Origin of the sequence: Mucilaginibacter pineti, assembly GCF_900101875.1 — a bacterium.
Taxonomy (GTDB): Bacteria; Bacteroidota; Bacteroidia; order Sphingobacteriales; family Sphingobacteriaceae; genus Mucilaginibacter; species Mucilaginibacter pineti.
Window position 1 is genome coordinate 749,729 of the sequence record NZ_FNAI01000001.1, and the last position, 230,686, is coordinate 980,414.

General features: G+C 41.1%; 172 protein-coding genes, 2 tRNA genes, 1 other RNA gene and 1 CRISPR repeat array (2 of these 176 cut by a window edge). Of the genes, 85 read left to right on the plus strand and 90 right to left on the minus strand.

The window, feature by feature from the left end:
* A protein-coding gene (locus tag BLS59_RS02995; protein WP_091144039.1) for an aldehyde dehydrogenase family protein crosses the window boundary here: on the minus strand, window positions 1–899 show its 5' portion. The gene continues 604 nt to the left of window position 1, outside the view; 899 of the gene's 1,503 nt are visible here — the first part of the coding sequence; its start codon is at window positions 897–899; its stop codon lies off the left edge, out of view.
* Window positions 900–1,056: 157 nt separating this feature from the next.
* Here BLS59_RS02995 and BLS59_RS03000 point away from each other — a divergent pair, with 157 nt between their 5' ends.
* Both BLS59_RS03000 and BLS59_RS03005 read left to right on the plus strand, forming a co-directional pair.
* Complete coding sequence (locus BLS59_RS03000; protein WP_091144043.1) at window positions 1,057–1,986, plus strand: AraC family transcriptional regulator; 930 nt, start codon at window positions 1,057–1,059, stop codon at window positions 1,984–1,986.
* A 45-nt stretch (window positions 1,987–2,031) separates the two neighbouring features.
* Complete coding sequence (locus tag BLS59_RS03005) at window positions 2,032–3,930, plus strand: AAA domain-containing protein (RefSeq protein WP_091144047.1); 1,899 nt, start codon at window positions 2,032–2,034, stop codon at window positions 3,928–3,930.
* 131 nt (window positions 3,931–4,061) lie between these two features.
* Here BLS59_RS03005 and BLS59_RS03010 read toward each other — a convergent pair whose 3' ends face one another.
* Together BLS59_RS03010 and BLS59_RS03015 are read right to left on the minus strand one after the other, a co-directional pair.
* A complete protein-coding gene (locus BLS59_RS03010) occupies window positions 4,062–4,856 on the minus strand; it encodes a polysaccharide biosynthesis/export family protein (protein WP_091144052.1) in 795 nt (264 codons plus the stop codon).
* Window positions 4,857–4,860: 4 nt separating this feature from the next.
* Entirely contained in the window at window positions 4,861–6,021 is a 1,161-nt protein-coding gene (locus BLS59_RS03015) for a DUF1972 domain-containing protein (RefSeq protein WP_091144056.1), read from the minus strand.
* A gap of 244 nt (window positions 6,022–6,265) precedes the next feature.
* Between BLS59_RS03015 and BLS59_RS03020 the strand changes: the two genes are divergently transcribed.
* Window positions 6,266–6,931, plus strand: coding sequence for an acyltransferase (locus BLS59_RS03020; protein ID WP_091144060.1), 666 nt, complete (start codon window positions 6,266–6,268; stop codon window positions 6,929–6,931).
* 3 nt (window positions 6,932–6,934) lie between these two features.
* Here BLS59_RS03020 and BLS59_RS03025 read toward each other — a convergent pair whose 3' ends face one another.
* Genes BLS59_RS03025 through BLS59_RS03070 form a run of 10 tightly spaced genes read right to left on the minus strand, consistent with a single transcriptional unit; the run spans window position 6,935 to window position 17,855 of the window.
* Window positions 6,935–7,480 (minus strand): acyltransferase, encoded by a 546-nt coding sequence (locus BLS59_RS03025; protein WP_205411163.1) that lies wholly within the window; start codon window positions 7,478–7,480, stop codon window positions 6,935–6,937.
* A 12-nt stretch (window positions 7,481–7,492) separates the two neighbouring features.
* A complete protein-coding gene (locus tag BLS59_RS31145; RefSeq protein ID WP_143014036.1) occupies window positions 7,493–8,242 on the minus strand; it encodes an acyltransferase in 750 nt (249 codons plus the stop codon).
* Window positions 8,226–9,365: a glycosyltransferase family 4 protein gene (locus BLS59_RS03035; RefSeq protein ID WP_091144064.1), complete on the minus strand. Its 1,140-nt coding sequence runs from the start codon at window positions 9,363–9,365 to the stop codon at window positions 8,226–8,228. The genes BLS59_RS31145 and BLS59_RS03035 overlap by 17 nt, the downstream gene beginning before the upstream one ends.
* A gap of 1 nt (window position 9,366) precedes the next feature.
* Window positions 9,367–10,668, minus strand: coding sequence for a glycosyltransferase (locus BLS59_RS03040; protein ID WP_091144068.1), 1,302 nt, complete (start codon window positions 10,666–10,668; stop codon window positions 9,367–9,369).
* A 6-nt stretch (window positions 10,669–10,674) separates the two neighbouring features.
* Window positions 10,675–11,439: a glycosyltransferase family 2 protein gene (locus BLS59_RS03045; RefSeq protein ID WP_091144071.1), complete on the minus strand. Its 765-nt coding sequence runs from the start codon at window positions 11,437–11,439 to the stop codon at window positions 10,675–10,677.
* Window positions 11,440–11,446: 7 nt separating this feature from the next.
* Window positions 11,447–12,721 carry a hypothetical protein gene (locus tag BLS59_RS03050; RefSeq protein WP_091144074.1) on the minus strand — a complete coding sequence of 425 codons (1,275 nt, stop codon included), beginning with the start codon at window positions 12,719–12,721 and terminating at the stop codon, window positions 11,447–11,449.
* On the minus strand, window positions 12,714–13,370 hold the full coding sequence (locus tag BLS59_RS03055; RefSeq protein ID WP_091144078.1) for an acyltransferase: 657 nt from the start codon (window positions 13,368–13,370) through the stop codon (window positions 12,714–12,716). The genes BLS59_RS03050 and BLS59_RS03055 overlap by 8 nt, the downstream gene beginning before the upstream one ends.
* A gap of 3 nt (window positions 13,371–13,373) precedes the next feature.
* Window positions 13,374–14,069, minus strand: coding sequence for a CatB-related O-acetyltransferase (locus BLS59_RS03060; protein ID WP_091144082.1), 696 nt, complete (start codon window positions 14,067–14,069; stop codon window positions 13,374–13,376).
* A gap of 18 nt (window positions 14,070–14,087) precedes the next feature.
* Window positions 14,088–15,449 (minus strand): lipopolysaccharide biosynthesis protein, encoded by a 1,362-nt coding sequence (locus BLS59_RS03065; protein ID WP_091144086.1) that lies wholly within the window; start codon window positions 15,447–15,449, stop codon window positions 14,088–14,090.
* A gap of 3 nt (window positions 15,450–15,452) precedes the next feature.
* Window positions 15,453–17,855 carry a GumC family protein gene (locus BLS59_RS03070; protein ID WP_091144089.1) on the minus strand — a complete coding sequence of 801 codons (2,403 nt, stop codon included), beginning with the start codon at window positions 17,853–17,855 and terminating at the stop codon, window positions 15,453–15,455.
* A 290-nt stretch (window positions 17,856–18,145) separates the two neighbouring features.
* Here BLS59_RS03070 and BLS59_RS03075 point away from each other — a divergent pair, with 290 nt between their 5' ends.
* A complete protein-coding gene (locus tag BLS59_RS03075; RefSeq protein ID WP_091144092.1) occupies window positions 18,146–18,349 on the plus strand; it encodes a hypothetical protein in 204 nt (67 codons plus the stop codon).
* A 500-nt stretch (window positions 18,350–18,849) separates the two neighbouring features.
* Window positions 18,850–21,393: an NACHT domain-containing protein gene (locus BLS59_RS03080; RefSeq protein ID WP_091144095.1), complete on the plus strand. Its 2,544-nt coding sequence runs from the start codon at window positions 18,850–18,852 to the stop codon at window positions 21,391–21,393.
* 84 nt (window positions 21,394–21,477) lie between these two features.
* On the opposite strand, the gene BLS59_RS03085 is transcribed toward BLS59_RS03080, so the two are convergent.
* The 3 genes from BLS59_RS03085 to BLS59_RS03095 all read right to left on the minus strand — a co-directional run bounded on the left by BLS59_RS03085 (window position 21,478) and on the right by BLS59_RS03095 (window position 27,386).
* Window positions 21,478–22,290 carry a tyrosine-protein phosphatase gene (locus BLS59_RS03085; protein ID WP_091144099.1) on the minus strand — a complete coding sequence of 271 codons (813 nt, stop codon included), beginning with the start codon at window positions 22,288–22,290 and terminating at the stop codon, window positions 21,478–21,480.
* A gap of 66 nt (window positions 22,291–22,356) precedes the next feature.
* The gene (locus BLS59_RS03090) at window positions 22,357–23,973 is read right to left on the minus strand and encodes a SusD/RagB family nutrient-binding outer membrane lipoprotein (RefSeq protein ID WP_162842547.1); all 1,617 of its coding nucleotides are present in this window, start codon (window positions 23,971–23,973) and stop codon (window positions 22,357–22,359) included.
* A 32-nt stretch (window positions 23,974–24,005) separates the two neighbouring features.
* A complete protein-coding gene (locus BLS59_RS03095; RefSeq protein ID WP_091144107.1) occupies window positions 24,006–27,386 on the minus strand; it encodes a SusC/RagA family TonB-linked outer membrane protein in 3,381 nt (1,126 codons plus the stop codon).
* 376 nt (window positions 27,387–27,762) lie between these two features.
* On the opposite strand from BLS59_RS03095, the gene BLS59_RS03100 reads away from it, so the two are divergent.
* The 7 genes from BLS59_RS03100 (at window position 27,763) to BLS59_RS03130 (ending at window position 34,203) form a co-directional block, all read left to right on the plus strand.
* Window positions 27,763–28,236, plus strand: a complete 474-nt coding sequence (locus BLS59_RS03100; protein WP_091144110.1) for a VOC family protein — start codon at window positions 27,763–27,765, stop codon at window positions 28,234–28,236.
* Window positions 28,237–28,450: 214 nt separating this feature from the next.
* Window positions 28,451–29,290 carry an ABC transporter ATP-binding protein gene (locus BLS59_RS03105; RefSeq protein WP_091144114.1) on the plus strand — a complete coding sequence of 280 codons (840 nt, stop codon included), beginning with the start codon at window positions 28,451–28,453 and terminating at the stop codon, window positions 29,288–29,290.
* Window position 29,291: 1 nt separating this feature from the next.
* The gene (locus BLS59_RS03110) at window positions 29,292–30,188 is read left to right on the plus strand and encodes a hypothetical protein (RefSeq protein WP_091144117.1); all 897 of its coding nucleotides are present in this window, start codon (window positions 29,292–29,294) and stop codon (window positions 30,186–30,188) included.
* 26 nt (window positions 30,189–30,214) lie between these two features.
* Window positions 30,215–30,583: a GntR family transcriptional regulator gene (locus BLS59_RS03115; RefSeq protein WP_091144121.1), complete on the plus strand. Its 369-nt coding sequence runs from the start codon at window positions 30,215–30,217 to the stop codon at window positions 30,581–30,583.
* A gap of 9 nt (window positions 30,584–30,592) precedes the next feature.
* Window positions 30,593–31,351: a hypothetical protein gene (locus BLS59_RS03120; protein ID WP_091144124.1), complete on the plus strand. Its 759-nt coding sequence runs from the start codon at window positions 30,593–30,595 to the stop codon at window positions 31,349–31,351.
* Between the two features lie 887 nt (window positions 31,352–32,238).
* On the plus strand, window positions 32,239–32,742 hold the full coding sequence (locus BLS59_RS03125) for an RICIN domain-containing protein (protein ID WP_091144127.1): 504 nt from the start codon (window positions 32,239–32,241) through the stop codon (window positions 32,740–32,742).
* Window positions 32,743–32,754: 12 nt separating this feature from the next.
* Complete coding sequence (locus BLS59_RS03130; protein ID WP_091144130.1) at window positions 32,755–34,203, plus strand: PQQ-dependent sugar dehydrogenase; 1,449 nt, start codon at window positions 32,755–32,757, stop codon at window positions 34,201–34,203.
* Window positions 34,204–34,292: 89 nt separating this feature from the next.
* Here the strand turns inward: BLS59_RS03130 and BLS59_RS03135 are convergent, their stop codons facing one another.
* The gene (locus BLS59_RS03135) at window positions 34,293–34,697 is read right to left on the minus strand and encodes a DoxX family protein (RefSeq protein WP_091144133.1); all 405 of its coding nucleotides are present in this window, start codon (window positions 34,695–34,697) and stop codon (window positions 34,293–34,295) included.
* Window positions 34,698–34,824: 127 nt separating this feature from the next.
* On the opposite strand from BLS59_RS03135, the gene BLS59_RS03140 reads away from it, so the two are divergent.
* Window positions 34,825–35,802 carry a GlxA family transcriptional regulator gene (locus BLS59_RS03140; RefSeq protein ID WP_091144137.1) on the plus strand — a complete coding sequence of 326 codons (978 nt, stop codon included), beginning with the start codon at window positions 34,825–34,827 and terminating at the stop codon, window positions 35,800–35,802.
* 146 nt (window positions 35,803–35,948) lie between these two features.
* The gene (locus BLS59_RS03145) at window positions 35,949–36,929 is read left to right on the plus strand and encodes a bifunctional helix-turn-helix transcriptional regulator/GNAT family N-acetyltransferase (protein ID WP_091144140.1); all 981 of its coding nucleotides are present in this window, start codon (window positions 35,949–35,951) and stop codon (window positions 36,927–36,929) included.
* Here the strand turns inward: BLS59_RS03145 and BLS59_RS03150 are convergent.
* On the minus strand, window positions 36,895–37,524 hold the full coding sequence (locus tag BLS59_RS03150) for an HAD family hydrolase (protein ID WP_091144144.1): 630 nt from the start codon (window positions 37,522–37,524) through the stop codon (window positions 36,895–36,897). The genes BLS59_RS03145 and BLS59_RS03150 overlap by 35 nt on opposite strands.
* A 64-nt stretch (window positions 37,525–37,588) precedes the next feature.
* On the opposite strand from BLS59_RS03150, the gene BLS59_RS03155 reads away from it, so the two are divergent.
* Both BLS59_RS03155 and BLS59_RS03160 read left to right on the plus strand, forming a co-directional pair.
* Window positions 37,589–37,662, plus strand: a tRNA-Ile gene (locus BLS59_RS03155).
* A 186-nt stretch (window positions 37,663–37,848) separates the two neighbouring features.
* Entirely contained in the window at window positions 37,849–38,217 is a 369-nt protein-coding gene (locus BLS59_RS03160; RefSeq protein ID WP_091144148.1) for a hypothetical protein, read from the plus strand.
* Here BLS59_RS03160 and BLS59_RS03165 read toward each other — a convergent pair.
* Together BLS59_RS03165 and BLS59_RS03170 are read right to left on the minus strand one after the other, a co-directional pair.
* Complete coding sequence (locus BLS59_RS03165) at window positions 38,180–38,743, minus strand: hypothetical protein (protein WP_091144152.1); 564 nt, start codon at window positions 38,741–38,743, stop codon at window positions 38,180–38,182. The genes BLS59_RS03160 and BLS59_RS03165 overlap by 38 nt on opposite strands.
* 69 nt (window positions 38,744–38,812) lie before the next feature.
* Window positions 38,813–40,267: an RtcB family protein gene (locus BLS59_RS03170; RefSeq protein WP_091144156.1), complete on the minus strand. Its 1,455-nt coding sequence runs from the start codon at window positions 40,265–40,267 to the stop codon at window positions 38,813–38,815.
* Between the two features lie 188 nt (window positions 40,268–40,455).
* Between BLS59_RS03170 and BLS59_RS03175 the strand changes: the two genes are divergently transcribed.
* Window positions 40,456–41,490: a helix-turn-helix transcriptional regulator gene (locus BLS59_RS03175; protein ID WP_091144159.1), complete on the plus strand. Its 1,035-nt coding sequence runs from the start codon at window positions 40,456–40,458 to the stop codon at window positions 41,488–41,490.
* On the opposite strand, the gene BLS59_RS03180 is transcribed toward BLS59_RS03175, so the two are convergent.
* The 5 genes from BLS59_RS03180 to BLS59_RS03200 form a co-directional block, all read right to left on the minus strand.
* Window positions 41,487–42,392 (minus strand): ribose-phosphate diphosphokinase, encoded by a 906-nt coding sequence (locus BLS59_RS03180; protein ID WP_091145043.1) that lies wholly within the window; start codon window positions 42,390–42,392, stop codon window positions 41,487–41,489. The genes BLS59_RS03175 and BLS59_RS03180 overlap by 4 nt on opposite strands.
* Before the next feature lie 10 nt (window positions 42,393–42,402).
* Window positions 42,403–43,821: a nicotinate phosphoribosyltransferase gene (locus tag BLS59_RS03185; protein WP_091144162.1), complete on the minus strand. Its 1,419-nt coding sequence runs from the start codon at window positions 43,819–43,821 to the stop codon at window positions 42,403–42,405.
* 4 nt (window positions 43,822–43,825) lie between these two features.
* The gene (locus BLS59_RS03190; RefSeq protein ID WP_091144165.1) at window positions 43,826–44,722 is read right to left on the minus strand and encodes an NUDIX domain-containing protein; all 897 of its coding nucleotides are present in this window, start codon (window positions 44,720–44,722) and stop codon (window positions 43,826–43,828) included.
* Between the two features lie 82 nt (window positions 44,723–44,804).
* Window positions 44,805–45,482: an NUDIX hydrolase gene (locus tag BLS59_RS03195; protein WP_091145047.1), complete on the minus strand. Its 678-nt coding sequence runs from the start codon at window positions 45,480–45,482 to the stop codon at window positions 44,805–44,807.
* Between the two features lie 80 nt (window positions 45,483–45,562).
* A complete protein-coding gene (locus BLS59_RS03200) occupies window positions 45,563–46,009 on the minus strand; it encodes a DUF2141 domain-containing protein (protein WP_091144167.1) in 447 nt (148 codons plus the stop codon).
* Between the two features lie 275 nt (window positions 46,010–46,284).
* Between BLS59_RS03200 and BLS59_RS03205 the strand changes: the two genes are divergently transcribed.
* From BLS59_RS03205 to BLS59_RS03215, 3 genes are all read left to right on the plus strand, one after another.
* A complete protein-coding gene (locus tag BLS59_RS03205) occupies window positions 46,285–47,325 on the plus strand; it encodes a sensor histidine kinase (protein ID WP_091144171.1) in 1,041 nt (346 codons plus the stop codon).
* On the plus strand, window positions 47,306–48,070 hold the full coding sequence (locus BLS59_RS03210) for a LytR/AlgR family response regulator transcription factor (protein ID WP_091144174.1): 765 nt from the start codon (window positions 47,306–47,308) through the stop codon (window positions 48,068–48,070). Before BLS59_RS03205 ends, BLS59_RS03210 begins: the two co-directional genes overlap by 20 nt.
* A gap of 349 nt (window positions 48,071–48,419) precedes the next feature.
* Entirely contained in the window at window positions 48,420–48,989 is a 570-nt protein-coding gene (locus BLS59_RS03215) for a porin family protein (protein ID WP_091144178.1), read from the plus strand.
* 412 nt (window positions 48,990–49,401) lie between these two features.
* Here the strand turns inward: BLS59_RS03215 and BLS59_RS03225 are convergent, their stop codons facing one another.
* The 4 genes from BLS59_RS03225 to BLS59_RS03240 form a co-directional block, all read right to left on the minus strand.
* Window positions 49,402–52,458, minus strand: coding sequence for an efflux RND transporter permease subunit (locus BLS59_RS03225; protein ID WP_091144186.1), 3,057 nt, complete (start codon window positions 52,456–52,458; stop codon window positions 49,402–49,404).
* Window positions 52,455–53,534 carry an efflux RND transporter periplasmic adaptor subunit gene (locus tag BLS59_RS03230; RefSeq protein ID WP_091144189.1) on the minus strand — a complete coding sequence of 360 codons (1,080 nt, stop codon included), beginning with the start codon at window positions 53,532–53,534 and terminating at the stop codon, window positions 52,455–52,457. The genes BLS59_RS03225 and BLS59_RS03230 overlap by 4 nt, the downstream gene beginning before the upstream one ends.
* Window positions 53,535–53,545: 11 nt before the next feature.
* Entirely contained in the window at window positions 53,546–54,925 is a 1,380-nt protein-coding gene (locus BLS59_RS03235) for a TolC family protein (RefSeq protein ID WP_091144192.1), read from the minus strand.
* A gap of 144 nt (window positions 54,926–55,069) precedes the next feature.
* The gene (locus BLS59_RS03240; protein WP_091144196.1) at window positions 55,070–55,681 is read right to left on the minus strand and encodes a TetR/AcrR family transcriptional regulator; all 612 of its coding nucleotides are present in this window, start codon (window positions 55,679–55,681) and stop codon (window positions 55,070–55,072) included.
* Between the two features lie 200 nt (window positions 55,682–55,881).
* Between BLS59_RS03240 and BLS59_RS03245 the strand changes: the two genes are divergently transcribed.
* From BLS59_RS03245 to BLS59_RS03260, 4 genes are all read left to right on the plus strand, one after another.
* Window positions 55,882–56,331, plus strand: coding sequence for an SRPBCC family protein (locus BLS59_RS03245; protein ID WP_091144200.1), 450 nt, complete (start codon window positions 55,882–55,884; stop codon window positions 56,329–56,331).
* Window positions 56,312–56,629 (plus strand): ArsR/SmtB family transcription factor, encoded by a 318-nt coding sequence (locus tag BLS59_RS03250; RefSeq protein WP_091144205.1) that lies wholly within the window; start codon window positions 56,312–56,314, stop codon window positions 56,627–56,629. Before BLS59_RS03245 ends, BLS59_RS03250 begins: the two co-directional genes overlap by 20 nt.
* An 11-nt stretch (window positions 56,630–56,640) precedes the next feature.
* Window positions 56,641–57,084, plus strand: a complete 444-nt coding sequence (locus BLS59_RS03255; RefSeq protein WP_091144208.1) for an SRPBCC family protein — start codon at window positions 56,641–56,643, stop codon at window positions 57,082–57,084.
* A gap of 143 nt (window positions 57,085–57,227) precedes the next feature.
* Complete coding sequence (locus BLS59_RS03260) at window positions 57,228–58,280, plus strand: hypothetical protein (protein ID WP_205411165.1); 1,053 nt, start codon at window positions 57,228–57,230, stop codon at window positions 58,278–58,280.
* A 47-nt stretch (window positions 58,281–58,327) separates the two neighbouring features.
* On the opposite strand, the gene pckA is transcribed toward BLS59_RS03260, so the two are convergent.
* Window positions 58,328–59,875: a phosphoenolpyruvate carboxykinase (ATP) gene (gene pckA, locus BLS59_RS03265; protein ID WP_205411166.1), complete on the minus strand. Its 1,548-nt coding sequence runs from the start codon at window positions 59,873–59,875 to the stop codon at window positions 58,328–58,330.
* A 364-nt stretch (window positions 59,876–60,239) separates the two neighbouring features.
* On the opposite strand from pckA, the gene fbp reads away from it, so the two are divergent.
* Together fbp and BLS59_RS03275 are read left to right on the plus strand one after the other, a co-directional pair.
* Window positions 60,240–61,259 (plus strand): class 1 fructose-bisphosphatase, encoded by a 1,020-nt coding sequence (gene fbp, locus BLS59_RS03270; RefSeq protein WP_091144217.1) that lies wholly within the window; start codon window positions 60,240–60,242, stop codon window positions 61,257–61,259.
* Between the two features lie 2 nt (window positions 61,260–61,261).
* On the plus strand, window positions 61,262–61,738 hold the full coding sequence (locus BLS59_RS03275) for an Lrp/AsnC family transcriptional regulator (RefSeq protein WP_091144221.1): 477 nt from the start codon (window positions 61,262–61,264) through the stop codon (window positions 61,736–61,738).
* A 68-nt stretch (window positions 61,739–61,806) separates the two neighbouring features.
* Here the strand turns inward: BLS59_RS03275 and BLS59_RS03280 are convergent, their stop codons facing one another.
* Window positions 61,807–62,847 carry an MraY family glycosyltransferase gene (locus BLS59_RS03280; RefSeq protein ID WP_240315137.1) on the minus strand — a complete coding sequence of 347 codons (1,041 nt, stop codon included), beginning with the start codon at window positions 62,845–62,847 and terminating at the stop codon, window positions 61,807–61,809.
* A gap of 145 nt (window positions 62,848–62,992) precedes the next feature.
* Entirely contained in the window at window positions 62,993–63,730 is a 738-nt protein-coding gene (locus BLS59_RS03285; RefSeq protein ID WP_091144229.1) for a glycosyltransferase family 2 protein, read from the minus strand.
* A 101-nt stretch (window positions 63,731–63,831) separates the two neighbouring features.
* Here BLS59_RS03285 and BLS59_RS03290 point away from each other — a divergent pair, with 101 nt between their 5' ends.
* The 12 genes from BLS59_RS03290 to BLS59_RS03345 all read left to right on the plus strand — a co-directional run bounded on the left by BLS59_RS03290 (window position 63,832) and on the right by BLS59_RS03345 (window position 78,119).
* Window positions 63,832–64,617, plus strand: a complete 786-nt coding sequence (locus tag BLS59_RS03290; RefSeq protein WP_091144233.1) for a polysaccharide biosynthesis/export family protein — start codon at window positions 63,832–63,834, stop codon at window positions 64,615–64,617.
* Window positions 64,618–67,044, plus strand: a complete 2,427-nt coding sequence (locus BLS59_RS03295; RefSeq protein WP_091144236.1) for a GumC family protein — start codon at window positions 64,618–64,620, stop codon at window positions 67,042–67,044.
* Between the two features lie 15 nt (window positions 67,045–67,059).
* Window positions 67,060–67,575 (plus strand): UpxY family transcription antiterminator, encoded by a 516-nt coding sequence (locus tag BLS59_RS03300; RefSeq protein WP_091144240.1) that lies wholly within the window; start codon window positions 67,060–67,062, stop codon window positions 67,573–67,575.
* A 164-nt stretch (window positions 67,576–67,739) separates the two neighbouring features.
* Window positions 67,740–69,527, plus strand: coding sequence for an asparagine synthase (glutamine-hydrolyzing) (gene asnB, locus BLS59_RS03305; protein WP_091144243.1), 1,788 nt, complete (start codon window positions 67,740–67,742; stop codon window positions 69,525–69,527).
* A complete protein-coding gene (locus tag BLS59_RS03310) occupies window positions 69,520–70,638 on the plus strand; it encodes a glycosyltransferase family 4 protein (RefSeq protein ID WP_091144247.1) in 1,119 nt (372 codons plus the stop codon). The genes asnB and BLS59_RS03310 overlap by 8 nt, the downstream gene beginning before the upstream one ends.
* Window positions 70,635–71,495 carry an ABC transporter permease gene (locus BLS59_RS03315; protein ID WP_091144249.1) on the plus strand — a complete coding sequence of 287 codons (861 nt, stop codon included), beginning with the start codon at window positions 70,635–70,637 and terminating at the stop codon, window positions 71,493–71,495. Before BLS59_RS03310 ends, BLS59_RS03315 begins: the two co-directional genes overlap by 4 nt.
* Window positions 71,496–72,656 carry an XrtY-associated glycosyltransferase XYAG1 gene (locus BLS59_RS03320; protein WP_091144252.1) on the plus strand — a complete coding sequence of 387 codons (1,161 nt, stop codon included), beginning with the start codon at window positions 71,496–71,498 and terminating at the stop codon, window positions 72,654–72,656.
* Window positions 72,643–73,263 carry a class I SAM-dependent methyltransferase gene (locus tag BLS59_RS03325; protein ID WP_091144256.1) on the plus strand — a complete coding sequence of 207 codons (621 nt, stop codon included), beginning with the start codon at window positions 72,643–72,645 and terminating at the stop codon, window positions 73,261–73,263. Before BLS59_RS03320 ends, BLS59_RS03325 begins: the two co-directional genes overlap by 14 nt.
* Complete coding sequence (gene xrtY, locus BLS59_RS03330) at window positions 73,260–74,678, plus strand: exosortase Y (protein ID WP_091144259.1); 1,419 nt, start codon at window positions 73,260–73,262, stop codon at window positions 74,676–74,678. The genes BLS59_RS03325 and xrtY overlap by 4 nt, the downstream gene beginning before the upstream one ends.
* Window positions 74,671–75,222, plus strand: a complete 552-nt coding sequence (locus BLS59_RS03335) for a WcaF family extracellular polysaccharide biosynthesis acetyltransferase (protein ID WP_091144262.1) — start codon at window positions 74,671–74,673, stop codon at window positions 75,220–75,222. Before xrtY ends, BLS59_RS03335 begins: the two co-directional genes overlap by 8 nt.
* A 1-nt stretch (window position 75,223) precedes the next feature.
* The gene (locus BLS59_RS03340; protein WP_091144266.1) at window positions 75,224–76,564 is read left to right on the plus strand and encodes a hypothetical protein; all 1,341 of its coding nucleotides are present in this window, start codon (window positions 75,224–75,226) and stop codon (window positions 76,562–76,564) included.
* Window positions 76,551–78,119, plus strand: a complete 1,569-nt coding sequence (locus BLS59_RS03345) for a hypothetical protein (RefSeq protein WP_091144270.1) — start codon at window positions 76,551–76,553, stop codon at window positions 78,117–78,119. The genes BLS59_RS03340 and BLS59_RS03345 overlap by 14 nt, the downstream gene beginning before the upstream one ends.
* A 44-nt stretch (window positions 78,120–78,163) precedes the next feature.
* Here BLS59_RS03345 and BLS59_RS03350 read toward each other — a convergent pair whose 3' ends face one another.
* Window positions 78,164–80,956 (minus strand): glycoside hydrolase family 2 protein, encoded by a 2,793-nt coding sequence (locus BLS59_RS03350; protein WP_205411167.1) that lies wholly within the window; start codon window positions 80,954–80,956, stop codon window positions 78,164–78,166.
* A gap of 196 nt (window positions 80,957–81,152) precedes the next feature.
* Between BLS59_RS03350 and BLS59_RS03355 the strand changes: the two genes are divergently transcribed.
* From BLS59_RS03355 to BLS59_RS03365, 3 genes are all read left to right on the plus strand, one after another.
* Complete coding sequence (locus BLS59_RS03355; RefSeq protein WP_240315138.1) at window positions 81,153–82,373, plus strand: PQQ-dependent sugar dehydrogenase; 1,221 nt, start codon at window positions 81,153–81,155, stop codon at window positions 82,371–82,373.
* A 61-nt stretch (window positions 82,374–82,434) separates the two neighbouring features.
* Entirely contained in the window at window positions 82,435–83,205 is a 771-nt protein-coding gene (xth, locus tag BLS59_RS03360; protein ID WP_091144273.1) for an exodeoxyribonuclease III, read from the plus strand.
* Window positions 83,206–83,448: 243 nt separating this feature from the next.
* Window positions 83,449–83,769: a hypothetical protein gene (locus BLS59_RS03365; RefSeq protein ID WP_091144277.1), complete on the plus strand. Its 321-nt coding sequence runs from the start codon at window positions 83,449–83,451 to the stop codon at window positions 83,767–83,769.
* A gap of 87 nt (window positions 83,770–83,856) precedes the next feature.
* Here BLS59_RS03365 and BLS59_RS03370 read toward each other — a convergent pair whose 3' ends face one another.
* The 3 genes from BLS59_RS03370 to BLS59_RS03380 all read right to left on the minus strand — a co-directional run bounded on the left by BLS59_RS03370 (window position 83,857) and on the right by BLS59_RS03380 (window position 90,364).
* Window positions 83,857–87,438 (minus strand): peptidase M16 family protein, encoded by a 3,582-nt coding sequence (locus tag BLS59_RS03370; protein ID WP_091144280.1) that lies wholly within the window; start codon window positions 87,436–87,438, stop codon window positions 83,857–83,859.
* 227 nt (window positions 87,439–87,665) lie between these two features.
* Window positions 87,666–89,357, minus strand: coding sequence for a sodium:solute symporter family transporter (locus tag BLS59_RS03375; protein WP_091144282.1), 1,692 nt, complete (start codon window positions 89,355–89,357; stop codon window positions 87,666–87,668).
* A gap of 125 nt (window positions 89,358–89,482) precedes the next feature.
* Complete coding sequence (locus BLS59_RS03380) at window positions 89,483–90,364, minus strand: inositol oxygenase family protein (protein ID WP_091144287.1); 882 nt, start codon at window positions 90,362–90,364, stop codon at window positions 89,483–89,485.
* 224 nt (window positions 90,365–90,588) lie between these two features.
* Here BLS59_RS03380 and BLS59_RS03385 point away from each other — a divergent pair, with 224 nt between their 5' ends.
* Window positions 90,589–91,623, plus strand: coding sequence for a LacI family DNA-binding transcriptional regulator (locus BLS59_RS03385; RefSeq protein WP_091144291.1), 1,035 nt, complete (start codon window positions 90,589–90,591; stop codon window positions 91,621–91,623).
* A gap of 146 nt (window positions 91,624–91,769) precedes the next feature.
* Here BLS59_RS03385 and BLS59_RS03390 read toward each other — a convergent pair whose 3' ends face one another.
* A complete protein-coding gene (locus BLS59_RS03390; protein ID WP_091144295.1) occupies window positions 91,770–94,049 on the minus strand; it encodes a GH92 family glycosyl hydrolase in 2,280 nt (759 codons plus the stop codon).
* A gap of 122 nt (window positions 94,050–94,171) precedes the next feature.
* The gene (locus tag BLS59_RS03395; protein WP_091144299.1) at window positions 94,172–95,380 is read right to left on the minus strand and encodes a proline dehydrogenase family protein; all 1,209 of its coding nucleotides are present in this window, start codon (window positions 95,378–95,380) and stop codon (window positions 94,172–94,174) included.
* A 58-nt stretch (window positions 95,381–95,438) separates the two neighbouring features.
* Here BLS59_RS03395 and BLS59_RS03400 point away from each other — a divergent pair, with 58 nt between their 5' ends.
* From BLS59_RS03400 to BLS59_RS03440, 9 genes are all read left to right on the plus strand, one after another.
* Window positions 95,439–95,645, plus strand: a complete 207-nt coding sequence (locus tag BLS59_RS03400; protein WP_091144303.1) for an RNA-binding S4 domain-containing protein — start codon at window positions 95,439–95,441, stop codon at window positions 95,643–95,645.
* A gap of 3 nt (window positions 95,646–95,648) precedes the next feature.
* A complete protein-coding gene (gene aroB, locus BLS59_RS03405; protein ID WP_091144306.1) occupies window positions 95,649–96,707 on the plus strand; it encodes a 3-dehydroquinate synthase in 1,059 nt (352 codons plus the stop codon).
* Between the two features lies 1 nt (window position 96,708).
* Complete coding sequence (locus BLS59_RS03410) at window positions 96,709–97,632, plus strand: sterol desaturase family protein (protein ID WP_091144310.1); 924 nt, start codon at window positions 96,709–96,711, stop codon at window positions 97,630–97,632.
* A gap of 324 nt (window positions 97,633–97,956) precedes the next feature.
* Window positions 97,957–98,859 carry a prephenate dehydratase gene (locus tag BLS59_RS03415; RefSeq protein WP_091145057.1) on the plus strand — a complete coding sequence of 301 codons (903 nt, stop codon included), beginning with the start codon at window positions 97,957–97,959 and terminating at the stop codon, window positions 98,857–98,859.
* An 81-nt stretch (window positions 98,860–98,940) separates the two neighbouring features.
* A complete protein-coding gene (locus BLS59_RS03420; protein ID WP_091144314.1) occupies window positions 98,941–100,068 on the plus strand; it encodes a chorismate mutase in 1,128 nt (375 codons plus the stop codon).
* A gap of 6 nt (window positions 100,069–100,074) precedes the next feature.
* A complete protein-coding gene (aroA, locus tag BLS59_RS03425; RefSeq protein ID WP_091144318.1) occupies window positions 100,075–101,367 on the plus strand; it encodes a 3-phosphoshikimate 1-carboxyvinyltransferase in 1,293 nt (430 codons plus the stop codon).
* Window positions 101,368–101,542: 175 nt separating this feature from the next.
* Window positions 101,543–102,637 carry a chorismate synthase gene (gene aroC, locus BLS59_RS03430; protein ID WP_091144322.1) on the plus strand — a complete coding sequence of 365 codons (1,095 nt, stop codon included), beginning with the start codon at window positions 101,543–101,545 and terminating at the stop codon, window positions 102,635–102,637.
* A gap of 105 nt (window positions 102,638–102,742) precedes the next feature.
* Complete coding sequence (locus BLS59_RS03435) at window positions 102,743–103,957, plus strand: MFS transporter (RefSeq protein ID WP_091144326.1); 1,215 nt, start codon at window positions 102,743–102,745, stop codon at window positions 103,955–103,957.
* A 10-nt stretch (window positions 103,958–103,967) separates the two neighbouring features.
* On the plus strand, window positions 103,968–104,594 hold the full coding sequence (locus BLS59_RS03440) for an HAD family hydrolase (RefSeq protein ID WP_091144330.1): 627 nt from the start codon (window positions 103,968–103,970) through the stop codon (window positions 104,592–104,594).
* Here BLS59_RS03440 and BLS59_RS03445 read toward each other — a convergent pair.
* Both BLS59_RS03445 and BLS59_RS03450 read right to left on the minus strand, forming a co-directional pair.
* Window positions 104,583–105,113, minus strand: a complete 531-nt coding sequence (locus BLS59_RS03445; protein WP_091144333.1) for a DinB family protein — start codon at window positions 105,111–105,113, stop codon at window positions 104,583–104,585. The two genes, BLS59_RS03440 and BLS59_RS03445, sit on opposite strands and share 12 nt — an antisense overlap.
* Window positions 105,113–106,126: a glycosyl hydrolase gene (locus BLS59_RS03450; protein ID WP_091144337.1), complete on the minus strand. Its 1,014-nt coding sequence runs from the start codon at window positions 106,124–106,126 to the stop codon at window positions 105,113–105,115. The genes BLS59_RS03445 and BLS59_RS03450 overlap by 1 nt, the downstream gene beginning before the upstream one ends.
* Window positions 106,127–106,356: 230 nt before the next feature.
* Between BLS59_RS03450 and BLS59_RS03455 the strand changes: the two genes are divergently transcribed.
* Window positions 106,357–107,796 carry a L,D-transpeptidase family protein gene (locus tag BLS59_RS03455; protein ID WP_240315139.1) on the plus strand — a complete coding sequence of 480 codons (1,440 nt, stop codon included), beginning with the start codon at window positions 106,357–106,359 and terminating at the stop codon, window positions 107,794–107,796.
* A 61-nt stretch (window positions 107,797–107,857) separates the two neighbouring features.
* Here BLS59_RS03455 and BLS59_RS03460 read toward each other — a convergent pair whose 3' ends face one another.
* Window positions 107,858–108,643 (minus strand): murein L,D-transpeptidase catalytic domain family protein, encoded by a 786-nt coding sequence (locus tag BLS59_RS03460; RefSeq protein WP_091144345.1) that lies wholly within the window; start codon window positions 108,641–108,643, stop codon window positions 107,858–107,860.
* A 155-nt stretch (window positions 108,644–108,798) separates the two neighbouring features.
* On the opposite strand from BLS59_RS03460, the gene BLS59_RS03465 reads away from it, so the two are divergent.
* Complete coding sequence (locus BLS59_RS03465; protein ID WP_205411168.1) at window positions 108,799–109,221, plus strand: DUF2695 domain-containing protein; 423 nt, start codon at window positions 108,799–108,801, stop codon at window positions 109,219–109,221.
* A gap of 64 nt (window positions 109,222–109,285) precedes the next feature.
* Here BLS59_RS03465 and BLS59_RS03470 read toward each other — a convergent pair whose 3' ends face one another.
* Genes BLS59_RS03470 through BLS59_RS03480 form a run of 3 tightly spaced genes read right to left on the minus strand, consistent with a single transcriptional unit; the run spans window position 109,286 to window position 113,093 of the window.
* A complete protein-coding gene (locus tag BLS59_RS03470; protein WP_091144348.1) occupies window positions 109,286–109,867 on the minus strand; it encodes a nitroreductase family protein in 582 nt (193 codons plus the stop codon).
* A gap of 50 nt (window positions 109,868–109,917) precedes the next feature.
* A complete protein-coding gene (locus BLS59_RS03475; protein WP_143014039.1) occupies window positions 109,918–110,646 on the minus strand; it encodes a hypothetical protein in 729 nt (242 codons plus the stop codon).
* A gap of 14 nt (window positions 110,647–110,660) precedes the next feature.
* Window positions 110,661–113,093 (minus strand): alpha-ketoacid dehydrogenase subunit alpha/beta, encoded by a 2,433-nt coding sequence (locus tag BLS59_RS03480; RefSeq protein WP_091144355.1) that lies wholly within the window; start codon window positions 113,091–113,093, stop codon window positions 110,661–110,663.
* 135 nt (window positions 113,094–113,228) lie between these two features.
* On the opposite strand from BLS59_RS03480, the gene BLS59_RS03485 reads away from it, so the two are divergent.
* Both BLS59_RS03485 and BLS59_RS03490 read left to right on the plus strand, forming a co-directional pair.
* Complete coding sequence (locus BLS59_RS03485) at window positions 113,229–113,627, plus strand: DUF1573 domain-containing protein (protein WP_091144359.1); 399 nt, start codon at window positions 113,229–113,231, stop codon at window positions 113,625–113,627.
* A 134-nt stretch (window positions 113,628–113,761) separates the two neighbouring features.
* A complete protein-coding gene (locus BLS59_RS03490; protein ID WP_091144362.1) occupies window positions 113,762–114,988 on the plus strand; it encodes a pyridoxal phosphate-dependent aminotransferase in 1,227 nt (408 codons plus the stop codon).
* A gap of 81 nt (window positions 114,989–115,069) precedes the next feature.
* Here the strand turns inward: BLS59_RS03490 and BLS59_RS03495 are convergent, their stop codons facing one another.
* Window positions 115,070–117,262 carry a glycoside hydrolase family 43 protein gene (locus BLS59_RS03495; protein ID WP_240315140.1) on the minus strand — a complete coding sequence of 731 codons (2,193 nt, stop codon included), beginning with the start codon at window positions 117,260–117,262 and terminating at the stop codon, window positions 115,070–115,072.
* A gap of 243 nt (window positions 117,263–117,505) precedes the next feature.
* Here BLS59_RS03495 and BLS59_RS03500 point away from each other — a divergent pair, with 243 nt between their 5' ends.
* Both BLS59_RS03500 and BLS59_RS03505 read left to right on the plus strand, forming a co-directional pair.
* The gene (locus BLS59_RS03500; RefSeq protein WP_162842548.1) at window positions 117,506–119,752 is read left to right on the plus strand and encodes an alpha-N-acetylglucosaminidase; all 2,247 of its coding nucleotides are present in this window, start codon (window positions 117,506–117,508) and stop codon (window positions 119,750–119,752) included.
* Window positions 119,753–120,139: 387 nt separating this feature from the next.
* Complete coding sequence (locus BLS59_RS03505; protein WP_091144368.1) at window positions 120,140–121,513, plus strand: ATP-binding protein; 1,374 nt, start codon at window positions 120,140–120,142, stop codon at window positions 121,511–121,513.
* Window positions 121,514–121,632: 119 nt separating this feature from the next.
* Here the strand turns inward: BLS59_RS03505 and BLS59_RS03510 are convergent, their stop codons facing one another.
* Window positions 121,633–122,328, minus strand: coding sequence for a hypothetical protein (locus BLS59_RS03510; protein WP_091145068.1), 696 nt, complete (start codon window positions 122,326–122,328; stop codon window positions 121,633–121,635).
* Between the two features lie 296 nt (window positions 122,329–122,624).
* Between BLS59_RS03510 and BLS59_RS03515 the strand changes: the two genes are divergently transcribed.
* From BLS59_RS03515 to BLS59_RS03535, 4 genes are all read left to right on the plus strand, one after another.
* Window positions 122,625–122,891: a helix-turn-helix domain-containing protein gene (locus tag BLS59_RS03515; RefSeq protein WP_091144372.1), complete on the plus strand. Its 267-nt coding sequence runs from the start codon at window positions 122,625–122,627 to the stop codon at window positions 122,889–122,891.
* Window positions 122,888–123,202 carry a hypothetical protein gene (locus tag BLS59_RS03520; RefSeq protein ID WP_091144376.1) on the plus strand — a complete coding sequence of 105 codons (315 nt, stop codon included), beginning with the start codon at window positions 122,888–122,890 and terminating at the stop codon, window positions 123,200–123,202. The genes BLS59_RS03515 and BLS59_RS03520 overlap by 4 nt, the downstream gene beginning before the upstream one ends.
* Window positions 123,203–123,600: 398 nt before the next feature.
* A complete protein-coding gene (locus tag BLS59_RS03530) occupies window positions 123,601–124,176 on the plus strand; it encodes a BfmA/BtgA family mobilization protein (protein WP_143014040.1) in 576 nt (191 codons plus the stop codon).
* A gap of 17 nt (window positions 124,177–124,193) precedes the next feature.
* Window positions 124,194–125,057, plus strand: a complete 864-nt coding sequence (locus tag BLS59_RS03535; protein WP_091144386.1) for a DUF5712 family protein — start codon at window positions 124,194–124,196, stop codon at window positions 125,055–125,057.
* 306 nt (window positions 125,058–125,363) lie between these two features.
* A CRISPR array of direct repeats spans window positions 125,364–128,674; the repeat unit is 46 nt; unit sequence GTTGTGATTTGCTTTCATTCTTTGAACAACTGATATTTGCAACAAC.
* 90 nt (window positions 128,675–128,764) lie between these two features.
* Here BLS59_RS03535 and cas2 read toward each other — a convergent pair.
* From cas2 to BLS59_RS03555, 4 genes are read right to left on the minus strand one after another with little or no spacing between them, the layout of a single operon-like run.
* The gene (cas2, locus tag BLS59_RS03540) at window positions 128,765–129,094 is read right to left on the minus strand and encodes a CRISPR-associated endonuclease Cas2 (protein ID WP_091144389.1); all 330 of its coding nucleotides are present in this window, start codon (window positions 129,092–129,094) and stop codon (window positions 128,765–128,767) included.
* Between the two features lie 15 nt (window positions 129,095–129,109).
* Window positions 129,110–130,123, minus strand: a complete 1,014-nt coding sequence (cas1, locus tag BLS59_RS03545; RefSeq protein WP_091144392.1) for a type II CRISPR-associated endonuclease Cas1 — start codon at window positions 130,121–130,123, stop codon at window positions 129,110–129,112.
* Window positions 130,124–130,165: 42 nt separating this feature from the next.
* A complete protein-coding gene (locus BLS59_RS03550) occupies window positions 130,166–132,802 on the minus strand; it encodes a DEAD/DEAH box helicase (RefSeq protein WP_091144396.1) in 2,637 nt (878 codons plus the stop codon).
* A 2-nt stretch (window positions 132,803–132,804) separates the two neighbouring features.
* Complete coding sequence (locus BLS59_RS03555; RefSeq protein ID WP_091144399.1) at window positions 132,805–134,409, minus strand: site-specific DNA-methyltransferase; 1,605 nt, start codon at window positions 134,407–134,409, stop codon at window positions 132,805–132,807.
* 485 nt (window positions 134,410–134,894) lie between these two features.
* On the opposite strand from BLS59_RS03555, the gene cas9 reads away from it, so the two are divergent.
* Together cas9 and BLS59_RS03565 are read left to right on the plus strand one after the other, a co-directional pair.
* Window positions 134,895–139,382: a type II CRISPR RNA-guided endonuclease Cas9 gene (gene cas9, locus BLS59_RS03560; protein ID WP_091145070.1), complete on the plus strand. Its 4,488-nt coding sequence runs from the start codon at window positions 134,895–134,897 to the stop codon at window positions 139,380–139,382.
* 340 nt (window positions 139,383–139,722) lie between these two features.
* Entirely contained in the window at window positions 139,723–142,707 is a 2,985-nt protein-coding gene (locus BLS59_RS03565) for a DEAD/DEAH box helicase (RefSeq protein WP_240315141.1), read from the plus strand.
* A gap of 424 nt (window positions 142,708–143,131) precedes the next feature.
* Here BLS59_RS03565 and BLS59_RS03570 read toward each other — a convergent pair whose 3' ends face one another.
* The 3 genes from BLS59_RS03570 to BLS59_RS03580 form a co-directional block, all read right to left on the minus strand.
* Window positions 143,132–144,352: a site-specific integrase gene (locus BLS59_RS03570; RefSeq protein WP_091144402.1), complete on the minus strand. Its 1,221-nt coding sequence runs from the start codon at window positions 144,350–144,352 to the stop codon at window positions 143,132–143,134.
* Between the two features lie 247 nt (window positions 144,353–144,599).
* Window positions 144,600–144,967: a transfer-messenger RNA gene (ssrA, locus tag BLS59_RS03575) on the minus strand.
* Window positions 144,968–145,100: 133 nt separating this feature from the next.
* Complete coding sequence (locus BLS59_RS03580) at window positions 145,101–146,162, minus strand: acyltransferase (RefSeq protein ID WP_091144404.1); 1,062 nt, start codon at window positions 146,160–146,162, stop codon at window positions 145,101–145,103.
* Window positions 146,163–146,269: 107 nt separating this feature from the next.
* Here BLS59_RS03580 and BLS59_RS03585 point away from each other — a divergent pair, with 107 nt between their 5' ends.
* The gene (locus BLS59_RS03585) at window positions 146,270–147,148 is read left to right on the plus strand and encodes a diiron oxygenase (RefSeq protein WP_091144407.1); all 879 of its coding nucleotides are present in this window, start codon (window positions 146,270–146,272) and stop codon (window positions 147,146–147,148) included.
* A 6-nt stretch (window positions 147,149–147,154) separates the two neighbouring features.
* Here the strand turns inward: BLS59_RS03585 and BLS59_RS03590 are convergent, their stop codons facing one another.
* The 15 genes from BLS59_RS03590 to BLS59_RS03660 form a co-directional block, all read right to left on the minus strand.
* Window positions 147,155–148,204, minus strand: coding sequence for an AI-2E family transporter (locus tag BLS59_RS03590; RefSeq protein ID WP_091144411.1), 1,050 nt, complete (start codon window positions 148,202–148,204; stop codon window positions 147,155–147,157).
* Window positions 148,205–148,441: 237 nt separating this feature from the next.
* Window positions 148,442–149,170, minus strand: coding sequence for an esterase family protein (locus tag BLS59_RS03595; RefSeq protein WP_091144414.1), 729 nt, complete (start codon window positions 149,168–149,170; stop codon window positions 148,442–148,444).
* A 35-nt stretch (window positions 149,171–149,205) separates the two neighbouring features.
* The gene (locus tag BLS59_RS03600; protein ID WP_091144417.1) at window positions 149,206–149,817 is read right to left on the minus strand and encodes a GDSL-type esterase/lipase family protein; all 612 of its coding nucleotides are present in this window, start codon (window positions 149,815–149,817) and stop codon (window positions 149,206–149,208) included.
* A 173-nt stretch (window positions 149,818–149,990) separates the two neighbouring features.
* The gene (locus tag BLS59_RS03605; RefSeq protein ID WP_091144421.1) at window positions 149,991–150,308 is read right to left on the minus strand and encodes a hypothetical protein; all 318 of its coding nucleotides are present in this window, start codon (window positions 150,306–150,308) and stop codon (window positions 149,991–149,993) included.
* Window positions 150,309–150,407: 99 nt separating this feature from the next.
* Window positions 150,408–151,223 carry an SDR family oxidoreductase gene (locus BLS59_RS03610; protein WP_091144425.1) on the minus strand — a complete coding sequence of 272 codons (816 nt, stop codon included), beginning with the start codon at window positions 151,221–151,223 and terminating at the stop codon, window positions 150,408–150,410.
* 26 nt (window positions 151,224–151,249) lie between these two features.
* Window positions 151,250–152,080 carry a 5-dehydro-4-deoxy-D-glucuronate isomerase gene (gene kduI, locus BLS59_RS03615; protein WP_091144429.1) on the minus strand — a complete coding sequence of 277 codons (831 nt, stop codon included), beginning with the start codon at window positions 152,078–152,080 and terminating at the stop codon, window positions 151,250–151,252.
* 136 nt (window positions 152,081–152,216) lie between these two features.
* A complete protein-coding gene (gene soxC, locus BLS59_RS03620; RefSeq protein ID WP_091144431.1) occupies window positions 152,217–153,473 on the minus strand; it encodes a sulfite dehydrogenase in 1,257 nt (418 codons plus the stop codon).
* A 15-nt stretch (window positions 153,474–153,488) separates the two neighbouring features.
* Window positions 153,489–154,106, minus strand: a complete 618-nt coding sequence (locus BLS59_RS03625) for a c-type cytochrome (protein WP_091144434.1) — start codon at window positions 154,104–154,106, stop codon at window positions 153,489–153,491.
* 3 nt (window positions 154,107–154,109) lie between these two features.
* Window positions 154,110–155,363 carry a YeiH family protein gene (locus BLS59_RS03630; protein WP_091144436.1) on the minus strand — a complete coding sequence of 418 codons (1,254 nt, stop codon included), beginning with the start codon at window positions 155,361–155,363 and terminating at the stop codon, window positions 154,110–154,112.
* Window positions 155,364–155,423: 60 nt separating this feature from the next.
* A complete protein-coding gene (locus BLS59_RS03635) occupies window positions 155,424–157,049 on the minus strand; it encodes a hypothetical protein (protein WP_162842549.1) in 1,626 nt (541 codons plus the stop codon).
* A 19-nt stretch (window positions 157,050–157,068) separates the two neighbouring features.
* A complete protein-coding gene (locus tag BLS59_RS03640; RefSeq protein ID WP_091144440.1) occupies window positions 157,069–158,430 on the minus strand; it encodes a hypothetical protein in 1,362 nt (453 codons plus the stop codon).
* A 30-nt stretch (window positions 158,431–158,460) separates the two neighbouring features.
* Window positions 158,461–158,531 (minus strand) — tRNA-Cys (locus tag BLS59_RS03645).
* A gap of 151 nt (window positions 158,532–158,682) precedes the next feature.
* Window positions 158,683–159,537, minus strand: a complete 855-nt coding sequence (locus BLS59_RS03650) for a cyanophycinase (RefSeq protein ID WP_091144444.1) — start codon at window positions 159,535–159,537, stop codon at window positions 158,683–158,685.
* A 49-nt stretch (window positions 159,538–159,586) separates the two neighbouring features.
* Complete coding sequence (locus BLS59_RS03655) at window positions 159,587–160,936, minus strand: RagB/SusD family nutrient uptake outer membrane protein (protein ID WP_091144448.1); 1,350 nt, start codon at window positions 160,934–160,936, stop codon at window positions 159,587–159,589.
* 18 nt (window positions 160,937–160,954) lie between these two features.
* The gene (locus tag BLS59_RS03660; RefSeq protein ID WP_091144453.1) at window positions 160,955–164,062 is read right to left on the minus strand and encodes a SusC/RagA family TonB-linked outer membrane protein; all 3,108 of its coding nucleotides are present in this window, start codon (window positions 164,060–164,062) and stop codon (window positions 160,955–160,957) included.
* A gap of 566 nt (window positions 164,063–164,628) precedes the next feature.
* Between BLS59_RS03660 and BLS59_RS03665 the strand changes: the two genes are divergently transcribed.
* Entirely contained in the window at window positions 164,629–166,539 is a 1,911-nt protein-coding gene (locus BLS59_RS03665) for an AMP-dependent synthetase/ligase (RefSeq protein WP_091144455.1), read from the plus strand.
* A gap of 194 nt (window positions 166,540–166,733) precedes the next feature.
* Entirely contained in the window at window positions 166,734–167,936 is a 1,203-nt protein-coding gene (locus tag BLS59_RS03670) for a DUF763 domain-containing protein (protein WP_091144459.1), read from the plus strand.
* 1 nt (window position 167,937) lies between these two features.
* On the opposite strand, the gene BLS59_RS03675 is transcribed toward BLS59_RS03670, so the two are convergent.
* The 4 genes from BLS59_RS03675 to gltB form a co-directional block, all read right to left on the minus strand.
* The gene (locus BLS59_RS03675) at window positions 167,938–168,942 is read right to left on the minus strand and encodes a family 43 glycosylhydrolase (protein ID WP_205411169.1); all 1,005 of its coding nucleotides are present in this window, start codon (window positions 168,940–168,942) and stop codon (window positions 167,938–167,940) included.
* Between the two features lie 73 nt (window positions 168,943–169,015).
* Entirely contained in the window at window positions 169,016–169,540 is a 525-nt protein-coding gene (locus BLS59_RS03680) for a DUF4142 domain-containing protein (protein ID WP_091144462.1), read from the minus strand.
* A gap of 173 nt (window positions 169,541–169,713) precedes the next feature.
* A complete protein-coding gene (locus tag BLS59_RS03685; protein ID WP_091144466.1) occupies window positions 169,714–171,192 on the minus strand; it encodes a glutamate synthase subunit beta in 1,479 nt (492 codons plus the stop codon).
* Between the two features lie 7 nt (window positions 171,193–171,199).
* On the minus strand, window positions 171,200–175,717 hold the full coding sequence (gltB, locus tag BLS59_RS03690; protein WP_091144469.1) for a glutamate synthase large subunit: 4,518 nt from the start codon (window positions 175,715–175,717) through the stop codon (window positions 171,200–171,202).
* A 429-nt stretch (window positions 175,718–176,146) separates the two neighbouring features.
* On the opposite strand from gltB, the gene BLS59_RS03695 reads away from it, so the two are divergent.
* The 12 genes from BLS59_RS03695 (at window position 176,147) to BLS59_RS03750 (ending at window position 190,839) form a co-directional block, all read left to right on the plus strand.
* On the plus strand, window positions 176,147–176,638 hold the full coding sequence (locus BLS59_RS03695; protein ID WP_091144472.1) for a D-glycero-alpha-D-manno-heptose-1,7-bisphosphate 7-phosphatase: 492 nt from the start codon (window positions 176,147–176,149) through the stop codon (window positions 176,636–176,638).
* 208 nt (window positions 176,639–176,846) lie between these two features.
* On the plus strand, window positions 176,847–178,376 hold the full coding sequence (locus BLS59_RS03700; RefSeq protein ID WP_091144476.1) for a hypothetical protein: 1,530 nt from the start codon (window positions 176,847–176,849) through the stop codon (window positions 178,374–178,376).
* 308 nt (window positions 178,377–178,684) lie between these two features.
* A complete protein-coding gene (hisG, locus tag BLS59_RS03705) occupies window positions 178,685–179,536 on the plus strand; it encodes an ATP phosphoribosyltransferase (RefSeq protein ID WP_091144479.1) in 852 nt (283 codons plus the stop codon).
* A gap of 71 nt (window positions 179,537–179,607) precedes the next feature.
* Complete coding sequence (hisD, locus tag BLS59_RS03710) at window positions 179,608–180,891, plus strand: histidinol dehydrogenase (RefSeq protein WP_091144483.1); 1,284 nt, start codon at window positions 179,608–179,610, stop codon at window positions 180,889–180,891.
* Window positions 180,892–180,998: 107 nt separating this feature from the next.
* Complete coding sequence (gene hisC, locus BLS59_RS03715) at window positions 180,999–182,045, plus strand: histidinol-phosphate transaminase (protein WP_091144486.1); 1,047 nt, start codon at window positions 180,999–181,001, stop codon at window positions 182,043–182,045.
* 43 nt (window positions 182,046–182,088) lie between these two features.
* Window positions 182,089–183,228, plus strand: a complete 1,140-nt coding sequence (gene hisB, locus BLS59_RS03720) for a bifunctional histidinol-phosphatase/imidazoleglycerol-phosphate dehydratase HisB (protein ID WP_205411170.1) — start codon at window positions 182,089–182,091, stop codon at window positions 183,226–183,228.
* An 84-nt stretch (window positions 183,229–183,312) separates the two neighbouring features.
* On the plus strand, window positions 183,313–183,903 hold the full coding sequence (gene hisH / locus BLS59_RS03725) for an imidazole glycerol phosphate synthase subunit HisH (protein ID WP_091144490.1): 591 nt from the start codon (window positions 183,313–183,315) through the stop codon (window positions 183,901–183,903).
* Window positions 183,904–183,908: 5 nt separating this feature from the next.
* Window positions 183,909–184,658: a 1-(5-phosphoribosyl)-5-[(5-phosphoribosylamino)methylideneamino]imidazole-4-carboxamide isomerase gene (locus BLS59_RS03730; RefSeq protein WP_091144494.1), complete on the plus strand. Its 750-nt coding sequence runs from the start codon at window positions 183,909–183,911 to the stop codon at window positions 184,656–184,658.
* Window positions 184,659–184,779: 121 nt separating this feature from the next.
* Window positions 184,780–185,535 (plus strand): imidazole glycerol phosphate synthase subunit HisF, encoded by a 756-nt coding sequence (hisF, locus tag BLS59_RS03735; protein WP_091144497.1) that lies wholly within the window; start codon window positions 184,780–184,782, stop codon window positions 185,533–185,535.
* Window positions 185,536–185,700: 165 nt separating this feature from the next.
* A complete protein-coding gene (gene hisIE / locus BLS59_RS03740; protein ID WP_091144499.1) occupies window positions 185,701–186,288 on the plus strand; it encodes a bifunctional phosphoribosyl-AMP cyclohydrolase/phosphoribosyl-ATP diphosphatase HisIE in 588 nt (195 codons plus the stop codon).
* An 87-nt stretch (window positions 186,289–186,375) separates the two neighbouring features.
* A complete protein-coding gene (locus BLS59_RS03745) occupies window positions 186,376–187,278 on the plus strand; it encodes a WD40 repeat domain-containing protein (protein ID WP_091144501.1) in 903 nt (300 codons plus the stop codon).
* A gap of 252 nt (window positions 187,279–187,530) precedes the next feature.
* A complete protein-coding gene (locus tag BLS59_RS03750; RefSeq protein ID WP_091144503.1) occupies window positions 187,531–190,839 on the plus strand; it encodes a T9SS type A sorting domain-containing protein in 3,309 nt (1,102 codons plus the stop codon).
* Window positions 190,840–190,853: 14 nt separating this feature from the next.
* Here the strand turns inward: BLS59_RS03750 and BLS59_RS03755 are convergent, their stop codons facing one another.
* A complete protein-coding gene (locus tag BLS59_RS03755; protein WP_091144506.1) occupies window positions 190,854–191,615 on the minus strand; it encodes a C40 family peptidase in 762 nt (253 codons plus the stop codon).
* 225 nt (window positions 191,616–191,840) lie between these two features.
* Window positions 191,841–192,194 carry a 4Fe-4S dicluster domain-containing protein gene (locus tag BLS59_RS03760; protein ID WP_091144510.1) on the minus strand — a complete coding sequence of 118 codons (354 nt, stop codon included), beginning with the start codon at window positions 192,192–192,194 and terminating at the stop codon, window positions 191,841–191,843.
* 101 nt (window positions 192,195–192,295) lie between these two features.
* Between BLS59_RS03760 and BLS59_RS03765 the strand changes: the two genes are divergently transcribed.
* The 6 genes from BLS59_RS03765 (at window position 192,296) to BLS59_RS03790 (ending at window position 197,133) form a co-directional block, all read left to right on the plus strand.
* Entirely contained in the window at window positions 192,296–193,321 is a 1,026-nt protein-coding gene (locus BLS59_RS03765; RefSeq protein WP_091144513.1) for an acyl-CoA reductase, read from the plus strand.
* Window positions 193,322–193,431: 110 nt separating this feature from the next.
* Window positions 193,432–193,635: a fructose-6-phosphate aldolase gene (locus tag BLS59_RS03770; protein ID WP_076378137.1), complete on the plus strand. Its 204-nt coding sequence runs from the start codon at window positions 193,432–193,434 to the stop codon at window positions 193,633–193,635.
* 5 nt (window positions 193,636–193,640) lie between these two features.
* The gene (locus BLS59_RS03775; protein WP_091144516.1) at window positions 193,641–194,321 is read left to right on the plus strand and encodes a cell division ATP-binding protein FtsE; all 681 of its coding nucleotides are present in this window, start codon (window positions 193,641–193,643) and stop codon (window positions 194,319–194,321) included.
* 223 nt (window positions 194,322–194,544) lie between these two features.
* Complete coding sequence (locus tag BLS59_RS03780; protein ID WP_240315142.1) at window positions 194,545–195,147, plus strand: nucleotide exchange factor GrpE; 603 nt, start codon at window positions 194,545–194,547, stop codon at window positions 195,145–195,147.
* A 166-nt stretch (window positions 195,148–195,313) separates the two neighbouring features.
* Window positions 195,314–196,486, plus strand: a complete 1,173-nt coding sequence (gene dnaJ, locus BLS59_RS03785; RefSeq protein ID WP_091144519.1) for a molecular chaperone DnaJ — start codon at window positions 195,314–195,316, stop codon at window positions 196,484–196,486.
* 128 nt (window positions 196,487–196,614) lie between these two features.
* Window positions 196,615–197,133, plus strand: a complete 519-nt coding sequence (locus BLS59_RS03790) for a DUF6886 family protein (protein WP_091144523.1) — start codon at window positions 196,615–196,617, stop codon at window positions 197,131–197,133.
* 65 nt (window positions 197,134–197,198) lie between these two features.
* Here BLS59_RS03790 and BLS59_RS03795 read toward each other — a convergent pair whose 3' ends face one another.
* From BLS59_RS03795 to BLS59_RS03855, 13 genes are all read right to left on the minus strand, one after another.
* Window positions 197,199–199,550, minus strand: a complete 2,352-nt coding sequence (locus BLS59_RS03795) for a S9 family peptidase (protein ID WP_091144526.1) — start codon at window positions 199,548–199,550, stop codon at window positions 197,199–197,201.
* A gap of 124 nt (window positions 199,551–199,674) precedes the next feature.
* Window positions 199,675–204,981, minus strand: a complete 5,307-nt coding sequence (locus BLS59_RS03800; RefSeq protein ID WP_091144530.1) for an Ig-like domain-containing protein — start codon at window positions 204,979–204,981, stop codon at window positions 199,675–199,677.
* 409 nt (window positions 204,982–205,390) lie between these two features.
* Window positions 205,391–206,200, minus strand: a complete 810-nt coding sequence (locus BLS59_RS03805; protein WP_091144533.1) for a DUF4249 family protein — start codon at window positions 206,198–206,200, stop codon at window positions 205,391–205,393.
* Window positions 206,191–209,001 (minus strand): TonB-dependent receptor, encoded by a 2,811-nt coding sequence (locus BLS59_RS03810; RefSeq protein ID WP_091145092.1) that lies wholly within the window; start codon window positions 208,999–209,001, stop codon window positions 206,191–206,193. The genes BLS59_RS03805 and BLS59_RS03810 overlap by 10 nt, the downstream gene beginning before the upstream one ends.
* Window positions 209,002–209,110: 109 nt before the next feature.
* Window positions 209,111–209,818 carry a LytR/AlgR family response regulator transcription factor gene (locus BLS59_RS03815; RefSeq protein ID WP_240315143.1) on the minus strand — a complete coding sequence of 236 codons (708 nt, stop codon included), beginning with the start codon at window positions 209,816–209,818 and terminating at the stop codon, window positions 209,111–209,113.
* Window positions 209,815–210,852 (minus strand): sensor histidine kinase, encoded by a 1,038-nt coding sequence (locus BLS59_RS03820; protein WP_162842550.1) that lies wholly within the window; start codon window positions 210,850–210,852, stop codon window positions 209,815–209,817. Before BLS59_RS03820 ends, BLS59_RS03815 begins: the two co-directional genes overlap by 4 nt.
* A gap of 145 nt (window positions 210,853–210,997) precedes the next feature.
* A complete protein-coding gene (locus BLS59_RS03825; RefSeq protein WP_091144544.1) occupies window positions 210,998–211,825 on the minus strand; it encodes an SGNH/GDSL hydrolase family protein in 828 nt (275 codons plus the stop codon).
* 27 nt (window positions 211,826–211,852) lie between these two features.
* Entirely contained in the window at window positions 211,853–212,863 is a 1,011-nt protein-coding gene (locus BLS59_RS03830) for a beta-propeller domain-containing protein (protein WP_091144547.1), read from the minus strand.
* 251 nt (window positions 212,864–213,114) lie between these two features.
* The gene (locus BLS59_RS03835) at window positions 213,115–215,457 is read right to left on the minus strand and encodes a glycoside hydrolase family 2 protein (protein WP_091144551.1); all 2,343 of its coding nucleotides are present in this window, start codon (window positions 215,455–215,457) and stop codon (window positions 213,115–213,117) included.
* A gap of 12 nt (window positions 215,458–215,469) precedes the next feature.
* Window positions 215,470–216,486 carry a glycoside hydrolase family 53 protein gene (locus BLS59_RS03840; protein ID WP_091144554.1) on the minus strand — a complete coding sequence of 339 codons (1,017 nt, stop codon included), beginning with the start codon at window positions 216,484–216,486 and terminating at the stop codon, window positions 215,470–215,472.
* Window positions 216,487–216,532: 46 nt separating this feature from the next.
* Window positions 216,533–217,564: a glycoside hydrolase family 53 protein gene (locus BLS59_RS03845; protein ID WP_091144557.1), complete on the minus strand. Its 1,032-nt coding sequence runs from the start codon at window positions 217,562–217,564 to the stop codon at window positions 216,533–216,535.
* Window positions 217,565–217,573: 9 nt separating this feature from the next.
* On the minus strand, window positions 217,574–219,085 hold the full coding sequence (locus BLS59_RS03850) for a RagB/SusD family nutrient uptake outer membrane protein (RefSeq protein WP_091144562.1): 1,512 nt from the start codon (window positions 219,083–219,085) through the stop codon (window positions 217,574–217,576).
* Window positions 219,086–219,103: 18 nt separating this feature from the next.
* A complete protein-coding gene (locus BLS59_RS03855; RefSeq protein WP_091144565.1) occupies window positions 219,104–222,226 on the minus strand; it encodes a SusC/RagA family TonB-linked outer membrane protein in 3,123 nt (1,040 codons plus the stop codon).
* Between the two features lie 294 nt (window positions 222,227–222,520).
* Between BLS59_RS03855 and BLS59_RS03865 the strand changes: the two genes are divergently transcribed.
* On the plus strand, window positions 222,521–226,642 hold the full coding sequence (locus BLS59_RS03865; protein ID WP_091145095.1) for a hybrid sensor histidine kinase/response regulator transcription factor: 4,122 nt from the start codon (window positions 222,521–222,523) through the stop codon (window positions 226,640–226,642).
* 30 nt (window positions 226,643–226,672) lie between these two features.
* On the opposite strand, the gene BLS59_RS03870 is transcribed toward BLS59_RS03865, so the two are convergent.
* The 3 genes from BLS59_RS03870 to BLS59_RS03880 form a co-directional block, all read right to left on the minus strand.
* On the minus strand, window positions 226,673–228,214 hold the full coding sequence (locus tag BLS59_RS03870) for a sulfatase family protein (protein WP_091144574.1): 1,542 nt from the start codon (window positions 228,212–228,214) through the stop codon (window positions 226,673–226,675).
* 25 nt (window positions 228,215–228,239) lie between these two features.
* Window positions 228,240–230,321: a sulfatase-like hydrolase/transferase gene (locus BLS59_RS03875; RefSeq protein ID WP_091144578.1), complete on the minus strand. Its 2,082-nt coding sequence runs from the start codon at window positions 230,319–230,321 to the stop codon at window positions 228,240–228,242.
* 170 nt (window positions 230,322–230,491) lie between these two features.
* Window positions 230,492–230,686: the 3' portion of an outer membrane beta-barrel protein gene (locus tag BLS59_RS03880; protein WP_091144581.1), read on the minus strand. It continues 2,691 nt past the right edge of the window; only the last 195 of its 2,886 coding nucleotides appear in the window; the start codon falls outside the window, past its right edge — the gene reads right to left on this strand; it ends in the stop codon at window positions 230,492–230,494.

Genomic DNA, 230,686 nt, shown 5'->3' on the forward strand with positions numbered 1-230,686 from the left:
CGCGACGGGCAAGTACAAACTTCGCCCTGGTTTAAAGCAAATAATACAGCGCCTTCAATAGCCTTATCAAAAAATTCATCGTCGGCATCGCCTACAGATTCAAAAAATATATTTGGCGACTTTCCGCCAAGTTCCATCGTAACCGGGATAAGGTTTTCTGATGCATATTGCATAATTAACCGTCCGGTGGTGGTTTCGCCGGTAAAGGCAACCTTACTTATTTTTGACGAAGTAGCCAGAGGCTTACCAGCCTCGGGACCGAAACCGGTGACAATATTTAATACACCGGGAGGCAAAATATCGCCAATGAGCTCCATTAATACCATAATACTGGTTGGCGTTTGCTCCGCCGGCTTTACAACAGCACAGCAGCCCGCAGCCAATGCCGGGGCAATTTTCCAGGTAGCCATTAACAATGGGAAGTTCCAGGGAATTATTTGGCCAACTACGCCTAACGGTTCTTGCAGGTTAATGCTTACGGTAAACTCATCATGCTCGGATATACTGCTTTCCTCCGCACGGATAGCACCCGCGAAATACCGGAAATGATCTACGCACAAAGGCAAATCGGCAGCCATGGTTTCGCGGATGGCTTTGCCGTTATCAATAGTTTCTACAGTTGCCAAATAAGCAAGATTATCTTCAATAACCTGGGCTATTTTTAACAACAGGTTACTACGGTAAGTTGCAGCAGTTTTGCTCCAGGTTTTAAAAGCTTCAGTCGCGGCATTAACGGCGGCGTCAATATCCTCTTTGGTTGACCGGGCTGCTTTGGTAAAAACCTTACCATCAATTGGGGATATATTATCAAAATATTCGCCCTTAATTGGGGGTACAAACTTTCCGCCAATAAAATTATCGTACTTTTCTTTAAAAGAAGGTCTTTGCGCAATACTCATAATTGATTTTTTAAGTTTAATTGGTAGTACTAAGTTATGCGACTGATTAATTGGGAAGGTGCACAATGCTATCAATTATGTGCACAATAGTTTCATTATTAATCGCAATTATAATTTATCGCAAACTATGCCTAACTTGTTTTAAAATAAGCCTTTTATGGATGAGAGAAACCTGGTATCTCCTTTTGGCCTGACCAGCAAAAGGAAACTCAGCGCATTGGTAGAAAGCCGCAGGGCTTATACCTTAAATCATTGTGAATTAAATATTTACGAAACATATCAACGAAGCGAACTTGTACCGCTAACCTTCAATGACCTGGTAATTACCAGTATGTTACGCGGCAAAAAGGTGATGCACTTATTTGATAAACCAAGCTTTGATTACCTCCCCGGTGAAACGGTGATAGTGCCGCCAAACGTAACCATGAAAATAGATTTCCCGGAAGCATCCGAACAAAATCCTTCGCAATGTACGGCACTTGCCATTAATCACCAAGAGATTAAAAGCACGCTTGATTTTTTGAACGAAAACTATCCACGTGCCAACAACGATCAATGGAACCTGAATTATCAGCAGTTTCATTTTTTTAATAATCATGAAATGGCGCAACTTATAAACAAACTTATCAGCATAGGTACCGGCGATGTTTTAACTAAAGATGTGTTGGCAAATTTAACGTTGAAGGAGCTACTGATCCGTGTTATGCAAATGCAAAACCTGCACGAGGTAAAGGAAAATATGCAGCAAATGACTACAAACAATCGCTTTGCGTACATCCTGCAGTACATTAAATCGCATTTAACTGATAAATTGAATATCGACTCGTTAAGTCAGATGGCCTATATGAGCAAGGCCAGTTTTTTTAGGGCTTTTAAGCATGAATTGGGCATTTCGCCTATTGATTATATTATAAAGGAACGCATTCAAATAGCCAAGCAGCTTTTACAAAATCCGTATTGCAGCATTGCCGATGCTTGTTTTAAAGCAGGTTTTAATAATCAGCATTATTTTAGCAGGGTATTTCATAAAATTGAAGGCATTACCCCTACTTTATATAAATCGAAAACACGCAAATTCAGGGAATAAGCTTACCGCGCCTAAATTGACGCCCGATGTTTTTACCTTTGCTTAATGGATTATTTCAAAAAGCTGCTCGAGCTGCTGACTATTGAGAAAGATGACGACCGGACTTCCTACATAAAACTAACCGAAAATACATCAGCCGCCGACCGTCGCGCTCAAGGATTGGCCTGGTACCCGATAGCCATAAGGGGTAACGAACCTGGCAGAGGCGATTATATTAACATCGAGGTTGAGCGTACCACCCACCAGGATCTTTCGCACCAGTTCAGATTTGGCGTACCAGCTGCACTTTTCAGCAACCATGATCCTAAGAATAACCGCATAGAAGGAATTATTACCCATCAAAGCGGCAACCGGCTTAAAATAACTTTATATACCGATGAACTGCCCGATTGGAGCCGTGATGGCAAATTGGGTATCGACCTACTTTTTGACAACAACAGCTACGACGAAATGCTGAAGGCGCTTAAACAAGCGCAGGCATTGGCGGAGAAACCAAAAGAAGGACATTTAGTTAATGTGCTTACAGGAAAAACAGCCCCAGTTTTTTCGGAGTTGCCCTTACCAATACAGGCCTCAAAATTAAACCCATCTCAAATAACCGCGGTCGAAAAAATTGTAGCAGCACAAGATCTGGCGATAGTTCATGGCCCACCGGGCACGGGCAAAACAACCACACTTGTACAAGCTATCATGGAATTAATAAAACAAACCGGTAAGCAGATATTGGTAGTTGCGCCAAGTAACACTGCTGTTGACCTGCTGAGTGAAAAACTGGCCGATGAGGGCTTAAATGTTTTAAGGATTGGCAATCCTGCCCGCATTTCTGAAAAGCTGATGTCACTTACGCTTGATAGTAAAATGGCTTTGCATAAGGACAATAAACTGATCAGGGAGCTGAAAAAACAAGCCAGTGCCTACAAGGATATGGCGCATAAATACAAGCGCAGTTTTGGCAAAGCCGAGCGTGACCAGCGTAAGGCACTGTTTAATGAGGCTCATCGGATTATGAAAGATGTGGGCGTAACCGAACAGTATATAATTGACGACCTGGTAAACAAAGCGCAAGTTATAACGGCAACCTTAATTGGCGCCAATCATTATACCATAAGGCAGCTACAATTTGATACCGTTGTAATTGACGAAGCCGGCCAGGCACTTGAACCCGCCTGTTGGGTGCCCATCCTTAAAGCTCAAAAAGTTATACTGGCCGGCGATCATTGCCAGCTGCCGCCTACCATAAAATCTGCAGAAGCAGCCAGGAAGGGATTAAACATTACCCTGCTTGAAAAATGTGTTGCACTTTATCCGGAAGCTGTTGTTTTGTTAAATGAACAATACCGCATGAATGAGGCTATCATGGATTTTTCTTCTACAACTTTTTATGATGGTAAATTGAAGGCGCATAACTCAGTGGCACACCGGTTGCTTTTTGAAAATGATATGCCCGTTACCTTTGTTGACACCGCCGGTTGCGGATTTGAAGAACAACAAGCCGGAACAAGCGTAGCTAATCATGAAGAGGCCTCGCTACTATTGAAACATTTAACAAGATTGGTTACTTCGTTAGATCGATCCGAAAAATTCCCGACCATCGCCATCATATCGCCCTACAAAGAACAGATCAGGATATTGAATGAGCAATTGAATGACCACCCCGAGTTGCAGGCGCACGCTAATAAAATTTCGGTAAACACTGTTGATAGCTTCCAGGGACAAGAACGCGATGCAGTTTATATTAGCCTTGTGCGCAGCAATAGCGAAGGAGAAATTGGTTTCCTGGCTGATATTCGCCGAATGAACGTAGCCATGACCCGTGCACGCAAAAAGTTGGTTGTTATCGGCGATAGCTCAACCCTAACCCGGTTGCCGTTTTATGCCGATTTTGTAACCTATGCCGAGAGCCTGAACGCTTATCAAAGTGCCTGGGAATTTGCTGATGATTAAGGCGACACGCATACGGCTTAAACATAAAAACCGGTATCGGCATGCCTTGCACACCGACCCGGTTTTAACCCTAACTCTAATTTTGTTATTCAATAGGTATTACAATATTTTATCCCCGTTATCTTGTTAACTTACTTTAAAGAAATCAACAGCAGGGCGGTATTTAGTAAAAGTAATGCAGGCTGCGCTACAACAGATAAATTCTGGAATTTTTCGTTACGTATGGCTCGCTTGTTTTGCTCTACATAAACAATATCCTGATTTTGCATAATTGCCGCGGGATTGGATAACGATTCCAGTTCCCTTAGGTTTAGTTCCATAATCTGAGGGTTAAGCGGCCCTCCCCTAACTATTTTAATTCGTTTTTCATTTGCTTTATCGGTAAGCCCACCGGCTTCGCCAAGTATCTCAACAAGTGTGGTTCTGTCTTTTACTAACGGATAATTGCCGGGGGCCCTAACTTCGCCAAAAACAGTTACTTTTAAATTAATGATCCGTACTTCAATTATGGGGTCTTTTATCAGTTTTTTACCATATAAGTCCTCTATGGTCTTTGCGGCGTCATACCTTGTTAAACCGCCAACTTTTACGCGCCCTATAACCGGTAAGGCTACAGTTCCATCACGCTCAACAGGATAGGTTTGTCCAGTAGCACTACCGCCAGACTGGGTAGTGCCGGGAGATGAGCCTACATCATCAAGAATAAACTTAAGGCTCTGTAAATTTCTTACCTGCAAAATATCCTCGGGCTTAATTTTATACAGACCGTTATCATCAAAATTATTCTGCGCCGGAATTTCGGCATTGTTTGGGTTACGTTCAAAAAGTACCTGATTTTGCTTGTATGAACAAGAACTAAACAGCGCAACCAATCCAATTATTATACAAACTGTATTGATATAATTCAATAAACTTCTTTTGAGCATGCGTTTAAAAGTTATCTAAAAGGAATGAGATCTCCGGGTTTAATAATTTTTCTGCTTTTGCTTTTGAACGCTTGTAAACAATTGATTCAAAATGACTTGCATAAGAATTTATAATATTATCGCAGGTATATATGCTTTTGATCTTCTGCAAATTATTGGCTATCATTTGTTGGTAACTGGGTGAAGTCTTCAACGTTACTGTTAAATTGAGCGCCACATCAGCTGGGGTTGAAAAATAGAAAGCATCGGTGCCCAATACTGCACGATTAAATTTATTGTCATTTGAGCATACCAAGCTATTAGATGCCATTGCCTCAAGCAACGAAGGATTGGTGCCCCCAACCGTATGCCCGTGGAAGTAAATATTGGAATGATAACGCAAATTATTGAGTTTTTCCAGGTCGTAAACAGCGCCGATGAATTTTATATTTTCGTAATTCTGAAATTTAGATCTTATGTAATTACCATAGGTATTATCGGTATTACCAACTACTAAAAAGTCGCGCTCCATACCCGCCTTTACAACACCATCCAAAATAATTTCGATACTATTTTCAGGCTCCATGCGGGCTATTAACATATCATAGTTGTAACTTTTTAAATTGTAATCATTTAATACTGCCGGATCTGGGTTTTCAAAAACTTCGGCGCCATATGGGATAAATGTAGAGTCTTCATGATATTTTTCTTTTAGATAGCGCTGTATTTCTAATGAATCGGAGATCAAATGATCACTGTATCGTACGGCAAGCTTCTCGGCATAGCGTAAAAAAGCCTGAACGGGTTTTGAGTATTTAGCCCTTTTCCATTCCATACCGTCCATATTAGTAGTTACAACCGCTTCGCCCGGCAAAAACCATCCCCATACCGAGCTGCTGGTATAACCTAATTGCAGTATTACATCAACCTTTCTCTTCCGTACATCCTTGATACAATTAAGATCGTAAAGAAACTGCCCTACAGTACCCATCTTGAATTCAGGATCGTAGCAATGGCGAATCTCTACAGATTTCCAGGTTTTTTCCTGGTGGGGATGATTATGCGAGTTATAAACTATAACATCATATCCCTTTTTAACTAAACCTGCCGCTAAATATTCGGCACATTGTTCAAATCCTCCGTAGTTGTTTGGAATACCTCTGGTTCCTATGATGGCTATGCGCATATTATTTACGTTTAATACTTTTAAATGAATTATTAATATTTTTTAAGCCAATTTACAAGCCGTTTACTTATGGATTAAAACATATCTAAATATAGGCACCAACCTATCTTTATGTTCAATTTTGGACTCATTTGAACACACAGCATACAAAAAAACAGAATGAACAGAATAAACGAAACCTTTAATATTAAAGCAAAAAAAAAGTATTATACTTATATCTTTAACCCTTATATAATATTACAAGATGAGCAAAGCATTAAAGCTGCTGGGCAGGTTAAACTTGAAAACCATTATTTTTAACCTGAAGTATTTTCCGCTAAAAACAGCGATAAAATTGCCTGTGCTTATATCGGGTAATATTTATTTATACAAAACCAATGGCAGGGTAATATTAAACGGACCTATCCGAACCGGAATGGTACAAATTGGCTATGGAAAAGTGGCCGTTACCGATTTTAAACGTTCAAGAGGCGTTTGGGAAGTAAATGGAGATGTGGAATTTAAAGGCAGGGCATTTATAATGCATGGCTGTAAAATAAATGTAAGCAAGAATGCGCAATTAATTATTGGCGATGATTTTCATATGAGTACCGAATGCGCTATAGTTGTAGAGAAGAGAATAGAAATAGGAAACGAATCTGGCATATCCTGGGAGTCATTAGTAATGGATACCGATTTTCATCACATTGCCGATGAGAATGGCGTGGTGTTTAATCACCCAAAAGAAATTATTATTGGCGATAAGGTTTGGGTGGGCTGCCGTTGTACAATTTTAAAAGGTTCGGTAATACCATCGGGCAGTATTATTGCGGCAAATTCATTGGTCACCAAAAAACTGGTTGGCGATAGTTGTATTTTCGGGGGCAACCCAATGAGGGTGCTGAAAGAAAATATCACCTGGTGGTATTAGGTATTAAATGATAGGCAAAACAGCATCACTCAGATCATAAGTTAAATCCCTGTTCCGGATAGCGATCTGTTTAGCCGGAACCCCACCTACTACAGTGTATGGCAATACATTTTTAGTAACCACCGCCCCGGCAGCTACTACCGCCCCTTTGCCTATAGTTACCCCGGGCAAAATCACCGAGCGTGAACACAACCATGCGTAATCTTCAATAACAACGGCCTGCCCTGCTTGAGCAAATGTTGAGCTGTTATAGTCGTGATGCAATGTCCATATCATTACCTCGTTGCTGATATTTACATTATTACCGATTATCAATCCCATCCTGGCATCAAGCAGAGCATTATGGCCTATTATTGTACCCCGGCCTACTTTCAATTTCCAGGGGCTTCTCACTTCAAAACCTCTGTAAATACCCACACGCCAGCTAATTTTTGCTTTAAGTGCCCGCAATAAAAAGATCCTTAGCGTGTGAAACGGCAACCAGCTTATCACACCGCAAACCATAAACAAACACGATCCTTTAAATTTAGCTACACTGTTTTTGATCATGATACGGAGCAGTTAAACAACTCTTAACTTAGTTTTAAAATCCGGTACTTCTGGTTCAATTGTTTCACTACGTTTTTTCAAAATTCTACCGGGCACACCGGCAACAACTGAATGTGGTGCAATCGTTTTTGTAACTATACTGCCTGCCGCAATTACGCAACCTTCGCCAATAGTTACACCTGCAAGTATGGTGACCCCGGCACCTACCCAGCAATTATTACCGATGTAAACACGGTTTCTGGTTACACCCTGATCCTTAATATTTACCGATAAATTGGAAAAGTTGTGGTTTTCTGAAAATATTTTGACACCCGGCCCAATAATCACATTATCTCCAATTTCTATACCGCCCTGACCACCCATATACGTACCGGCATTAATACCACTATTATTACCTATAGTTATCCCCTTTCCTTTTTGAGAGATTACCCCAGTGCATATCAGCGTACAATTACGTGCAATAGATACGTTGTTCTTGATCAATATTCCATCTAACGATAAAGCATTGATGTATACATTATCTTCAATAATAAGATTGCTACCGGCAGCAAACTGATAAATATGATCTATTACAACCCTGGTACCAATAAATACTAACCCATTTGAAGCCCTAAAAAACAACTTCTTATAGCCTCCTCGAATTACCTGAATGCCCCGGCTTAATATAATTACATATAACTCCCTGAAACTGTAGTTATTCTCAAACTTGTAATCCGGCTTATTTTTAAGTCGGCATATTATCTTTTCAATTAATGTACGCATCGCTAATTAATTTTAATATTCCGTTTGCAGACCCAGGCCATGAAAATTGTTTAGAATGATCAATACCGGCAGTTACTTTTCTTTGATATAATTCGTTGTCATTCAGTAAAAGATTGATTTTTTGGGCTACATCCTCCGTATTGTCAGGATCGATGTAAATTGCCGCGTCGCCACAGATCTCCGGCATCGAGGTTCGGTTTGATACGATGACGGGCACCCCGCATTGCATGGCCTCCAGAGGAGGTAAACCAAAACCTTCTGCATGTGACGGAAAGCAGAAAACGGTAGCGTTGGCGTAGATCACATATAAATCCTCCTCGGGTACATGACCAGTAAAAACAACACGCTTGGATAGGCCCTCTAACATGATCTGGTTTTGCAAGGCTGTTAAATCGTTACCTTGCCCGCCTACGATCAGCAGCTTAATGTTTTTATCATCAAGCAGATTTATGGCACTTACCAGGCGAGAAATATTTTTTCGAATGTTAACACGCCCTACGTATAGCAAATACCTTTGGGGGAGCTGATACTTAAATACAATTGATTGGATCTTTGCTTTCGAATAAGCAGCCAGCACTTTAAAATTGCTATTGATGCCATGATAAACCACCGAGATATTTTTACCGTTGGCTATATCATTTTTAACTAATCGTTCTTTCTCGGTATTTGATATAGTGATGATCATATCGGCCTTTTTAGCAAGGTTTTTCATCTGTTTGAAATACAGCAGTTCCGTACTTGAATAATACTGCGGAAAATCCAAAAACAAAACGTCATGTATATAAACTACCTTACGAAAACCGTTTGGCCACAAGCTGTTAAAGTTTTGAAAAAGAACAATTTCCAATTTGTGCAAACGTGCAAAATATGGGATCAACAATAAATTAGATAACAGATTGGGTACCACGGGCAAAAAAACAAGTTTCACTGTTGCAGGAAAATGCTCAATGGCTTGCTGTTTAAAATCAGAAGTTATTAGCAGGTAAATTTCAAACCTTTCCTGAGTATTATTCACCATTTCATTAACCAGGTTTTTCACCACCATGTTGCCACTTGGCGGGCCTTTAAAAAACCACTTGGCATCAATTCCTAATTTTATTTTATGATCAGTGGCGGTTAACATATTACACAGTTAAAGTTGGATAGATCAATGATGAATTAAAACGCTGACCATGTACCTGAATGGCTTTGTTGTACATATTATTAAGCTTATACAGCCTTTTTTCCCAGCTATGCTCCTCGGCGCAAAGCGTAGTAGTTTGCGCCAGATTCATCAGCATCGAAGGGTTATTTAACACTACAATCAACTCTTTGCGCATATCAGTAACCATCGAATTATAGTCGGCTGATTTTATTTTAATACCACATTTTGGGCATATTACATCACCCATGCCACAATGATCAATGGTTAAAGTGGGTATGCTGAATGTTAATGCTTCAAAAATAACTGCCGGATTATCCTCGGCCATGCTGGTAATAATATGCAGATGGGCAAATGACATTGTGCTCAAAGCTTCCGTTCTGGATAAGTGTCCATGCCATTTTATGTTATTTACAAGGTTCAGGTCTTTTGCTTTTTGCTGTAACTTTTTTGATAACGGCCCACTCCCCATAACATGCAGCACCCAGTTTTTTTGCGTTATCCCAGACAGTGCTTCAAGGCATAAGGCTAAATTTTTCCGTTCAATTAAACTACCTGACCATACCATTTGCACTTGTTTACATATGGTATCGAATTTACTTTCATCAAAAATAATATTACCAATGATGCCCTGCTCTGATAAATAACAGCTTTCGATGCCAAATTTTTCCCATATGGTTTGCTGGCCGGCGGTAGTGGCGGCCATTAATACATCAACCTGTTCAAAAGCTGTCTTTATCCGGGCCGAATAGTTAAGCTGCAAATGATTAATGATATTTTTAACGCCGAATTTCAGCCTTGTAAATAAGGGCTTTACAGCAAGAAACCGCTTATCGATAATGTTCATCCCGCCTATCGGGCCCCATACCATTGGCTTATTTAATTGCCATAAAAAGCCAGGCTCCCGGAAACCAATTGGGCCTAACTGATGCACCACATCTATATCAACGGTTTTGCAAATTTCAAAAGCCGCTGCTAATGCAGCCTTTTGCCACAGATAATAGGCAAAGTAAAAAAACCAGCCTAAGCCAATCTTATTCAGCATATTAATAGCCATAGCCAGCTTATTTGCTCTTACCTCAACAAAGTGAACATTCTTTATCCTGTTGTTTTTTATATACTCCAACATGGTTTGGGTATCGCCCATATGATCGTCAGACATGCCATAAAGCACCCAAAGCTCATGCTGGGTTGACAGGTGCATAACCGTATTCCAGGCTGCGCCATACTCCGACCCTCTTACCGGTGAAATTGCGTATGCAGATATAAGTATGCGCTTTTTCATGTTTGTTTAATTGGCTAATGTTCTCAATGGGTCTTTATAAAAATAACGCCACCGAAGACGGCTTATATGATTAAACAGGAACGAACCGAGGTAACTTATCCCCTTTAAATGCCTGCGCATTACCTTTAATTCCTCATGGTGCATTCTTGTGGTATCACCACTTACCCCTCCCGCGCTCATGTGTACTATCAACTCATCTATATGCTTTATTTTAAAACCATTGCATCTTATCCGCATGAACATATCAAAATCCATAGCTATAGATAATCCGGTATCGTAATAGCCTACCTGTTTGTAAACTTCCCTTTTTACGAAGCATGTAGGATGCATTATGTACATGCCAAAGTTTAGCCAGCTTACCTTACTCTTTTTATCGCGTTTAAAGCCATTATCGCCTATAAGCATGATGTTTCCGCAGCATACATCGTCATGTTTGGAGATGTTGTTCATCATTACCTCAACAGCATTTGGGGTATATTGGTCATCGGCATTTATCATTCCTATCCAATCGCCGGTTGCAAGGGCTATGCCTTTGTTGAAGCCATCGGCTATCCCCTTATCCGGTTCGCTGATATATTTCGATATTCTATCCTCATATTTTTTAATAATTTGCAAGGTTCTATCGACAGACCCACCATCTATAATAATGTATTCTAAGCTTTTATAACTTTGGGCGAGCACACTTAATATGGTAGCCTCAATGGTGGCCTGCGCATTGTAGGCAACCGTTATAATGGTAACTTTAGGTGAATTATATTGATGCTGTTCCATAGTTAATTTAATAGGCTATTGCTTGTTCATATTTTATTTCCTGGGTTTCCTGTCTTGATTTCAGTCTAAAAACAAGCGCATGAAAGTTGAGGTAACTATATCCCAGGGTAATCATCAGCACACTCATTTCAACATTAAAAAATGCCGTTACAATGTAGTTGGTGAGCAATAAACTAATGATACAACCAAGCGTAAGCGCCGCAAAAAGCCGTATCACTGGCCGTCCGCTGGCGTCAGCATAGCGTCGCCAGTTTATGACGATGAGGCTAAAAAAAACCGAGGCGTAAAGCAACACCCCCACCGCACCTGTTTTTACAAGGATGTAAAGCCAGCCATTGTGCAGTACCGGGATGTACTGAAAATCGGTATCCTCACCAAGCCGCACAAAAGTTTTCAGATCTATCAACTTGCCCAGGCCGCCAAAAACCCAATCCTTCATGCCGCCCTCTGTGTAACCTTTGAGCGCCATAAACGATTCGTAGCCGCGATATTTAATGTTGATATCCTGCTCGGTATTGTACTGGCCGATACTCACCTCGGAGAACGACCCCAGGATCTTATTCACAAACGTACCCGAATTGGAATTTACCTTTAAAGCATCGAGCGGTAACAGTGTGAAAATGATAACCAGGGAAAGCACTACGGGTGGTATCCAAAGGCGTTTTATTTTATCGGCCACCAGTAACATTAAAAAGCATAAGGTAATAATGAGATAGGTACGCGATGCAAACATGTACACGCCCAAAACATTAATAGCTGTTAAGGCATTAAACCAAATGCGCGTGTATAATTTGATATTGAACTTACGGCAAATCAACAGGCAGGCAAGTGCCAAAGGCGGTACAGGCGTACCTACTATACCAATAGCATAATGGGCCGAATACGGGTCGGTAAGGGCGCCTAAGCCCATGTAGGATATCGATATACCGGTTACAACAAAAGATGTGATTACACCGGCTAAAACAATGGTTTTAAGAAACTGGTCTACCGTAAGGCGGCAGGCCATTACAATACCAGCGGTTATAAATAATAACGGGATGGAGAAATAATAGAAATCTTTAAAAATAAGGTAAGTATTATTCTCATACCCTACTACCAACCCAAATATCACCGGCAATTGTAGCAGGGCGAACAATCTGGCCATTTTTATAGCCGCCAGCTGCTGATTTAAAGGCATAGCAATAATTACAATGGCTATACCCAGCACTACAGGCTGTACGTGAAAAAATGATGCCAGGATAAGCATCAGTAATAAAAATGAGGTTAGTTGCTGCTTATTCATTTACCAGTTGATGTTGCGGTGTTTTAATATGATAAGTATCTTTTATATAGCGGGCTGGGTTTCCGGCCCAAATCTGCTCATCGGGAATATCCTGAAACACTACCGAACCTGCTCCTACTATTGAATTTTTGCCAATGGTTACCCCTTTTAAAATAGTACTATGCCCTCCTATAAAGGCTCCGTCCTTTATAATTACCGGTCTTGACTTCACACCGTCGAGCCTTTCGGGATAGCTGTTGCGCATTGTGGCATCAAGGGAATGAAAATCCGTATCGTAAATAACCGTGTTGATACCGATTTTTACATTATTACCAATGCTTATTTTGTCATGGCAAATTAAGGCCACCGAAGTGATACCTACATTATTACCAATAGAAAGCCGGGCACCGGCCGCGGCAACAAAATAGCATTGCTGCTGCCTGCCACCCATTGCATGGTATTTGCCGCTGTTAAACCTGAATTTTTCACCTATAGTAAAACTCCCGCTCATGTTGATATCTAAAATGGGGACACCAAAGCCTATAAAATCACGATGGAACTTTACCCCGTTGAGGTAAAATTTAAAACTGGTGATGATATAGGAGTATATGCGGGCCATTTTGTAATACATGAACCGTAATCCCCGGTAAAATTTTCTGATGATGTACATACGCTAAACGGTTACTAAGTTTGGTTCAACAAAATCTTCGATGTTCCAGAATTTTGAAATATTGTTTTGAATCCAGTCCTCTCCTTTATTCCACCATTGCATCTCCTCCAGATACTGGATCTGGTGCTCATCAAAGCGCTTTTTAATGAATTTTGCAGGGTTACCACCTACAATTTCATAAGCACCAACGTTCTTTATTACCAATGAATTTGCCGCTATAATAGCCCCGTTGCCAATGGTTATACCATCAATAATAATAGAGTTGGCACCAACCCATACATCGTTGCCAATGGTTACCGGCTGATAGTTTTTAAATTTAGATTCGGAACAATAATTTTTCACCAGGTTGCCCTGGTTGTTAAACGTAACGGGATGGGTGCTCACAAAAACCGATGCGGGATGCTTACCAGGCGCTATTTTCACGTTTGGACCTATAGAGCAATACCTGCCAATGGTGGTGTTTAACACATAGCTGTAACTATTGATGTAGGAAAAATCGCCCAGGGTGCAATTACTTACTACACACTGGCTACCAATGGCATTATAACGGCCAAAATTTGTATTACTAACCACACTCAAATATCCCAGTCTCAGATGCTTACCCCAGTTTTTAAGCTGATAGGTGCTTTTGCATTTAAGCCATTTAAAATATTCGCCAGTGGGATTCATCATAAACGAACTATCGAGATATGCTTTCATACTGTTGGTTTAGATGGCTCAGGCATTAAAAATACCCGTTGCCGTTTTGTTAATTATTTTATCTCCCTGCAGCCAAAAAATGCCTCCCATCACTATAAATAAAATAGTGTTTGCCATAGTTACGCCCGCCAATCCAAATGTTTTGCCCAATAAAATAGCCAAAGGGATATTCACTATTGCGCTGCCCGAAACAAGATATAATTGCAGCTTAACCTTACCCACTCCATTCAGCAAATGCACGTGAATGGTTTGCCAAATAGAAGCTATGGTATAAATGCACATGCTTACCGACAAGCTAAACGGCACCGACACACTTTTACCTAACCACGCTTTATAGATCCAAGGTGATACAATGAGCAGCAGTATGGTGCCCGCGCTCAATACCATCCATATTTTTTTGATGTTCAGTAACGAGGCCTTTATCCACTCCAGATCATCCTTCACGAAAGCCTCGGTAAAAGCGCTCCAAAACGGGGTAATAATTATCAAGAAGAATAGCAATATCACCGAAAACAGCTTAAAAGCCGCGTTAAAAGTGGTCACTTCCGATGGACCGAAAAGCTGTGTAATTACAATGTTGTCGGTTTCATAAAGTACCAGCGCACCTATCTGTATAAAAAAGAAAGCGCTGCCGGTGAGCAAAAGATCTTTGGCATATTTAAAGTTAAGCGCACTCAATTGCGGCGCTATATTTCTATAGCTACCCTTATAATACCAGGCGCTGCCTATGGCCATTACCAATACCGGGGCACCGGTCATGACAATTATCAGATCGGCCAGGGAACCTTGTTTAAATTTGATGAGCACCACTATAGCCCCAAGCATTAATAGCTGACCTATGATGTTTAAAACGGCGCATTTTGCCGGCTCCTGGTTGGCCATTAAAACCGTATTGATAAGCTGTATTACAAACTGGCAGCAAAAAAAGCTAAACACCATAAATACCAGCCTTGCAATATTGGGATAGGCACCGGGCTGAATATTTAAAATGCGCGGCCAGTTGATTAACGGGTTAACAAAAAAGAAGGCGACAAACATGAACACAGAAATTACCACCAGCATAAAATAAGTTGTGGTAACATAACTGCGAGCCCGCGACATATCGCCCAGTGCTATAGCTGCGGCAAGTTTATTTTTAAGTCCGTTGCCCATGCCTATGTCAAAAAATGCAGCCCATGCAATTACAGAACTTAGCGTTAACCAGATACCATATTGCGTAGGGTTTACATAGTTAATGGTAAGCGGCATTAATATAAGGGAAATAGCCAGACTGCCACCTTTTAAAAATACCGACTTAACAATATTTTTTTTTGCTTTAACAGTGCGCTCGTGCCCCTTATTAATAAACCGAACCAAATTTATTTGTAAAGCCTGCAGCATAACTTATGATTTATTTAAAACAGGTTTTAGTTTTTTAAATAAGCCTGATACTTTAGTATCCTCTTCCTCAATCATGTTATAACCATAGCTGCCATACCCGTAGCCGTAACCGGTAATTCCGTTTTTCTTTATCTCAATATCATTTACAATGAGGTACAGGCGCTTGGCCTTTTTAGATTTATACAGATCGTTAACTATACCCAATTGCGATTTGTGGGTGTAGTTTTGCCTCACCACATAGCACATGATATCGGCAAATTCCTCTATGATCAAGGCATCGGATACCAGGCCAACGGGGGCACTATCTATGATAACATAATCAAACCTTTCCCGTAATTCATCTATCAGGATGTGCAGGTGGTCGTTCATTAAAAGTTCGGCCGGGTTTGGTGGTATTGGGCCCGAGGAGATGAATGAAAAATTTTCATTGAAGGTGGATGGTTTAATGAGATTATCTACCCCACCCTCACCGGCAGATATTACATAATTGGTAAAACCGTAATCGTTTTCAACCCCCATGTTCTTTAGCAGCCGGGGCTTACGCAGATCAAGTTCCAGCAGCACTACTTTTTTGCCCGAAAGCGCAATAGAGTTACCCAGGTTAAGGGAGATAAAAGATTTACCCTCGCCGCTCATGCTGGAGGTGAACAGGATCACGTTTGATTTACCTTTTTCGGTAACGTATTTGAGGTTGGTTCGCAAGGCCCTTATCTCTTCTGAGATCACTGAGCGCGAATCGTTATAAACAAGGTTTTTTGTTTTGTTGAGGTTGCGGCTTATTTCGCCAAGCAAAGGAACATTGGTATGCTTTTCAATATCAGATTTCGCGTTTATCTTGATATTCAGCATCTCTTTGATACTTAAACCCGCGGCAGGTATAAACAGGCCCGCAAATAAGCTAAGCGTATATATCAGCGATTTTTTAGGGGCGAAAGGTTTTTCGTCGCTTTCGGCATCATCAAGTATACGGCAACTGGATATGGTGGCGGTTTGGGAGATAGCAGTTTCTTCGCGCTTTTGAAGCAGGAACAGGTACAGATCCTGCTTTAGGCTTTGCTGGCGGGCATAATCAAGGTAAATTCTTTCCTTAACGGGTGCTGTTGAAATTTGATCATCGATAGTAGCATTTTGCCGTCTGAAAGCGGTGTGCGAAACCTGCAAACTCTTACGGTAATTGTTAAGACTGGTTAACAGCGCCTTGCGGGCCAGCACCAATTGCTGATCCAGGTTTTGTACGTACGAGCTATTATCTGTAAGGGTTAGCTTCAATTGTTCCTTCCGCAGCAGCATTTCATTATAGGAGTTTATGGCGTTACCAAATGCCATATCCTTGGTAATTAGCGAACTTGGTACCACCTGCGAATTATTGCCGTTACTTACATACTTATACAAATCATCAACAATAGCCAGTTGTACCTCATTATCGTTAAGCTTGGTCTGTGATTGATCTGCACCTTCAACAAGCGCTTTTGACTGCGCGTTAATATCCGATATTTTGTTTCTTACTTTATACTGTTCCAGGTTCTTTTCCACCTTGTTCAGCTCAGCACCAACAACTACAAGGCGCGTATCTATAAATTTCATGGTACTATCTGCTATCCTTATTTTGTTAGACAGATTGCGCTGTAAATAGGCTTTCATGAGGGTTTGCAAGGTACGCTCGCCCCATTGCGGGTCGGCCGAGCTAAGCTGCAGGTCAATTACGGTAGATTGTTTATCGTCCAAACCAACGTTAAAATTATCGGCCAGGTCGCTTTCGGCTTTTTTTGCAGGCTGTATTTTAACAATATACTTACCCGATGCTACAAATTTTGAGGTTTTATTAACAGTGAGCGCATACTGTTTAAGTTGTAACGGTTGACCAAATTTGCCAATAACAACTAAAGCCTCACCATCGTTAACCAGTTTAAAGGTATTTGCATCGATGATGTTTATGTCGTACGTATTTAATTTTATAAGATCGTCCTTATTAACCACTTTAACCGCAAAAGGCGCTTCGGCAAACATTTCAACCTTGCGCAGGCCGCTGTTATCATACACATGAATGTTCAAATCAAGAGCACTTACCACCTGCCTTAAAAGCCCGCGCGATTTTAAAACCTTAACCTCATTATCGGCATTGCTCTTAATATCAAACAGCGAAGCCAGATCGGCATTTACGCCGTTGGTTAATGATTTTGAAGTCGCGCCTTTATCGTCCTCAACAATAATTTTGCCGGTAACATTCCATTGTGTTGGCAAATACTGAATATAAAGGAAACCAAAAACAAGGCAGGAGATAATACCGATTAAAAAAAGATACCAATAATTGAGGCATGTACCAACAAGGCCCATTAGATCACCCTGCTGTTCCTCTTTTTTATAAGTAAAATCAAGTTTTTCAGCTAAAATGTCGGTGTTGTTCATAGTTTGTTATTTAAAGTCAAGGTATTGTTCAAATAGCGGCTATCACGTAAATGCAGTATAAGCAGGGCATTTATAGTGACCAATGATATTATTTATGGTCATTTTTCATACGTGCTTAATAAGTGGAAAGTTAGGTGACAAAGGTCAATTTTAGCACACAAAAGACACTTTGAACAAAGTGAATACCCTTTAAATACTGAACGGAAAAAATAAATAGAGAACAGCCGTTTATATTTATATATGTATCGGGCAATATTAATTATGCCGTTTACACTTTAATATATAAAACCATGGCAGCATCTATTTTATTCGACAAGACTTATTTAATGGTAATTATTTTAGCGTTAATAACAGGTGTATTCGGCATTATGAAACTTGGCCAGCTAAAAAGCAGGCGTATCGACAATAGAATGACAGATGAGCAGTCGGACCAGTTGGTATTGGGTGTTTTTCATTTAGTTGTGAGCGCGGTATGCATCTGTTGCCTTTTTTAAACAAGGCTTTCTTTGATAATGGGGTATGTCGCCCCGGCTATCCTCCTTTTAACACTCATCATGATTTTACACGTTATAAATCATGACTGTTCAGTGCAAATGATCAGCAAAGATATGTTCTATCTACCCTTCATTACTTTAATGAGGGCTAGATAGGCTTTTTTCATCAGTCAAAACGAATGAATTGAATACGCGCAAAAGCACACTGCCAGCCCATACAACAATATCACAAAATATTGATTTATAAATAATTACAAAATAAAATACAGCTATTAAATATAAGGAGTATTATTCAACACGCTTTATTCACTACACCTCATTCACATTCATTGTGTTCATTGCCATAACAGATAGTGTTTTTAGCTATTTATTTTCCCTAAATTCAACTTGCTATTTAACATCTCCAAAGTCAGACTAATTAGTACAACCTTTTAGGGTACCAAACGTTTAACAAACGGAGTGTGTAACACAACCACATTACATCCCTAAACCTAAAAATTATGACAGCCACATCGTCGCATTTATTTGAGTTATTAAAATCGTGTGTTTTAAATACTTCAAACCTAAAAAGCATAACACCAAGCGATTGTAAAGTTGTATCAACGCTAATTTTCAATAAAACCAAATACATAGTTAGCGAAACAACCCTGAAGCGCATATACGGCTTTGCTTATAGTAAATTCAATCCATCTATATTTACTATTGACGTAATGTCGAAATATTGCGGCTATAACGGTTGGGACGACTTTTGCGAACAACAGGAAACCAAAACAGTAAAAACCACCAGTCAGAATGTTGACTGGAATACATTGAGCAATAAGGCCGCAAAAATCACAAACTTCACTTTACAAGCACTTAAAAACAAATCGGGCATACCTTTTAGTCAAAGCATCAAACGTAATTTTATAGACGATCATTTCAACGAATTTTTGCAGGGAGATTATACAGCTACCGTATTTACAGCCCCATCGGGTTATGGCAAAACCATTGCCCTTTGCCATTGGATTGATGAAAAATTAGAGCAAGCCCTTACTGCCGATAACAATGATATCGTATTATTTTTTAGCAGCAGTGCCTTAATGAGCATATTCTTAAGCGGTCGCGACCTTAACGATTGGCTGCTTACTCTTTTAGGTTACACACCCGAAGAGGATGTGATATCGTTATTAGATGTAAACAAACGCAAAGAGGGTAATTTTTACCTGGTTATTGATGGCTTTGATGAGCACATGTTTAAGAACGATCAGTTTGAGCTAATGCTTTATCAGTTAATGGACGTATTTTCCTTTTACCAATCGCAAAATTGGTTTAAACTGGTACTTACCATGCGCTCATCTAACTGGATTAATAACAAGCATAACCTTATACAAAACAACGGCAAATGGTTCCACGGATTTGTTACAGACGATCAATCATCTGTAAATGTGCCGCTGTTTAGTATCCAGGAAATAAAAGAACTAAGCAATAAGATAAACCCCGCCGGCCAAAACCATGTAACTACCGAAATAGCAAATGATTTCACCAATCCTTTGTACTTTCAGTTTTACTATAAAAAGCATAAAGATAATTTTTCCCTTAACCATATAGACAATTTCAGTATTTATGACCTCATATCTACTTTTATACTAAACAAAGTGTATATGGGGCACTACGCTACCGAAAAGATCCTCCTTTTACGCGCCCTGGTTGAAAACATGGATTTTAAAAACCAGGTATATGACCTTGATAAAATAAAAGTTAACGACTTGTTAAAGCAATACAGCCATGCCTACAATGAACTATTAAGCATCGGTTTTTTAAAGGAAATAAATACCAGTATTGATTCGCAGTTTAACACGCAGGTGCAATTTGGCAACAGCAACTTTTTGGAGTTTAGCATCGCGGGCAAATTACTTAACGATAGCAACCAGCAGTTTGATAGTAAGCTTACCTCTGTTATAAATGAGCTTTTTGCTAATAGCGACCGCAAAGTACCTGTACTAAAATGGTGCGTGATACATGCCATTAAAAACGGACAGCAAAGTAGCTTTGAATTGTTATCATTAATGGAGCTAAATCCAACTGAAAAATCAGATCTTATACTTTTTTTGGGAAGTTTGCTTGAAAAAATGTGTTCGTCGTTGAACAATACCGAGTCGATGGCTAATTTCTTTAAGCAAGCATGTACCGATAGCCTGTTTTATTATTTCTTCGGGCTTGAATTTATTAACGTTGGCTATAAAAAAACACTGCAAACGTTATTAAGATTTGAACTTTCCAACGCGAAAAAGATAATCACTTACACCGGTCTGGCCGCCATAGCGCTACAGCAACTTGATTTAAACCAGTTGGAACATTATATAGCCAAGCTCAAAACATTCCCCGAAGATGACTTCCAGCAATTTAGCATCAATCCTTTAAATTGCATGGATGCTTTGTACCAACACTTCAAATACGGTATTGTAAAAAAAGAGTTTTTTAGGGAGTTAACATCTTTTTACTTTAATCCTTACCAAGTTGCCAGCGGTGCAAGCAGCCCAGCAGATGACCTTGTGTTTCTACTTGCCGGCTGCTCACTTATTCTTTGTCAGCAACCAGCCAAGATACTACGATTTACAAAAGCTGTAAAAAAAGTGCATCACCCACAACCTGGTAGAGAAAATGTGTATAACTTCTTTTTAAACATCCTGGAAGCCGATGCCAATTACAACATGGGCAATACCAACAAAGTAACAGAGATATATGACCTGATTGCAAATAGTTTTACCAACGAGGGAAACACGTTTACCCCACATATGAAAAGCATTTTTTCGGGCTTGAAAATCAAACGGGCCTTATTAGTAGGAGATTATTTAATGATCAGTAACTACTGGAGGTTTGTGATGCAAATATGCGACGAGCATGGTCACAAGCTATCTGCTATATTTATGGCAGAGCTGATCTTAAAAAATACGGATATTGAAATCCAGAGTCCGCAGCTTTATAAGCAGATTTATTATGACTACTCCAAAATATTACGCCAAACCGGTCTTAACCGCGACATATTGTTAAAAACAGCAAGGTAACTAACAACACCTTCCCGCCGCAAACAAAATCCCCGGCATGCGTAAAGCAAACCGGGGATTTTTATAGTTTAAAACATGTTTAAACTATTCGAGATATTTAGCTTTTAATGTTTTTATATCCTTATCAGTTAAACCAATCTGGTTTTTAAGATAGCTATCAACAGAACCATATTGCTTGGTTATGGCGGCAAAGGTGGCATCAAGATAAACTTTTTTTGCACTACTTACACTCTTCGCGGTTTCGGCATTTATACCCATAGCAGCCATTTTTTTGATTCCACTCTCGCTTTCGGCTTTACGGTAATAGTTAGTGGCCTCATAATCACTTAAAATGGTATCGTAAGGCACGCCCAAACTATATAAGAATAACGCAGCCCCAATGCCGGTACGGTCTTTTCCGGCGGTACAATGGAAAACAAGGCTTTTATCTGCTGGCATATTCAATAGTTTGCCAAAGAATGGCTTGTATCTATCGGCCAGCGGCGCGGTATTACTGTAAAAAGCAGTTAAAATCGAATCGCCGTTTTTAACGGTTCTCATGCTGCTCATCATATTACCAACATTTTCGCTGCCGGCAGGGCAAAGTATATAATCGGTATTTGGATTTACACGGTCAGGCGCCATTTGCGACTCTTGTGTACCGCGCAGATCTACGTCATAGGCAATATTCCTTTTTGCTAATTCGGCCAGGTCATTATCTGTAAGTTTGCTTAAATCTGCACTACGGTATATCTTTCCCCACTTTACATGATGTCCGTCGGCGGTGCTGTATCCGCCTAAATCTCTAAAGTTAATGGCTCCCTGCAGATTAACCTTACGTTGGGCACTATCGGCAATTTGTGCTTGTGTACTACCAGCAAAGCATAAGGCAGCTAATAATAAATGTAGTTTTTTCATATTTCTTGATAATTAAAAAACAGGGTACTCATAAATGAGCCCCTGTTTTGGTAATGTTTAGTTTGGTTATTTAGTAAGCCAGGTATCTTTGGTTACATCATCAGTACCACCAAATTGAGTGCCTATTGATGTTTTATAATTGTCATTATTGGCATTAATTTCGTCTAATGGGTATAAGAAACGACGAGGGATAATACCAATCTGACCGGATACTGTACCATAACCAGTGTTTGACGGGCCTGTAGGGAACGCCGGGATACCGGTACGACGGTAGTTGTAGAAAGCTTCCCAACCAGAGTTGTTAAACGTAGCCACGTATTTTTGACTTAAAATTTGAGTTAAGGCAGCTGCGCTATTGGTAGTGTTATAAGCAATGTTGCTCAGGAAAGTACCATAATCAGTAGTAACGCTACCTAAAATATTACCGGCCGCATCAGATGATTTAACCGATTGGTTGGCAGAGGCATTTAATGTTAAACCAAAGTTGGCGAAAGACGCAGTAACACCTTTATTATACCAATTTTGGGCATCAGCAGCGGTTGATGCTCCTATCCAGCCACGGTTGATGGCTTCTGCAATATTGAAACACATTTCCGGGTAACCAATAAATATAAAAGGCTCGGCATTGTCGCCGGTTTTCGAACCTACATAACGGAAACCGTTAAAGTTTGAAAAAGTGCTTCCAAGCAATACCGCAACTGTAGTACCTGTAGGTGCACCCTGATAACTGGCAAATGACGAGTAGTCTTTACCACTTAGCGGTGTAGCCATTAAAAAGGTACGTGGATCGGCAGTAGAGGTTGCAATATCCAGCACCGGTTTGCCAACAAACAGGAAGTTGTTATATGCATTACTACCCGAAGCCCAAATTGGATATAAGTTAACCGCGTTGAACTTGTAAACCATATTATCGCTGTTGGCCGTCATGATTGGGTAAGTAGTAGAGTTACCAAGTATTGTTGCAAATTGCGTTTTGATATTCAGGTCGGCATTATCATCAGCACGTTTGCTCAGGCTTATCAATACACGTAAACGGTAAGTATTGATCAATTTTTGCCATTGCAGGTTGGTAAGGTTAAAGATATCGCCACCAGCACTGAAAGCTGTATTTTGCGTAGCCGGAGTTAAAATAGTGTTGAACATGCTGTTAGCATCATCCAATAACTGCAGCGCGTTTTTATAAACATCGTGCTGGGTATCAAATTTTGGCTTTGGAAAATTAACAGCATCACCGGCTTGGCTCATTGGTATATCACCAACGCGTTGCGCTAACCAAATAGCAGAGTAAGCGCGGAAGAATTTAGCAAGGGCAAGGTATTTATTATTGGTTACACCAAATTGACTTTTAGCCTGAATTTCTAACTGAACAGTATATTTCAGGATATCATAAGCGTGGCCACTGTAACTCCAGCTATATTCGTTATTACCCCAGTATTTATCATAAGCAGATACCATATACTGGCCCGCCTTGTATCCATTTTTGTTGTAAGTAGCATCACCACCTAAAGGCATCTCCTCTGCACGAATAAAGGTAGCTGTAATGTGGTTCAAGATTAATGATACTGGCACAGTAGCGTCGGCGCTTATAGCATTTGGATCGGATGTCAGATCGCCTTTCTGGCAACTGGTAATTGTGGTTGCCAAAATTAATCCGGCAACTACAACTTTTAATATTTTTGTCATGTGATTCATGTTATGATTTATGAATTATGTTATTAGAATGATAGATTCAAGTTGAAACCGTATTTGCGGGTTGTTGAACTTTGCAAACCGTTATTGTTCTCGGTTGTACGATCACTTGAGTTATAACCTGAAGCATATTGGTCAATATCGAAATCTTTACGTGCAGCGAAGTACAATAAGTTACGACCAACCAGCGATACTGTAAGGCTTCTGATGAATGTGTTTTTCAACGCGCTTTGAGGCAAGCTATAGCTAAATGTAACCTCACGCAGTTTAGCAAATGAACGGCTAACCATCCAGGCCTCATCAATGTTTTTAATGGTACCGTTCAGGTATGTTTGAACTAAGATTGGCGTATTATTTGGACTAAATGTTAACTGATTTGCATTTGAGATCACACCGTTAGCGAAAACAGGCGTACCAGAAGTAATTACCACACCATGACCGTCCTCGTTACCAATTAAGGCTGGCGTTGGTGCTTGTGTACCTGTTTTGGTAGACTGCCACTCGGCTAAACGGGCAGCACCTACTACACCTGTTACAGTTGACAGATCGGTACCTCCCTGGCGGGCAGCATAATAGTTGTAATCGTAAATTTTACCACCTATACGTCCGTCAAATTGGAAACTTAAACCAAACGATTTGTATGAAAATCTGTTAGTGATACCAAAAGTATAGTCGGGGTTCAGATAACCTAATGAACCTGTAGTCTGAGCGTTAGTGCCCGAAGCCGTTAATAAAGTACCATCTGCTTTATAAATAACGTTGCCACCGCCGTCACGTAGGTATTTAGTACCATAAACTTCATCTAACCTGTCGCCGATATTATAAACGTGGTTACCCAGTGCAAGTGTACTGATCGATTTATTACCATCGAAAATTGAAGTTAACGTTTCTCTAAAAGTTGAGTAATTCATACCCAGATCCCAGTTAAAACCTCCCGAATTTCTTAAGATGCCCAAATTAGCAGCTACTTCAAAACCAGTACGTTTGGTAGTGATAACATTAAGATTTTGAGCTGTATAACCCGTTGAAGGAGCAATTAGGTATGGATAAATTTGCGGGCCATTTTGCGTATCAAAATAAGTTGCATCAAAATTTAACCTATTTTGAAATAAACGGATATCCGCGCCGTATTCCCATGATAAACGTTGATAAGGTTTTAATAATGGGTTGGCTAATGTATTTGAATAAGCTACCGAAGCTGTGTTATTATAGTAAGAGGCGAATGCAGCCTTGTTTTGGTTACTATAGCTTGGGCCATCATATGATGAAACCACATCAGTACTATAACCTAAAAAGGTATTTGTTGAATTACCTGTAACCTGGTTATAGGCAGAGGTAATGGTAGATTGGGTACCCCCACCCTTTACATCAGCAACAGAAGCACGTAATTTAAGGAAAGAGATAAACTCTGGTAAGGTAATATAATCTGAAACAACGGTAGATAATGAAACCGAAGGATAGAAGAAAGTATCATGACCTTTAGCAAACGTAGAAAGTTTATCTACTCGGCCGGTGGTGTTAATGTTTAAATATTTATCGTAACCAAAGTCAAATGAATAGTAACCGCTATACACCTGCATACTTGAATCCCAAGTATACTCTAATGCGGGTTGTACTGAGTTAGATAATACATAAACGTTAGGCAACGCTAAAGCACGGGTTGTACCGTAAAAAGAGTTGTAGTTAAATGTACGATCATTAGCTCCTAGTAAACCACCAACAGACCATTTACCAAATTTATGGTTGTAATTAAGCGCGAAATCAGTATTGTTTTCAAACAACTGACGATCATCCTGACGATAATCACCGTACCAGCCAAACGTGTAATCAGCAATTAAACCGGTATAGCTGTTTAAGTTGGCAGAAGATGGAACCTGCTCTGTACGTCTTTGCGTCCAGGTGCTGATTTGAGAACGTAAACTTACATTCAGATCTTTGGTAAGCGCGTAATTTAATTTAAGGTATGCGTAGATATCTGTTTTATCATGGCTGTGTAACCATTTTTTGGCAACAAACCAAGGGTTATTTAAACGGCCATATTCCTGCGCATATTGAACCAGGTTTGGAACTCCGGTAGGGCCTTTGTAGATGTCTTCCAAATCACGAACATCATAATCTGCCGAACCATATACCTTAAACATATAGATATAGCTGTTTGGCCCGTACGTTACATCCGGAACGTTAGGACTATATTGTTTATTAAAGTTGATATTACCTTCAACAGTTAACTTTGAGTTGATGTTATAGCTGGCGCTAAGGTTAAAGTTATCTGAGTTTAAGGCTGTATTAGGGAAAATACCTTTTTGATACAGGTGTGAATATGAAAAACGTGTAGAATAATTGGTACCACTGGCACTCATAGCAATGTTACTGGTATTAGTATAACCTTGCTGTGCAAAATTATCGTAATTATCTTTACCTCTTGCAGTCCATGGGGTAGGTGTTCTTTTACCTGTAACAACGTCATAAGGGCTATCATACTGACGTAATAGCTGACCTTCAAAACGAGGACCATATTCACCTAAACGGTTACCATTATCATACAACACATCAGCCTGCGGAGTGTAAAGTGCAGAACCGGCACCATCTTTAGCCTGATACTCGTAGTGATAACCGTTGCCACGGCCATATTCAGTTTGCGCCTTAGGCACAGCAATCCATGAACCATCAAAAACAGTACTGCTGTTAAAATCAACTTGCCAGCCTTTTTTGTCTTTAGTACCTTTTTTGGTGGTAATGATGATAGCACCATTAATACCGCGTGAACCATATAAAGCAGCAGCATTGGGGCCTTTTAATACGGTGTAGGTTTCAATATCATCAGCACTAATATTCCAGGTATCTGAGTTAATTGGAGAACCATCAACTACAAATAGTAAATCTTTACTACCACGTAAAACAATCTCAGGTCTGCCCAGCATCTCGGCATTGGCACCAATTGATAAACCGGCAACTTTACCTGCTAATGAGTTAATAGGGTTAGGATCGCGGGCCTTAATAAGATCAGATCCTTTAACTTCCTGAACCGCGTAACCCAGCTTCTTAACTTCCTTTTTAACACCATAAGCGGTAACCACCACTTCAGATAATGCTCTTGAATCGTTTTTTAGTTGAATTGAAAGCGTAAGCTCAGTTCCTATTGTAATTTCCTGGGATGCGAAGCCGATAAATTTTACCGTTAACACCTGCCCTTGTTCGGCAGATATTGTAAAACGGCCTTCGCTGCCTGTCACGGTGCCAATTGTAGTTCCTTTTATCTGAACGCTTACGCCAGCTAAAGGCTGATTGGCCTGATCTAATACAATACCCCTTATCGTTTGAGTTTGGGCGTATAGATTACCATATGTAAATACCGAAGTAAGTACAATAAGTAACCATCGTGAAATTTTTAGTAATCTTTTTTCCATTGCAAGTTATTTTTTGCAACAAAACTATCTCGAACGTGTTAAGGCATTATATGCCCATCAACACCAAAAAATTAATTGAGTATTAACAGATTGGCCAAAAACGCCGCAATGTATCCGCAATGTTAATAACCTTTTAAATCATAACTTTTAAGCAAAGGTTATCATCATGATTAATGCGTATTTTTCAGTAATCGTAATATTTTCTTTACAACACAATTTTGTTTTAAGGTTGTATACCCATAAAGAGACTACAAAAATAACTTGGCAGGTAATTCAAGTATTGCGCAAAACAGCCCTTTAAATGTCACAATTGCCCCTCCGTTGTTAAAACCAATGACTGTACATTTGTTTTAAACAATCATTAAACCCAATAATTATGCAAAAGATAACCCCATTTTTATGGTTCGATGGCAATGCCGGCGAAGCCATTAACTTTTACACAACAGTATTTAAAGATTCGCAAGTTGGCGAAATTGTTAATTATAACGAAGGTGGCCCCGGTAAACCAGGCTCCGTTATGACGGGTACATTTTATTTGCAAGGCCAGCAATTTATGGCCATCAATGGCGGCCCCATGTTTAAATTCACCGAAGCTATCTCGTTTTTCGTAAACTGCGAAACCCAGGATGAAGTAGATTACTATTGGGAGGTGCTATCGGCAGATGGCGGCAATAAATCAAGATGCGGATGGCTTAAAGATAAATTTGGAGTATCATGGCAAATAGTACCCTCAATTTTGAGCCAGTTGCTGCATAGTCCCGATGCACAACAAGCAAACCGGGTAATGACGGCCATGATGAAGATGGACAAACTTGATATTAAAACATTGCAAGAAGCCGCCGGCAATTAACAAACACATAACTCCATTTAAAAAGAACCATGCGAACGATTGGTTCTTTTTTAGTTATATATAAGGTATACCCACACCACCTATCGGCATCACTTATGATGAGCCGCCCCCCCCACGTTTATAAATTATTTTTTTGAAAGGTTTGCAATTATCAAAATAAGCTATTATAATTGCAGTGTACTATTAAAGTAGTACACTAAAACACAAACCAATCATGATAGCTATTGAAAAACTTAACTTTGGGTACCGCAAAAAAGAATTGGTACTTGAAAACCTCAGTCTGCATCTTAAGCCTGGTCATATTTATGGCTTATTGGGCAGCAACGGTGCCGGTAAATCAAGCCTGCTGCATAACATATGCGGCTTGCTGTTCCCTTCCAGCGGCTCCTGCAAAGTAGCCGGCGATAATCCAGCCAACCGTAATCCTCAATTTTTACAACAGGTTTATTTGCTGCCCGAAGAAATTTACTTGCCAAACGTATCTATTAAAAGCTACCTGGATGTTTACGCGCCGTTTTATCCCACATTTGATAATGAACTTTTCTTCCGCTTTTTAGGCGAATTTGATATTCCGAAGGAAAACAAATTGCAGCATATGAGTTACGGCCAAAAGAAAAAGGTAATGATAAGCTTCGCGCTTGCTACCCAAGCCAAAGTATTACTGATGGACGAACCAACCAATGGGCTGGATATTCCGTCTAAAAAGCAATTCCGCAAAATAATTGCGGGCGTTTTAAAAGAAGACCAACTGATAATAATCAGCACCCACCAGGTTAAGGATCTGGATAGCCTGATAGACTATGTACTAATTTTAGACGATAAAAAGATAATACTGCACGAACCGGTTGAAAACATAACCGATAAGCTGGCCTTTAAGCAGGTAATGAGTCTGGATGAGGTTAGCACAACTATTTATAGTGAAGGTGCACTAAAAGGCTATGCTGTTATTACACCTAACATTAAAAAGGAACAATCACGACTTGATATGGAAATGTTTTTTAACGCTGTATTAAGTGAGAAACAACAAATGCTTTCACAATTTAACAAACAATAAAATGCAATTTTCAATACACAGGGTTTGGCTGCTATGTCGCAAGCAATGGGCCGAAAATACGCAGCTATATATATTAGGTATACTGGCAACCGCCGGCATTATCTCCGCAGTACTTATATATAATATGTTTGATAAACGCGGAATACCCCTCATTACCCAGCAGATAATATTTTTCACTGGGTTAATAATTTCAGGTGCTGTTTTTACTTCAACAATTTTAAGTCAGTTTAACGAGAAGGTAAAAGGGATACAGGCGTTAACACTTCCTGCCTCAACCCTGGAGAAACTTACAGCGGCCATAATTTACGGCCTTGTAATGTTGCCTGCAATTTATTTAATAGTGATTTACCCCTTTATAGCATTAGCCCATTATATTGATATAGATATTTTGGGTCGTTTTAACGACTTGTATGTATTTAAAGCAAATAACCACAGCGTTGAACTGGGGTCATTATTTATTATAACACAAGCCATTATGCTGCTTGGTTCGGTTGTATTTAGGCGCTATATATTTATTAAAACAACTATATTAACCATTGTAATTACAGTAGGCATAACATTATTTAATCCGTACATGGTTGAAAAAACAATTGTTGTAAGAAGCACAGTTCCAAGAAATATCACCGTGAAAGAACAGCTTTACAACGGAGATAATAAGCTGCTCAGTACAGAAAATGCGCCAAGGAAGGTGGATGTCAATTACCTATATTCGGCACCATATCAGGATTTGAATATATTCAATAGTGGTCGTAGTAAAGTATATAATGGCGTAACCTACTCAAGCGATGATATCCGGGCAACCAATCCTTACGCCAATATATTTTATATACTGCTTTACCTGGCCATACCTTTTTTATGGATAATTACCTGGTTCAGACTTAGGGAAAAGCAATTGTAAACCAATAACGGTTAAAAACAACACACATGGATTTCAACAACACACAAGCCATATACCTGCAAATAGCAGATTATGTGTGCGATAAAATACAGCTAAAAGTATGGAAGGAAGATGAAAAGATCCCCTCTGTACGTGAGCTTGCCGTTATGCTGGAGGTAAACCCCAACACCGTAATGCGATCATACGAATACCTGCAAAACCAGGAAATAATATATACAAAAAGAGGTATGGGCTATTTTGTTCAGGCTAACGCTGCGGCCGGCATACTTAAAGCACGGAGAACCCAATTTATTAGTGAAGACTTGCCACAGCTGTATAAAAAAATGCAGCTGTTGAATATTGCAGTTACCGATCTGCAAACAGGGTATGAACAATTTATAAATCAAAAAAATTAAATCAACAATATGAAAACCAGCAATAAATTACTGATCATATTTTTTACATGTATCCCGTTATCTTTATTAGCCTACAACACGCTGTTAAAACAATCATACCAGGCCGGTAATTTTGTGAGCGAATTTTACCCGGATATAAATTCAAACTATGAAGAAAAAAATCTGCCCGCCTTTAAACACATTGTTATAGATGGCCTTGTAAAATCGCCGAATGCCCGAACCGAACAAGGCCAGATGCCAACTGTTTCCATTGGTAATGCAAGTACTTATCCTAAAAGCGAATCAACGCAAAACCGAATAGGTATTATTACCCAATATGCCGATGTGTTAAGAACTACGGTGAAAAATGATACGCTTTTTGTTTCGCTTTTTACAAAAGCCAAGGATGCCTACATAACTACCGGCGACAAAGCCCTGCTGCAGATAAAAGCAACAGATGTAACATCGGTGAGTATTAGTTACGCTTACGCAACCATTACCGATAAACCTTCTGCTGCCGACTCATTAAAGCTTACCGTAATTTATAATGGAATTTACAATGTAAACAACCTGTACATAAATAACCTGAGTGTATATGGCTCGGGTATGGCGCAGACATATATTTATGGCAACAATAAAATTCAGAATTTTAATTATTCGCTATTGGCAGAAAGCCTTTTACATATAGACGGGCACCCAATACAGCACTATCGCGCTATTAAAGTAGATGAAAAGGCAAGCATCGAAATAAAAGACAAGGCAGCCAATATGCAAAAGGAACTTCAGTAACAAATACACCTAAACCTTATAAACAAAAAAAGATGGGTAAGCATTTAGCTACCCCATCTTTATGTTTACATATAAAATGTAATACCTTAATTATTTTGCAACTTTTTTTGCAGGGAATAATGGTAAAATAATAACTGCTAATAAAGCTGCAACTTCTAATACGATTAACATGTGGATGATTTTTTAGTGATAATTAAACATTAATAAATTATAAAAAAGCGCTCGTCGCTTCGTCATAAAGTCCTAATTTTTATAGTGTTAGGATGCGAAACAATTTCGTTTTCTTGTGTAGGCACCGACTAAAAACATGCCATAAAAACTTTTTTATTTTCGACCGCAAAACGGTTAAAATTTAAAATTGTCAAAATTTAAAATCCACTAAAATTGAAAGATCATTTCTGAAAATTAATCCAGCATTTTTTTTAAGCCGAAAAAATAATATGAGTTTTAAAAAAGTAAAAATGAGGATGACGAAAAAATTACAAATAAACAACGTAAACATCTGCCATTTTCAAGTTTAGCCCCGTCTTAGTCAAAAAAAGATAGATTTATCGTCAGCAAATAGGTTAACAAGCTAAAAACATGCTTGATTTTTAATTTTTTATGATAAAAAACACACCTGCCCTCTCAATTATTAAGCCCTTAGCTTACAGCATAATTTTTTGACAATTTGTCACCAAGCATGACAAGCATAAATTCACCTGCCACAAACCCGCAGAAAAGCATGACAAATACTGCCATTCAGATATCAAAAGCGGCAAACTACGCTATTAAACCTTCTATTTAAGGCGTGCCAAAACAACATTTCCATACACCTTGCATTCCTGAAAACAAATTGCGTATATTAACAGTTTGATTGACAGTTAATAACCTACACACCTGCCGCTATGAAAAAATTTTATTTACTTACAGCCTTTTGTCTTGGCCTTATTATTCAGGCCTATTCACAGGATATTAAAGGCAACTATGCTATTAAAAACGTACAAACAGGTATGCTGCTGCGCATTAAAGATGCCGGTTCAAAAAATGGCACTCCCCTGGTAGCCTATTACCCAGAAAACTGGAAGTGCATGACCTGGAATTTTCAAAGCACCGGCAAAAACATTTATCAGCTGCAAAATTTGCTTACCAGTAAAACATTTCAACCAACGGCTGAGGCAAATGCCGATGTTGCATTTGAAGAACAGCCTTTGGTTAAGGATGCTCCAAACCAGCAATATGAGTTTATAGCCGTTAAAAAAGACACCTATCTTATAAAGCTTAAAGGAACCGACCTTTACGTAACACCCGCCGATAGCAAAGGCAGCGTAAACTCGGCCATTGTATTGGCAAAAAAACGCAGTACGACAGAGCAGTTATGGAACATCTACGGGCAAGCACCTACCATGTAATCTATCGCAGCTATGAAAACTAAAAGGATTTTAATAATAATTTGCCTGCTGGCATTTGTCGGCAGTGCTTTTATATATGATAGCAGGCCCGTAATTTCGCCCGCCCCAGCCGATGGTTACAAAATAGATACACTGGCGCAGGATTTAGTTGTACCCTGGCAAATTACCTTTTTGCCCGATAACAGCATGCTTTTTACCGAGCGGCCTGGTCGTGTAAGGATTTACCGCGATGGTAAATTGCTGCCAAAACCAGCTTTCGTAATACCGGATATGCCGCTGCACAATAAATCGGGCTTGTTGGGCATGTGTATCCACCCAAATTTTGTGACTAACCGGTTTGTATATATAGCTAACAATTACCTGCAGGATAATCAAATGCGCCTGCAAATAACCCGCTATGTATTTAAAAACGATACGCTTACTAATCCGTTCACCATACTTAAAGGCATCCCGGCCAACCAAAACCACACAGGTAGCCGACTTGTTTTCGGTCCGGATAGAAAACTTTACATTACATCGGGCGACGCCGACCAGCCCGCGCTGGCACAGGATTTAAAAGCCTATAACGGCAAAATTTTAAGGGTTAATGATGATGGCACCATCCCCAGTGATAATCCATTTTTCAACAATGACACCGCGCGTAAAGAGATCTGGACGTACGGACACCGCAATACGCAGGGCCTCGCATTTGAACCCCGCACAGGCACCCTGTTTAATACAGAGCACGGCCCTACCGGCGGCGATGAGGTAAACATTATTAGAAAAGGCGAAAACTATGGCTGGCCGGTAATTCATCACCGCGATACCCGGGACGGTATGAACTCGCCGTTGGCAGAATATACTCCATCTATTGGCCCCGGCGAAGCTATGTTTTACTCAGCCAAAGCGTTTCCACAATTGCAGGGTTATTTGCTGGTAGCTTGTTTAAGGGGCGAATCTATCCTTAAAATACAGTTAGACCATGATAAGATCATCAGTCAGGAGGTTTTATTGAAACAACAATATGGCCGTATCAGGTCGTTGGTTACCGGGCCCGATGGCTATATTTATTTTTCTACATCACAAATTGATCCCGGCGAAGGACAGCCTCGCCCCCATTATGATATGATATTGCGGATGCGGCCTTCAGGGAGCGCCAACACCGCACTTTCGTCGCAAAAGCTGGTTATTACTAAACAAAGTAATAAACCGGCTGCAAAGCAAACCACAGGCACAATGTTTCAGCAATTGTGTGCCAGTTGCCACGGCAACAATTTGCAGGGAACTGACAAAACCCGCAACCTGCTTGCCGGCAAATTTAAATACGGAGCCGACAAAAAATCAATCATTAAAAATATCACCAACGGCATAACAGACGAGGGTATGCCATCATGGAACGGCGCTATCAGCAAAGCAGATATCGACAAGGTTGCCAACTATATTTGGATAAAGACCAGAAAGGGCATTAGGCATAAATCCTAAGACATGGCAGTACAAACAAGTTAAAGCCACTGATATGTAATCAGTGGCTTTTTGCATTCTAAAACCGGAACAAATAGTAAAACTTATGCCTATGCCAGCTCTGTTGTTGTTAAATTGCCTGCTGTTGTCGCGTCTTTTAGCTTTTTATGATAATAAACATATGAGCCAGCGCCCACGGCCAAAATAACCAGCATAGGTGCCCAGTTTGGCGCTGATTTGCCAATACATATTACCGAGTAGGTTGCGCCTATCAAATCGAACGAGAGCCCCGCATATGCCCACTCCTTAATACGCGGGTAACCAGGAATAAGTATGGCTATAACACCCAATATTTTGGCAACACCCAAAAATGGCACCAGGTATGCGGGATATCCCATCTCCTTGAAACCACCAACGGCCATAGGAACAGAAAGCGCATCTGGTATAGCAGAGCCGAACATAAAGAATGCAAAAAGGCCGGTTAAAATCCAGTAAATAATTTTTGTCTTTTTCATAACGATTAATTTATTTAGCTATTAATTGTTTGCTACCGTAAAATTAAGCCTATTTTGCATATGCAATAAGGTGCTAATGCGGCCATTTGCAGGGTTGATTACGACTTAAATTTAAAAAATTTTACTCATGAAGCATATATCTATTTTGGTACCCCGGGGAGCTATTTTAGGAAGCCTTGAAGGTTCGCGACAGCTGCTTACACAAGTTAACCAGTTTTTTAAATCGATGGGTAAAGACCCCGCGTTTGATGTGCAGCTGGTAGGGCTGTCAAAAGAAACCCCAATTAGTGGGGGAGCTTTTACCGTAAACACAAATGTTATTTTCTCCGACGTAAAACAAACCGACCTGATCATCATCCCGGCACTTGATGGTGAAATTACCGCTGCTATTGATAACAATAAGGAGTTTTTACCCTGGATAATTGAGCAGCATAAAAAAGGTGCCGAAATTGCCAGCTTGTGTATGGGCGCGTTTCTGCTTGCCTCAACCGGCTTGCTAAAAGGTAAAAAGTGTGCCACCCATTGGATGGCCGCAAATGATTTCAGGAGAATGTTCCCCGATGTAAATCTGGTTACCGAAAAAATAATTACCGACGAACAGGGCATTTATTCAAGTGGGGGCGCTTTCTCCTACCTCAACCTTATTTTATACCTTATTGAAAAATACGCCGGCAGGGATATGGCCATATTAAGCTCAAAGGTATTTGCAATTGAGATGGAACGCGACAACCAATCGTCGTTCATTATTTTCCAGGGACAAAAAGATCATGCAGATGATCCGATAAAAAAAGCCCAGGAATTTATTGAAAAGAATTACCAGGAGAAAATTAGCGTGGAGCAACTGGCATCGATGTTTGCCCTCGGTCGCCGTAATCTGGAACGCCGCTTTAAAAAAGCAACTGCCAATACCGTGGCCGAATACATTCAGCGTGTTAAGATAGAAGCGGCCAAAGTTAGCCTCGAGAGATCTCGCGATAACGTGAACGAGGTAATGTACAATGTTGGCTATACCGATACAAAGGCTTTCCGAAATACATTTAAGCGCATCACAGGCCTGTCGCCAATGGATTATCGGAATAAATACCAGCGCGAATATTTAAATTAACAATTTAAAGACCAATTAAAAACAAAGTCTGTATGTTTAATTACGGGCTTGTTTTTAAAGTTTCTGTCATTTTAGCCCATCAATTTGGAAAAGAAATAGAACTTAATATATATTTGCGTAATCAGTTACGTAATTAAATTACACATATGAAGTTTTTTAACAAAACAGGGAAATTAGCAATAGGCAGCCGGTTAAGGATGCTCACAGAGAAAATAACGGAAGATGCAGCTAACATTTATAAACTGTATGATATTGAGTTGCAACCTAAATGGTTCCCGGTATTTTATGTGCTGTCACAAGGTGAGGCGAAGATTGTTACCGATATAGCCAAGGAGATAGGTCACTCCCATCCTTCGGTAAGTAAGATTGTCAGCGAAATGGCTAAACAAGGTTTAATTACCGAAAAAAAGGATAAGGCTGATGGTCGTAGGAATATGGTGACCCTTTCGCCGAAAGGAAAAATGATCGCCGAAAAAATTAAAGACCAATACGCCGACGTTAACGCGGCCATTGAGCAGCTTACTGCCCAAACAGAAAATGATTTATGGAAAGCAATTGAGGAATGGGAATTTCTGTTGGAACAAAAATCACTACTCACCCGAGTTGGCGAGCAACGGAAAAACCGCGAAGGCAGTTATGTGCAGATCATAGATTATATCCCAACGCACCGGGAAGCTTTTAAAAATCTCAATGAACAATGGATTTCACAATGGTTTAAAATGGAGGAGGCTGATTATAAAGCTTTAGACAATCCGCAGGGATATATTTTAGATAAGGGTGGCTATATATTGGTAGCTTTATATAACAACCAACCGGTTGGCGTTTGTGCCCTCATAAAAATGAACGACCCGGTTTATGATTATGAATTAGCTAAAATGGCGGTGTCGCCAACGGCCCAGGGCAAAAGCATAGGATGGCTGCTTGGCAACGCCATAATTGAAAAAGCGCGATCATTAGGAGCAGGTAAAATTTACCTGGAAAGCAATACTATTTTAAAACCAGCTGTAAATCTGTATCACAAACTTGGTTTTCAAAAAGTTGGCGGCCGCCCCTCACCTTATGAACGCAGCAATATCCAAATGGAACTCATCATTAAAAGTTCTCCCTTTCAAAAAACTGCTGAATAGTATCGGGCGCTGTCATTAAAAAGGTTTGTATACCCAATTGCTTTGCCCCTTCCAAATGTTGCGGACTATCGTCAATAAACAAGGTTTCGGCGGGATTAAGGTTATTTTCATTTAACACCTGTTCAAAAATTCGTACTTCGGGCTTACGCTTTCCGGTGAGGTGCGAGTAGTATGTTTTTTCGAATAGGTGATCATTACCATCAAACCCAAATTCGGTTTTCAGATATTTCATAATATGATCATAATGAATAGCGTTGATGTTACTCAGTAAAAAAACGCGGTATTTTTCTTTCAAACTCAGCAATAATTCGTGGTTACCGGCCGGTATTCCGAGCAACATACTGTTCCAGGCGCCGTCAATTTGGGCGTTTGTGAGTTGCGAATTTTTCGTTTTTTGCCTGATATAGGCCCTAAATTCATCGGCGGACACCTCGCCCCTGTCAAATTTATCAAAAATTTCGTCTTGTTGTTTATGTCCAAAAAAATCGGCCGCATTGTTGATACCCAATTGGTTCCAAGCCTGTTGGGCTTTCAAAAAGTCGATATTAAAAATAACGTTACCGTAGTCGAAGATAATATTTTTGATATTTTGCATAAAGAGCTTTGTAAATTGACTGCAAATATGTAAAATTGCACCCGTTAAATAAACACAAATAACCGCGCCTATAGCTCAGTCGGTTAGAGTAGAAGACTCATAATCTTTTGGTCCCTGGTTCGAGCCCAGGTGGGCGCACTGAGTAAAAAACCCGCTTTCTGAAGAGATAAGCGGGTTTTTTTGTCTTACACATGCGGGTTAGGACCACCTGCGGCACCGTCACTGTTACATATTTGTTACGGGATTTACATAGTTTTTTGTTGAACTTGACGCCCCCATGTAACAAATACGTAACGGGATTTGGCGTCATAATTACTGTAAATTATGGCTACGACCGTAAGTGCAAGAATTTATTCGCACCATGAAAAGAGCGATGGTACTTTCAATGTGAAGTATGTCGTGTATCACAAAGGAGAAAGAAAGTTTATTGATTCTCCCCATTTTGTCTCCAAAAGACAAATTAACAAGGACTTTAATATCAAGGACAAATTTGTTCTGAAATGGCTGGATGAGACACTTGATGATTACCGTATTTTAATCAGCGCGATCAATTCGAGGCTTGATTTTTTTACCTGTGAAGAATTGCGGGATTATTTGAGGGACAGCAATAAGGACATCGATCTTATTGAATTTGCTAATGCTCATATTGATTATCTCAAAGAAAATAACCGGGAGCCCTACCTTCTAAACTAAAAGCATCTATTGGATTATCTACATCCATAACAGATAGAGTTACTTCACATTTATCAAAATGTTTTGAAGCATGTACGTGTTGTCTGCTCAAATGAATATAGTCGCAAGTTTCTTTATATAATCTTAGTACACCCGGAAAAACAGCATCCAACTGTATCGCTAAATAACCATCTGATAACCTCTTTCCTGTGTGGCTTTTATACTGATTAACTGGCTTTCCATCCATAAAATATAAAAAGAAACCGTTCGCATCTACAACTTGCATGATCGCAAAAAAACGCAAAGCATTATCTAACTGGAGCCGTATAAACGGAATGGCAGCAATGTAATTGTTAGTGTTAGCTAAAGTGACGTATCCATTTGTCACTTGAATAGCCCGATTAATTACAGCAAAAGCTAATGAGTCAATTACATATCTTGCTTGATTATTCGCATATAAGATCTCTTCTCCCAACTTAGTGAAGTTTACATGAGTGTTTGAAAGTTTGTTAATGTACTGAGCTAATTTTATTTCTTCAGGTGTCATACGATTTAAGATTGGGTAATGTAAATTATAGGGTATTCTATATGTACAAGAGCAATAAGCAGCCAAAGCCTAATCCTCCGACTTCTCCCTCGCATCCGCCATTCTTACAATCCTCGGTTCAAACTTAGCCAATACCTCAACCAGATCATTTTGAGCCGCCATAACAGTATGGATATCCTTATAAGCAATTGGGGCTTCGTCCACGTCACTACCCATAAGGGTAATGCGTTTCTCAACCAGGTTAGCGGCAATAGCAATCGGGTCTAAAGTTTTAAAAGCTGCGCTACGGCTCATGGCCCGGCCTGCACCGTGGCTGGCGGAGTTGATACTGGCCGCATCGCCTTTGCCGCGGACTAAGAAACCGGGTGTACTCATGCTACCGGGGATAATGCCTAACACGCCTTCGCCGGCCGGGGTGGCGCCTTTACGGTGGACCATTACTTCGGTGCCATCGGCCAGTTGCTCTTTCCAGGCAAAATTGTGGTGGTTCTCTATCATGCTGATAGGTTTTACACCTAAGGCACGAGCAATTTTGTTATGAATTTCGTGGTGGTTGGCGCTGGCATACTCGCCGGCCAGGTTCATGGCAATCCAGTATTCCTGTCCTTCGTCCTTATCCAAATCTAACCAGGCTAAATGCTTGGCTTCGGCTGGGAGTTTGGTTTTAGTCATGGCTATTTTGCTGTAATAGTCGGCCACGCTACCCCCAAATCCACGGGAACCGGAGTGTGACAGCAAAGCCAAATATTTACCGGCCGGGATGTCGGCCAAAGTACCCTCGGCAATGGTCAGTTCGCCCCATTCCACAAAGTGGTTCCCGGTTCCGCTGGTCCCCAGTTGCGTATAGGCTTTGTCTTTCAAATTGCGGATCACCTGGGTTTCGTTCCAGGTTTTGCTATCAAACAATGAGCTATCAAAGTATGATTTGGTAGTGCAGCCTATACCAAAATAAGTGTTATCAACTAAAATATTCTTCAGCTTATCGGTTTCTATATCAATAACTTCGGCAGGCAGGTCAAATATGCTTAAACACATACGGCAGGCAATATCAACCCCGACTGCAAAGGGAATAATGGTATTGGCCGTTGTAGCCAGTACCCCTCCTATTGGCAAACCGTAGCCCTGGTGCGCATCGGGCATTAGCGCGCCGGCAACCGCTATGGGCAATTGTATAGCAGTCCTCATCTGCGCCAGTGCGCCTACCTCAATATGTTCCAATCCCCATACCGGGAAGTCGGCTATTTCTTCTTTCAGCTTAAAATTGCTGCGTTCTTGTTTTACAAACTTGCCATCTTTACGCATAGCAATTACTTCTTCGGCCAGGTTTTTAAATTTACCGCCTTTCTTTAAGGCGTAAGGCATCGGGTCGTCAATTAAGGCTTCTAAATTGGCCAGTATTTCGGGTTTAGCCATTACGTTGTGTTTAAGCAAACCATTAGCCACACGACTAAAGTTTACCAATACTTCCACATCGTTAATACCTAATGCCTTTAACTCGTTGTTGCCTATTTTTTCCTTTTCCATAATATCAATACTAAAGGTATCATTTAACAATTAAAAGTCTCCGAGCCAAAACCCCTCTCCCCAAGTTGAGAGAGGGTGCGTTTTGTGAGCAGGTTTGGCCTTTCGACAGCACAAATAGAAACATCAAGTGCGCAGCGTATTTGCGCAGTGAAAAATAATTTATAAATTCATCAAAAAATTTCAGACCGATGCCTGTTAACCGCAATGCCCTGATCCGATACCGCACCATTGACCAATGCCTGCAAAACCGTTTTAAAAAATGGACGCTGGATGACTTGATTGATGCTTGCAGTGATGCTATTTACGAATATCAAGGGATTGATACAGGTGTTAGCCGTCGTACCGTACAGGCAGACATGGAGATGATGCGCAGCAATAAACTGGGTTACGAAGCACCGATTGTGGTGGTTGATAAAAAGTATTATACCTACAGCGATAAGAATTACAGTGTTACCAATAGTCCGCTAAATCAACAGGACATGAAAGTGCTGAGCGAAGTATCCGATTTGCTTAAGCAGTTTAAAGGCTTTAGCCATTTTACCGATCTAAATGAAATGGTGAGTAAATTGGAAGATAAGATCTATTCGCAAAAAACGCAGAGCGCACCGGTGATAGATTTTGAGAAGAATGATAACCTGAAAGGACTGGAGTGGATAGAAGTTATACGCAAGTATATCGTGGCTAAAAAAACCATGTGCGTAACCTATCAATCGTTCAAAGCGAGTGAGGCCAGTACATTTTGCTTTAGCGGATACCTGCTGAAGGAATATCGTAACCGGTGGTTCGTATTGGGCGTATCGCATCAGCGTTATAAACCGTTGCTTAACCTAGCGCTGGACAGGATACAAACCATTACTGCGCACGATGAGGATTATATTGAGAATACTACTATCGATTTCTCCACTTATTATAACGACGTAATCGGCGTAACCAAATCACCCGGTCAGCGCGATGTGGAAGTAGTGTTTTGGATTGATGCTAAAAACGCACCCTATGTAGTAACTAAACCTTTACATCATACGCAAAAGTTATTAAGCGAGGACGATAAGGGTAAAATATTCAGCATCCGTGTAATCATGAATTTTGAGTTGGAGCGCGAGTTATTGGGCTTCGGTGCAAAGCTCCGAGTACTTGGCCCAAGAATATTGGTCAAACAGATCAAAAAACAGGTGTATGAAACATTGGAAAGTTATAAGGTGCCGGAAGAAAAAGAAGAGGTTTAAATTGCCTCGCAAATCAATCCCGCCAGACTTCTCACTTCTACAAACTCATCATTAATATATTGTGTGTTTGCGTACGAATCCGTACAGATCAGCTTTTTAATTAATCCACTATCTTTTAGCTTGTTGATGCCATCGTTCACGAACAAACCGTGTGTGGTAATTACATAAATATCGCCGGCACCGGCATTTTTATACGTTTTAGCCGCATTGATAATGCTACCGCCTGAGCGGATCATATCATCGTAAATAATAACAGTTTTGCCATCTACATCAGCATTAATAGCACTTACCTCGGTATAATCATCTTTCAGGCGGCGTTTGAGGATAAAGGCGGCGTTTACGCCCAGATCATTAGCTAACGATTCTACCCATTTGGCCCGGCCGGCATCCGTACTGGCCATTACAAAATTATCCCCACCATATTCAAGCGCTGCTTTTATCACAATATCTTTGCAGTATACATGTACCGGGTACAGATCGTGCTCAAAGTAATACTGGATCCCTTCAGAATGCAGATCGAACAACAAAACCTTATTGCCCCGGTTTGATTTTGGAATAGCCGACAGTAAGCGGGCACGGGTTTTGGCTGTTACAATTTCGCCGCTCAATACTGCTCGCTCCATGGTAGAGTAACCAAAGTACGGGATAACAAGCGTTAATGAATTAGCTCCATAGCTAACCAATGAAGATGCCAGATCATATAGCGCCAAAGTAGCGCCATCATTTACCGTGCCGCCAATCAATATAACATTCCTATTTTCTATTTGGGATATGATCCTTTGGTAACGCTCACCATCGGTAAAATGACTTACTTCCAGTTCACCTTTTTCAAAGTCGCCGCAGGCCATTACCTTTTCGGCTAAGTATTCGTAGCCTTTTATGGCAAATAATATTTTCTTCATCTTGTTGCTATTAGTTAAGGTTTGCATTGGCTTTCACCTGTTCAAATGTAATGGTATTAACCAATTCGCCATTTTGGAACACAGTATGCAGTTCATCTGCTAATCCCAAGTGCTCCTGTTCATTTACCGTTTTAAAGATGCCATTTATTTTCACCAGTTTTAAACGGCCACTTTTGCTCTTTTTAAAGCTTGGGATGATATTACCCTGGGCATCCATCTCGGTCGGGCTTTTTTCTACGGCTACTTCCCTGCCGTTGATAATCGCACTGCTGCATTTCAGGGCGAATTTTTGTGTATCGCGGTCAACTTTTTGCAGCAAAGCGCCGCCCATGCCCAGTACAAGATTTTCGGCGCTGATGCCATTTGCTTTTAAGGCATTGTAAATATTGATGATCTCGGTATAGTTTACGCCATCGCCTTGGATTACTCTTACTTGTTGCGGCAATACTTTGTAGCCTTTGGAATTGGTAGTAAAACCAAATGTTTCAAACAGGATCTTAAATATCTCCAGCAGTGTCATGATTGGGTCGCCGCTATCAGGGCGGATCACCAGGGTACCTTTACGATTTAGTATCTCATTGCGCAGTTCGTCACCCCAGTATTCTTTGCAGGCTTTAAAAATATTAAAGCTATCAGATACGCAGGCAATGGTACCATTTGGAAAACTACGCAGTACGTGCTTGAAAATTTCCAGTTCACCCTCACGGCCCAGTAAAGTGCAAATACTATGTTCTGTAGCCGGGATACTTTGGCCGTAAACCTTTTGAGCATTGTAATAATTAATAGCCATGCCGCTGCCTGCCAGATTATCGCTGCCGCTGAAGTTAATTAAATGTGCAGCACCACCAATTTTAGCGCTCTCTACACTGCTTACTCCACGGAAGCCAAAATCATTCAGTATAAAATCAATCCCGGCTTCGGCGCCTTCTGTTGCTGTTGCATTGTAGAACTGAGTAATCACTTTCCTTATCTGATTGCTTAAGGTTGCTACTGTACATGGGTACCATACCTGCATTAGCAGTGTTTCTAAAAAATTGGTGAGCCAGCAGCATTCCGGGTCGGTGTTTTCTATAGTCATTAACACATTGCTGGTGGGTACAGCGGTACCTTCTGCAATGGCTTTGATTTTCACGGGCAGGTGGCCATTGTATTTATCAAGAATGTATTGAAATTTGAGTTTGTCAAATACATCATCGCGGCCAAATACTTGTTGCAGAAAGCCATCGGCCTCATCCAGGTCCTGCTGGGTGAAAGCAGGGCCTTGCAGGTATTCTTTCAAAAAATATTGCAGACCAAAGAAGATGGTTTCATCAAACATGCCGCCGCGACTTTCCAGGTAACTGTAAATTTGAGTAGTACCAGGATAGTAAAATTTATGGTGAGCGTATTTGTAGGCATCAGCCAGCAGGATCAAATTTTCACGTTTCATAATATTAGTTTTTAAGGTATTTGGTAATAATTACTTCAAACATCCCTAAGTGTTCGGGACTAATGGTTTGGTTCTCTATCATCTGCGGTAAATCGACCACCGGGAACCAGTCCAGATCTATAATATCGTCCTGTGCAGCGGGTGAGCCACTAATATAATCGCAGCTGAATAACAGGGTAATGATCTTATCAGCCTCGTTGCGATAACGCCAGTCATTTATCTTGCGCGATGTTTCGTAGGTCATTTCGCCAATTTCCATTTCGCCGCACTCTTCTATCAGCTCGCGTTTGGCGGCGGCTTCGTAGCTGGTATCTTCGGGATCGGCAAAGCCGCCGATAAAGCGCCATTTGTTATTGGTAGCTTTTTTGCCCAATAGTATCTCTGTTTTGTTATTCCTGAAACAGGCTATATCTACCGTTGGATAAACCTTGGTGTACTGGTTATAATAAGCATACAGAATACCTGCACGGAAATCGTTAGAGTCGAAAACCTTATCGGCATATTGCTTGCGCAGTTCGGTAGCGTTGTAATCTCCATGCTCTGGCAATTCAACAGTTTCAAACCGACCTGAGTAGTAGGGAATGAAACTGTCGCGGCTTCCAAACAAACAAAACTGCTCGGCAGGGAAAACGCTTTTTAACAAGTTATCAATATTTTCAGACCAGGTTTTATCGCTGGGATGGTCGCTTATCGGCAATACGATCACTTCGGGATTATCTTTCTTGATCATCTTTTCACGCGTGTAATAATCGTAGGGATTTTTCCGGCTGCCCATTATCGGGCTTACACCTAACAGGATGATCAGTTTAGCGTGGTTTTCTTTAACCATGCCAATTAGTTGTTTATGCCCTTCGTGCAGGTACGGTGTTTGGAAGCGGGCGATAATTACGGCTGTACTCATATTAATTTGCGTTAATTATACGCAATATAAATATGCGTTTCAAATACACAAATTATTTTTTCATTTATTTTAATTCAATGATTTATACTTCGAAGTTGATACCTTCTTTTTGCAACTGAAAGTATTTTTGCTCGTTAAAACGGAAAAGGTTACCCGGGCGACCGGCACCATCCAAAGCTTGCTTCTCAGCGGTTTCTTCCAGGAAACCAAATTTTACAACTTTCTTTTTAAAGTTCCGGCGATCGATGGGGCGATCCAGCACAGCCATGTATAGTTTTTCCAGTTCAGAGAATGGGAATTTTTCTTCCAGTAATTCAAAACCTACGGGTTGATAAAGCATTTTATTTTTTAAACGCTCGTGGGCTGCGATAAGGATTTCTTTATGATCAAACGCCAGTTGGGGAAGTTTTTTAATTTTGAACCAGGCCACATCGGCAGCATCAGTATCGGCATACAGCTCAAAAGCATCTGGTTTAACCAGCCCATAGTAGGTAATGGATATTACCCGGTTTCGCGGATCGCGATCGGGTTTACCAAAACTGTACAGTTGCTCTAAGTAATTAATATTAACGCCGGTTTCTTCCTTCAATTCGCGCTGTACGGCTTCCTCAAGTGATTCATTATCGCCAACCAAGCCCCCAGGCAGGGCCCAGCTATCTTTAAAGGGCTTGATGTTACGCTTGATCAACAACACAGACAATCCTTCCTTGGAAGTATATCCAAATACTACGGCATCAACAGCTACTTTAATATTTTGCATGGCTGGCATGTTGCAAAGTTATCAATCTGCGCAAAGCAGGCAAGTAAAGGTTAATTGTATTTACTTCACTAAACGCTTGCTTACATATATTTTACCTTGATCCCTATTTTTTGCTGAGATTTTAAATCTACTTTAAAGTCATCGAACGAGGGCTTTTTCATTTTTTGCATAAAGAAATTTGAAAACCCGAACCCCTCCTTTGGCATGCCAATGATGTTTTTATCGATCTTACCGTTAGCGTTTTCATCGTCTATAATTGTGAATCCATAAATTCCGGGGGCAAGTTCACAATTAATAGTCAGCGTACCGTTAACTAAAGCCTTTTTGTCGAATCCCAGTTTTTTGTAGGGTTGTTCATTGTTATAGCTTGCCTGATCTTTAAATACATCGAGCTGAATTTTTCCTTTGGGCGATCTAATTCCGGTTACAGTGATCTCTGTTTCACGCTGCGTTTGTGTGTACGAGGCCAAGCCAATAAACAGCACGCCTATCAATAAGTTAATACCTAATACGATTGTCTTTTTCATGTTTTTTAATTTAACTACGTTTACTTATGAGGCAAAAGTATCGGGGCCGGTAATACCCTGCTACTAAAAACTCAGGGAACCGGGCATAATGATACCTGAAAGCTATCATAGAGAAAATGAAAAACCCTACAGTAACGGCTCGCGAAGCCAGTGTTTTATTAGTGTAATAAGATGTCTGCCGTTTGCGCTTTGTTATTTTAGCATTGAGATTCTGTTTTGCCCGCTTCGGAACAAAATCAGAACGGCAGTGCGGTTTAATAAGTAACTTAGCATATATGCAAGAAAAGTTACCACTAAAGCGTTTAAGCCTGTTAACTTGGTTACAAACGATTATTATCGGCTTTATCTTCTACCTGGTGGCCTCCAATACCGACAAGCCAATCCATCACATTATAGCGTATACCTTGCTTACGATGTCCGGGATCTTACTGGTAGGGTATTCGGATATTTCGCTGATGATTATTTTGGCAAAGAACAACCCTATCGGATCAAAAAGGTTCTCCAATTTGCGGCGCCTGCTAACTTATCCCATCAGCATCATAATTTATCTGTTATTGCGGCCAGCGTTTGGATACGTGGATGGCGTACAATGGTCGTTTTGGGGAGTTGGCTCCTTTCTTGCGTTTGTAGGTTCAGGCATTGTCATTAATACACTTATTACTTTGTTGCATGATTCCGTATTGTTATACGAACACAAGATGTACAGTGAACTGGAGCTTTCCAGGTTACATACTGCTAATGCAGAAGCCATGAACCTCGTACTAAAACAACAGATCCACCCTCATTTTCTGTTCAACGCCCTTAATACACTGAAAGCACTTTACCATAAAGACACCCAAATTGCTGATGATTATATTGTTCATATGGCCAACTTTTTAAGGGCATCCATTTATCACCACAGCGCCAATGTTTCTAAACTGAAAGATGAAGTCGATTTATCCTATGACTATCTGGCCATGCAAAGGATTAGGTTTGGTGCCGCCTTGGATTGCAGGATCAACTTGGCAAATGAAACACTGGAGGAATATTATCTCCCGTCGTTTTCGCTGCAGCCGTTGCTGGAAAATGCCATCAAGCACAATAATTTTACAGCAGAAGATCCGCTCAAGGTGATAATAAGTCAAAACGGCGACAGGTTGGTAATTAGCAACAATATTCAAAAGAAAAAAATAAAAGTAATGTCCACTAATTACGGCTTAGCCAACCTTGCAGAAAGGTACAGGCTATGGTCTGGGGATGAGATCATTATTGAGGAGGGGCAAGACGTATTTTCAGTTAGTATTAAATTGTTAGCAAATGAACATAGTAATCATTGAGGATGAAGCGATTGTTGCAGACGACCTGGAAATGAATATCAGGAAGTTAATAGGCGAACATGTAACGGTAGTTCAGTTAAGATCAGTAAAAGAGGGTATTGCGTATTTCAAGACAAATGAAAATCCAGACTTGATTTTCAGCGATATCCAATTGGGGGACGGGCTGAGTTTCGAGATATTCGTGAGTCAGTCCATTTCCGTTCCGGTCATTTTTTGCACTGCTTATGATGAATATGCCCTGGACGCGTTTAAAGCTAATGGGATAGACTACATTTTAAAACCGTTCACCAGGCAAACGCTTGATATGGCTCTTCAAAAGTACAGACAGTTAAAAAAAGTTTTCTCCACTGACCAAACCCCTCAATTTGACGCTCTGATGCAAATGCTATCTGCAAAAAACACACAGGTCGCCGCTTCAATATTAGTTTATCACCAAGACAAGATCATTCCAGTCAACCTGGAAGATATTGCCATCTGCTACTTGAGTAATGAAATTACCCATTTGCTTACATTTTCCGGTAAAACTTTTTATCCCAACAAAAATCTGGATGAACTGGATCGTTTATGCGGCAATTCGTTCTTCCGGGCCAACAGGCAATACTTGGTATGCCGAAAAGCCATTATAGATGTTTCCAGTTTCTTCTCCAGAAAGCTCTCTTTAAATCTTAACGTGACCTTCGCGGAAAAAATAATTGTAAGTAAAGGAAAAGCACCGCAATTTCTCACTTGGCTTTCCAACGGATGATCGCACTTTCTGTGCTTATTGGCTAACCATAATATGACTTATGGTTAGCACTTGTAACGTAATGTTTATCTTGTAAACTCGGCGGCTTTTTATGTTGCCCCTTGATATAGCGTTTAAAATATCTTAGCATTTTCGCTATACTTTGTTCCTTACAATCCATAATTTAAATCATTCTCAGAACGCTCAAACGGCTCTGATTTCTCAGTCCCGTATGTTCCGCTTCACAACCTATTTTGCCCGTTTCGGATACTTTTTATAATAAAGCAAGCCCAACACCTACCATCTTTGATTCTAATAAACGGGCAGTCGCCGGCTGCTTTTAACAAGAAAATATATTAAAAAAACATTTATGAAAAAATTAATCTTAATCGCTTTGGTTCTGGTATCTACTCAATCTTTCAGCCAAAGTCTACTACAAAAATTCGAGTTTGGCTTAAAAGGCGGTGTAAACGTCAGTAATTTCACCAACGCTAATTTCCCCACAGACCCGTTGATAGGTTTTAATGCCGGCGCAACCGTCGCTTTTAAATTTACAGACAACTTTATGGTACAGGAAGATTTCCTGTTTTCAACCGGCGGAGCAAAGATCAAAGGTGGAAAACTTGGCACGCAAGATTTAAAACTATCTTACTTTTCGGTACCTATCGTTTTGAAATACCGCACAAACTCTGGCTTTTATGCAGAGGCTGGTGCCCAGGCAGCATTTAAAGTAAAAGAAGATGTTGGCGGATTAACGGATATCAAATTTGCTAAAAAATATGATGTTGGTGCTGTGGGAGGTATAGGATACCAATCCAAAATCGGCCTGGGAATTGGGGCAAGATATGTGTACGGCATACAAAAGGTTTTTGATAGCAACACACTGGTCAATGATTTTAAAAACAATACAATCCAGGCCAACATCTTTTACGTTTTTTAAAGGTTCAGGTCGTCTTTTAGGTTCATTATCATCCTGGTTCGTTTCTATCGGGATCTATCTTTAAATACGCTATGGTTGAAATTTTTAAAACCAATGTTGAAAATGGAGAACAGGCCGACATCATCCTGGCTTCACTTTATAGCCAAATTCACTTTATCGAAATCAACTTTGATTTAGAAGATTGTGATCGGATATTAAGGATTAAAGGAGATGAATTTTGTTGCATAAACATTATTCAAATATTAAAAGACAATGGTTTCGAATGCTTTCTATTAAAATAAATAACCATTCAGAGAAACAAAGATTTTAGCACTTATATCTTCTGGTTCGAGCCCGAATGTGCACACAAAAAAGGATTCGCAAGTTGCGAATCCTTTTTTAATTTGATTACAGCACAATCGGTCATTAGCTTTTAAAGCTCCTTATCCCCTTCTATCGCAGGAGGTATCAGTTCATAAACAATTGGTGTTACAATACGTGATAATAAGGTAGAACTAATTAAACCGCCAATGAGTACAATAGCCAGCGGTGATATCAATGGATTTGTAGATATTGCTATCGGGATCAGTCCGCCAATGGCGGTTAATGAGGTTAGTACGATAGGTAAAAAACGCACTTCGCCGGCTTCGCGGATGGCATCCTGCAGGTTCTTGCCCTGCTGCCTCAGCTGATTGGTAAAGTCTACAAGCAAAATGGTATTTTTCACCTCGATACCGGCCAGCGCAATTAGACCAATGATAGCTACGAATGATAGAGAATTACCGGTAAGCCAAAGCGCAACGGCGGCACCTACAACACCTAACGGTATAACAGAAAGAATGATAAGTGTACTTTTGAAGGTTTTAAACAACAGCACTAACACCGCCACAAATACGAATACGGTTACTAGTATAATACTCATAAAACCACCGAACGAGTTATTTTTTGACTCAACCTCCCCTCCCATTTCATAGCTGTAACCGGGCGGAAGCTTTAGCTTATCCATTTTTTGTGTAACATCGTCAATTACCCTGCTAACCAAAAAGCTTTTTTGAACATTTGCCTGTACGGATACTACCCTTTTCTTTTCCTGGTGATTGATAACAGCTGGTGATGCTTCCAACTGCAAACCCGCAACCTGGTTAAGCGGCAAAGCGCCTCCCTGGGCATTGTTCACATATAAATTCCGGAAAGCATCCATACTTGGGCGACCTTCTTTTATGCGGGTGAGCAAAACAGTGTATCCATATTTGTTGTCGTTGTTATAATAGGTGCCCATATCAAGCCCGGTAACTGCCAGCCTTGCTATTTGATCAACAGCTAAGGAATTTACACCCAATTGCTGGGCTTTTTCTTTATTTACCGCTATGCGGATATCGCTTTTCAATAAACTTACCGGGTTATTTATATACATGGTACCCGCTGTTTGGTGCAGCAGTTTTTCAACTTTAAGCGAATAAGCACGTAACGTATCCAAATTATCGCCAAATAAGCGAACTTCAATAGGTGCAACTACGGGCGGACCTTGCTCAAAATTTTTCACCTCGATCTTAGCGCCCGGGTAGTGTGCCCACATGTTCTGTAAACGCTGGATAAGGGCAAGCTTTTTATCGGGCTTGGTATCATTATCAAGCTGAACGAATAACTGTGCAAAATCGCTTCGGTTATTTTCCGGGACTACATTGTAATATATCCTCGGATTACCATGACCAACGTTTGTGGCATAATATTTTATAAGTGGCTCTTTCTTCAACTGTTGTTCTATATCCCTGGTAACCGTATCTGTGTAAGGCAAATTGGATTGATTGGGTGTAGTAATATTGATCAGGAACTGGGGTTTTTCTGACGACGGGAATAAACTAAACCCAATAACGCCAAACAAGTATATAGACGACACGAACAATACTACTGCTATGCCGATGGTTAAAATTGGCCTTTTCAACGCTTTATCCAGTAAACGGGCATAGCTGCCGTGGATCAGTCTTTTTAATCCACGCATAATAAGGTTACCATCCGGATGGCCTACATGGTTTTTCAGCAAGCGGCTTGACAGGAACGGAATAAATGTTAACGATACCAGCATAGATGCCATTACACAAAATATAACCGCCAGCGGCAGGCAGCGGATAAAATCGCCGGAGCCTTCGGGTAAAAACACGAGTGGCATAAAAGCGATGACCAAAATAACGGTACAGCCAACCACTGCTTTACCAATTTGGCCCGTGGCCTTAAGTGTTGCCTCTAACCGCGTATGACCTTCCAGCATCCAGCGTTCTATATTTTCAACCACAACAATACTATCATCAACCAAAAGCCCCAGCGCAACCACCAGCCCAACAATGCTTAGCTGGTTAAGGTTAAACCCAAATAGCTGCAGCAATACAATACCAATAGCCAGCGAAAGCGGGATTGAGATCATAACAATAACTGCCGGGCGCAAACCTAAAGGCATAAGTGTAATGGCAACCAGTAAAATGGCAATTATAAAATCATGGCTTAAGCCAGTTAAACGCCTGTTCACATTATCAGCCTGGTCAAAGTTTTGTATCAGGTCTATATTAGCCGGTAACAGTTTTTTGAAAGCAGTAAGCACTTTAGCATAATCGGCCTGCGTTTTGTTGATATTTTCGCCATCTTTTTGGGCTGCAACAACAAATACACAACGATGCCCGTTGAGGCGGGTGATATGCTTTTCTTCGCCATAACCGTAATATACATGCGCAATATCTTTCAGCAGGATGTTTTTACCATTTACTGCATACACAACGGTGCCGTTTACCGCATCGAGGCTGCGGTAATCATTACTTTTAATATTGAAGGTAAGGTGGGCCGCGTCTATACTTCCACCGGGGATACTGGCCATTTCACTATGCAAACTATTTACCACAACGCTTAACGGCAGGTGCATCTGAGCCATTTTTTCCAAGTCGAGCTCAACACGTACCTGCTGCCCCGGCAAGCCAAAGATGGAAACCTGCTTAAGCGAGGATACCTTTTCCAGTTCATCCTGCAACTTCTCTGCAAAATGCTGTAATTGGCTTCGTGCGGCGTTTTCTGATACCAGCGCAACCTGCAATACATTTACATCAGTAGGTTGCTGTTTTTGGATCTCGATGCCCGAAACGTCAGCCGGTAACTCGCTCCGCTTATTATTCACTTCGCGTACTATTTCCTGGTATTTAGAATCGATGTTACTGCTGTACTTGTATTCAACCCTCAGTACCGCAACACCATTTGATATAGTTGTACGGATGCGTTTTATATCATCTAACCCGCCTATTGTTTTTTCCAATGGGGTAACTACCCTATCTTCAATATCACGCGGACTTGTTCCGGGATAGTTAACAATAACCAGGAACGAGGGCGGGTGCATCTCCGGATCTTCAGACCGGGGCATATTTAGCATGGTGGTAATCCCTAAAACAATGATCATAATAAAGATCACGAGGGTAAACTGGCTGTTTTTTACAGCATATTCCGAAATTTTCATTTGCTTGCAGTTTGAGGGGATTTAACTGTTATTACGCTGTTATCGGTAAGATAAGCGGAGCCCGAGATGATCAATGCCTTCGCATCTGCCAGTCCGCTGCTTACTGTTACTGTATTCTTTTCGATGCCGGCCACCGTTACCTTCACTTTATGTGCTGTTTTGTTATCGTCGGTTACAAATACATAGCCGCTGTTGCCATCACCGTCTAAAAGGGCATCATACGGGATTTGCCAAGTGGTGTTACCGGCATTCGATGAGCGGGATGGTATAATTGTAGCCTTACCAAACATACCGGCGGCAATGGCCTGCGGCTTTTTACCTGTTATGGTTATATCGGCGCTAAAAGTACCTGTTTCGGCATCTACCCCTTCAGATTTACGACTTACCACGCCCTGCAATAGTTGACCAGGCATGGCGGTGGTTTGAATGATTGCAGGGTCTTTAAGTTGCATTGTGGCCCACTCCCTGTCGCTTATGCCTACACGGAGCATCCACTTGCCTGCTTCGGCGCCATTGGCTTGCAACACGGCGGAACCAGCCGTTACCTGCTGGCCAACGTTGGCCAGCTTATGCAAAATGTAACCATCCTTTGGGGCTCGAATTTCTGAGTACTGACGGTTAAACGCAGCTGCTTTCAATTGCTGTTGTGCCTGTTGCAAGTTGGTTTTACTGTTTTGCAATTGCTCAAGCGTGGCTACACTATCTTTATAAAGGTTTTGGGCACGTTCGTAATCGCGCTGTGCTTTTTCGGTTGCGAGGTTGGCTTGCTGCACCTGCGCATTAATTTCTGTTGGATTAAGGGTGGCCAGTAGTTGCCCTTTTTTTACCGCATCGCCCTCTTTTACATTGAGGTTGCTGATAATTCCTCCCGTTTTAAAGGAGAGCATTACTTCATCATCTGTAGTGAACTGCCCCGATACTGCTATGGTAGCATTATTGGCTTGCTGTTTCAATGGCCTAACCTGTACAGCTATGGTATCTGCGCCCCCTTTATTACTTACCGTAACAGGGTGTGGTTTACAGGCATAAATGAATGGTATGCACAGCAATAAACCGGTGTATTTAATTTTTTTCATATCGATATGTTTTAGTTGGAATTGTTAATTGGATAAGTAGCCTGGTCGCGTTCAAGTTCGGCTATGGTTATTTGCAGGTTGGCTTGCGCATCGGCTATTTGGAGGCGCGCACCTGTTAGTTGGTCTTGCGCGTCCACCAGCTCCAGATAAAGGAGTTGCCCCGCACGATATGCCTTCAACTGGTCGTTATAATACTTACTTGCAAATAGTAGCTGCGCGGCCGTACTTTTATAGGCAGCCCGGGCCGACTGATAGTTATGATAAGCCTCATCAAGTTGTAATTGCAATAACTGTTCGGTTTGACTTAACTGCGCGGTAGCAGCATTGTAGTTGGCCCGTGATTGTTCTGCCTTATATTTGCGCTGCCCGCCGGTAAAAATATCCCATTGCAGGTTAACACCCCATAAATAGTAACGGGTTTTGTTGTTTACGGCAAAGTCAAACCCTTGCGAACCCAGATCGATAAAAGTATTGAGCTTAGGGATAAAACCAGACCGCTGCAATTTATAATCAAGTGTGTAAACCTGTTGCAGTGTTTGCAATTGCTTCAACTCCTCACGGTGACTTGTACCTGCGGATGTATCGGGAGCTGAAATAACATCGGCAATGGTTTCGCCTTGGACGATAATAGAGTCCTTCAAGGGCCGGTTTAGCAAAAAGTTAAAATATGATTTAGCATTTTGGGTGTTATTCTGTGCCTGGATAAGCGCGGCGTTGGTTTTCTCCCGTTCGGTTTGCGAGCGCAGTAAAGCCGTTCCGTTTCGAACACCGTTGCGCAGCAGGCTTTCATTTTCGCGAATGTTCTCCTTTATTAAAGTTATGGCGCTATTATAAGTAGCAATGCTTTGCAACGATTGATAGTAACGGTAATAAGCTGTTTTAATATCTTTTACCAATGCCCTTTTATAAACGTTTACAGCGGCCTGCTGACTTGTTATAAGTTGCTGCTTAATTAACTTATTATAGCGGATCTCGGCGTTAATGAGCGGAAGTGAGGTGCGTACCTTAGTATCATAAAAATTATTGGGATTCAGCAGAAAGGATTCATTCTTCAACTGCGGAAATTTGTTAGAATTAGTAAGCTGATTAAGAGCGGTATAAACCGGATTAACAAGGTCGCCAACGGGTACATCTATTGTACGCCCGCCAGATGATTTGGTATAACTACCCAATAAACTTACAGTTGGCAAATACATGGCTTGCGCCTCCTTCAACGCCGCCATAGCTTTATCAAGATCAAACTGCTGCTCCTTTAATCCCTGATTTTGAAGAAATGCGGTAGCGATGTAATCATCAAGCTGCCTGTTATTGATTTGCGCCCAGGTGTTGATACTCATAAGTATAATGAGCACTACAATGGGAATCGATCTTTTAATAAACGACGTATACATAATGAACAATGTTTAGTATATGGATAAAAAAATAAAAATTTTAAGACATCAATTCGGCATTGCAACATTTGCACGCTGAACAATTATTTTTTAGTATTATGTGTTTAAATAATGAACGATGTTTATTAGTAGAGTAAATTTTTTTTATATTGTTACAGCAGCCAAATAATCTTCCATTGATTTAATTAAAATTTGCGGTATCGCTTCTTCTGGTTGATCCATGATCTTTAACCGGCAGCGCAAATTTAGCGATACCAATCCGTGTGCAGTTGCCCAAATTAACAACGAGGCTTGTTCGATATCCTTTAAACGAAGCAGGTTTTTCTTGATGCAATCGTCAAGACAATCAACCAGGAAACTAAAGCAGTTACCGCCATTAGCTTTATGGATCTCTTCATCTACGTTCATTGGCGCCCGTATAATGAACATAAGATCATAAAGTTCGGGATTTTGCAAACCAAAATTAATGTACGACCGCCCTACCTGCCTAAGCTTCTCCAGGGGATCAGTGCTGGTAGCTTCCTTTTTAAAAACTTCCAGTAAACGGCCGTAAGCTTCTCCTTGTACTTCATATAAAAGTTCGTCTTTATCTTTAAAATAAAGGTAGATGGTGCCCGGGCTGTATTCTATCGCATCGGCAATACTACGTATAGACGTTTTAGCATAACCATCTTCCAGGAACATCTTCATTGCGGTAGCCCTAATGAGCTCCCTCATTTCCGTTTTTTCGCGTTCCTTTCTGTCAGTTACTCCCATAGTTAATCAAATACGGCTCAAATATAATGAACACCGTTCATTATGCAATAGCAAGCATTAATTCTTACAATTTAAATACACTTTATAAACTTATATGGTATGAGGGTTATTATCTAAAAATAGTCTTCCCAAAAAATGAAAATAAATTTGCGTAACTCATAAGTTACCTATATATTTGAGTAACTTAAAAGTTACCTATTATGGCAAAAATTATTAAACATCAATTATTTTATCCCCACCCGCCAGCGGTAGTTTGGGATTACCTTACAAATGCCGAATTGATTGCACAATGGCTTATGAAAAGCAATTTCCTGCCGATTGTGGGTCATGATTTTCAATTTAAAGCCAAGCCAATGCCCGAGTTGGATTTCGACGGCATTTTTTATTGTAAAGTTTTGGAAGTAGTTCCCTTTACAAAACTCTCCTACTCCTGGAAATTCGGGCCGGGCGACGGAACGTTAAATAACTCGGTAGTGAATTGGACATTAACAGAAAAAGATAACGGCACCGAACTCCTACTAATTCATAACGGATTCGAGGGTACAAGTTTATTATCAATGTTCGCATCCATGAATGAAGGCTGGTTAAGAAATATTAAAAAAATCTTACAACTGATAAACGACGCAACAAATGGAACAACACAGGCTTGATGCCTTCCAGGTAATTGCTGATCCGAGCCGGAGGCAAATACTCCAACTGCTTTCTAAAGATAATATGACCATAAATTCTCTGGCTGATAATTTTGATATGAGCCGACCCGCGGTTTCAAAACATATAAAGGCACTTTATAACGCCGGCTTTATTTCCATACAGGATATTGGCCGGGAAAGGCATTGTACGTTAAAGCAAGACGGGTTTAATGAATTACAAGAGTGGCTGGCATACTATGATGCTTTCTGGGGCAGCAAATTGAAAAAACTGGGAGCATTACTAAACGATAAATCATAAAAAATAAAAACATGAATAATCAAGATTTCACTACTACCATTATAGTAGATCAAACCTCAAAAGAAGCCTTTGATGCCATCAACAATGTTCGCGGATGGTGGTCAGAAGATATTGAAGGCGGTACAAGCAAGTTAAATGACGAGTTTACGTACAAGGCTAAGGATTTGCACCGTTGTACAATGAAGCTAATAGAAGTTGTTCCGAACAAAAAAGTAGTTTGGTTAGTTTTGGACAATTATTTTAATTTTACTAAAGATCAAACAGAGTGGATTGGCACAAAAATTATTTTTGATATCTCTGAACAAGATAATAAAACGCAAATCCGCTTCACTCACCTTGGTTTAATCCCCCTGTATGAGTGTTACGAAATCTGTTTTAATGCATGGACAAATTATATAACCAGTAGTTTGCTCAACTTGATTACTACAGGTAAAGGGGAACCAAACAAAAAGTAGCGTTAAATAAATATCAAAAATGCTATCCGTTTGACAATTTGCTTGTTTTCAATTGTATATTTTGCTGTAACCTTATTAAAATGTTTTCCATTAGTAAAATCGCAAAGCCGAACTGCACCACGACCGCCAATTTATTTATTATAATGCTTTTTGTGTGTTTCAATACAGCACTATTGGCACAAAACATCACAAAAAAAGCAAATTGGATAAGGCCCGAAGTGGTATCTGGTCAGCAAACCTGGGGAATACATAATGGAATAGTATTTAGTTTATGGCCAAATGGTGTGGAAACGGCAGACCAGGGAACTGGTGGGCCAAGGGGGCTAATTAGGGTAGGATATGAATATATGGGAAAAGTATATCTCATCAACTTTATTGCTATTGAACCCGTAGTTGATGGCAAAATAGAGTTTAGTGAAATTTCACCTTCTAACGTTGACGGAAAATGGGGAAAGCTTTTGTGGACTGGCGATAATGAAACTACAGACTCCTATAACCCAATCAATAGCCGGGGTATCATATCGCATCCGGATGGGAATAAACCTGAAATAGAACAGCTATCATTATATGTATTTACAGAACAATTTTTAAACGGAGCAAATCCATATCTTAAATTAAGTATCCGTAGTGATAGGCCAGAGGAAATATGTTTCGAAATACATAACAAAGAAAATAGCGCGAAGATGGATAGGTGCGCCCTTACAGCTACTATGGGAAATTATTCGCGACTAAGGTTGCTGCATCTTAATAATGAAACCATTGATTCAAGAAAGTTGTATAGCGGGTATTCAGGTATCGATTTTATTGAAAAAGAGGCATATTCTGCAAGCACGTTCTTAAAACTTAAAGACGGAAGTCCGATTGTATTTACAACATCCAACGAAAGCTTTTCTGAACTATCATCATGGCCAAACGATAGCGTATATTATACCAAAAGGAACTGGAAATACAGGCCCCTTTGTAAGCTGACGCAATACTGGCGTAAAGATAACATGGGCTATAACCCATCGCTTGAGGTTAGGGTTAACGGCAGGGCCAAGTATTGGAGCGGCGGCACCAAAGATACTTCCCAATATGTTAACATTCCCGGTGGACCTGCATTTGAAAACTTTGAACTACGGGAAAAATATTACCCCGGGCAAAAATTTTATTACGGCCTTACTATAAAAACGGCAGATGAACTACTTAAACAGTGATAAATTCTTCGCCAAAATCTAAAAACAGCAACAAAAGCCCAATACGGTCAATATACGCCAACCTTAACCTCCTCAGGGCGGTAAAGCAGATAATTGGCTGTAAATTGCTGTAGTAACTTATTGGCGGCCCTGTCATAAGCGGTTGGTTCGGGCCAGGTATCACGCGGGTTTAATAGTACATCCGGTACGTTGGGGCATGCCTGGGGTACAAGCATCCCAAAAACAGGGTGACGTTTGTATATTACCTTATTTAATTGTCCGTTTAATACAGCAGTGATTATTGCACGGGTGTATTTTAAACTAATGCGGTTCCCTACGCCATAGCCCCCACCCGTCCAACCTGTATTAATTAGCCAAACAGGAACTTTATATTTTTCGATCTTCTCTTTGAGCATCGTAGCATAAAAATCTGGATGAAGCGGTAAAAAAGGTGCGCCGAAACACGCGCTAAAAGTGATTTGCGGCTCGGTTACCCCTACTTCGGTGCCGGCAACTTTAGCTGTATAACCATTAATATATTGATACATGGCCTGTTCCGCACTTAGTTTGCTCACCGGCGGTAGTACACCATAAGCATCGCACGTTAAAAAAAATATATGCTTAGGAATACCAGAAACGGATGGAATTTTAGCATTTTCAATAAAGGCCAAAGGATAGCTTACCCGGGTATTCTCCGTTATTTTTTTACAGCTGTAATCAATTTGATTTGTGCCCGGAATACATCCAGCATTTTCTACTAATGCGCCAGCGTTAATTGCATTATAGATCTGCGGCTCTTGCTGTGCCGATAGGTTGATGATCTTGGCGTAACATCCTCCCTCAAAATTAAAAGTGCCGCTATCGTCCCAGCCATGTTCATCGTCGCCAATCAACTGCCTTTCAGGGTCGGAACTGAGCGTGGTTTTACCTGTGCCGCTTAGTCCAAAAAACAACGCGGTATCTCCAGCCCTTCCCACATTGGCGCTGCAGTGCATAGGCAGCACATTGTTATGTAATGGCAAGATGTAATTTAATACGGTAAAAACTCCCTTTTTAATTTCTCCGGTATAACCTGTCCCCCCAATTAAGATAGTCTTGTGCGTAAAAGACACAACCGTGAAGTTGGCACTTTTGGTACCATGCACCTTTGGATCGGCGTAAAAACCGGGCGCCTGGATCACGTGCCATTCGGGTGTTATGGTTTGCAGTTCCAGGGATGTTGGCGTAATAAACATATTTGCGGTAAAATGATTGCTCCACGGAGTTTCGGTAGTAATACGCAGCGCAATACGGTGTTTGTTATCCGCACACGCAAAAGCATCCCGCATCCAGATGTCTTCCTTTCCGTCGAGGTAGCTCAACATATCCTTTTGCAGTTTCAGAAAATATTCTGGTTGGATGGGGTTGTTAAACCTGTTCCAGTGAACCATACTTTCGGTTTGCCTGTCCTTTACTATAAATTTATCATCGGGACTACGGCCGGTAAAACGGCCGGTGTTAATCATCAGGGCACCCGTACTGCTCAATACCCCCTCTTTTCGTTGCAAAGTTTGCTCAACCAGCTTTTCGGCCGGCAGTTGGTAATGAACCCTCGATCTTAACAATGAGTTTATCATATAAAATAGCCGTTTTAAATAACGAAGGCAATACATTTTTTGTTATTACCCCTGGATTGAAAAAAACACCAAAATCTTAATACAAAGGTTCGGTCTTTTGGTCATTAAAGCTATACTATGCCGCCAGTTTGAAAAACATGACTAAAAATAGCGGCATAAAAAGTCATTTTTTCTGTTTTGACCTTAAAAAGATGGGCATTTTAGTCGAAAAGCACTTTTTACTACAGTTAAATACACTATGAAAACCACACCCATAGAACTAAAGGCGTCATTTTATGGCCTCAATTTGCATAATTCGCACATTTGTTCATACATTGGCTCCACCAATTATTCATCATATTAACGTATAATTTACACTAAGTCTATGAACAAGGTAATCACTTTAGGGCAATTTATTATTGAGAAACAAGCCGATTTTCCGTATGCCAAAGGAGAGCTTTCCAGATTGCTCCGGGATATAGGTATTGCAGCAAAAATTGTTAACCGCGAAGTGAATAAGGCGGGGCTGATGGACATATTAGGCAACGCTGGCAGCACCAACATCCAAGGTGAAAGTCAGCAAAAACTGGATGTATACGCCGATCAGCAATTTATATCGGCCTTAAAATGCGGAGGGGAATGCTGCATTGTTGCATCCGAAGAAAATGAGGACATCATTAGGTTGGATACAGATGTATCAAAAAATGCAAAATATATTGTTGCCATTGATCCTTTAGATGGTTCATCTAACATTGACGTAAATGTACCGGTTGGTACTATTTTTTCTATTTATCGCAGAAAAACAACCGCCGGACAAGCCAGCCTAAAGGATGTGATGCAAAAAGGAACCGAGCAAGTGGCAGCTGGGTATATTATTTACGGCTCATCTACCATGTTGGTTTATACCACGGGCAAAGGTGTTAACGGATTTACGCTCGATCCTTCGATTGGTGAATTTTGCCTTTCACACCCTGATATGCAAATTCCGGAGCGTGGGGTTATATACTCTATTAATGAGGGTAACTATGTACATTTTCCACAGGGTGTTAAAGATTATATAAAATATTGCCAGGTAGAAGACCCTAAAACCAACCGCCCTTATGCATCAAGATATATAGGCTCTATGGTGGCCGATATACACCGTAACCTTATTAAGGGCGGCATATTTATTTACCCGGTTACCTCCTCGGCACCCAATGGTAAGTTACGGCTTGTTTATGAATGTAACCCAATGGCCTTTTTAATTGAACAAGCTGGCGGCAGGGCAACAAACGGTAAAGACCGCATCCTTAACCTTACTGTTACCGAATTACACCAGCGTTCACCTATTTTCATCGGGTCGAAAGAAATGGTAAAAAAGGCAGAGAGTTTTAACCTGTTAAATGAAATACTGCAAAAAAGCTAAGTATGGAAAATCGCCTGGATAAAATTGACATGGGTATATTAAAATTATTGGAAAAAGATGCCCGACTTACTCATAAAGAGATAGCACATTCCTTGAATCTATCCATTACGCCTATTCACGCACGCATCCGCAAATTACAAGATGAAGGATATATACAGCGCTATACAGCTATTATTAATCACAAAATGGTAGGACGCGGGTTAATTGCTTATACACAAGTACATTTAAAGGAACATTCGCAGGAAAGCTTAAAGGCTTTTATGGAGGCATCGGTAAAATTACCAGAGGTTATGGAATGCTACCACATGACGGGAGCCTTTGATTTTCTGCTCCGGATTGCCATCAAGGACATGGACGAATATAACAAAGTGCTTTTTGAAAAACTTACAAGGCTACCTGATGTAGGCAACATGCAGAGTTTCTTCGTAATGTCTGAAGTTAAACACGAAACCGGGTATATGTTTGATGGGCAAAGTTGAACCACCGCTTACAAAAAAAGCGTTACAAGCTTCTATGTAACGCCTTAAAACAGTTTCAATATTCAGTTTTAAGCAAAAAAGTTACGAAGCGCAATATTTTCGCGTTCTTTAGACCGCAGGCAAAAAGTAATGATCCAGTTGGCCATCAACGACATTGAAAAAATAAGGATAATTAAAAAAGAATTACTTAAACTACTGAATATAAAAACTATAGCTATCGATAAAAGATTAATGAACGATAAGCAAAGCGTTGTTTGCAAGTGATTAAGCCCCAGCCCCAATATACGGTGATGTGTGTGATTCCTATCGGCCTCAAAAGGCGATTTACCACTAAATATCCTTAATATAAACACCCTTAAGGTATCAAATATAGGACCTATTAAAATAGCCGTGGTTAGTGCCGGTGCAAAAGTTATAGTTGGCAAATGACTGCCGGTTAACCTACTTACACCGATAAATTTAATGGCCATTACCGCCGATACAAGACCTATTAATAAAGCACCTGTATCGCCCATAAAAATCTTAGCTGGAGTTATGTTGTAACGTAAAAAACCTATAACTGCGCCGGTCATGGCCAGGCCAACCGCTGCAAGTTCATATTGTTTTATATACATAAACAATATAGCAAAAGAAAGGTTCACGATGATACCCGTTGTTGCCGCAAGCCCATCAATCCCATCAATCAAATTGAAAGAGTTGATAATAAGCATAATTAATAAAATGGAAAATATAGCGCTTGGGATAAAAGGTAGTTGAAATATGCCAAACACACCACACATGCTTGTAATACGAATATCGCCCAACAGTACTAATATCGCAGCCACTATAAATTGAATGAAAAATTTTGTACTTGAGTTTACACCAGATAGATCGTCCTTTAAACCCATAGTAAACAGAATTATACAGGCTATTAGCAGGTAACTTACTGGTAATGCTTTATCAATTATGCTAAACAAAAGTGTTGTAATAGTAAAGCTTACAAAAATTGCCACACCACCTAAACGAGGAATGCCATGATCATGTTGTTTTCTGAAATGCCCAACGTCGTCATACAAATGTCTTGAGCGAGCTACGTGTAAGATGGAAGGAATTGACAGCCATGTTATCATGGTTGAAAACACAAGTATTAGAATATTATAAATAAAATGATGTAAATGTAAAAGTTCAACCATATATTAAATTGGTATTTATAAAATCATTCATTTACTTATTGTACCTTTTTACGTAAGTCTATTTAAAAAGTTTAACCTACGATTAAAAAAATTGATTGATTTTTTGCAAAGGTTTTAGCATCATAGCAAGGAGTGGAAATGCAATTTTATTTTCACGCATTGCCTTTAAATCATGCTTCCAGGCTTGTAGCCTATTTTTTAAATTTTTGTTGCTTACCCCTCCCGCCCTCATTATAACCATTATTTTATTAAGATAAAAGCTGCGGACTTTATGCTTATGCATAAACCTTACCATAAGTTCATAATCAGCTGCAGAACCGTACCCAAGCTCATAAAAACCCAATTTTTCAAACAATTGCCGCCGACTATAAAAGGTTGGGTGTGGCGGCATAAATCCCCTATTAAAGGAATTATTTCCACACTTTTTGGCATGCCATTTACGCACTATTTTATCATTAGCATCAACAAAGTTCAGGTTACCGTAAAGCACATCAATCTCTGGATTTGTAAACGCCTGTATTACTGAATATAAAACTAAATCATCGGCAAAATGATCATCGGCATTAAGGATGCCAACAATATTGCCGGTTGCCATTTTTATACCTTTATTCATGGCATCATATATGCCCTTATCTGGTTCGGAAATAAAAAAGCTAATTACTGATTTGTATTGGGCGATTATTTGAAGTGTATTATCTGTTGAACCACCATCAATTATAATATATTCTAAATCGATATTTTTTTGGTTGATGACAGATTCTATACACCGGGCAATGGTATTCTGAGCATTGTAAACAACGGTAACCAAAGAAATTTTCAAACCTTAAAAATTAGGAATTGCACGCATTTTATAGCCACAAATTATGTATTTTTGAAATTATTGCACAATTATAACAACATTCAGGAGAACTTACCGACCGTATGCGCTTATTAATAACTGTTTTTTTTATCTGTTCGATACTTTTCAATTTATCATCCTGTTCAAGCAAGCAGTACCAGTCGCTTTTTGAACAAAAAAGCACTAATACGATTGATACCGTATCTCCAAAAAACAATCCTGCTTTTATTGGCTATCGGATTAAACCCCAAGATATTATACAGATCAGAAATCTTCAAAACATTAGTTATATAGTTGACGCCGCTCCTTCAACCTCTGCAAGCGGAGGTGGGGCTACCGGAGGAAGCGGCCAAACCTATCAGGTTGAAGAAGATGGCAGCGTAGCACTCCCTGTTATAGGGCATGTTAACATTGCAGGGCTTACAAGGCCGCAAGCGGCAAAACTTGTAGAGGACCTTTACCGTAAAAGCCTTTTAAAAGATCCGATAATTGAGTTAAAGATAACTAACCTTAAGGTAACTTTACTTGGTGAGCTAACCTCACAGGGAAGTTTTCCACTAATAAAAGATAAAACTACATTGGTTGAAATGATTGGACAGGCAGGTGGACTTACAAAAAACGCAAACGAAACAAACATAAAAATAATACGTGGTGACCAACTTAACCCACAGGTTACGCTAATTAATCTGAGGGATATACAATCTATAAATGATCCCCGCGCTATACTTCAAAGCGGCGATATTGTTTATGTGTCACAAAACAAACGGTCTGTACGCAATGAGAATTTACAAAACATATCGGCTGTTTCGCAACCGGCATTGCTTTTACTAAATACAGCCTTGCTTATATTATCGTTCTCTCGTCGTTAAATGGAAGAAACAGAAAAATTTCAACGCAAGCTTCCCAATCAGGAAATTGATTATTTTAAAATAGCCAAGGTGCTATTAAGCCGCTGGTACTGGATATTGGCATCGGTAACTATTACCGTGGCGCTATCCTACACTTATATTTGGTATACGCCAAAAACATACTCAACCTCCGGTACACTTAAGGCCGAAGAAAAAAAATCGGAAGTATCCGATCTTATCACCTCTATGGCTACAACCGAAAGAGGTCCCTCTAAAATTCAAAGTATCATATCTGTATTACAAAGCCGTAACGTAATATTAAGTGCTATTAAGGATATGGATTACAGAGTAAGCTTTTACATATCCGGCAGGGTACGTACATCAGAGATTTATCCTACCAAGCCCCTGAATATTCAATTAATAAAGTTCGACAGTTTAAACTTTTATCGTGGTATTATTAGTTATAAACCGTTAAATAAACGCTCATTTAACCTTACCTATAACGTTGGTAAAAAAGAAATTACAAATAATTTCGCCTATAATTCCCCTGTAACTATTGGTAATACCAGTTTTAATATAAAAAGTTCAGGATACTTTGATCATAATACCGTATACCTGTTTAACTTTAATATTCCTGAAGATTTTATCGGCCGGGTGCAAAGTGGTTTCAGAGCGGGCGAAACGGGAAAGAACACCAATATTATCGGGTTACAAATCACAGACTCAAATCCCCAGTTTGCAGCGGATGTACTTAATAATATTATGAAGGAATATGTAATTTTTGACCGTGTTCAAAAAGCGCAATCCGCTTCCCAAATGATTGATTTTATTGATAGTCAGCTTTCTTTCCTTTCAAGTGAAGTAAAAGGATCAGAAAAATCCATCGAAAAGTATAAAAACAAAACCAAAATTCTTGATGTGTCTACCGCGTCAAGTTCTTCAGCAACCAAATCGGCCGAGATTGAAACAAACAAATCGCTATTAAAAATTCAAATCATAGCGCTTGACCAATTAAGCAGTCAAATAACCAGGGAAAAGGATAACGTTACCCTGAGTTTCAGCACTGTTGGGGCTACCGTGCCCGCGCTCGATGCGTTAATTGCAAAACTGGATGGTCTTATAACCGAAAGGACAACCTTGTTAAAAGACTTTACCCCAAACTCTTATCTTTTACATGATATCAATCAATCAATTCTTCAGGTTAAACTCACAGCTCTTAATAACATAAAAGCTATACGCCTTGGCCTCGAAAAAAACATAGCATATCTTGACAACCAGCTTGCCTTGGTTAACCAAACAATACAGGCACTACCAGCTGCTCAGCGTGACTTGGTAAGCTTGCAGCGCGATTTTGAGATTAACGATAAGGTGTACTCCTTTTTATCGGAAAAAAAGCTGGAAGCACAAATAAGCCGCGCAGGGATACTTCCAGGAGCAACTATTATTGAATTCGCACAACCAAATTTCAACTCGGTATCGCCAGATGAGCACGATATTCACCGAACTGCAATAATACTTGGACTGGCAGTTGGGCTTGGATTAATCATATTAATAAGGATACTTAACCCATATATATACGATAAGGAAACAATTGAAAGCTTAACAGCCATCCCAATACTGGGTGTAATAAGAAAGTACCCCGAACCTGTAGATGAAAACAGCAGGCAGGTTTTAGCACTCAGTAAGCCTAAATCCATATTTGCAGAGTCGGTGCGTTCGGTACGTACAAACCTAAGCTTTTTGGCCGCCGAAAAATCGAGCAAAGTCATTTGTGTAACATCAGAGGTTGCCGGCGAAGGTAAATCGTTTGTGGCAGTAAATTTATCGAGCACCTTATCTCTTATCGATAAAAAAGTTATACTCATAGCCGCCGATTTAAGGAGGTCGAGATTGCATAAAACCTTTCATGTACCCAATGATAAAGGCCTAAGCAATTACCTGGCGTACCAATGTACTTTAGACGAAATCATCATCCACTCTGATCAGGAGAACCTGGATTTTATTATTTCGGGTCCGGTACCGCCAAACCCATCAGAATTACTGCATACTGAACGTATGATTAGCATGATAGCCGATTTGAAAACGAAATATGATATCATAATGATTGACACAGCACCTATTGGCCTTGTATCAGACGCTATACCACTCATCAGAATGAGTGATATTAATGTGTTTGTAATTCGATCCGCTAAGTCGAAATTTTACGCGGCTACTGTTCCACAACGTATTGCACAGGAGTATCATCTGGACAATACAGTTATCGTACTCAACGCCTACGAAGAAGATTTGCTGCATGCAAGATATTACACTACGAAATTTAATGGAGATAGTGGCAGTTCTCGGTATTATTATTATTCTGACTATAGTGGTTATTCAGGTTCTGGCTATTATCTGGATGATGAGAAAGAAAAATGGTGGAACATTCGTAAGTGGTTTAAAAGTAAATAATACCTTTTTTTAATAATGGACTTAAATACAAGTACTAATGCAAAAAAATGGTACCCGGTTTATACTAACTCCCGTGCCGAAAAAAAAGCTTTGGAGGCTTTACTTAGTAAAGGATTCGAAGCTTACCTGCCATTGCACCGACAGTTGAAAAAGTGGAGCGATCGTAAAAAATGGGTCGAAGAACCGTTCCTTAAATCATACATCTTTGTTAACATTGCCGAACATGAACAGGCCGATATATTAATGACAAAAGGTATATCGCGCTTTTTATATTTTTCGGGTAAACCAGCATCAATGCCCGATCGCCAAATAACAGATTTACAGTTATTAATGGCAAGTCCCTATGAATTAGAAATCACAGAGGCAAATTTGCAGTCGGGAGAAAAAGTAATCATTAAAGCAGGTCCATTAAAAGGCATGACCGGCGAAGTGGTATCAAATCGGTCGCAAAAACAATTAATATTAAGGCTCGAAAGTATCGGTCGCGTTATAATAGTACACGTTGCTGCATCATATATAGAGAGATTTTAATTGAAATTATTTATTTTCAATTAAAAGGACTGGTCGGATTAATTCTAAGTTCGGTCACAAAAATATAAGCCGGCTTATACAAAAAAAACAATTAAATGAAAATCAATGAGTTACACTAAATATATGTAACTCAGGAAGCGAAGCTATGAACACCAGGATACAACATGTGCAGGATTGCGGGAATAATTAACAACCGGTTACAACCACAACAAATTTGTGAAAAGGTAAAAGCCATGTGCAACTCCCTACAACATGGTGGCCCAGATGATGAAGGGTTATTTGTTAACAAAGAAGACCACCTGGTATTTGGACACCGCAGGCTTTCTATAATAGATTTGAGCAGCAACGGGCACCAGCCAATGTCCGATATTAGACAAACAGCCTGGATAACTTTTAACGGCGAAATTTATAATTACCAGGATATAAGAAACCAACTACTGAAACTTGGAGTTCAATTTCGTTCTGTAACTGATACAGAAGTAATACTATCAGCTTATTTACAATGGGGTACCGCTGCGTTTTCCAAATTTAGGGGAATGTTTGCATTTGCGATATTTGACAGTGTTAAACACCTCACCTACTTAGTACGTGACACCGCGGGCATAAAGCCGATATATTACTTCATCAATAACCAATCACTAAGTTTTGCCTCAGAAGTAAGAGCATTTACAGCCGGTGGCATAACAACCGAGAAAGATAATAATTGGCCTATCCGCCTTTTGGCTTTTGGGCACATTCCCGAGCCTTATACCACGTTAAAAAATGTTTTCAGCCTGCCTAAAGGTCATTATTTACGCTGGGACAATACATCCTCCACACATGTTATCAGTAAATACGAACAACCAAATAAAAGGGAACAGATAACTAATATAGATGAGGCACGAGAAGTAATTAAAACTGCTCTTATAAAAAGTGTAAACCGCCAGATGATAGCTGATGCGCCGCTGGGTGTATTTTTAAGCGGTGGCATTGATTCCAGTCTTTTAACCTTACTGGCTGATAAAGAAAAAGAAGAACAGCTTAACACTATATCAATTTTTTTTAACGAAAAGCTATATGATGAACAAGCCTATCAAGGTGTTGTTTTGAAACAGTTGAAAGGGAAAAATTTTTCACATCTGGTAAAACAGCAGGATTTTGAAACACACTTTTCACAAATTATAACAGCAATGGATATGCCAACAACAGATGGCATCAACAGTTGGTTTATCAGTAAATATGCACATGAAGATGGACTAAAAGCTGTGCTTTCGGGCGTGGGTGCAGATGAATACTTTGGCGGTTATCCCTCATTTAACAGGATGAGATACCTCGCTTTTTTAAGAAAAATGCCGTCTTCTATATTTTCGGCAGCAAAGAATATTTTGCCTGATCCGTATAAAAAACTTACCTTTTTAGCTAATGAGGGTTCCATAGCCGATTACCTTTTATTACGAGGCTTTTTTTCGCCAGGCGATATTGCTATGATTTTAGGAGCAAATACCAGACAGATACAAGAGGTTCTTTTTAACAGCCATGATGTGCCAGATCTTGGCCCTTACAATCAAGAGCATGCCGCATGGTTTGAAACTAATTTGTATATGCAAAACCAACTTTTAAGAGATACCGATGTAATGAGCATGAGCCACGGCCTTGAGGTTAGGGTACCATTTTTAGATGAGGATTTTACTGCAGCTGTAGAAAGCATTACACCAGAAATAAGGTTTAACAGCACACAATCAAAAAAATTACTGATTGATAGTTTTTCCCCCCTGCTACCTGCATCAATATGGAACAGACCAAAAATGGGTTTTACATTTCCCCTGCAAACATGGATGGGGCAACACCCCGAAATAAATAACAGTAGCCTTTATAAAGATAAACTCTCTAAAAAAGTTATTAATAAGTTTAAAAATAACCGTATACATTGGTCAAAAGCATTCGCGCTTTACCAGATAAAGGCCCATGTCTAAAAAAGTAGTTTTCTTTACTTTACAAACCTTTAGTACTACCGGCGGCATCCAAAAAATGAGCCGCACCTTAGGGCATTCTTTATATAAATTGGCGCAGATCGATAAATGGAATTTTGAAATGTGGTCAGCATATGATAAACCGGATGACCTGATGTTACAATATCTACCACAAAGCGCGTTCAGGGCATTCGGAATAAACCGGATGAACTATTTATTTAAAGCAATAAAACGTTCGTTAAAACCAGATGTCGTTATTCTAAGTCATATAAATCTTTCGGTTTTAGGTTTACTTATTAAATTAACTAATCCTAAGTGTAAAGTGTGGTTGATTGCTCATGGCGTTGAGGTTTGGCGACCACTATCTTATATAAAAAGATGTCTGTTAAAAAGATGCGATAAAATTATATGCGTAAGTAATTTTACACAGGAGCAAATAATAAAGCACCATAATGTAGACAGGAATATTTGCCGGGTACTTAATAACGCTGTTGATCCTTTTATGAAACAGCCCGAAACGTTTGAAAAACCTGCTTATTTAATAAACAGGCATGAGCTTAAAAACAGTTATCCCATTATATTTACATTAACACGCCTGGCGTCATCTGAACAATATAAAGGTTACGAACAGGTAATAGCTGCTGTAAGCAATTTAAAGAACCAGTTTCCCAACATAAAATATATTTTATCAGGCAAGTATGATGTAAAGGAGGAAATAAGAATAAAAAAACTTATTCTTCAACATCAAATACAAGAGCAGATTATCCTAACTGGTTTTATAGATGAGTATGAGCTTGTTGACCATTTTCTGCTGGCAGATTTGTTTGTACTGCCCAGTAAAAAAGAGGGATTCGGCATTGTGTTTATTGAGGCCTTAGCCTGCGGGCTGCCTGTTATTTGCGGCAATGCAGACGGTAGTATTGATGCCATCAGAAATGGCGAACTGGGCACTGCAATTAACCCGGAAAATCCCACTGAACTTATAGATTGCATAACAACATATCTTAATACACCTTTTACAGCCCAACATCGTAAGCAACTGCAACAACAGTGTTTACTTCATTTTAATGAAAATAATTACATGCAAAAACTAAACATACTCTTTAACGAATGAGTACTTCTGCAGAAAAATGGGATATTGAATTAACGCCACACAACGCCCTCTTTGATTTGCATTTACGCGATGTATGGCAATACCGAGATTTATTATGGCTGCTGGTAAGGCGCGATTTTGTATCGTTTTACAAACAAACCATTTTAGGGCCCTTGTGGTTTTTTGTGCAACCCGTTATCACCATAGTTTTTTATACACTTATATTTGGCAATCTGGCTGGCATCCCGGTAGATGGCCTTCCTAAACCTCTTTTTTATCTGGCAGGAACTATAATTTGGAATTACTTTTCTGATTGTCTTACCAAAACGTCAACAGTTTTCAGGGACAACGCAGGCATGTTGGGTAAGGTTTACTTTCCAAGACTAATAATGCCGTTAAGTATTGTATTATCAAACCTCATACGGTTTACCGTTCAGTTTTTGCTTTTCATAATACTGTACATCGTTTTCATTTTAAAGGGAGAGGCAATAGCTCCCAATATTTTTCTGCTTATGCTGCCTTTACTCATCATTTTAATAGCTTCATTGGGCTTAGGAATGGGCATGATTATATCAGCAGTAACTACAAAATATCGGGATCTGGCCTTTGTTATTGCGTTTGGAGTGCCACTTTTAATGTACTCAACTACAGTAATTTATCCGCTATCTATTGTACAGATTAAATACCCGGCATATAGTTGGTTAATTAAATATAACCCAGTAACAGCTATCATCGAAACTTTCAGATACGGTTTTTTAGGCAAGGGGGCATTTAGCTGGGATTTGTTGGGGTACAGCACACTTACTACAGCGGCTATACTTATTGTAGGAGTCATCATATTTAACAAAGTGGAAAAAACTTTTGTGGATACAGTATAAGTGGCAAAAGTAAATTTGAAATTATTGCAGATTTGTGCTGCTTATAAACCGGCATTCATTTATGGAGGTCCAACCATGTCGGTATCTATGCTGTCTGAGCAACTCTCAAAAGCGGGTTATGATTTGCAGGTATATACTACCACTGCAAATGGTACTGAGGAACTCAATACCTCCCCCAACAAGTTGACAAACGTTGATGGTGTACAGGTAACTTATTTTAAACGTATTACAAAAGATCACACGCACTTTTCACCGGCTTTGCTTAAAGTGTTATGGAAAAATGTAAAGGCCTATGATGTGGTACATATTCACGCCTGGTGGAATCTTGTTTCCCTATTTTCCTGCCTTATAGCGTTGACGCGCGGTGTGCCTGTTGTAGTTTCGCCAAGGGGTACATTGAGCAATTACTCCTTTCACAATAAAAACAACTTAGCAAAGGCATTCATTCACTACCTTTTGGGTAAACCAATGTTAAATAAATGCCACCTTCATGTTACTTCGGCACTTGAATATAATGCGGTAAGTGCCATGCTTAAACCCAAAAGCATAAATAATTTGCCCAACTTTGTAAAGTTACCCGCTGCATCTTATACGGTGATAAATAATAGTTCTTCTCCATTTAAGTTGCTCTTCCTCTCGCGCATCGAAGAAAAGAAAGGACTGGATATCTTAATAAAAACGTTGCCGCTTTTAAATTTTCAGTATATGCTAACTATCGTCGGCGATGGCGATGAGAATTATATAAACGAATTAAAAGCATTAGCGTATAAATACAAAGCAGAAGAAAATATTAACTGGGTGGGCTTTCAAACTGATCATAAATTCAAACTGCTTCAGGAACAGGATTTGCTTGTGTTACCATCGCACGATGAAAACTTCGGAAATGTGGTCATTGAAAGTCTAAGCGTTGGGACAGCAGTTTTGGTGAGCAAATTTGTAGGGTTGGCTAACTATGTTATCGATAAAAACATGGGATGGCAATGCAATCCCGACGAAGTATCGTTAGGTACAACACTTAATCATATTGCTGGTAACAGCAATGACTTAAAACAGATCCGCCTAAATGCGCCCTCTATTATCCGTGCGGATTTTGATGAAAGTGCGCTAACAAAAAGATATGCGGATATGTACAAAAATATAATTATTAATGGCCGACTATAAAGACTATGGTTTTCATGAAGCTGGGCCTACCCACAACCTAAACTACCAGTTAAACGAGCTAACTGGATTATTAAATAAACATGCAAATAAGTTTATTCTTGATCTGGGCTGCGGCAATGGATATCTTGTAAATCATTTAATTGAAAAGGGTTATAACGCCTACGGTACTGATGCTTCTGAAAAAGGCATTGCAATTGCACAAAAACAGAATGTCGAACGTTTTTTTGTACAGGACCTTTCTTCAGAAGCATTACCGGTACAGTTGCAAAACATTACTTTTGATACCATCATATCAACTGAAGTTATCGAGCATTTATATAATCCAGAAGCGTTTATCAATTTTTGCAGGCAACAGTTGCCTAACGGTGGTGAGATTATCATAACAACACCTTATCACGGCTACTTAAAAAATCTGTTACTGAGCTTATTGAATAAATGGGATAGCCATATGAATCCGTTATGGCTTGGAGGCCATATTAAATTATGGTCGAAAACTACCCTCTCGAAAATATTACGCAATGCTGGATTTACCATTATTGAATTTAAGGGTTGCGGCCGGATACCTTATCTTTGGAAATCAATGATAATTAAAGCGAAGTTAAATTGAGCCTCCCCTTTTCATTTATTATTATTACGTATAATGAAGAGCAACACCTGCCGCGCCTGCTTAAATCGATAGAAGAATTAAACGCCCCCCTTTTTGTGCTCGACTCTGGCAGCACGGATGCTACTTTAGCCATTGCAGATAAAGCTGGTGCAGTTACCCTGCACCACCCCTTCGAAAACCATCCAAAACAATGGAATTTTGCGCTTAACAATTTCGACATAAAGACGCCCTGGGTAATTTGTCTTGACGCCGACCAAATAGTTACACCAGAGTTAAAAGAGCAGCTTATTACCTTTCGCAACGAGGATTACCAAAATATTGATAGTATTTATTTCAACCGTAAGAATTTTTTTAAAGGCAGGTGGATAAAACATGGCGGTTATTATCCCATATATCTGCTTAAAATGTTTCGATACGGGAAGGGGCATTCAGATCTTAATGAAAATATGGATCATCGGTTCATTATCTCCGGTAAAAGCATTATTTGGAAAAATGGCCATATCCTTGAAGAAAATTTAAAAGAAAACAACATTAGTTTTTGGATAGATAAACATAACCGTTACAGCGATCTGGTTGCTCATGAAGAAGTGGAGCGTATGCAGAATATAAGGCAGCAGGTTACCAAACCGTCGTTGTTCGGCTCGCCAGATCAGCGTACGGCGTGGTTAAAGCAAATTTGGTGGAAGTTACCGCGGTACGTTAGGCCCACTATCTATTTCCTTTTCCGCGTTATATTTCAAAGAGGCATACTTGATGGTCGTACGGGGGTAATATTTCACTTTTTGCAGGGTTTTTGGTTCAGGCTGATAGTTGACATTAAAATAGATGAAATTCTAAATGCGCAGAGAAAATCAAAAGAAACCGATACAAAGCAACCTTCACCAATCGTATTTGCATTTAAATTTGTGATCCTGTTTGTGATTTTTTATTATTTCAACATTCTATTTTTCGGCATTACCACTCCGGGGGGCAATCATTACAGTCCCTTTTTAGCCAATCATTTTAATTACATTGAATGGCTACGTTATTTTTTACTAACAAGTAGTAAGCAGGTATTAACATGGATGGGCTTTACCGCTATAAATAACCAAACCGACTTATTAGTTGCCGGTCGAGGAGGCATTAGAGTAATATACTCATGTCTGGGGTTAGGACTCATCAGTTTCTTCTCGGCATTTGTACTTGCCTATCCACGAAAACTGAATAAAAAAATAACATTTTTGGTAGGAGGTATTTTAAGTATCGAGTTGTTAAATATCCTGCGTTTTATTTTGCTGACCTTGTTTTGGAACAAGCGCGCCGGCAGAATTATAGATCACCATACCATTTTCAACATAACACTGTACATCATGATAATGGTAAGCCTGTACTTTTGGGTAAAAAACGACGATAAAATAAGCAACCAACATGCTTAAAACCAATTTATCCACCTACAATAATTATCCATTTCACCCGGGTGGCAATGCGTTAAAAAGGCTTTTATGGTTTTATATAAACGCAGTTTTTTTTAAAACAAGTCTTATCCCGGTCACTGGCTTTAAAGTATTTCTATTACGTCTTTTTGGAGCCAAAATAGGCAAGAACGTTACCATAAAACCATGCGTAAATATCAAATATCCATGGTTTTTAACTATTGGCGACGAAACCTGGATAGGCGAAAACGTTTGGATAGATAATTTAGTAATAACAACCATTGGCGCAAACTGCTGCCTTTCGCAAGGAGCTATATTACTAACAGGCAGCCATAATTACAAGAAAACGTCTTTTGATTTGATAACTATTGCAATAACGCTTGAAGAAGGCGTATGGATAGGTGCCGGGGCCATTGTTAATCTCGGGATAACAGCTGCAAGTCACTCGGTATTAACAAGTGGTTCAATTGCCACTGTTAATTTAGAGGCTTACAGTATTTATCAGGGAAACCCGGCAGTTAAAATAAGGAAACGTGTTATAAGCTAAAATGGCAACAACCCAAGCCACAAATATCCACCAAACTTTCACCTCCAAAAAACGGTTTGAAGTTACCTTTTTCTCCATAGTTATTTTTTTGCTTTTGCCTAACCTTTTAACCCCCTTGAGGTTAAATACGGATAGCATCAGGTATCTTAAAATTGTTGAATACCTCGCTGGCAACCTCGATAAAAACAGTGATGCAGTACATGACTTTTTGCCGCATGGCTATCCACAATTTTTATTAACGCTAGGCAAGCTTCAACTATTAGGCCCCTTAACCATCACTTTTGTAAATATTACATCTATACTGTTGGCATGTTACCTGCTGACGATAATTTTAGAAATAGAAAACAGGCTGATTTTTATAGGTTTAGTAATGATATCATTCATTAATGTAAAGCAATTTACACTGCCTATAGCAGATCAGCTTTTCACCTTACTCTTTTTAGCAGGCATTTACTTGTGGACGCAGGCTTTCAAAAAACAGTGGCTTTATATGATTCCCGCATTGGCAGTAACCTTACTAAGTTTGTATGTGCGTACGGCAGGTATAGCACTTGTTATTGGGGTGTTACTGTATTTAATTTATTCAAATAAATACAAGCTGCTTAACAACAAAAAGCTATTAATTATACCATTAGTATTGATTGTTATTGGCTTTGGTGCTTTCATTTTCAACCTTCACTTTATTGAAAAAAAGGTAGCGTACATCGCCCAGTTAAACCTGGGGCTTATGATACACCAGCCGGCATCGATACTTGGGCGCCTTGCAATCCATTTTAAGGAACTTGGCGAAATATTGATCAACATACCTCACAGTAAATTATCATCAATAGTAAACCCGGCTATCGCCGGCTACCTGTTGATTATTGCGGGCATACTATTGTGCCTCATTTTTTATAAGGCTATTATTAAGCTGCAACTATTTAATACCCTGTCATTTTGGGTATTTATGGTTTACTTAATGATGATTTTTCTCTGGCCTTTTTATGACGCCCGCTTTTTAACTCCTATTGTACCAGTGTTGGTATATTCGCTATTTTATTATTTCACAGTGATGTTTAAACCCCGATATATCAGATACGGATATGCATTAATGTTCTTGCTATTGGGTTTCGTTAGCCTTGCTTATTCCGACGCGCTATCGGTAAGTAACTCATTCTTTTTAAAACATTATGGTTTCGATCCTTCTTTAACAGATAAGTATAGAATACATTTTAACAACCAGGAGAAAAACATGGTTAACTCTCAGCAATATGATATCCATAATAACGACATTCTGTTTTTATTGGAGAAATACGATCGCAAGCCATTGATAATAAAAGCAGACATACATGCAGAAAACTAAAGTTCATTACCTGATACTCGCCGCTATCGGCTTTGTGGTAATTGTAATGGGCATTTTGATATTTGTTGCACCAACTTCCATATTTCCCGATCCTGCCTGGGGTTTTCAGGTATTGCAAAAAATGCAAATGGGAGGTGGTTTTAATATAGCCACCAAACCTAACTCAGCCGATATAAGTAAAAACTCTTCGGAGTTTTTGAGCTGGTGGTCGCCGGGACAATATTTGATTCCTTATTTTTTCAAAACGATGTTGGGGATCGATACGGGTAAAGCCGCAGCAATTACCACTTTATTATGCTCGTTATCTGGATTGATTGGTTTATACGCCTTTTTAAAAAAAGTTGGCTTTACGCCATTGCTTAGTGCTATAAGCATTGCCATAATTGCAAGCCAACATGCTTTTGTAGTGCCTTACATTTTTTATAATGGCGGCGAGGTTTTGCTTTTCGGCTTCGCCGGATGGTTTTTATACGGATGCGCAAGTATTGATAAAACAGGATGGAAGCTGGCTTTATTCCTGTTATTTTCTGGCTGGATAGGCTTCTTTTGCAAATCGTCGTTTTTATGGGTGTATGGAGCAGGGTGTTTATACTTATGGCTGCAATTATCAATAGGCCGCCAAAGCTTTTGGACATGGATAAAAAACGGGATCTGGATAGCTATTCCGGCAATCTTATCACTAGGTGCTATCTATAAATTTTATCTTTCAAAAGGGGCCAATCCGGCCTCCAATTCTTTAGGAATAAAGCTTAGTTGGGAAACCTTTAGCTTTCCATTGGCCTCGCCCCTGCTGGCTGGTTTTTCAATTGATGATATTTTTAACGGATTGGTGTATCACAACAATGCACCTATTTTAAATGCCACTGCATCATTAATATTATTGTTGTTAACTGCTTTGTTAAGCATAGTTTTAATGGTTTATATTGTGCGCATTGTTCCTAATAAAAAATACACTTTGTTGGTTGTAGTTTTTTACGCTATCTCGGTATTATTTTTCGGTTACAGTTTTTTTCGCCAGGCCGATATATCCTACGAGGCAAGGCATTTCAGGATTATCGGTCTACTGATAACTCCCGGGCTTGTTTACCTGGCAAGCCGCTGGAAACGAACTTACAAGATTGTCCTTGCTATTACTTGCATTATAATAGCCTTTTTTAGCTTCCTGTATTTTGCTCCAAGCTATCATCAAAACAGAACGGTAAATGCGCACGGCACATCGGGTCTGGCTCAAATGTTTGCCGACCAACAGTCATTGAATCATATTATTGATCTGGATAAGAAAAACACCAAGGCCATCTTTGTATTCATTAGTCCTGATCTTGGCCTGGAGATAAACCACAACAGGTACATTATTTTAGACCCAAACGAATACAATGACCCTGAACTTAATACTGATGATTATTCACATTGGGGGCATGCGGGCCCGTTATATATCATGCTACCTGTAAGCTACATCGGATCAAAATTTAATATAATACGTAAATGCTTCCCTGGCTACAAAAAGTTCAGCGCGCAAATGTTGAGTAAGAAATACGTATTGTATTCGGCCCAATAATATATTCCAACCACTTTTTTTATTGCCAATTGATATTCCGGATATTAATTCCCTCTGAAATCAAACCACAAAGTCCTCTTTACTGGGGCGTTCATAGGCACATTCTTCTGACTTTGCGGCCCCATCGCCTTTGCAGGCTGAAACTTGGTGCCAATGGCGTTTATCTCATCTAAAAAGCCAATGCTCCCGTCCGGGAACGCTGGCTCAACATTATTTTCCTTCAATGCGTCCTTCTCCCTCGCCGGATGCAACATTTGCAGGTACATGTTTTTATTGTTTGTATAAACTGTAAATGGTAATTCCTTATTTTCAATGATTACCCAGTTAACTTCGGCATGATAGCCTTTAAACTCGGGATAGCCGTAAGTTTCGCCGGTAATGGCATTATTATAAGCCTTATACCATACACCGAATTTTTGCCCGCGTAAACGGTTCTTCCAAACCCGGTAAGGACCGCGCCCCAACCATTTCATACCTGTTATCTTTTCCTCGGGATAATTAAAGGTAATGCCCCTAAAATCGGCTTCACCGGGTTGCAGGTAAGTATACTCCAGTTTAGCTGCCTGCCCAGATACAAAGGTCCATTTTACATGTAACGATGCATCGCCCTGGTAATCGGCCTCTACCACATATTTAGCGCCATCCGCTTTATAAGTAAAGCTTTTCAACGGGGCTTCAACACCGGCAAGTACCGGGCCTCCCGATAAAGAGATCACCTTTTTTTGGTTAACTACTTTTTCAATATACCCGGTACCCTTATTAAAATAATAACTTATGCCATCACATTTAACAACCAACGTGTTAGCTGTAGCATTGCCCGCTAAATGACTTACGAGCAAAGTTTTTGGTACGTTAATAATAGTCGCCGGTAGTTTGATGGCCCAGCTCCAGGTAAACAACTCTTCGTTATGCGGGCCATAAGCGGTTAAATAGAGTGCATCATTTTTTGCCCATGTTGCAGGCAAGTGTAAATTTAATAAGCCTTTTTCTCCGGGAACCAGCTCCAGCGGTAAAGGAGCGCCCGTAGCTATTATGTTAGCCTGCGTGCTTTTATTTTGTGCCGACGGAAATTTAACCAACTGCCACTTAAACCTGCACTGACTTAGTTTGGTAAAATTGTACCTGTTCTCCACTTGTATCTTACCGTCAAAGGTTTTATCAATAGGCTGGGGATTGATGTACACCGGCGACCAGATTTCTTTTATCGTATAAAAACTCGCTTCCTTTTCGCGGTGCGGACCAACAATACCATCGGGTGCGTGGTTACCATCGCTGTCGTAAATGTTATTTTTATCGGTACGGATCACTGCTTCATCTAAAAATGCCCAAATGAAACCACCCGCTCCGTGTGGATGCTTTACCATCAGGCTCCAAAAATCATCGAGCCCTGCTCCTGCTCCACCATCATACAACCCGTGCATAAACTCAGTTGGGAAGTACACATCGTTATCAGTAGCAACTGACTTTAGTATAGCATTATAATCGGGATAGTGTTGTGTGTTAGTCCCGTTAAACCGTTCCCAGGGATGAATCACAGTGCGCTTTTGAGGGTCATATAAAGCGTAATCACCGTCAAGCGCCCTGTTAAAGCCACCTTCATTCCCATTATCCCAAAATATAATTGAGGGATGGTTTACATCGCGCACAACCAGTTCCTTTACCAGTTTACGACCGACTACTGTATCATATTTAGCCTGCCAGCCGGTTAGCTCATCAAGTACGTATAAACCAAGTGAATCGCAAACAGCCAGAAAATCCTGATCGGGCGGATAGTGTGACATACGCACTGCATTATTATTCATCTGCTTCATCAAACTAACATCCATTAACTGTATATTATGACTTAATGTGCGCCCCGTTTCCGGCCAAAAACTATGTCGGTTAGTACCCTTTAAAATAATTTTAACACCGTTTACATAAAAGCCGTCATTTTTACGCAGTTCAACGGTGCGGAAACCGAACTTCTGCTTGATGCTATGAATGATCGCCTGTTTATCCCGTATAGTAACAACAACCTGGTATAAATTCGGGAACTCCGCACTCCACAGCAAAGGGTCATTAAAATTACTTTTCAACTCAAGATGGTCTTTTGTGTTATTGGCCACTACTGAGAATGATTTACCTACATTTTCACCATTTAGTTTTTGAACCTGCGCGTCTACAGTTTCATCTCCGCGAAGGTTTGATGCGTAAACATCCATTTGAAACGAGCCATCAGCTTTTGCATTAATAGCTACCCTGTCGATAAATACATCGGGAACAACTTCCAGGTAAACCGGCCTATATATACCGCCGAAGATCCAGAAGTCGCTGTTCCTCCGCTCGGCATCATTTACAGATGCGTTTGCCGACGTTTTATCAACGGTAACTTCCAGTAAGTTTTGAGCGTTGTATTTAAGCAGGTCGGTAATATCATACTTAAAGCGATAAAAACTCCCCTGATGTATGGGCCCGGCCTGCTTGCCGTTGATAAGCACTTTAGTATCGGTCATGGAGCCTTCAAAAACTATAAATACCTTTTTGCCTTTCCAGCTCTCTGCAAAAAATTCATGACGATACAATCCCTGCTCATTTGCCTTTACTTTATCATGCCCGTAATTATAGGTACCAAAGCCTTGCTGCTCCCAGTTTGAGGGAACGGCTATTTTAGTCCATTTGCCGCTTTGCCTGCCTTCCGAGCAATAAAAATCCCATTGCACGGTATGATCCTTATCCGTACCTGACAGATATTTATATTGTGTTTCCTGGGCACCGGATGGCAAACAAAATACCATCGTAAACAGGAAAAATAATTGTATGCAGGAAATGATCTTGATAAAAGGATTGGTTTGTTTCATGAGGTTTTAGCACTTACGGTTACATAATTAGTACAGACGTACAAATTTGCTTTATTGTTATTTATTTATTGATTAAAATAGGCATATTCGGTTCAAGATTAGCGATTTATTATTTGAATTTACAGCTATTTAATATGTTTTTTAAATCAAAAACTTACCTTGTAACATTAACCTCCAATAACCAAAAACCAATTATATGAAAATAAAACTACTGATGCTATACTGTTTAGGAGTTGCAGCCATCGCGTTTCCATCCTACATATTTCACCAAACCAAACCTGTTGAAAAAGTTGTTGACCTTGCGCCAATTACTTTAAAAGCACAACAAATTGCCGAAAACCTACATGCACCAACCGCAGCCGCTTTCCCCGGTAACGGTACCATTTGGGTAACTGAACAAACCGGAAAGATACGCCTGATAAAAAACGGAAAGCTAAGTGATGCCAGCCTACTTGATTTACATAGCAAGCTTGTTAAAATGAGCGATAGTTATGACGAACGCGGTTTACTGGGGATAGCACTGCATCCTAAATTCAGCGTTAACAGAAAGTTTTATGTGTTTTATAGTACGCCGTCGAACGTTCCAAAATCAGATCATACGGGTGTACTGGCCGAATATAAGCTGCTGCCTAATTCAGATCAGGCCGATCCAAACAGCGCCCGGATCGTATTAACTATCGAAGAGCCGGAATCAAACCATAACGGTGGATGTATTCAATTTGGCCCGGATGGTTATTTATACGTTTCATTTGGTGATGGTGGTGGCCAGGGCGATAAACATGGCGAAACCGGTAACGGACAACGATTGGATACCTGGCTTGGCAAAATACTCCGTATTGATGTAAATGCCGAAACCGGTTTTAAAGTACCTAAAAGTAATCCGTTTGTAGGCAATGCAAACGCAAAACCCGAGATCTGGGCCTATGGTTTTCGCAACCCCTGGAGGTTTTCATTTGACCGCGCATCAAAACAGCTGTTCGCCGGCGAGGTTGGGCAAGATACTTGGGAAGAAGTCGACATTGTTAACAAAGGGGCCAATTACGGCTGGCGCTTAATGGAAGGCACACATTGCTATAACCCTGCTACGGGCTGCGTTATAAAAGGAATTACCATGCCCATTACAGAGTATAGCCATAAAATAGGCATATCTGTTACAGGAGGCTATGTTTATAATGGCTTGCAAATAGCCGGACTAAAACATAAATACGTATTTGCCGACTGGACAGGGCCTATCTTTTACCTGCAAAAAGCGGGTGATAAATGGTTAAGAGGAAGGGTAATGCTTCAAAACTACCCGGAGAACTTAAAGATAACTGCCTTTGGCGAAGATCAATCGGGCGAGATTTATGTATTGACCAACCCGGATACCGGGCCTGGAAATACAAAGGGTGGTTTGTATAAGATCATCAAAAATTAAAAAAGGTAATATCCGGGATTAGAAAAATAGGTAATTTGCGGATAAACGCATTTATCTGACCATGAAAATAGCCACCTATAATGTCAACGGAGTGAACGGCAGGTTGCCGGTGTTACTCCGTTGGCTGCAAGAAACCCAACCCGATGTAGCCTGTTTACAGGAATTGAAAGCACCCGACGAAAAGTTTCCGGAACAAGCTATAAAGGACGCTGGCTACAATGCTATATGGCATGGCCAAAAAAGCTGGAATGGTGTGGCGATACTTGCCCGGGGCGAAATAAAAGAATTAAGACGAGGCTTGCCCGGCGATCCTGACGATAGCCATAGCCGTTATATTGAAGCATTGGTAAACGATATTGTGATCGGCTGTCTTTATCTCCCAAATGGTAACCCCGCCCCCGGCCCTAAATTTGATTACAAACTGGCCTGGTTTGAACGTTTAAAACTCCACGCAGCACAATTGCTTACGCATGGATTACCCGTAGTATTAACAGGTGATTACAACGTAATGCCAACCGAACTGGATGTTTACAAACCTGAGCGCTGGGTTGAAGATGCCCTCTTTCGGCCTGAAACCCGTGAGGCTTTTAAAACGCTTGTGGAACAGGGCTGGACAGACGCTATACGCAAGCTGCATCCAAACGAAAAAATTTACACGTTTTATGATTATTTCCGCAATGCCTATGGCAGGGATGCGGGTTTACGTATAGACCATTTCTTATTAAGTCCGCAACTTGAGGGCAAACTATTAGCCACCGGAGTCGACCGCAATGTACGCGGCTGGGAAAAAACAAGCGACCATTGCCCCGTTTGGATCGAACTGAGCGAATAAGTCCTCAAGGGATTGCTACTGATTTGACTTGCTATTTTAGCGTCGGATAATAACGGATCGTTAATCGTTTAGGCATTTATTAATGATTAACTTTAAAAAAATACGTTCTTATTTAAGAAATCATGAGCAAGAAAAAACCGTTACCCAACCCTGTAGGGAAAAAGGGACCATCCGATTACCAATCTGGCAAAGGCGGACCGGCCAAACCAGAACCTATCTCTACTAATAAAAAAGGCAAATAACATGGCCGAAAAATCAGCAGAAGTGCAGGCCCGCGACTTTGTATACGAACTAAACAATTGCGCCAGTGAATACGGCTTCGGCAAGGAGGAACTTTGGGAGATAAACCTTGTTTCTGAAAAAGAAAAGGAAAAACTGGAAAAGAAATATTATCCCACTATATCTGCCTTAATAGCTCCGGAGATCATTCCTGTAATGGAGGAATTGGTAAAGTCAAAATTAACCCATACTGATAACAAGGACTTACCCTTTGAAGAAAAGAATATCGCGATAAAAGGCACCTCACAATATCTTGTAGCTTATAGCGCACTACGAACATTATAATATCCTTTGCTTGCTGAATGAGTGTTTGCAAGATAAAGCCCATGAAAAGACAACTAAAACAGCTATCTTTTTCATGGGCTTTAATAGTTATTGGTTAGATGGTACCATCCAAAAATCTCTCGGATACAACCTGAATAACTTTGTATCGGCACCATTGACGGATTTCAAATAGGCTTCGTAGGCAACCATTTGCTTTTCTGGGCCTATTACAAAAAAGCTGCCACCTGCTACATCTTTTGATGGTTTTCCATAACCCGGTAATATGGTTTCGTAAACCTGGTCTTTCCGTTTGTAAATTTCGGTTACTAAACCGGGTTCTTTACGGAGCTTTAAAATAGCCAATCTGAATTGCTTGATGAGGTCGGGAGTCATGCCGTCTACCAAATCGGCAGCCATAGCCTCGCCCCTGTTCTCGTAATCATCCGCAGAGCGGAAACGGCCGACAGCCAGCGACACCACATAATCGGTCATGCTGGAATCCACCGGCGATTTTTTGATCTCGTCGATAACAAATCTTAGGGTTTGCGGCAGCTCGGGGGTTCTTTCGGCATAATACCTGAACCTGCCGCTACCCGCAGATGCACTTACGCCCGTACTGTATGACAAGCCAGCCCCGGTTGTTTTGGTGTACACACTCTGCTTACCCGCACCACCGTATAATTCCGCAGCCAGGAATTTCAGCAGGCTTTCTCTCGATAGATCGGAATAATTGCTAAGCGGCGCCGAATTAATAAATACCCCAGTGTGCGAATCGGGATTAATAAGGCCGACAAATACAGGCGTTTCTGTGGTATGCAAGCGGCCCTTTACGCGTTCATCTATCAATTTACCGGTAGTAATATTTGGTCGCGCCGCAGGTTCTTTGCTAAAGCCAACAAGCATTTTAGTGAGATCGATAGTAAGCCTTTGCTCTGTAGCCGCTGAACCTATTACGAACAACCGGGTCTGCGTATTTTTCAACAGGCTTTTACGCAGATCATTTAAATCATTCAAGGTGGTTTCAGGCTTTTGGGCCAAATCGCTGTTAATGGTTGTGCAAAGCATTTTCCAATCCATATCCAATGAATTATCCGGAATATCGTTCAGCATTTGTTCCAGGTCGGTAGCTGCATCTTTTGCAAGCGCTTTTGCTGCGGCGGGTAATTTCACAAAGGCTTCGGCATATTTTTTATTAACACCTGCCGAATCTGTGTTTATGTTTGCATCTGATTTTAATACCGCCAGCAATTTTTTCAGCTGCTGTCTGTCCGTCGCCGCACCTGAAAGCGAAGTTAAATAAGTACTGATTGCTTTGCTGTTTGCATCGTCACCGGCATCTTTCAACAACCATTTAAGCCTGAATATATTGAAGGCCCGGGTTAAGAAAGATGAAGTTGCCAATTGCAAAGGCTGGCCCTGCGCCAGGTATGCAGCTCCAGGGTCTGTCACCCAACCTTCTTCTGCGCCTTGCATCGTTTTCCTGATGCCGGATAGTTCCTGGTCAACCAGATCACGGATTCGCGGCAGGTTGGCTACCGTCCAGTTAGGATGCTGCAGCACATCATTTATCCACTCGATAGCTTTCAGTGCCTCAGCCTGGTTATTACCGGCTCCCTGCACAAGCAACTCGGCCCTACCGGTGGTGCTGTTGGTACTATATTGGCTGTACAGGCTTAGGATCTGGCGTTGCTCTTGCAATAGCATATCCTCGTAGGATATCGCCTTACCATTCTTAATGATCCCTGTTTGCGTAAGCAAGTCTGGCAGCATGGCCAAATAAACTAATTTTGTTTGCGGCACGCTGTTGAGATTTAGCGCTATACCTGTGGTGGCACTGGTCATGTTATTAAATACGGATGCTACCATTGGTACGTTACCGGGCAACACTTGCTGCTTAAATTGCAACTGATCATCTAACGTAAGCGGCGGATTATCAATAAATTTAACCTGGTGTGCCTGTTCCAGTTTCTCCAGCACTACCGTATTGGAATCATATACCGCCTTATACCTTAAAATTGCGCCCTGATCGGTATCAATATGGTACAAGTTTTTTAAACGGCTTACCTCCTGCGCTGCCCTTGCTTTACGCTCCACTTCAGATTGTGCAACCATAGCGGGATTGGCTTTGGTCATAACAATATATGGCTGGGCATTATCCAGATCAAACTTTGCTAAAAGCGGCTTCCAGATATTGGTACCTGTTGCCAACTGCTGCCTTAAAGCCTTCATCTGCGGTTTAAAGGTAACCGACTTTTTAAAATCAGGAATGCCCGCCATTAACTGCAACTGATCGTACCAGCCATCGCCTGTATTTCTGAAACCAAACTTTGGCGGACTGTTAACAAATTTGGCCGTACTTCTTTCAGAGCTTTGCAAGCTGCTTTCAAACCGCTCGTTAAATTTTAACAACTCGGGCGAATGATCTTTGTAGGCAGCTACCTTTTTTAATTCGGCAATAATACGTTCCCTCACCAAGATAGCTTTTTCGCGGGTGAGGTTTGCAGCGCTTACGCCATCTACACCCATCATAACCGGATACCCCTGTTTAGTATCTACATATGCATATACAGCCTGGGCATCTATTTCCGGGATCTTGGTTTTGCTATCAACAAATACCTTATACAAATTAGTGGTGGCATCGCCGGCAAACACGCCTAAAAAGTTAGATAGTTTTAACAGTTCGGTAGTACTTAAAGTTAACGTGGGCGCAAATGATAACATTATGGTACCGGGCTGCTGTGCATTCTCCGAAGGAAAATCAATAATAGCGATCTTTCCTTTTTCTGCCGGTTGGGGTTGAGGTAACTTATTGGGCACGCGTGCTTGTTTAGCAGCTCCTTTATTCAGTCTGTTTAGCAACAGGTTCATTTGATCAAGAACACCCGCCAATGGCATACTTTTAGGCAATGCAGTAATGGCGCCCATATTGCCTAAGTAGTAATTAGCAGCGTGATATTTGGCAATATCAACAGCATTCAGCTCGCGTATCGCCGCAGGCAACCCACCAGCATTATAGGAGATGGGATGATTATTACCATATTGCAAACGCCCCAAAGTATCACCCAAAAGCGCGTAGGGGTTATTCATGGTAGATGACATCTCGTTGTATACCGAACCCTTTTCCTCCAAACGCAATGTTTTGTCGGGATTTTGGGTAACGCCCCAGTTTCGTACCTCGCGGCTTACTTCTTCGTTTGTATAATCGGGATATAGCAGCGCGTCCATGTATTTTTCAAACAAGGTATAAAAAACCTGACCACCTGCACCTGTGTTAAAATTATAAACGGTATGCAACTGTGCCGTGAATGCGTTTGACGCCGCCAGCGACATACCTTCTCTTGTATTAAGGGCGTGGCCTTTATTTCCTTTGGTAATCAATAGGTGTTCCTGCGTATGGGGTTCGCCTTTATTGGATACCGGGAAGGTGTTAACCCATATAAAAGTTTGCGGAACCGATTCTACCTGTAACAGATCGAATGTAAAACCTGTACTTTCATGTACAAATCGTGCACCCATTGGCAGGTCGGCATCGTTGAGGTAAACAGCTACCGCTTTAAAACCGTGCAGCTTTTGGCCCGCAGTCAGCGTTGATAAGGACTCCTGTTTTTTTTGCGCGGATAAGGGTTGTAATGCACTACCTATTATTAAACAGGTAAACAGCAATTTAACAAAAGAAGATTTGGGTTGCATTTATTGTGAGTTTAAAAGTTCAGTCGAAAATCACCGCGTCATTTAAGCTTCCGCCATCAATGTCCAATAATTTAATGGAAGATATAAAATTTATAGCAAGATATAAATTGATGAAAGATTTATCATTTGCTGATGTGTGGCTGATTGTACTTTATATTATAGGTAGCGCCGGTGGTACGTAAAGAACTTGGAATTAAACAAATCGCTTAATCCCAAGTCTTAATATTTTACCAGAAACGAACGTAAATAGCGGATAGGAAAATAAGTATAACTGCTATAAGTATAACCGACGAATATTTCAGTTTAAACATACCTTTGTCTATCTCTATAGATTTAGGGTTGATCATTGGCCCGGCCAAACTAACAGCTATCATCACCAAAAACGTGATCAGGAATGACCAGCTCAGAGAAATAAAGAACGGGATCTCATACTTACCGCCAGCATTAATAAATGCTGAATACAGCCAGGTTTCGGGCCCAAATATGCTAACCGCAAACTGGTTGAAAAACAATGCAGCCACAAAGCCGGTTAAAATACCCACAATTGCAGCAGTGCCTGTAGTTCGCTTCCAAAACATCCCCAACAGGAAGGTAGCAAACACACCCGGACTTACAAAGCTCGAATATTTTTGCACAAAGGTATAGCCACCTTCGCCACTGATACCCAGCACATCATTCCAGGTAAAGGCAACGGCTATGAGCAAACTGCAAATAATTGCAGCACGGCCAATCCAAACCATTTTAATTTCGGTGGCTTCGGGTTTTATATATTTTTTATAAATATCTAAAGTGAAAATTGTAGCTATACTATTTACTTTACCTGCCAGCGAAGCCACTATAGCCGCGGTTAAAACCGCTAACGATAAGCCCTTAAGTCCTGTAGGTAAAAACGACAATATGGCCGAGTAAGCACCATCTTTGCTCCCGTTGGTTAGTTGTGGTAAATGGCCGTGCTTGTATAGCACAAAAGCCACAATACCGGGCAGCATTACTATTACCGGCATTAAAATTTTAAGCAAGCTGGCAAAAAGGATGCCTGTACGGGCGGTATGCAAATTAGCTCCCAAGGCACGTTGGGTAATATATTGGTTGCAGCCCCAATAGTTCATGTTACTGATCCATTGTCCACCCGCATACATGGCAAAGCCCGGCAGGATCAGGTACTTACTTACCGTTTCTATAGATGAGCCATGAACAGGCTTTTTAAATATGAGGTGGAAATGATCGGGCGCATCTTTAAGCAGAAGATTAAACCCGGTTAAGGCATTGGTACCCAAACCAAATTTTTCGCTTACTATCGTAAGGGATAAATAGGTAATAGCCAAGCCGCCAACTATAAGTACGCCTACCTGTATAACATCGGTATAACCTACTACCTGCATCCCGCCTAAAGCTATAATTACACCAAATATGGCCAGGCCTATCATGATCTGGTGGAAGTATTCGCCGCCAAGTAAGCCGTTAATAGCCAAAGCGCCGAGGTATAAAATGGCTGTGAGGTTGATGAACACATACAACAACAACCAAAAGATTGACATTACCAGGGCTACACCGCTATTGTACCTATTTTGCAGGAATTGCGGCATGGTAAAAATTTTATTTTTAATATAAACCGGCATAAAAAATACCGCCACCAAAATAAGCGCGGCCGCCCCTACCCATTCGTAAACTGCTACGGCAATACCGGCAAAAAAACCATCGCCGCTCATACCGATAAATTGCTCGGCCGAGATATTTGACGCGATGATAGATGCGCCTATAGCCCACCAGGTAAGCGAACCTTCGGCCAGGAAAAAGCTATGTGAACTGGAATTGGTTTCGTTTTTTTTACGGCGATAAACCGAGTAGCCGTAAACCGCTACAATTATGAAATAAGCAAAAAATACCAGAAGATCGGCTGGAGAAATGTGTTTGAGCATTTGTATTGTATTAGCAATAAGAAATTTAGGCCATAAAATTACAGAGCCGTTAAGTTTTTAAATCTATGAAATAAAATTAAATGGCAATTGCCGTGCTTAAATAATATACTCCGCTTGAAAAACGCTTAAAATTTTAACGTAGATGGCAGGTATTTAGCTACCAGATCTTCATAATACGGGCGCAATTCTTTCCAGTTTGGTGTTAAAGGGCTTTTTGAGTATAAATCATACGGATTAAACTGCGCTACGGCTTTAAACAACTGGTGATCGTGCGAGGTCATGAGATGGCTGTAGGCGTTCTCGCGATGCTGAGGATAAAAGGAATGGTAACGCAGCATATACAAAGCTGGCTCGGGCAGGTAAGGTTTCATGATATGGTAAATGTACTCATCATGTCCCCAGGTCATGTGTACATTATCTAAACCGCAATTGGGTTCATAAACACCGTATTTGGTGTTGAAGCGCGGATCGTGGTGATCTTTGTTTCCTTCAAAATATTCCGAAAAAACTATTTTATCAGAAAAAGCGCAACCAACCGGGTAGCTATCGCCAACAACAGCCCATTGCGGCTCGCCAAAAAGGCAAAGCACTTTACCCAGGTCATGGAAAAGGCCGGTTAATACCATCCAATCGGGACGGCCGTCGGCACGGATAGCCTCTGATGTTTGCAGCAGGTGTTGCAGTTGGTCGAGATCGGTATCGGGGTCGGAGTCATCAATCAATTGGTTCAGGAAATCGAAGGCCTCCCAAACGGTCATTTCTTTTTTGTCGAACTTTAAATAGTCGGCCTTTTTCTCCAGCACAAAATCATAGGTTTGGTTAATATGCTGCAGACGGTAAAACTCGCGAACGGTATCTTTTAACGTGGCTTCGTAATTACGGTAAGCCTCAGTATCCCTGCCTGTGGCTATAGCTTCAGCATCGGGGTAGCGAACCAACAGGTCATCTTCCCAATCATCAATTGAATTTAACGGACCTTGCCCCTGCGCTGTTATTATCTTACTCATGACACTATTATTAAAATGAAATACAATTGGTTAACAGCCGCTTACAGGTTGCGACTTATACAAATCTCATTACTTTAAATAGCAAATTTGTAAAAACGGGTGTATTTATTTACTTAATCGTTTACATGATTTTGTTGAGATACAAGATTTACTCAGATACGGTATTTTTGAAAAACGGAATGGTATTTTATTATATTGGCAGTCTCATCTGCTGAACAAAACCAATGACTAACGAAAACAACAACGGGAAAGTAAATATGAAAACACTGGCAAAAGTGTTGAATTTATCTACCGCTACAATTTCCAAAGCATTAAGCGATAGTCATGAAATAAGTTACGAAACCAAACAGCGTGTGCTGGATACAGCCGCCCAGCTAAACTACGTACCCAACCACTTTGCCAGCAGCCTCAGAAAACGCCAAAGCAATACCTTAGCCATTGTACTGCCCGAAATTGCCGACAGCTTTTTTAGTCAGGCTATTAACGGCATAGAAAGCATCATCACCAAGCATAACTATCATGCGCTCATTTACCTCACCCACGAAAGCTATGAGCGCGAGGTACACATGTTTAACGAACTGAGCGGCGGCAGGGTTGATGGGGTGCTTATGTCCGTAGCCAGCGGCACAAAAGATACCAGCCATATTAAGGCGCTCCAAGAGGGTGGCATCCCAGTGGTGTTTTTCGATAGGATTTGCGAGGATATACCAGCCGCACAAATTAAAACTGATGACCTGCATAGCGCCTACGTAGCTACCTGCCATTTGATAGATCAGGGGTGCAAGAATATATCATTGGTTACCATTGATGGCTACCCATCAATATTTCAATCGCGCGAGGATGGTTACAAAAAAGCAGTGGCCGACCGGGATATTAACCTCCGGGCGCATAGCATACTTACCCTATCCAATCATCATACCGAGGATAATGTATCGGAATTGACAAAACATCTCAATGCCTATAAACCCGATGGCATATTGGCCACGGTTGAGCACCTGGCCACCACCACCTACATGGCTTGTGCTGAAATGGGACTAAAAATACCTCAGGATGTTAAAGTGATCTGTTTTACCAATCAAATCACCGCCCCTATTCTTAATCCACCACTTACCACCATTTTTCAGCCGGCATTTGAAATGGGCAAACAGGCCGCCGAACTCTTATTCGCACATTTTGCTGGTAAGCAGATCCAGATAGAAAAAGAGCACATTGTAATACCTTCACAGTTAATAGCGAGGGGCTCTACAGCGAATAATTGAGCAGGTGTTCACGTTCACAACACCGTGAACGCTCGTGAACACTAATTAACAATTGGTAATCAACAAGTTAAATATTTTACACTACTGACAAAACACTGTCAGTGGGTGGCCATAGTAACACTTGTAGGCTCCGCCGAGCGATGGCATTAATTTTCTTTCTGCGGCGTACCTGTCATTTTAAAAGCCAGCACACCACCTTTTATCAAATCTTTATGTGCTATCAGGTTATCGGTAATAACGTTGCCGTTAAAGGTAACTTCTTTTACGTATTTATTTTTTGCCGATAGATCAGTGGCTTTAATAATTAGCTTTTTACCTTTTTGCAGATTCAGTTCAAAATATGGAAATTGCGGCGCGCCGATGCTGTAATAACCGGATGCAGGGCCTACCGGGTAAAAACCCATTACGCTAAACAGGTACCAGGCAGATGTTTGTCCGCAATCGTCATTACCATTTATACCAATTGCGGCATTCCTGAAATTTTGTGCGGATGTGTGCTGCCTAAGTAATTCCTGCGCTTTCCAGGGCATACCACAATAGTTGAACAGGTAAATATAATGGTGCCCGGGCTCATTATCGGCGCGGTAATGACCGCCGTCAAAGTTCTCAGTTAGCTTGTTGGCAAATGCCTTTTCGCCGCCCATTAGTTTTATCATGCCCGGCACATCGTGCATGGCGCCAAAGGTGTAGGTCCATTTGGTTCCTTCGGTAAAACCTTCATCCGGATTTGAGAACCATTTGCCATCGCTGCTGCGGGGTGCCATAAAACCGGTCGACGCGTTATAAACGTTCCCATAGTTTTTGCTCCAGGTTATCAATTGATCATAATCACTGTTTTTACCCATTGCCTTTGCCATTTGGGCTACACAATAATCATCAACAGCATATTCAATAGTGCGCGAAACAGATTCCTTGGTTTTATCGGCCGGCACGTAGCCTAATTTATGGTAATAACTTAGGCCACCACGCACTTCGGCGCTTGTCCACAGGTCGCGGTCGCCCCATTTTTTGTCTTTATCACCATCTGGTGGGGTATATGAATCTTTATGCAGGGCTTCATAAGCCAGATCGGCATCAAAACCGCGGAAACCTTTAACATAGGCATCGGCTATAACGGCATCGGCATGGGTGCCTATCATAATATTTGTTTCGGTTGGATTAGGCCACATCGGCAGCCAGCCGCCCTCCTGGTACATTTGCAGCATGGATTGCACCATACCATTTACCCGTTGCGGCTGAGTAAGGATAAGCAAGGGATGCAAGGCACGGAAAGTATCCCATAGCGAGTAATCATTGTAAGAGATGCCTTTATGCACCTTATCGTCAAAAGCGCTGTAGTATTTACCATATTCAGAAAACTGGCGCGGGAATAACAGTGTGTGGAACAAGGCGGTATAAAAAATAGTTTTTTGCTCGTTGGTGATGTTCTTCACTTTTATCACACTAAGCTGCTGCTGCCACTCGTTGTGGGTATCTTTAACTATTTTATCAAAATCCCAATCGGGTATTTCTCTTTTTAGGTTAGCGCGCGCCTGGTCAATGCTGATAAACGAGGTAGCCACCACAACCTTGATCTCGGTGTTTTTAAGGGTTTTGAACGAGATAAAGGCTCCCATGCGGGTACCATACTGGTCTTTGCTGCCTTTATTGATAACCTTATTATCCCAGGTACCGTACTTGCGGATCTGCTTATCGAACTTGATAATGAAATAACCCTTAAAGTTTTTCAATTGCGGACCGATCTGCGCCGATTGCCTGTCGGGATTGTAACCGGTTATTTCGTTATTAATTGTATCAACATGTACGTAGCCTTTTAAAGTTTTTATCCGGGCATTAAAATCGTTAGCCCAATCCGTAAGTTCGGGGTTAAGGTTGATGCCCTGGATAATGAGGTGCGCTTCTTTAGCGGCCGGGAAAGTAAAGCGGAACATACCGCAGGTATTGGCACCTGCTATTTCAGCTTTTATCCTGGTATTTTTATCGGCCTTTAGTTTAACGGAATAGTAGTAAGGTTTGGCAATTTCGTCCTTATGGTCAAATGCCAATACACGTTCTTTGGGTAACACGCGCAGTTTACCAATTTGCGGCATTACAGATACATAACCATAATCGCCCATCCAAACCGTGGGCTGGTGCGATGCCATGAGCCCGATAACCGCTTTATCTTCGTATTGATAGGTCATGCGGCTCATTTTGTTCTCGCCGGTTTGAGCAACAAAATTGGTCATGGCAAAGGGTACATTTACGCAGGGCATGGTACCTCCGCCATCCAACCCTTTTGCAAAACCGGTTGCAGCAGTACCAATCAAGGGGTTAACAAAATCAACCTCATCGCGGTGAGGGCTTGAACTTTTTGTTTGGGCGTTGCCGGAATTATGCAAAAAAGCAAATAAAGCCGACAGGTAAATAGCGCGCTGAATTTTCATACAGGTTAGAAGTAGGTAGAAATAATTGGTTACAACCCGTAATTGCGGGCATAAACAAATCTCTTATTTTAAACTATAAATCAATCAAAAACCCACCATTTATTTACTTAAACGTTTACCTGTTAACGCAGGCCCGAACGTCTTTTCCGCTCCTTAACAATAAGGCCCAACTCTCGGCTCATTTGCCCAGCTATAGCTGTATTTTCCTGCGCACGACGGAAAAGGTATGGCAATACGGCTTTAATTGGGCCATAAGGCACATATTTTGCAACGTTGTACTGCGCATCGGCAAGGTTAAAGCTCAGGTTATCGCTCATACCCAACAGCTGCGAAAAATACACATGCGGGTTTTTATGGTCTATTTGTTTGGCATCCAAAAGCTCGGCCAGTAAACGGCAGCTTTCTTCGTTATGCGTACCGGCTATAAAGGCTATTTTATCAATATTGCTGGTGCAATAATCCAACGCCGAATCATAATCCAAATCTGTTGACTTTTTATCAGGCTGAATTGGCGATGGATAGCCCATTTCCTGTGCACGCTTACGCTCTTTTTCCATATAAGCGCCGCGAACAATCTTGGCACCTAATATAAAGCCTTCGCTTATGGCAATCTCGTGGTCATTTAATATCGATGCCAGTTTATCATGCCTGTACATTTGATAGGTGTTGTAAACGATAACCTTTTTGGTGTTAAACTGGGTCATCATGGTGAGAGCCAGCAGGTCGATAGTTTCCTGGATCCAGCTTTCTTCGGCATCAATCATCACAGGTACATTGCTGGAATGCGCTTTTTCACAAATGGCCAGTACACGGCTTTGTACCCTTTGCCATTCCTGTTCTTCCTCGGGCGTAAGCGGCAGGCGGGCATCCAGCTTCTCCAACAAAGCAAACCGACCAACACCTGTTATTTTAAATACCGTAATAGGCACGGCAGGATCTTTTGAGCCGCGAACTATTGTACGGATAATTTCATCACGGGTGTTATCAAACACCGCCTCATCATCCTCGCCTTCAATAGAGTAATCTAATATGGTACCTACACCACCGCTGTAAAGATTTTTGATGGTGTTATCACACTCGGCAATGGTTTCGCCACCGCAAAAATGCTTGAAAATGGTGGCCTTAATGATACTTTTTATAGGTAAACCTATTTTAATTGCAAAGTTGGTGACCGGCGGGCCTATCTTTACTAAAAAGTTAACATTAATGATCCTGAATAACCAGTAAGCCCGGTTAAGATCGGCATTGGAAGAGTGACGAAAAGCGATTTCTGTATTCTCAAAAGAGGGCTTAGCGTGTTTGGAACTGTTGGTGGTTTCGTTAGAAAGCATGTGCAAAATTATAAAATGATAACTCATTATTCCATGAATAGTTTATTTTTGCCCCTCCATGATTGAATTTAAATTAACAGGCGAATATATACCAATGATTCAGCTCCTCAAAGCGGCTCATTTGGTAGCAACCGGCGGCGAGGCGCAAATAGTTGTAAGTGAGGGAGAAGTGACCTATAACGGACAGGTTGATTACCGTAAACGCCTTAAAGTTAAACGCGGCGACGTTGTTGAATTCAGAGGAAATAAAATCATGGTAATTTAAATTATGGACACTATTCAGAGCGATAATTACCCCATTTATTTTGATAATAGCATTGATGAGCTGGTTAACTTTGTTAACAAAGGCGGCTATTCGCGCTTTTTCATTTTAACAGATGAAAACACGGGCATACATTGTTTACCACTTTTAAAAAGCAAAATTGGCAGCGAAGAAGGTTATGACCTTATAGAAATTACTGCTGGCGAAGAAAGCAAGGATATTGATTTTTGCATAGGCGTTTGGAAAATGTTAATAGATTTTGGTGCCGATCGTAAAAGTCTGCTCATCAATTTGGGTGGTGGCGTTATCAGTGACCTGGGTGGCTTTGCAGCATCTACCTTTAAACGTGGGATTGATTTTGTACATGTACCCACTACCCTGCTATCACAGGTTGATGCATCTGTTGGTGGTAAAACCGGTATAGATATCGACAGTATAAAAAACATCATAGGTACTTTTACACAGCCAAAGGCGGTATTTATTCATTACGATTTTTTAAAAACCCTGCCCGCAAGGCAAATACTTTCTGGTTTGGCCGAAATGCTGAAACATGGGCTTATCCAGGATGCCGCTTATTGGGCCGAACTTAAAACGAGTGACCTTAAAAATCCTTCCGCCGAACTGGTTCATCGCTCGGTCCAAATCAAGAATAAGATAACGATCGAAGACCCGCATGAAAAAGGCATCCGTAAGGCACTGAATTTTGGACATACTATCGGTCACGCTGTAGAAACCAACTCGCTGATCAACGATGCTGATCCATTATCACACGGCGAAGCCATCGCCATCGGTATGATCTGCGAATCGTACCTGGCCCACAAAAAAACCGGATTAAGTTTGGATGAACTGAACGAGATAGTGAAGGTACTAAGTGATCTTTATCCGCGTTATACCATTCAAGAATCGTCTTTTGATACGCTGCTGGCGCATATGTTAAAAGACAAAAAGAACCAGGGTGGTAAAATAAATTGCACCTTGCTAACGCATATCGGCCAATGCAATATTGATAATATCTGTACAGAAGCCGAACTTTGCGAAAGTTTGTTGTATTACATTAATTTGTAAAATGCACGGGTTAGATAAAAGTGAAATAAGTGCTGTAGTGATCCTTTGCTTACTGGTGGCTTTAACCCTGCTTGAAATGGGTTTAAGCTACTGGGAAGATCGTCATTACTACAAAACCCGCGATACGCTTACCAATATCTACCTCACTTCGCTTGCAGTGGTCACCAACCTTATAGTTAAGGGCGGTACGTTCCTGATACTGAATTTTGCCTATAAATTCAGGCTTTTTCAAATACACAATGTTTGGTTGTATTGGTTTATACTGGTTGTAGCGCAAGATTTTTTATACTGGGTTTTACATTATACCGGGCATTATTGCCGTGTGTTTTGGGCCATGCACGTAACTCACCATTCTTCAGAGAATTTCAATTTCACTACGGGTTTCCGTTCAACGGTTTTTGAGCCTTTATACCGCACATTCTTTTATTTGCCGCTGGCATTTATGGGTTTTAACGCATTAGACATTTTATACGCTTACCTCGTGACCCAGTTTTACGGCAACCTGGTACATACCCAATATAAAATTCCTTTGCCAAAATGGTACGGATGGATCTTTGTAACCCCTGCTCATCACAGGGTACACCATGCATCCAACATCCCCTACCTTGATAAAAACATGGGGATGGTACTAATTATTTGGGACCGGCTGTTCAATACCTTCAGGGACGAGGATTTGCCCGAGCCTGTTAAATACGGTATCACCAAACAACCCGAAAACATGGGACCGGTAAATATTCTTTTTCACGAGTGGAAAGCACTTATCCATGATGTAAAACGCGCGCCCGGCTTTAGGAATAAATTAGGCTACCTGTTTAACCCACCGGGATGGAGCCATGATGGCAGCACACAAACGGCCCGGGCAATGCAACGTGAGTATGAAATACAGCACATTACCCCGCTGTCTGAGCAAAAACATTCGGCCTGATTTAGGCTGATATTAATATAAAGTATCGTAAATATAAAATGCCCTTCGTTTTTAAGAATAAAAGATGCCAAACCTTCTTTTTGGCAAATTAAATTTGGTTAAGGTATTTTATTTCACAAAAAATAAAATTATCTATTGACAAAAACATTTTTTACCGTACATTTACAACGTAATAAAAAACAAATGAAATTTAACAGTGCATATTTTTATGGTTACTACTTTTACTTTAACAGTAAGAGCCGGGACTAATATGTACTAAACACACATAAAGAATTTAAAAAGTCCCGGCACAAAATGCCGGGACTTTTTGCTTTAACAGGGGTTATGAAAATAGAAAAACCAAGAGTTGCCATACAAGGGATCCGCGCCTCATTTCATGAAGAAGCGGGCCTGAGATATTTTGGAGAAAACGCACAGATGATAGAGTGCAACTCTTTTAAACAAACTTTTGAACGTTTAAAGAACCGCGAGGCAGATTATGTGGTAATGGCTATTGAAAACAGCATTGCCGGCAGCATATTGCCAAACTACACTTTACTGCTTGATTACGGCTTTCCGGTTGTGGGCGAAATCTACTTACCCATCCAGCTGCATTTAATGGCCTTACCCGGTGTAAAGTTCGACCAGGTAAAATATGTTACCTCGCACCCCATTGCCCTGCGCCAGTGTGTTGATTTTTTTGACGAGTACCCTCATCTTAAAATTGTGGAAAGCAGCGATACCGCCGCTTGTGCCAAACGCATCCGTGATGAGCAATTAACAGATACTGTTGCCATTGCAAACGCCCTTGCTGCAAAGCTTTACGGTCTGGATGTACTGGAACGCCGCATCGAATCAAACAAAAAGAATTTTACCCGTTTCCTGATCCTTACCCATCATGATAATGTGGAGAAGAAAAACGCCAATAAAGCATCGCTTTGTTTCCAGGTGAGTAATAAGGTTGGTTCATTGGCCAAGGTGCTTAATATTTTTGCCAACGAAGGCGTTAATATGAGCAAAATACAGTCGATGCCCATTTTAGGCAAACGCAATGAATACAACTTTTATGTAGACATTGAGTGGGATGAGCAAAAACAATTTGATGCCGCCATACGGCAGATCCTGAAATACACACACAACTTTAACATACTTGGCGAATATGAACGACACGAAGAGGATTTAAGCACACCCAAACCACAAAAAACTGAACGCCCCCGGAGGTACATCAACATCCGGCGTGGCGTATAAACATCAGGCCCCAAAAAGCAAATAATTAACATAAAAATATAACCAACATCCCCGGTAAACAACCGGACAAATAACAAAACAATGAAACTTAATTTAAACATACAGCCGCTTCATACCTGGATTAAAACCGGTAAAGAACCATTAGTAATAGCGGGCCCATGCAGTGCCGAAACTGAAGATCAATTGGTAGCTACAGCTCATTTATTAGCCCAAACAGGCCGCATCTCTGCATTACGTGCAGGTATCTGGAAACCACGTACCCGTCCGGGAGAGTTTGAAGGTATCGGCAGCATTGGTTTGGAGTGGTTAAAACGCGCCAAAGCAGAAACCGGATTGCCAACTGCTGTTGAAGTTGCAACTGCAAAACACGTAGAAGAAGCTTTGAAAGCTGGCGTTGATATTTTATGGGTTGGTGCCCGTTCAACAGTTAACCCTTTTACCGTTCAGGAAATTGCCGATGCTTTGCGTGGTGTTGATATCCCTGTAATGGTTAAAAACCCGGTTAACCCTGATCTTTCTTTGTGGATTGGCGCTTTAGAGCGTATCAATAATGCAGGTATCACCAAGTTGGCGGCTATCCACCGCGGATTTTCATCTTACGAAAAATCAGCTTTCCGTAATGAGCCAATGTGGGATATCGCTATCGCATTAAAAACATTAGCGCCAGAATTGCCTTTAATTAACGATCCAAGCCACATTTCAGGTAACCGCGACCTTATTGGTTATATATCGCAAAAAGCATTAGACCTTGACATGCAAGGATTGATGATCGAATCGCACATCGACCCAAGCGTAGCCTGGACAGATGCTAAACAACAGGTTACTCCTGCTGCATTAGCCGACATTATTGATCATTTAGCTTTACGTAAGCCAGAAACCCGCGATGCTGCGGTAAATGATAAGCTTGCAGAACTGCGTCAGCAAATTGATAAAATTGATGACCTGTTGATCCAGAAAATTGCCGAGCGTATGCAAATTGCCGACAAAATAGGTAACTACAAAAAAGACAACAACATAACCATACTGCAAGTTGGCCGTTGGGATGAGATAGTTCAAAAACGTACCAACTACGCCAAAGCATTAAAATTAGGTACCGAGTTTACCGAGAAATTATTGGAGCTATTACACAGCGAATCTATTAGCAGACAAACGGCTATCATGAACCAGAACGAAGCCGGACAAGCAGCAGAAAAATTGACCCACGTATAATTTATAATGATGCAGAACATCATCCTGAAAAGAAATAATAAGCTAATAAACGGCACGGTGAACCTCACGGGTTCAAAAAGTGAATGTAACCGCGCCCTTATAATTGAAGCATTAAGCAACGGCAAGGTTAAGGTGGAAAATGTATCTGATGCTGCCGATGCTGTGTTGCTGGCGGGCATTTTAAGATCGCCAGTTGGTAGCGGACAGTTAGCAGCAAACACTCTATCTACAGCCGAATGTCCGCAGATAGTAGATATCGGTCCGGCAGGCACAGCTATGCGTTTTTTAACAGCTTATTATGCCATACAAGATGATGAGGTAATTTTAACAGGCAGCAAACGCATGAAGGAGCGGCCAATAGGAATATTGGTTGATGCGTTGAAGGTGTTGGGTGCCAATATTGAATATGAAGAAAATCAGGGCTATCCCCCTATAAAACTAAAAGGCAGTTTCGAGCAGCATACCAGTAAGATCAGTATTAAAGGAAACATTAGCAGTCAGTATATTACCGCTTTGTTACTTATCGCTGCCCGGCTGCCTTTTGGTTTGGAATTACATATTGAAGGCGAATTAACCTCGCGCCCTTATGTTGAAATGACGTTAGCGATGTTGCAAAGTGCAAATATACAGCACACCTGGCAGGGCAACGTCATTGCAATATCAAATCAGGAATTTGCGACGACATCATTACACGTTGAACCTGATTGGAGCGCAGCCTCCTACTGGTACGCCATTGCCGCATTGGCAGATGAGGCTGAATTATTTTTAACCGGCCTCACTCCCTACAGCCTGCAAGGCGACAGTGTGATTACTGAGATCATGGCAAACTTTGGCATCACCTCGCAATTTAAAGATGGTGGTGTACATTTACTGAAAGAAGTCAAACCGCTTAGCCGCAAGATCTTTGATATGAAGGAATGCCCAGATCTGGCGCAAACCGTTATCGTGGTATGCGCGGCTCTTGGTCATGAGGCTACTTTTACCGGCCTGGAAACTTTAAAAATTAAAGAAACCGACCGTGTACTGGCTCTGCAAACCGAACTGGCAAAAATGGGCGTTAAACTGATTGAAAAGGGCCAGGTTTATAAACTTGATTGCAGCGAAAGGTTTATTCCAGAACGCATGTTCATCAATACTTATCATGATCACCGCATGGCTATGGCTTTTGCTCCGCTGGCACTTATTGTACCACAACTGGAGTTTGAGAATGGCCCCGTGGTTGAAAAATCATACCCCGCTTTCTGGACCGATCTGGAAAAACTTGGGTTTGAGGTTGAGGAAATTGTGGTTGAAGGTTAAACTGAAAGGTAAACACATCCAATTTGTCATTGCGAGGAACGAAGCAATCTCACAGGAAAAGTGAACACCTTGCAAATGGGATTGCTTCGTTCCTCGCAATGACAATAATTAACAAAGCATTTTGTGATATTTGAAAAATCTCAAATCTCATATCTAACATCTCATATCTACTAAAATGGCAGGCAATTCATTCGGACAACTATTCAGAATAACCACTTTTGGCGAATCGCATGGCGAAGCTATTGGGGTAATAATTGACGGTTGTCCGGCACAGTTAACGGTTGATTTGGATTATATACAGGGCGAGCTGGATAAACGCAAGCCTGGTCAATCAAAAATTACTACTCAACGTAAAGAGAGCGATACGGTAAAGATATTATCGGGTGTGTTTGAAGGTAAAACCACAGGTACCCCCATTGCAATGTTGATCCCAAATGAAGATCAGCGATCGAAGGATTATACGCATAATGTAGATGTGTTTCGTCCGTCACATGCCGATTTTACTTATCAAACAAAATATGGCATCCGTGACCACCGTGGTGGCGGTCGTTCATCGGCTCGCGAAACAGCGGCACGTGTTGCCGCAGGTGCCTTGGCCAAACTTTTACTAAAAACCCAGGGAATTGAAATAGCGGCCCATGTAAGTAGTGTAGGTAAAATAAACGCGCCAAACGTAAGCATCGAAAACATAGAAGATTTTATAGCCGAACGCGAAAAAAATATCGTTCGCTGTGCCGATCCGGCCACTGCCGAAGAAATGATTGAATTTATAGACAGTGTACGCAAAGATGGTGATACCGTTGGCGGTAAAGTTAGCTGTTACATCAAAAACTGCCCCGTTGGCCTTGGCGACCCAGTTTTTGATAAACTACATGCCGATTTGGGCAAGGCCATGTTAAGCATTAACGCGGTACACGGTTTCGAATTTGGATCTGGCTTTGCAGGCAGCGAAATGCGTGGCTCTGAGCATAACGACATCTTCGTAAAATCTCATTTAGGAGATGTAAGTACCATCACCAACTTCTCGGGTGGCATACAAGGCGGCATCAGCAATGGCATGCCTATTGAATTTAAAGTAGCCTTTAAACCTGTAGCCACTATCATGAAAACGCAGGCAACTATAGATAGCCAGGGCAACGATGCCGAAATATCGGGCAAAGGCCGTCATGACCCATGTGTGGTTCCACGCGCTGTACCTATTGTTGAAGCCATGGCAGCACTTGTACTGGCAGATCATTGGTTGAGGAACAGAAACTCTATTTTAAGGTAAAAGGTTAAAGGTTAAAGGCGAAAGGATAAAGGTCAGGTATGGAAATAATAAAAAACCTTTCACCTTTATCCTTTCGCCTTTAACCTTTCTATCTATTTTTGCCCAATGCTCATCCAGTTATACAAAAACGCCTACCGGGGATTATCCCAAAATAGCTGGTACCTTAGTCTGGTAATGTTTATTAACAGAAGCGGTACTATGGTGGTGCCGTTCATGAGCATATACACCATTCAGCAGCTGCATTTTACCATTGTACAATCCGGCTTTATCATGGGGTTCTTTGGTATAGGTGCTATATCCGGCTCGTTTATAGGCGGCAAACTAACAGATAAGATAGGTTTTTACGATATACAGGTTGGCGCATTGCTCATTGGCGGCCTGTTGTTTATCATTTTAGGTTATCAGCATACGTTCACAAGCGTTGCTATCGGCACATTTATTTTGAGCATTTGTAACGAATCATTCCGGCCGGCAAACTCGGCAGCTATCGCCCATTACAGTACCGACGATAATAAAACCCGCTCCTATTCACTAAACCGACTGGCTACCAATTTAGGTTGGGCCTTTGGCGGCGGCATTGGAGGACTGCTGGCTTCGTTCAACTATCACTTACTTTTTTGGGTTGACGGCTGTACAAATATTTTTGCGGCCTTATTGCTTTTAAGGCTGATGCCACGCTCGCACATTGTAAAATCAGTTAAGGCGATAGCGAAGACTATCACTTCTTCATCGGCTTATAAAGATAAGGTGTACCTCGTTTTTATTTTCCTTTGTATACTTTTTGCTACCTGTTTTTTCCAGTTTTTTATAATGCAGCCGGTATTTTATAAGTTGCAATGGCACTTCAATGAGCGGTTTATCGGTTTCCTGATGGCACTTAACGGTTTGCTTATTGTACTTATTGAAATGGTTATCGTTCATAAGCTTGAAGGCAAAAGGAATCCGCTTACTTATATTTGCATCGGCATCCTTTTAACAGGATTGTGCTTTGCGTTATTAAATCTGCTTCCTCATACTGCGCTAATTGCCATACTATTGGTAGTTTTAATTACCCTTGGTGAAATCATAAGCATGCCTTTCACCAATACATTTTGGATCAGTCGCGCTGATAACAGCAACCGTGGTGAGTATGCAGGCCTTTACAGCATGTCGTGGTCGGCAGCGCAGGTTATTGCTCCACCGCTGGGCAGCCAGGTAATTGCTTACGGCGGTTTTAATATGCTGTGGTGGGTGCTGAGCGGTGTATGTTTATTTACTGCGGCGGGATTTTATATCTTAAAAAGTGTTACCAACCCGGCGAAAATTGCAATTACTAATTAATTTATCTACCATGAAAAAAGCTATAATATTAGACCTCGATAATACCATATACCCGGTAAGTTCCATCTCCAGCGACTTGTTTGCAAAAGTGTTTGAGTTTATAGATTCCTTAGCCGACGAATTAGGATTTGATACGGTAGCCAGTGTAAAAGATGAAATGACCAGGAGGCCGTACCAGCATGTTGCCGATCAATACAATTTCAGCGAAGCTGCTAAAAATAAGGGTGCTGATATATTAAAGAATCTGGAGTACGATAAACCAATGCAGCCCTTTGGCGACTACAAACACATTAGCGACACCCAAATTGAAAAGTACCTGGTTACCACCGGCTTTACCAAATTACAGTGGAGTAAAGTAAGGCTTCTGGGCATCGAAGCAGATTTTAAAGCGATATATATTGTAGATCCGGAGAAATCCAAAGCTACCAAGAAGGACATTTTTGCACACATTATGAATGAGAATGCTTACACGCCTGCTGACCTGTTGATTATTGGCGACGACCCGGAATCTGAAATAAAAGCGGCTACAGCACTTGGCATCGATACCTTTTTATTTGATCCAGAGGGCAAACATATCGGCGCAAAGGTGACACATTCGTCCCCGTCACTTAAAGATGCAGTGATTCTATTTACTTAGAGTCGAAGCTTCATTTTTTAAAACATTCACAGTAACCAGTAATTGCCCCAAATGGCGCATAGTATGTTCTGCAGAATGTACATATAAGCCAATAACAGTTGACGGCAATTGCGCCCTGCCTACTCCTCTTACTTGAGTTAATACCATTTCGTTTGTTTGAGAAAGTTGGTTTATCGCTTTATCAACTTCAAGATTAAACTGACTAACCAGATAGCGGGTAGTTGTATGATAAACGGGCTTGCCCTCTGCAGATAAATAGTTAAGTTGCTGTTCGCTTAACCCATCACCTTTGGCATAAGTAAACAAGCGGTTTAATACCCCCGTAAGATGCTGCAGATGAAACCCGGGCGATGCCATGCCGGCAACCTTTTGCCACAACAACACATCCGGGAAATCTTTCATTAGCAAATTCAATTCATCACGGGCCTGTAACAGTGCATGGGCTACAGGTTGCAACAAGGCTGGCATATCATTTAACGGGCCGCGCAGCCAAACCTCGGGTAGTTTACCGGCTGCCATTATTTTTGTTGATTAAGCATGGTTTTAACTTCATCGTGGTTGAGGGTTTGAGGGAGATTGTAAACCTCTTTTACCCTGTCATGCGTGTTATCTGTCCATAGCCAGCTTGTCCATACCATAAACCAGGTCCATTCGGGCTGTGCTTTCAGTACTTCGGGTTTGGGGAGTTCGCCGGTTTCGGTAAGGGCTATAGGTTTGCCGTTGGCCAGTTTAAGCAAGGCGTTATAGTCGCTTTGTTCGTAGTCAAAATGATATACATCGGCGCCCAAAATGTCCACATAATCAGCTCCGGGATAATAGAGGCTATAATCATAAGCCTCATCAAACGGAATATCCCGTAATCCATTTGCGCCCCATACCCATATCAGGTTATTTAAGTGATGATAATTGGTATAGCGGTCATACATCATTTTCCAAAGTTTGGCTATCCCGTTCTCGCCTTTTTTATCTCCCCACCAAAACCAAACGCCATTCATTTCATGATACGGGCGCCACAAAACAGGTACATGCGCATCCCTAAGCTGCTTTAAATAGTGTGCTTCATAATCTATCTGATCCAGCCATTTTTTATTTAAGGCTGTGTTAGGCGTAGTTAATGAATCCCATTCGGCGGCGGTTAATTTTCCCTGGATACTTTTTTTCCAATCATAAGGTGGTTTATCGGTTGGCCGGCCCTGGTGCCACATTATAGTAACAATATTACCGTCCTGCCATTTTTTTATAGCTTCATTGACCATTTTTTGCCCCAGGTCCTTATCTCCCCATAACATGAAATCCGAACCCCATATAGCAGGGTATTTACCCGAAATGGCTTTCGCGCTATCTGAAAATATAGTTAAATCGTTGTTATAATTTTGTTGCCCCGAGAGTATATGCTTCCCTTTTATGTTGTAAAAAAAGGCCAGCAGTTTAACGGCCTCCGGCGATGCATCCTTATTTACGGGTTTAAAACCCTGTGCCTGCAACGTAAAAGGTAACAACAATAAATGTGTCAATAACAAGAACCGCTTCATTTTTAATGAAATTTCAATATTATGTTAAAGTAGTATGATGAAATGTCCGTTTTCAAATTTAATTAAAAACAAACCGTGTTTATGGTATGGCTATTGCTATAAATGTGCCATATTTAACAGTAATTCGAAACATGACCTTTTTCACTATTAAAAAATCCCCGTTACCTCTTCTATTAATTGCATTTATTTTGCCGGTCACGTTCCAAAGCTGTAAGAAAAAGCACTCAGAAATGGCCGATGATCTTTTTAAGATCACCCAGAATAAGATTTTTAAAGATGTAGATCCCGAATTATACGCTGAAGCATTTAAAAAAGAACTTGCAACTCAAAAAGCAAGCATTGCTAATGAACCGGTAATTGAAACATATTATATTGCCAATGACTATCAACCAACTTTTACACTTAATCATTTAGCCAACGGCGACCTCGATGCATTAACCGAGTACTATAACAAAGCAAATGAACATGGCCTTGATGCAAACCTCTTTCAACCCGATGCTATTAAAGCACTGGTTGCCAAATTTAAGAGTAAAGACGCTATTAAATCTACAGATGAAGCTTATCATAACCTGGCTCAATTAGAGCTACTTACGGCAAGCACTCTTATAAAATATTCAAACGCGCTGCAGTTTGGAATTTTGAACCCTAAAACTATGTACTCTCGTTACTTTACGGCCACTAAACGTCCCGATAGCACGTCTATGAAGGCCGTATTTGCCGCTAAAAGCATAAAAGAGTACTTAGATAGTATTCAACCTAAAAGTCCGCAATACATCGCTTTACAGAAAGCATTAATGAGCGGCGCAGAGCAGCCCGGCTTATCTAAAGAAGAAACAAAACGTTATTTGATGGTTAACCTGGAGCGTTTACGCTGGAGAAATAAACCTTACGAATCAAAGTATGTATACGTGAACATTCCCGATTTTAAGCTTGACGTAATTGAGGATGGAAAATCGGTACTGAACATGAAGGTTTGCGTTGGGCAGGGCCGCAATATGGATAATAAAGAATCGCTTGTTGAGTTTGGCGATACCGCCCGCAACGACAAGCCATTTCCGCGCGAAACGCCACAACTGAACAGTTTAATACACAGTGTAGATGTTAACCCGGTTTGGAATATCCCTAATAGCATTGCCACTAAAGAAATTATTGTAGAAGCCGCTAACGACAAGTATTACCTCTCCAATAAAAATATAGATGTTTACAAGGATGGTAAAATAGTTGAAGACCCTGAGGATATCGATTGGTCTACGGTTACTAAGGATAACCTGCAGTATGAGTTCAAACAACGCCCTGGCGAGGATAACTCGTTAGGTAAAATTAAATTCCTGTTTAAAAACAAGAGCAGTGTTTATCTGCATGATACACCTGCAAAATCTGCCTTCAGAAAGGCGATGCGTGCCGTAAGTCATGGCTGCGTTCGGCTTGGCGACCCGCAGGCGCTGGCTAAAAACCTGTTTGGTGAGGGTGAGGATTTTGATACCATAAGCAAAGATATGAGCGAGGATAACCCCGAGCCTACCAACATCGGCCTGCCTAAAAAGACGCCGATATACATAACTTATGTAACCTGCTGGGCCGATGAAAACGGCACCCTGCAATACAGGCCCGATGTGTATGGATTGGATATTGTGCTTTACGCACATCTGCAAAAAATATTAGGAATCTAAAAAAACAAATGCCCGGCTGGTATTGCCGGGCATTGCAGATTTATAATTGGATAAGGTTGTATCACAGCTTAGCTATGTCGAAAGCTGTCGTATCGGCAGCCATTAAATTTAACGGGCCTGTTTCGTCTAAATATTTTGAGGTATAGCTATCATCGTTTCCACTGATAAACAATACTGTTTTACCCATGATGGTATTGATAACCTGGTTGGCAACTTTAGGTGCCACTGCGGGGCAACCAAAACTGCGGCCTATATGTCCGGTTTGATCTATAGTGCTCTGTCCTACATAATTGGCTGCGTGAATCACAATACTGCGGTAACGGGCGCTACTGTTAAAGCCCGTATCTAATCCATCCAACCGTAATGAGCGGCCGTGTTTACCCATGTAAACATCATCAGTTAAATAAAAGCCCAGACTGCTTTCGTGCGAATCATTTTTATCTGAAAATTTATCGGCCATTTCCATACCACTGCCTTGCCCGTGTGCTACCCAGGTATTTAACAAAAGCTGTTTGCTGAGGATATTGATTATCCACATACGCTTTTCGCGGCTTGATTTCTTGAAATCAACCACGGTAAGCACACCATTATTTGAAGGTAATTTGTGGGCGAGTACTAAATTAGTATAACCGGTAACTGCTTTTTCAAAAACGTCAAAAGCCAAACCTGACTGCTGTAAATTAGCCGCCTGGTATAAATTATTCACATACTGGTTAAAAAGTTCTTTTGCTGAAAGGGATGCGTTTACACCACCGTTTGATTTGTTCGCGCCTGACGATCTCCAACTTACTATAGTTGCTGAAAAAAATAAGATAGCCAATGTGACACACCAAAGATGTTTCCTCATACTTGTTTTGAGTTAATTTTAAATCAATTAGTTTAAAAAAAGCAACAGGTTCAGACTGGAATCGTCCGGATTAGGTTACCGGACAATTACAAATGTATAATTTTTTAATTAACCGCAAGTCATCCGAGTATATTTTTTTACTTAAATGAAAATAAGTGTTAAATAAAGCAATTATACGAAACAAGGATGGAAAAGGTTATTCTAAAAATGTAAATGATAAAGCATTTATTAATAAAGGCTCAAACAATACTTATTATTGCGTTACAGATTCAAGCTTTATGAAGTCAGAAGAAGAAAAGTTAAGGCAGCGACAATTAATGAAAGAGTTCCAAAGGAAAGAAAAAGAAACATTTATTTCTGGGCTTCCAATGGAAATAACTGGCTTTCTTAATCTTTTTGATGTATTGAATGAAAAACTGGGAATCGAAGAATGCGATCACACGCTGAGATTTACTGAACAGTTCTTAAGCATCCATCAGTTACCTTTGCAAGAAGTAGTACTATGGCTAAATGAATATGGTGGATATTGCGATTGCGAAGTTCTTTTCAATATCGAAGAAAAGTTTGAAAATTTATAAATAAATTTTCAAACTCACCCTAAAGAATTACCTGTCCCTTATACCAATTAGCAGTTCGGATAATTTATTTAACCCATTTAATTTTATCTTCAAGCGCTATGGTTCTTTTTCCTTCGGGATGCACATCTGCATAACCCAGATAAAGCACGCCCATTAGTCTGTCTTCTTCGCGCAGCTGTAAAAAATCCTTCATGGCAGGCTTTAAAGCTGCACCGCCAGTACTCCAGAACGAAGCCATATTTAAGGCGGTAGCCCCTAACAAAATGTTCTGAATAGCGCTTGACACGGCTGCCTCCTCTTCAAAAAGAGGAATTTTGGCTAAGGCGCTTCGCTGCATAATAGCCAGCACTACATGCGATGCCAGATCGCCCTGGTGAGTGAGGTTATTGTAAACAGTTGGGTTAAAATCGTCCGCACTTACGCTTGCTTTGTAAACTTCAGCGTGTTGAGCGCAAAACTCAGCGGGATTTTCATAAACGATAAATCGCCAGGGCTCGGTGTATGCATGAGTGGGCGCCCAGTCGGCAAGTTCAAGTAATGCGGCAATATGTGCGTTTGGCGCCTTTTGGCCGTTCATCATATTTGCTTTGATGGTACGACGGGCTTTAATAGTATTTGAAAGGGCAACGAAAGTAGCAGAATCCATAGGAAATGTTTTTATATAGAATTGCGCAAATTAAAAAATAACTAAGACAATTATTTGTCTGAAGTGTAAAGATCTGGCAATTTTAATGAAAACTGTTTCATCCTATTTTTAGGAATTCTTTTAGTAACGTTATAGTCGACTTTTGAATATAAAAAAGGTGTCATTATGGGATAACCATATTTGGAACTTACGTTAACAAGCGTACCGTTTATGTAGTTATACAAATCAAACGACCAATATGCATGATTTTTATACGACACATAATTTTGACCTAAAATTTCGTAATTGCCATCGTTATTAAAATCATACTCCTTGTTTGAATGGCCATAAAAATCGCCAAAAGATATCATTTTAAAATGCTTTTTATCCTGAGCAAATAAAAACACTTTCATCACCATTGAACCGGCTAACCCACTACCGTCATTAATAGCTGCAATTTTAAAATCTGGTAATCCATCGCCATTTATATCAGCGATGTATAATGGCTCTAATTGGTAAAGCATACTGTCATCAATATACGACCATCCTGTTTTTATAAGTTTATTCTTATAAAAAAGCAAAAACTTTGATCTGTCCTGATTAATGTTAATCCATTTTCCGGTCAACTCAAGCCTGTAGTTTTTATAGTTAGCAAAAAACATTATTGAGGAATCCTTCTTATTAGCACCTTGTCTAAATGTGACTTTAGTATAGGTTATAGCTTTATTCTTTTCAAAAGGATATTGTGCAATACTCTTTATTGAGATCAATAGGAGCATTGCACAAATAATAATTTTCATTTCTTATTAGAGAATTAAAATATCGCCGGATATTTAGTGGGGTTAGCTTCGCTCATGATGGCATATGCAGCCTCTATAATATCATCAATTGAAGGCTTGCTAAAGTAATCGCCATCTGATCCATAAGGTGGACGGTGCTCTTTGGCAGTCAAGGTACGGGGTTGCGCATCAAGCGAATAATAGCCTTTTTGTGCTTCCACAATATTTTGAATGATATAGGCCGAAGCAGAGCCCGGCAAATCCTCGTCGATAACCAAAAGTTTACTGGTTTTCTTTAACGAAGTACCACAAACATTATCTGTATCAAATGGATACAAGGTTTGCGGATCGATCAATTCAATGTGGATATCCATTTTCTCGAGCTCAACAGCTGCTTCCTGTACAATACGTAGCGTTGAGCCGTATGATACAACGGTAATATCCGTGCCTTCTTTCAAGATCTCGGCCTTGCCCAGCGGAACTGTAAACTCACCAACGTTAGCCGGTAATTTTTCCTTTAGGCGATATCCATTCAGGCTTTCGATAACCAACGCAGGCTCATCGCCCCTTAGCAAAGTATTATACATACCGGCAGCCTGCGTCATATTACGCGGTACGCAAATATGAAAGCCACGCATTGCGCTAAGGATAAGCCCCATTGGTGAACCCGAATGCCAGATCCCTTCTAAACGGTGACCACGGGTGCGGATAATGAGCGGTGCTTTTTGGCCGCCGCGGGTACGGTAACTTAAACTGCCAATATCATCGCTGATAACGGTCATGGCGTAAATAAGGTAATCAAGATATTGGATCTCGGCGATAGGTTTTAAGCCGCGCATGGAAAGGCCCATTGCCTGCCCTATTATGGTAGCCTCGCGAATACCGGTATCAGTTATCCGCAAATCGCCAAATTTATTTTGTAAACCGGCAAATCCCTGGTTAACATCGCCTATAGCACCTACGTCTTCGCCAAAGGCAACAATACTTTTATCACGCTCAAAGTTAAGATCAAAACAAGCGTTTAACACTTCACGACCATCTAAAAGCCTTGCATCATCACTATAAGTAACAGGCACAACAGCAACATTTAAAGGTGATTGTGGTGTATCTGAAAACAATTTAGAGTTAAACCGTTCGTCATTTTTTATTTTCTCGGCATTTAACCAACTCACGAGTGTTTGCCTTTCTGTCGAATCTTCCTTTGCTGTTATTCGCAAGGTTTTTCTGATAGCGCCAAAAACATCTTTACGGCCCGAATCATATCCCCCACGCAACGCTTTAGAAATTTGCAAAAGCTCGTCCTTTAAAGATACACTTTCGGCAAGCTGATCTATCAGTTTAGCAGCCTCGTCAAGTTCAGTACTTATTACAGCTGCCATTTCTGCGGCGGCTTCGCGCTGGCAATCGCGTACATATTTCTTTGCTTCTGTTTCAAGATCATTCAATTCAACTTCTGTTGATATGGCAGATGCTATCATCCATTCGCGCATTTTTAGCAAACAATCGTGATCATCTTCCCACTCCAGGCGATCTTTTGTTTTATAGCGCTCATGCGAACCGGAGGTTGAATGCCCCTGCGGCTGTGTCATTTCCACCACGTGGATCAATACCGGCACATGCTGCTCGCGGCAAAGAGCAATGGCGCGGGCATAAGTTTCGCAAAGGGCAATATAATCCCAGCCTTTTACTTTAAATATCTCGTATCCGTTTGAACCATTCTCGCGCTGAAATCCCTTTAATATTTCTGAAATATCTTCTTTCGTAGTTTGCAATTTTGCAGGCACCGATATAGCGTAAGCATCGTCCCAAACAGAAATCGCCATAGGCACTTGTAGCACCCCGGCGGCATTAAATGTTTCAAAAAACAATCCCTCAGATGTGGAGCCATTGCCTATAGTACCAAAGGCAACTTCATTTCCGTTTACCGAAAACTGTTTCAAATATTCCAGTTCTTTATTTTGGCGATATAATTTTGATGCGTAAGCCAAACCCAGTAAGCGTGGCATATGCCCACCCGTGGTAGATATATCCGACGAACAATTCATCGTTTCGGCTTGGTTTACCCAGCTGCCATCGGCATTAACAAAACGGGTTGCGTAATGGCAATTCATTTGCCTGCCTGCCGAAGCGGGATCTTTTTCTATATCGGGGTTAGCATATAACTGGGCAAAAAACTCCTTTAAGTTACTCATGCCGGTGGCAAACATAAATGTTTGGTCGCGATAGTAGCCTGCGCGCCAGTCACCGGCACGAAAAGCCTTGGCCATAGCCAGTTGGGCAACTTCTTTACCATCGCCAAATATTCCAAACTTTGCCTTTCCGGTTAAAACCTCTCTCCTACCAATTAAACTGGCTTGCCTGCTCTCGAAGCCAATACGGTAATCATCAATCACAATCTTTTTGAAATCATCAAAACTTAGCTCGGCGGTATTAAATTTACTGGCGGCACGTATTGCAGTTTCAGGCATATAAAATTTTGTTTAGACGGTAAAATTATAAAATTCTATTCTGTAATTGGTATAGTAACAACAAAACATGGAGATTTACTAATAGTTTTGATATTACGTTAAACCTTTTATATTTGTGTTAATCAAATATAACGTATGAAAAAGATATTAATGATTTGCGCAGTAATTTTAGGTTTTGCCTTTACTGCATCGGCACAAGATAATGAAAAGGCCGAGTTCAAATTTAACGAAGAAAAACACGACTTTGGTAAAGTACCTCAAGGAACACCTGTTACTACTGTTTTTGTGTTCACAAACATTGGTAAAGAGCCACTTATACTTACCGAAGTAAAGCCAACATGTGGTTGCACCATTGCCGATTATACAAAAACGCCGGTAAAAAGCGGTGATAAAGGCACCATTAAAATCACTTATAATGCGGCTTCGGCACAGCCTTTCAACAAAACAATTGTTGTTAAATCAAACGCTGTAACGCCCGAAAAATATTTGAACATTATTGGCGAAGTGATAGCAAAACCGGCTTCAAGCAGGTAGTTTTACCATCGTATCAAAAATATTACTTAATTACATTTAAGTGAACAAAATAAACAGAAAGACCCTTTTAGGGTCTTTTTTTGTTTGTGGGCGGTAATAAACTTGTCTATCCTATCTTTTTATTAATTTTGCACATGCCAAAAATATCTCAAAAAGCGCAGCGAATGCCCGCATCGCCTATACGTAAATTAACACCTTTTGCCGATAAAGCTAAATTGGAGGGCAAAAAGGTTTACCACTTAAATATCGGCCAGCCCGATATTGAAACCCCGGAAGGCATGCTGAATGCCATTAAAAATATTGATTTTAAAGTTTGGGCCTATACCCCATCCGAAGGCACATTGAGCTATCGTAAAAAATTAACAGAATACTATAATAAACTGGGTTACAACATTACTCCGGACAACATAATAGTTACCACAGGCGGTTCAGAGGCTATTACCATAGCTATGATGGCCTGCTTGGATGCCGGTGACGAAGTGATTATCCCCGAACCGTTTTATGCCAATTACAATGGCTTCGCCAGCCAGAGCGACATTGTGGTAAAACCCATTTTATCCTACATAGAAAACGGTTTTGCCCTGCCCCCTATCAGCGAATTTGAAAAACTGATAACCGACAAAACAAAGGCTATAATTATTTGCAACCCCAATAACCCCACGGGCTATTTGTATTCGCAGGATGAGTTGGATGCCTTAAAGGTATTGGCTTTGAAATATGATCTGTATATATTCTCCGACGAGGCATATCGTGAATTCTGCTATGACGGCCGCACCTTTATATCGCCGATGCATTTAGATGGATTGGATGAAAATGTGATTGTGATGGATACGGTAAGCAAGCGTTACAGCGCCTGCGGTGCCCGTTTAGGTTGCCTTATCACCAAAAACAAAGCCGTACTTACCGCAGGGTTAAAATTTGCCCAGGCCCGCCTAAGTGCCGGTATGGTAGAGCAGATAGCCGGAGAAGCCGCAGTTGACACACCTGATAGCTACTTTGAAGCGGTAAATAAAGAATATACCAGCCGTCGTGATACTTTGGTAACAGCATTAAATAAAATAGACGGTGTTTACTGCCCTAATCCCGGAGGCGCGTTTTATGTTGTTGCCCAACTACCTATTGACAATGCCGATAAGTTTTGCCAATGGATGCTGGAAACTTTTAGTTACAACAACCAAACCGTTATGATGGCGCCCGCAACCGGCTTTTACAGCAGCCCCGGTGCAGGACTTAACGAGGTACGCATGGCATACGTACTCAATAACAACGACTTACAAAGCGCGATGGTTTGCCTTGAAGAAGCATTAAAAGTATATCCCGGGCGTACAGTTAGCAGTGCGCAGTTAGCAGTTGGCAAGTAATCATTTACAGTTATTCCATAACAATAAAACCCGGCTTATAAGTCGGGTTTTATTGTTTATAGTGGTATTTTGAGTCCCGCTTTATTTCTTTCCAACAGCTGCTACGCCCTGATGAGTTGGTATAACAGGCTTTATTGTACCATCTGCATTGAACTCTAACTTATCTATACATACCTCACGGTTATAGCCGGCGGCATCGCCCATCTGGATGCCTTTGGGATAATTGAACCGGTGATAAACTATATACCATTTATCACTACCAGGCAATTGTAAAATGGAGTTATGCCCTGTGCCGTAGATACCTGCCGAAGCATCTTTGGCGATTACCAGGTTATTTGGCGCTACCGTTATTTTGCCAAGCGGCGAAGTTGATGTGCCATATTTTACGCAATAATTTTTATCCCGTGTGTCGTTTTCAGACCATAAAAAATAGTAAATACCTTTGCGGAAAAACACGTAGGTACCCTCCCGGAAATCTTTATTGGGAGTGATTACTTTTATGGTTTCCTCTTTTATATGGGTCATATCGTCGGCCAGCTCGGCACCAGCCATATAACCATTACCCCAGTATAAATAGCTTTTACCTGTCGCAGGGTCGGTGAAAATATCGGGATCTATCTGCTGACCACCCGTAATTCCTGGCGGATAAGCACTGATCAACGGTTTACCAGAATCTTTAAAAGGCCCCGTAGGATTATCGGCTACGGCTACACCTATCTTTGCGGCAGCAGTAAAATAATAGAAATACTGGTATCGACCGTCAATCATTTTTTCTTCTATACAGGGCGCCCAGGCATTTCGATCGGCCCATTTAACATCTTTACCCAATTCCAGGATCTTACCTTCATCTTTCCAATGCAACAGATCTGGCGATGAAAATGCCTTGAAGTAAGTACCAGACCAGCCGTTAAACCCATCGCTGGTAGGGTATATGTAATACTTGTTTGTCTTTTTTGAATACAACACCTCGGGATCGGCATAATAACCGTCAAGCACCGGATTGTTGTATTTTAAAGCACTGACCTTTAATAGCTTTGGCCCTTTACCTGCAATATTAATCCTATAGCTAACCGGCCCTTTTGAAAAATCCGTAGCCCCTTTCGGGTAAACCGTAATTCCGGGAAACGCCGTGAAATCAGGGTTAAATTTTTTGATACTGGCATCGGGTTTTAGCAGCAAACTTAGTGTTGAGGTTGTAGTATCAAAGCTTATATTCTTGTTCTTGATAAATGGTGAATGTGCGGTCATTAGAACTTCGGGTGCTGAAAACCATTTAGCAGTCAACACTTCCGCTTCTTTAGTGGTAATAGGGATAACTGTACCATGCCGTGGATGGAAATCCATCGATACTTCCTGCTCAGGGATACTGAAATTCTCGAGATCCTTACTGTAAGTAAACTGGTATTTGCCACTGGTGTACATATCATACATCAAAATATAACCGCTCCCGTTGTTTAGCTTAAATACGCTTGACCCTTCTACAGGCAAAGTAGTTTGCTGTAAGTATTTATCCTGTAGCACATAACCACCGGTTAAGCTATCCGATATAGCCTGTTTTATGCCATTTCCATTTCCTTCGGTTTTAAAAAACAAATGATATTTCTCATCTTTTAAAATAATATCGGCATCTATACATGATTTGTTACCAGGATTATAATACAGTTGCTTCGGTTCGCCTTCCAGATCGGTAAAGTCGGCATTGGCATAAGCGTAGTAAATAATATCGGGATTATTACCATTCTTCATCGACCAATAGATCATGTACTTGTCTTTTTTTTCGTCGTAAATAGTTTGCGGAGCCCATACCCTTAGCAAATCTTCCTGTCCGCGATATTTTTGCTGAATGTTAACCACAGATGACGACCAGTTAACCAGATCTGTTGACTTTAGTAATACCATTGCCCTGTTGGAGTCCCAGCCATGAGCAGAAACCATATCTGTAGCTACCATGTAAAAGGTTTTCCCATCCGCACCTCGCAGGATATGCGGATCCCTTACCCCTCCGGTGGAGCTATTTTTTTCGGAATTGATAACCGGCTGATCGTGATTAAGGGCGAAGTAATTGTAGCCATTTTTACTTATGGCAAAGCGGATAGCCTCGTCGGTTTTGTTATTACCTGTGAAATACACAAATAAATAGGCACTATTGGTTAACTCTTCACCTTTTGATTCTTTAGCCGAGGGCTTTTTGGCGCGTTTTACCTGCCCATTAACTACCGAAAAACCAAGCATTACAAGCAAGGCTATAGCTATAAATTTCAAAAACTGCTTCATTAATAATTGGATTATTTGGTTTATGACGGTAATTATACGATTATTTATTAATTGTTTAAATAACAATTAATAAACAATCCATATTCTATCCAAAAAACCAATAAAGTCCCTTATTCTAATCAAAAACTTGATAATTTCGGTAAAAAACGTGGTAAATACGGATAATTTGCAGGCTGATAATAATTATAGATTTGGAGATATCACATCAATATGCAAATACTTCTACTCAAAAAAAATCCCACAATGTCACATCATCAGTTTCCAAAGATCAACCTGAACTTTTTTGTTTTACTTATCTTTTTAGGAATGCTATTAGGCAATAACCTGTTTGCAAAACCTGCAAAATCCAATGATACTAACAGCACTGAAACACTTGCCTTGATAGAACGGATATTACCTGGAAAATCATCCTCTTTTATATTAGAAACTATTGCTCCGAAAAACAAGCGCGACAGCTTTTATATTGAAAGTAAGGCCGGTAAAATATTGATAAAGGGCACCAATACCTTATCTATGGCAAAAGGTTTTAATTTCTATTTAAAGCGTTACTGCCATATATCTGTAAGCTGGTACGCCAATGATGTTATTAAAGCACCTTTGAACTTACCCGCTATAACAAAGCCAGAAGGAGAAGCCTGCCGGTTTGATAAACGTTTTTTTCTTAACTATTGTACGTTTGGCTACACCATGCTATGGTGGAAATGGAATGATTGGGAACGATTAATAGACTGGATGGCTTTAAATGGTATTAATATGCCATTGGCAATTACCGGGCAAGAATACATTTGGCAAAAGGTTTGGAAACAATTTGGCATGACGGATGCGCAAAGCCGCGCCTTTTTTACCGGCCCCTCACATTTGCCGTGGCAACGAATGGGTAATTTAGATCGCTGGCTTGGCCCACTACCACAAAGTTTCATCGACAACCAGTTTTCCCTGCAAAAACAAATATTAAAAAGGGAAAGAAGTTTTGGTATGACCCCTATTCTGCCGGCATTTGCAGGTCATGTACCAAAAGATTTAAAAGCTAAATTCCCGAACATGAAAGTTACGGATCTGGGCTCTTATGATACAGGCACTGAAAATGATGCTTTTTTCCTTGACCCTATGGATCCGCTGTTTGTAAAGATTCAGAAAGCGTACCTGAGCGAGCAACAAAAACTATTAGGAACAGATCATTATTACGGCGCCGATCCTTTTAACGAAATGAACCCGCCAAGTTGGGAAGCAAGTTATTTAGCAAGTGTAGCTAAAACAATATACGGTGGTATGAAAGCTGTTGATGCCACCGCCACCTGGGTTCAAATGGGATGGACGTTTTATTACGATCGTGCTCACTGGACAAACCCGCGCCTGGAGGCTATGATAAAGGCCGTGCCTGCCAACAAGATGGTGTTGCTTGATTACTTTACCGAGCAAACCGAAATTTGGCGACCAACCGATGGCTTTTTCAACGCGCCATATATCTGGTGCTATTTGGGGAATTTTGGAGGCAATACACAGCTTGCAGCACCATTGTTAAAGGTAGCCAAATTATTACCCGCTGCCGAAAACGACCCTAATAGCCGACAAATGGCTGGCATAGGATCAACACTGGAAGGATTTGGTGTAAACGATTTTATGTTTGAATGGTTGTTTGACTACGCATGGAATAAAAATGCGGCCAACACCACCGATTGGATAAGGGAATATGCCAATAGCAGAGCGGGTAATGAAGATCCTGTTGTACAAGCTGCGTGGAAAAAACTCTTGCCGATTGTTTATAACAATCAGGTTTCTGGTGTGGGATTAGGAAACATTGTACAATCCAAACCAATGCTGAAAGGTCATGGCGATTACACCTCCCTTAGCAATTATGATTACTCAACCTTAGCTAACATATTGCCAACCATGTTTCTTGCCGATTCTTCATCCAAATCATCGCTTCACTACAACCGGGACTTGGTTTTGTTGGAAAAACAGGTTTTTGTTAACCTGGCGGCATCCCTGCGAGATTCTATTAGTAAAGCGTACTATGCAAAAAATGAAATTGCATTTGAGAAAAACACGCACTTATTTTCATCGTTATGCGACGATGTAAACACATTAACTGCTACCCAGCACGAGCTGTTATTGGGCAATTGGCTTGATGAGGCAAGAAGCTTTGGAATTACCCCTGAAGAGAAAAACTATTACGAGAAAAGCGCAAGGGTGTTAATTACTACCTGGGGTGGCGAAGACAATGTAACCTCCGATTACGCTTCAAAAGATTGGTCGGGTTTGATTGGCTCTTATTATAAACTCCGCTGGGAACTGTTTTTCAACGAGTTGCGAAAGACAATAAAAACAGGACAGGAACCAGACATGGTGGCTTTTAACAAACTGCGCGCAAAGTTCGATTGGGATTGGACTGGCAAAAACCAGGTTGAGCAAAAATTCCCGTCAAAACCATCAGGTAACACATTGCAAACATGCACTGACTTATATAAAAAATGGTCTTTATATCTATAATTCAATAATTTAACAACTTATAACAAAAAAACCGTAAATCAAACATATGTTTGATTTACGGTTTTTATTCAGTGGAGCCGGAGGGAACGACGAATGTTGAATTTGTCGCTGTTAGTCAGCTCTTTATGTTTTTATAGTCTTTTGAGGTCACCGAATAGGTCACCACCCAAACAAACCAAATAATGCTGTTGCTTATTGATAACAAATATACAGAATAACATTTTATTTAATGCAATAATCTTAGGTTTACCCGTCACATATTTTGTGTAAGCTTCTAACGATTTGCCTTTATTCTATAACAAATCGGCATGAAAATAGGCTTTATTTTATTACAAAATAACCTTAAATTTGCCCTTATTCTGTTACATTTGATATAAGCTCGCTATTATGGCCTTTAAAAGAAGTATTGAAGATTATCTTAATCGCTGGAAATTAAGCACAGCGCGTAAGCCGCTTATCATAAGAGGCGCACGTCAGGTTGGCAAAACCACATTGATACGCGATTTTGCCAAAACGTACGCACACGCTATTGTACTCAACCTGGAGAAGCCGGCAGACCGCCGTTATTTTGATGACTTTGATGATGTTCAGACTATTTTTGAAGCTTTATTTTTAGCACATAATATTCCTTCATCGGCTGTCGCAGATACCCTTTTATTCATCGATGAAATTCAGGAGAGCCCCAAGGCGATCCAGTTATTGCGCTATTTTTATGAAGAAATACCTACGCTTCATGTCATCAGCGCAGGTTCATTATTGGAGTTTGCGATGCAGAAAGTACATAGCTTCCCGGTAGGCCGTGTGGAATTTTTATATCTCCACCCGTTGAATTTTCAGGAATATCTGGAAGCCACCGGAAAACAACCATTGCTAAAGCAATTGCAGCAGGTTCCGGTAAAAGCTTTTGCACATCAAACCTTAATGGATGCCTTTCATCGTTATGCGATTATCGGCGGTATGCCCGAAGTAATAAAAACAGACGTTGAGAAACATAGCCTTTCAGATTTACGGATTATTTATGAAAGCGTTTGGGGAACCTATAAAAATGATGTAGAAAAATATACATCCAACGACACAGAAAGGAAAATCATTAAACATTTAATGGATACTGCACCGTTGTACCTGGACGAACGTGTAAAGTTTCAGGGCTTTGGAAATTCCAACTATCGGTCACGCGAGGTAGGAGAAGCATTTAGAACACTTGACGAGGCAAAGATCGTACGTTTGATATACCCAACCACAGACCTGCACCCGCCATTGAAGGCCGATTTGAAGAAAGCGCCGCGTTTACAATTCCTGGATACTGGCCTGGTCAATTATTCTTTAGGCATTCAGGCGGAAATGCTGGCAATGAATGATTTGAATAGTGCTTATAAAGGGGCGATTATTCCTCATTTGGTAACACAGGAACTGATATCCGTCCAAAGTATTTCGGCACATACACCGCATTTTTGGGTGAGAGAAAAAGCCCAGTCCAATGCAGAAGTTGATTTGCTGTACGCTTATGGCAAGTTTGTTATTCCTATAGAAATAAAATCAGGCAGTACAGGTAGTTTAAAATCGCTACATCAGTTCATTGAAGCCGCAGACCACCCATATGCCATTCGGATGTATGCAGGTGCCTTCAAGGTAGAGAAAGCTATCACGCCTAATAAAAAACCGTATTTATTAATGAATCTACCTTATTATGCCGGCACAGCACTGCCGCAATATGTTGAATGGTTTATTGGGCAAACGCTTGACACAAATATTTCAGACTAATACTCAACAGTATACAGTATGATATGACAAGGCCGTTGATTTCAAAAACTATTAGCCGTATTGATGAGTTAGCGAAACTATTTCGGGAAATGATCAAATTTTAGAATTTTAAGTATAGCTTAAAGATAATTGGGCCAATTGTTCACCTGCCCGATCAGTTCGATACTTTTCATAGTGGGGTAATACTTCTCAGCATACGCTTTAAAATCCGCCTTAGTTTCCGCGCTGTCCCATTCCATCATCGTCAGGCATAGCATAGGCCAGCGTTTAGCTTGCTGCATATAACCGTAAACAGGCAGATAAGGGGGCGCATAGTAAAAAGAATTTTCCACCAGTTCATCATACAAAGCCTTATTAAACGTCCTTTTAAAATCCCGCAGCAGATCATAGGCTACCACATGGTTACCACCCCATTTGATCAAGTCCCCGATATGCGGCGACCCCTTATCCCAAAAAAAAGTATAAAGGTAATCAACAAAGCCCATTTCGGTTATATCGCAAAGGTCTTTGCTATAATAGGCGTAAGCAGTTTTAAATTTCTCCAAGGAAAAATCATCCTTAAACTTATTCAGGATAAAATTAACCACCTCGTTTTCCTTCTCGATAACCTGCTCCAAAGACGGCCCCTTAGACCCGGCACCCGGTACGACTAAAAAATACCGGGGTTTACTAAACAACTCAAAATAATAGCTCTTAAAAAAAATGGTTTTTCTTTCAAAGGTAACCTGTACATATAAGGGATAAGTAAGCTGCCCATGAAAGTCCACTTGTTTCAGCCGCTCATTTAAATATGTTTTATAGGTGATTTTATACACTTTTTTTAATATTTTTTTTTGATGCCTTTTGGTTCTAATTGATGCGCTTTTTTCTTGATAACAATATTGCGCTATCCTAAATCCTATCAAAAATAGTCAAATCAAATTTGAATTATTTCCGAACGATCAACACAAAGATATAAATTGTTTTGACATATTTTAAATTAACAAAACAATTATTTACCTTAGTGTTTTTAATAACACCGCCTGCCCATTCACTCAATTTATGGAATAACCAAACCATTGCCTGAACAGGCAGATGGATAACATATTTATTAACGTCTAAATATTAACTAATGACTGCAATCGAATTAATAACCAAAGAAGATTTAAGGGCGTTCAAAAGTGAATTGCTCACTGAAATTAAAGCCATGATCCAGCCCGGACAAGGGCAAAGTAAACAATGGCTGAAAAGCAATGAAGTCAGGAAGCTATTAAACATTTCACCCGGCACGCTGCAAAACCTGCGCATCAATGGCACCTTGCGCTACACTAAAATAGGCGGGATGATGTATTACAAGTTAGAAGATATTCATAAGGTATTAGAGGGAGGCCAACAATGACACCATCCGTCATTCAGAAAGAAACAGTCGCCTACAGCAAATGGGTCAGACACATGGGCAAAGACCCGCGCCTGTATGCAACGCATATCAGTTTATTCACCGCCATGTTTGTCTGCTGGCAGCGAAGCGGTTTTAGCAATCCTTTTTCGGTCAGCCGTAAGGAGCTGATGAGCTTTAGCAAGATCGCATCTGTAGCGACTTATCATAAGTGCATTAAGGAGCTGGACGCTTATGGTTATATTCGTTACCAGCCCTCTTATCATCCGAAGTTGGGTAGCCTTGTTTATTGGCCGGAATGGTCGGTAGGTTAAAAGCAATGAGCAGTATATCGGTATAGCCATATATCTGGATATACAGCTATACCGCTCATTAGATATATAACTAAGTAACTAAACACTTATTTATATAAACGCTTTATAAAATGATAAATAACGATAGTTTTTGTAACCTAAATACCATGCCGAAACCCCTTAAAATGGCCTCTAAGCCATTGAAAAGTCAGTTTTTGAAAACAGCCGCCGTCCGAACGCAAAAGCGTTTGGAGCGAGCGGGAGTCAGGTTACACCTGACTCTTCCGCTCGCCCTGCGGGGCCAGGGCTGTTTTCAGTATACCGTCAGTATACTTTACCCCAGCAAATAGCTTTAAAGGCCGTTTTTAGTATACTTAATGGTATACCGTATTTGCAAGCCATTGTTTAACAGCTAATTAATGAATTTTAGAATCATGGATAAACAGACAGACCAAAATATAAAAACCATCAGGTTTCCAATCACAGCCGATAGCAAGCTGCAAAAAATGGCCGAGAAAACAGGCCTGACCAAGATCGATTTTTTTATTGCGATGGTAGATTATTTCTATAAGAGCAAGAAAGACCCGCGCGACCTGAACGATGAATTGTTAAAAAAGGAACTGGTCAAAAGAACCGACAGGGTCATTGCCTTTATTAAGGTTATAGAAGATAATTTATTAATGCCGTTGATTACTTCTACCGACAAGATCAATAACTCACAGGAGCAGATCGTTAACTATTTTAACAAACATATCATTGGTCATAACAAAGACCAAAAGGAAGCTTACGCTAAGCAGCAAACCACGCTAAACAGCCTCGATGCCTCGATGAAGCATGTTGAAGCGGCACAGTATACCAAAGACACTATTAAACGGAAATGCCTGGACATATTGAATTTCTATATCCAGCACCGGGAGGCTATGGGAATGATGACTAAACAAGTGGATAAGGACAGCCTGATCGAAAACGTCAGGCAACAAATGAAGAACCTATAAGGTGAAAAGAGAAAAACATGCACATTAATATCAGTAAAAGCGAAACCGGCAATAACAAAGGCAGCAGCGGGCAACTGGTCAATTACCTTGAAAAAGAGAACCGGCTGCTTTACGAGCAAAATTCAAAGTTAGAACCGGAATATTGGTTTAACCAGGAACGGCAGACTATACAGCCTTATGAGGTACGCTATGAGATTGACCATAACACCGACCGGCTATCCAAAGACGAGGCTAAGTTCTTTTTGGTCAATATCAGCCCTAGCGAAAACGAGCTGTTATTCCTGAAAGAAGAATTTGGCGAGGACGGTGCCAGGCAGCAATTAAAACAGTATGCTAATCAGGTCATGGATGAATACGCACGGAACTTTAAAAAAGACAGGGTAAACGGTAACAAAGACATTTTATATTACGGAAAGTTGGAAAATCATCGCTACTATACCCATAAGGATGAGGAAGTTAAAAATGGTCTGGCGAAAAGAGGCGTGCCAAAACCGGGAGAACAAATGCACGTACAAATAATTGTCAGCCGGAAAGATATTACAGACAGCATCCGTTTAAGCCCTTTAAACAATTCACGGGGAAAGAATGCGGCGCATAGCCTTAAAGTCGGGCAATTTGACAGGGTCGCGTTTAAGCAGGCCGCGGAAAGAACCTTTGACCAGACTTTCGATTATGACCGCGAACTCAAAGAAACGTTTAAATATGCCAATACGTTAAAACATGGCGACTATGAACAAAGATTGGAACTAAAGGAAGAAGAACGCAAGGAACAACAGCAAAAGCTTGAATTGGAACGCGAGCTAAAACAACAGCAGGAAATGGAACTAAGCAGGAAGAAAGATCGGAGCTTAGGGATTGGCAGCGGTTGGGGAATAAGATAGATAGATGTGTCTAATTAAGTGCCCCCATGCAGCTGCGGCAGGTGACTTCATTGCACCTCGCACGCTATCGCGGCGGGTTTCATTCCGCCACCAGCCTCGCCGCTTTTGCAGGAATGAAATTCGCTGTCGCTCATAACATACCTGCTTAAATTCATGCTTTTAATGAGATGTTTGATGTTTCCTTTAGTGTAACGATAAGACCCAGTTTTTAGGTCTTGTAATTACACTGGAAGTAATAACGATCATTGTGGAGATTATGGTGAATGCGACCACACCATTTCGGCGCAAGTATAACCTCGTATTTTCGTTGTGATTTGCTTTCATTCTTTGAACAACTGATATTTGCAACAACCCGCTTTTTTAAATTCAGCACGCATTTTCTGTTGTGATTTGCTTTCATTCTTTGAACAACTGATATTTGCAACAACCTACGTTCAATAAGGTGTGGATAGCACTGAGTTGTGATTTGCTTTCATTCTTTGAACAACTGATATTTGCAACAACTAAAAGACCTAACAACATACATAGACCCAGGTTGTGATTTGCTTTCATTCTTTGAACAACTGATATTTGCAACAACCTTTAGGTTGTAACTCCTCTGCAAGATCTAGTTGTGATTTGCTTTCATTCTTTGAACAACTGATATTTGCAACAACCTGGAGTTTCCGCTGGGTTTGAGTGCAGATGTTGTGATTTGCTTTCATTCTTTGAACAACTGATATTTGCAACAACGGTGCGCAAGATCCATATTGACCTTATACTGTTGTGATTTGCTTTCATTCTTTGAACAACTGATATTTGCAACAACTTTGCTTGCGGTGGTGGTTCTACAATGGGCTGTTGTGATTTGCTTTCATTCTTTGAACAACTGATATTTGCAACAACATAACGGGTTAACGGTATCGTAGGTAAAGGGTTGTGATTTGCTTTCATTCTTTGAACAACTGATATTTGCAACAACTAAAAACAGTATTGATATATTGAAGCGTTAGTTGTGATTTGCTTTCATTCTTTGAACAACTGATATTTGCAACAACTTACTAAACGTATTGATGCCTGCATTTATAGTTGTGATTTGCTTTCATTCTTTGAACAACTGATATTTGCAACAACACTCATCAAATGCTATTTTACTACCGCTTAGTTGTGATTTGCTTTCATTCTTTGAACAACTGATATTTGCAACAACCAGTTTTTATGCCGGAAGCAGCGCCTACCAGTTGTGATTTGCTTTCATTCTTTGAACAACTGATATTTGCAACAACAAATATGACGGTTAATACCTTTATAAAGTAGTTGTGATTTGCTTTCATTCTTTGAACAACTGATATTTGCAACAACAAGGATACAATGGCCGGCAGCTATGCGAGTGTTGTGATTTGCTTTCATTCTTTGAACAACTGATATTTGCAACAACTGGATACTATGCGTGACCTCGTGGCCAGCGGTTGTGATTTGCTTTCATTCTTTGAACAACTGATATTTGCAACAACACGAGGAGCTGGTAAATAAGGAACAGAGCCGTTGTGATTTGCTTTCATTCTTTGAACAACTGATATTTGCAACAACTCGATTTGATCCACCCTGTGCCCCTTACATGTTGTGATTTGCTTTCATTCTTTGAACAACTGATATTTGCAACAACAATTATATATCACCGGCTTGTCGTCGACGTGTTGTGATTTGCTTTCATTCTTTGAACAACTGATATTTGCAACAACCGTCGATTTGTTGTTGCGAATGCCTTGCATGTTGTGATTTGCTTTCATTCTTTGAACAACTGATATTTGCAACAACCCTTATCACAAATGCAGTTGATTTGTACCAGTTGTGATTTGCTTTCATTCTTTGAACAACTGATATTTGCAACAACATTGGAAATAAAATCCATTATAGTTTCGAGTTGTGATTTGCTTTCATTCTTTGAACAACTGATATTTGCAACAACATTTAACCTTAGTTGTTCATGCCAACATCTGTTGTGATTTGCTTTCATTCTTTGAACAACTGATATTTGCAACAACAGGTTCCGCCGCGATAAACGTCGATATGGTGTTGTGATTTGCTTTCATTCTTTGAACAACTGATATTTGCAACAACCTTAAATCGCTTGACAATGAATAATCATATGTTGTGATTTGCTTTCATTCTTTGAACAACTGATATTTGCAACAACCGCCTATGCCTGTATCATACGCCTGAATCTGTTGTGATTTGCTTTCATTCTTTGAACAACTGATATTTGCAACAACATCACAAATGTAGTAAACTTTTAATAACATGTTGTGATTTGCTTTCATTCTTTGAACAACTGATATTTGCAACAACGACTATAGCTGACTATATTTATTCAAACGAGTTGTGATTTGCTTTCATTCTTTGAACAACTGATATTTGCAACAACGAACGCTATTTTGCTGCCAAACGGTATCCCGTTGTGATTTGCTTTCATTCTTTGAACAACTGATATTTGCAACAACAGTTATTACGGCGCCTGACTTCTCATTTGGTTGTGATTTGCTTTCATTCTTTGAACAACTGATATTTGCAACAACCGGTGTGAACATGGGCATTAAAGAGCGTCAGTTGTGATTTGCTTTCATTCTTTGAACAACTGATATTTGCAACAACTTTGTTCGGGTGTTTTCATTATGGGTTTGTGTTGTGATTTGCTTTCATTCTTTGAACAACTGATATTTGCAACAACCCATGGGTATCAAACCAAAAGCTCTTACCTGTTGTGATTTGCTTTCATTCTTTGAACAACTGATATTTGCAACAACGAACGCTATTTTGCTGCCAAACGGTATCCCGTTGTGATTTGCTTTCATTCTTTGAACAACTGATATTTGCAACAACTTGATGATCCGCCGGTACTTATACCATTAGGTTGTGATTTGCTTTCATTCTTTGAACAACTGATATTTGCAACAACGCTGTTCGCAAGTCGCCCCGTCATTCCAGGTTGTGATTTGCTTTCATTCTTTGAACAACTGATATTTGCAACAACTTGATGGTGAATCAGGTCTTGTTTGCCTTAGTTGTGATTTGCTTTCATTCTTTGAACAACTGATATTTGCAACAACTATGTTAAGAATTTATCATTTAGTAATACTGTTGTGATTTGCTTTCATTCTTTGAACAACTGATATTTGCAACAACGATATGGTTTTTAACCTCATCAAGATTGGCGTTGTGATTTGCTTTCATTCTTTGAACAACTGATATTTGCAACAACAGAAATTAACCAGTGCATCTGCGATACCTGTTGTGATTTGCTTTCATTCTTTGAACAACTGATATTTGCAACAACGTGCGTGGTTTAAAAAGCAACAAGGGAATAGTTGTGATTTGCTTTCATTCTTTGAACAACTGATATTTGCAACAACTTAATTTAGCAGGGACAAAGGAACTTAGCGGTTGTGATTTGCTTTCATTCTTTGAACAACTGATATTTGCAACAACTTGCCAATAATACTCCAGCTTTCGACAGGAGTTGTGATTTGCTTTCATTCTTTGAACAACTGATATTTGCAACAACCGCGGTGTACCGCACGATACGCGCCTTTATGTTGTGATTTGCTTTCATTCTTTGAACAACTGATATTTGCAACAACATACCATAGTTCAAAATGCTAAATATCAGATGTTTATGTTCAAATTTAGAATTAAAAAATCCGGTTGCTCAGGCTTCCGGATTTAAAATTCTAAAACAATTCCAATTGCTGCGGAGTATTTGGAAGCTCTTTTTCGTCCTTTCCATAGAACAATTCCATCATTCCGAACTGCTTATCGGTAATGGTCATGATGCCGACGTGACCTTTAGGTGGAAGTATTTTCTTTACACGTTTAATGTGTACGTCAGCATTTTCACGACTGCTGCAATGACGTAAGTAAATGGAAAACTGAAACATGCCGAAGCCATCTTTCATAATATCCTTACGAAACCTGCTGTAGATTTGCCTGTCCTTCTTTGTTTCTGTCGGAAGGTCAAAAAATACTAATATCCACAAAATCCGGTACTCATTTAAGCGCATTCATCAAAACGGTAGCTATTCTTCATCTCCTATATTGTATTCAAACGTGTTTTCTGTATCCTGATCTATGAAGTTTTCGTCAACCTTATTGTTTATGCCTTTTTTAGGATTAAAATTCTTCATAATTGGATAGTTTATTTTCCTGTTTTTTCCTTCATAACACCTGGCTAAGGAAGCGGTAGTATTTTGTACGCCGACCATTAAAGGACTTCTGCTTTTCTCAAACTGTACGTCAACCGTTGCAATTCCTAATAATTGAGATTTAATGGAATTACCCAGCTCTAAAAAATTCTCGCCATTATCGATGATCTTTAGAACGATTAGGTCAACATACGGGCGGTAAGGCTCCATAATGTCATCAGCCAGGCAATAAGCATTATATTTATTCCGGTGATGAATGCCTAACGTCGGTATTAGGCCAGAACATACCAGTCCGCGCGCTACAATAGCTCGTAATATTGCATAACCATAATTCAATAAATTGTTAGGAGGATCGCCCTCGCGACCACGAAAGAACTCCACTTTTTTAGGGAACACATTTTTCCAGTAATAAGCGGCAGCCCGTCCTTCATAATTATCAGGGTCGCCAGAACGCACGGATTTGGCCCAATGCAGCATATTATCATGCGCAATACCACGATCTGCCAAAACCGCTGCCTGATTTAAAATTTTGGCTTGGATAGTTTGTTGCCAAAGCTGCTTCTTTAGCGGTTGTGAAGCGTCAATTTGATGCCGGAAACGCTCGCTTTGTGTGTCATGCCCGTCAATCGGTAACATCATCCCCGTTGGGTGGTGTGTATGGTTGCAAGTAATAATAGCAGAGTTGTTATCTAATAATGCAGCAATACAGCCGTGTGTAATGGTAATCTGCTGATGATCCAGCACAACAATTCCTACGTCCTCAATAGGTACTGATTTTTTAGATTCCTGTTCACCTAAAATTTTTAAGTCTGGAAGATCAATAATTAATTGACCTTGCTTTAAGCTTAAATAGGCCGGGTTACTGAAGTGAAGCGTGCGTTTTATCATATTGCCCCATTTTAATTGTGATAAGAGGTTCGTTTATATCATTTATAATTGCCGGATAAGTTCTCGTGCTTTATCAGCATTGAAAGCGCCTTCTATAGCTTTCTTGTCAAACACCATGAAATAGCTGAATTTTGATCCGGAAAGTTCAGCCCACTTATTGCCTAACCTGCATTTAGCCTGGCTATCGGAATTGTCCCGGTCATCGCCTTTTGTTTCGATCAGGATAACTTTACCGGATTTTGTGCCGACAATAAAATCGGGATAATGGTTAGACTTATATCCATTAATACTAAATCCTTTGCCCCTGCCTAAATTGCGGTGCCAAAAAGCGATATTGGGTAGGGCAGCTATATCGGTAATTATAGTTGTTTCAAAGTTGTTCATCAAGCCTTCACGCTCATACAGCGATTTACTAATGGCGGCTCCTAAAACACCTGGTACAATTAGTTCGGAGAAATTCCATGAAGGTTCGGCTTGTATTTTTCCAACTTTGATCAGATCATTAAAGCGACCTTCAGCAAAATTATCGGCATGGTGTTTTATCTTGGCTTTGATCTTATCCGCATAACTTAGTTTTCGAATCAATATGTTCTGTAGTTGTTCAGCATTTAATGAACTTAAAATCCGCTCAATGTAAACTCTTATTTCCTGGTCGGCAATAGGATACATATCACCGATCATTTGAATGAGCTGATGGGCTATGTCTTTAATTTGACTGTCTTTGGGTTTAGAAAGAATATAGGCTACAACCGGCTCTTTTACCATCATGTCTTCAATTTTGGTAAAACGAGCATCATATTCGCTTTTACCTATTTCTTCTATATCCACTTTATATAGGTCGGAAGATATTTGTTCAAAGTCGATCTTGGTATCTTCATTACTTAATTTGAATTGCTGCAATAAAGGTTCTTGACTTAAAAACTCCTTACCAGTACCGAATATGTCGCTTTGCTGTACGGTTAAATAAAATTGTGGTAATCGCAAATCCGAAACAAAAGATCGGTTTGCCTCTGATAGTTTATATCGCTTAATTTTATCGCCCATTTCTTCAAATATTTGCTCATCAACAGGCTGTTTTTTCTGTTGCTGAATAATGGCTTCTAATTCTGCATTTTGTTCCTCTGCCATCGTTTCAATTTCTTGTAATACGATGTCGTCATTTTCGAGGGGTGTTAAATTTTCAGGCTCAAATGATATGCGTGTACTATCCAATTCCGGTTCACTTTCGACGATAGCTTGCTCAGGGAAAAGAAAATTTTCTAATGGGTCAGCTACTGCACGTTGTCTTTCTTCTTCTCTCATAGTATCAATTTCACGATAGTCCCGGTCACTAAAGCCTGCGGCCTGTAACCCTTTTACAATGCTTTGGAGCGTATCATTGAACTTAGCAGAAGCAGTTAATACGTAAGAAATATTTAATAATGACGCGCTGTGCTTCATTACATATGGTTGCCTCAATACACGGCCTAATATCTGCTCCACATCTACAGCAGAAGATTTATCAGCAAGAGAGGCCAATACATAGGCAAACGGACAGTCCCAGCCTTCCTTTAAAGCATTGATCGTAATGATATAACGCACTTCGCATTCGCGGGAAAGTAAATCTTCACCCTTTAACTCATCAATGGTTGCTGTTTTTATTTTGATTTGGTTTTCAGGTATGCCAATACTTAGAAGCTGCCTTTTTAATTTTTCATAGGTGATATTTTCTTCTCCAATTTTGGGTTGTGCCTGAAATAGAACTATCGGGCGGATGTATCTACCGCCGTTTTTTTCCTGTTCGATAGATAATAACTCCAGTTTACGCTGTAAATGCAGCGCGCTGTTAACTACCTCGGTTTTATCATGATGATTGTAAACAATAACCGGAAGTTTTACCATGTGCTCCTTTTTTAACTCAATAGCTGGCACCAGGCTGACGATATTGCTGTTGTTTTTAGGCGTAGCGGTTAAATCGAGTACAAAAGAGGGGTTTAACGCATTAAGCATATCCACGCTTAAATTACTTTCGGCGTTATGGCTTTCATCAACTACAATAACTGGCTGCATACTGCGCAGCACATTGATGAGTGCAGTTTCATCTACGTCTTCGAGGAGGTCGGCAGTATTACGATAGTAAGAAGCGAAAGAAGCAAGCTGACCGTTTTCCTGGTACACTTTCCGGTCTTCTTTGTTTTTTGCCCGTAAGCTGCCAAAGCTCATCACAATAATGGAAAGCTGCTCTTTAACTACAGAAGGATTAAAATTGGAACCTTGTAACAGATCTTTCTTTTCATAGACCTCTACCCGGTGATTAAACAAGCTGTTCAATTTTTTTCTGTAGGGATGGTTGGGATCACTTAAAGCCAATACAGTCTGATTGAGCAGATTGCTCCACGGAACAAGCCAAACCACCACTTTAGGCATTGCAGATGAATAAGCATTAAAAATTGTATGGAGGGCATTACAGGCAATAAAGGTTTTACCCCCGGCGGTGGGTACCTTGATACACACATGTGCGGCATTAGGAATAGTGTTTTTGTAATGCTGCATCCCTTCACCAGTCAAGGGGTTATAAGGGCCTATTCGTTCTTCCCAATAGTGGTTAAATGCTTTGTCTGTCTTTTTATATTGCTGGACATACGCTAAATATATTTCCAAGTCTTTGATTACCTTGTATTGGTAGCTTTTTAATTCCATATTTAAAAACGGCTTATATCCCTTGGTATCTTTTTAAAAACGATATTATTCTTGAACAGGAATTCTTTTGACAGCAGGCAATTGTCTGCATAAATAATGTATTGCCCGGCTTTTACATTAACGGTTGCCAATGTTTCAAAGTCAAGTGAGGTAAGATGTGTGGGATGATAAATAAAATAGTAGGCGGTATTGTGATAGATTCCTAATAAGGTATCTTCTTTTGAATGTTGATTAGTTGGAGCTAAAAAATTACGCGTTTCACTATACCATATATAGTTTCTTATTTTCTCGATGCCAACCGCCTCATTTAGATATTCACTATTCTCGCCAACAAATAAGGTTTCGCCAAGCTCATAATACTCAAAACTTCCACCTGTACCTTCTTTTTTACCGTAGCCGTTTATTACCCGTTTTACCCTTTCAGCAGTAATGTTTTCGGCATAGTCTTGCATTTCGATTAGAATGAATTTACGGTCACCACCATCTTGTTTATTAAGATTGAGTACTGCATGTCCAGTGGTCCCACTTCCGGCAAAGCTGTCTAAAACAACGGCGTCTTGGTCTGTTGAATGAAGTATTAGAAATTCAATTAAAGTGAATGGTTTAGGGGTGTCAAAAACATCTTTTTTGCCGAATATTTCAGTCAATGACTTTGATGCGTCAGCCGTATTTGTAAGATTATAAATTATACTTCGCTCTTTAATTGTGGTTTCGCCATCGGTGGTATGATACGTTTTTTCATAAGGTATGAGTTTGCCATTTCTTTGCTCCCAATGAATTAAATCGCTTTCGATTAAATTATTCATAGTAGTTTTACCGATGCGCCACCGCCCCAAATTACCATCGGGTGCTGTAGGTAAATAATCAATACCATTTGGATCAACGATTGGGAAATGCATAGTTGGCCTGTCCTCTTTTCTGGCGGCGCTTCCCCATTTTTCCAACTTGGTTAATTTGAATCTTCCATTCTTGTCAGCCTTATTAAATTCACTTTCTTGTTTCTTTACGATGGTATCGATCCAATAAAATGAATTAGATTTTTGATAGGCGCAGATATATTCATGTTCTGTAACGAAATACTTATCGGTCTGTCCACCGCCTTCTTTTTTTCTCCAAATCAGATTTCCCAAATAATTCTCGTTGCCGAAGAGTTCATCACAGATCAGCTTTAGGTTAGTTTGTTCATTATCATCAATTGAAATAAAAATAACACCGTCTTTGGCTAATAGCTTGTGAAGTAATTTCAGCCTCGGATAGATCATACACAACCATTTATCATGACTGGTAAGGTCTTCACTTATTTTACCAACAACTCTTCCCAGCCATTTCCTGATTTTTGGATCGTTAACATTGTCATTATATACCCAATTTTCATTGCCGGTATTATAAGGGGGATCAATATAAATACATTTGATTTTACCCTCATACTCAGGTAATAGGGCTTTTAAAGCTTCAAGATTATCACCGTGAATGATTTTATTAGGAGATGTGCCGGTAACAGGGGGGCCGTTACCGTTAAAAGTATATTGATGATCTAAAACTTTGAAAGGAACATCGTGATGGTGATTGATGACCTTATCTTTTCCTATCCAGTGTAGTGTTGGCATATATGTAGTTATTGCATCGCTGCTAACAAGTACATATCATTGAGGATAAAAAAATAGGGTGTAATCCTCACTGACTCCAACCTACAGATGGTACCGCGAAGAACCAGGGAGAATTGAATACAGCAAAGGACACACCCATGCGGATGCATCGCTTACACTGTTTCCTTCTCCCTTCGAAATTCGCGGTTTTTCCGTAGAGGAAACTGTTAGCAACGCTATGCGTTTAATATTTTATGTTTAATTATTTCTTTAGTTCATTGTGCTATTTTTTATCAAATATATGTTTTTGGTTCACATTGATGAAAAGAACCTTTTTAGAGTGTTAGTGCTCATTTGAAAATGTTATGGGGAGGTATAAATAAAGAAGGCGAGTTGCCCCGCCTTAAATGTTTTCACAACGGAATAATCCTTATTGTGATTTGCTTTCATTTGAATATCAAAGTAAAACCTTTAATATTACATTTCCAAACTTTAAACTAATCGCAATGAAAACAATCCTTGGCCTTGATTTAGGAACTAACTCAATTGGTTGGGCACTTATTAAACAAGATTTTGAAAACAAGGAAGGATCGATTTTAGGCTTGGGAAGCCGAATAATCCCAATGTCTCAAGATATTTTAGGCGATTTCGACAAGGGGAACTCTATTTCTCAAACAGCGGAACGAACACGGCTGAGAAGCATGAGGAGATTAAGGGAACGCCATTTGTTGCGCCGGGAAAGGTTACATAGAGTATTAAATGTACTTGGTTTTTTACCTCAGCATTATGCAGCTAAAATTGATTTTGATAAACGCTTAGGCAAATTTTTACCTGAAACAGAAACCAAATTTGTATATGACAGTAATGGAGAATTTCTTTTTAAAAGATCTTTTGAGGAAATGCTTGCCGAGTTTAAACAGCATCAACCTGAATTATTGAATCGTAAGAACAAGAAAGGTGAAAGTGCCAAAATACAATATGATTGGACCGTTTACTATTTACGCAAAAAAGCGTTGACAAAAGAAATAGAAAAGGAAGAACTGGCCTGGTTGCTATTACACTTTAATCAGAAGCGCGGATACTATCAGCTTCGTGGAGAGGAAACTGAAGAAAAGCCAAATAAACTGGAAGAATTTTATTCATTGAGAATAGCCCAAGTTACGGCTGATGAGCCGCAGCGTGGCAGTAATAAGATATGGTATAATATTATTTTAGAAAATGGATGGGTTTATCGCAGGGAAAGCAATCAGGCTTTGTTTGACTGGAAAGATAAAGTACGCGATTTTATTGTAACCACTGATTTGAACGAAGATGGCAGTATAAAGAAAGATAAAGAAGGTAATGAAAAACGAAGTTTTCGTTCACCAAAAGAAGATGATTGGAAATTACTTAAAAAAAAGACAGAAAGCGAGATCGATAGATCAAAAAAAACTGTTGGTGAATTTATATATGATACGCTTTTGCAAAAACCAGATCAAAAGATAAAAGGCAAACTTATAAGGACAATTGAAAGAAAGTTTTATAAAGAAGAGTTGATCCGAATCCTGAAAAAACAAATAGAACTAAATTCAAACTTGAAAGATACATATCTGTATAAGCAATGTGTAGAAGAACTGTACCCGCACAACTTACAACATCAATCAACTTTGCTTAGTAAGGATTTTTTGCACCTTTTTATTGAGGATATATTATATTATCAACGGCCCTTACGCAGTCAAAAGAGCACAATAAGTAATTGCCCTTTAGAACGAAGAACTTTTATATTGGATGGCATTAAAAAAATAGAGCCTTTAAAATGTATTTCAAAATCACACCCGCTTTATCAGGAGTTTAGATTGTGGCAGTGGATAAGTAACCTGCGTATTATTAACAAAGACAATGATTGGGATGAAACCGCTAAAAACCTGGAATTAACCGGTGGCGTGGAAACCTTATTTGATTTTTTGACGCAAAGAAAAGAGATAGATCAAAAGGCCTTGCTTAAATATTTTAAGCTAAAAGAGACAACTTACCGATGGAATTATGTGGAAGATAAAAGTTATCCATGCAATGAAACCCATACAATGATCGCAGGCCGTTTAGCAAAAGTAAAAGGTATACCGCAAGAGTTTTTAACAAAGGAAAAGGAAGAGGAATTATGGCATGTCATTTATTCGGTTACCGACAAATTGGAATATGAAAAAGCACTAAAGTCTTTTGCTGTAAAAAAAGGCCTTGACATAGAAAGCTTTTTTGATGCATTCCGAAAATTCCCACCATTCCCGGCTAATTATGGTTCATATTCAGCAAAAGCTATCAAAAAACTATTGCCATTGATGCGTATGGGGGAATATTGGGATTGGGACAAAATTGATAAGCAAACAAAAGAACGGATAGGAAAATTTATTGACGGGGAATTTGATGAACAAATAAAAGAAAAAGTACGCGAAAAAATAGGGAAGCAGGCTTTAGTCAGCGAAAGCGATTACCAGGGGTTACCTGAGTGGCTGGCAAAATATGTGGTTTATGACCGTCATTCAGAGCATAGCGAAGCGGGTAAATGGAATACAGTTACTAATCTTGAAGAATACTTACGATTATTTAGGCAACACTCTTTAAAAAACCCGATAGTGGAGCAGGTAATGATGGAAACATTAAGAACTGTAAAAGATATATGGAATTACTATGGGAATGGCGTAGAGAATTTTTTTGACGAGATACACATAGAACTGGGAAGGGAAATGAAAAATACCAAAAGTGATAGGGAAAGGATATCAAAACAAAACGTGATTAATGAAAATACCAATCTTCGCGTAAAGGCTTTGCTTATTGAGCTTTTAAATGATAATGACATTGAAAACGTGCGCCCATACTCGCCGATGCAACAAGATATTTTGAAAATATATGAAGATGCTGTTTTGAATGACAGCATTGAAATACCTGAAGATATTGAAAAGATAAGCAAACTTGCCCAGCCCACAAGTTCACAACTACAACGTTATAAACTTTGGTTGGAGCAAAAATATCGATCGCCATATACCGGGGCAATTATTCCACTGAATAAACTTTTTACGCCTGCTTACGAAATTGAGCACATTATACCACAAAGCCGGTATTATGATGATAGTTTTAACAACAAGGTAATCTGTGAAGCCGCGGTAAACAAGCTAAAAGATAACCAGACAGGATTGGAGTTTATCCAAAATCATCACGGGCAAATTGTAGAGTTGGGTATGAGAGAAACAACTAAAATTTTTACAGAAGATGAGTATACCGATTTTATAAAACAACATTATGCTAAAAGCCGAGCAAAGAAAAACAATTTAATGGCTTTGGATATACCAGAGAAAATGATTGAGCGCCAATTGAACGATACTCGGTATATCAGTAAATTTATTATGCAGACCCTATCAAACATAGTTCGTACGGAAAAAGATGATGACGGCGGTAATTCAAAAAATGTATTGGCAAGCAATGGTAAAATCACATCCGATTTAAAACGGGATTGGGGCATGGATGCTATTTGGAACGACTTAATATTACCGCGATTTGAGAGGTTGAACAATATCAGTAACAGTACAAACTTTACAACTTATAATGACAGGTATCAGAAGTATTTGCCTGTGGTTCCTTTCGAATTACAGAAAGGATTTCAAAAGAAAAGGATAGATCATCGCCATCACGCAATGGATGCACTTATCATAGCTTGCGCCACACGCAGTCATATCAATTTCATGAATAATAAAAATGCCTTAGACAAAAAGAAATCTTCTGCGCAAAAACAAAATGAACGTTTTGATTTGAAGAAAATACTATGCGATAAAAAATATAATAGCAGTTCAAGTGAAAACTACGAGTGGGTATTTAAACAACCCTGGGGAACCTTTGTACCCGACGCAAAGGAAAAGCTGGAGCAAGTGATAATAAGCTTTAAACAAAACCTGCGTGTTATTAATAAAACCGTTAATCAACACGATATTTTAAAAGATGGGAAAAAGGAGTCTTTTAAACAACACAAAGGGCAAAACTGGGCAGTAAGGAAGCCTTTACATAAAGATACTGTATCAGGGTTGATTTCTTTACGAAAGAAAAAAATGGCATCTATTTCTATCGCACTTGACACCCCTGAAAACATTGTTGATAAATTATTGAAGCATCGTATACAAAAGTTCATAGCTGAGGGTAATGATAAGAAAATGATAATTAAGCATTTTAAAGAAAATGACCACCAATTTAATGGACAAGATATTAATAAAATAGAAGTTTACCACTGGGAAAATGATAATGTTGCATCAAGAACAAGCCTTGATATATCATTTAACAAAGCAAAGATTGAAAGTATCACCGACACAGGTATTCAAAAGATTTTATTTAAGCACCTTAACCACTATAATGATAGTCCAGAAATAGCATTTACGCCCGAGGGTATTGAACAAATGAACAAGAATATCGTTGATTTGAACAATGGTAAATTACATCAACCTATACTAAAAGTGCGCACCTACGAAGCAAGAGGAAATAAGTTTGCTGTCGGACAAACAGGTAATAAGAAATCAAAATACGTAGAAGCTGCCAAAGGCACGAATTTATTTTTTGCAATTTATGTTGACGTGAACGGGAAACGCAGTTATGAGACGGTCCCTCTAAATATCGTTATTGAACGTCAGAAGGAAGGGTTGTCATCAGTTCCAGAAACGAACGAGGCCGGGCAAAAATTATTGATGCACTTGTGTCCCAATGATTTAGTTTATTTACCGACTGAAGAAGAAGGTGAGTTTGGAATACCTCTCAATTTCGATAAATTAGACAAAGAGGCCGTAAATAGAGTATATAAAACAGTAAGTTTTTCAACTTATCAATGCTTTTTTATTAAGCATGACGTTGCAACCTCTATCGTAAATAAAATAGAATTTTCGGCATTGAACAAAATGGAAAAATCTGTTGAAGGAAAAATGATTAAAGATTGTTGCGTTAAGCTTAAGATTGATCGATTGGGCAATATTTCACCCGCATAAATTAATTCTATATTCACCACATCCGCAAAGATAGCCCACCGCCGGGATAAAAAGTAAAGGCCATGCAGAGCGGGCCATTGTGTTTTTCTTTTCAGCGGTGGCCCGGCCTTGACTGTTTACCCGGCTCGCACTGTTGGTTGCTTAAGTGGTAAATATGGGATGGTGTGTTTCATCTGGCTTCGCGGCGAAAACGGGTAATTACATTAACCTTAAAATACTCCACTTTTTAATCACAAATGAGATTAGACATTAAACTGTGTATTAATCGGCATTGATTTAAGCGCTTTTCCAATCAATATTTGCTTCATAAATTGCATCATAATTATTCTGCCGATTGTTTATGAAAGATAACCGATTAAATCTATACAGGGCGCTATTTAAAGGTAGAGAAGATGTATTTGCGTTAAGATGGGAGAAAGGTGGCAAAAGCAGCTATATGCCAGCTTACAGTTTCGATCCGCACCGATACCGACAGCATCAAATGAAAGGCGGTACATTCCAAACCTTTGCTGAAAAAACATACCAACCACTAACAGACGACCATTTAATAAAACATCTCAAAGGCGAACAGGTTGTAGGCCTTTACCCATTACTTCAAGATAATACATCATGGCTCATCGCGGCTGATTTTGACGAAGCAAATTGGATCGAGGAATGTAGGGCATTTATTAAAATTTGTGATAAATATGATATCCCTGCCCACTTGGAGCGCTCCCGTTCCGGCAAAGGCGGCCACGTGTGGATATTTTTTGAAGAACCCTATGAAGCATTTCGAAGCAGGAAGATAATGATGGCCCTGCTACAGAAAGCAGGCTTGATTTCTGTTTTCGATAAAAATTCAAGTTTCGATCGGCTTTTCCCTAACCAAGATTACCATTCAAAAAAAGGCTTAGGGAATCTTATTGCATTACCGTTAAACAAAACGAGCCTAAGTAATGGCAATAGTTGTTTCATTGATCCTGAAACCTTAGAGCCCTTTGGTGACCAGTGGATGTTTTTAAAAACGATTAATAGAATCACTATTAACCAACTCAATTACATCTACAAAGAGCAAACTGACCCCGATGAACTTTCAACAGGACTATTTCAAAAAGAGCAGTACGTAGCTGGTAAATTGGCAATAGTATTGAACAATGAAATTCATATTAGCCGCATAGGCTTACCTGCTTCAGTTGTTGGCTTTTTGAAAGAGGAACTAAACTTTCCCAACAATGAATACCAGGTAAAAAAGAATATCAATAAAAACACTTTTGGCGTAAAACGCTACTTTAAACTATTGAATGAAACACCGGATTCTATTTCAATTCCCCGTGGATTTATAGGTAGGTTATTACGGTTTTGTAAAGAGCAGCAAATTGAATATGTGCTCGAAGATCAAAGAAAGAAAACAGACTTAATAAGTTTTAAAGGCACTATTTCATTAAGGGAGTATCAATTACCCGCGCAGCATGCAGCTACTAAAAAAGATTTTGGAATTATTGTCGCTCCGCCTGGCTCTGGTAAAACGGTATTGAGTTTGGCTATTATAAAAGACAAGCAGCAACCGGCACTCATTTTAGTTCATCGCAAGCAATTGGCAGACCAATGGATAGAACGCATAGAATCCTTCCTGGGGATTCCCAAAAAGGATATTGGACGTATTGGTCAAGGAAAGAACAAGCCCGGTAAACATATTACTGTTGCCATGATCCAAAGTATGGAAAAAGCCCTGGCAACATCTGAAAATGCAGCGTTGATGAATGCGTTTGGCACCATTATCATTGATGAGTGCCACCATGTTCCGGCGGAAACTTATCAGCGTGTTATTGGGAAACTCAATAGCTACTATATGTACGGCCTTACCGCTACACCATTTAGAAAGTATAACGATGGCAAGTTAATATTTATTCATTTGGGAGAAATTATCCATGAGGTTAAAGCACCGGAGGTGCAAAATCAAAATGGTACGCAGATTATCATTAGGGATACCGATCTGTTCGTACCCTTTAATACCAAAACAGACAAGTTCGAAACGCTATTTAAGATCTTGATCCACGATTCAGCAAGGAATCAACTCATTTTAAGTGATGTGATATCACAACTAAATGCCGGTAGAAAAGCTGTTATCATCACAGAACGGAAAGAGCATATCACTTCTCTGCAACAATATTTAAAACAAAATTACGATACCATAGCATTAAGTGGCGAAGATTCCGACTTATCTAAAAAATCTAAATGGGCTGCTATAAATAAAGGTGACTTCCAGGTGCTGATTACAACAGGCCAGTATTTTGGCGAAGGAACGGATATTCAAAATATAGAATGCTTATTTTTAGTTTACCCGTTCGCCTTTGAAGGCAAGCTCATCCAATACATTGGCAGGGTACAACGATCAGAAGTATCGCCAATTATTTACGATTACCGTGACCATAAGATCAGCTACCTGGAAAGGCTGTTTCAAAAGAGAAATCTGTATTATAAAAAGCTTGATCAACATAACCTAACGAGTCCAATAGATGAAAGCGAAATAGTAAGCGGTCAAATCAACGAGAAAATTGATGTGCCAATTGAACAATTAGAATTCAGGTTTGGCAGCATTGCGTTTAAACATATCATTGCTGACTTCAACGGTAAGGAAGTTGAATTTGAGATAGAGAATTTAAATGTCAGGCCGGAGTTTACGGTACTTAAGCCCTACTTTATCCGGTTCCTTAAAGGTACAACGGTATTAGTAAACATACGGGCTACATTGCAACACAATAGGCTGGTATTTAAATCAGCATTCTCCAACGACCTTGATAAAATAAACCGTGAAGTCATAGAAAGTGTAAAGTTCCGCTTCTTAAATAAAGAAATTATTAAAGGTATCCCGGCAGGTGAAGAAAATCTATTGGATGCCGGGCAAGTGCAAGGCGGTAGTGAACAATTGATTTATACAAATGAGGATGATCTATTTGACAACATACTGGCTCTTAAGCAGTATAAGCACCACCGCCATCTTCGTTACCTTTCCCAAAAGCATGAACGAACTATATTGAAACTTCGTTTTGTATTGGAGCCCTTTTCTTTCGTGTTTCTACTTTCCGGCAATAACCAGTACCATTTGATTTGGGAAACATTAGATACAGAAGAGGCTACTTATATATGGCATATTGATAAATCAATTTACGAACTCGAACGGAGTATAAAACAGATTGATGGACTGCTTGGACAGATAAGAACGAAAGGGCGGCAACAATATCTCGAAACCAATCCTGAACACTTTAGTCGCATAGTACACGATTATACAGATGATCAAAAAGGGCTTATAATTTGGAAAGACCTATTGGAAGAAAAACTGTTCTAAATCACAAGCATTATTGGCTACCTGCCCAATTGCCCCTATAAAGTTTCTTTTGCCCTTATACAACGTGTAATATGTGCCTTTTCCTGCCATCTTAACCGTAATTCCTTCTCAGTCAGTATTTGAGATCATTCTACGCAGCGCGCAAATTGGAGCAGCTATTGCGGTAAATACCCAATTGATTATACTTTATGGGAATAGGTAATAAGATATTATGACTAAAAAAAACGTGTAGTTTCTGTTTTTTTAGACAGATGGCGATGAAGAAACCCAATAAAAATCAAGGAAAGTGTTGGACTACCGTGGGCTAAAATGAATCAAGCTTTCAGATGCAACTCTAAAAACCTGATTATCAATTGTAAAACACAGGATTAGAGCCGCTGACCTCTAGCATTCCATGCTTTTGGCAAGGAAATGTTCCTAATAATCAATTGGCCAATTTGAGCTTCAATAATTGCATATCCTCACTTACTTTAGAGTCTAAAATTTTAGCGTAATGTTGCGTTGTTCTCATGTTTTTATGGCCGAGCATTTTACTTACACTTTCAATAGAGACACCATTGGCCAAAGTCACAGACGTTGCAAATGTATGCCGCGCAATATGGAATGTCAGTTCTTTATTAATTCCGCAAACGTCCGCTATCTCTTTTAAATAACTATTCATCTTTTGGTTAGATAATACAGGTAGTACCTTATCCTGATCGGCACATTCGGGGTGATTTTCGTATTTCTGAATAATTTGTAAGGCTTGCGTTAAAAGCGGTATCCGGGATGCTGTATCGGTTTTTTGCCTTGTGGTGAAGATCCATTGCTGCCCGTCTATACCCTTAATAATTTCCGAGCGTTTAAGTTGCTTAACATCTATATAGGCCAGCCCGGTATAACAACAAAAAATAAATATATCTTTCACCTGCTCAATCCGCAAACTGGAATAGGTTTTAAGAGCCATTGTTTCTAATTCCTCTTTGGTCAGGTAATCCCTCGCTACCACCTTTACTCTAGGCTTATACTTGATAAACGGGTCTTTGTCGAGCCATCCGTTATCAATACACATAAGGATGATTTTTTTAAAATTCTTCATATACTTTACGGTAGAGTTATTGGCACACTTGCGTTCCGAGCGTAAATAAAAATCGTAGGACATAATAAATTCATGGTTAACGCCTTCAATATTTATATCATCTACCTTGTATTTCCATTTAAGAAACGCCTGGGTATGCTTTAAACTGGTTTCGTAACGGTCGGCTGTACCTTTGGCATATTCCGTTCCAATCAGTGCCGCAACCTGCCTGTTATGCTCTTTAAAGATCGGTATCAGCATTTTACAGCTTTCTACATCATCTTTTTTAAGTAAAACATTTTTCAGGTTAACTGCGGTTAAGGGCAGTTTCTTTTCTATCAGGTGCCGATGAATTTCATAAACCTCGTGTTCGAGGGCTTTTAGGTAGTTGTTCAACGAGCGTACTTCCTCACTCGCGCCGTTTAGTTTCTGTCCGTTTGCATTCCATTTGTCGGGATTGACATAACGTTTAGAGGAGATCTCAATACGTTTCCCATCGACTGTAACCCGTAAATAAACAGGAGCAGTACCATTTCCAGTCATTTTTGATCGCTTCACGTAGAAGAGTAATCCAAAAGTTTTGTTCATCGCTTAAGCTTTTAAAAGTTATAAAATTAGTTCCTTTTATGCCTGCTATCAAGATGTTCAATGTTTGAACAAGCTCAATAACAGTAACTTATAAGCTTTCTGGTGACCTGTTGGGCCTTTAACCCTCACAGGTCACCAATAGGTCACCAGAAGAATGCGATTATTTGGTTTTATTTGAATAGGCTATAAACAAAAAACGCCGTAAATGATTCATTTACAGCGTTTTTGATGTTCTTTAAAACATGCTTAGTGGAGCCGGAGGGATTCGAACCCTCGTCCAAACATGGTATAAGGTAAGCTTTCTACATGCTTAGCTTCTGTTTAATTGTAGGGAAAGGGAAGGTCAGTCGCTTACCTGTACCGTTTTCCTTAGGTGCTTTATCTCGCCCGCTATGCACACCTTAAGCAGGCCAGTTTCATCTTTCGATGCCCCGGTTGCCGATCCGATGAAACGGAAAACCGGCGGGACAAAAGCTATTTAATTCTAAATTAAGCAGCTAAGGCGTAGTTATTTTCGCCATTTGTAAGTTTGAGCGTTCTGATTAAAGCGCTAATTCACCCAACGCGCTGCATGCTTACTTACTTATCTCCATCCTGTCAATTCCGGTCGACCCCATTTTTTTGAGTTCGTAATTGCCGGTAGGCATTTTGCAGTTAAGGGTACAAATATACGTATTAATTTTGAGTGACTTATTCATAACCGGCACATTTATTAAAAACATATTGGCTAATGGCCAGTTAAACTCGCCTACCCGATAACGTTTTTAACGACGGGTATTTTACTTAACAGATATACCAAAAGCCAGGATAATAAGAAACAACATAACGCAATGGCAGGGATGCTAAATAATGGTGTAAACAGGGTGTAATTGATCTCCAATAGATCAAAAATAGACAGGATTAATGCATGGCTAAGGTAAATACCAAGCGTGTATTTTCCGGCATTATCCATTATACGTTTTATTACCGGGGACAGCGTTACCCGGGTATGTTTTGCTATCAGCAAAGCACTTGCCGAAAATATAGCTATAAACGGCCCCACAGGTTCATAAAACAGGGTACTTAGTTCGTGCTTTTCCACCTGCATATAGTAAGTACCGTAAGCAATCAAAACTACAAGGCTAATAAATACCAAAATGGACACAATCTGTATCTTGCTGAAGTTAAATTGCTTATAAGCCAGGTAATGCCCCAGCACTAAATAACCTATATAGCCGGTAAAATTATGCAGATCGACCGCTGTATTAAACTTACTGAGGTATGGTACGCCCAACAGTAGTGTTAAAAACCATATCGCCAAAAAGAACAATATTTCCCGTTCTGTAGCGTGTTGAACAAACTTGCTTATGATCGGGATCATGAGGTATAATCCCATGAGCAGGTAAACATACCACAAATGATAATAACTGCCCGTTTGAAGCTGATGCAGAACAAATTTTATGTTTGTCCATGTATTATCACCAAAAGCAAACTCCTGGTTATAGTATTTATAGCTTACATAAACCAAACTCCAAAAAAAGAATGGAAGAATAAGCCTGCCGATGCGTTTTTTCAAAAAATCACCTAACTCATATTCTCTGTGTAGTAGTAAAGCGCCGGTTATCATCACAAAAACAGGTACAGCAAACCTAACCAATGCGTTATAAGCATCCCCAACAATCCAATTGTTTAAGGGCACCGTTTTATACTGAAAAAGTAGTGGAGAAGCAGTGTGCAATACAACAACGGCAAGCATAGATAGCAACCGCAAATTGTTTATCCAGGTAATATTTTGCTCTTTGTTTCGGATAACCGTTTCGCTAAATTTCATCGCCTAAAAATAAGTTATTTTGTTTTACAGCAAATAAATTTGTTAAGTACCTTCTCTGATCTGTACAACCGAACAATAATACCGGCATATCTTTCGTATATTTAGTTATGGATGAAAGCGACGTTGAGCGACTTATTAAGATAAGCAAGGAGCGACCTTTGTTGCCCGAAACCTACGTCCCCTGGAATATTGATCCCATTGCATCGGATATTTTTTTACCAGAAGTACTTAACTCCCTTCAGGGACTTGATATTTACGATAACCTTACCGACAGACAAAAGCTTGATTTGGGTCGGCATGAAGTAGTGCAGGTTTTGTATTCTTATGGCTGGGGCGAAGGTTTATTTTGCGTATTTATGAGCAGGTACATGCTTAGCTTGCAGCCAACAGATGTTACCTATCGCTTTTTACTGCGCGAACTGATTGAAGAATACCGACACCAGGAAATGTTTGCCCAAACCGTACAGCACCTGCATGGTCAACCGTTGAAACCTACTCCTCTGCACAGCTTTATTGGGAAGTTTAGCACCAAATATTTACCGCACGATTATCTTTTCATGGGCAGCCTTGCCATAGAACTTGTTACAGATACTTACGGCAATTATTCTCGCCGGGATAATAATGTGTATACGGTATTAAGAAAAGTATTCGAGTTGCATAATATTGAGGAAGGCCGCCATATTCATTTTACCAAAGGACTATTGCAGCAATACACGCAAAAGGCCGGCTATTTAAAACGGACGGCCTATAGTTTTGTGGTGCTATTCAACATTTACTTTTTGCGTACCATGTATGTTAAAAAGGAAATTTTTGAACGATTAGAACTCACGAACCCCGAGATCATTTATAAAGCGGCCTTCAACAATTATAAACAAAAATTTGCACAAAACTGCCTGCAAAACATCCTGGAATTTGTAGATAGCTGGGGCGGCTTAAACAGGGCAACCCGCTGGGCCTGGCGCAGATTGCTTGATGCCAAAATATAATACCTGTTAAGTAACAGGGTTTATCTTTTTCACATACAACTCATCAACAAGGATCATCAATATAGCCAGTAACGGTACGGCCAATATAACTCCCAAAACACCGGACAATGTACCCATTAATACTTGGGCAAGTATGGTAAGCGCCGGCGGCAAATCAATCATCTTTTTTTGAATAATGGGCGTAACCACATAACTAACAACAGTTTGTGTTACTATATACATCAGCGCTACTATAATAGCTGTATTTGTGCTGATGGTAAGTCCAAGCAATACGCCGGGGATCATGGCTACAAGCGAGCCAAAGTTGGGAATGAGTTTCAATAAGCCTGCAAGTAGTGCGAGTACCAAAGCAACCGGGATACTCATGACACCCAAGCCAAGGGTAAGCAGAATAAATACCAATACCATTGATAACATCATACCTTTTAACCAGCCTTTGAGCGACAGGCTAATACGGTTAATTACATGTCGCCCCAAGTCTTTCTTATCTTCGGGAATCAAGCTTATGATACCATTCTTATACAGATCGGGGTTGGTGGTAAAGAATATCGCCAGAAATAGAATAATGTACAGATCGCCCATTACGCCAAAACTTGTACTAAAAAATTGTTTCGCGGTGGTAAACAACTGATCTGAATTATCGTCTGATAAATTGGCCAGTATTTGACTGCCAATATCAGTTTCGGCCATCTTCTCTTTGGCTGTATGTATGGTATTTGGCAGCGTATGGCTTAAAACCGATACCTGGTTGGCTATTTTTGTTCCCATAAACCAAAATAGTATTGCCAGAATTATAAACGAACCAACCACCGAAACGGCCATACTTAGGCCGCGCTTCCATTTGGTTTTTCGCTCTATCATATCTCCCAACCCATGAAAATATACGGCTATTAAAGTACCTGCAAGTACCATCAATAATACATTAAAAGCAACTCTTGCAATCAGAATAACAACCACAAGCAACGCAACTATCGCCACCGTGTGCCATACTTTTTGAATATAGGTAAGTTCTTTTTGAATTGATTTATTGGTTGGTTGCTTGTTTTCAGATGACATAGATCAGTTTTTAATGGATTTACCTATGTTGACAATATTTACACTTAAAAGTTTTAGCAGCCTCTTAATATTGTTAAATTAATATTAAGAATCCGCCCTACAATACCAAATTTCAATAGGCGGATTAGGTTATTTTGTCATTTAACGCCCTGAACATATCGAAAATCCATAGATAGGCTTAGGGCTATTAAATTTTGTGTTAAATTTTTAGCAGATTATTTCGGGATAAAATAAAGTTTAAATGTAATTGGCAACCATTTGGCGCCATGAGCGGGCGCGGTGCGCTTCTTCGTCCCAGATGTGCAGGGAGGCGCGAATGCCTTTTTCGGCAAGTTTATCGTTCAGGGCCAGGTTACTGCCCAGCAACACATCCTGTTGCCCTACTGCCAGCACAATGGGGATCTGCTTGATGCTGTTAAGCTGATCCTCGTCGGTAAGGTTGGTGAGGTATTGCAGCGGCATATTAAAATAGATATTCTCGTCCCAATAGCCATCCAGCAAATCTCCATAATGGCCTATTTTGTTGGTAACATCGTAGCGGCCGCTCATGGCCACAACCTTATTAAAAGTATGAGGATGGCGCAAGGCAATATTAACCGCATGAAAAGCACCCAAACTACAACCTGCCACTATTTTAAACGAGCCGGGATTTTTTTGTTCGATAAAAGGCATCACCTCATTCAATATATAATTTTCATATTGAATATGCCGTTCAATCCGCTGCGCAGGATGGCTTAGGCCATTATAAAAACTTTCCCTGTCAATACTATCAACGCAGTATACCTGTATAAAACCGTTTTCAATTTTAGATCGCAACGATTCAATTACCTTCCACTCCTCATATTCGTAAAAGCGGCCCATACGCGCCGGGAAAAATAAAACAGACGCGCCTGCATGCCCAAATACCAGCATTTCCATATTTTTTTGAAGTGCGGGGCTGTACCACTGAACGTATTCCCTATTCATATTAGATGCTGCAATATGGTGGTACTGTATGATATTTATATTAACTCAGTATGAAAACTTTCTGATAATCGGGCACTGATAATTTGTTTCCAAAGGGCGTAACCCTTGGGGCTTAAATGAAGACCATCTGCCTGAAAGTATTCCTTTTCGGGATAACCATCCTTATTCAGCATCTGGTTATAAATATTAATGAACTTCCAGTTATTATCATGCCTGATGATCTCGTTTTCGATGATATTATTGGTGTATTTCAATATCTCTTTCAGGCTCCAGCGGGCTATGCTTGGCTTTATAGAAACATAGTAGCATGGAATATTACCAAACCGGTCGTTTATTTGATGTACCAATTGCTGAAAAAATATAAAAACCTCTTCAGGATGCCTGCCATCGCCTAAGTCATTATCACCGGCGTATATCACTATTGATTGTGCATCGTAAGGGGCTACAACGCGGTTAAAAAACCAGGAACATGCAGCAAGCGTCGATCCGCCGAAACCCAGATTGGCGGGTTTAAACGCTGCCAGATCAGTATCAAGACTATTCCACAACCGGATAGATGAACTTCCATAAAACAAGGTGGCAGGCTGTTCGGTTTGCTTTAACCGCTGTCTTTCCAACCCTTTAATCTCTTCTTCGTACCAAAACATAAAAACTCAACTATCGTATTAGTGGATAAATTTATAAAATAACAATTAAAGATGAAGGTAACATTAAATATAAAAGACATTGAACCTACATTACCCCTCAAATTTCTCCCTATACAGCAAAGCGCCTGCCATTTTTAAATGACAGGCGCTTGCTTATTTATTATCTGTGAAATTTAAGAGGCTTTTTTAAGCACCACCTGATAAGCAGGTTCGGCTTTTAAACCGCGTTTTACAGTTGTTACAACAGATTCGCTGAATTTATCCTTTAATTTTCTAAATATTTCGAAGCTAAAAGCATCCTGCATAGGTAAATTATATTTTGCGATGGATGCCGGATGTAATTGCAAACTATCAACCGCCACTTTTAAATTCATGTGGTTAATATGGGTAAGGCCCGTTTCTTTATCGGTATCAAATACCACAAAGGTATCTATCAATTTGCCCTCGGCATCAATGTAGATCACTGATTCATGTTCGTTAAATGCTTTCATAATAGTGGATGTATTATAATAACCTTAACCAACAGTAAATGTTTTACTGTTTACATTAATTTACAACGAAATAAAAATCAAGTGATTTATATGACAAATCTATACGCCGCCAAATATAGAAAACCCTCCGTCAACACAAATCATAGAGCCGGTCACAAACTTAGATGCATCGCTAAGTAACCATACCAGCGCGCCAATCAACTCGTCTGGGTTACCGAAACGTTTGAATGGTGTTTGATTGATAGCCAGCTGGCCTCTTTGGGTATAACCACCCTCCGGAGTGGTGAGCAGATTACGGTTTTGCTCGGTAATGAAAAAGCCCGGAGCAAGCGCATTCATGCGAATAGCATCGCCATAACGATTGGCCAGTTCAACGGCAAACCACTGGTTATAACAATCAACCGCGGCCTTGCCAATGTTGTAGCCCAGCACCTTGGTTATGGCGCGTTTAGAGTTCATAGACGAAATATTTACTATGCTGCCCCTGCCTGTTTCTGCAATAGCCTCGCCAAAAACCTGGGTTGGAATAATGGTTCCCCAAGTGTTAAGGTCCATCACGCTTTTCATTCCTGCAATGTTCATTTTAAAAATATCTTCGTCGGGTTGCAATACGCCTTGCGGCATATTACCTCCGGCTCCATTCACCAAGCCGTCCAGCCTGCCAAAGGTATTCAGCAATTTGATTTTGGCTGTCTGAAGTTCGGCCTCGTTTAAAACATCGGCAACAAGTGCAACTGCTTTACCACCGTTTTTGTTGATGGCATCGGCCCGTTCCTCAGCTATGGCAGCATTTCGACCCAAAATACCAACTGCACCGCCAGCTTCAACAATGCCATTTACAAACGAGTTACCCAATATGCCTGTACCGCCCGTAACAACGATTACCTTACCGGCTAATGAAAAGTTATTTTCCAATGTGTTTATGTTTTATGTTGATGAGTTTATCGAAGATCTGTTATAGCAATGGGGTCCATATCCGTATAATCGAGATTTTCACCCGCCATACCCCATATAAAACTATAGCTCGCCGTACCGCTGCCCGAGTGGATACTCCAGGGAGGCGAAACTACCGCATCATAATTATCAAGGGTAATATGCCTTGTTTCGTCACCCTCGCCCATATAATGAAAAATCTTTTGCCCCTCAGGTACATCGAAATAAAAATAAGCCTCCATCCGGCGGTCATGTACATGAGCGGGCATGGTATTCCAAACGCTGCCATCATGCAAAATGGTAAGTCCCATTACCAACTGGCAGCTTTTTATCCCTTCCAGGTGAATGTATTTATTTATGGTTCGATAATTTGCTGTTGATGCCGAGCCAAGTGTTACCTTAACTGCATCGGCATTGGTTAATAACGTAGTTGGATGCGTTGCATGTGCGGGTGCCGAAAGCAGGTAAAATACCGCGGGCGTTGCGCTGTTGTTACTGGAAAATGTTACGTTTTTTGTCCCCTTGCCAATGTACAGGCAATCCAGCTTTTTGAGTTCGAAAGTTTGCCCGTCTGCTATAACCGTGCCATCGCCGGCCACGTTGATGATTCCTATTTCCCGGCGTTCCAGAAAATAATCTGCACGCAGGTTAGGGTAATTGGGTAGTGCTAATTCTTTATCTGTTGGATTGGCAAAACCTACGATCATCCTGTCGTAATGGGTATAGGTACAGTTTATCCGGCCCGGTTGTACCTGTTTATCAATCAAAAACCGCTCGCGTATACGTGCAGTTTGGTAGATTTTAAAGTCTTCGGGATGTACACTGTGTAATACTTTCAAAGCGCTAATGATTTGCAGGCATAATAGATATGCAATTTTACAACCTTAACAGGTATTTTAAAAACAAAGCACACTATTTCTACTCCAACGTTATAGTGTACGTTCGGGATAACTCAATTGCTCTTAATAATAATGTTTACTTAAAACTTTCGGGTTTGAACAGCACCTTACCATCGCGTTTTATTTGCCACGCCGTTATGGGATTCATATGATAGCCACTTGCACTAATGCCACGGGCTTCAATCAGTTGCCGTAGGGTTGGCTGAATGTAATTGGTTTCGTCTATAGCGCGGCTCAAAATCTCGGTTTCATCACCCCGCCATTGCCAAAGGTGCCTGAAATAAGTATGGGCTTTATCCAGTACGGGCTCCTGAAGGTTGGTAGCATTCCAGCTTTTACCGGCATCGGTACTTACTTCAACCTTGATGATTTTACCCCTGCCAGACCATGCTATACCCCTTATCTCCACCCAACCACGCTCCAACTGGTTAGGATAAGCCGGATAAGTAATGATCGACCGTGCATCCATCTCAAAGCTAAACTGCCTTATTTTGTCTTTTACAGGGTAGGTATATTTTGATGTTTCTTCGCGGGTCATGAAGGGCTGGTCTGAAAGTTCTACCCTGCGGATCCATTTTACATTGGTGTTACCCTCCCAGCCGGGCAATAACAATCTGGCCGGATACCCTTGCTCGGGCCGGATGGCTTCGCCGTTTTGGGCATATACGATCATGGCATCGTCCCAGCCCTTTTTTACCGGGATGCTGCGGGTTAATAAGGCAGCATCTGATCCTTCGGCTAAAAACCATGTCGCTTTGGGCTCAACTCCCACTTCTCTGAACAGGGTTGACAACATTACCCCTGTCCATTCGCTTTGACTGGTAAGGCCGCAGATCTCCTGCGGGGTCATGGTTTCTTTGCTTGTTCTGAAATTACCAGAGCATTCTAAAAAGCAGGTGCGGGTTACCGACGGGAACCTTTTCAGGTCGGACAGTTTGAACACCATAGGCTTACCAACCATGCCATGGATCAAAAGTTCATATTTATCCGGGTCGATAACCGGCACACCTGCGTGATGCCTTTCGTAATGCAGATCAGACGGGGTAATGGTACCGTACAGATCCTGCAACGGCGTACGGGATGAAGTATCGGAAGTTAAGCGTACCGGTTTTTCAAACAATGAGCGTTTGCCTACCGTACTCGGCCCTGCTCCGGTTATTTTAGTGGGGTCACCGTTTTTTATTAATGTTTGAGCACCGGCAGTTTGCACCCACTTAGTTAAAGACGATTGCAGTAATACAATTGCCGTAGTAGCCGCGCCACCGAGCAAAAACCGCCTGCTGATCTTATTTTTAACCGGTTCTTCTCCGGGCTTTTCTATTGGTTCATCCATAAAACTGCTTTAACATCAACGGACTTCAGGGCCTCCCCTGCGGTCATCAGGAATAAATAATTTACGGGCAGGCATATTTATCTTGTACAGGTTATGCGCATTTATAACCATATCTGGCTTGATGATATTATTCGCGCTCAACAGGTACGCGGTAATACTATATACCTCATTATTTGTTAAAGAACCCGGCGCATTATAAGGCATCGCCCTGCGTACATAGTCAAAAATGGTGGTGGCATAGGGCCAGTAATTACCTATCGTTTTAATTTTAGATATGCTGTCGCTCGCCAGTTCCGGGGCTGGTAACTTTTCGCCAGCGGCAGCTTTACCGTTTGCACCGTGACAGGATGCGCATTTAGTTATATAAATAACATTTCCTTCCTTCGGCGTACCTAAGCCAGGCGGCAAGCCTGTCCCATTTGGTAGAATAGCAATAGCTACGGAATCTATCTGTTGTTCTGTTGCCACTTTGCCAAAGCTAAAGGTTGATGGCCATTTGGAGGTGTCGGCAGTAATAGTTTGCCTGGGCAAACTATTACTGCTTTTAAACCCGGTTGTACCAAGTAGCAATAGCAGCATAGCGCTTGCCATTACCACAACATAACGGTTCATTAACCCCCAATGCGTTTTCATTTATCAGAATAAAATAAAGGCTATGGCCAGCGTAATAAATATGTTGAAAGTTTGCGCAATCAAGAACGCGTATAGCGGCTTCTTGCTGTTTTGGCTAAACAATTCGGCAAAATTGGTCTCTAAACCGATGCTGGTAAAGGCAAGGGCAAACCATAAGCCCTGCAGGTTCTTCAAACTATCTTTAACCAGAGCCGAGGTTGCAGGTGTTATAAAAAACGAGAACAATACTGATGCACCTATAAAGCCCAAAACAAACTTGGGGAAACGCTCCCAAATTACTTTAAGTGTAGGCTTTTTATCGGCTTCCTTACCAGCGGGATGTTTGGTGTAGGTCCAGTATATAGAGATGGCGAAAGCGGCAATACCCAGCAATACGTTTTGTGAGAATTTTACGATGGTGCTTATTTTAAGAGCAACCTCGCCGACTAATGAACCCGACGCCACAACGGCACCGGTTGTATCAATACTGCCCCCAAGCCACGCGCCGGTCACCTTTTCCGGAAAATGAAAATAATGGGCTATGATGGGCATAAATATCATCATGGGCACCGCCGTGATTAATACCATTGATATTACATAGGATAGCTTTTTTGAATCGCCTTTGATGGCGCCTGCGGTTGCTATGGCCGCCGATACCCCGCAGATGGATACCGCACTGGAGATCATCATAGCGATTTCATCATCTACCTTTAATTTTTTACACACCCAAAAGGCAAAATACCATACAGATGTTACTACCAGCAGCGCCTGGATCAATCCTAACGAGCCGGCTTTCAATATATCAGAAAATATTACACTGGTACCCAGCAATATCAACCCAACTTTTACATAAAGCTCTGTTGACAACGCAGCTTTAAACCACTCGGGCAGTTTAACAAAATTGCCGATAAGTAAACCGATGCCGAGGCTAAATATCACCGCCTCGATGCCGTAAGCTTTGGCATGTACATTGCCTGCTATTATGAGCGCCACTATGGTGAGGATATAAACAATTGGGAATACGATTACATAATTCTTCAGCGATTTGCCCGTAAGCAGCGCGCCAACACCGGCTATTACAAATACAAACAAGAATTGGATACCTATAATGGCAAGATTACCGGCTTTGAACACATTTGTAAAAAGCTGATCGGTATCCTTCCATGCAAATACAGGCACGGTGAGTACCAGGCCGCCGATGGTTAACAGGATTACCAGCGAACCGAGGATAACAACCGCCCAATCTTCATGGAGGGTTAATTTTTTAGTTAATGACATAATTGTTTTTGGTGGATTTTATATGATATGGTTAATAATTTGTATTTAATGTGATTTGTATTAGTACTTACCTGCCTGCAATTTACTGTCTGTAAGAGCATATTTTTTGTTCACCCTATCCAACACCACGTAAATTGAATCTTTATGTTCGTTAATGCCTGTCAGGATAACATGGCTGCCATCGGTAGTTGAATAATTCAGGATCATGTGGTTGCGTTTCCGTTCGGCTTTCAATTCTTCAGGAATACCTTTTTCGCGACGCGTTGATTGGGCAAGCGGATCAATTGCGGCTATCTCATTCCGGATATTGGCACGGGCACCTGCAGGGATCCAGTCCTTTTTATCGCCTTTGCCTTTTTTGTTGGCGGCACGCTGGTTGCCGTCTTTATTTTTTCCTTTACCCCTGTCGCGGCGGTTGGCTGCTACATTTTTATCCTGCAGATAAAGAGTATGGTTCACGGTATCCGCCTCATAATAAAATACGCGCTGACCGCCGGCTACACCGGTAAGTTCAAAAGTACGGTTGATATCGCGCATGGGAGAACCACCACCATTGGAAAGATCGAGCACAACGGGTTTGTTTACTTTATAGGTGAGTGTTGACCATTTTTCGAACGTAGCCTCGCTCCATCGCACTGAATCAAGCGGCGAGTATGGAATTTCCTGCCCGTTAATTTTAAAGGTGGTTACATTATAATTACCCCGCAATTGTTTTATACCACTCATGGCTGGTTGCTTATAAGGATCATACCTGAAATTGGTGTACTGCACCCAAAACAATACGACTAAAAACACCCAGATGGTAGCCACCTTTAAAACTATGCGGGTATACTTTAACCACTTTTTTGAAAAGGACGGGTAAAAATTAACCGGTACGGTATAACGCTCCAAAATGAGCAGGTTATACAATTTAGGCACATCATAAATGATCAAAAATGCCGCGAAAAGCACAAAGTATGAGGCATAAACATGCACCCCACCATCGTACGAGAAATTCACAAAAGTTATATCGCCTAAGGCACCAAACAGCAATATGGCACCCAATAAAGTGGTACGTCTGAAAAATAGCAACGCACCCGCAGCCACCTCTACTATCCCCGCAAAAACCTGGTACCAGGGCACTATCCCTATGGAAAGCCAATAAATTTTCTGTGCTGTAAGGTCACCAAAATTTGTGTTGAGCAAACCTAACGACGGATAAGGCAATTGCACGGGAAATAATTTGGTAAACCCAAAACCAATAATGCCGATACCCGCGCGGTAACGCACAATTACCCTAAGCCAGTAATACAGCGTATTGTAGGTTAATCTTTTACGGTCAATGGCAGTCCATATTAAACCGCCAATTATGCCGATAACCAATACTGCCAGCCAATCGGCATAGCCCATCAGGTTATATGCCGGGGTTTGGAATCTTACTAAAGAAGGCTGAAACCGTGCAATATCATACAAATCGCGGTAATGCAGGTGAAGCCAGTTTATGCCCACGATATTCTTATACCACTCGGCAGTAGTGGGGATGCTCATTACTACAAAAAACACAAAAGCAATACGGAACAACACTTTTTGATAGCCTTTCCATGGTTTTGCGGGCGGGGTACTTTTGCCTGTAGAAGCTGTTTCAGTTTGATCACGATTAACGGACTGTTCAGATGTTGAAACGTTAGGATATATTTCTGTTGACATGATAAATCTTCTTTTAAGGTTATAATTTAATGGCCTTGTTACGCCCTGCGGCCGCTTCTTTTATCAGGTATTTCTTATCTACCTTGTTCAAAACAGCATAAACCGAATCCCTGCCGTTTAATCCTGTTAATATCAGATCATTGTCATTCGGTTTGGTGAAATGCAGCACCAGTTTATCACCAGGATAATTATGGTTTTTATTTTGGAGAATGAGCGACTGGTTAGCCTCATCAACACGGTAGCTGTAATATTGCCTGCCAATTGAGCCAGCCTCTTCATAACTGCGCTCGGCATCCTTGTCGTTAATTTCTTCGGTTACCGCCGAATCTATTTTAATAGATTTATTAGTGCCAATGCTAATAGTTGCCCATTTCTCAAAAACAACATTTTTCCACCTTGTGGTATCCGTAGCCGAGTAAGGTAACGAGGCGCTGTTAATCTTAAATTCACTAACGTCGTAGTATCCGGCAGCGTCTTTCAAACCCGCAGTTTGTGGATATTGATATACATCATGATGGTATGCCGACCATGTTTTATAGCCGTATAAAAACACAAAAAAGAAAATGAAAATCGTTTTTAAAACAAGCCTGTTCCGTTTTAAAGTTGCGGTAAAAGTTGGTCTGAACCTGCCGGGTTGTACGGGGCGCTCCAACCCTATCAGAACAAACAACCGCACCAAATCAAAGATTAATAAAAACAAACCTAATGAGATCAGATATAGGCTGTAAATGGCTTCCCCACCTTCATAAGCGAGGTTAGACATAAACACATTCCCTGTAAAAATAACCACCAGCAGCGCACCAATGGTTGATGTTTTCCGGAAAAATAATAACGAACCAGCAAATATCTCCACCAAGCCTAAAAACGACTCATAATTAGGAACAATGCCCAGGCTTAGCGAAAACAGTTTCCAGCGGCTAAATTCGCCGTAATGGGTATTCAGATTGCTGATCGACGGATATGGCGATTGCAATGGAAAAAACTTAATAAACCCATAAGCAATGATGCCTATGGCCAAACGGTAACGCACTATTATTCTTATCCAGTAATACAACTTATCGTAGTTAGTTACAGTTTTATCCCTGTAGCTCCAGATAATTGCGCCAACGATAGCTATGAATAGCAGAACCAGCCAATCAGCATAAGTATTTAAACCCCATCCGGTAGCAGAACCTTTGGTGAAAATCTGTGGCGTGTATCTGCTGATGTAAAATATGTCGCTAAAGCGCAGGTGTAACCAATTTATGGAAAACAGGTTACGATAAAACTTCCAATCGAGCGGTACTGCCTGAAGAAAAAAATAAATTGAAAAAATGCGAAAAGCCCACTTTTCGTATCCTTTCCAATCATCGTTGGATAATGATCCTTGTAGTGCATTCATTGTTTGGTTTGTTTATGGTGGTAATTTATGACGCCGGGGGCAGGTTCGAACTGCCGTAAAGGGTTTTGCAGACCCGCACTTAGCCACTCAGTCACCCGGCTTTGTTGTTTGTTTTCTTAGTTCCCCTCTTGTGAGGGGGCGCGGTGGGATAGTGCGTTGGAGAGATGTGTTTCTGCCTTGGCTTCACCAATAAACACACCCCTCCCCCCTCTCAAGAGGGGAATCGCACAGCCCTCGCTGCTTGTCTTTCATTTAATTACTCGCCGCCGGTTTTGCAGCAGGTTTCTCTATCAATGCTTTACGGTTTAGCAGATCGAATTTTTCACCTTTTTTCAGGTAATAAAATGGCCCGTTATTGCCAGAGTCGCTGGAAATATTTTTCACAGTGCCGGCAAAATTGTTGGCATCGTAAATGGCAACGTAAGATGCGCCTATCACTTCAAAATTATTTTGATGAACCACTATCGCGGTGCTTTCATCTATACCGATACCCAAAAGATCCGGGCGGGTTTTGATAAAGCTCAACAGATCAAACTGGCGATTACGTTTAAGGATGTGCTGATCTATGGCTACGTTATGAATAAAATCTAATCCCTGGATATGGTCGCCTACTAAAACGGTATTGCCCTTGGTATCGCCACGAAACAGGTACGAACCCTGGATAGTTGCCCCGGCAGATGTACCGCCGATCACCCCGCCGCGATCAAGCAGCGCTTTAAATTCCTTTTGGGTAAGCGTACCCAAATAAGCATCGGCAATTTTCCATTGGCGGCCACCCTCAAACCAAACACCGGTGGCTTTACGGATTGGTTCTACAAATTTATCGGTGTTGGCAACTTTAGGGTCGCGGGTGTGTAAAGTGGTTACACTCTTAACGCCAAGTTCCTGTAGCTTTTTAACGGTATTGTTATTTTTTACTATTGTAGAATCATCACCGGCTGTAGGCACGTAAATGATACTGGCATTGGCACCGCCGGCAAGTTCAACAAACCTGGCCCATATCTCGGGACCAACGTTACCACCGCCAACAATAACCAGCGAACCTTTTTCTGGCCCTACGGGGTTTGCAGTTTGTGCAGATACCGAAGCGGTACCTGCAATAAACAATGCTAAAAGTTAATGAGTGATCTTTTTCATGCGATTTATGTTTTTTTGATTAATAACCAGGGTTAGGATCAAGATTTCCCGGATCGGCCAGCAACTCACTTGCAGGTATCGGGAACAGGTATTTGTTTACATCGGTTATGCCCAGTGCATCGGCAACCTTGCCCCGGCGTACCAGGTTAAACCAGCGGTCGGTTTCGAAAGGAAACTCTACTTGTCTTTCGGCATCAATAGCAATTAACAGGTCGGCTTTTGATGTTGGAGCTGCGGATGTAACACCGGCACGGGTACGTACGCTAACAAGGTCGGCAACCGCCGCATCAAAGTTATTATCCTGCTGGGCACGCGCTTCCGAACGGATAAGGTAAAGCTCAGCAAGGCGAATAACATAAGCCGGATCGGTACCCAGGGGATTACGGTAATATAATTTACCATACCATAAATTACCCGGAGGCGCGGTTTGCGCTATCAGTGCGCTCCTGTTGCCACCCACAGCCGGATTATTCAACAATGAAACCAGCGTTGACGACGGCGACCATTCTCTCCTGCCGCCCAATGCAGGTGGTAAAAACCATGTGCTATGTGTGTTTTTAAAAGATACGCTGTAAGCGATTTCAAATATAGATTCGGGGGTAGCTACCGCATTGTTTGCAAAAAACGAACTGTAAGGGCCAATGAGGCTGTAATTGGCATTATCGCCTATGATTTTGGTAGCATATTGCTCGGCAAGCGCCCATTGTTTGTTGTACAGGTAAAACCTTGCTTTAAGCGCCCATATTGTTTTTTGGGTAAAACGGTTACGATTGGTTGTTGCCGGCAAAAGTGTTTCGGCTGTGTTCAGATCACTCAAAACCTGTGCGTAAGTATCTGCAAGCGTACTGCGTTTAATACCTGCATGATCGCTTGGTGTATGGGTTGGTGTTAGTATAAGCTGTACTCCGCCCCAGCCACGTGCCAGGTCAAAGTAGGATAATGCGCGCGCTGCATAGGCTTCGCCTAAATATTGATTTTTAGTAGCCGTAACAAAAAGCGGATCGCTGATCTTTGGCACCGCTTCTAAAATGTAATTGGCCGATAGTATGGTTTTATAAATTGCTCCCCATGCCGAACCGATATAACTGTTATAAGCAGTTGTTTTGTGGGCCGAAATCTCCTGCGGGGCGGCCTGCGAACCTGTCCACACTACATCGCCACCGTACAGGTAGGATATGGCCGGAAAGTTGGAACCATAATAATTATCGTTACCAAGCGCGTTGTATAAACCATTTACGGCTGTCGCTGCGCTGGCGGCATTGGTAATGGCCTGTGATTCATCTACCTGCTGCTGAGGCTGCACATCCAGGAATTTATTGCAGGATGCAAGCAAGGCAAACAATGGAATTATATAGAGTAATTTTTTCATCTTTAAGCTGTTAAATAATTAAAAGGTGATGTTTGCGCCAACCTGTAAGGTGCGTGGTATTGGCGGCGTGCCTAAATCATAACCCTGTACATTGGCATCGGCAGTTACATTGATCTCAGGATCCGGGCCCTTGTATTTAGTCAGCAACCAAAGGTTTGATCCACTCACGTAAATACGCACGGATGATGCTTTGATCTTCTCGGCGATTAACTTAGGTAGCGTATAGCCAAGGTTTACGTTGCTCAGCCTCAAAAACGATCCGTTTTCAATAAAGCGGCTAACCGGGCTTAGGGTATAATTTGTACCTAAAGCGGTTAAGCGTGGCACATCAGTAACCTGACCGGGCGTTGTCCAGCGGTTAAGCTGATAGGTATCCATTGCCCTACGGTCATCGCGGGTACCGCCGCCTTCTAAGAAGTAAGCATTGTTATTATATACCTTATTGCCGTATTCAAAGTTGAAAAACACACTTAAATCAAAACCTTTGTAATTAACCGTATTGTTAAAGCCCCCGAAGAATTTTGGCAAACCGTTACCATCAATAACCTTATCGGCAGCAGTTACGGTTTTACCTGTGGTGCCATCTGCATGTTGGTACACAGGGTTACCATCCTGCAGATCAACATAAAGCTGTTTGTATACAAAGAAGGAGTTCATGCTGTATCCTTGCACCATCCGTACGGTGGCGTAAGAAGCGTCAATAGGTATAGGTAATTTTTCTATCTTATTAATATTGCGTGATATGTTTAAACTTGTTTGCCAGGTAAAATCCTCCTGTTTGATATTAGTACTATTGATGGTGATTTCGAAGCCTTTATTGCTCATTTCACCTGCATTTTTGATGATAGATGCATAGCCCGATGTTAAGGCTAACGGCAGATTAAGCAACAGGCCGGTGGTATATTTATCATACACGTTGAACTCTAAATTCAAGCGGCTGTTGAAAAACCCGGCATCTAAGCCCAGGTTTATCTGGCGGGTGGTTTCCCATTTCAAATCGGGATTGGCAAGCTGGTATGGCTGCGTACCCGGGTTATCCTGATAGTTATAGCCCGCAGACCATAGCCCCCTTGAGGCAAAATCTGGAATACCATTTTGGTTACCTGTTAAACCTATGCTACCGCGAATTTTAAGGTTACTCAGGAAAGATACATTCTTTAAAAAACCCTCTTCCTTGGCCTGCCAAGCTACACCCGCCGATGGGAAATATCCCCAGCGGTGATCTTTACCAAATTTGGATGATGCATCGGCCCTTAAATTACCTTCGATAAAATACTTGCCTGCATAGTTATAAGCTACCCTTGAAAAGAATGAGGACAGGTTATTTTTGCTTTGGTTTGATGTACCGGTAGTAGTAGCTGCCGACGCAATCTGCTGAAAAGAGTCATTCGGAAAATTGGTACCCTGTGCCTGGGTTTGCGAATTCACCCTACCCTGCACCGAGTTACCTACCAAGGCCGTAAAATAATTTTTGCTACCAAATACTTTGTTGTAGGTTAAGGTTTGCTCATTTGTCCAGGTAGATGAAGTACTTAAACTTGATGTACCCAGGTTATGATTGGCCGCCCCAAGGTTGGTGAGGCTGTTCCAGTACTGGTATTCGTCGTAAGTATTATAGTCAACGCTCCAGCTCGAACGGAACTTTAAATCGTGTGTAATGTTGGCATCCACATAAATATTACTGATTAACCGAGTGCTTTTAGAGTGCATATTGGTATTGTTGATCAGCACATCAAGGTTATCAAACCCAGCCCATTTGGCCGGGCTACCATCGGCATTTACCTTTGGTAAATACGTTGGCGTATGCAGCGCCGATTGCAAAATACCACCCTGCGGACCATCGCCCACACGTGCATTTGTACGGTATGATTGCGACAATAACGAGCTTGTACCAATACTAAACACATCGCTTATCTTTTGATCCAGGTTAAATTTAAAGCTGGCGCGACGATAATCATTAGTTTTCAGATCGGCCTGCTGGCTGTTGTAACCACCGCCCACATAATAGCGGGTTTTATCGTTACCACCCGTAACCGAAGCATCGTAATTTTGAATAAAGCCGGTACGGAACACATCGTGCAAACGATCATAAGTAGGCTGATCCTGCGGTAAGCCGCGGGCAGCGGGTGTACCTGTAGGGTTATCTGTTAAAGCCCTGAACGGAAGATTTTTATAGGTATTTATAGCAGCGGTGTTGCCGGTAGCTATAGCCTCGGCTTCGGTGTTTCGGTAAAGTTCGTTAACCAATTCAGCATGTTCCGGGCCGGTAACCAGGTCCCAAAGCTTAGGTGCTTTAGCCGCGCCGAAATAGGTATTGAAGCTAACTTTTGGTGCTGTATTATATTTGCCTCGTTTGGTGGTGATGAGCACCACTCCATTGGCGGCACGGGCACCATATATAGCGGTTGCGTCTGCATCTTTTAATATACTGATGCTTTCAATATCTGCAGGGTTAATATCGGCAAGTGGGTTATTTGCCTGCCCCTGCGTGGTTATTTTTTGCAACGACTGGCTATTGATAAATACACCGTCTATCACGTATAAGGGATCATTACCCGCATTGATGGACGTACTGCCACGGATGCGAAAAAACAAACCATCGCCAGGGATACCTGTACCTGCAGATACCTGTACACCAGAGGCTTTACCTTGTAATTGCTGATCGAAACTTGCAACCGGCCGGTTTTTTATTTCATCGGCATTTACCGTTGTTACAGAACCGGTAAGCGATTTGCGGCTTTGCGTACCGTAACCAACAACTACCACATCGTTTAATGATTTAACAGATTCTTTCAGTAAAATTTGCACTGGGCTTCCGTTTGCTACAAATTCTTGCTTTTCATACCCTATGTAGGTAATTACCAGGGTGTACGGAAACTTTTGGCCCGTTACAAAAGAAAATTTACCATCGCGATCTGTTGATACCGAATGTGTTGTACCCAGTATAAGTACACCGGCACCTACTAATGGTTCTTTAGAAGCAGCATCAAGTACTACGCCGTTAAGGTGTGAATTAATGGTTGGCGGTGGCTCGGTTTGCGCCATTGATATTAAGGGAACCGAAAGTAGTATAATGAGCTTAAGCAGCTTTTTATAAAAAGGAAAGGCATGGATAGATATTTCCATATATTTAACAGGTTTTATTAATAATTTATTGTTCGTAAAACTTGATGGAAGGTCAGTGAGTGATTGGCGTTACGTATCTGATCTTTCCAAATAAAAACCGGCAAGGCTTCCTTGCCGGTTTTTTGTACATGTAATTATTTCATTTTAGGGGATTTTATTAACATAGTAATACCATTAAAAGCTATTGACTTTTTTAATTTTCTGAAGCCGTTACTTGCAAAACGACTGTACCTGAAAAGGGAATTTAATACTTAAAGAATGGCCCACATGCAACAACAGCACATGACAAATGCTTTACATGAGGATAGCATTGTATTGTTGTTTTTAAATTCTGTTGATCCGCTCTCGGAAGTTTTCATCACTTCGTATATTTCTTTTTGACGCGACAAACATATAAATTAATTTAAAGACTACCAAATCCATAGACAAAATATATTTAATGTATAAAACTTGTTACAGAAGCAATCCTGCAATTACTATTACGCAGCTTCATTATCCCGATAATTCATTTTAATTTTAGGCTTAAAAAACATAAGTTTGAGGTTCATAAAACCAATTACCACTTAATGAGCAAGGCCAGCAACCTATCAACCGTTCCATCGTTTATACGCAACACGGTAGCCAATATTCACCCATTAAATCATACTTTTTTAATTCATAAGGTTAAAGACACCTGGGTAGAAATAAGCTACGGCGAAGCCCTTGAAAAGATCGATGCTATATCGGCCTGGTTACTTAACCTTGGCATTCAAAAAGGCGATCGCCTTTCCCTTATTATTGAAAATGGCCCCAATTATGTTTATTACGACCAGGCCCTGCAGCAGATAGGTGCTATAAATACGTCCATCTACCCCACCCTTACCGAAAGTGAGATGGAATATATCTTGAATGATTCTGGTGCTAAAACCATCATCGCAGGTACTCCTTTCCTATTTCGTAAAGTACTTAAAATTGCCAATAACTGCCCCGAGCTTATCCGCATTATACCCGCCTTTGAAGATTTTGAAAAGTTTAGCGATAAGATAGCACTTAATGCAGGCGTAGTAGGCTTAAACCAGGTAATCAGCGAAGGCCTTAGTTTAGTTGAACAATACCGCCCGGCAATTAACGCAGCCCGCGAGGCCATCTTAGCTACAGATATTTCATGCCTTATTTATACATCGGGCACCACCGGCATACCAAAAGGTGTAATGCTTACGCACTATAACCTTACCGAAAACGTAACCAACAGCCTTATCCAAATTCCTTATGTAGAAAAAACAGATAGGTTCTTGTCGTTTTTGCCCCTATCACACGTATTTGAGCGCACTATATACCATATAGCCATTTATACAGGTTCGCAAATTGCTTTTGCCCAAAGCCTGGAACTACTGGCAAAAAATATGGAAGAAATGCAGCCTACCATTTTATGCTGCGTACCGCGTTTATTGGAGCGCATACATGATAAAGCCATTAAAAATGGGATGTCGGCAGGCGGCATTAAAACAAAAATATTTTCATGGGCGCTGGAGATCGGTAAAAAATACCGCATAGTACAGGAGGCCGGCAAAACACCAAATATTATCCTAAGTACCGAACAAAAGATTGCTGAGAAACTGGTATTCAGCAAAATAAAGGCAAAAACCGGCGGTCGATTAAAATTCATGGTATCGGGCGGTGGCGCGTTACCAAAAAACATAGGCGAATTTTTCGGCGATCTGGGGATTACCATACTGGAAGGTTTCGGGCTTACAGAAACGTCGCCAGTTATGGCCGTTACCGAGCGCCATAGGGTTATTTATGGCACTGTGGGCCGCATTATACCGGGTATTGAGGTGGCTATCCAAAACATTGATACCAAAGAAATTTATACCATACAAACCCACGATACTTTTAAGGAAGATCTGCTATCTGAAGAAGGCGAGATCATTGTGCGCGGGCATTGCGTAATGAAAGGGTACTGGAACAAACCCGAGGAAACAGCTACTGTTATTGATGCCGATAACTGGTTCCACACGGGCGATATCGGTCGCTTTTTTCGCGGAAACCTGCAAATTACTGATCGCCTTAAAAACATGTTGGTAAATGCTTACGGTAAAAACATCTACCCCACGCCGGTAGAGAACACTTATCTGAAAAGCCCTAAAATTGAACAGATCTTTTTGGTAGGCGACAAACGCGAATATATTACCGCCATCGTAATCCCAGGCAAAGAAACCTTGCAGGAAACCTTCGGACTTAAAAATGAGTTTTTTGAAAACCCGGATATATTTGTAGATGATAAGGAAATTATAGAATGGATTGGTCAGGATATCCGCAAATACAGCAACGAACTTGCTAAATTCGAGCGTATAAAGGCTTTCAAGGTAAAACGCAACCCATTCAGCATGGAAGAGGGAGAGATAACGCCCACCATGAAAGCCAAACGTAAAGTGATTGAGAAAAAATACGCCGCTGATATTGATGCCATGTACTTAGGCGAAGTTGAGGTGGATTGATTTGAAGATTTGAGAATTTGAAGATTTGAAAATGTGTTTTTGTCTGAACCAGGATTTATATGATCGTAAGATTAATGTGATTTAAGCAAAATGCAAAATCAAGAAAATCATAGTTCAGATAAATTCCTATCACAAAAAAACCTGTCAATCCTGCAAAATCCTTAAATCGTGCAAATTTTACTAACTTTGTTAGCATGAAACGATCTGGGAGTGCCGATATGCCTTTACATTACGGTTATGTGCCACAATGGCTTGCCGAGCGTATGGCTAAGCTAGGCTTGGCCGTAGTAGAAAATATTGTGCTCGACTATGGTAAGGACGAAGTACTACGCCGCCTGAGCGATCCGTTTTGGTTTCAGAGCTTGGGAGCCGTTATGGGGATGGATTGGCATTCGTCGGGTATTACTACCTCGGTAATGGGGGCTTTAAAGCGGGCTATTAACCCACATAGCCGCGAATTGGGCATTTACATTTGCGGCGGCAAGGGCAAACATTCCAAACAAACCCCTGCCGAACTTATGAAAATAAGCGAAAGCACTGGCCTTGATGGTAACTATCTTGTAAAATGCAGCAAACTAAGCGCCAAGGTTGATAATACCGCCATACAGGATGGCTTTCAGCTTTATACACATAATTTTATTTTAAGTGATACCGGCAAATGGGCCGTAGTGCAACAAGGTATGAGCGATGCCAGCAGCACGGCCCGGCGATATCATTGGCATTCGGAGCAGCTTACATCTTTTGTAGATGATCCTCATACTTCTATCTACGGGAAAAATACCGGGCTAATACTCAATATGGCCGATAAACAAGCCGGTGGTTCCAGGAATGGCGTAATGCAAATAGCTGCCGAAAACCCGGAAACGATGATCCGCGAGATAGGCAAACTGGTTATGCCTAATCACCATGAAGTTAAGGCTAAGGATGTTGATCTGAAAAGATTGGGTGCCGTATTATGGCTGGCGCACGAAAAACAACCCGCCGATTTTGAAGAGCTACTATTGTTACAGGGCTTGGGCCCGCGTACCCTTCAATCACTGGCATTGGTAAGCGAAGTTATCCACGGCACGCCATCAAGATTTAAAGACCCGGCAAGATTTTCCTTTGCTCACGGTGGTAAGGATGGGCACCCTTTCCCGGTACCTGTTAACGTTTATGACGAAACCATCGGCACCTTACAAAATGCTGTTTATAAAGCTAAAATGGGTTTGTCTGAAAAAAATGAAGCCATAAAGCGCCTGCATAAAATAGCAGAAAATGCCGAGAAAGATTTTACCCCGAATGCCAATTTCGACCAAGTAATAGCCAAAGAACGCGAAGATTCATGGAAATATGGCGGCCGTACGGTTATGGGTAAGGCAAAGCCACCTACCCAGCAACAATTAAAGTTATTTTAGTCTACTTAGTTTCATTTACATACGCCCATTCCCCTGTTTTTACATTGATCTTCCAAGGCTGCGGTTTTGGTAATACAAGTTTACCATCACCTATTTGCAGTGGCATCCACAAGTAGCGCGAATCCCATTGGGCATTGGGCCTCCATTGGTCGGCCATAAATATTACCGTAGTGGTTTTAGTGCCTACCACTTTTAACATCATAGTTGACTGTGAGTTATACGTATTGGTTTCGGGCGGGGCAATATCCTTAAACTCCGACCATGGGCCGCTTAAAGATGTAGCAGTTGCATATTTATTAGGATTTGCACCCCAACCGGTTAGCGCCGATCCTATGGCGTAATACAAGCCATTATAATGCACAACGGCACCTCCCTCAAGGGATGCTTTTATAAGGCACACTTCTTTCTCGATACTCAGATAATCGTCAGAAAGTTTTGCGATGTGAAAGCCGTGAGGTCTGTCTTCAAAAATAAGGTAAGCCGAACCATCATCATCAATAAACTGGCCTATATCCCTGCTTTGCTCGCCCAGCGGACGAAAACTTGTAAGGTATTTATAATCTCCATCTACCTTATCACAAACGGCAACACCAACTCGAGCAGCCTGGTAATTGCCACTATCCATGTGCAGATACATTACAAATTTTTTAGTTTTTTTATTGTAGAAAACCTTTGGCCGCTCCATTACAAAATTGTTACCAAAATCTGCCGGGTCACCAGTATTGATAACCTTATTTCTGAAAGTCCAATTGGTAAGATCTGGTGAGGAATAGCAGCCAACGTAACGCTTAGTTGGATCGTTATCTTTTGCACGGTACTCGCCAAACCAATAATAAAGCTTTCCAACTTTAATGATACCGCCACCGTGTGCCTGTACGTGGTTACCGTTGTTATCGGGCCAAAGTTCGCCTGGTTTAATAATATCCTGGGCCACTACTTGTTGGGAGTAACTAAGCAGCGTAAAAAATAAAAGAAAGGCAAACTTTTTTGTTAAATGGCGCATCATACGGTAAAATATTTACGCGCAATTTAATAAAAACACTATGGGGTTTATACTGCCGAGGCTACTTTTGTAAAATCTATTTTAAGCTGTTATTGATAACCCTGGCCGAATCAAGGCGTACATTTAAAGCAGGAGTAATTTTCTTGGCAAAATCGGCAACAGGTGTATTTTTATCCTGACTGGCGGCTCTAAATGAAGACACCTGTTTTTCATGATTTGATATCATCAATTGCATGTAGGATTTGTCAAATTGCGCTGCATGTAACATCCCAAGGCTATCTAAAATCAACTGGTGTTCACCAACAATGGTGTCAACGGCTGTGGTATCCAGTTTTAGTTTTTTAAGTTCATCATTAAGCTGTGTATAATCGGTTATCATCGCTTTTGCAAACTGCACAACCTGCTGATTCTTTGAATTGGATATGGCTAACCCCGAAGCCTTAACATTGGTCATACTTAACTCTGCAGCATTTTTAACGAATTGCACGTTGGTGTTATCAGTGGCAACCCCGTTATAATTATTCGCTTTCCTGTTACTCTCACATGATTGTATCGAAACCAAGGCTATTAAACCCAAAAACAAACCCATTATTCGCTTCATCTTAAAATATTTATTGTTTTGTTTAGGTTTAACAAAAAACAGGCCAGGTAGTTTCCCAAAGCATTATAAATAAATTAACAGGACCATTGATTATGTTCATACCGATATTATTCCACAAAAAAAACCACCTTGCAATACACAAGGTGGTTAACACATTTGGATTTATAATTTAACTAAAATACTTGGTCGAACTGGTTAACGGCATCTTTACTTTCCAGTACAGAATGGCCCATTAAAAATTCATCTACCTTACGGGCGGTTTCACGGCCTTCGGATATTGCCCACACTACCAGCGACTGGCCACGGCGCATATCGCCGGCGGCAAATACTTTGCTAACGTTAGTACGGTACACGCCTTCTTTGGCTTTAACGTTCTTGCGCTCATCAAGCTCAACATTTAAGTGAGCAAGTAAACCATCAAACTGCGGGTTTAAGAAACCCATGGCCAAGAACACACGCTGACAAGGAATTTCACGTTCCGAACCTTCCACTGTGTGGAACTTAACGGGGCGGCCCATAAAATCCTGCTCCCACTCTACATCAACTACCTTTAATGCTCTCAGGTTTCCATCGGCATCGCCTAAAAACTCAAGCGTGTTAACTCCCCAGAAACGGTCTGCGCCTTCTTCGTGTGAGCTGGTTGTTTTCAGCACCATCGGGAATGTTGGCCAAGGCATATGCTTGGTGCGCTGTGCCGGTGGCTGAAACATCACCTCAAATTGTTTTACCGATGCGGCACCCTGACGGTTTGATGTACCCACGCAATCGCTGCCGGTATCACCACCGCCAATAACTACTACGTCTTTGCCTGTGGCTAAAATATCTTCGGCGTCAAAGCCAATATCGCTTACACGTTTGTTTTGCTGCTTTAAAAAGTCCATTGCAAAATGGATGCCTTTTAACTCACGGCCAGGGATATTAAGGTTACGCGGAATGGTTGAGCCTCCAGCCAATACTACGGCATCGTTGTTACGTAAAAGCTCATCAGCAGCTACGTTTTTACCAACTTCGCTGTTCAGCTTAAACACAACACCATCTTTCTCCATTACCTCTATACGGCGCTCGATAACCCATTTCTCTAATTTAAAATCGGGGATACCGTAACGTAATAAACCTCCTGGTTTGTCATCGCGTTCATAAACGGTTACCGCATGACCAACCTTTGTAAGCTGAGCTGCAGCAGCTAATCCAGCCGGGCCAGAACCTACTACGGCTACTTTTTTACCGGTTTTAATTAACGGAGCGGTAGGTTTTACCAGATTTTTCTGGTAAGCTATTTCAATAATATGTTTCTCAATTTCCTCAATAGCTACGGCTGGCTTGTTGATACCCAACACACATGCCGATTCGCAAGGTGCAGGGCAAATACGGCCTGTAAACTCAGGGAAGTTATTTGTTGACGATAAAATATGGTAGGCCTCTTCCCAGTTTTTACGATACACCGCATCGTTAAACTCAGGGATTATATTACCCAGCGGACATCCCGAATGGCAAAAAGGGATACCGCAATTCATACACCTGGCCGATTGCTGATTAAGCTTCTCGTCGGTATATAAATTCACAAACTCGTTATAGTTCTTTACGCGTTCAGTAGCGGGAACCTTGGTTGGTAATTCCCTGTTAAACTCCTGAAATCCTGTTGGTTTTCCCATCTGAAATTTAGCCTATTGTTTGATATTGTAACTTCTCTACTACTTTTTTATACTCTTTTGGATACACTTTAACAAATTGTGTAGATGCTTCTGCCCAGTTTGTAAGTATTTGCTGTGCAAGCTTGCTGCCGGTTAAGCTGATGTGTTTTTTCAGCAATCCCTTTATTTGCTCTTCATCCTGTAACGATAGCGGATCAAGGTCAACCATCTCGGTATTGCAATTTTCGGCAAAGTTGTTTTCAGGGTTATAGATCCATGCTAATCCGCCGCTCATACCTGCTGCGAAATTGCGGCCTGTTTGGCCCAAGATAAGCGCGCGGCCACCGGTCATGTACTCACAACCGTGATCGCCGATACCCTCAACAACGGTGGTTGCACCGGAGTTACGTACCGCGAAACGTTCGCCGGCCATACCGCCAACAAAAAGCTCGCCCGATGTAGCTCCGTAAAGGGCTACGTTACCAATAATGATATTATCCTGTGGTGCAAAAGTTGCATTTTGAGCAGGATAAATAGCCAGTTGCGCGCCAGATAAACCTTTACCTACATAGTCATTGGCTTCACCTTCCAACTCAAAGGAAATACCTTTGGTGGCAAATGCACCGAAGCTTTGTCCGGCAGAACCTTTGAATTTGTAGTTGATAGTATTATCGGGTAATCCTGCCGATCCGTATATTTTAGAGATTTCGTTTGATAACAGCGTACCAATAGTACGGTTAACGTTAATAACATCGAAAGATGCAAAAACCGGGGTTTTATCTTCAAGTGCTGCTTTAGCGCTTTCCAATAATTTCCAGTCGATGATCTCGGACATACCATGATCCTGGCTTTCACTGTTATAAAGCGTCATGCCTTTGGTATTGGTAACCGGGTGCAAAATGCCCGACAGATCGATCTTTTTAGCTTTCCAGCTTTGCAGGTTGTCTTTAACTTTCAGGAACTGAACACGGCCTACCATTTCATTAATGGTGCGGAAACCAAGTTCGGCCATGATCTCGCGTAACTCTTCGGCCATAAAGCGGAACAGGTTAACCACGTGATCTGCCTTACCGCTAAACAGTTTCCTTAATTCAGGATCTTGCGTGGCAACACCTACCGGGCAGGTATTTAAGTGACACTTACGCATCATGATACAACCACCGGCAACTAACGCGGCTGTTGCAACACCCCACTCCTCGGCGCCCATTAAACAGGCAATTGCCAAATCGCGACCAGTTTTTAACTGACCATCAGTTTGCAACACCACACGACTGCGTAATTTATTGCGTACCAGTGTTTGGTGAGCCTCGGTTAAACCAAGCTCCCAAGGTAAACCGGCGTGTTTTACAGAGCTTATTGGCGATGCACCTGTACCACCATCATATCCGGCAATAAGGATCACATCAGCGTGTGCTTTGGCAACACCGGCTGCTATAGTACCAACACCTGCTTTCGATACCAACTTAACGTTGATACGTGCCGTGCGATTAGCGTTCTTTAAATCAAATATTAATTGAGCCAGATCCTCAATAGAGTAAATATCATGGTGAGGTGGCGGCGAAATTAAACCTACGCCCGGCGTTGAGTGACGGGTTTTAGCGATCCAATCATCAACCTTATGGCCCGGCAGCTGCCCACCTTCGCCCGGTTTTGCACCCTGCGCCATTTTTATTTGTAGTTCATCGGCATTGGTAAGGTAGTTTGATGTTACCCCAAAACGTGCAGATGCCACTTGCTTAATAGCCGAGCGCATAGAATCGCCGTTGGCCATTTGCTCATAACGCATTTCATCCTCGCCACCTTCGCCGGTATTGCTTTTGCCGCCAATACGGTTCATGGCAATAGCCATTGTGCTGTGCGCCTCGTGAGAGATAGAACCGAAAGACATAGCGCCTGTTGCAAAGCGTTTCATGATATTTTCGGCCGGTTCAACCTCATCAATGCTGATAGCTTCGCGGTGATGGGCAAAATCAAGTAAACCACGAATAGTGAAATGCTTTTCGCCCTGCTCGTTAATTACTTTGGCGTAGTTTTTATATACAGCATAATCATTACTGCGGGTAGCGTGCTGTAACAAGTGAACCGTAGTTGGGTTAAACAAGTGCGCTTCGCCCCTGCGTTTCCATTGGTAAATACCGCCTTCGGGCAGTAAATTATCACCGCCTTTGGCATTAAAGCCCATACGGTGTTTACACAATGCCTCCCGGGCAATTTCATCAAGGCCTAAACCGCCTATGCGGGTAACAGCTCCTGAGAAATACTTATCAACTACAGCTTTATTTAAGCCTAATATTTCAAATACCTGCGAACCGTGGTATGATTGTAGTGTCGATATCCCCATTTTTGAGAAGATCTTCAACAAACCATCATTTACAGATTTTACGTAGTTGCTTTGCAGTTTTTTAAGATCGTAGCTGGTTTCTAAACTGCCGTTATTTTTAACTGTTTCAATAGTAGCTAAAGCGAGGTATGGGTTAATTGCAGTAGCACCAAAGGCCAGCAAGCAGGCAAAATGGTGAACTTCCCAGGCATCACCTGTTTCAACAACCAGACCAACAGAACCACGGCGGCCTTTTTTGATCAAATGGTGATGTACAGCAGATACAGCCAGCAAAGTTGGGATTGGCGCATGCTCAGAGTCAACCGCACGATCTGAAAGGATCAATACTTCGAAACCGTCATCAACAGCGTCTTCGGCATAACGGCAAAGCCTGGCTATCCCTTTTTCCAGCGAGCCCGGCATACCATCGGCTACAAAATAGGTTTGCAGTGTTTTGGCATGGAAAAGTCCGGTATCAATACTGCGCAATTTTTCCAGCTGGTGATTTTTTAAGATCGGGTGCTTTAAAACCACACAATGGCAGTGCATTTTATCCTCGTCAAGCAGGTTGCCGTTGTTACCTATAAAGGTAGCAAGACTCATTACCAAACGCTCGCGTATAGGATCTATAGGCGGGTTGGTAACCTGCGCAAAGAATTGTTTAAAATAGCTTGAAAGGTGTTGTGGTTTATCAGACAGGATAGCCAAAGGCACATCTGTACCCATAGATCCTATAGGCTCTTTACCATCAACAGCCATTGGCTTAATAATGGTATCGATATCCTCGCGGCTGTAACCAAATACCTGCTGATAGCGGAATACAGATGCTTCTGAAAGGCTTGCGAACGCTAAACGCGGTTCGGTAAGCTCGCTCAGGTTAATTTTATAGTTCTCTAACCAGCGGCCATAAGGCTGCTGCGAGCTAATTTGTTTCTTTATTTCATCATCGGTGATGATCCTGCCTTTTTCGGTATCGATAAGCAGCATTTTACCCGGCTGTAAACGGCCTTTACGCACTATCGTGCTTTCATCAATAGTCAACGTACCGGCCTCAGATGCGGCAATAACACGACCATCGTTGGTTATAACATAACGTAAAGGACGTAGACCATTCCTGTCTAACACGGCGCCAACCAGTTTACCATCGGTAAAGCTGATAGCGGCAGGACCATCCCAGGGCTCCATTAAGGTAGCGTGGTATTCGTAAAATGCTTTCTTAACTGGGTCCATCTGCTCGTTACCATCCCATGCTTCAGGGATCAGCATCATCATTACGTGCGGCAATGAACGGCCGGAGTGTAAAAGAATTTCGATGATGTTATCCAAACAGGCCGAATCTGACTGGTTGTTATCTATCACCGGCATGATCATTTCCATCTCATCGGCAGTAAAATAGGCCGACGCATATGATTTTAAGCCCGAATAGAACCAGTTAAGGTTACCTGTAAGGGTATTGATCTCGCCGTTATGCGCAATTAAGCGGAAAGGCTGAGCCAGTTTCCATGATGGAAATGTATTGGTTGAGAAACGCGAGTGGATCATGGCAAAGCCAGACGCAATACGCGGATCTGTAAGGTCTGAATAATATTTACGCAGCTGATAGGTAGTTACCTGCCCCTTGTAAACAATAGTTTTGCAGGATAGCGAGGTAAAATAAAAATGCTCTGCCGCTGCCGGGATAGTTTCGGTAATGGTTTTATTAATATACCTGCGTAATATGAACAGCTTACGCTCAAAATCATCGGCGTTGGTAATGTGGTGCGGGCGGGAAATAAAAATCTGCTCTACATCCGGTTCGGCCTGGCGGGCTGTTTCGCCAACTGCCATTGAATCAACCGTAAGTTTACGGTAGCCTAATTTATGAAGACCTAATTTTTCAATAGCATTGGTAATAACAATACGACATGCCTTTTTCGCAGCCGAATCTTTCGGGAAAAATATCATACCTACGCCATACTCGCCGGGCTCCGGCAGGCTGATCTCCAGGTTTGAGCATTCCTCCATGAAAAATTCATGGGGTAACTGTATTAAAATACCAGCTCCATCGCCGGTTTCGGGGTCGCATCCGCAAGCGCCGCGGTGTTCCATGTTTTCAAGCATGGTAAGCGCGTCATCAATTATCTGGTTACTTTTATGCCCATTAATATTGGTTATAAATCCAGTTCCGCAGGAATCGTGTTCAAATTCTGGCCTGTAAAGGCCCTGGTGGCTCTCAGTTTGATTCATTGTAAATTAAACCGTTTTATAAAATGGTGTAATGACGAAGTTACTGATATCAAAAGAAATTATAAAATTTATGAAGATTTTTAAAGATTTCTAAAAAATCAATTATTTACATCATATTTATTTAACATTTTGTTAATAAAAAGAAACATTTATTATGATTAACAAAATGAATTATATAAAAATATTATTTAGAATCGGTATAAAGTTGCACAGACCAAGCGCTTATCATTTATATAAGCGGTAAACCTTTTTATAACAGAATAAAATTTGGCGACATTTTGGTGTAATAATTACACTTTCAAATCAATCTATTGCACCATTTGTACCGACATATTAAATCGATGGTTTTTATATACATTATATAGGAACTACACACTATTAACTATGCACTTTCTAAATTTTCTTACCTTCGTCAAAAAATAAAGATTGATGCCAGCAAAAATTAAAGCCGTTTTTTTAGATCGTGATGGAGTATTAAACCAGGAAATGGGCGACTATGTACGTCGCTTTGAAGACTTCCATGTACTTGATAACTTTGATGCCCTTAAAACCTTGCAAGACAAAGGCTACATGTTATTGGTGGCCACCAACCAGGGTGGATTAGCCAAGGGTTGGTATACTGAAGACGAACTGGCAAAAATGCACAATCACCTGAAAGAGGTTTATCAACAGCACGGCGTAGAAATTACTGATTTTTTTTACTGCCCGCATCATCCAAATTTTACCGGCGATTGTGATTGCCGTAAGCCAAAGCCAGGTCTGCTTTTACAAGGTATAGCTAAATATAACATTGACCCTGCCCTATCTTATTTTATAGGTGACCGTGAACGCGATGTGGAAGCGGGAACAGCTGCAGGTGTAAAAGGCATATTAATTGACAGCGACCAGCCGATAAGTACAGTGCTGGATTTGATTGATTAAGTTTAAGTATGTTTATTGTCATTACGAAGAACGAAGCAATCTCACAGGAAAAGTATCGAGCTTTGTTTATGGGATTGCTTCGTACCTCGCAATGATAAACTCTATATATTTTAATTTCTACCACAGATGGCAAACGGCGATTTGTTTTATTTTTAAAACTTTTTTCGTCTATACAACTTTTACCACTATAATACCATAAAACCACTATATGCAACTAAACCGATATTTTAAAAACTACGACACCTTTATTGCCGCAGTAATTGGGTTTGTTGCTATACAGTTATTTTGCAAATACAGTGGTATCGGCATCTCGCCCGATTCCATTATGTATACAAGCGCTGCCCGAAGTTTGAATGCAAACGGTACGCTGCAAACCTTCAATCATATACCTATTGTTGATTTCCCTGTATTTTACCCCATGTTTTTGGGTACTATCATGTTTATCACCCGTATCGACCCTACCGTATTTGGAGCCATACTAAACGGGTTAATGTTTGCCACATTAATATATACCGCTGGATGGATCATGCAAAGGTTTGTACCTGCCTCCCGCATATATAAATGGCTTATACTGGTAGCTATTATACTTAGTCCGGCTTTGCTGCAGGTATACTCCTACCTATGGTCTGAAACTTTGTTTATCCTCGAAACCTTGTTTTTCCTGGTCGCGTTTAGGCAGTACCTGGTAAAACATACGGTAAAAGCCTTGGTTGCGGCTGCCTTAATTGCTGCTGTTGCCTGCGTAACACGCTATGCCGCGGTAACCATTGTGGGCACTGGTGGCTTATTGCTACTGTTGGATAGGGTTTTACCATTAAAGAAAAAGATAGTACACATCATCATATACGGCTTTGTTTGCATTTCATTACTGGTAAGTAACCTGGTACTTAACGCGTTTATGTCGGGCACTACAACGGGGCCGCGTGAACCATCTATTACATCGTTTGGCAAAAACCTATACTACTTTGGCAATGTAGTTTGCGATTGGATGGGACTTACCCCAAATCAATACTGGATGTCTATCCCGCTGGCTATAATTATTTTCGGCGGATTTATAGCCGCACTGGCTTACAATTACTACCGTCGTAAGCTGGATAGTTTTGAAAACCTGGCCATTACCTTTGCTTTGATTTACGGGTTGTTTATTGTTGTGTCCTCTACATTTTCGAGGTACGAACGTATTAACCACCGTTTGCTTGCCCCTATTTACATTCCTGCACTTTGGGGCTATACAAGCTGGGCGTTGCTCATCTTAAAGAAGATTGCGAATACAAATACCCGCCGCATTGCAGGTGCCGTTTTTATAATACTGATGCTGGGGTTTATTACGAAAGAATATCTTATTGATAAAGCCCGTTATAATGATCAGGTTAGGGACGAATACGGCAATCCCGGTTACTCTGACGAAAGCTGGATAGATTCGGACTTTGCCGATTATCTTAAACACATCGATAAAACCCAGTTCGACCCGAAAGTTACCATTTATACAGATGCGCATGAAGCCGTTTACTTCTTTTCGGGTATGTCATCATACCTGGTGCCACACCGTTTCTTTAAAAAGGACGTGGCTAAATTTTATACTTTCAAGCGTTTTTATCTTATTTGGTTTAACCGGTTAGAAAACCCCGAGCTCATCAATCTTAAAGATATTCAAAAAGCTAAAAACCTGCATAAGATAAAGGATTTTGGCGATGAGGGTGGAATATATGAATATGATGAGGATATGGGAAAGAACTAAATAAGGATGTCTTGAACAAAATTTAATTCTAAAACCAACCCTATTTTTCAATAAAACTTACTAAATATTTTTTAATATACATAAGTACTTATATATAATTTTATTATATAAATTTTGATTTAAAAAACAACTGGCTATATTTGCGCCAGCTAATCTATAGTTTCACTATATAAAAATGAACGGTATCGCACTACATCATCTTCATCTGCATCACCACCATGTGGTGATCAGTTAATATGTATGTTTCTACGCGAAATAACAGCCTCCGTTTATATTCTTTTTTATTATAGTTCCTTAAACTCAATCTTTTGAAAACACTTAAAATAGCGATCCAGAAATCTGGTCGTCTCAACGAAAAATCTGTTGAATTACTAAAAAATTGCGGTCTTAATTTTGAAAATTACAAAAGCTCGCTCATCTCCCCGGTATCAAACTTTCCCCTTGAAATTCTTTTCCTTCGTGATGATGATATTCCCGAATATGTTCAGGATGGTATTGCCGATCTGGGTATTGTTGGCGAAAACGTGATCCAGGAAACCGAAGTTGAAGTAAGCTACCTGCAGCGTTTGGGTTTTGGTAAATGCTCGCTTAAAATAGCAGTGCCAAACAATAATGATATCGCTTCCCTTGCCGATCTTAACGGCAAAGCCATTGCAACTACCTACCCTGTTATTTTAGGCAAATTCCTTAAAAAAGAAGGCATCCAGTCAGATATCCGTACCATTTCAGGATCGGTTGAAATTTCACCGGGTCTGGGTTTAAGCGATGCCATTTGCGATCTGGTTTCTACCGGCGGCACATTAAAAAGTAATGGACTGAAACCTTTTGCCGATGTTATGTCGTCAGAAGCGGTCTTAATTGGTAGCAAGTCTGTTGAAAATAACGATCTGGTTCAGGAGTTGATTCAACGTATACAATCTGTTTTACGTGCTAAGGAAACTAAATACGTAGTACTTAACGTTCAAAAATATAACCTTGATGCGGTATTAGCTTTATTGCCGGGCGTAAAAAGCCCATCAGTAATTCCATTGGCCGAAGATAACTGGGTGGCCGTACACACCGTTATCCCCGAGCGTGATTTTTGGGACAGGATAAGCCAGCTAAAACAAGCAGGCGCACAAGGCATTGTAGTAATGCCTATTGAAAAAATAATATTGTAATCGGAGGCCCGGTTTGTGAGGTGTGTTGACTGAAGTTTCCGACCACACAAACCCCATCACAGAAACCTGAAATGAAACTATACAACTATTCAGAACTTTCTACCGCCGAAATCGGGCAACTGGTTCAGCGTAATATAGATCCGGCAAATGAGATCCGTGCAATTGTTGAAGAGGTTATAGATAATGTTCAACAACACGGTGATAATGCCTTGCTGGATTATGCCCAAAAATTCGACAAGGTAACACTTACCAAGCTTTACCTTGATAAACCTGAACTGGAAGAACTGGCTAAAACCATAACCGCCGAGCAAAAGCTGGCCCTGGAAACAGCTTATAATAATATCTATAAGTTCCACGAAACACAGCTAAAAACTGAAGACAGGGTTGAAACCATGCCTGGCGTTACCTGCTGGCGCGAGATAAGGCCTATTGAAAAAGTTGGTTTGTATATTCCCGGCGGATCTGCCGTGTTGCCAAGTACTTTTTTGATGCTCGGTATCCCGGCGAGACTTGCTGGCTGTCATGAAATTGTGGTTTGTTCGCCGCCGCAAAAAAGTGGTAAGGTTAACGCATTTATAGCTTATGTGGCACTGCTGTTGGGTATAGATAAGATTTACCTTGTGGGCGGCTCGCAGGCTATAGCCGCTATGGCCTATGGTACCGAAAGCATTACAAAGGTTGATAAGATATTTGGCCCGGGTAACCAGTTTGTAACCAAGGCTAAAACCATTATACAATCAACCACTACAACAGCAATTGACATGCCCGCCGGCCCTTCAGAAGTTTTGGTGATTGCCGATGAAACCGCCAATCCGGCTTATATAGCTGCCGATCTGCTGGCACAAGCCGAACATGGTATCGATAGTCAATCGGTTCTGGTGTGTACATCTACTGATATTGCGAATGCAACATTGGCCGAAATTGCAAAACAATTGCCCGTATTGCCCCGTGCCGAAATTGCACAGTTGGCTTTGGATAATTCTTACATTATCGTAACAGATAATTTGAATAACGCAATGCAGTTTAGCAACAAATATGCGCCTGAACACCTGATACTGGCCACAGAAAACTGGTCACAGATTTCAGATAAAATAATAAATGCGGGTTCGGTTTTCCTTGGAAATTTAACTCCGGAAAGTGCCGGCGACTATGCATCGGGCACCAATCACACGCTGCCAACCAGCAGCTATGCGCGGGCTTACTCAGGTGTATCTGTTGATTCATTTGTGAAAAAGATCACATTTCAGCACATCACAAGGGAAGGCTTACAAAACATCGGGCACACCGTTGAAGTTTTAGCTGAAATGGAAGGATTGCACGCGCATAGGAATGCGGTGAGTATAAGAAAGAGTTAATAATAAAGTTTGTCATTCTGAGGAACGAAGAATCTATTCTACAACATAAAGGATCGGTTAATAGATACTTCGTTCCTCAGGATGACATAAATAAGATTAAGATTGAAATGTATAACATCAACAATATACTAAGAGAAAACATCAAAAACCTTACTCCCTATTCGTCCGCACGAGATGAGTACCAGGGCGAGGCAAGTGTTTTTTTAGATGCCAATGAAAATGCCTACGGCTCGCCTTTAGATCAGCAGTTTAACCGCTATCCCGATCCCTTGCAATACAAGGTAAAAATGCGTTTAAGCGAAATTAAGGGTGTGCCTGCACGTAATATATTTATTGGTAACGGCAGCGACGAAGCAATAGACATTCTATTCCGCAGCTTTTGCAATCCGGGTGTGGATAACGTGATCATTGTTCCTCCTACCTATGGTATGTACCAGGTATCGGCAAATATAAATGATGTGGAGGCCCGCAAAGTTTTACTTACCGAAGATTACCAGCTTAACCTGGAAGGCATTGCCGAAGCTATCGACAAAAACACTAAACTCATCTTCATCTGTTCGCCAAATAACCCAACCGGTAACTCCATTAACCGCGAAGATGTGGAAACCCTGCTGGCTAACTTTAACGGATTGGTGATTGTTGATGAGGCTTATATAAATTTTAGTCGTCAAAAAACTTTCATACAGGAACTTACCGAATATGCTAATCTTGTAGTGCTGCAAACGCTTTCCAAAGCATGGGGACTTGCAGGCTTACGCATAGGTATGGCATTTGCCAGCGAGGAGATTATAGAAGTGATGAACAAGGTAAAACCGCCTTATAACGTCAACGAATCATCACAGCAACTGGCTTTAGAAGCATTAGCCAATGTAGACCAAGTGAACGGCTGGATCCGTGAAACATTGCTGCAGCGCGATAGATTGGTGCTTGCCATAAAAGAGTTCGAATTTGTACTGGATATTTATCCCTCAGATGCAAACTTCATCCTTGTAAAAACTACTGATGCTAATGGCATTTATGATTTCCTTGTTAACAAAGGAATCATTGTACGTAACCGCTCAAAAGTTGAGCTTTGCGAGGGCAGCCTACGCATAACTGTTGGAACACCCGAAGAAAATACGATTTTATTGGATACCCTGAAAACGTTTAAATAACCATCCAAGGTAAATCACTAACTCACTAATTCAAAATTGCACAATGAAGCTGCAGAAAATACTCTTTGTAGACCGCGACGGTACCATGATCTGCGAAACACCGGATGAGCAGATAGATTCCTTTGAGAAACTTACGTTTTACCCCGGCGCGTTAACCTACCTGCCTAAAATAGCCAAGGAACTTGATTTTGAGCTGGTAATGGTTACCAATCAGGATGGCTTAGGAACTCCGGTATATCCAGAGGATACTTTTTGGCCGGTACATAATTTCATTCTTAAAACCTTTGAAGGTGAAGGTGTAAAATTCGCTAACCAGATCATCGACCGTACCTTTGCTGCAGATAAAGCTCCTACCCGTAAACCGGGAACCGCTTTGTTAACCCAATACTTCGATACTGAAAAGTATGATCTGAAAGGCTCCTTTACCATTGGCGACCGGAAGAACGATGTACTGCTTGGTCGTAATTTAGGTGCAAAGGCCATCTGGCTTAACAACCACAGCAATTTGGGCGGAGGCGAGTTTACCGAAGCTGATCATATTGCAGATACTATAGCCCTTGAAACTACAGACTGGCAAAAGATCTACGAGTTTTTAAAACTTGGCGAGCGTGTTTTTGAGCATCGCCGTACCACTAAAGAAACCGATATCTACATAAAAATAAACCTTGACGGTACCGGCAACGCAAAGATATCAACCGGTCTGCATTTTTTTGATCACATGCTTGACCAGATTGCCCGTCACGGCAGCATCGACCTGGAGATAACCGCCAAAGGAGATCTGCATATCGACGAGCACCATACTATTGAGGATACAGGCATTGCTTTGGGCGAGATTTTTGCTACTGCATTAGGCAACAAAATGGGTATTGAACGTTATGGTTTTTGCCTGCCAATGGATGATTGCCTGGCACAGGCGGCTATTGATTTTGGCGGTCGCAACTGGATAGTTTGGGACGCCGAATTTAAGCGTGAAAAAGTTGGCGATGTACCTACCGAAATGTTTTACCACTTCTTTAAATCATTCAGCGATGCCTCAAAAAGCAACCTGAATATAAAAGCCGAAGGACAAAACGAACATCACAAAATTGAAGCTATATTTAAAGCCTTTGCAAAGGCAATAAAAGTGGCCGTAAAACGTGATGTAGATAAGATGGTTTTACCAAGTACAAAGGGACTTTTGTAGTGGGCGGTTTACAGTTTGCAGTCAGCAGTTATAAGTTTGACAAGCAAATTGAAGCCAACTGCAAACTAATAACTGCAAACTAAAATGATAGGCATAATAAGATACGGCGCCGGTAATATATTTTCGCTCACAGCGGCTTTGGAACGTTTGGGTATTCCCTATGGGATGATAAACAGCGAGGCCGATTTTGAGCAATATGACCGTTATATTATTCCCGGCGTAGGCCATGCCGGTGCAGCAATGAAAAAGCTGGAGCAAACCGGATTGGTGCCTACAATTAAGGCGCTCAACAAACCCACTTTGGGTATTTGCGTGGGTATGCAATTACTCACCTCCTACTCCGAAGAAGGCAATTCTAACCTGCTGAATCTCTTCCCAATTAAAACATTAAGGTTTAAGGATAGTAATTTATACAAGGTGCCGCACACCGGCTGGAACCAGGTATTTCCTCAAAAGGAAAACCCGCTATTTGAAAATATACCGTCAGGTTCACACTTTTACTTTGTACATTCATACTTTATTGAGTACGATGAAGCATATACTTTATCGTCTGCAAATTACAACAATAAATTTTCGGCATCAATTTGGCGGGATAATTTTTATGGCGTACAATTCCACCCCGAAAAATCGGGCACGTACGGCGAAACACTATTAACTAATTTTTATAAATTATAAAAGACATGTACATAATTCCTGCTATAGATATTCTGAATAAAAAAGTAGTACGACTGCGTGAGGGCGATTACCAACAAGTAACAGAATATGAAGTTACGCTCGAAGAAATGATTGAGCGCTACCAAAGCAATGGCACCAACTTTATTCACATTATTGACCTTAACGGCGCTAAAAACGACTTTACCAATCAGCAATACCTGTTTGATGTGATTCGCAAAACAGATATGAAGGTACAATATGGCGGTGGTATCCGCAGTATTGATAAAGTTAAGGAACTTATTGATTCTGGCGTACATCGCGTAATTGTAGGCACCCAGGCACTTACCAACCCTGAGTTTTTACCGGAGTTAGGTAAATCAATCTGCGGCCGCGACAAATGTTCAGACCAGGTTGTTATAGCGATAGATGTGTTGGATGAAGTCATCAAATACTCTGGCTGGATGGAAAGCTCGCCAATTAAATTGATGGATTACGTTGATAAATGCCTGGCATTGGGTTTTTTCCGTTTCTTATGTACAGATATTAACAAGGATGGCAAACTGGGCGGTGCAGGTATCGAACTGTACGAAAAATTGCTTGACCATTCTCCCTTTATCAAATTAATTGCATCTGGCGGCGTAAGCTCAATGGATGATGTAGAAAAATTAAGCCATTTGAAAGTAGAGTCGGTTGTGGTGGGCAAAGCCATCTACGAAAACCGCATCAGCATTGAGGATGTGAAAAACTGGAACCTGGAATCGTTGATGTCAATATAAGCGGCGAAACCCTTTTAATATAAATTGTCATTGCGAGCGCAGCGTGGCAATCTCACCTGCGAAGTTTGCTACCGGCATAATGAGATTGCTTAGTTGCTCGATGTGACATATTTACATAACCATGCTTGCAAAAAGAATTATCCCTTGTTTAGATGTTAAAGATGGCCGCACCGTAAAAGGTGTAAACTTCGTTGATCTGCGTGATGCCGGCGACCCAGTTGAACTGGCCTGGAACTACTCGCGCCAGGGTGCCGACGAACTGGTATTTCTGGATATTACGGCCACGGTTGAGCGTCGTAAAACAATGGTAGAACTGGTAAAATCGGTTGCGAGGCAAATCAATATCCCCTTTACCATAGGCGGCGGCATTAACGAAATTGCCGATGCTGATGCGCTTTTAAATGCAGGTGCCGATAAAATTTCCATTAACTCGGCAGCGGTACGCAACCCGGCGCTTATTGATGAATTGGCCAAAACATTTGGGGTACAGTTTGTGGTGATAGCAGTTGATACCCGCAGCATAGGCGATAAAAACATTGTACACCTTAACGGCGGTCGCCTGCCAACAGAGCGGGAAACGTTAGAGTGGATAATGGAAGCCGAAAGCCGTGGTGCAGGAGAGATACTACTTACCTCCATGGATCATGATGGTACCAAAAACGGGTTTGATAACGGCCTCTTAAAGATCATTAACGATGCCGTTCATATACCCGTAATAGCATCGGGTGGCGCAGGCGCGGTGCAGCATTTTGTTGATGTATTTGAAAAAACAAATGTAGATGCAGCTTTAGCAGCTTCGGTATTTCACTATGGTGAAATATTGATACCCGATTTAAAAGAGATATTGAAAAGTAATAATATTGAGGTGAGGATATGAGTTTTGAGGTCTGTGTTCTGATATCAGTCGTCTGAGTATTTTAGCGCATATAATAATGCGTTATTACTTTCAGCCACAAACAAATCACTCATTTCGGAAAACAGAACCAAAATCGTAGAAAACACAAAACAGACCACCGACCTCAGAATACAGACCACAGATACCATGAATATAGATTTCAGCAAAACAGACGGTTTAGTACCGGTTATTATACAGGATGAGCAAACTTTAGAGGTGTTGATGCTGGGTTATATGAACCAGGAAGCATATGACAAAACCGTTGAAGAAAATATAGTTACCTTTTTTTCGCGCTCGAAAAACCGCTTGTGGACCAAAGGCGAAACAAGCAGCAATTTTTTGCATGTAAAAAACATCAGCATTGATTGCGATAGCGATACGCTGCTTATTAAAGTAAAGGCCGATGGCCCAACTTGCCATACCGGCTCACGCAGCTGTTTCCAAACCGAATATAACCAGAATTTTATCCTCGAGCTGGAAAGCATTATAGCCGACAGGTACGATAACCCGGTTGAAGGATCGTACGTGAACAAACTCCGCAAAAAAGGCCTAAACAAAATAGCCCAAAAGGTTGGCGAAGAAGGTGTGGAAACTGTTATTGCTGCCCTTGCCGAAACTGAAACAGACCTGATTAATGAATCGTCTGACCTTGTGTTTCACCTATTGGTATTGCTTCGTGAAAAAGGCCTTACTTTGCAAACAATCGCTAAAAATCTGGAAGAAAGACATAAGTAGTTTTTGCTCATGGTTCATAGTTAACGGTTCATGGCATCCCCATGGTTACAATGATCTATGAACCATTAACCATGAACTTTAAAAACAATGACCGCAGAAAAAATTGCTGAACTAACCGGACATAGCAACCCCATTTTCACACTGGAATTATCGCAAAAACCAGGCATTTTATTTACCGGTGGTAATGATAAGGGGATTGTAGAGTGGAGCCTGAAAGATAACACCTTTATAAAAGTGATGTTTCCGGTTAAGGCTTCTGTTTATGCTATTCACGGCCCTGTAGGTTATCCCCTATTGTTTACCGGCCTGCGCAGCGGTCAGGTTTTGGTGTTTGATTTTATACAGCAGCAAATAACAAAATCGCTTAATCATCATCTGAAACCAATTTTCGATATTAAAACCGTAAACCATAAAAAGGAATTATTAATTGCCTCCGAAGATGGTACGGTGTCGGTTTGGAGCCTGGATGATTTAGCGATAATTCATAGCATTAAAGTATCAGCCGATACTATCCGTTGTATTGCCATCTCTCCCGATGAGAAACAGGTTGCTTTTGGCTGCCGCGATAACACCATCCAAATTTACGACCTGGAAGATTATACGCTGATAAAATCCCTGCATGGGCATACCATGTCAGTATTTTCACTGGCTTACAGTCCGGATGGTACTTATTTGATATCTGGCGGCCGGGATGCCCAATTGAAGATATGGGATACAGCAGGTTATCAGCTTATAAAAAACATCCCGGCACATCTGTTTGCGGTAAATCACATCCTCTTTCATCCTACTCAACCCTATTTTGCCACCGCGAGCATGGATAAAAGCATTAAGATCTGGAGCTCCGAAGATTTCAAACTATACAAGATCATCAGCCGCGAAAAAGGTTATGCGAGCCATCCATTATCAATAAATAAACTGGCATGGACAGGCAACCACTTATTATCGGTTAGCGATGATAAAAATATTATGATATGGGATATTAAATTCTAACATCACCTCTCTTAACTCCAACCTTCTTTAATAAAAATATCTTTATAGTTAATTTCACATACTCCTTTTAGGAATAAATTAATTATATATAAATACCGTTTGTTCATTTTGTTCATAGTGGTGAACAATAGAACTATTCCAATAAACCATCGTAGAAATTCCTGAACTTTAAGTAATTATCTAATAGTTAACAACTATCATTTAATTACCTAAACAAAAATATCGCATATTTTTTATCAGGAGGGCACATAGATGGGCATTTTCAGGCTGATAGCTTTAACGTTTTTTTTTACTCTTGTTATATCTTTAACAAGTAAACCTGTTTTTGCCGCCGTTTATGACTGGTATGGAAGCGCTGGAGACAATGCCTGGGCAAACAAAGCCAACTGGAAGGTTCTCGGCTTTTTGGGCGTACCTGGTACGGCATCTAATGCTCCTGGTGCAACGGATGATGTCCAAATAGGGGTAAATCAAACATTCAGCAGTGCGCCTACTATAAGCACAAGCGTAAGCTGCAAATCTCTTAGTTTTGGAACTTTACAATCGTCAACACTTACTGTTAATGGTTCCTTAGCAGTAACCGGCGCTATAATACAACTTCCGAGCGCTATTCAAATTAACCTTTTATCCAGCAATGTTATTACAGGTACGCTTGCAGGCTCCGGCACTGTAACCTGCACCTCTTTACAAGCCGGCGATTTAATTACCGCGTTCAACATCAATGCCCTGTCTCAAAATTTCATCCAATTTGTATCAACTGTAAACTCCTTAACAATTACAGGCAATATAAATGTTTACAGCACAACATATTTTGCAACAGTTGTGCCCTTGGGCTTTAATAACGCAGCATTTTATTTACGAGGTGGCACTGCAACGGTTACCGGCCAAATACTTACTGCTACCGGAATTACAGGCCTCCTTTCAATAGGAACATCAACTGCCATTGCCACTTTTAGTGTTGATGTACCTACCGGCTCAGCATTAAATCCTACATTAAAACTTACCAATACCCTACCAATTGACCCTTCAAGCATAAATGGCTCTATCGATTTTTATAGTAATACGGGCGGTACGGGTATTGCCACAACCGAGTATGCGGGCGCAAGCGCACAAACGGTTTACTCAAATACTGCCGGCAAACTTGATCATTCACCTTCAACCTATCAAAACCTAACTTTTTCATCTGCAGGGCAAAAGAACATACAATCCGGCGCCCTGCTTATAGCCGGTAATTGGAGTTCGGCAGGCGGAAAGGTTGACGCTGTAGCTACTAACCCAACAGTTACATTTCAAGGCACCACACAGTCGCTTACAGATGGCGGCTCCGATAGCCCCAATGGAGTAGTATTTAGAAATGTAATATTTAAAGGCGGCGGTACAAAAACAATAAGCTCGGGCAATTTCGCTGTTAATGATATAGGTATATTATCGGTTAAGGAAAGCTCGGCATTGGCCGCGGGTGGCAATCTTACCCTGCAGTCGGATGCTATTGGCTCGGCAAGCGTTGACGCCTTGCCCTTAGGATCGTCAATAAGTGGAAACGTGAAGGTGCAACGCTTTATACAGGGCAGCAGTACCAGTCTGTCAAAAAGAGGTTACAGGTTTATGTCGTCGTCTGTTTATACTGCAACATCATTAATAACCGGTGCAAAGGTATTCGACTTTAATTACCTCCTGTCGAGCATATATTTATCAGGCGCAGCCGGTGGCGGTTTCAATGTAACAACCACCACTAATCCATCTTTATATTTATACAGGGAAGATCTCGTTCCTTTAACAGGCGGATTCACAACCGGCAGCAACTACAAAGGCATCGCCAAAATAAACAATACCAACTTATACGATATTGGCACCCAAAAACGGCTAACCAAAACAAACGTTAATGATACCACCGTTAACGTACCAGTTGGTAATGGCTTTCTGATGTTTTTCAGGGGCGACAAAACCGACAACGGTACACAAACAGGTACAAAAACAACACTGCCATACGATTTCCCGGAAAACGTAACGCTCACACAAGTAGGCAATTTAAATACGGGTACCGTAGATGTAATATTATGGTTCAGAACGGATAAATTATTATCCTACACTAATAACAGTTTAGCAAACGCTTTGCCACGCGGGCATAATTTTGTAGGGAATCCTTACCCTTCAACCATAAACTGGGAGAAATTTAACAGGGCGTCTACACTAAATCAGTCGTCTATTTACGGTGCAAATTTCCCAGCTGCGGCTACTGCACCTATGGCAATTTGGTTTACCAATCCGTCTACCCACCAGTTTGATGCTTATATTCAAAAATCGGGCACGATAACTACTGCCGATACAACTACAACCATTAACCCCAGTGCTTTGTATACCGGCGCGGCCAGTAACATGATTGCAAGCGGCCAGGGCTTTTTTATACAGGCCACCGCGGCAAATCAATCGCTGTCATTCCGGGAAACTGCCAAGAGCACCTTACAACCTACCGCGTCAAACCTTTTGCAGTTAATGAGCGTGCATACCCCTCTTGCAGCTATTGCTGTTGCACCAGATCCTAATCCCGATGCTGACCGTGGCCCCGATGCTGTTATCGCCCTTAAAATGCGTATGGATTCTATTAATACAGATGAAATTGCTATTGGCTTCAACTATAAATGCAGCCCATTATACATAAATGGCGAAGATGCTGAAGATATGGGCGGGAACGGTGCATTATTAAGCTTATCTGTATTATCGGCAGATAGCGTAAACCTTGCAATAAGCCGCGTACCGCTTTTAAAAAGCACGCAGCAGGTATATCCGCTTTTTGTAAGCGCTGTAAATTCAGGCCTTTACAAGCTGGAACTAAGCCGTCAGGTTAATTTACCTGGAGTTTACGAAGTTTGGCTAAAAGATGCCTTCACAAATGATTCATTGGATATGAGAACAAATAAGGTTTACAGCTTTAATATTTATAAAGATCAACCTGCAACGTATGGCAATAAACGCTTTAGCCTGGTGGTTCGTCCTAATCAACGTTTAGGTTTACACCTGTTGAATTTTACAGCGGCAAGAGTGACAACAGGTGTAAAAACAACATGGCTGGTAGAAAACGAGGCCGATTACACCAGTTTTTCACTGGAGCGCAGTACTGATAATGGCAAAACGTTTGAAAGTCTTGATTCTACCAAATCAACAGCCATTGGCAATTACGGATTTACAGATAAGTTCCCGGCCAAAGGGCTTAATATTTATCGCCTGAAACTTAACTATATGTACGGAGAGATCACTTACTCAAAAAGCATAAGTATTAACGATATTGGTATTGCAAATAACCTTGTTAACAATTTAAACATCTTCCCCAACCCTACTGCGAACTCCATAAATTTCATGATGCCAGCTGATGCCAAAGGTAATACACCATCATATAACGTACAGATTATTAACAGCGCGGGAAGTGTTTTGAAAAAAGTGGATTCATCAGCATCGCATTGGCAAAATGATGTAAGTAACTTATCACCGGGAACTTATATTATACAGGTAACCAACAATGACGATAAAACTGTATGGGGCGTAAGTAAGTTTGTAAAAAAATAACGTAGCCAATGAACCTAAAAAAAGCGTTTGATGCTATGCAGTTTATGTGTATGGCGTTTTAACTCTTCCGAGTAAATGCCTTTGTCATCTATCAGATCTATTTTTACTTTGCCTGATGCATGGATAATATGCTCGTTATTAAGCAGTATACCTACATGGGTCACCTTACCTTCGTCATTATCAAAAAAGGCTAAATCACCAAGTCGAGCTTGCTTAATATTATTTACAAGTACACCTTCATTTACCTGCTGACTGGCATCGCGCTTTATTTTTATTTTGTTAAGATTAAAAACAACTTGCGTAAAGCCCGAACAATCAATACCAAAATGAGTACGGCCACCCCATAAATAAGGTGCATTTAAAAAAGACTTTGCTGTTGTCGCTATGTCTTCCCGTTCGCCTATTTCGCCAATAATTTCAAACTTATCGCCACCAATGCGGCATCTTGTACCTTCCAAAAACGTAAGTGAGCTGCCGGCGGGTAAATAAATAACGCTATTGTCTGTAATTTTCCAGGCTTGTGTTACCGCTCTGTAGGTCAGAGGAATTTCGGTATGGATGAGATCTTTATAAGCTATATGACCCAACATAGCAAATTGCAGCCTGCCTATCCAGCCTGCATAGCTATCACTGCTGGTAATTATCTTTACCCACTTTTCTTTCCACTCCGTAATTTCAAATGCTTCGCCAAATAACACCTGCGACACCTGCTCGCTTCTGTCGTTAGGTTCGGCCCTAAGCGGAATAACCGCCAAGTTACAAATACCGTATTCCATAGGATAAATGCAAAATAAATAAAAATCAATAATAAAGTAAGCACAAAATGCTTGTGCCTGGCTTATGGTTTATGAAATGTTAGCATTGCCAAAGGGGATACGGCAAACGATTATACGGATAATTTAGCGAAATTTTAATCTTACATTTAATTTATTGACTTTATCACCCATAAAAAAGGGGAAACAGCATGCTGTTTCCCCTTTTTATATTATTAAACGGAATTATTATTCGTTCATGTGTAACCAATCTTTTTTGGCCAAAAGTTCTTCCTGGCTTTCACGGATATCTTCATCATCAACACAGCAATCAACCGGGCAAACGGCTGCACATTGAGGTTCGTCGTGAAAACCAACACACTCGGTACACTTATCAGGTACTATATAATATATATCATCAGATAGAGCAGCCTGAGTTTCCTCGGCATTTAACGTATTACCATCGCCAAAATCAATAACTCCTTTAAGGCCGGTACCATCGCTAAAACGCCATGCTGCACCCGCATCATAAATAGCATTATTTGGGCATTCTGGCTCGCAAGCCCCACAGTTTATGCATTCATCGGTGATTTTAATCGCCATATTTCTAAATATCTAATATTCTCAATTAACTTTGCCTGTAATTAACAAGCGCACAAATATAACAAAAAAAGGCTTTAAGGGTTTAGTCACCTACCATATATATGTCAAAATTTAGTATAAAAAATTCTATAAAATCATTTTCAAGCTTAGGAAAGGCGTTAATTGAACCCGATGCGCCATTAATGACCATAATTGAAGATGAGCGCCATTACAATGCATGGTTTACGCCAGAAAGTGTTCTGCGGGCTGTAACAGCCTTGGGTAAAATGCTAAACGAAGCTGATTTACAAGTCTGGTTAGCTAAATATGAAATTAACGAAGCCTCCCCCGTTAAAAAAGTGGGACTTATTTTGGCCGGCAATATTCCCCTGGTAGGTTTTCATGATGTACTTTGCGTACTGGCCTCAGGTAATCACGCACTCATCAAAACCTCGTCACAAGATGCCCGCTTAATTAAGTTTATTTTAGAAAAACTGGTAGCTATTGATGAGAGCTTTGCCACACAATTTAGTTTTGTTGACAGGTTGGCCGATTTTGATGCCATTATAGCAACCGGCAGTAACAACAGTTCGCGCTATTTTGATTACTATTTTGGCAAGGTTCCCAACATCATCCGCAAAAACCGCAATAGTATAGCCTTGCTTACCGGTAATGAAACGGCAGAAGAGCTGTTTAATCTGGGCCACGATATTTTTGATTACTACGGCTTAGGCTGCCGAAATGTGAGCAAATTACTGGTGCCGGCGGGGTATAACTTTAACTTCTTTTTCGAATCGATAGAGGATCATAAAGCTATTATCCATCATCATAAATACAATAACAATTACGATTATAACAAATCTATTTACCTTGTAAACAGTGTTAAGCATCTTGATAACGGCTTTTTGATGGTAAAGGAAGACGAAAAAATAGCATCGCCGCTGGCCGTTTTATATTTTAGCTATTATGATACACTCACATCGGCACAGGAACTACTGGCACAGCAAACCGAGAATATACAATGTATTGTTACATCGGCAGGCATCAGTACTTTAAACCAAACGGTTGGTTTTGGCCAAAGCCAGCAACCCGCATTATGGGATTATGCCGATGGTATTGATACGATGGATTTTTTGTCAAATCTTTAAAATTACAATACCTTTGGTTCTTGAGGCGAAAGCCGAAAGGTTAAAGGCTAAAGGTTATGATCTGATGCAAAAACCTTTCGCCTTTAACCTTTAAGCTTTAACCTCAAAAAATGTATATAATAAAAGTCAAAGGCGTTGCCAAAATACCCGATTATGTACAGCTTAGGGATGATAAGTTTACACTGCTGGCTTACTTTAGGGTTGACAGGCCCGACAAATCGCTGGATAAGGTGGGGCTGGCCGATAAGGCAGAATACATTATGAATATTATTAAAGACCTTCCCTTTGGACAGATCTTAAAATTAGAGCTATAAAAAAGATGATCGGAAACTCTATTATAAAACTAAACGGTGTTGATATTTTCCAACAGGCACACTTAGTATTATCCAACGTTAACCTGCATGTTGATAAAGGCGATTTTGTATGGCTCATTGGCCAAACCGGATCTGGCAAAAGCAGCCTGCTTAAAGTAATTTACGGCGATCTGAACATAAAAAATGGTACAGGCCACGCGTGTGGTTACGAGTTGAGCAAGTTGGCGTCAAAGGATGTACCGTATCTGCGCCGTAAGCTGGGTATAGTTTTTCAGGATTTTCAATTGCTCACAGACCGTTCAATAGAGCAAAACCTGCATTTTGTTATGCGGGCCACTGGCTGGACCGATAAAAAACTAATAGCTGAGCGTACGCTTGATGTATTGGAAAAAGTTGGCTTGCGGTCAAAATTAAAAAAAATGCCGCATGAGATTTCCGGCGGCGAGCAACAGCGTGTGGTTATTGCCCGTGCCCTGCTAAACGATCCCGAAATTATTCTGGCCGATGAACCAACCGGTAACCTTGACCCGGAAACATCTGAGGAAATTGTATTACTGCTGAAACAAATCAGTCAATCGGGTACAGCGGTACTTATTGCCACACATGATTATCACATCATCCGCACTTTCCCTTCGCGCATTATTAAATGTGAGAATGGTAAGGTTTTGGAGGATGCCGTGATATAATTACCTGAATCAGGATTTTCAGAATTTAAGAATGGGCAGAATTATTAACTGATTGTTCTCTTGATCCCTGAATTCTGAAAATCCTGATCCAGACAACCCATCCTGACAAAATTCACCTGTCACTCCTGCATAAAAGGTGCCACTCTTGCCTTGTATGAAACATACCACTGACAGCTTGTCGGCTTTACGGCAATGGCAGGATACTTGATTGGCACTATCAGCTATGAAATTTAACGATATGTTGAAGAAAAAGAAGAAAGAAAATATGGATACCCCTGAAAACATAAACGATGTGAACCAGGATAATATAACTGACGACACACAGGAACAAGCGCAACAAACCGAAACCATTGAGGCAGAACCGGTTGCAGGCCCTACTGCCGAGGATAAACTGAAAGATGAACTGGCGCAAGCCAATGACAAATATCTGCGTTTATACGCCGAGTTTGACAATTTTAGAAGACGCACCCAAAAAGAACGCGTTGAAGCCCGCGAAACCGAAGGCAAAGAGCTTATAGTAGCTTTGTTACCCGTATTGGATGATTTTGAGCGCGCGCAACGTTCAATGGAAAAAGCTACAGACATAGCCCCCATTAAGGAAGGTGTTACGCTGATACAAAATAAATTAAAAAACATACTTACGCAAAAAGGCCTCAAAGAAATGGAATCAATAGGAACGCCATTTGATGCCGACCTGCAGGAAGCCATTACAAATATACCCGCCCCTACCGATGACCTTAAAGGCAAGGTTATTGATGAAATGGAAAAAGGCTACACCCTGAAAGACAGGGTTATCCGTTTTGCTAAGGTAATTGTAGGAGCGTAAATTAATTATTGAATTATTGAGGGATTGAATTATTGAGTTTTCATTTTCATTCACCACTAATTCGTCAACTCAACAAGATCACATAAGATTGAAGGTTTGAATTAACTGTTTTATACATTCATTAAAAATCAGTAATTCAATAATTCAGTAATTCAACATTAAAAATATGGCTAAAAGAGATTATTACGATATACTGGGTGTTGCCAAGGGCTCCAATGCTGATGAGATAAAGAAAGCATATCGTAAAATGGCTATTAAATATCACCCGGATAAAAACGAGGGCGATAAAGCGGCTGAAGAAAAATTTAAGGAAGCTGCTGAAGCTTACGAAGTTTTAAGCAATACCGAAAAACGCCAACGTTATGACCAGTTTGGTCATGCGGCTAATGCATCATCACCAAATGGCGGTGGTGGTTACGGTGGCCAGGGTATGAACATGGATGATATATTTAGCCAGTTCGGTGATATCTTTGGCGGCGGCAGTCCATTTGAAGGCTTTTTTGGCGGCGGTGGTCGTCAAGGCGGCGGTGCTGGCGGCAGGCGTGTTGCCCGTGGAAGCAATCTGCGTATTAAAGTACGTTTAACCCTCGAAGAAATTGCCAACGGTGCCGAAAAGAAAATAAAAGTTAACAAACAGATCATCTGTAAAACCTGCGACGGATCTGGCGCTAAGGATAAAGCATCATTCCAAACATGTAAAACGTGCGGAGGTTCGGGTGCGGTGCGCCGGGTAACCAATACAATTTTGGGTCAGATGCAAACTACCAGCACCTGCCCTACCTGTAACGGCGAAGGCTCAACCATCCTGTCAAAATGTAATGTTTGCCATGGCGATGGTGTTGTACGCGGCGAAGAGTTGATTACTATAAATGTACCAGCCGGCGTAAGTGAAGGCATGCAGTTAAGCATGAGTGGCAAAGGTAACGCTGCCCCACGCGGCGGTGTACCGGGCGACTTGATCATCCTGATAGAAGAAGTTCCGCATGAAACCCTCAAACGCGATGGTAACAACGTAATATATGATTTGCATGTAAACTTTGTGGATGCCACTTTAGGTACCACTGTTGAGGTACCCACTATAGATGGTAAGGCGAAGATCAAAATAGATCCTGGAACCCAGGGCGGCAAAATATTGCGTCTGAAAGGTAAAGGCGTGCCGGAAGTGAACTCGTACCATCGTGGAGATCAATTGGTACACATCAACATCTGGACACCAAAGGCAATAAGCAAAGAAGAACGCGATATACTTGAAAAACTACAGGCGTCACCTAACTTCAAACCCAATCCCGGTAAAAACGAAAAAAGCTTTTTCGACAGGATGAAGGAATATTTTGAGTAAGGCTTAAAGCCAAAGGCGGAAAGCTGAAAGCATTAAAAGCCCGGGGTTGTTATGACTCCGGGCTTTTTGTTTTTTGCACTATAGAGAGAACTCCATTTTCTAATTATCTTAGGCCAAAATCAGAGAGTATGCCCCTTAGGTTATTCCACATCAGCGAGCAGCCCGGAATAGAACTATTTGAGCCCCGACCGTCACCATCTGTATTTGAACAGATTGAGGATGATGTCGTATTTGCCATATCAGACCGGTTACTGCATAATTATTTGTTGCCGCGCGAATGCCCGAGAGTAACTTATTATGCATCTGCCAATACCTCAGCTGCCGATAAGGCCAAGTTTTGGGGTTCGTCCAATGCTCATTATATCATTACTGTAGAGCGCGCGTGGTATCAGCGCGTTGCGGATACAACGCTTTATTGTTACGAGTTCCCTACAGATAACTTTACGATCATTGATGAGTGTGCCGGGTATTATGTATCATATTTGTCGGTAGAACCAATTGCAGAACGCGTCATATCAAACCCCATAACGGAAATACTGAAAGGTAACGTTGAACTCAGATTTACGCCAAATCTTAAGGAATTAGCTGCGGCCGTGGCTAATTCGACCCTTAATTTTTCCCTGATAAGAATGCGGAACGCACTTTGAACTGGATAAAAAAGAAAGCCTGCAAATCGATGAATTTTGCAGGCTTTCTTTTAAGTTTGGTTAAGCTATTGAACCTGGTTTCGCGGATCAGGCTTTGCCTTTAGCTGGTACTCATAAGGTGTGCTTGCACCCAGCAAATTACGCACAAAATAATCCCAGCGGCGGCGCATCATATATGGCGAATACGCGCCGTAACCATGCGCATTATTAGGGAATACCACCAGGTCGTAATCTTTATTGGCTTTTTCTAACGCCTCTACCACCAGCAGGGTATTATATGGCGGCACATTATTATCCATTAAACCGTGAGCAAGCATCAGTTTGCCTTTCAGGTTTTTAGCATAGTTCTGATTTGCCTGGCTTTCGTAGTTTGATGTACCGTCGGCTTGTTTAGTTAATAAACCGATGTAACGTTCGCCCCAATCGTCCTCGTAGTTGCGGTTATCATGATTTCCAGATTCTGAGATGCCTACCTTAAAAAAATCAGGGAAGCGGAACATGGCCGCCGCTGTAGCAAAACCACCGCCAGAATGGCCCCAGATACCTACTTTATCTATATCAATATAAGGATACTTCTGCGCCAACTGCTGCATCCCGCTGATCTGATCGGGCAGGGTATTTTCAGACATATGACCGTAGTTCATATCATGATAGCTTTTTGACCGCAGCGGGTTACTGGTTCCTTCTATAGCAACCACCACAAAGCCTAAATCGGCCAGCGCCTGGTTATCTCCCCTTGCGCTCGAAAACGACCAACTACCAACGCTGCCACCCTGCGGCCCAGGATAGATGTAGTTTATAATAGGGTATTTTTTTGTTGCATCGAGATTTGTTGGCGTAAACATCAGTCCGTAAAGATCAGTTTGGCCGTCGTGCGCTTTAACTGTGAAAGGCATTGGTGGTTTCCAACCTGTTGCAGTCAATCTTGAAACATCTGTTTTCTCCAATTGGGTAATTAGCTTACCGTCCAGATTACGCAATACGCTTACCGGGGCAACATCCGGCTTAGAATAGCTATCGATGAAATAATTTTCTGACGGAGAGAAAGTTAATGAATGATTGCCTGCTTCGGGCGTAAGTACTGCGAAATGCTTTCCGTCGAAACCAATTTTACATAACTGACTAAAATATGGATTTTCGGGCTGGCGGCCATCTGCTATAAAATAAAGCACCCGATTTTTCTCATCAATTTTAACCAGTTGGGTTACAAGCCAGCTGCCTTTGGTTATCTGATTTTTAACCTTGCCTGTAAGGGCATCATACAAATAAAGGTGCCCCCAGTTGTCACGCTCCGAATACCAAATGATCTCATTTGTTTTAGCCAAATAGCGCCAATTGATAGTTCCCTGGCCCGATTCATATTGCGTGGCAACATTTTCTTCAAATACTTCACGTACGGCACCAGTGGCGGCATCAGCAATACGAAATTTCTCCTGCTTATGATCGCGCGAGGTAGATACGAAAGCCAGTTTAGATGCATCCGCATTCCAGTCAACATCATCAAAAGTACCGCTGCTTGAAATATCATCGCTAAGGGTAGCCCTATGTGGATCTGGTGCAACCTGTATATCAATTACCTTTGGTTTATCAACCTCAATAATTACACGCTGAATAGTGGCAATTTCCTTATCGCCCGGCAAAGGATATTTCCACGACATGAGGCTGGGTGTGCCAACGTTGGTTGTAACCAGGTACATATCGCCTACTTTACGCTGATCCTGCCTGAAAGTAGCTATCTTCTTTGAATCTGGCGACCAGCGCAATATGGCACCATCTGATGATTGCCAACCTGCATTGTCGGTAGCATAGCCAAAATCTTTTATACCATCGGTGGTAAGTTGTGTTTGCGTGCCTGTTTTAACGTCACGCACCCATAGGTTATAATCTTTTATAAAAGCCCCTTTATTGCCATCCGGCGATAAAACTTCATTGCCCCTGTTTCTTCGGCCTATGCGGCTGCCGTTGCCGTGCTCGCTTGCCTGTGTTGCCTCATCTGCAAAAAGATAGCTTTTAGTACTCCATTTGTAGCTCTGTCCGGCCGCAAAAAATGAAATATATTCCCCATCGGCCGAGTAACTGATTGATTGAAATGGCAATTTAGCCGCATCATATTTTTTGCCTGCCTTGGTTGATAACGCTTCGGCCAGTTTCTGCTGATCGAAAGCTGCTGTTTTGGTTTTCTTCAGGGGATCAACCAAAATAAATTCGCTGCCCTGCGCGGTTAATATGCGGTACCAGAATTTATCGCCGGGCAACCAATTTGGTCTAACGCTGCCATGATCAACAAACTGTTCTGTATTATAGCCCATAAGGCTTTCGGCGTGCTCGTAATCTTTTTCGGTTAATGAGCCGCCTTGCTGCGCGTAGGCACTCAGGGCACAGGAAAATGCCGCTACAGTGAGTACATATTTATTCATACTTATAAATTAATGAGGTGAGGTAAAATCAAACTTGTGCAAAATAATGCTTTTTTACCATTTTGCAGATTTAATGCTTGTTATACCATTATAAATTAAGATTTTAATAAAAGCACCTGTGTATCTATCTGATAATTGTCACATTACCGGTAATAACTCTGCCGTTCATTTTAGTATCAATGATGTAGTAGTATACACCAGGTGGCACCAACGCACCATTATACTTGCCATCCCAGGGTGTCGGGTACCCCTTAGCGTGAAATAGCTTTGTACCATATCTGTTAAAGATATCCACTGTGCAATTTTCATAAGCCACCAACCCGGCTATTTCCCATTTGTCATTAAAGCCGTCACCGTTAGGTGTAAAAGTATTTGGAACATCAATTATAGGCGAAACCCGGATAAAAGTTTGACTAACCGGACTTACACACCCCCTACTATCAGTAACTGTGAGTACATATGTGCGATCAATATCGCCCGTTATAACCGGATTTTTAACCGTAGTACTGCTGATATTAATATTGGGCGACCAGTTATAGGTTACATTTTCATCACTAACTGTAGGATTTAAAGTGATAGTATGATCTTTAAGCACGTACCTTATTCCACCGGCATCTACAGTTGGTGGTGGAATAAGTTTAATCACCATATCGTCGGTAGGATCAAAACACTGGCCAGAATTATTGGCATGTAAGGTTAACGTAACCGAGCCATTTGCTACATCCTGCGCATTTGGTATATAGTAAATAGGCGCTTGATTATCTGTTTGATTTGCCGAGGGGCTAAATGACCCATTAGTTGGCGATGTCCATACACCCGTACCATTCGGTATCAGAATTTTACCCGATAGCAATACCCTTGTTTCCTGGGAGCAAACGGAAATATCACCACCAGCGTCTGCCCCCGGTGATGAGCCAAATATTATTACCCGATGTGATGTATCAGAACAAAGATCGGGACTTGTAGATGTAAGAATAAGTGTAACCTTACCTGCAGCTATATCTTGTGCCGACGGATGATATATATTAACCAATTCGCTTGTGTTTGAAGCAAAAGTACCATTGCCGGTAGTTGCCCAAAATCCGGTTGTGGTACCACCTGTCACCTTACCATCAAGCGGAATACTTGTAGTGGTTACACAAAACTTACCCGGCTCCCCTGCATCGGTATGGGGCAGTTCATTTACAACAACTTCCTTACTGCCGGCAAGACTTGTACAATCGTTGATTATAATATACAGGTTATAAATACCTGAATTAGCAATCGTAGCATTGGGTATCTTAGGATTTTGTTCTGTACTCGTGTACCCATTCGGTCCCGTCCACATGTAGGTTGCCCTTGGAACCGGTCGGGTAGATAATTCAATAGTATTACCCACACAAATTGGTGAATTACTATTGGCAACCGGCGTTGCAGGTTGAGGAGAAACAGCAACAATGTAAGCGAACGGCTTACCCGCGCATCCAAAAGCAGTTGGCGTAATTATGTAAGTAACGTTAACAGCATTAGCTCCTGTATTTATCAAAGTTTCATTAAGGGTAGACGAATTGCCGCTCGCAGCTGGGTTACTGATATTATTAACAGCTGCCCGCTCCCACGCAAACGTTGCCGAAGGAATATTTGATTTAATGATATAATTTAATGCTGTACCGCTGCAAGTGCTGCCAAAGGGATCGCTGGTAATATTAACCCCGGGATTAACTGTCATAGTTAAACTAAAAGGGCTTCCCTGACAGGTACTTGTTTTGCTGTTAATTGTGTAGATAACATCAATTGGTGCATTACTTGTATTGAATAAAACCTCCCGTATTACGTTTGCTCCCTGCCCGGATACTGGTGCGTTGCTTATGCCATCAACCGCAGTCCTGCTCCAGGTAAAGGAAGTACCAGTAGTATTAAAGGTGATGGGATAATTATCTGTAGTTTCGTTGCAAATAGTGGCGGTTTTGTCGCCTGTAACATAGGGTGTAGGATTTACGGTAACCTTGTATTCAAAAGGTATCCCCGAGCAGTTATTGGATGTAGGGGTTATCAGGTAACTTACATCAATTGGAGTACTACCTGTATTTATTAATGTTTCATCAATAATCCCTGCAGTGCTGCCAACTACTGCTGCATTGCTAATACCCGGCACAGCCGCCCTGTCCCATGAAAAAGTTGTACCCGGCAAATCGGCAGTTATTGTATAATTTAATGTGGTGCCGCTACAAACTGCATCGCCAAAACCACTGGTAATCACTGGCACCGGCGTAACTAATACATTAACCGGGGTGCGTGCACTTATACAATTCCCTAAAACGGATTGTACATAATAAGTTGTATTGGCATATAACAACGGCGTGAGAAATCCGGCCTCTATAGATAGTCTTTGTCCACCAACCGGAACATCGTACCACTCGTAAGTACCTGTTGCTCCTGTTGCAGTAAGTGTTGTAAAACTACCACTGCATACCGTTGCCCCTTGAGCAGCAGGTGCCGCCGAGGTATTATTTACTGTTACAGTTACTGCTTTTCGTGGGCTTGTAAGGCCATTTAAAGTAGTTTGAACGTAGTAAGTTGTTGTAACCGTAAGTCCGATTATTTTAAACACCGGACCAGTTTCAAGCAATGTTCCGGCTGTTGGCATATCATACCACCGATAAGTACCACCAGGTGCGGTTGCCGATAGCGTGGTATTGCTGCCCAGACAAATGGAAGCACCCTGAGCATCTGGTGCAGGCGGCGTATCAAAAAAGTAAATATCAACATTATCTGATGATATGCTGCAGGGGGCAGTTGCACTGTTTGACGTTAAGGTTAAGGTAACATGAGTTTCGCCAACTGCAGGTGTATAAATGGCGTTTTTAGATGCTGGATTGGAGAAGGTGCCGCCCCCACCAGACCATGTAACACCTCCACTACTTGCAGCGCCCGCTAAGTTGACCAGGCTACCTGTCTGCTTCCGCTGATCGGGTCCGGCATCAATCACCACTTTTTTAACTATAGTAACACTGGTCGAAGAAGAAACTGCCGGCGCAGCACCACTGGCTGGTATTGTATTGGTAACCGTATAGGTACCCGCAGTACTACCATTCAAATTAATTTGTCCCGTTGTTGTATTAACAAAAACTAGCCCGGAAGGTGCTGTGAAAATACCCGCGCTGGCTCCGTTGGCGAAAACAGGGAAGGGATTATTTCCTCCCTGACAAAAAGGCCCATTGTATCTAAAACCCGTTAAAGGACTATTAGTGATAGTTACCGTTGTGGTATAGGTACCGGAGCATGTACCCGGACTGGTTAAGGTTACGGTATAAGTACCAACAGCGCTCGCACCAACGTCAATCTGGCCTGTGCTGTTGCTCACAAATACAAGTCCAGCCGGCGACGCGCTAAACGTTCCACCCGAAGGGTTAACTATTACAGGCGTAGGGTTACCTCCCGTTTTACTGTAAGTACCAGAAGAATACTGAAATGTGGTCCCCCCGGTATTCACCGTTACAGTTACTGCTTTTCTCGGGCTATTGCAATCACCCACATTATTTTGAACGTAAAAAGTTGTTGTTGCAAATAAGTGCGGGGTATCATAATTATCGGTGGACGAAAGCAGATCATTACCAGCCGGGCTTCCATACCATGATATATTTCCCCCGCCGGATGACGATGCTGTTAAATGAGCAATTAAACCGGGGCAAATAGTAGGCCCATCTGGTGCAGTAGGCATAGGCGGGGTTGCGTTCACTGTTACCACAACTGCTTTCCGCTCACTTTGGCAGCCGTTTTGCGTTGCCAGTACGTAGTAAGTTTTTGTAGCTGTTAATGCATCGGTTTCAAATACAGGTGAATCAGATATTGGCGTTCCGCCTGTTGCTACATCGTACCATTCGTAACTTCCGCTTGAGCCGGTTGCGGTAAGTATAGCCGAGCTACCAGAGCATACAGTTGTGCCTGCTACGGTTGGGGCGGCAATTATCGGCAATACCGTTACATTAACAGAGGTTCTCGCACTTGTACAACCGGATACTGTATTTTGTACATAATATACAGCGCTTGCGGTAAGCGGCGGTGTGGTAAAGCTATTACCAGTAAAGATTGGGTTTCCACCAGTAGGCACATTAAACCAATCATAAGAGCCAGCGGGCGACATTGGCGTCAAAACCGCAGTGGAACCATTGCAAATTGTTGCCGGTGATACCGATGGTGCCGTTATAGATGCATTAACAATAACATTTACAGGCGTGCGCGCACTACCGCAATCGGCCCTGGTAACTGACACATAATAGGTCGTGTTGCGTATAAGTGGCGGCGTAAGAAAAACATTATCCGCAGAAACCTGGTGCCCCCCTGTAGGTGCGTCAAACCATTTGTAGGTACCCGATGGACTGGCACTCGCGGTTAAATTAACACGGCTGTTGTAACATGTTGTTACCGTTTGCGGATCTGGTGCAATTGGTATGGGATTTACCGTAATATTAACAGCTATACGTTGGCTTTGGCAATCGTTTAACGTTGTTTGTACGTAAAAAGTAGTGTTGGTAATAAGGGGCTGCGTGGTATAATCCGGACTGGAAATTAAAGACGTACCACCCGTTGGAGTTGAATACCAATCAATAATACCCTCCGGCACATCAGCATGAAGCATAACTACCGAACCAGAGCAAACGCCACCCGGATTAACAACTACTGGCGGCGATGGCGGCGCTCCAACCGTAGCCGTCACCTTCGTACGGGGACTTGTACAGCCGTTTATTATGGCCTCTACATAGTATGACCTGGTTGAGGTGAGTATGGGCGTAGTAAGCCTGTCTGAAGTAGTAATGATAGTAGTAGACGTTGGCGTATCGTACCATGCGTAACTGTCGCCACCGGCGGCTATTAAGGTAGCCCGACTGCCTGCACATATAGTTGCCGGCGTAACAGTAGGCCGGCCAGTGATATTTACATTAACCGCTGTTCTTAAACTGGTACAGCCACCAACAGTTGTTTGAACATAATAGGTTGTAAAACCAGTAACAGGTGGTGTGGTATAACCTGCGCCTGCTTTTAAAAAATTCCCGTCCGCATCATACCATTCATAAGCGCCGCCGGGGCCGGTAGCAATAAGATCGGCAGTGCTATTTGGGCAAACTACTTTACCCCGTGCAGTAGGAGCATCGGGTACCGGCGATACCGTCATATCCTTGCTTGCCTGTACTGGCGAGCATCCGGGTGTTTTATCTGTTACTGTTACGGTGTATTTGCCAGCCTTATTTACAGGTATTGTTTGTGTGGTTTCGCCGGTACTCCATACATAAGTAAAAGGCCCTGTGCCTCCTGATGTATTGGCAGTTAAAATAACTGTGCTGCCAGAACATATAGCGGCTTCGGACGACGAGATATTAACGGCTAAAGTACACTGGCTAAATACCTGTGAAGATGAGAATAGAAGAAATAATATAAGTAAACGAATCTTCATCAATTAACCTTAATATCCATTTAGTTTTGCGCACTTCTGATAATTAGGTGAAGGTTGGTTTTATGCTCCGATAGCGATAAAGCATTTTAATGTTTCCTCATACGAAAAAGAGTACAAAAATGTTTAGTGCACTACTGTCTTTTTTGATGCGAAATTATAAAATATGCCAGAATAATTAAATTTGATATAGGTAGTATGCTATTTACCTTTTGGAAATATTAGCGCAGGAGAAACTGGATTACGCCCGAAAAGCGTTAAAATCAACGCAAAATACCTATCAATCAGCCACGAACAAATAAATCGACATAAGATGCCAATGTGTGACTGCACTGACAGAAGCGAAAAAATTAACAATAAAATAATTTACAAAACAGGCATAACTATCGAAATTGCCCGGTTAAATTAAATGCTACTGTTTTAAAGTTACCCGTAAAGCTAATGTATCGGACTGCATTGCTGTAAAAATACCCAAGCCATTGTTTACGTTGGTTGGTGGGTTGGTTAAGTTTTGCGAGCTGCCGCGGCTGTTACTTTTTAGCAGGTTGATATACTCGTCATTAACCCTTAAAAGTATCACCTGGTAATGCCCGTAATAATTAAAGCTTGATTGCGTCATGTTGTAGATGGCGGCACCCTCGGTATTTACCTGAAAACTTGGTTTATTGTTACTGCGTACGGTTATAATGTTGAAAGGATCGCTATCGGTGTTCTTAAACAATAGTACATAGTTTAATGAGTCGGGGTTTGTCCATGTGGCAGTTGCCAGCACCTTGGTTGCATAAGCGGGGTCAATAGTTACCGGCACATAAAAAACACTATCGGTTAACTTAAAACCAACTGGTTTACCGGGCATAGTTGTACTTGCACTTACCACTACGTTATCATAAGTAAATTGCAGGGTATAGCTTTTACCCGATGTAATGAACGCCAGATCGGCATTGGTATAAACACCACTTGCAGATTCTGTTAGTTGAACAGACTTGCTGCCATCGCTAACGCTCAAATTTAAACCGGTAAGCGCAGCACCATAAACTGCGGTATCTGCCAGATCTTTTTGTGTATAAACCTTTACACTAAGTGGCTGACCGGGCACCAGGAAAGCCTCAACAACCGGTTTGTTAATATAATCAAGACCTACACTATTTTTTTTGCAGGAAGCCAGCATCAAAAAACCAGATGCAAGAATGATGATATATCGAAAGTATGTTTTTATTTCCATTTTAAACTAAGGGTAATGTTTGGTGTAAAGCCCAGGTAATTAACATTGGTAGTGATAACCTGGTTATTCTGGATCTGGTATTCGCGATACCAGATGTTTGTGTGGTTGTAAACGTTAAACAATGACAAGCCTATACTGCCCACTTTATGACCGTCAATTTTAAGCAGATCATAAGATACCGACATATCAAGCCGCTGATAAGCAGGTAAACGCTCGCCATTTTTATCACTGATGGTTAAGTAAGTAGTTGGATTGCCATCAGCTGTTTTAATGGTATAGCTGGCTAATGGTGCAGTATAAGGGTGCCCGGTGCTAAATAGAAAGGTAGCAGCAAAGTTCCATCGCTGGTAATGATACATGTTGATAGATTTAAACTCATGCCGTACATCCTGATCGGCGGCGTAATAATCATTTCCAAATGCCGAGAACTTATTTTCGGCCTTGGCCAAAGTATAGCTAACCCAACCTGTATACCTACCCAACTTTTTCTGCACCAAAAGTTCAAGGCCTTCAGCGCGACCAACTCCCTGGTAAAAATCCTCAGTTACCGTAAGGGTTTGATTTTGGCCAAAGCCTCCAAAACCTCCCCCTCCTCCCGTTTGGGTTTGCCTGACGGTATATTGGGTAAGGCCGCTCAAGGTTTTATAATAGCCTTCCAAACTAACCAAAAAGTTATCATTTTCATAACTTAAACCAGTAATGTAGTGCCTTGAGCTCCCCACCGGGATGTTGTTATTGTTTGATAATACCCAAAAGTTTCGGTTACCGGCTAATATATCCTCGCGAATAACCTGGTTCTCGAACTGATAAAACTGTCCGGTAGCTCCTTTGACCGTAAGCCTGTCTGTCAGGTTATAGCTTGCCGAGAGGCGGGGTTCAAAATAAGGTCTGCCTGTTGGCCCATAATAGGTTGTACGAATACCGGGTTGAATATGGAATTTACTGTTAGGATCGATAGAAAGCTCGGCATAAACACCGCCCAAGCTGGCATTGTTATGTTGATTGATGAGTTGTGTGGTATCGCCCTGTGTATATTCATAATCTATTTTTTTGTGCGATGCAAAGCCGCCAAACAATAGTTTGTACTTATTATCCGCCTGCCACTCCCATTCAGATTTAAAGGTTTCATCTTTTAGGTTATTGGTTTCGAGGGTGGTATTATTAATACTGTGCGCAATTCCGTTCGAGTCAAGCGCCGACCCACCCGAGCTCCCCCTGTTACGGTCATTAAAATAAGATGAATAGGTGATGTAGTTGTTGGAGTACAGCTTTTTATTCCACTGTCTGAACCATTTGATACTGCTACCGAGGTTGCCGTACTTGGTATAATCGGTTATCGCGATGCCTGCACCGGACCCTGATAATCCCGGTGGCAAACCAAGATCTCGGCTATTATCTGTTTTATCGGTACCCGTATACAAACTCCATGAAACCTTATCTTTTTGACTAATGGTATAGGTGTATTTGGCGTTGGCATCATAAAAATACGAGCTCGGGGTTACCTGGTTGGCAAAACCACCGCCAAAGCCGCCCCTTCCGCCCAAACCACGTCCGCCTGTGCCGCCTCCGGCTTGCGTAGTAGTTGAGGCAGTAAACTGTTTAAATATTTTATCATACAATGGTCCCTGGTATGATCTTCTGATGGCCAGCAACAATGTTGATTTTGGCGAAAGCGGTGTTTCCAGGTTCATACTGGCGCTGAGCAGGCTTAAATCGGTACCGATGTTGGTTTCGTTTTTGTTGCCCTCTTTCCCGTTAATTTCTGTAACACTGGATAAGCGCCCGCCGTATTTAGATGTAAAGCCGCCTTTGTATAATTGCACATCCTTAACCGCGCTTGCGTTAAAGGCACTAAAGAAACCGTAAAGGTGATCTACCTGGTATATGGTAAAACCGTCCAGTAAAACAAGATTCTGATCTGGCGTACCGCCGCGCACATAGGCACCGGATGATGATTCATTGGTACCGCTTACGCCAGGCATCAATTGAAAGGCGCGTAAAATATCCTTATCACCAATGCTTGGCAGTTTATCTAAATTGGCCGGTGAAAGCTGCAATACTCCTACCTGACGGCTATCGGTATTCATAACGCCGCTCTTTTTTCCGTTGATGGTAACCTCGTTAAGGGTATTTAGCGACGAATACAAACCGCATATCAGTGTACTGTTAATATTACCGCTATTGAGCCTGAACTGATCTGTTTGATAACCAGTGTAAACCACTTCAACAACAGAAGTATCTGAAGGTACACGCAGCAGGGTAAAATAACCTTCGCTATTGGTGGTGGTACTCAGCTCGCTATTTTTGATCCTTACAGATGCCGATGGCAACGATTCGCCGGTAAGCTGATCTATCACCCGGCCGTTAAGACTTATTAAAAAGTGTTTGGGCAATTCCAGCGGGGCTGCAATTTCTTTTTTGGCTTTTATGGCATCCTTTGATTTCAGGTTTAACTGATTCATTTGTTTAAGCCTTGCCAAATCATCGGTATTCTTTAAAATGTAGATGGTGCCGGAAGATTCTATCCAATATTTAAGGCCGTTTTCATTACATACTTTGGCCAGCACATCTTTAAGCGGTTCTTCAAAAAAGTGTTCAACTACATCCATCTCATGTAAAGGCTGGCGGTCGAAAACTATTCGTAAATGATGATCCATAGCCAGGGTATCAAACAACAGATCCAACTGGCATGAAAAGAAATGGTCAATGGTAATCTTTTTAAGTTTTTGCTGCGTTTGCTGGCTTTGGGCCTGGTGGTATGCAGCAATGGAGATCAATAGTAATAGGGAAAATTTCTTCATCAGGGGCACATTTTCTTTGCATCGAAATTGCATGATGTTTTTAACCCCCTAAAATAAAAGCGACCACAGCGGGTATTGTGTAGCCCAAGCTTGCGTATGTGTAGCGGCCCTAAGGTGTGCCTATCATCCTGTTAATAACATCGCGGTAGCTGTCACTTAGCGGAACTTCAATATTTACCAATTTAATACGACCGCGGCGCATCTGGGTTACATGCTGCAAATTAACCAGGTAAGATTTATGCACCCTAAAAAACTGATCGGCCGGTAATTGCAGCTCAACTGCTTTAAGACTAATGCGCGATAGTACCGGCTTTTGCTGCTGATTAATGAAGTGCACTTTAATATAATCCTTTAATCCTTCAATATATTCTATCTGGTCGAAACTTATTTTAACCAGGTTATAATCAGCGTGCAAAAAGAAATAGTTTTTAACAACGGGTTGCGGTACATGTCTTTTCCGCAGTTCAAACAAATCAAGCGCCTTATGACAGGCTCTTAAAAACCTGTCTAACGGAACGGGCTTTACCAGGTAATCAACTACATCAAGTTCAAAGCCGTCAACCGCAAATTTTTCATAAGCGGTTACAAATATCACCATAGGGCGCTGGGTAAGGCTTTTTATCAGCTGCAAGCCATTAATGCCGGGCATGTAAATATCACTGAATATCAAGTCTATCGGCTGTTTTTGCAGCTCTATAATAGCTTCACCGGCATTGCGGCAGCGGGCCATTATTTGCATGGTGTTCACATGCTTTAGGCTATCCTCCAGCAGGTCAAGCGCTAAAGGCTCATCATCAATAATAAGGACTTTCATCATTTAAGTTCCAATTGCAGCAACACCATGTAAGCGTTCTCTCTTTTGTCGATATGTAAATTATGCTTGCCGGGGTACAAAAGCTCAAGTCTGCGCTTAACATTGGTTAAACCAATGCCCGATGCCGGGTCTTTATGCACATCCGAATCATTGTAAATGTTTTGCACGCTAAACCGCAGGTACTTATCATCAGCAAATAACGTAACGGCTATGCTGGGCTTTTCAATATCGCCGGTACCATGCTTAAACGCATTCTCTACAAAAGGGATCAGCAGCATGGGTTCTATCGTTTTTTCGGGGTATTTAATATCCGAAATAAAAGTTATTTCAACCTGATCACGAAAACGCAGTTGTTGCAACTCAATATAACTGCGCAGGTACTCATCCTTACTTTGTAACGTTACCATCTCAGCATCAGTAACATACAGCATATAACGCAGCAAGCGAGATAATTGTATCAGCGTAGGCTCAACCATAGCAGGATTTAGGCGTGACAAGGCAACCGCACTGTTTATCACATTAAATATAAAATGCGGACTAATTTGCGACCGCAGAAAAGCCAGTTCGGATATAAGCGACGCATTGGCAATATCGCGCTTCTTGTTCAGGGATTTAAATTGATCGGCCAGGTAATGATAGGCGAAGCTGCCAGCTGTAATAGATAAAAGCGGGAATAGTACAAATCTTGGGGTTGGCGGATAAACAAATTTATTTGCACCACGAATTATTAACGGACCGAAACCATTGACCTTATGGTTATATATCAATATCACATTAAAAACAACAAACGATGCTATAACCGACAAAAAATAAAGCCCGATATTTTTCTTTAATACGAATGGGATAAGCAGAAAAGCATTTAAATAAAACTCCGACGCCAAAACAAGATTAAAAATCACCACATGCCAGGGCGAATAAAATGGCTGTGGCATGCCACGCATATCTGGCCGGGATATAATGGGCGTGAAAATAATGAGCGCCCAAAATAACAGGTGAATACTTATTTCAATTAAAGCAGGCCGTATGCGCGTAAACATATAGCTAAGGTAAGCCATTTAACACCCAATGCTTAATGTTATAGATAAACGGGCAATATGTGCCGATTAAACAGCCGTTTTTGGCTATCTTAATTAGCGTGCCAATATTCAATAAGTTACAATTTAACATATATTAACTTAAGCCTTAGAACCTCTTCATTATTTTAACCAGCATATTGGCTATTATGGCATGGCCTTTATCTGATGGATGAAGACCATCATAGGTCATGTTCATGGCATCTGCCGGGTATGGATAATCATCGATTTTGGGGTTATAAGGAATGCCAACATAATCGGGATAAGTATAGTTTTTATATTCGCCGGTTTTGGGATCTTTTAAACGGCGGTACTTAACTGCATTTTTTATAGTGATCCCACTTTTATAATAAAGATCGACCAGCTTAAAATTTTCTTTTTTGGCGATATTCTTAACCGCATCGGCATATTCGGACAAGAAATGGCCGTTTTTCTCCTTATAACAGCCATATATAATGCTCGAATAATTGTTTACATCAACAAAATCCGTGCGTTGCATAGGTGTTATCAGAATGATTTCAGCCTCGCTGTTAAGGCTACGAATCTTGTTAACGATTGTACGGTAGGCCCCATAGGCCGTTGCGTTGCCAGTGTTATTTTCATAATCAGCCATCGTACCTATAGGTAAAGCGGTCCACCAGTCATTTGTACCCAAAAACACCGAGTAGATGTCGGCCTTTTCAATGCCCAGTTTATCTATGTTATCTGCAATACTTTTTGCTGTCCAGCCGCCATAACCCTGGTTGGTAAAATGTATGTAAGGTAATTTTTCAACCACATCGTCCATATAGCCTTTTGTGATCCGGTTTTTTGTGGCCTCGGGTTTGCCATTGTGGTAGGTAATCGAATCGCCGATGGCCACCCAGGTAAGTTCTTTCCTTGGCGAAAACGCGGTGAGTAAGGTTAAACTGATCAGCAGTAGTAATGATTTTCTCATGGGTACAATTAACGTAAAAAGTTATAACTATTTAATATCGCCAAAATGAACCTCCTGGTAGTTATAAGCAGGATTCTTAAGCAATTGAAATGTTGTTGCCGGCCCGAGTTCCCATGCACGTAACGCCCATACGATCTTTTTATCAGGCGTTATCTCTATAGCCTGTACCGGGGCGTTGCTGGTATCAAGCTTTTTGTTCCATTGATTAAACCAGTTGTTGATAAGCGTATTGCCGTTTGAAAGGCGAACAGCTATTTGCGGGTCGGTTATTTTATATCCGGGGATAGCCGTTAACGGGCAATCCCACACCAAATGCCCATCTTTACCAATTTCCCTCACAAAATTTTGATTGCTGGCTACCAAAATATTCCCGTTGCTTAACGGTACTGCCGACCAAACACTGGGTACATCTATAGATGAAAGCAGCTTGCCGTTAATATCGTATTCATTAACTTTCCCCAAATCCATATGCGCTATCAGCAGCGTGCCAGCCTGGGTTAGCCGCGCATGCCTTATTTGCCCATGCGTACCACTTTTAAAAGGCAGTACAAATTCCTTTTCAACCGCATTGGTTTTAATATTCATTACAAAAACCTTGGCAGGATTACCATTTTGAACAAATACCACATGATCATCGCCAATGAGCTGGGCGGTATGAGTTTCAAAACCTTCGGGGGCATCGTAATTCCAAAGCACTTTTTTGTCTTTGTTAATTAAAGTAACCCCAAACTGATGAGCAAACAGCACGTTTCCGTTGGCCATCAATACAGCATCGCTGATTTCACCTTTGCCTGTGGTATCTATGTATGACCAGGTTATTTTGCCGTTACGCACAATGTACATATTACGGACCTTCCCCTCACCCGCAAAAAAGAAATCATACTGTTTAAGACCTTTCCCAGGCAGTACATCGGGCGCAGCAGCAACCGTTTGCGCGAGTAATTGCTTACCTGCTCCTATCGACAACAAGAGCGTTATAACGACTGCAAGTTTAACACGGTGATATTCGTATAAACCGGGGGTTGATATATTTTTCATTTGAGTTTTTTTTAATCAACTGGGATGGTAATTCCTGCTGATCTATTTACCTAAGCTAAATATTTTCGCTTATATAATTGGCTAACGGCAGGGTGTTATTTCCCTGTTGATATTTACTCAAATAACGCTTAATAATGGTTTCGGCGATTGCACAATCATGCATATTTATAGTAATAATGTACAAGTTGGCAATGATTGTGCAACACCTCGGGAGTTGTTCAATATGCTGCTAATAACATCCGCCGCTAAAATTAGTTAATCAACTGAACAGCAGGAATCAAACTATCAGCCGATGCGGATAGTTTGATTTTACCGGCGTTTTCTTTTGTTTTAATTAAAAAAGCTGCTGTTCCGGCATCGGCGTTCATTTTTTGTTCGCCAACTATTTCACCTTTACCTGATAAGTCTAATGCGATCTCTTGTTTTGCATCGGGGATAACAGTTCCGTTTTTATCAACTACTGAGGCATAAATAAACACAACGTCGCCTTTTCCAATATCCAATTTTTTGCCACTGTAATCAACAGTTAGTTTTATGGCATAAGCTTTTAATGGAGTCTTGCTTTCAGCAGATTCAACCAGTTTACCTTTTATATATCCCTTTGCGGTAATAGTACCCGGCTGATAGGCCACGTTAAAAGTAAAAGGGGCGTGTTTCAGGTTATTATTCATTTTACCTGTATCAGGGCTTTGTTTGCCTATGGATTGGCCGTTTAAAAACAGTTCAACTTCATCACAATTGCTATAAACCTTAACGCTTTTTGTGGCGTTGCTATTCCAATAGTTAGCTATAAATACCATCGGTTTACTTTCGGAGGCATCGCGCTGACTTTGGTAAAAGTAGTATACAAATTTAGGTAACCTGAAAATATCCATAATACCCGACGATTCAATATCCGGCGCGTAGCCTCGTTTATAATCAAACATAAGCCAGGCAGCATCACCAGTAAGGTTCCCGGTAAGGTTATCGTTATGTGCTTCCTGAAAATTTGCAGCCTGTTGCAGCATCCGTTTTTCACCATCGCTGCGTAACTGACGGGATGTTTTTTCCTCGTCGGTAAGGTCCTTATATTGGGTTTGGTTAAAGCCGGCGTTTTGGGCGTAATATTCCCAATCGCCATATTCGGCTATCAAGATGGGTTTGCTGTTAAACTTTTTCCAGTAATCGGGAGCTTTGGCATGCTGCCGCGCGGGAATAAATACATCATAAACGGCATCCATCCAACCGCAGGTATAAGTATCGGGGTAAGGCAATTCTTTATGGACAATGGCATGGGCCTTTTCCATATAATCGCGCTTCATATCTGTTTCATTAAGCGACGCCTCCCATAAAATAATTGAGGGGTGGTTCCTGTCCCGATGGATCATATCGGTTATATTTTGCAGGCTGTTCTTCTGGAAAACCTCATTGCCAAAAAACTGCCAGCCGGGGGTAGAATCCATCACAAAAATACCCAACTGATCACAAGCATCCAAAAAAGCCGTCGATGGCGGATAATGCGAACATCGCACAAAATCATACCCCGCCTGTTTTATTTTATAGGCATCGCGGTATTGGGCATTGTCCGATAAAGCGTAACCTATATAAGGATATTCCTGGTGGCGATTGGTGCCGCGCAATACATATTTACTGCCATTAAGGTAAAATCCATCATTTTTAAAAGCAATTTCCCTGATGCCAGTTTCGGTAACAACAGCATCAAGCACCTTTCCATTATTTAAGATCTGCACAACCACCTTATATAACTGCGGGTGTGCCGGCGACCATAACGCGGGAGCAGCAACTTCCAACGTTTGCTGCAAAGAAACCACACCTTTTGAATTTATAGCTGAAGCAGCGGCAACAACCGAGCCCACCGTTTTTCCTGCCGGATCATATAAAGTGGCTTTCAATTGCAGTTGCTGTTTCAGTGGTAAATCGTTTTTCACTTGTACGCTAATGTTTAACTGCGCTTTAGCGGCTGTTACATTACTGTAATGCAATAGTACACCTCCCCCGTTTACCTTATTGGCATCAACGGCATCGGTTATGTAGATCTTATTTTCTTTGATAAGCCAGGCGTTACGGTAAATTCCACTATAAAAATTAAAGTCGAGGTCTTTTATGGGTTTGCCAGGCGGGATAGTAAGGTCGTCGTGATTATTGAGCCTGATGAGCAGGCAATTTTCTTTTCCATATAACGCCTTGCCGGTAATATCAATGTAGATAGGCAGGTAACCGCCTTTATGCGTGAGCAGGTATTTGCCGTTCAAATAAACGTCGGCCAGGTTCATGGCGGCATCTATGCGGATAGCTATATGCTTACCCGCATCACTTTTATCAAGTGTAAAAAACTTGCGATAAAAACTAATCCCCTGCCATTGCTGGGCCGTTTTTATAACCGGCTCTATATTGACAGTATGAGGCAGACTAATTTGCTGCCATGAATTACCATTGTTACCAGGGCTAAAAAGCTGCTGGTTGATGGTAGTATCGGCATCTTTTATAAACTGCCAGTTATTGTTGAACAGCGTCGTCGAACTTGTTTTATTGCTTTGGGCTTTGGCTATAGCCGCGCCAAAGACAACAAGGAATATCAGGAAAAATTTCTTCATTTAAAAAGGATGTTACTGACTAATGTGATAGTCTTTACTGATGTTGGTATAAGTTTTTATATGATCGTTGGTGTTCCCTTGTTTGTCAACAAAGGTTTCGCCCCAGCTAAATGGCTCCCATATAAATGAGCCTTTAACTTTATTGCCGGGCAGCGATAGCGCAATATCATTCACCTCGCGTTTGTGCTGCGAGTATTCGGCTACCATTACATCCTGTTTGTAACGGGTATTGAGGTCGGTAAGGTTTTTCTTCAGGCTATCGGGTGTACCATGCCATTCGGGATAATAAGATTCACCTATGATATCAAAATCCACACCCCGCTTTAACATGTTATCCAAAAAATATCGCGACTCGGCATTTTGGCCGCCGCAGGCAATGTGCAGCATAATGCGGATGTTGCTGCTAACGGATCGTACGCCGCTAATGCCCGCCTTTAAAAAGCCGGCAAGCGTGTCCAGGTTTTTAAGCCTGCCGTCGGGCCATAAAATGCCGTGGTTAATTTCGTTGCCCACCTGTACCATATTGGGCAGTGTGCCTTGTTTTTTTAAGGTATTTAAAGTAAGTATGGTAAATGCCTTTATTGAATCCTGCAATTGTTGGTTATTGAGCATTTTCCAGGCGGCAGGTTTATATTGTTTGCCGGGGTCGGCCCAGGTATCACTGTAATGAAAATCGAGCAGAAAACCCATGCCGGCAGCCTTTATACGCAGGGCCATCTTTTTGGTATCCTCCAGGCCGCAATAGTCTTTTGCAGAATAACCGCTATCGGCTTTGGGATTATTGAAGATGCGCAGCCGCACATAGTTAAAACCATGATCTTTTAAGATCTGGAAAGGGTCTTTACTTACCCCATTATCATAAAACTTGTGCCCCTCGCTTTCCAATTGCGGAATAAAAGAGATATCGGCACCAAGGATTTGTTTGAATTTAATAGGCGCCGCATTATCTGAAAATTTATAGGCCGATAATGCGCCAATTGTTATTAAACCAATTACCAGGTATATTGATCTGCTTAAGCTTATTTTCATTTTTTATATATTACTTGTTATTAATATTTTAAAGAACTTGATTGGATTACTTAAACGCATCCAACGCAACAGTTGGCCTGCCCGAATTATCAAAAGCGCCAAGACCATAACCCTGCCAGTTATAAGCTTCGGGTTCCCAATAAAAAACACCTAAACCCTGTGCCGCCTTAACGGTACTTACTTTTACTAACAAATCAGTTAAAAAAGCTTTGCAAACAGTACCTTCATTTGCCGCCATCCCCACCTCAACTATCATTACCGGCGACCCGTACCTGCTAAACATATCATTCATATTAGCCAGGCATTGCTCATTGTATGATTGCCAGTTGTCTACCGTTGGATATAACGACATGCCTATAATATCCCATTTTGCGCGGTTGGCCTTTAATCCGTCAAACATCCACCTGAATACTGCATTATCATACCCATTGGCCAAATGCACAATTACTTTGGTACTACTGCTTACCGATTTTACGGCATCGTAACCGCTGTTTACTAAAGCGGCATAAGCTGCCATATTTTTGGAAGCCCGGCCATCTTCCCAAAGCATCCCGTCGTTGGTTTCGTTACCAACCTGTACCCAATCGGGTGTTATGCCTTTTGCTTTGAGAGCGTTCATTACCGATACAGTGTAAGTGCTTACAGCGGTTTTTAACCCCGCAAAATCTAAACTTTGCCAGGCAGCGGGTTTCGGTTGTTTACCTGGGTCGGCCCAGGTATCACTATAATGCAGATCGATCATTATTTTCATCCCCAGCTTTTGGGCACGAACGGCTTTGGCTACGACATCATCGGTATTACACCATCCATCGGCGGGGTTTACCCATGCCCTTAGCCTTATGGCGTTCATGCCTTTGTCTTTCAACAATTGCATGCAATCCTGTGCCACACCATCGTTATTATAAAATTTAACACCCGATGCCTCCATTTGTGTAAGCCAGCTTACATCGGCCCCTTTTACAAGGGCCGATGTGTTGGTTTTAGTAGTATCTGTAGTAATTGTGGTTTTGGTACCATCCTTTTTACACCCTGCCCACAGCAGCAGCGCCAAAACCCAATAAGCGTTTTTGCCTTTCATAGTTGCAAGTTAATAACCTTCTGTTTGACTTAGCTTACCTTTACTGGCAGTAATTTCATAAGTAGGCACCGGGAACAAATATGGCCCTGCAGTTTTACCAACAGTTGCAAGCGCAGTTTGCCATGCACCATGCCTTACCAGGTCCATTTTACGGTAACCTTCAAAGTAGGTTTCCCAGCCCTCTTCTTTCAATATCCACGCATCAAATGTTTGCTTATCTGTTTTTGCAGCTGCAGGCACCTCGCCTATGGCGGCACCACCGTGTTGTAAACGCACCTGATTAACCAGGCCTACCGCTTCGTTGGTTGGACCACTATTTTGGTTAATAGCTTCGGCGAGCATCAGCATTACATCGCCTAAACGGGCTTTGGGAATATCATTACCCTGGTAAGCATTTAATGATGCGCCGCCCAAGTCTGGGTATTTAGCAACTACCGGCCCGGATAAGCCATTGGCCTGGTTGCGCAAATCGCCGCTTTTATTGGTATAGCTTGCTATTAACAGGTTTCTTCTTTTATCTGCCGCGTCAAACGAGTTATAAAACGCCCAGGTGCATGATATAGGCGCATCGCCGCCAGCAAAAGAATCTTTTACACGGTTGCCCGGATAATCTTTAGGATAGGTATAAAAATCCCAAGGGTTAAAACTGCCATGATTTTCGTTACCATCCTGATCGGGGATACAGGATACAGCCCACATGGTTTCGGTATTTTTTTCTGTCGATTCGTTAAATAAACTGGCGTAATCATTAACCAGCGCATAACCCATTGTCATGATCTGTCTGCCTGTTTTTTCGGCATTAACAAAATCCTTTTCGTTCATATAGGTACGCATTAAAACCGTAAGGGCAATTGCCTGGTTAAAACGACCATAGTCTGACGGCGTTTTTGGCAGGTTAGCAGCCGCATAAGTTAAATCGCTAACTATGGATGCTAAAAAGACATCGCGCGTTGGGCGGCTTAAATCAGTTTCGGCATTGGTATTTATCTTACTGGCATCCAACAACACCGGCACCGGACCATACAATTGCAGCAGGAAATACATATTCCATCCGCGCGACATACGGGCTTCGGCAGTTAATTCCTTTTTAGCATCATCGCTGATGGTTGATTTTTCGATATCATCAATGATCTGGGTGATGCGAGTGATGAACCTTATTTTTTCAAAATGATTATTACCTGTACCCTGATTAGCCAAAAAAGCAAAGTTGGCTGTGCTAAACTGGGTGAAGATTCCCCCCCAGCCTGTCCAGATGTTTAATTCATCTGTAGGGTAATCAAACATCATGATATCGCCGTACTCCGGGCTAAACCAGTCGTTCTGGTACCCGGCGGGGTCATTATACCCCCATTTAGATTGAAATGGTTTATAAACCTCCGTAACATAGTTTACAAAATCGACCTCGGTTTTAGGAAAATTGGTGGTTGACAGCGAGCCGTAAATTTGCGGCTCCAACCCTTTTTTACAACTGCTTACGGTTACCGCAGCAGCTATTAAACATATGGTTATAATTTTTTTCATGTTGATTGCTGTTTGAAATTAAAAGCCGGCCTTTAAGCCAAAAGAAAACGTCCTGAACATTGGGTACGGGGCATAACCACCTTTAACACTGGCGTAGCTCACCTCGGGGTCTACCCCTTTGTATTTGGTAATAATGAACAGGTTTTGCGCATCGGCAAAAACACGAATGGATTTAGCGAACTTGTTGATCCATGGCGAATTAATGGTGTAACCCAATGTAAGATTGCGGCAGCGTACAAAATTGGTACTTACCAAGTTAATATCCGTTCCTTGCGGCAGGCCGGTTGCATTTTCAATATAATTTACACTTGGTCTTGTTCCGCTTTGGTTAACTGATGTCCAAACGTTAAGGGCCTGTATGGTACCGCTTTGGGTACTTGATGCTATGCTTACAGGATCGCCCCAGGCATTATTGTAATTAATTGATTTACCACCAAACTGGCTATAAAAGAAAATGCTCAGGTCGAATTGTTTGTAGTGAAAATCGTTACCAAAGCCCATGCTGATTTTAGGATCGGGATTAAGCTTGTAGATATCGCTGCCGGTAAGTTTTCCGTCGCCATCTTTATCCACATATAAAGGCGAGCCTGGTAAACTGGCACCACCTGTTGTAGGCTGCCAAGCCGGCACCGTTTGGCCTACTTGTAATAAGCCATTGGTTTTAAAATAATAGATCTCATTAACCGGATCATTAACGGCCTGGTAGGTTACGTCTCTAAAGGAATACAGGTAATCATATACAAACCTGCTTTTCCATTTGTAAGTGAAGTGAGAAACGTTGATAGTTGAATTCCAGCTAAAATCATTAAGCTTTACATTTTGTGTGCTTATGGAAAAATCATACCCCTGCCTGTACTGGTGGCCGCCATTAACCGGCTGCGTTGGCAGATAAGATAAAGGTGCTGTTGTAGTATTACCAAGCAAATTTGTGATATCATCTTTAAACACGTCAACCGATCCGCTTACCCGCCCTTTGAAAAAGCCAAAATCAAGACCAATATTTTTGTTTATCGTTTTTTGCCATTTCAATTCGGGGTGGTCAATACCATAGCGCGATATGGTTACATAATTGCTGCCGCCATTGTTAAAGAAAATAACATTACCATCAGGCGCATAACCTCCGTAAGCCGCGTTTCCGCCGATGGTATTTCCGGTGATACCTATACTTCCCCTTAGCTTTAACTGATCTATAAATGTAAGGTTCTTCATGAATGATTCATTGCTGATCTTCCAGCCAACAGATGCGGAAGGGAATGAGGCATATTTATTTTCAGGAAAAAACAAACTAAAACCATCATAACGATAACTCACACTTAGCAGGTAACGATCAAGAAAATTAAATGAACCACGCGCAAAGTATGATCTTAAAGTAGTTGCACTTTTAAATGAAGTGATACCAATGTTTGACGTTTCGGCAGCCAAGTTGGTTGCACCTATAGCATCGGCACCACCGGCTCCCTGGCTACCGAAAGAATTATAGGTAGTTTTATATTGCCCTGCACCTGCAACCGCATCTATATTTAAGAAGCTTGTTACATCTTTTTTGTAGGTTACCGTAGCTTCTAAAGTCTGATTCTCGCGGTTGTTATAGTTGAGTGAAGCCCTTGACAGATTTTGCGAAAAATAGAAAACCGTGCTTGGTACAAAAAAGGTACGGTTAGCCGCTTCGTAATTATCACCAAATAAAAGATGACCAGCCAAAACGCCGGGGATAACTTTTAAATCGGCAGATAAATTTGCATTTAGGGAATGGTAACTGGTATTATCCTGCACATCAAGCAGTGATACCGGGTTGGCTATAACGCCGTAACGGGTGTAGTTGCCATTCGCATCGCGTACCGGCACGTTGGCGGGATAACCCAGCGCGGCCTGTATGATACCAAAACCCTGCGTACCCGAGCCTCCTGTTTGCCCGCCTGATGATGAGTTGAGGTAGCTATTGGTATTGCCTGTAAAGTTGGCATTAAGTGTTAGGAATTTGGCAGGCATGAATGATAAATTAGCCCTGCCGGTATATTTGTTTAAGCCTGCGCCTTTTAATGTGCCTTCTTCATTATAATAACCGCCGGAGAAATAATAGGTCGCCTTTTCGCTGCCACCGTTTATGTTTATCTGATGGTTGTTGATGTTGCCTGTCCTGAAGATCTGCCCAAGCCAGTTAGTGCCATTACCAGCTGCCGCGATAGCAGCATCGGAATATTTTGGCGCCGGTACACCAGATTGCGGGGCCGAGCCGTATGGCTGCTGCGGCGTAGGTTGCCCACCCAGATACTGGTCAGTTATCAACTGATTGTACAATGTTTCGTACTGGTTAGCTTTAAGCGGCTGCAGGTACGGATAGTTTTTTTCAAAAGAATAGCTACCGCTGTAAGTAATATTTAACCTACCAGATTTCCCCTTTTTAGTTGTGATGAGGATAACGCCATTAGCTGCATTTACCCCGTAAATGGCAGCACTTGCATCTTTCAACACTTCAATAGATTCAACATCCTCGGGATTTAAACCTGCCAAACCACCACGACTTACACCGTTGGTTTCGCCGGCAATGGTGCCATTACCGGGCTCAAGGGCATCGCCCGGAAAAATAACACCATCTACTACGTACAATGGGTTGCCCCTGCCCCTGATAGAAAGGTTAATATTACCACCCGGCTGCGAACTCCCCTGCGAAACCTGCAAACCCGAAGCACGACCAAACAGCAATTGAGGGATAGAGTTATTAGCTGCCTGCGGGATCTTTTTAGGATCAACCTTGGTTACGGCAGTGGTAATGTTTTGGCGGGTAGTTGTACCGTAGCCAATAACCACCACCTCGTTGAGTCCGTTTTGTTTGCTTTCTAAAACGACGTTTGCTACGTTGCCCGTAATAATAACTTCGTGTGTGTCATAACCGATGCCGCTAAATACAAGCACTGCACCGTTAGCTGCTTTAATAGAGAATTTCCCTGTAGCATCGGTAGCGGTTCCCTGCTGGGTTCCTTTAACAAGCACCGCAATGCCGGGTATGGTGTTGCCATCCTCCTTAGCGGTTACCGTTCCGGTAACGGTTTGCTGGGCGTAAACACCAGAGATGGATAATGTAAGCAGCGTAAAAGCCAGCCAACAAAATCTTCTCCAAAAATGGAAAGTAACATTTTGCATATGTATAAGTTTAATTGGTTTGAAAAAAGCCTTATCCCGGTTGAAAGAAAAAGCCGTTGGTTTATTGTACAAATGACAGCTATAAAACAGAAAACGGCTTGTCCAAATCATTATACTTTTGGTTCAAACTGTTATTTTATTGCAGCTAAACAGGAATTTAACTTACTTAATAGATGTGTTTTTAACATTTATTATTTAATATTGCTGTTGCCAACGTACCAGCCAATAAAAGCCCGCTTATAATTTATTTGTACAGTAATAATGCTGATTGCATATACCGCCTTACCAAAAAAAATGATTATTTTAAGGCTGACGGTCTTGATATTGGGAGGTGCATTTGCCTGCTTTTTACCCGCAAATGCCCAGGCACCTAAATTAAAGTTCAGCCATATCAACAGCTTCCAGGGTTTATCCAACAGCACCGTTGAAGCTATTTACCAGGACCACCGGGGGTTTATGTGGTTTGGCACCCGCGATGGCCTAAACCGTTATGATGGCTACCAGATAACCGTTTTTAAAAACAAACCTACCGATACGGCCAGCCTGAGCGACGATTACATCCGTTGTTTACAGGAGGATAGCCGGCATGAACTCTGGATAGGCACAAGTAACGGGCTCAACAGGTTTAACCAGTTTAAAAATAAGTTTACCCGGTTTAAACACCTGCCCGCCGATAAACAGTCTATATCTGGCAACACTATAAATTGTATTTATAACGACAGGCAAGGAAATTTATGGATAGGTACAGCTGATGGTTCCTTAAACTTATACTTCCCTGAAACAAATTCCTTTGCACATTTTTATACCCCTGCAAAAAGCGCGGTGAACTATATTTATGAAGACAGCAACAACACCTTATGGATAGGCACCGCCACCAGGCTGAACAGCTTTGACAGAAACAAGCACACCTTTAGTTCCGAAATCAATTTGTCCGGCATCAACACCTTAAACTTGCCTGTTAACGCCATACAGGAAGATCATCAGCACAACCTTTGGCTTGGTATTGAAAACGGCGGGTTAATGCAGCTTGATTTTAAAAGCAAAACTGTTAAGCGCTACCAGCATCAGCAAAACAACGTAGGTAGCCTTGCCAACGACCAGGTTAAATGCCTGTTGATTGATCGTAAAGGAAACATCTGGGCAGGTGGTATTAATGGTGGTTTAAGTCTGTTTAACCCGCAAAACAATTCATTTGCCAATTATCAAAACGTATCTGAAAACCCCGGCAGCTTATCGCAAAGAACGGTATCAGCCATTTTCGAGGACGATCAAAGTAATTTATGGGTGGGCACTCACCGCGCCGGCGTTAATTTGTATACCCCAAAGGCCAATAAATTCAGATTACTGCAAAACGAACCCGACAATAACAGTTTAAGTTATAACGATGTAAGGGCATTTTGCGAAGATGAACAGCACCGTATTTGGATTGGTACCGATGGCGGCGGTATAAATGTTTACGATCCGTTAAAAAACACCTTCAAGTATTACCGTTATAATCCCAACAACAGCCAAAGCCTTGCAGCCGATGCCGTACTGGATATTTATAAAGCCGATGAAAAAAAAGTATGGATAAGTACCTGGGGGGGCGGACTGAATTACTTCGACAAGGCAAGCGGAAATTTCAGGCATTTTACCAATAACCCTTCCGATAAAACCACCATCAGTTCCAATTATGTTCAACAAGCTTTTAAAGACAGCGAAGGTAATTTTTGGGTGGCTACGTACTATGGCGGTCTTAATTTAATGGATGAGCGAACGTATCAATTCAGGCGAATTAAGACAGCACCAGATAACAAAACCCAATTATTGGGTAACAATATTGTATCCCTTAATGAAGACGGGCACAAAAACCTATGGATTGGTACCGATGATGGCGGGTTGAACTGTTATAATCTGCTAACCAAACGGTTCAGCCATTATTTTAACAACCTTGAAAAACTGCCCGATCTGCGGATCATTTTTGTTGACCACAAAGGCAGGGTATGGCTCGGGCAAAACGGCCTTTACCTTTTTAACGACAGCAAAAACAAATTTGAAATTTATACCGATAAAGCAGGGCTGGGGACAACCGTTATCAAAGGCATTGAAGAAGACGAAACCGGTAACCTTTGGATCTCGGGAACAAACGGATTAATAAAACTCAACCCCAAAAACCTGCAATTTACAAGGTATAATATTGCCGATGGCTTGCAAGGGCAGGAATTTGAAGCCAATTCATCGCTCAAGGCAAAAAACGGTAACATTTATTTTGGCGGGGTTAATGGGTTTAATGTGTTTAATCCTGCCGCAATTAAAGCAAACGCATATATCCCGCTGGTTTATGTTACCGGTTTCCAGGTGTTTGATAAAATGATCTCGCCAGATACGCCGGGTTCGCCATTGAGTAGTGACATCAGCGTAACTAAATCTGTAAAGCTTAGCTATCGTCAATCCAGCCTAACGCTGTATTTTGCGGCGCTTAACTACACCGCCACCGAAAACAACGCCTACAGATACCGGCTTAAAGGTTTTGACCCTACCTGGCATTTTACTAATGAGCGCAAGGCAACTTACACCAACCTTGCACCCGGCGACTACACTTTTGTGATAACTGCCGCCAATAATGATGGCGTATGGAACAATAAGGGTGCATCGCTAACCATAACCATCACCCCTCCTTTTTGGGCTACCTGGTGGTTCCGCACCCTGGTGGCTTTGGTTTTAACTGTCAGCGTTTATCAGCTCCTCCGGTTTAAAAAAAACCTGGACCTGCGCCGATTAGAGGAATCCCGGCGGGAAGAGATGCACCAATTGCAATTGCAATTTTTCACAAATATTTCGCATGAGTTCCGTACTCCCTTGTCGCTGATATTAGGTCCGCTGGAAACGCTGCTGCAAAAAGGGCAGTCTGCATCCAGCCAGTACTACGAGGTGATGTATCGCAATGCCAACAGGTTGCTGCTGCTCATTAATGAACTGATGGATTTCAGGAAGGTAGAAACGGGCGTACTTAAACTAAACGTGATACAGGGAAACCTTCCGGCATTTATAGCAGAATTAGCGGCAGAATTTAAAGAAGCGGCTATTCAAAAAAATATAACACTGGATGTTGTTTCGGTAAATGACCTGCCTGCTGCCTGGTTCGACAGGCAGGTGTTGGAGAAGATAGTACTCAACCTTATCAATAATTCGTTAAAATACACGCCCGGTAAAGGCTGTATTACTGTAGAAGTACTGGACAGCCTGCGTGATTTTAAATCGCCGTATGAAAACGAATTGATCCTTAAAAATAATTTCAGGGCGGGTAAGTATGCCTATATCCGCATTTCAGATAATGGCATCGGCATTTCAAAAGAATCTATTCAACACCTTTTTGAACGTTATTACCGCATTACCGAATCGCACCTTGGCTCAGGCATTGGCCTGGCGTTCGTAAAAAGCCTCACCGTTTTGCACAAGGGCGATATTTATGTATATAGCCAACGCCACCAGGGAACAGATATTATTATTGGCCTACCCATTTTGGAAACCGACTACCAACCCAACGAAAAATGGTCAAAAACCACGCAGGAAGGTGGTACCCGGCTGGAAAGTATCCAGGCAGACCTACCAATGCCTAACGGACTGCTATATCCTGAGAAACAAACACCAATAAGTAGCACGCAACAATACCGTATACTGGTGGTGGAAGATAATGACGAGATCAGGGCATTCATCAAAAGCTCGCTGAGCGATCTTTATACCATTACGGAGGCTGCCGATGGCAACTCGGGCATAGCAAAAGCAAGGAACGAGTTTCCGGATCTAATTATAAGCGATGTGATGATGCCGGGGCTTAACGGCGTTGATTTTTGCCGTACTATTAAAGAGGATATCAATACCAGCCATATCCCGTTTATTATGCTCACGGCCAAAACCAACCTGCAGGCCGAAATTGAGGGCATAGGTTCAGGGGCCGATTTGTATCTGCCCAAACCGATCAGCATAAACCTGCTTACCTTATCTATCCGCAATATTTTTGAGCAGCGGCAAAAACTGAAGGACCGTTATTTAAAGGATCACCATATTGAAGTTCGCGAACTGGTTCATTCTACAAAAGATAAAGAGTTTTTGGACACACTTTTAAGCTTCATTGATAAAGAATTAAGTAATCCCGATTTGGATGTAGACCAGCTTTGCAGCGCCATTGGTATGAGCCGGACCAAACTTTACCACAAAATAAAAGAGATCTCTGGCCAGGCACCGAATGAGTTTATCAGGAGTATCCGGCTCAAAAAAGCCATTGAAATATTAACCCATGAAGATGTTTTGCTTACGGAAGTAATTTACCGGGTGGGCATCCAAACCCAATCCTATTTTACCAAAGCATTTAAAAAAGAATACGGCAAAACACCCACACAATACATCCGCGATTTGACAGCCGAACGGAAGAATTAGCATCCCAGGATTGCTGTACACCTTATTAGTTTATATTGGGGTTGAAAATATCTTCGCAGCATCATCATCCTGGTATTTGCTGATCATTTTTTTTAGCTGAACTCTCAAACCAGCAGTAATTTTTTCATATCCCTTTTTGCCGTATAGGTTATTCATTTCGTGAGGGTCTGTTTGCAGGTCATACAATTCCCATGAGTTTACGCGTGTATAAAAACGAATGAGTTTATATCTTTTTGTTTTGATGCCGAAATGTGGTGATACGGAATGTTCGCCGTTTTCATAATAATGATAATATATTTCATCCCGACCTGTAGCTTTATTTTTTGCAAATAGGGGTAGCATCGACTCGCCCTGCATATCCTTAGGTATACCAACGCCGGCGGCATCTAATACTGTAGGCGCGATATCCAGATTCAAAACAAAATCGTTTGATTTAGTTCCGGGTTTTATTTTACCAGGGTAGCGCATTACCATTGGCGTACGGAATGATTCTTCATAGATCCAGCGTTTATCAAACCAACCATGTTCGCCCAGGTAAAAACCTTGATCAGATAGATAGATCACTATTGTATTTTTGGCAAGATGGTGTGCATCCAGGTAATTTAAAGTACGGCCAATGTTTCTGTCAAGAGCGGTTGCAGTGCTTAAATAATCGCGCATGTAGCGCTGGTATTTCCACTCGGTCAAAGCATTTCCAGTCAGGTTTCTTGCTTTCAGATCTTCATATATAGGTTTATAATAGGCATCCATTCTGTTTTTTTGTGCGCGATTCATGCGTTTAATGGTACCCTCTTTGCTTTCTTCTTCATCACTGGTAAACATTTTAAGGTCATACCCCATGATCATTGTTTTGGCAATGGTCATATCCTGTACTTTAGCCGCTTCCCGGTTTGCATATTTATCATAAAAGTCATGTGGCAAGGGGAATGTTACCGTATCAAAACGCCCCAGGTCGGTTGTGTCTGGTAGCCAGGTACGGTGCGTAGCTTTATGGCCTATCACCAGGCAAAACGGCTTGGTGGTATCGCGGGTATCCAGCCAGTTTTCAGTAACATCTTCAATTACATTGCTGGCGTAGCCATCTATTTGTTTCTTTGAACCATCCATCATCAAAAAATCAGGATTGTAATATTGTCCTTGTCCGGGCAATATCTGCCAGTAGTCAAATCCCTGCGGCTCTGTTTCCAGGTGCCATTTACCAATCCAGGCCGTTAAATAACCAGCTGCCCGCAATTGTTTTATAAATGAATCCTGCGATCCATCAAACTTGGAGTGCTCATTATCTTTAAAACCATTCTTATTGCTATACTTCCCCGTTAAAATAGTGGCTCTGCTTGGGCCACAGATGGAATTGGTTACATACGCTTTATTAAAAACAACTCCTTCTTTGGCAATTCTGTCAATATTAGGCGTTTGCATCAGCTTACTACCATAAGCACCGATAGCCTGGTAAGCATGATCGTCTGAAATAATGATGACAATATTAGGCCTCTTTTGGGCGCAACATATATCGGCTGCACACCAACTCAATAAAAAGCAAACAGCAGTAAAAAATATTTTATATGTTCTCATCGTTTTTTATTATCCGACCTCGTTATTAGTAAAACAAATCAGTACCAACGGCTTTCCAATGACCATCAGTGCTTTTCCACTCCAATTTCACTTCGGACTGTGCACCTTCTTTTCTTAAATAATTCAGCTTTATCTTGTGATACCCCGCTTTTAAATAAATATCCTGCGTTATTTTTGTATTAGGCATATAACCAAAATCTTCGTCAATCAACGTAGCCTCATGCAAACGGAAATAGGCTTTGCCGGTTGTTTGTAAGGAGAAGGTATATTTGCCATCAGCCGGCACTTTTATATATCCATCATAACATACCACACCATCTTTTTTACCGGCTTCTTTGCCGGTTATTGCGTTACCTGTCCCTTTTTTACTGGCTGTCAAATTTTGTTCAGAGATTACCCAGGGAAAATCGCCTTCATAAAATTTCCAGCTAATGCCTGCTTTTAATTCTCCTGTAATTGTATTTGCAGGTATAAGCGCGTTATCATACGGACGCGGCGCTTCGGCATCGGCATGGCGCACCTGTAATACTTTGGTCTTCATTTGCGCCTGTATACTTTCATAACCGGGTTTTAAGGCCAGGTTGTCTATTTCCTTGGGATCGATAACGGCATTATATATTTCAAAATCATCTTCAGGGGATTTAACCTGGTACCGTACCCCTACCAGATCATCCAGGCGTATTGCCTGCATTTGATCGCGTTTACGTTCCCTTCGGCTTGCTTCAAATTCCTTAAAGCCAGGTGTTTTTCCCCCTTCAAAATACTCTACATAAACCAACCCGTTTTGTTGTTTTCCTTTGCCGGTTAATGAGGGTAGCAATGAAACGCCATCCACTCTTGCCGGCGGTTGTAAATGAGCAACATCAGCAAAAGTAGGCATCCAGTCAGATAGCATACTGGGTGTATTAATCACCTTACCCGGGCTAATATGTCCGGGCCATTCGGCTATTGTAGGCATGCGTAGTCCGCCTTCCCAGCAATCTCTTTTAATACCATCAAACGGCCCGTAACTTCCAAAAAATGTTGGTTGGTTAGGCTTATAGGAAGCCGGCAAATATGATTCGATAGACGGCCCGTTATCAGAAGTAAAAATAACCAGCGTATTATCTGCTATCTTCAAATCTTTCAGCAACTGCATAACATCGCCAACGGCATCATCAATCCTTCGCGTTGCTGTTGCATAGCGCTTAAAAGTTTCGGGCCACGCTATTTCTGGTGTAGCCGGATCATTGTCATCATCATACGTGGCATTGGCGTACTCAGGATACTGATAAGAATCAATAGTACCACTTGCGGTATTGATCATATGCCCCGGCTCTCCAAGCCATTGCAGACCACCTTTTAGTCCACCACCTGCAGGATAAGCCTGTGTAGGCATTTCTATCACAGCATGGGGTGTATCATAGGCCAGGTACATAAAAAAAGGTTTTTCTGCAGCTTTACCTGTTTGCTGATCTACTATCCATTTCTTTGCGGCGGCCGTCCAAAGGTCTGCGGTGTAACACTTGTTCAACCCGGCAGATACTTCTTTATAGTCGTCCCAAACTTCCTTTTTTCCTCTATATAAACCTTCAACCGGGTAATGTTCATGCCCATCTGAATGACGCATATAGCCAAAATAATGATCAAACCCTCTTTTTAGCGGATGTGCGGGCCAGTTTGGGCCTTCCTCTTTAACGCCCTGCAGTCCCCATTTGCCAATAGCTACGGTTTGATACCCCGCTTGCTTTAAAACCGTAGCTATCGTATGGTTATTTTCTATCGCTTTGTCAAACTGATTATCCCGTACCGATGCATTCCCCTGGTTTACGCCCGTGATAAGCGATGCCCGTGAAGGCGCACAAACAGGTGCATTTGCATACTGCTGCGTAAAACGGGCGCCCATAGCGGCCATTTTGTCCAGATTAGGCGTTAGTTCATAGGGCTTGCTTCTATCGCCGGATTCTTGCCGTTGTTTTTGAAAAAAAACGCCTATATCTCCATAGCCAAGGTCATCGGTAAGGATAAAAATAATGTTAGGTTTAGATTGGGCTTTTACAGTTAAAACATTGAAAAAATTCAATAGCAATAAAGTGACTGTAGCTACCGTAGAATATTTTATTTTCATAGTTCTAAATTTAACGCTGTTTCAAATGCTAACGGAACAGCCGAAAACAAACAATTAAGTTCACATGCAAAAGCGGAAAATACAGCTTTTGCATGTGAACTTAATTAACAAGCATTAGGTACAAGCGATTTAATTTAACGCAAACGTTTGATAACGTTCAATTAAATTAATTAATCATAGATAAAACTGCCGTCGCCACGGCGGTTCATGTTTTTACCGTTACGTTTTGGCGAACCACTCCATTTTTGAAGGTTGAGGCGTAAGCCCACTAAAAAGTATCTGCTTAAGGTGCTTGATAAGGTATTGGTGTACCCGCCTTGTGGCGAAAGCGTTTGCTGGATAAAATTATTCTGATGAAGAATATC

Coding starts and splice junctions, on each gene's coding strand:
- BLS59_RS03185 (WP_091144162.1), bottom strand. CDS start 43,821: ATGAAACGTGAAAATTTGATCCTGCTGGCTGATGCCTACAAATACGCT.
- BLS59_RS03665 (WP_091144455.1), top strand. CDS start 164,629: ATGAGCAAGGCCAGCAACCTATCAACCGTTCCATCGTTTATACGCAAC.
- BLS59_RS03105 (WP_091144114.1), top strand. CDS start 28,451: ATGATAGCTATTGAAAAACTTAACTTTGGGTACCGCAAAAAAGAATTG.
- hisC (WP_091144486.1), top strand. CDS start 180,999: ATGTATAACATCAACAATATACTAAGAGAAAACATCAAAAACCTTACT.
- BLS59_RS03245 (WP_091144200.1), top strand. CDS start 55,882: ATGGCAAAAATTATTAAACATCAATTATTTTATCCCCACCCGCCAGCG.
- BLS59_RS03585 (WP_091144407.1), top strand. CDS start 146,270: ATGGATGAAAGCGACGTTGAGCGACTTATTAAGATAAGCAAGGAGCGA.
- cas2 (WP_091144389.1), bottom strand. CDS start 129,094: ATGCGCTTAAATGAGTACCGGATTTTGTGGATATTAGTATTTTTTGAC.
- BLS59_RS03090 (WP_162842547.1), bottom strand. CDS start 23,973: ATGACAAAAATATTAAAAGTTGTAGTTGCCGGATTAATTTTGGCAACC.
- BLS59_RS03870 (WP_091144574.1), bottom strand. CDS start 228,214: ATGAGAACATATAAAATATTTTTTACTGCTGTTTGCTTTTTATTGAGT.
- BLS59_RS03300 (WP_091144240.1), top strand. CDS start 67,060: ATGGACTTAAATACAAGTACTAATGCAAAAAAATGGTACCCGGTTTAT.
- BLS59_RS03700 (WP_091144476.1), top strand. CDS start 176,847: ATGCAACTAAACCGATATTTTAAAAACTACGACACCTTTATTGCCGCA.
- BLS59_RS03570 (WP_091144402.1), bottom strand. CDS start 144,352: ATGAACAAAACTTTTGGATTACTCTTCTACGTGAAGCGATCAAAAATG.
- BLS59_RS03640 (WP_091144440.1), bottom strand. CDS start 158,430: ATGAATGCACTACAAGGATCATTATCCAACGATGATTGGAAAGGATAC.
- BLS59_RS03240 (WP_091144196.1), bottom strand. CDS start 55,681: ATGGGAGTAACTGACAGAAAGGAACGCGAAAAAACGGAAATGAGGGAG.
- BLS59_RS03450 (WP_091144337.1), bottom strand. CDS start 106,126: ATGAAGCGGTTCTTGTTATTGACACATTTATTGTTGTTACCTTTTACG.
- BLS59_RS03005 (WP_091144047.1), top strand. CDS start 2,032: ATGGATTATTTCAAAAAGCTGCTCGAGCTGCTGACTATTGAGAAAGAT.
- BLS59_RS03230 (WP_091144189.1), bottom strand. CDS start 53,534: ATGAAAAAAATTAAATACACCGGTTTATTGCTGTGCATACCATTCATT.
- BLS59_RS03125 (WP_091144127.1), top strand. CDS start 32,239: ATGAAAAAATTTTATTTACTTACAGCCTTTTGTCTTGGCCTTATTATT.
- BLS59_RS31145 (WP_143014036.1), bottom strand. CDS start 8,242: ATGCGTACATTAATTGAAAAGATAATATGCCGACTTAAAAATAAGCCG.
- BLS59_RS03205 (WP_091144171.1), top strand. CDS start 46,285: ATGCAAGAAAAGTTACCACTAAAGCGTTTAAGCCTGTTAACTTGGTTA.
- BLS59_RS03070 (WP_091144089.1), bottom strand. CDS start 17,855: ATGAACAACACCGACATTTTAGCTGAAAAACTTGATTTTACTTATAAA.
- BLS59_RS03845 (WP_091144557.1), bottom strand. CDS start 217,564: ATGAAAGGCAAAAACGCTTATTGGGTTTTGGCGCTGCTGCTGTGGGCA.
- BLS59_RS03695 (WP_091144472.1), top strand. CDS start 176,147: ATGCCAGCAAAAATTAAAGCCGTTTTTTTAGATCGTGATGGAGTATTA.
- BLS59_RS03780 (WP_240315142.1), top strand. CDS start 194,545: ATGAAATTTAACGATATGTTGAAGAAAAAGAAGAAAGAAAATATGGAT.
- BLS59_RS03840 (WP_091144554.1), bottom strand. CDS start 216,486: ATGAAAATAAGCTTAAGCAGATCAATATACCTGGTAATTGGTTTAATA.
- dnaJ (WP_091144519.1), top strand. CDS start 195,314: ATGGCTAAAAGAGATTATTACGATATACTGGGTGTTGCCAAGGGCTCC.
- BLS59_RS03190 (WP_091144165.1), bottom strand. CDS start 44,722: ATGAGTACAGCCGTAATTATCGCCCGCTTCCAAACACCGTACCTGCAC.
- hisIE (WP_091144499.1), top strand. CDS start 185,701: ATGAATATAGATTTCAGCAAAACAGACGGTTTAGTACCGGTTATTATA.
- BLS59_RS03000 (WP_091144043.1), top strand. CDS start 1,057: ATGGATGAGAGAAACCTGGTATCTCCTTTTGGCCTGACCAGCAAAAGG.
- BLS59_RS03315 (WP_091144249.1), top strand. CDS start 70,635: ATGAGTACTTCTGCAGAAAAATGGGATATTGAATTAACGCCACACAAC.
- BLS59_RS03800 (WP_091144530.1), bottom strand. CDS start 204,981: ATGAAGATTCGTTTACTTATATTATTTCTTCTATTCTCATCTTCACAG.
- BLS59_RS03380 (WP_091144287.1), bottom strand. CDS start 90,364: ATGAGTAAGATAATAACAGCGCAGGGGCAAGGTCCGTTAAATTCAATT.
- BLS59_RS03200 (WP_091144167.1), bottom strand. CDS start 46,009: ATGAAAAAGACAATCGTATTAGGTATTAACTTATTGATAGGCGTGCTG.
- BLS59_RS03020 (WP_091144060.1), top strand. CDS start 6,266: ATGAGCAAAGCATTAAAGCTGCTGGGCAGGTTAAACTTGAAAACCATT.
- hisH (WP_091144490.1), top strand. CDS start 183,313: ATGATAGGCATAATAAGATACGGCGCCGGTAATATATTTTCGCTCACA.
- BLS59_RS03655 (WP_091144448.1), bottom strand. CDS start 160,936: ATGAAAAAATTACTCTATATAATTCCATTGTTTGCCTTGCTTGCATCC.
- BLS59_RS03775 (WP_091144516.1), top strand. CDS start 193,641: ATGATCGGAAACTCTATTATAAAACTAAACGGTGTTGATATTTTCCAA.
- BLS59_RS03505 (WP_091144368.1), top strand. CDS start 120,140: ATGGCCTTTAAAAGAAGTATTGAAGATTATCTTAATCGCTGGAAATTA.
- BLS59_RS03375 (WP_091144282.1), bottom strand. CDS start 89,357: ATGCTCAAACACATTTCTCCAGCCGATCTTCTGGTATTTTTTGCTTAT.
- BLS59_RS03095 (WP_091144107.1), bottom strand. CDS start 27,386: ATGGAAAAAAGATTACTAAAAATTTCACGATGGTTACTTATTGTACTT.
- BLS59_RS03440 (WP_091144330.1), top strand. CDS start 103,968: ATGAAAAAAGCTATAATATTAGACCTCGATAATACCATATACCCGGTA.
- BLS59_RS03335 (WP_091144262.1), top strand. CDS start 74,671: ATGCTTAAAACCAATTTATCCACCTACAATAATTATCCATTTCACCCG.
- BLS59_RS03600 (WP_091144417.1), bottom strand. CDS start 149,817: ATGTTTTGGTACGAAGAAGAGATTAAAGGGTTGGAAAGACAGCGGTTA.
- aroB (WP_091144306.1), top strand. CDS start 95,649: ATGGACACTATTCAGAGCGATAATTACCCCATTTATTTTGATAATAGC.
- BLS59_RS03260 (WP_205411165.1), top strand. CDS start 57,228: ATGCTTTTTGTGTGTTTCAATACAGCACTATTGGCACAAAACATCACA.
- BLS59_RS03415 (WP_091145057.1), top strand. CDS start 97,957: ATGAAAATAGAAAAACCAAGAGTTGCCATACAAGGGATCCGCGCCTCA.
- BLS59_RS03680 (WP_091144462.1), bottom strand. CDS start 169,540: ATGAAGCGAATAATGGGTTTGTTTTTGGGTTTAATAGCCTTGGTTTCG.
- BLS59_RS03630 (WP_091144436.1), bottom strand. CDS start 155,363: ATGTCATTAACTAAAAAATTAACCCTCCATGAAGATTGGGCGGTTGTT.
- BLS59_RS03605 (WP_091144421.1), bottom strand. CDS start 150,308: ATGAAAGCATTTAACGAACATGAATCAGTGATCTACATTGATGCCGAG.
- BLS59_RS03275 (WP_091144221.1), top strand. CDS start 61,262: ATGGAAAATCGCCTGGATAAAATTGACATGGGTATATTAAAATTATTG.
- BLS59_RS03750 (WP_091144503.1), top strand. CDS start 187,531: ATGGGCATTTTCAGGCTGATAGCTTTAACGTTTTTTTTTACTCTTGTT.
- BLS59_RS03445 (WP_091144333.1), bottom strand. CDS start 105,113: ATGGCAGCCGGTAAACTACCCGAGGTTTGGCTGCGCGGCCCGTTAAAT.
- BLS59_RS03550 (WP_091144396.1), bottom strand. CDS start 132,802: ATGGAATTAAAAAGCTACCAATACAAGGTAATCAAAGACTTGGAAATA.
- aroA (WP_091144318.1), top strand. CDS start 100,075: ATGATGCAGAACATCATCCTGAAAAGAAATAATAAGCTAATAAACGGC.
- gltB (WP_091144469.1), bottom strand. CDS start 175,717: ATGAATCAAACTGAGAGCCACCAGGGCCTTTACAGGCCAGAATTTGAA.
- BLS59_RS03805 (WP_091144533.1), bottom strand. CDS start 206,200: ATGGAAATAAAAACATACTTTCGATATATCATCATTCTTGCATCTGGT.
- BLS59_RS03485 (WP_091144359.1), top strand. CDS start 113,229: ATGAAAAAGATATTAATGATTTGCGCAGTAATTTTAGGTTTTGCCTTT.
- BLS59_RS03520 (WP_091144376.1), top strand. CDS start 122,888: ATGACACCATCCGTCATTCAGAAAGAAACAGTCGCCTACAGCAAATGG.
- BLS59_RS03660 (WP_091144453.1), bottom strand. CDS start 164,062: ATGGAAATATCTATCCATGCCTTTCCTTTTTATAAAAAGCTGCTTAAG.
- BLS59_RS03035 (WP_091144064.1), bottom strand. CDS start 9,365: ATGTTAACCGCCACTGATCATAAAATAAAATTAGGAATTGATGCCAAG.
- BLS59_RS03820 (WP_162842550.1), bottom strand. CDS start 210,852: ATGTTTACGCGCATACGGCCTGCTTTAATTGAAATAAGTATTCACCTG.
- BLS59_RS03165 (WP_091144152.1), bottom strand. CDS start 38,743: ATGACACCTGAAGAAATAAAATTAGCTCAGTACATTAACAAACTTTCA.
- BLS59_RS03170 (WP_091144156.1), bottom strand. CDS start 40,267: ATGGAAAAGGAAAAAATAGGCAACAACGAGTTAAAGGCATTAGGTATT.
- xth (WP_091144273.1), top strand. CDS start 82,435: ATGAAAATAGCCACCTATAATGTCAACGGAGTGAACGGCAGGTTGCCG.
- BLS59_RS03180 (WP_091145043.1), bottom strand. CDS start 42,392: ATGAAGAAAATATTATTTGCCATAAAAGGCTACGAATACTTAGCCGAA.
- BLS59_RS03730 (WP_091144494.1), top strand. CDS start 183,909: ATGTACATAATTCCTGCTATAGATATTCTGAATAAAAAAGTAGTACGA.
- BLS59_RS03795 (WP_091144526.1), bottom strand. CDS start 199,550: ATGAATAAATATGTACTCACTGTAGCGGCATTTTCCTGTGCCCTGAGT.
- BLS59_RS03350 (WP_205411167.1), bottom strand. CDS start 80,956: ATGAAACAAACCAATCCTTTTATCAAGATCATTTCCTGCATACAATTA.
- BLS59_RS03480 (WP_091144355.1), bottom strand. CDS start 113,093: ATGCCTGAAACTGCAATACGTGCCGCCAGTAAATTTAATACCGCCGAG.
- BLS59_RS03390 (WP_091144295.1), bottom strand. CDS start 94,049: ATGAAAATTCAGCGCGCTATTTACCTGTCGGCTTTATTTGCTTTTTTG.
- BLS59_RS03625 (WP_091144434.1), bottom strand. CDS start 154,106: ATGAAAACGCATTGGGGGTTAATGAACCGTTATGTTGTGGTAATGGCA.
- BLS59_RS03075 (WP_091144092.1), top strand. CDS start 18,146: ATGGCAGCATCTATTTTATTCGACAAGACTTATTTAATGGTAATTATT.
- BLS59_RS03835 (WP_091144551.1), bottom strand. CDS start 215,457: ATGAAGAAATTTTTCCTGATATTCCTTGTTGTCTTTGGCGCGGCTATA.
- BLS59_RS03475 (WP_143014039.1), bottom strand. CDS start 110,646: ATGAAAATTATTATTTGTGCAATGCTCCTATTGATCTCAATAAAGAGT.
- BLS59_RS03385 (WP_091144291.1), top strand. CDS start 90,589: ATGACTAACGAAAACAACAACGGGAAAGTAAATATGAAAACACTGGCA.
- BLS59_RS03395 (WP_091144299.1), bottom strand. CDS start 95,380: ATGCTTTCTAACGAAACCACCAACAGTTCCAAACACGCTAAGCCCTCT.
- BLS59_RS03080 (WP_091144095.1), top strand. CDS start 18,850: ATGACAGCCACATCGTCGCATTTATTTGAGTTATTAAAATCGTGTGTT.
- BLS59_RS03810 (WP_091145092.1), bottom strand. CDS start 209,001: ATGAAGAAATTTTCCCTATTACTATTGATCTCCATTGCTGCATACCAC.
- BLS59_RS03015 (WP_091144056.1), bottom strand. CDS start 6,021: ATGCGCATAGCCATCATAGGAACCAGAGGTATTCCAAACAACTACGGA.
- fbp (WP_091144217.1), top strand. CDS start 60,240: ATGAACAAGGTAATCACTTTAGGGCAATTTATTATTGAGAAACAAGCC.
- BLS59_RS03595 (WP_091144414.1), bottom strand. CDS start 149,170: ATGAATAGGGAATACGTTCAGTGGTACAGCCCCGCACTTCAAAAAAAT.
- BLS59_RS03310 (WP_091144247.1), top strand. CDS start 69,520: ATGTCTAAAAAAGTAGTTTTCTTTACTTTACAAACCTTTAGTACTACC.
- BLS59_RS03410 (WP_091144310.1), top strand. CDS start 96,709: ATGCACGGGTTAGATAAAAGTGAAATAAGTGCTGTAGTGATCCTTTGC.
- BLS59_RS03460 (WP_091144345.1), bottom strand. CDS start 108,643: ATGAGGAAACATCTTTGGTGTGTCACATTGGCTATCTTATTTTTTTCA.
- BLS59_RS03370 (WP_091144280.1), bottom strand. CDS start 87,438: ATGCAACCCAAATCTTCTTTTGTTAAATTGCTGTTTACCTGTTTAATA.
- soxC (WP_091144431.1), bottom strand. CDS start 153,473: ATGGATGAACCAATAGAAAAGCCCGGAGAAGAACCGGTTAAAAATAAG.
- BLS59_RS03045 (WP_091144071.1), bottom strand. CDS start 11,439: ATGGAACAGCATCAATATAATTCACCTAAAGTTACCATTATAACGGTT.
- BLS59_RS03280 (WP_240315137.1), bottom strand. CDS start 62,847: ATGATAACATGGCTGTCAATTCCTTCCATCTTACACGTAGCTCGCTCA.
- BLS59_RS03825 (WP_091144544.1), bottom strand. CDS start 211,825: ATGAGAAAATCATTACTACTGCTGATCAGTTTAACCTTACTCACCGCG.
- BLS59_RS03455 (WP_240315139.1), top strand. CDS start 106,357: ATGGCCGATGATCTTTTTAAGATCACCCAGAATAAGATTTTTAAAGAT.
- BLS59_RS03250 (WP_091144205.1), top strand. CDS start 56,312: ATGGAACAACACAGGCTTGATGCCTTCCAGGTAATTGCTGATCCGAGC.
- hisD (WP_091144483.1), top strand. CDS start 179,608: ATGAAACTATACAACTATTCAGAACTTTCTACCGCCGAAATCGGGCAA.
- BLS59_RS03435 (WP_091144326.1), top strand. CDS start 102,743: ATGCTCATCCAGTTATACAAAAACGCCTACCGGGGATTATCCCAAAAT.
- BLS59_RS03345 (WP_091144270.1), top strand. CDS start 76,551: ATGCAGAAAACTAAAGTTCATTACCTGATACTCGCCGCTATCGGCTTT.
- BLS59_RS03495 (WP_240315140.1), bottom strand. CDS start 117,262: ATGAAGCAGTTTTTGAAATTTATAGCTATAGCCTTGCTTGTAATGCTT.
- BLS59_RS03565 (WP_240315141.1), top strand. CDS start 139,723: ATGAAAGATAACCGATTAAATCTATACAGGGCGCTATTTAAAGGTAGA.
- BLS59_RS03085 (WP_091144099.1), bottom strand. CDS start 22,290: ATGAAAAAACTACATTTATTATTAGCTGCCTTATGCTTTGCTGGTAGT.
- BLS59_RS03580 (WP_091144404.1), bottom strand. CDS start 146,162: ATGAAATTTAGCGAAACGGTTATCCGAAACAAAGAGCAAAATATTACC.
- BLS59_RS03770 (WP_076378137.1), top strand. CDS start 193,432: ATGTATATAATAAAAGTCAAAGGCGTTGCCAAAATACCCGATTATGTA.
- BLS59_RS03325 (WP_091144256.1), top strand. CDS start 72,643: ATGGCCGACTATAAAGACTATGGTTTTCATGAAGCTGGGCCTACCCAC.
- BLS59_RS03065 (WP_091144086.1), bottom strand. CDS start 15,449: ATGCTGCAGGCTTTACAAATAAATTTGGTTCGGTTTATTAATAAGGGG.
- BLS59_RS03675 (WP_205411169.1), bottom strand. CDS start 168,942: ATGATGCGCCATTTAACAAAAAAGTTTGCCTTTCTTTTATTTTTTACG.
- BLS59_RS03120 (WP_091144124.1), top strand. CDS start 30,593: ATGAAAACCAGCAATAAATTACTGATCATATTTTTTACATGTATCCCG.
- hisB (WP_205411170.1), top strand. CDS start 182,089: ATGAAGCTGCAGAAAATACTCTTTGTAGACCGCGACGGTACCATGATC.
- BLS59_RS03745 (WP_091144501.1), top strand. CDS start 186,376: ATGACCGCAGAAAAAATTGCTGAACTAACCGGACATAGCAACCCCATT.
- BLS59_RS03865 (WP_091145095.1), top strand. CDS start 222,521: ATGATTATTTTAAGGCTGACGGTCTTGATATTGGGAGGTGCATTTGCC.
- BLS59_RS03755 (WP_091144506.1), bottom strand. CDS start 191,615: ATGGAATACGGTATTTGTAACTTGGCGGTTATTCCGCTTAGGGCCGAA.
- BLS59_RS03875 (WP_091144578.1), bottom strand. CDS start 230,321: ATGAAAATAAAATATTCTACGGTAGCTACAGTCACTTTATTGCTATTG.
- cas9 (WP_091145070.1), top strand. CDS start 134,895: ATGAAAACAATCCTTGGCCTTGATTTAGGAACTAACTCAATTGGTTGG.
- BLS59_RS03175 (WP_091144159.1), top strand. CDS start 40,456: ATGCCTGTTAACCGCAATGCCCTGATCCGATACCGCACCATTGACCAA.
- BLS59_RS03500 (WP_162842548.1), top strand. CDS start 117,506: ATGTCACATCATCAGTTTCCAAAGATCAACCTGAACTTTTTTGTTTTA.
- BLS59_RS03115 (WP_091144121.1), top strand. CDS start 30,215: ATGGATTTCAACAACACACAAGCCATATACCTGCAAATAGCAGATTAT.
- BLS59_RS03815 (WP_240315143.1), bottom strand. CDS start 209,818: ATGATGAAAGTCCTTATTATTGATGATGAGCCTTTAGCGCTTGACCTG.
- BLS59_RS03050 (WP_091144074.1), bottom strand. CDS start 12,721: ATGAATAAGCAGCAACTAACCTCATTTTTATTACTGATGCTTATCCTG.
- BLS59_RS03340 (WP_091144266.1), top strand. CDS start 75,224: ATGGCAACAACCCAAGCCACAAATATCCACCAAACTTTCACCTCCAAA.
- BLS59_RS03515 (WP_091144372.1), top strand. CDS start 122,625: ATGACTGCAATCGAATTAATAACCAAAGAAGATTTAAGGGCGTTCAAA.
- BLS59_RS03225 (WP_091144186.1), bottom strand. CDS start 52,458: ATGAAAATTTCGGAATATGCTGTAAAAAACAGCCAGTTTACCCTCGTG.
- BLS59_RS03135 (WP_091144133.1), bottom strand. CDS start 34,697: ATGAAAAAGACAAAAATTATTTACTGGATTTTAACCGGCCTTTTTGCA.
- BLS59_RS03235 (WP_091144192.1), bottom strand. CDS start 54,925: ATGTATACGTCGTTTATTAAAAGATCGATTCCCATTGTAGTGCTCATT.
- BLS59_RS03060 (WP_091144082.1), bottom strand. CDS start 14,069: ATGAAAGCATATCTCGATAGTTCGTTTATGATGAATCCCACTGGCGAA.
- pckA (WP_205411166.1), bottom strand. CDS start 59,875: ATGATAAACTCATTGTTAAGATCGAGGGTTCATTACCAACTGCCGGCC.
- asnB (WP_091144243.1), top strand. CDS start 67,740: ATGTGCAGGATTGCGGGAATAATTAACAACCGGTTACAACCACAACAA.
- aroC (WP_091144322.1), top strand. CDS start 101,543: ATGGCAGGCAATTCATTCGGACAACTATTCAGAATAACCACTTTTGGC.
- BLS59_RS03470 (WP_091144348.1), bottom strand. CDS start 109,867: ATGGATTCTGCTACTTTCGTTGCCCTTTCAAATACTATTAAAGCCCGT.
- BLS59_RS03150 (WP_091144144.1), bottom strand. CDS start 37,524: ATGCAAAATATCAAAAATATTATCTTCGACTACGGTAACGTTATTTTT.
- BLS59_RS03130 (WP_091144130.1), top strand. CDS start 32,755: ATGAAAACTAAAAGGATTTTAATAATAATTTGCCTGCTGGCATTTGTC.
- BLS59_RS03830 (WP_091144547.1), bottom strand. CDS start 212,863: ATGAAAAATATATCAACCCCCGGTTTATACGAATATCACCGTGTTAAA.
- BLS59_RS03040 (WP_091144068.1), bottom strand. CDS start 10,668: ATGAAAAAGCGCATACTTATATCTGCATACGCAATTTCACCGGTAAGA.
- BLS59_RS03855 (WP_091144565.1), bottom strand. CDS start 222,226: ATGCAAAATGTTACTTTCCATTTTTGGAGAAGATTTTGTTGGCTGGCT.
- BLS59_RS03255 (WP_091144208.1), top strand. CDS start 56,641: ATGAATAATCAAGATTTCACTACTACCATTATAGTAGATCAAACCTCA.
- BLS59_RS03530 (WP_143014040.1), top strand. CDS start 123,601: ATGAATTTTAGAATCATGGATAAACAGACAGACCAAAATATAAAAACC.
- BLS59_RS03670 (WP_091144459.1), top strand. CDS start 166,734: ATGAAACGATCTGGGAGTGCCGATATGCCTTTACATTACGGTTATGTG.
- BLS59_RS03850 (WP_091144562.1), bottom strand. CDS start 219,085: ATGAAAAAAATTATAACCATATGTTTAATAGCTGCTGCGGTAACCGTA.
- BLS59_RS03295 (WP_091144236.1), top strand. CDS start 64,618: ATGGAAGAAACAGAAAAATTTCAACGCAAGCTTCCCAATCAGGAAATT.
- BLS59_RS03765 (WP_091144513.1), top strand. CDS start 192,296: ATGTCAAAATTTAGTATAAAAAATTCTATAAAATCATTTTCAAGCTTA.
- BLS59_RS03355 (WP_240315138.1), top strand. CDS start 81,153: ATGAAAATAAAACTACTGATGCTATACTGTTTAGGAGTTGCAGCCATC.
- BLS59_RS03635 (WP_162842549.1), bottom strand. CDS start 157,049: ATGTCAACAGAAATATATCCTAACGTTTCAACATCTGAACAGTCCGTT.
- BLS59_RS03215 (WP_091144178.1), top strand. CDS start 48,420: ATGAAAAAATTAATCTTAATCGCTTTGGTTCTGGTATCTACTCAATCT.
- BLS59_RS03290 (WP_091144233.1), top strand. CDS start 63,832: ATGCGCTTATTAATAACTGTTTTTTTTATCTGTTCGATACTTTTCAAT.
- hisF (WP_091144497.1), top strand. CDS start 184,780: ATGCTTGCAAAAAGAATTATCCCTTGTTTAGATGTTAAAGATGGCCGC.
- BLS59_RS03010 (WP_091144052.1), bottom strand. CDS start 4,856: ATGCTCAAAAGAAGTTTATTGAATTATATCAATACAGTTTGTATAATA.
- BLS59_RS03055 (WP_091144078.1), bottom strand. CDS start 13,370: ATGTACATCATCAGAAAATTTTACCGGGGATTACGGTTCATGTATTAC.
- BLS59_RS03145 (WP_091144140.1), top strand. CDS start 35,949: ATGAAGTTTTTTAACAAAACAGGGAAATTAGCAATAGGCAGCCGGTTA.
- BLS59_RS03365 (WP_091144277.1), top strand. CDS start 83,449: ATGGCCGAAAAATCAGCAGAAGTGCAGGCCCGCGACTTTGTATACGAA.
- BLS59_RS03400 (WP_091144303.1), top strand. CDS start 95,439: ATGATTGAATTTAAATTAACAGGCGAATATATACCAATGATTCAGCTC.
- BLS59_RS03420 (WP_091144314.1), top strand. CDS start 98,941: ATGAAACTTAATTTAAACATACAGCCGCTTCATACCTGGATTAAAACC.
- BLS59_RS03210 (WP_091144174.1), top strand. CDS start 47,306: ATGAACATAGTAATCATTGAGGATGAAGCGATTGTTGCAGACGACCTG.
- BLS59_RS03490 (WP_091144362.1), top strand. CDS start 113,762: ATGCCAAAAATATCTCAAAAAGCGCAGCGAATGCCCGCATCGCCTATA.
- BLS59_RS03535 (WP_091144386.1), top strand. CDS start 124,194: ATGCACATTAATATCAGTAAAAGCGAAACCGGCAATAACAAAGGCAGC.
- BLS59_RS03790 (WP_091144523.1), top strand. CDS start 196,615: ATGCCCCTTAGGTTATTCCACATCAGCGAGCAGCCCGGAATAGAACTA.
- BLS59_RS03100 (WP_091144110.1), top strand. CDS start 27,763: ATGCAAAAGATAACCCCATTTTTATGGTTCGATGGCAATGCCGGCGAA.
- BLS59_RS03025 (WP_205411163.1), bottom strand. CDS start 7,480: ATGATCAAAAACAGTGTAGCTAAATTTAAAGGATCGTGTTTGTTTATG.
- BLS59_RS03685 (WP_091144466.1), bottom strand. CDS start 171,192: ATGGGAAAACCAACAGGATTTCAGGAGTTTAACAGGGAATTACCAACC.
- BLS59_RS03555 (WP_091144399.1), bottom strand. CDS start 134,409: ATGCCAACACTACACTGGATAGGAAAAGATAAGGTCATCAATCACCAT.
- cas1 (WP_091144392.1), bottom strand. CDS start 130,123: ATGATAAAACGCACGCTTCACTTCAGTAACCCGGCCTATTTAAGCTTA.
- BLS59_RS03195 (WP_091145047.1), bottom strand. CDS start 45,482: ATGCAAAATATTAAAGTAGCTGTTGATGCCGTAGTATTTGGATATACT.
- BLS59_RS03160 (WP_091144148.1), top strand. CDS start 37,849: ATGGCTACGACCGTAAGTGCAAGAATTTATTCGCACCATGAAAAGAGC.
- BLS59_RS03590 (WP_091144411.1), bottom strand. CDS start 148,204: ATGTCATCTGAAAACAAGCAACCAACCAATAAATCAATTCAAAAAGAA.
- BLS59_RS03140 (WP_091144137.1), top strand. CDS start 34,825: ATGAAGCATATATCTATTTTGGTACCCCGGGGAGCTATTTTAGGAAGC.
- BLS59_RS03110 (WP_091144117.1), top strand. CDS start 29,292: ATGCAATTTTCAATACACAGGGTTTGGCTGCTATGTCGCAAGCAATGG.
- BLS59_RS03760 (WP_091144510.1), bottom strand. CDS start 192,194: ATGGCGATTAAAATCACCGATGAATGCATAAACTGTGGGGCTTGCGAG.